The following is a 175,799-nucleotide window of genomic DNA, read 5'->3' as shown; positions in this document are numbered from 1 at the left end:
AGGAGGTCACTTATTAATGCGGATTGGTATAATACAAATTTAGCCAAAGCTGTTACCAACAAAAAAGCCCCCTTAATTGTCGTTAAGGAGGCTTTTTGTTGTTATACCAGTGTGCGCTATTGATACGCGATAAGGCTATATCAAAATCACTTGTTATTTTTATGCATACGCATAAGCATCTTACGCTTTCGGCGTTGTGAGTCCGTCATGGTATTGGTATTACTTTCATAGGGGTTTGCCCCCTCACGAAATTCAACCTTTATGGGAGTCCCCATGACTTTTAATGATTTACGAAAGTAATTCATCATGTAACGCTTGTAAGAATCTGGCAAGTCTTTCACCTGATTACCATGAATAACAATGATCGGCGGGTTGTAACCCCCAGCATGGGCATATTTCATTTTGACTCGACGACCACGCACCACTGGCGGCTGATGATCGGCTTGGGCCATATCCATGATGCGCGTCAACATAGAGGTATTAATCCGCTTGGTAGCGCTGTTATACGCTTCTTGAACAGACTCAAACAAATGCCCCACATTGGTACCATGAAGCGCTGAAATAAAATGAAGACGGGCAAAATCAATAAACCCTAACCGTCTATCAAGTTCACGCTTTATTTCGTCTTTGACATCTTTATCAAGTCCGTCCCACTTGTTGACGGCCAAAACTAATGAACGACCCGAGTTGAGCACAAAGCCTAACAAGCTTAGATCTTGATCAGTTATTCCTTCTTGAGCATCAATGACCAACAGCACCACGTTAGCTTCTTCGATAGCTTGCAAGGTTTTTACAATTGAAAATTTCTCAACCGCTTCTGAAATACTCCTACGACGACGTACACCGGCCGTGTCAATTAGTACGTACTCGCGACCATCTCGCTCCATCGGAATAAAAATACTGTCGCGGGTTGTACCAGGTTGGTCATACACCACCACGCGCTCTTCACCTAAAATTCGATTAGTCAGTGTGGACTTACCTACGTTAGGTTTGCCAACAATCGCTAGTTTTATTGGAGATGCAAGTAGCTTCTCTAATTGCTTTTCTGCATCTTGCTCTTGGGTTATCTCTTCTTCTTCAGGCACCTGCATGTCTGGAAACTGTTCAGCAAGCGGCATTAACGTATGGGTCAATAATTGGGTTACCCCACGGCCATGAGCGGCGGCAATTTGATTTACGTCCCCCAAACCGAGCGCAAAGAAATCTGCACTTTCACTGTCACCATCAATACCATCAACCTTGTTCGCCACCACGTAAACAGACTTATTCTGTTTACGTAAGTGTTCTGCAATACCTTGATCAGCACCGGTCAATCCAACCCGAGCATCGACCAAAAATAACACAACATCAGCTTCATCAATCGCCATCAAAGACTGATTAGCCATCGCCATATCTATGCCTTGCTCATCACCGCTAATACCGCCAGTATCAACAACAATAAACTGCAAGCCTTCATAGTTAGCCTGACCGTACTTACGGTCTCGGGTTAATCCAGGAAAATCCGCGACTAACGCATCTCGCGTGCGCGTCAGACGATTGAACAACGTGGATTTCCCCACATTAGGGCGGCCAACTAAGGCGACAACGGGTAACATATTTCACAATCCTTAAAACGCAAACGGCTCAGGAACATCCCAAGCCGATTAATACTAATAACGTGACCTTGGTCACTTAGGGTTAAATTAGGGAACCTGAATGGCTACTAACTTACCGTCACGAGTCTGAGTATACAGTATGTTGCCATCAACCACTGGGGCACTGTAAATACTTTCGTCTTCGTCATCTCCGCCGACATCAACGCGAGCGACAATTTTTCCTTCTGCTTGGTCAAAAAAGTGAAGGAAGCCCCATTTATCACCAGCCACTAAATAATCACCAATAGGCTCTGCGGCTGTGAGTAAACGCTTCTTCAGTGCGCTTTGGCTCCATTTTTCAATGCCGTTTCTAGCATCTAGGGCGTATACGTTACTGTCTGAGTCAACAACGAACAGGCTGTTTCCCGCTTGCGTCAGGCGACGGTAAGATTTGTACTCACGTTTCCAAATGGTTCGACCGCTTCTAAGCTCAACGGACGCTAAGCTACCATCGAACGAAATCACGTAAATGACGCCGCCTGCAATCAATGGCTTGCTGTCTATGTCAACAATACGATCAAGCTCAGTCGCCCCAGTTGCAGAGCCTATAGGCTGCTCCCACGCTGTTTGTCCTGTTCCTAATATATTGACCGCTAATTTACCCGAGGCGGTACCGACAATTGCGCCACCGTTTGCAGCTACTGGCGCGGCAATACCACGCAACGACAAAGGAGGAACATCTGATTCATAAGACCAAATTTCGTCTCCTGATTCAGCATCTAGCCCAAACATGGTGCCCGAGCCGGTGTTAATAACAACCACCCCTTCATCAATCGCAGGTGCGGCTAATACTTCACCTTTAATTGTTACAGTCCACTTTTCTTCGCCGGTGTGCACGTCAAGCGCTGTAACATCACCATTTTCTGTGCCAAAGAACAGAGTTTCATAGGCGACAGCGAGTCCGCCTGCGATTTTGGCAGAGGCGCCGCTTGACCATAAATTGGTAATGCTGGATGTAAACCCTTCATTGTTATAAACCGCATAATCTTTATGCCATATCTCTTTGCCAGTTTCTTTGTTAAACGCCGCGACTTTACCTTGGCGATTAGCAGCAAAGACCATGTCATAACCAACAGCCGGCTTTAATCTAGAAAAGTAGTGCGAAATACCATCGCCCAGCTCAGTATCCCACAAGGTAGTTGGAGTAAATTCGGCGTTAATAGGCTTAAGCGTGCGGATTTCAAGTTCTTCATCGTCGGCAAACCAGCCTGAAACTGTGCTACACGCTGATAAACCAAGGGTACTAATGACTAATAAAGGCAGTAATGCTTTGTTCACGTATAATTCCCTACCCATTCGCCGCAAGTGCTAGGTTATCTAGCTTCATTTTAACAACCGTGTTCGCTGAGTTCGCTGCCACTGCTGCGCTGTATGCACTGCGGGCTTTATCAAACATTTCTTGCTTAACGTAAATGTCGCCTTTGATTTCCTGTTGCTGAGCACTAAACGCAGCAGTCGTTATATTCTCTGCACTGGCAAGCGCTTTCTCTGGTTGCTCTAATGCGAGTTGAACGCGAGCTAAACGTAAATTTGCAAGCGCATTTACGGCTTCGTTCTGGCTATTAGCCGCAGCAAATTCTAGCTGCTTTTCAGCTTCGCTAAGATCTTTACGGTCGATGGCTTGTTGAGCAAGCTGAAACGCCATTAACAATGCATAACCTGTATCACTATTTTCATCGATATACTGTTTTGCTTGACCAAAGTTAGCATCTTCTGCCAACAAAGCAGCAGTTTGCGATTCAAAGGCAGCAGAGGCTTGTTCTTTTGCAGCGATTTGTTCATCGTTGTAATAACGCCAGCCCCAAAGACCACCTAAACCAAGAACAGCGCCAACAATAATTGCGGTACCGTTCTCTTTCCAAAATCGCTTGATCGCTTCAACTTGTTGTTCTTCTGTTTCGTAATGTTCCATCGCAACTTCCTCTCACTGCTGCACCACTTTGAATATAAGCAGCGACTAATTTTTTGTTAAATTTGTATTAAAGTGAAAATAACGTACTTAACGTCGACTCAAGTTCCGAGCGTGCAACTCGAATTTGAGGTTTATCTTCACGTAAAAATTTAATGCTAACCTGCGCTTCTTGCTGTTCACTTTCACCTAAAACCAAGGCTACTCGCGCAGCACTTTTATCTGCGCGCTTCATCTGCTTCTTAAAGTTTCCGCCACCGAAATGGGTTTGTACTCTAAGGCTTGGCATGACATCACGCAAACTTTCCGCTATTTTTAAGGCGTATAGCTCGACTTCATCTCCCATGGCCGTAACATATACATCCACCGGAGACGGGACAAACTCTTCAGCCCCATTTGCTTGCAGCATTAACACCAAACGTTCCAAACCGATGGCAAACCCTACACCTTGGGTCGTTTTACCGCCTAATTGTTCAACTAGACCATCATAACGGCCGCCTGCACAAACAGTTCCTTGAGCACCTAAACTATCGGTCACCCACTCAAAAACGGTACGGTTGTAATAGTCTAACCCGCGAACTAAACGTGGATTAACTCGGTATTGGATACCTAAGGCGTCTAAACGTTCACACAATGCTTGAAAATGTTCTTTAGATTCAGCATCTAAGTAATCAATCAAGCTTGGAGCATCCGTGATAGCGGCTTGCACCTGGGGATTCTTACTATCTAATACGCGCAAAGGATTGCTCTGTAAACGGCGTAAACTGTCTTCGTCTAGGTGTTCTTTCCTTTCCAGTAGATACTCTACTAAGGCTTGACGATAGGTTTCACGCGCTTGGTTAGAGCCCAACGAGTTTAGTTCTAACGTGACTTGCTCGGAAATGCCGAACTTTTTCCATAAACGGGCGCTCAAGGCAATCACTTCTGCATCAATGTCAGGACCGGCTAAACCAAATACTTCGACCCCAAATTGATGAAACTGGCGGTAGCGCCCCTTTTGCGGACGTTCATGACGAAACATAGGGCCCATATACCACAAGCGTTGTTGCTGGTTGTACAACAACCCGTGTTCATTACCAGCACGCACCACACTAGCGGTGCCTTCAGGGCGCAGGGTTAAACTGTCGTCATTTCGATCAGCAAAGGTATACATTTCTTTTTCGACAATATCGGTCACTTCGCCAATAGAGCGTTTAAAAAGATCGGTGCTTTCAACGATTGGTGTACGGACTTCTTGATAACCATAACTGGCAACGACTTCACGGATCGCTTTCTCAGCCCATTGCCATAAGCCCGACTGTTCAGGAAGGCAATCATTCATGCCTCGTATTGCCTGTATTTGTTTAGACACTAAGGAAATTCTCTTTGACTAGATAGTATTGAAAAGCCCCGTATTATAGGGGCGTTGTTGGTAAACGTAAACGAAGACTCCGCTTTATCACGCTTTTTTGCCTAAGTTGGCTATTATCCAAGATGCTTTATGTCGATTTTCTTACTGCTATCAAGTAAGGCTGCTTTGGCGCGTATGCGTTTTTCGAGTTGGTCGACCAAGTCATCGTTAGACAAACGTTCTTTTTGACGTTTACCATCTACGTAAAATCCACTCATATTTCGCGCACCCGTTAGGCCTAAGTCAGAGACTTCAGCTTCCCCTGGCCCATTCACTACGCAGCCAATAATTGACACATCCATGGGGGTCAATAAATCTTCTAAACGTGATTCAAGCGCGTTAACTGTGCTTATCACATCAAACTCTTGGCGAGAACAACTCGGGCAGGCGATAAAGTTAATCCCACGAGAACGGATACGTAGCGATTTTAAAATATCAAAGCCCACTTTGATTTCCTCGACAGGATCAGCAGCTAAAGAAATACGGATCGTATCGCCGATACCTTCAGCTAATAGCATGCCAAGGCCAACCGCACTTTTTACGGCACCAGCGCGAAAGCCACCGGCCTCGGTGATCCCTAAATGCAGCGGCTGATCAATCTTTTTAGCCAACGCACGATAAGCGCCCACCGCTAGAAATACATCGGAAGCCTTAACACTGACTTTAAACTGGTCGAAATTCAACTTGTCCAAGATATCTACGTGGCGCATAGCAGACTCCACGAGTGCCTCAGGTGTCGGCTCGCCGTATTTCTCTTGCAGGTCTTTTTCGAGGGAGCCACCGTTAACCCCAATCCGTATTGGAATACCCTTGTCTTTGGCGCAATCCACCACAGAACGAACTCGCTCCATGCTGCCAATGTTCCCCGGATTAATACGTAGGCAGTCTACGCCGTATTCCGCTACTTTTAAGGCGATACGGTAATCAAAGTGGATATCGGCAATCAATGGAATATCCACCTGTTGCTTTATTTGCTTAAACGCTTCGGCCGCATCCATAGTAGGCACAGACACGCGCACAATTTCGCCGCCTACTGCCACAATGCGCTTAATTTGCGCCACCGTTGCCGCAACATCAGTTGTTAAGGTATTGGTCATTGATTGCACGGCTATGGGGGCTCCCCCGCCAATAGGAACGCTGCCCACATTAATTCTGGTTGATTCTCTGCGTTTTATCGGTGACTCTGCAAACATGCTGTTTCCTAACTCAATTTGATAACGTGTAACTTGTGCTGAAAATTGACGCCAAGCACTTACAATTTAACTGTTTATGATTTATGCCCTAGGCAACGAAAATTTAGCGGTACTATTGGGGGCTAAAAATGACATATCGACATCTTTATCGGCATATTTTATTTGCACTACGCTCGGGGCCCCTAAAATAATTTCAAACGGAGCAATGCCTGAGATGCTCATTACCCGGCCCGCGACCTTAACGCCAATGGCAATTGTTTCGCCTGTCGCATCAATAACGCTTACCCAACAATCATCAGCAAAAGTGAAAACAACGTCCACTGGCTCGCCAAGTTTCGCTGCCGCCTCTTCGCGTAGACTATTGCCCGCGTTCGATGTGTTTTGAGCGTTCGTATCAATGCTGTTGTTTACCGCGCTATTTAATCTGCTATCAACTGTGCTATCTAGATTACTGTCATCATCGTTGCTAACTGACTCGCCAACAGTTTGAGTATCGATTTCAGGTTGAGTTGACTCTAAGGCATCGGTTGATACATCGCCCTCGGCTTGCTCAACTTCATTTTTTGGTAGACTCCCCGATACAGCAACTTGGTTTTCAGCGATGTCACGTGAAGCGGATTCATCAAGTTCAAGCTCATCAGTTGACGACGACTCTTCTTGTGTAAAGCCTGAGGTGTCAATTTGTGTGACTGGGGTATCTAAAATGTCGACTTTATCGTTATCACTTTGCTGAAACCACCAGATAACCACCAAGGCTACAACGACGGCTAAAATAAGATAGGTGACTAACATCAGCTTATCGTCATTGGCTTGATGGGCCACGCGACGGGAGAAGCTTTGCAATTTTGCGGGTTCTTTTTTATGAGTATCTAGGTTGTCTAAGCCGTCGAGCACTTGCGCTTCAGATACATCAACCTGGCGTGCATAAAGTTTAAGATAGCCCTTAATGAAGGTCATCGAAATACCTTGGTCGTATACATCTTCTTCTAACGCACTGACCAAACTTGGTTTTAAGTGAATCCGATTGGCGATTTGTTCCACCGTCAATCCCTTTTCTATACGCGCAGCTTTTAATACAGGACCTGGGCCCTGTACTTGAGGCTCTTCGACATGTTGTACTTCTTCACTCATTTAACTAACGCTACTCTTATATTTACAATTAATTAGGATGGCTATTTAGGCTCGACGACAATCAACTTTTGCCCAATGTAGATAGAGGCAGGATCTGAAATATCATTCCATTCCATTAGTTTCTTCATCTTAACGTTATATTGCAGAGAAAGGCGATAAAGATTCTCTTTCGCTGTCACAACGTGATACTGACTGGCAGGCAAGCTGTCCTTTACTGAGTCGGTTTTAGGCTTAACCTCAGGTGCATTGACCGTCGGTTCTGGCGTACTAGTGACGTCAATACCGTTAATATAATCTCTTGCGGGCTGAAAGTCAGGGTACAAACTGAGTAACATATTGGCATAATCAGTCGCACGTTTCGGGGCGCCTGCCCCCTGCTCTATTTTGACAGCTAACCACAAACTTTGTGCTGATACAGAAGCGACTTTTTCGTATCGACGTAAGCTGTCTCTCGCTGCGGCGAACCTATTCGCTTGTAATTGAACCTGTGCTAGCAAAAATAAACTTTTAGCACGCCCTGGCTGATGATTTAGCGCGTCCTTCAGAAAGCCGATAGCATCGTCAAATGCATTTTGACTTTGGCTGCACAACGCCAGGTTTTCATAAGTCTCTGCAGATGAGTTATAAACATCGCTATTAAGGGCTTTAAAGAAATACTCTTTGGCTTGTTCATAATCACCTTGTGCGCACAAAAAAGCCCCGTAACTGTTAGCGATGTCGGCGTTTTTTGGGGCTAAGCTGATAGCTTTTTGATAAGCCTTAGACGCTGATTCAGGCTCTTCAACGTTCTGATAATAGTATGCCATTCCATAATGTACATCGGCTAGATTAGGCGCAAACGCCAATGCTTTATCAAGATTGAACTTAGCTTGACTATAGTTACCATTTTCTAGATAAGTAAGTCCTAGTGATAAACGGGTTTTTGCTGCTTTTTGTTTGTCAAAATCGTCTACTGCGGTACCGCTATTTTGGCTAGCGCAAGCGCTTAGCCCAAATATTAAAACAACAACGAAAAAGCGAAAAAATTTCATAGCGATCACTCGGTTAATACTCAATGTTGCATTTTTACCGAAATTTCATCACCCTTCATCTGTTTTTTCAACATTCGTTTGGTTCTGTCCACCACATCGCCTACTAACTGGCCACACGCAGCATCAATATCATCGCCACGCGTTTTACGTACAACGACCATCAATCCATAACTTGATAGCACTTTAGCAAAGCGATCAATTCGCGAATTGCTTGAACGGCTATAAGGTGAGCCAGGGTACGGGTTAAAAGGGATAAGATTAATTTTGCTTGGTGTATCTGCCAAGACCTTAGCTAACGCATGTGCTTGGTCGGTACTGTCATTAATACCGTTGAGCATGACGTATTCAACCGTCACTTTACCTTGGTTGGCATTTGATTTGGCGAGATAACGGCGAACACCCGCCAAAAATTCTTGGATAGGGTATTTCTTGTTAATCGGCACAATTTCGTCACGTAAGGTGTCATCGGGGGCATGTAAAGAAATAGCCAATGCCACATCGATTTGATCACCTAGCATATCTAAAGCAGGTACAACCCCTGAAGTACTAAGGGTAACGCGGCGCTTTGATAATCCGAAGGCTAGATCGTCCAGCATTAAGTCCATTGCGGGAACCACGTTCTTCAAATTGAGCAATGGTTCACCCATACCCATCATGACCACATTGGTGATTGGTCGCTTGGCACTGTCATTCGACAAGCCTATGGTGGTTGCCACTCGCCATACTTGGCCGATGATTTCTGCTACGCTCAAATTACGATTGAACCCCTGCTGAGCAGTTGAACAGAATGTGCATTCTAACGCGCAGCCCACCTGTGAGGACACGCACAAGGTCGCACGGTCAGCATCTGGGATCCACACGGTTTCAACTTCTTGGCCACCTTCTAAGCGAAGTGCGAACTTGATGGTGCCATCAGTAGCGCCTTGCTGATAAGCGATTTCAGGAGCTTTGACTTCACATTGCATTTTAAGCTTTTCACGTAGTGCTTTGTTCAAATTAGTCATTTGATCAAAATCAGACTCGCCTGCCTGATAAATCCATTTCATCACTTGGTCAGCACGAAATGGCTTTTCACCAATCGAACTAAAATACTCCCTTAAACCAGCTCGGTTGAAGTTAAGTAAATTGATTTTAGTCGGTTTTGCTGACATCACTTGTGACATGAAACGGGGTACCTCAAATAAAAGAAACTAGTGTACATTTTTTACGCGAAAACTACCATTTTGTTAGGCGTTGTCGCGCATTTAGATCGCAAAAGGGAGCCTAGGCTCCCTTACTTACCAGCGTTAATTAGATTAACGAGTGCGTGGGCAAATTTCTTCGTCAGAGAAGAAGTAAGCAATTTCGCGTGCTGCAGATTCAGGCGCATCAGAACCGTGACAAGCATTCTCATCAATAGATGCTGCGTAATCTGCACGTAACGTACCCGCAAGAGCTTCAGCTGGGTTAGTAGCGCCCATGATTTCACGGTTTTTAACAACTGCATTTTCGCCTTCTAAAACCTGAACCATAACAGGACCAGATGTCATAAATTCTACCAAAGCATCAAAGAAAGGACGCTCGCTGTGCTCAGCATAGAATCCTTCAGCTTGCTCTTTGCTAAGGTGAATCATTTTAGAAGCAACAATGCGTAGGCCTGCGCTTTCAAAACGGTTGTAGATTGCGCCAATAACATTTTTAGCTACTGCGTCTGGCTTGATAATTGAAAAAGTACGTTCTAAGGCCATGATAGGTCTCCGATTACAAATGATAAAAGTGCGATTAAAAATTCGCGCGGATTATATGCGTTTCCTCAGCAAAAGCCCAACAAATCGCAAAATTAATCTGCGTCAAAGAAAAAATTTTGCGATTTACAATCTCAGGCGTATTTAGATTGCCGTATATTCAAGACAGTAAAGTGTTTATGATAGGCACAAGAAAACCAATAATAAGGAGAAATAGTGCTTCGCCTACTTTTTTTACTCCCATTGATTTTATGCTTGCTGTGGTTTGCCTACCTTAGGCTACGGGGGTTTTCTTTACGCCAAGGAAAACAAGGGTTTATCTACATCTTAGTGTTCTCAGCAATCATTGCTGCGTTCTATACCGTCATGCTGTGGTTAACGAGCACATAAATTAGCCAATAAAAAAGGAGCCTAAGCTCCTTTTTTATAGTGAGAGAAGCTTAATATATTTCTACGTCAGCTTGTTCACGTAATGCATTGATAAATTCACTATAGGTAAACTGTGCGCGCATCGTCGTTAAGCGATTCTGTAATGCCGGTGCATCTGAACTTGGCAAATCAGCGCCTTCATTAACTTCAAGTAATTGAACCAAAGCGACATCACCGTTGAACAATTCTACAACTTGTCCATTTGATTCTTCGCCGTCTGTTAGTTTAAACAAAGCGGTAACAACTGCCGGTGAAACTTGTGACGCATTTCTCGTCACCGCGTTTTGTTCTTGCCACTCAATTCCTTTGGTTTGCAGTTTATCACTAACATCCTGCTGTGATTGAATATCTGACAATACCGTTTCAGCCCACTCTTTAGCTGCCTGCTGCGCTTGCTCAGCTAATAAGATGTCGTTAATTTCAACTGACACTTCATCTAGTGACTTGGTGCGCTGTGCTTCGTAGTCTGCCACACGGATAAACATAACATGATTGTCCTCTAGCTCGATTACGTCACTGTTAACTTGGTCGTTAATTAGCTCGTCTGAGAATGCTTGAGAAACCACATTAGGATAGTTAACCGCTTGCGGTGCACTATCTTGGCTAAACATGACCGTAGTTTTCACATCGACTTCTGCAATGGCTGCCACTTCATCAAGAGTGTCAGGTGTTTCAAACGCCACTTCCGCCATACGCAATTGTTTAGCGTAAAACTCTTCTTCAGCACGTTCAGCTTTAAGCTTAGCAATAACATCTTCTTTAACATCTGCAAAAGGGCTTGTTTCTTCAGGCTTAACGTCCGTTAATTTGATAATGTGAAAACCAAACTCACTTTCGACCACGTCTGACACGTCACCAACGTTTTGCAATGCAAAAGCAGCATCTTCGAATGCAGGGTCCATCATTCCCATACTGAACCAGTCTAGATCTCCGCCATTTTCAGCACTAAAGGTATCGCTTGAAAACGTTTCAGCTAATTCAGCAAAGTCTTCACCGTTATTAATTTTAGCTAGAATGTCTTCAGCTTGCTGTTCAGCCTTTTGCTGGTCGTCGCCAAACTCAATCAGAATGTGTGATGCTCGACGTTCTTCTTGGGTTCTAAAGTCTTGAATATTTTGCTCGTAATATTGCTCAGCTTCATCTTCAGACACTTCGATACCGGCTAACAAGTCGTCTACTGATAGTTCAACATACGCCAAGCTCACTTGTTGCTGCGTGTCGAATTGAGTGATATTAGCTTGGTAGTAATTTTCAACATCACTTTGCGATACAGTTACGTCGCCTTTAAACATGTCTGCTGGGACAGTTAAATAGCGAGCGTCACGTGTTTGCTGTTGAAGTTTATAAGCCTGTGTCGTTTCTTCGAGCAAGGTAAACTCAGAACCTAACAGTGCGTTTGAAAGCTGACGTCTTGTCATGTCAACGCGCATATAATCACGGAAATCGTTAGGCTGAAATCCGGCTTGACGTAAAACGGCTAAATAACGTTCGTTATCGAATTTGCCATCAAACTGAAATTCAGGCATCGCCACAATAGCTTGTTTAATTTGTGCATCGCTCACGCGTAAACCTAAGTCCACAGCTGCTTGTTCGATTAGTTTATCGCCAATTAGGCGGTCTAAAACGCCCTGCCTAAATTGTTGTAAATAAGCGCTATCAGCAGTTAAAGCTGCAAATGCCTCTCCGTACTGTGATTCCATACGGCCGCGCTCATTCTGATAAGCGCGTTCAAGGTCGGCTTGCGATATCGTATCGTCGTTGACCTTAGCCGCTGCCGTATCGGCAGACGAATTGATATAACTACCGACACCGGCAAATACAAAACTTAAAATAACCAATCCTAGGATAGCCATGGCCCAAGTGCCCTGGGTTCCCTCTCTGATTCTTTCCAACATGTTCGTTTCTAACTCCAAATGAGTTGCTTTAGATAAGCTGAATTTTTACTAATGATTAGGGCGTGTTGACCTAAAGAGGCAGGATTATATATTAAACGTAATCATAATTAACAGCAGATAAACAAAAGGCGATGATAAATCATCGCCTTTTTAATGGAAAAGCAGAGCTTAGTTACAAGCGTCTTTTAGGGCTTTACCCGCTTTAAAAGACGGAACTTTAGCTGCAGAAATTTGAATCGTTTCGCCAGTTTGTGGATTACGTCCACTGCGAGCAGCACGCTCACGTACTGAGAAAGTACCGAAACCAACAAGAGCAACTTGATCACCTTCCTTAAGTGCTGCAGTGATTGCGTCAGTCAATGCATCTAGTGCACGTCCTGAAGCTGCTTTAGAAATGTCTGCACTTGCAGCGATTTGGTCGATAAGTTGAGACTTATTCACAATATGATCCCCTTCAATTGTTATTATATGAGTTTTCGCAAAACAAAAATGCGAAAAACGTTATACCAAGCTTAAATTCGAACTTCAAGCATATATTCACAAAATTTTAACTTTCTAGATATCGCCGCAATCCCTTTTGTGACAAGGCCTAAAGCGAAACTGGGATAAAGGCTACCACAACTTATTGCTGTGTGAAGCCCTATTTTCCAAAAAAAACAAAAAACCAGCGTTAAGTGGTTATTTTTTACCCTTAGTTGGCTTTTCGAGGCTAAAACGTTCGGGATTTTCTTGCAATGCCAGCTCTAAAACGTCGTCAATCCAGCGTACTGGGTGAATTGACAGGTCTTGTTTTACATTATCTGGGATCTCTTGTAAATCACGTTCGTTCTCTTTTGGAATGATAACTGTTTTTATTCCGCCTCTATGCGCCGCCAATAATTTTTCTTTCAAACCGCCTATCGCTAACACTTCTCCACGCAGAGTAATTTCACCTGTCATGGCGACGTCACAACGTACAGGATTGCCCGTAAGCGCTGATATTAACGCTGTGCACATGCCGATACCTGCACTTGGGCCATCTTTTGGTGTAGCGCCTTCAGGCACGTGAACATGGATATCGCGCTTTTCATGAAAATCACTGTTTATACGCAATTTTTCAGATCGACTACGGACCACCGTCATCGCAGTTTGAATAGACTCTTGCATAACATCCCCTAGCGAACCGGTAGAGGTCATTTTACCTTTACCTACGACTGAGGTTGCTTCAATGGTCAACAATTCACCGCCGACTTGGGTCCACGCTAAGCCAGTGACTTGGCCGATTTGGTTGTTGTCCTCTGCTTTGCCATAGTCAAAACGCTGCACACCTAAATACTCAGATAAGTTTTTCTCCGTTACGGTAACGGTTTTAGTGTCTTTATTGAGTAAAATGTTTTTAACTGCTTTGCGGCACACTTTGGAAATTTCGCGCTCTAAGCTTCGCACACCCGCTTCACGGGTGTAATGACGGATCATGCCAATTATGGCTGATTCTTCAATGACTAATTCTTTGCTTTTCAGGCCGTTACGGCTAATTTGCTTTTCAAGCAAATGACGCGTTGCAATGTTTAGCTTTTCGTCTTCTGTGTAGCCAGACAAGCGAATGACTTCCATTCTGTCTAACAACGGGCCGGGGATATCCATGCTATTAGACGTCGCCACGAACATGACATCAGATAGATCGTAATCAACTTCTAAGTAGTGGTCGCTAAAGGTGCTGTTTTGTTCAGGATCGAGTACTTCTAATAACGCTGAAGACGGATCGCCGCGCATATCTGAAGACATTTTGTCAATTTCATCTAGCAAAAATAGCGGATTCTTCACCCCAACTTTGGCCATTTTTTGGATCAGCTTTCCTGGCATTGAACCGATGTACGTGCGTCGATGACCGCGAATTTCAGCCTCGTCGCGTACGCCGCCAAGGGCCATCCGTACATACTTACGACCAGTTGCCTTCGCTATTGATTGTCCTAGTGACGTTTTACCCACTCCAGGAGGGCCTACCAAACACAAGATAGGTCCTTTGAGCTTTCTAACACGCTGCTGAACCGCTAAATACTCGATAATACGTTCTTTGACTTTTTCTAGTCCGTAATGCTCAGTATCGAGGAGCTTATCAGCCGCAGCTAAGTCTTTCTTAACCGCGCTACGCTTCGTCCAAGGCACATTAGTCAGCCAATCAATGTAACTACGTACAACAGTAGCTTCTGCGGACATAGGTGACATCATTTTTAGTTTGCTCAGCTCAGTAGTCGCCTTCTTTTTGGCTTCCTCTGGCATTTTGGCATCGTCAATTTTTTTACTGAGCGCTTCAAACTCATCAGGTGCTTCATCTAATTCGCCAAGCTCTTTTTGAATAGCTTTCATTTGCTCATTTAGATAGTACTCACGCTGGCTCTTTTCCATTTGCTTTTTAACACGGGTACGAATTTTCTTTTCTACCTGCAGCAAATCAATTTCGCTTTCCATTAAGGCCATTAAGTATTCAAGTCGATCATTCACTTGATCCATCTCTAATACTTTTTGCTTCTCGGCTAGCTTGAGCGGCATATGCGCAGCCATGGTGTCTGCTAATCGCGCTGCTTGTTCAATTCCACTTAACGACGTCAAAACTTCCGGCGGAATTTTTTTGTTAAGTTTCACATACCCTTCAAATTGTGAAATAGCCGAGCGAATAATGACTTCCTGCTCGTTCTCTTCTACCTCAAGATCTTCTTTATTAGAAATATTAGCCACAAAGAAATCTTCAGTGCTGACAAAATCAGCGATTTGCGCACGCTGATTCCCTTCAACCAAGACCTTCACTGTGCCATCAGGCAGCTTCAGCAATTGTAGGATGGTCGCTATCGTACCGACCGTAAAAATATCGTCAGTCTGAGGCTCGTCAGTACTGGCGTCTTTTTGGGCAACTAAAAATATTTGTTTGTCTTTATCCATCGCCGCTTCTAAGCAACGTATCGACTTCTCGCGACCGACAAATAAGGGAATAACCATATGCGGATAAACCACCACATCACGTAATGCCAGCACCGGCATTTCTGTGTAATCAACATTCTCTTTGGTCATATATTGTCTCGTGTAATAAAAAGGAAAATCTTCGCAATGAAATTGTATATGGGGCTTAGCACAAAAAGTTCAAACGAAAAACTGAAACAATCCCTAATAGGTGTTTCTTTTGCTCTATTACTAGAGCATAAAAGCGTAAGCGAAAAAAGAGTTATACCAATTCCAACTTGCGTGAACTGAGAAATATCGTGAATTTAGCGCAAAAAACATCGAGTAGGGTGAGGCGTTACCGCCTCATCCCTCTCACAGAACCGTACATACGGGCCTCGTATACGGCTCATGTACATAGTTATTTAGCGTAATTGCTAAACACATATCCCGTTGCAACATTCTCTAAGTTCATTAGCCCGAGTCCATCGAACCAACTGTTTGGCATCGCGTAGCTTGCTAAGGGACTTCGCGCATTGCACCAACTCGTCATGTTGATGTGAGCGAACTGACCTTTATAACCATGCTGTCTTAACCAGCGATGGAGGCGGCTCGCCTTCTTCCATAACTTAAGTTGGATGCTGCGCAAGCGGCGCCTTAGCCAGCTCGCTATTTGCTTAAATGCCCTGCTCGCATTGGCTATCTTGAAGTAGTGACTGAACCCTCTTAGCAGTGGGTTTAGTGCATTGATGACTGATTGCAGCGGTATTCCGCCATTGCGTTTCGTCATCTGCTTTAGCTTCGCCTTAAACGCGGTGAGTTTCTTAGGTTGTATGCGGGTATGTTTCGTCCCGATTTCAACGCCGAGGAACTTCACACCATTATCACTGTGTGTGATGTGTGTTTTCTCCGTGTTTACGCTTAGCTTTAGTTTTCCTTCTAAGATTTGCGTGGCTTGCGCTTTGGCATTCTCTGCCGCTGCACGACTGCAACACAAGATAAGGATGTCATCAGCATAGCGCACTATTCTGTGGCCCCGCTGTTTCATTTCCTCATCGAACGCATCCAGATAGATATTCGCTATCAGTGGGCTTATCACACCACCTTGCGGACTGCCTGTTTCTGTTTGCTGCCAATGCCCATCGACCATTACCCCACTTTGTAAGAACTGTGCGATGAGGCTCAGCACGCTGCCGTCACAGACCCGTCTTTTGATACTCTCTATGATAAGTCTATGGTCCAGCTTATCGAAGCACTTCGACAGGTCCATATCCACCACATGTCGCCGTCCGTATCGACGGATAAACATGGTGGCTTTATTGATGGCATCGTGACAGCTCCGCTTCGGCCTATAACCAAAGCTTGATGGATGGAACTGTTCTTCGAAGATGGGGGTTAGGAGGTCTTTCAAGCATTGTTGAACGACTCTATCTCTTACCGTTGGAATACCCAACAGACGCTCGCCACCACCGTCTTTCGGGATAACAACCCGCCTTACCGGTTGCGGTTGATAGCGTTTGGTTTTGAGTTCGAGAAGAAGCTGCGTGAGTTCATTATCCAGATTTGAGGCAAACGCACTCAGGCTCTGCCCATCTATTCCGGCCGCACCTTTCGCTTTGAATACCTTTTTAAATCCCTTGAACAGTCTTGCTTTATTAAGCAAGTGACCGTACAAACTGTAATACACCCGCACGCTTCTCCTCGAAGATGGTGTGCTGTGTGGGGGCCGATGACTTCTCTTCGTGTTGGTCTATTTCACATGGTAGTTGAGCGTGCTAGCCCAATGGCAATCTACTCAACGTTTCCCACATTACTCCCATGTACCGTTTCGTAGCCAGTCTATCGCTTCCGCGACAAACCAAGTACAAAGACGTCGATAGCTAGTCGATTCGTGTACCACTGAAAAAAAACATCTGCTCATCACAGACTTACTATGTACTTCCGCCCTTCGCCATCCTTATCCGCTTTTGGCTGATAACGACGCCATCAAACACACTGCTGATGGTCAGTTCGGTTTTATCCTCCACACCATTACTGGCTTTCACAGGCCGAACCTTTCTCACTACTACGGCTTCATCTGCCACCTCACACCGACTAACATCTTGAGTCTCCCCTTGAACGTTAACCACTTACTCTAAGTAAGTTTAGGTGCCAGGCTTCCCCAGTTACTGCACTGACGCCCTGTTAGAAATTCCACCCTCAAGCACAAAACAGGACTGACCGAGTATCGGGCTTCACGCTATTTTGCACGCTTACCCTCCTGCCTTGCCGAATCAGGTTCACTTTCGTTGTGTACCTCTAACTTCCTATGGCTTGCTTCGGGCCGGCCCCCGGAGACCCTGCCGTTAGCCAACAACGCCCTTGCCATTCGGATTATCTTCCCCTCAGTCAGGGTGATTCAGGTTTCTTCCAACCTGACGGGTTTGCCAGCTTCGCTGGGCAAACAAAAAGGCTCCCGAAGGAGCCAATACAATTTTTGATGCGGAATTTATTCCGAGATGGATTTTTTATCCGACGCACTATCGTAAATGAGGATAGGTTTAGATTCGCCGCGGATCACGGTTTCATCAACCACCACCTTGCTCACATTAGACATAGAAGGCAGCTCATACATAGTATCAAGCAACACTGCTTCCACTATTGAACGTAAGCCCCGGGCACCGGTTTTACGCGACATCGCTTTCTTAGCGATAGCCTGTAAGGCATCATCTCTAAACTCTAGCTCTGTATCTTCGAGCGAGAATAAAGCAGCATATTGTTTAGTCAGTGAGTTTTTCGGTTCGCGCAATATTTGAATAAGCGCTTCTTCACTTAGCTCTTCAAGGCTGGTAAGAACCGGCAATCGCCCGATAAATTCAGGAATAAGACCATATTTAACCAAGTCTTCTGGCTCAACCTTTTTAAGTAGCTCGCCTTCTTTCGACTTATTGCTAATGTCTTTTATTGCAGAGCCAAAACCAATCCCCGTTCCCGTATGGGCACGTTGCTCAATGACTTTATCAAGGCCAGCAAAAGCACCACCACAGATAAATAAAATCTTAGAGGTATCAACCTGCAAAAACTCCTGCTGTGGATGCTTACGACCGCCCTGAGGAGGCACAGACGCTATTGTTCCTTCAATGAGTTTAAGCAAAGCTTGCTGCACACCTTCACCAGACACATCACGCGTAATCGAAGGATTATCTGACTTTCGAGAAATCTTATCAATTTCATCAATGTAAACGATACCGCGCTGCGCTTTTTCTACATCGTAATCGCATTTTTGCAATAACTTCTGGATGATGTTTTCTACGTCTTCACCAACGTAACCAGCTTCAGTAAGCGTGGTGGCATCAGCCATCGTAAAAGGTACATCCAATAAGCGCGCTAGCGTTTCAGCCAGTAAGGTCTTACCGCTACCTGTCGGGCCCATAAGCAGAATATTACTTTTACCTAGCTCAACACCATCGTGTACATCGCCGTTTCGTAAACGCTTGTAATGGTTATAAACCGCAACAGACAAGACTTTCTTGGCATGTTCTTGGCCTATAACGTAGTCGTCAAGATGACTGTGAATCTCTTTGGGCGTAGGGAGTTCATCTTGCTTTTGCTTGGGCGCGATCTCTTTGATCTCTTCGCGAATAATGTCATTGCACAATTCAACGCATTCATCACAAACAAAAACTGATGGGCCTGCAATGAGCTTTCTCACTTCATGCTGGCTTTTCCCACAAAAAGAACAATAAAGTAGCTTGTTATCGCCATCTCCGCTTTGCTTATCACTCATCTATTATCTCTTCTTCTTTGGTTGACCTAGCACGCTGCTTTGCGGCTCCTTGCAATAGCGTGCTAAACAAAATCAACAATAACTAATTACTTCTTCGCGTCACTGCTGCTGGCATCTGGACGATTTGCCAACACTTGGTCTACTAAACCATAGTCCACAGATTCCTGTGCGCTCAAGAAATTATCTCTGTCTGTGTCACGGGCTACTTTTTCGTAGTCCTGACCTGTGTGCTCTGCCATCAAGCGGTTCATCTTCTCTTTAATAGACAGTATTTCTTTGGCATGAATTTCAAAATCAGACGCCTGACCTTGGAAACCGCCTAGAGGCTGATGGATCATCACACGGGCGTTAGGCAAACAATAACGCTTACCTTTAGTACCGCCAGATAATAGGAACGCGCCCATACTCGCAGCCTGACCGATACACACTGTACTAACGTCTGGCTTGATAAAATTCATCGTATCGTAAATCGCCATGCCTGCTGTAACAGAACCGCCAGGCGAATTGATATAAAGGAAAATATCTTTTTCTGGATTTTCTGCTTCCAAAAATAACATCTGGGCAACAATAAGGTTAGCCATATGGTCTTCAACCTGGCCAACCATGAAAATGACGTTCTCTTTCAGTAAGCGTGAATAAATATCATAAGAGCGCTCACCTTTAGCGGTTTGTTCAACCACCATAGGTACTAATGCATTTGTAGGATCAAACGGTGTATTCATCATATATTTTCTTCACAAATAAAAATGCTCGGTATTTACCGAGCATTTAAGCAGTTGCAGACTAGATAAGTCAATTAACAAAGGGCAAATTACGCCTGTTTGTTCATGATCTCATCAAACGCTTTGGTTACTTCTTTCACATTTGCTTTGCTAAGAAGCACTTCAACAGCTTGCTCTTCTAACGCGACATTTTGCATTTGTTGCATCAATTCATCGTTAGTTTTGTAATACTCGATCACTTCTTGAGGATCTTCGTATGCTGAAGCTGCTGTTTCAATCAAGGCATCAACTTTAGCCGAGTCAACTTTTAACTCTTCAGTTTTGATGACTTCGCCAAGCAATAAACCAATTGAAACGCGCTTACGAGCATTTTCTTGGAACAAATCAGCTGGAAGCTCAGGAAGATTATCAACATTACCGCCCTGTTGCTGGCTGAAACGTTGCTTAGCTTGCTCGCGAAGTGCATTAATTTCTTGGTCAACTAACGCTTTAGGTAACTCAAGCTCGTTGTTAGCCAGCAAACCTTCGATAACTTGCTCTTTAACATTGGCTTTCAATGTTTGCTCAAGTTCGCGTTGCATGTTTTTACGTACTTCAGTGTTAAGCGCTTCAACGTCACCGTCTTCTACACCGAACAATTTAGCAAACTCTTCGTCAACTTTAGGAAGGCTAAGACCTTCTACCTTGTTCACGGTAATTTTAAACTGAGCTTCTTTACCTTTTAGTGCTTCTGCATGGTAATCTTCAGGGAAAGTTACATCTGCAACAACCTCGCCACCTGCTTTAGCACCAACAATTGGCTTTTCAAAACCAGGGATCATGCGATCTTTGCCCATTTCTAGTTCGAAGTTTTCAGCTTTACCGCCTTCAAACTCTTCACCATCAATAGTACCAACGAAGTCAACCGTTACACGGTCGTCTTTCTTACACTTACGCTTAACTTCTTTCCACGTCGCGTGCTGTTTACGTAATGTTTCCATCATCGTTTCAAGATCAGCGTCAGTAATTTCTACTACTGGCTTCTCTACTTCGATTTTCTCAACATCTTTTACTTCAACTTCAGGGTACACTTCAAACGCGGCAACAAATTCTAAGTCTTGTCCGTCAACGTCAGTCTTCATTTCGAAGTTAGGCATACCAGCTGGGGTAATTTTTTCTTGAACGATAGCTTCATAGAAGTTGCGCTGCATTGCTTCGCCAGCAATTTCTTGACGCACGGCTTGGCCATAACGCTTTTTAATAACACTTACTGGAACCTTGCCTGGGCGAAATCCATTAATACGTTGGGTCTTTGCTAACTGTTGTAAGCGAGACTTGACCTGTGAATCGATTGATTCAGCAGGAACAGTGATGGTAAGACGGCGTTCTAAACCTTGAGTCGTCTCAACGGAAACTTGCATTCTTCTACCTCAACTTTGCGCTCGTCTGCGCATTTATAAAATTTTTGATGGTTTTTTTTATCGGTGGGATAAGACCAAGGTAAACTCAATCCACCCAAACAATCGCGAGTTGAACTATTTATCTTCTCGTCTAACCGGATAAAAAAGACGCAGCAGTATAGCGATACAGCTACTTTAAGTCGAGTCGAAATGCGAAATAGTTTAATTCAAAAAATTAAAGCAAAAGATATTGCTAACTATAAAATTTGAAGGAAATAGAAGTAACAAGGAATAAAGAAAGATGGTGCGGAAGGAGAGACTTGAACTCTCACGCCCTAAGGCACTGGAACCTAAATCCAGCGTGTATACCAATTTCACCACTTCCGCAAGTGGGGTGGACGATGGGGCTCGAACCCACGACAACCGGAATCACAATCCGGGGCTCTACCAACTGAGCTACGCCCACCAAAGTTTAACATTGATGCCAGGTTCGCATGGTGCGCCCGGCAGGATTCGAACCTGCGACCACCCGCTTAGAAGGCGGGTGCTCTATCCAGCTGAGCTACGGGCGCTCTACGAATCTCTTACAATATTAGAGAAAGTGGTCGGTGAGACAGGATTCGAACCTGCGACCCCTTGGACCCAAACCAAGTGCGCTACCAAGCTGCGCTACTCACCGACTTATTACCCCGAAGAGTTATTCTCTGTCTCTCAACGGGGAGCGCATAGTAAACAGATGTATTTCTGTCGTCAAACACTTTTTTAAAAGAAATTTACTGACTGCTGCTTTTTTTAGCAATTTGTCTATCGAACAAACAAAATGCACGGTATTTGTTCAGTTTATCCGTATTTTCTTTTGCTCGGGGTAAACATTGTTATGAACCCACTTAACGCAATTTATCTCATTTCCTTTAAAAATCCGCTTATTTTTCGCCATCGAAAGTCCATCTGCCATTCTTTTTTGGGCTAAATCCGATGCGACTTAAGTAATTTTCGTGTTCATAACTGTCAGCAAGCGCCACAATTTCGTTAAAACCAAACTGTTTAGATAATTGTTGCCCCTTACCAATAACGTATTCACCGAGATGACAATCGCGATAAGCGGGGATCACAAAATCAAAATCAACCACAAAATTGCCATTCTCTTCTACGAATCCTGAAAGCATCCCTACGACTTCGGTCCGTTCGGTTAAAAAAAAGTACTCTCGATTAGGCGCTGACGACACTTTCATGAAGCGTGGAAATAGATGTTTAATTTCTTGATGATGGTAATCGAGAAAGAAATCTACGTAATTTGACGGACGACTTACCGCAAGCACCGAAAACTGGCGTTCAACATCAAACAACAACCTGCGTAGAAAAAATAGATTCGTCAGGGTAATAAAGCCATTTAGTATCGCCACTGGGTAAGCTTGAATAATAATGCCATACAAGCAAAACGATGACGCACCGACCAGATTAAACCAGCGTAGCCTTACTATTGAACTTCGCGTTAATGAATAAGCAATGACTGCTGACGCACAATAGCCAAATATTTCTACTGGAGAGAGTTCCAAATCACACACCTTTATAAAATCTAACTGAACAATTATGTGCATATATTTGTTTAGATGCCGCAATGGGGCAAGCAGATTCGATACTATTTACAAATTAGTCCAAGTCGGATTGTTGAATCTGGCACATTATGTGACAATACATCCCCCTAGTCTTTCAGTTACTTTAAACTATGCCTGCTCAAAAAATTGATGGTAAATTAATTGCTCAACAAGTGCGTCAGCACGTTGGGTCTCACGTCGAATCTATTATTTCTTCGGGTAAACGCCCCCCAGGTTTAGCGGTCGTATTAGTGGGAAGCGATGCTGCATCTCATGTCTATGTTTCCAATAAGCGCAAAGCCTGTGAAGAAGTAGGCTTTGTTTCTAAATCTTACGATTTACCCTCAACCACCTCACAGCAAAAATTACTCGAGCTTATCGATTCGTTAAACGCTGATGAAGAAATTGATGGCATATTAGTACAGCTTCCTTTGCCTGCTGGCCTAGATAAAGAACAAGTGCTAGAACGTATTTTACCGCACAAAGATGTAGACGGCTTTCACCCTTATAATATTGGTCGCTTGGCCCAGCGCATACCGGCACTACGCCCATGTACGCCTAAGGGCATCATGACCCTAATTGAATCCACAAAACGCCCCATAAAAGGACTTGATGCGGTTATTGTAGGCGCATCAAATATTGTTGGCCGTCCTATGTTTATGGAGCTATTACTTGCTGGGTGCACCGTGACTAGCTGCCATAAATTTACCAAAGATCTACAATCTCATGTGGAGCGTGCTGATCTACTTGTGGTCGCCGTTGGAATTTCAGCTTTTATTCCTGGAGAGTGGATTAAACCTGGGGCTATCGTGATCGATGTAGGTATCAACCGCCAAACTGACGGCACGCTCATTGGTGATGTAGATTACACGACTGCTGAGCAACGTGCTGGCTGGATCACTCCTGTACCAGGCGGCGTCGGCCCCATGACGGTGGCAAGCCTGATTGAAAATACCTTAGAAGCCTACGTTAAATATCATTCAAACTAAGGTATAGCAGCCGCACGTGAATATCCCAACGCGTCACAGTGATGTCATTCAATCCGTTCGTACTTGGTTGAGTGACATCATTATCGGACATAATTTCTGCCCTTTTGCAAAACGCGAATTCGAGCGAGACACAATTGCTTATACCGTAAGCGACGTACACTCCTTAAAAGATGCCACTGAGTTGTTTTTGAGTGAATTGCAAAAACTAGAGCAAGACACACAAATAGAAACCAGCCTGATTATATTCAGTTGTGCGTTTACCGACTTTGATGATTACTTAGACTTGGTTGAGATGAGCCAAGTGCTCATCGACAAAAGCGGATATGGTGGGCAATTTCAGCTAGCGAGCTTTCATCCAGATTATTATTTTGAAGGTGAGCCTATTGAGGATTTATCCCACTTTACCAATAGAGCTCCCTATCCGATTTTACATCTTTTAAGGGAGCAAAGCGTCGAACGGGTACTAAAAACCTACCCTGATCCTGAGAATATTCCGCAGCGAAATATCGATAAGGCGCGCCAATTAGGCTCTGAGTACTGGCAGCGCGTTATGCAACAACTAATACCATTCCACTTTAATAAGTGATCACTCAGCGAGAGTTTAAAAGGGCTTAAACAAGGCGCATGACTGAATGAATAGTTGTTCTCTTTCGAAGTCATGCAAAGCAGTGTAAGCCCTTTTAAAACTCGCCTGAAAGGAATGCCCCAGCAGCTTTTGCTCTGCGTTCTCACTATTCGAAAGGGAACAACCATTACTTCATAGCGACGCCTTAATCAAAAACCGCTGGACGCATTCTGAGGGGGCACTTATTAATGTGGATTGGTATAAGCTCTCCTCACAGCAAAACTTAGCGCCTTCTACCGTCAAACAGCGCAGACAGTGTGCCCTATTTATTTAGGGGACTCTCCTTCGTCTATGGGATATGAGCGAATTGGTTGTTCTGCCTCTTCTTGTGCTTTCTCAAGTAAAAAATCAGCTAAATTTTTATTTAGTTGTTCAGCATTGAACTTAGGGATCTTATAAATCCAGTTGGCCCAGTAATCCGCCGGAGTCGCATTGCTAATACGCAGGTAAGCACTGTCTTGTTGCTGCGCAAGCTCAATACGAAATGCGTGACCATAAGCAGTACTAACATCAACCACAACCATAGGTTCCAATGTTTCCCACTCAAGCGATGATAGGGGTAAAAGTTGTTCGAAATGTAGTCCTGCTATATTAAGTGCAATGGCATCTAATACACCAGCGTATTTCAGTTCTTGATTCTGACCTCTTCCAGTTAAGACAAAGGCCTCATTTGGCTCCATTCTTACGATTTGCCATGTATCACCATCAATACGAGAAATACTAGACAAGTCTGTTTCGTCGAAGGGTAAAATAGGTTGCTGCAACCATTCACTGTTGGTCATAGGTAAATCGATCGTACGATCGCTCAACCATGCTTGAGTTTGCTTAGGTTGACGTAAATAACTTTTATTTCCTATGGATGAGTGGTTTCCCACTAAGATCTGCCACGATTTGCCATTACCTCCAAGAGTAACCAAGGTGGCCAAACTGTCATTAGCGGAAATATCTTGCAAACCAAGATGATGATAATTGCTCTTCTTGTTTGTTTTAGGCTCAGTCAGTTCTGCTTGTGCTAATGCATTGACTAAGTTGGCAAGCTTTTCACGTTCTACCGGAAACATTTCTATTTGCGTGCCGTCATCGGTGTAAACTTCTGTCTGCCAACGATCACCATCGCGCCTGGCATTCAATAAAATCCCAGTTGCATTGGTCAAGGTAACCCGATCAACCGAAGCAGCACTGTCACTCAACGAAGGAAGCGCTACCTGAGCGCTATCTTGTGTGTTTAGGTTACTTTGCAATAACCAATATCCGGCCCCACATGCCAATATTGTTAATACTATCAGAACAACTAAAGAGCGATTCATGCTTGACCTTCCTTAGCAACCGAAAACGATTTATTGGGATTGTAACGACTGCGCAATAAGCGCCTTGCGCCCATAAGCAGCAGCACAAGTAGCAATGGGGCGATAACAATATTGACAAACTTAATAAGGTTACCCAAATTTTCGATATCTTTATCTAATTGATGGCGCACTTCTCGTAACGACTTACGTATTTGAATTTTCTGTTCCATAAAGTCATCAATGGCTTTTTGTTGTTGAGGTGAAATTACCAACGCGCCTCCTTCTCCCTGCTGTTCTTGCAACTGAGTCAGTTGCGATTCGGTCTCATCCAATTGTTGCTGCAGTATTTTTTCTTGTTCTCGGAATTTCTGCTCAGCAACGAGTTTCAGTTGCTCAACTTCATCGAATGGGCGAGCAAACGTACCGCGACTTCGAATACTAATTAATGCATTGCTACCCGCGAGGTTTTCCACTGCGTTGGTGACAAAGTCTCCGTTATTTGCAAACGGCGTGGTGATTGTCTGGCCGAAAAATGAAGATTGTTGTACCCAAAAACGATCAGAGAGTAAGTCTGTATCCCCTACCAAAATAACATTCATATCTTTCGTTCGTTGTTCGAAGGTTTCACGTTGAATACCTTCTGGCGGCTGCTCAAACGCCGACTTAACATTTCCCGTTAACCGTGTGGCGAGCACATATTGCTTGCTGTCGCTTTTATAAGCTTGACTAAGTGCAAGTGGCTCACGTGTTTGCGCATATTGCGCACTATCGATAAGGTCTGAACTTTCCGTTGAATGAATAAGATTTGTCCAGCGCAGTCCTGACTTAGCGCTTTTCTTGAAAACCCCGAAAGACGCACCATTAATCAAATCTAAGTTAGATGTCGTTACATCTTTTGCGTTAAGTTCATTTGAAGAAAAGCCCACAAAACCAAAGTGTCTCGCTACATCGCCAGTTTGCGTGCGCACATCTAAGCCTGCATAGGCATCAAGTAATACTTCTTGCGGCTGGAAGTCGACACCCCAGGCATCAAACAGACGTGCCAAGTTAGAGCTATTTGCCCTCATTCCGGCACCCGCTAACATGCTCATCTGATCCGATTCATTGTGCGGATCAACAAAAATTAACGCCCTTCCACCCTGCATTACGTACTGATCAATGGAAAACAACAGCTCTTCACTGAGGTTTTTCGGGTGTGCAACGACAAGTACATCCGTTCCTTTGGGTAGTTCAGTGGCATCGCTGGCAATTTTATCCACTACATATAATTGCTGTAACTGCGTGTAGAAGGTCCACGGCTGCTCAAATTCCCCTGTCATAGGATTTTGCCCGCCGCCTACTGGTAAGTCAGTCAACAGCGTTACTTTGACTTGTTTAGGATTGACCAACTGATAAATTAATTTGCTGATTTCATATTCTAAAAATCTTTCTTGTTGAGGGTCAAAAAACGCGATGACTTGCTGATCATCTAATGCATTTGTTGCGCCTAGCCCCAAATAAACGGCCTCACCTGCGGTTCCTATATTGGCAGCGGTTAAGCCAAACTGATCAGCTTTATCTTCTTTTTCAGAAAAAGGTTCAGGGTCAAGTATATGAAGCTTAATCTTACCATTCGAACGCTCAGCGTATTCCTCCAGCAAACTTTGTACCCTCGCAGCATAGTTGCGTAAAGTGGTCATATTTTTTGCGGCTTTATCGGAAAAGAAAAAGTACAAATTTAGCGGTTCATCAATTTCCGTTAAGATTTGCTGGCTTCCTTGTGACAGTGAATAAACCTTGTTTTCGGTCAAATCAACACGATAAGCGCTGAGTAATTGATTGTTGAGTAACACCAGAGCGCAAAACAATACTGCGATAAATAGCATACTTAACCAGGTTGTAAATCGAGTAGACATGGTTAATCCGCCTTCTTTTGTTCAATAATAAGCAGACCGGCATACAACCAAGCTGCGGTTACAATTAAAAAATACCCAACATCATTTAGTGCGATCACGCCTTTTGCCATGGCCTCAAAATGGGTCAAAAAGCTAAAAGAAGCCACCGTATCGAGGAGTAACGTCGGCGCCCATCCCTTAAACGCATCGAGCACGATAGAGCTACCACTGACCACAAAAACAAAACACACCACGATGGCGAGAATAAACGCAATAATTTGATTTTTCGACAATGCAGACATGCACATACCTATAGCGAGAAACGCGCCGGCCATCAACCAACTGCCCAAATAAGCGGCAACGATAATACCGTTGTCAGGCTGGCCGAGGTAATTCACCGTCAACCATAGAGGAAATGTCAGCATTAATGCTAAACCTAATACGCTCCAAGCAGCGAAAAACTTACCTAACATTGCCTGCCACGTGCTCACAGGAAGTGTCATTAATAATTCGATACTGCCACTTTTACGTTCCTCAGCCCAACTGCGCATAGCAATAGCAGGCACTAGGAATAAATATAACCAAGGATGAAAGTTAAAAAACGCCAGTAAATCGGCTTGACCCCGTTCATAGAACCCTCCGATAAAAAAAGCGAATACTGAAGACAAGACCAAAAAAATCCCGATAAATACGTAGGCTACGGGAGAGGCGAAATAGCCTGCAAACTCACGTTTAAATAAAATAAAAATATGCGCCACAACTAAGCAACCTCTGTTGTTAAATCTCTAAAGACTTGATCTAAACGTCCTTGCTCGATAAACAAGGTGTCTACCGGCAATTTAGCCCGTTGAACATGAGCGGTTATCTCGTGCAGTATATGTTGTCCCGGCTCTGGGAAGAGAGTCACATGGCCGGTTTTTTGCTCGACTTCCATTTCTGCAACCCCGTCCAATTCAGCTAAACCAGAAATATCAGCTAAGTAACTCAAATGGATCGTAACCGCTTGATAATAGCGAGAGCGTTGTTGCAAGCTTAACGGTGTGTCATCAAATAACAGCTTGCCTTTAGCGATGATCATCACCCGATTACAGACAGCAGTTACTTCTTCTAAAATATGCGTAGAAATAATGACAATCTTGTCTTTGGCTAACTGGGTGATTAATTCGCGCACCTGATGTTTTTGATTCGGATCGAGTCCGTCGGTAGGTTCATCCAATATCAATATATCTGGATCGTGAATAAGCGCTTGGGCTAGTCCTACGCGGCGTTTAAAGCCCTTTGATAAGTTTTCAATCGGTCTATTGACCACTTCTTGCAACTCTATTTTTTGAATAACATCTCTGATACGTTGCTCTTTTTCATTGCCCCTAAAACCACGTACTTCAGCGATAAATTTCAAAAATTGATAGGTTGTCATATCTCCGTAGGCAGGCGCACCTTCAGGCAAATAGCCGATTCTTTCTTGGATACTTTTCGCGTGCTGACTGATGGGCATGTCAAACACAGTTATATCACCCTGACTTGGCTGCAAGAAGCCAGTGAGCATTTTCATTGTGGTGGATTTACCAGCACCGTTTGGCCCTAAGAAACCAACAATGTCACCTGGCTTAACATCAAAATTTAGATCTTCAACCGCAGAAAAATCGCCAAACGTTTTCGACAGATTCTTAACAGATATCATAGTCTTCCTATTATGACCAAAAGATAGCGTGATAAAGATATAGCGTTCTCTGGTCTGTTTCAACGCTTGCGCCGTAGAGAAACACGGATCGAACACAGTTAATTTTGTATTCTCTAAAATCCGACACATTGAACGGTAAAATATTCAGCAATTTGGAATGAAATTAATCGTTAACTCACGAAATTTCTTGGCAAAACGGCGCGCTTACCTTATTGTCTCGCAATATGAGCATGGCAAAATCACTTCTACATACAGCCGACTTACATATTCATAGTCGCTACTCAATTTTCAAACGAATCGTTAACCTGATCATTGTGATCGTAATGGTATTGTTATTTGTTAATCTTTGGTTTGTAGATAACGATAACGCTCAGAACTGGCAACAAAAACAGCGTACACAATTAGGCAATAGCTTAGGGCTGATCAGTAGCGAGATTATTGCTCAACCTTTAATCGATAACGACACGACACGAATTGAGCAATTACTTACGATTGTAATGAACGACCCACATGTTGAAGCCGTTGCTGTGTACGATCAGTACGGACAGCAAGTTGCCCAACAAGGCACGCTAAACACAATCGTCGAAAAATACCTAGACGATCAACACGATACCCCACTTGTTTTCGTTAAAGACATACGCGTAGAGAAACAGATTTATGGCTATGTTCGTTTGTTACTGAATGAACAAAGTGTCATGGCGTTACACAGTGAATATCAGAGTCAGTTACGTCAGCAAACGCAAGTATTAGGTATGTTAGCCGCACTGGCAGCCCTGCTAATCACACGTGTTTTCTATAAAGTCCGTTACCGTCGTTACGTACATCCCAATGACGTAGAGAAAAGAAATCAATAAATTAGGTTTTGATATTCACTAAGATACCGAAGGTATTTTGCCAACAGGCTTGTTTCACAACTTCGGCAGGCTCCCAGCGCAATGCCTGAAGTGCTTGTAAAATAATCGGTAAATAAACCGGACTATTGCGTTGCCCTTGCTTGTTATTAATAGGCATATCAGGGGCATCGGTTTCCAAAACGAGACTCGTGAGCGGCACTTTGGCAACGACCTCCCGGGTCTTTTTCGCTCTAGGGTAAGTAATGATGCCTCCAACCCCTAATTTAAACCCAAGATCGATATAGGTTTGCGCCTCTTGATAACTGCCAGAAAACGCATGAATGATACCGCCGTTGTCAAAGCGTTTCTCTTTTAACAATCGGATTAAAGCGTTATGCGAGCGCCTGTGGTGCACAATAATAGGAAGATCATGCTGCTGAGCTAAGCGTATTTGTTCAGTAAATACCTGCTCTTGCAAATCACTATCGATCGACAAGCTGAAATCCAGCCCAATCTCACCCACCGCAACAACTTGCCCTTGTTGCTGTGTTAAGAGTTCGTCTAGCTGCTGTAAGTGAGATTCACAATAATCATCTAAGAAATAGGGGTGCAAGCCTAACGCGAAATTGAGCCGTCCAGAGCTATTGCATAGAGAGATAAGATTGTCCCATGCATTCGCCTGAGTGCCTGGGATCACAAAAGTGCTCACGCCGCGTTCAGTACACGTTTGAAGTACTTGCTCGCGATCAGAGTCGAAAGCAGAGAAATCTAAGTGACAGTGACTATCAATCACGAACGGCAATCCGCTATGGCATCAATCGTTGAACGGACCAATCTGCACTGTTTTCACGGCTAAATACAAATCGGTCGTGCAAACGATGATCGCCCCCCTGCCAAAATTCGATTTCTTGAGGGGCAACCTTAAAGCCTCCCCAAAACTCAGGGGCTGGAATATCTTTATTTGAAAAGGTATTTTTTGTCTCTTCAAATCGCGCAAGCAGTGCTTCACGGCTATCGATTGGTTGGCTTTGTTTTGAAGTCCATGCAGCGAGTTGACTGGATATAGGCCGAGATGAAAAATATTTTTGCACCTCATCTCGCGGTACAAGCGAAGCGGTTCCCCGCACATGCACTTGACGCTCTAAAATATGCCAAGGGAAATGCAAGGAAACCTTGTTATTGGTCATTAAATCTTGCGCTTTGCGGCTTCCCAAGTTGGTGTAAAAAACAAAGCCACCATCAATAACATCTTTCAATAGCACGATGCGCTGCGAGGGCTGGCCTAGGTCATCTACCGATGCAACTGTCATCGCAGTGGGATCAGGCAAACCCGCCTCAACCGCATCTCCCATCCACTGGTTAAACTGTGAATAGGGGTCGCTAAGCAGGGATTCTTCAGTAAGGTGCCCTTGACTATATTCGCGTCTTATCTGACTTAATGGCTGCATGATTAACTCCCTCAAAAACACATTTTAATAACGTTGTGAATTTGTAAGTACTAGGTACTTACAGGAAAGACGGATTAGTTGTCTTGGCCATACCCTAAACTACGTAGTGCACGCTCATCATCTGCCCAACCTGACTTCACTTTGACCCAAAGCTCTAAAAATACCTTGTTGTCGAATAGGTTTTCCATGTCTTTTCTGGCTTCAGCACCGATAGTTTTCAAGCGTTGACCTGCTTTACCAATTACCATGCTTTTTTGGCTATCGCGCTCAACTAAGATTAAGCCATTGATACGGTAAACCCCATTATCAGCCATCATAAATTGTTCTATTTCTACGGTAATAGAATAGGGTAATTCATCACCCGTAAAGCGCATCAATTTTTCACGAATGATCTCGGCTGCCATAAATCGACTGGAACGGTCAGTAATATAATCTTCTGGAAAATAAAACTCACTTTCAGGCAATGATTCATTCACCATCTCTCGTAATTCATTGACGTTCTTACCGTTTCTAGCAGAAATAGGCATGATCTTATCGAAGGCGTGTTGTTCACCTAACCACTTTAAGTGCGGTAGCAAAATCTCTTTGTCTTTCACATTGTCAGATTTGTTGACGATCAACCAACAAGGCACGTTGCTCTGCATCACCTTGTTCAACACCATTTGATCATCATCATTCCATTTAGTGCCCTCAACAACAAACAACACTAAACCTACATCAGCAATGGAGCTCGACGCTGCGCGGTTCATAAAACGATTAATGGCGCGCTTTTCTTCAATGTGCAAACCAGGAGTGTCTACATAGATAGCTTGGCGATTTTCCTCGGTATCAATGCCCATAATGCGATGACGCGTAGTTTGTGGTTTGCGCGACGTGATACTTACTTTTTGCCCAAGAAGCGCATTCAGTAAGGTTGATTTACCAACATTTGGACGGCCAACGATGGCAATCATTCCACAATAAGTGATATCAGACATTTTTTAGATTCTCGAGTGCTTGCTTTGCTGTACGCTGCTCTGCGCGGCGTCTACTTTTACCACGACCTATGATGGGCGAATTCAGCCCTGCTACCGTACACTTTACGGTAAATGTTTGGTCGTGAGATTTGCCGCTAATATCAATGACTTCATATTCAGGTAAAGGCAACTGACGGCCTTGTAAATATTCCTGTAATCTGGTTTTGTCATCTTTGGGCGTTGCATCTGGGTTAAGCGCCTCTATACGCTTAGCAAACCAAGCTAAGATTAAGGGTTCACAGCCTTGCATACCCACTTCTTGGTATATAGCACCTATGATCGCTTCTACTGCGTCAGCTAATATTGAGTCACGTCGATGCCCGCCACTTTTCAGCTCACCAGGCCCGAGCAACAGCAAATCACCTAAAGCGAATTCTCTCGCCACCTCGGCAAGTGTATCGCCTTTTACCAGGCTAGAACGCATTCGGGTTAGATTGCCTTCTGGCTGCTTAGGAAAACGCTCAAAAAGTGCCTTTGCGATAACCAGCCCAAGCACAGCATCCCCCAAAAACTCTAGGCGTTCATTGTGGTTAGCACCAACACTTCTATGGGTTAATGCAATGGTAAGGTTATTAGGATCCTGAAACTCGTAACCGAGCTTTTTATATAAAGGTTTGTAAGGGTCAATCAACTGCATCTAAATAATGCTACCTACTCGATTAAAGCGCACACCTGTGGGTATCCAGCTTGGCACCCAACTGCTTGGTGCACGGTCAAACTCAAAGCTGATCCAAATCGCTACCGCTTTACCTACTAAGTTCGCATCCGGTACAAAGCCCCAAAAACGTCCGTCAAGGCTATTATCACGGTTATCACCCATCATAAAGTATTGCCCTTGTGGAACAATCCACTCATCAGCTTGGGTACCCGGTTGCTGATAATAATCTTGGGTGCGGTTCAAATTGCTCGGTAAACGGAAGATGTTATGGGTCACGTCACCCAGTTTTTCTTGGTATTTTTCTAACGGTACAAAGTTTTGATACGCCTCTCCGCGATCGACAAAATTAAGCTCAACAGGTTCAATCGCTGGACAATCTTTTCCAGTGTCGCAGGCAGGTTTAACAAACAATTGCTTATTGCGATAAATAACCGTATCACCTGGCAGACCAATTACCCGCTTGATGTAATCTTGGCTAGGATTTTTAGGGTACTTGAACACGGCAACATCACCACGCTCTGGCGTGCCTGTATCCCAAAACTTACTTCTGAAAACCGGGTCTTTAACCCCATACGCGTACTTCTCAACGAGAATGAAATCCCCCACTAACAAGGTTGGCATCATCGAACCCGACGGGATTTGAAAGGGCTCATATAAAAATGAGCGCAATACCAATACGAACGCAATAACCGGGAAAATCTGCTGAGCGGTATCCACTAGCCAAGGCAAGGTTTGCTCTTGTGGGTCGCCAGTCACTGCCGTACCGTCTTTTGCCACCACAGCACGTTCTTTACGTTTTGGGGCGAACATTAACGAATCAGCAAGCCAAATAAGACCGGATGCGAGAGTCAATACCACCAAGAACAAAGAGAAATAATTTGCCATTTACTTACCTACCTTGAGCAGAGCAAGGAATGCTTCTTGTGGAAGCTCAACGTTACCAACTGACTTCATGCGCTTCTTGCCCTCTTTTTGCTTCTGAAGAAGCTTCTTTTTACGACTCACATCGCCACCATAACACTTGGCGATAACGTTCTTACGTAACTGTTTAATCGTACTACGCGCAACAATCTGGTTGCCAATAGCGGCTTGAATCGCAATATCAAACATTTGACGCGGTATTAACTCGCGAAGTTTCTCTACCAGCTCGCGCCCTCGAGTTTGCGCGTTGTCTTTGTGTGTAATCATGGCTAACGCATCAACGCGTTCTCCATTGATTAAGATATCAAGTCTAGACATTTCAGCTGTTTGGAAGTGTTTGAAATTGTAATCAAGTGATGCAAAACCACGACTGGTTGATTTTAATTTATCAAAGAAGTCCATCACCACTTCAGCCATCGGTAATTCGTAAGTCACTGCTACTTGCTTACCGTGGTAGGTCATATTGGTCTGTACGCCACGTTTATCGACGCATAAGGTAATAACGCTACCTAGATACTCTTGAGGCACAAGTATGTGCGCTTCAACAATCGGCTCATGAATTTCATCAATTGAGTTTACCGGAGGCAATTTAGAAGGGTTATCGACGTATAATGTTTCACCATCAGTGGTAATTACTTCGTAGACCACAGTCGGCGCAGTGGTGATCAAATCAAGATCATACTCGCGCTCTAAACGCTCCTGAATAATTTCCATGTGCAACATGCCTAAGAAACCAATTCGGAAACCAAAGCCTAGTGCAGATGAGCTTTCAGGTTCAAAAAACAGCGAAGCATCATTCAAGCTTAGTTTAGACAGAGCATCACGAAAGTCTTCATAGTCATCAGAACTAATTGGGAAAAGCCCCGCATAAACCTGAGGTTTCACCTTTTTAAAGCCAGGGAGTGCTTCCTCAGCAGGCGTGCGCGCAAGCGTGATCGTATCCCCCACTGGCGCACCATGAATTTCTTTAATGCCAGCAATCATAAAGCCAACTTCGCCAGCACGTAAAACGCCAGTATCAGTTGCTTTAGGGGTAAAGATACCGACCTTATCAGCCTGATGAACCACACCAGTAGACATAATCTTAATTTTATCGTTTTTACGTAGTTCACCTTCAACGATACGCACCAAGGAGACAACACCTTGGTAGTTGTCAAACCAAGAGTCTACGATCAGTGCTTTAAGCGGTGCATCCACGTCACCTTCTGGGGGCGGAATTTGACGCACAATCACTTCTAATACATCTTCGATACCAATGCCTGTTTTCGCAGAGCAGCGCACTGCATCCACAGCATCAATACCAACGATATCTTCAATCTCTTCTGCTACGCGGTCTGGCTCAGCTTGAGGCAAATCGATTTTATTTAAAATCGGTACCACTTCCATATTCAAATCAATGGCGGTATAGCAATTCGCTAACGTTTGCGCTTCAACACCTTGGCCGGCATCAACTACTAATAAAGCACCTTCACATGCTGCTAATGAGCGCGAAACTTCATAGGAGAAATCTACGTGTCCAGGTGTATCGATGAAATTTAATTGATAAGTTTCGCCATCTTTAGCTTTGTAATTGAGTGTGACACTCTGAGCTTTGATCGTAATGCCGCGTTCACGCTCAATATCCATTGAGTCAAGAACTTGAGCCGACATTTCACGTTCAGTTAGACCACCACAGTGCTGAATTAAGCGATCTGAAAGTGTGGACTTACCATGGTCAATATGGGCGATGATCGAGAAGTTACGTATGTGCTTGTGTTGCATAGACTTTTGAAATGTACCTAGTACGTTTTGTCTGCCCTAAGCGTAATTTTGCAAGCAGCAGATATGTGCTCAAGGAAATTAGGGGAACAAATAAAATTAAATAGACGCGGATTTTACAATTTTATCAGCCAATTTGCGATAAAGAACTCAACAGATATGCATAATTAATGCTCTAAATAAGATTTAGGGCTGAATGATGTTTACATCAATGCAATCAACTTGAGTTTTCAAGCTAGGCAATACGGCCAAAAGATGGGGCTCGAACTGTTCACGGCTGTGAGCAGCGATATAGCGTTTCACTCCCAAAAAACTCAAAAAGGCTGCCAGAAGCGATGACAGTATCACCCACCCTTCCCCTTCGATTGCGTAGTTTGACAGCAATAAAGTGGTTACTGTGGCGACAATTAGCATAGTTATTAGTGGTAGCATATAAACAAGCAGTGAAGCGCGAAGTAACATAGATTCAGCAATGCCAAGCTTTACATCTTGACCCACTTCGACTTTTTCATCGCAGGCCATCCATAATGCATCACGTTTATTTGCCAGTGCTCTGGCAATCACGCCGGTGCCGCAATTGTCTTTTGCATGGCAACTACCACACGTCGATTTAACCTCAGTGGCAATTCTAATAAATTGCCCACTTTGACGTTTCTGCACCTCGATGACAGTGCCTATTTCTTCAATCATATTAATTGGCTAAATGTATCGAGCTGGCAATACGATTCGCTGTTTCCGGTGGTAACTTACCCACCACGGTAACGTTGAGCGTCCCCTTATTTAAGGTGAGCAAGGTATCTGATTCATGACGCAGCAAAATATCTTGATTTATTCCATCATTTTGACTGTCGCGCATGTATATGGATACGTCCACCAGGCCGTCACTTAACATGACGTATTCAACGGATTGTCCAGTAATAGGCAATCGGTGTATATCTCGTTTCACTTCGACCATACCAATAGGCATATAGTCGATATCCCATATGGCTTTCGTATCGGATTGCGGTCTCAGTTTTAATACTTCAGGCAGCATGGCAGGCTCAATCTTTTCAAAAAAATCATCAGGCTGCTCTGTTACGTGACATGCGGTAACTTGAATTTGTTCAAGTAGCTGGCCGTTCAAATCAACCAAGTTCATTTTCAGCATCAAGCCTGTTTCTTGATCGAGCCACACATTCATACCAAATCTAGATTTGTCTTTACTGACGATACGAATTTGTTGCGCAGCTCGTCCAGATACGCGGCTTCGACCGACCATCACAAAATCATAACTGTCTTTTATCTCGTCCGGCTGCTGGAAAAACTCACTGGGGAAAGGGCCATTAATAACGCTAGATTGCAAACTATACGGCGGTACGTTGGGCTCAAAATAGCTCACTTTATTTTCAATTCTCACCACTTCTCTGCCTGGGCCATTGAGCAAATTAAGTTGCTCCATTTGCACCCCTTCAGAGGTCACACCGTGACGCCACAAGTATGGCTGAGAATCGACACCCGGCTTAAGCAGCACAAATGAAATACTATAATTTAAATGACTATGAGCGTATGCCATTTTTTCGAGCCAGCCGTGAGCGCTATCAGAGGGAAACGCTTTCACGGGCTGAGTATGCGATGAGGACGGCGGGTCAACAGTAACCCTATCTTGGCTATCGCTAACTGATTGGCCGATGGTGGAAAAAGATAAAAGCATTAGACAAGCAAGCGTAACCTGTCCAATGCATTTAGAAAATTTATTATTGCGGGATACGTTCAACGTTGTTTGACTGCTCAGTCTCATATAGCTCTACTTCAGATTCGTCATCGGCCGGTGCGGCTTTAAACCGTAATTGCTGTTTATGATCATTCAAGTAGGCGTTAATTACTCTGCGCTGTTCAGAGGCATCCGCTCTAGGTAACGTGCGCGTCTGCTCTAGGCTGACGGGCGATAAGCCACCTTGAATGCCCAACAATGCTGGAGCTGAATTAAATGGCTGCTCTACATCAGTCTGATTATACTGCTGTACACCAATAATCATTGCTACTGCCACTGAAGCAGCAATGGCCATTTGCCCACCTTGTTTCGCAAAGGGTACCACAGAACCAACCAAAGGTAGATCGCGCCACGTTTTCTTTGGTGCAAGAATAGCCGGTTCAGATGCTAATGCTGCGGCTACGTTAGCAGCAATATCAATATTAATCTGTGATGCCATTTCTTTACGTAAACCATCACGAATTAGGTGATAGCTTTGCCATTTATCGGCAAGCTCTGCATCATTTTTTATTGCATCTAGTAATTGCTCGTCGTGTAACTCACCATCAACTAGGGCAGACAAATTTTCAATCTTTTGCGTCATATAACAAGCTTCCTGAATATACGCTTAAATAAACCGTCACTTGAAATAAAAATCTATCTCAAATTAACTTGTAACTGCAACATATCAATATGACATTGATATAACAGTTACCGTTTACCTTTGCTAGCGTTGCAGCAAAGGCTGAATAACCTTATCCAAGGCTTCACGAGCTCTGAATATCCGTGAACGAACCGTCCCTACAGGACAATCCATCACGTTGGCAATCTCTTCGTAACTTAACCCTTCTAATTCCCGCAGGCTTATCGCCATGCGTAAATCTTCGGGTAATTTATCCATCGTATCAAACAGCAACTTTTCCATTTGATCCGACATTAAACTTTTTTCTGGCGAATTATTTTCTTTTAAGGCATCGCTACCATCGTAAAAATCCGCGTCTTCTGCGTCTACATCACTCGCAGGGGGCTTTCTACCTTGCGACACCAAATAATTTTTAGCACTGTTTACGGCTATGCGATATAACCAAGTGTAAAATGCGCTATCGCCCCTAAAATTAGGTAATGCACGGTAAGCTTTAATAAAGGCTTCTTGTGCTACGTCAGCAACGTCTCCGGAGTTTTTCACATATCGTGAAACCAAATACGACACCTTGTGTTGGTACTTCACTACCAACAAACCAAATGCGTCTTTATCTCCTCGCTGCACTTTTTCAACTATCTGTTGATCTGTTAACTGCTCGCTCATTCGAGCCGATACTCCTGCTACAAATATTATTTTGGCTCATGCAAGCACTATAATGGACCATGCCATGTGCAATAAGTTCGTTTTGTAAGAATTTTTTTCGAAATAAATTCGAAACATCATTTTGTTACTGTGGGTGAATAAGGACTATTCCAACTCAATACCATTGTATTTTTTACTACATTAATTAGTATTGCCACCCTCTATTGGCATTATTGGTGTAGTTTACCCTATGCACTCCACTGTTGAACATCGTTGTGACGTACTAATTATAGGCAGCGGCGCTGCCGGACTTAGCCTAGCATTGAAATTGGCCGAGCATTGCCAAATCATCGTTTTAAGTAAAAGTAGTTTAGCGGAAGGCTCTACGCGTTACGCTCAAGGTGGCATTGCGGCTGTATTTGATGAAGATGACTCTATCGAATCCCACGTTAAAGACACGCTAGATGCAGGAGCAGGCTTATGTGATGAGCAAGCCGTGCATTTTACCGCCTCTCGTGCCAGGTCATGCATGCAATGGTTAATTGACTTCGGAATGCCCTTCGACCAACTGACAAACGCTCATGACGGCGAGCAAAAATATCACTTAACTCGTGAAGGGGGTCACAGCCACCGACGAATTTTGCACGCAGCTGATGCAACGGGTGAAGCCGTGCAAGTCACTCTAATTGAAGCCGTTAAGCAGCATCCTAATATTCATATATTTGAGCGCTACAATGCAGTTGACCTGATCAAGAGCAAAAGTGAGCCTAATCAATTATTGGGCGCTTATGTATGGAACCGCAAACATGAGCATGTGGAAGTCATACGCAGTAAGTTCACTGCGTTAGCAACAGGCGGCGCCAGTAAAGTGTATCAATATACCTCTAACCCTGATGTATCCAGTGGTGATGGTATTGCTATGGCTTGGCGTGCAGGTTGTAGCGTGGCCAATATGGAATTCAATCAGTTTCACCCGACATGTTTGTTCCACCCTGAAGCACGTAATTTTCTAATCAGCGAAGCATTGCGTGGTGAAGGTGCATTTTTATGTCACGCCGATGGCACACCTTTCATGCAAAAATTTGATGAGCGCGGCGACTTAGCCCCAAGAGACATAGTAGCGCGCGCCATTGATTATGAAATGAAGCGACTGGGTGCCGATTGCATGTATTTAGATATCAGCCATAAACCAGCTGATTTTATCAAAAAGCATTTCCCTAACATCTATCGTAAGTGTCGAGCGCTGGGCATCGACATCACAAGGCAACCCATCCCTGTTGTACCGGCTGCTCATTATAGTTGTGGCGGTGTGGTAACAGATTTCAATGCCAAAACAGACATAGATAACCTTTACGCCCTAGGTGAAGTCGCTTATACCGGCCTGCATGGGGCAAATCGCATGGCCAGTAACTCTTTGCTTGAGTGTATCGTATTCGCCCATTCAGCAGCAGATCATATCATTGAGCGCTTATCTGATAATGATTCAAATGAAGACATTCAACCTTGGGATGAATCTCAAGTTGGCGATTCTGACGAAGAAGTCATTATTCAACACAACTGGCATGAACTACGTCTGTTTATGTGGGATTACGTTGGCATCGTTCGCACCGACAAACGGTTAGCCCGTGCCCAACATCGAATTGAGTTATTAAAACAAGAAGTAGAGGAATATTATTCCTACTTCAGAGTCAGTAATAACTTATTGGAGTTACGTAACTTGCTGACCGTCGCTGAACTCATCGTTAAATGTGCCCAGCAACGTAAAGAGAGCCGCGGATTACACTACAACCTAGACTACCCTGACCTACTCGAAAACCCGAGCCCATCCGTTATCCCTGGGAAAGTCACTAAGTAGACTAAAGCGCGATTAACTCCCCGCTTAGGTGGGGGATGCTTTTACCGTCATGTTTTCCCTTACTGGTAAGGGAAAACACTCTTCTTGCCGCTAATTTTTGCTGAGTCGTTTCAGTGCTATTTTCACACATTGAAAACTGCACATCACTTGGCAACATAGCAGGTTTAATAAACTGTACTTGGGTGTTAAATGACTGCTCAAAAACCTGTGGGGCGATGCGCTCAAGGGCTGATAAACATCGAGACTTTGACCACATCCCGTGTGCAATAGCCTGATTGAAACCAAATAACTTAGCACTGAGTCCTGTTAAATGAATCGGATTATAATCACCAGAAGCCCGTGCATACTTTCGCCCCAAGCCCTCCCCTAAATACCAGGATTCTTGGCGCTGTCCTTCACATTGACACTCAGTTTGTGCTTTAAGTGATGCAGAATTTGCTGACTGCTCAGACGCGCTTAGAGTCGCATCTCGATATAAATTCGTACTCACTGACGACCAACACAACGCTTCATTTACCCTTACATCAGTAGCAATCGAAAAGACCACCCCTTTAGGGTGCACGCTCATTTCCTTAAAATAACTATGAAATACGCAGGCTTCGTCAGCGCGTATCGGGCGATACTGAGTTATTTCATTGTGAATGTGCACCAAACCCAATAATGAAAAAGGAAACTCTTTTTCTAGCATTAACATCATATGTAATGGAAAACTCATCACATGTAAGTAACACGGATGGAGAAACGTGCCCTGCCAGTGCGTAACTCGGTGGAATCGCTCGACCTTTTCTTTCGAAAAATAGCCTAAGTTTGCTGGCGTAAATAAAAGCGACTTTTGAGGCAGGCGTTCAAAAGTCGGAGGAAACTGAGCCCGATTATCCCGTTTGAGCGCCGCCCTAAACATGATAGACGCAAAGCTGGGTAATGAGTTAACTGCGGTTATCATAAAACAGGCTCTACGTTTGAGATATACTAGAACGCTGTTGGCTGGCTAAAATACAGCGGCACAAACGACGATAATCTCTTTCACTTACACTGTCTTTGAATATCCAGCACCAACGCACAGATGAAGTCCTAGGTTGTGTGCGCTGCAATAGCGGAATCAGTTGAACCCACAGCAAACCATCAAGCATTTTCGACTCCTCTCCTACCCACCAATTAGCTTCCTCTCGCCCATCAAGAAAATTCCATTCCCCTTGATAGCTAACTTGCACAACCCACGCTGAGCGATCAATTTTGCGCCACTTTTTTGTGCAATAAAAACTGATAGCTAACCACACGGCGATTTGCAATAACAATTGATAACGCACTACATTTGGCTGCCAAGCAAATACACTGGCGCTTAATACCAGATAAGCGATGCAGCAAATGTATATTTGCCATCGCGATGGTTTCACTTCAATTCTATACTTTGACACGACTTAAAATGTGGTCAATGATGCGTTTGTACTGCGCATTATGACACGGTTGATGGCCCATAAACCATGCATACAAATCGGGATCATCGCATGTGAGCAGGCTTTCAAAAGTCAATTTATCTGCTTCAGATAAATCATTGAACCCTTCTTCTACAAACGGCATAAAGATAACATCTAATTCTAACATTCCGCGTCGGCATGCCCATTTCAAACGCGCATATCTTTGTTTAGTAAACATGGATCATCCTATTGTAATTATTCTCGTGCAGCTTAACATAATTTACACTGCATAATCCCTATCAGAAGTGCGATTGCTTTCTCAATATTTGCCCTTGGTAATTAACATTTTAACCTCATATCAATTAGCAATTAGCCAAACGAACAGAGAAAAACTTGTGATTAACACTATCGATACCGCGGACACACTTCCCGCTGATTTCATTTGTCGATTAGACGACTTGCAAATACTGAAGGTGAGTGGTGAAGAGCGCATTAAATACTTGCAAGGCCAAGTAACAGCCGATATGACATCTCTAAGCTCAAATGAAGGGTTATTAGGTTGTCACTGCGACTTCAAAGGCAAAGCATGGAACATTTTTTATGCACTGGAGCATGACGAGTCTGTTCTTTTCGTTAGCCATAAAGAAGGGGCCGCGAAATCGACTCCAGAACTTAAGAAGTACGGCGTGTTTGCAAAGGTTGAATTTAGTGATGACACTACATCATGGGCCTGCTTTGGCGGGCAAGGCGCACAACTAGAGGCCGTTATCACACAATTGTTTGCTGATGTGCCGGCTAAAGACCGACAAACCCTTAGCAACGAAAATGGTGTTGTGATGGCACTAGGTTCACCACAGATGCGCTTTATGCTGGTTCTAACAGAACAAGGTCAAGCAGCGTTAGCCGCACATGACGAATTGCAATATGCGCCCGGTACGCTGTGGGAAGTGCAAGATATTAAAGCCGGTATAGCCCAGCTGCGCACGGCCACCAGCAATGAATTTGTTCCACAAATGATGAATTTGCAAGCAGTCAACGCCATTAGCTTTAGCAAAGGTTGCTACATGGGCCAAGAAGTGGTTGCGCGTACCAAATTCTTAGGTAAGAACAAACGTGCAGCTTTTGTTCTTAAAGCAGAAGAAGCTGTCGACCTAGAAGCAGGCGCTACACTTGAAATACCGGTCGGTGATAACTGGCGAAGAGGCGGTACTATACTTCGCTGTGCAACGCTTGGCACAGAAACCTGGTTACTCGCCGTCGTCGCAAATGATACAGAGGTAGGCACGAACATGCGTTTGAAAGACCAACCGAATAAGGTATTTACCGTGCAATCTTTGCCATATTCATTAGAATAATAGGCGAATACTTAATTTTCAATCGGTGAATATCTCATGTATTCACCACCAATTTTTATGGGTACCCAATGAATATAACCACCAACACAGTCGTTACCATGCATTTCACCGTAAGTGCACCTGATGGCACACAAATCGACTCATCAAGAGAAGCAGAGCCTATGGTGTTTTTGCAAGGCAGCCACTACCTGATCCAAGGATTAGAAGATCATTTGGAAGGCAAAGCCGTTGGTGAGAAATTTGTGATCGATATCGAGCCTGAGCAAGCCTATGGTGAGCGTCACGATACCCTAGTGCAAGAAGTGCCTCGCTCTATGTTTGAAGGTATGGAAATTGAACCTGGTATGACGTTTAGAGCAACCACTGATGAAGGTGAACAATCAGTGATGATCCTAGACGTTGACGACGAAACGGTTGTCGTCGATGGCAACCATCCTCTGTCAGGGTTAACACTGACTTTTGATGTAGAAGTATTAGAAGTGCGTGCTGCCACCGAAGAAGAGATCGCTCATGGCCATCCACACACTGGTGAAGGATGCGGGCACACTCACTAATACCCTGTGAATGTACTGTTCGGGTTAAAGCCCGAAAACAAAAACGAGGCCATATGGCCTCGTTTTTAGATGAGAAATAGTTTATTTTCTATCAAACTGCGTCTTCGTTTTCTTCCCCAGTACGAATACGGATCACTCGCTCAACCTCATACACGAATATTTTGCCGTCACCGATTTTTCCGGTTTGGGCGGTTTTCATAATCGCTTCTATTGCTAGCTCTACTTGACCGTCAGGGATCACGACCTCTAATTTCATCTTTGGTAAAAAGTCTACATTGTACTCTGCACCGCGATATAATTCGGTGTGACCTTTTTGACGACCAAAGCCTTTGACTTCAGTTACTGTCATGCCACTTACGCCGACTTCGGCAAGTGCTTCTCGCACATCATCCATTTTAAACGGCTTAATAATCGCTTCGATTTTCTTCACTTTTCTTCTCTCCAGATGGTGTGCTTAATCATAAATGGTTGGAATGGGTACACGCTTATGTTGCGTCTTTTTATAAATTTCCAATAGGCGCTCAGTCACTTGCTGCGACACAGGCTTCCCTTCAAGAAAATCGTCAATGTCATCATAACTCATTCCTAGTGCTTGCTCGTCAGCTTTTTGAGGGCTAAGGCTTTCAAGATCAGCGGTTGGGGGTTTATTCACCACATTTTCAGGGGCCCCAAGATAACTCGCTACCTGTCTAACTTGACGTTTATTCAAACCAAACAATGGCGCTAAATCACAGGCGCCGTCACCATATTTAGTATAAAAACCCGTAATATTTTCTGCGGAATGGTCAGTGCCTAGTACTAAACCGTCAAGCATGCCGGCAATTTCATACTGCACAATCATGCGCGTTCTGGCTTTCACATTACCTTTAACAAAATCGCGCTTGTTGTCACTATTCGGTAGAAGCCCTGCAGCACTTAAAGCAGACGTTGCTTGATCATCAATCGCGTCTACGCCAGGTTGCACATTGACAGAAATTGACTGGCTCGGCTGAATAAAGTTAATCGACAATTGCGCATCCTCTTCATCCGCTTGTACTTTATAAGGCAAACGTACCGCCACAAACTGATAATCAGATGTTGACTGTGAATTCAATTGATTCACTGCTATTTGCGCCATTCGGCCTAAGGTGCAGGAATCTATTCCACCACTAATTCCTAACACTAGGGTTTTTAATCCAGACGCGAGTAACTGAGACTTAATAAAGTTAACTCGAGTCTCTACCTCACTTTCTACATCTATTTGCGGTTTCACGCGCATTTCGTCAATCACCGCTTGCTTGTGCATTTATCTCTCACTCTACTAGTAAAACCGGTTATTACGCAGGCTCATTGTTAACGATAATCAGCCATAAAAATACAATCAGTAGCAAGCTCGTCAACATTTAAGGTTGAACGACTACCTCAATCCCACTGCCTTCAAGTACATTGTTTACTTCAAAGGGTGTTAAGGGAGCATGCCCCACTAGGCCACTATTTGAGCCATTCATTTGTGCATTAACGCTACTTCGACCTAACGTTAAGGTTTCAATAAGACCTCTTTGATAGCTAGCATAATAATCTTGGCCAACATTCTCAACCGTTTGTATCGCTTGTTGCAGTATATTTACGCTCTGGGTATCAGATGAGTGCCAATTAGCGAGCAAGGTCACGTTGACATCATAGAAGGGTATCAAAGAGAACCAATCATCATCCCTATCTTCGATAAGCGTGTTTAAGTAAGCAATGTCGTTGCTATACAGTCGTTCCATGTAGACGCTGTACGCCATCAGTTGAAACTGGCCAACCGGCAAATGGATACCCCGCCCCGAAGGCGGCGCAGGCAAAGCTCTATTTTGAATATGTGCAGCTAAAAGCTGCTTGATATAATCAGTATAAGCGTCGCGGTTAGAGAGCAACTCAAAATGACGAACGTCAAATTCTGTAATAGATAACGACGCCAGATCCGCAGCCACATGATAGAAGCCGTCTACCTGTTTAAATCGGCACACCTCTTGGTATTCATCTCCCTCGTTTATCGCCTTTATAAATGTGTTAGGGCTTATGCGGTTGTAATGTTCGTGAGCGCGCCCTGATTCGAGTCGGTAATAATTTTCTGTGCTCACGGTCGCACTTGTATCGTGATGATCGTTACAGCATTGCTCACACCTCGCATGCTGGGCTGGTTGGGCCACGCCCTTGCCTTTTATGGCATCACTGCCTTGCTGAGTGACAAACCTTCCTCCTTGAAGCACCGGCATGGCTGGAGTTTTACCTAAGCCACTACGAGACAACCGACATTCGCACCCAACCACTAACTGGCTTTCTATCTGAGTTTTCTCATACTCTGGTGATAACAACTCAACACGATTTTGCTCTATCTCTATTGCTACCTTGCTATTTATAACATCAATTGTCGGCGTGGTACTTTGTACTGCTAGGTCAGGGGTTAAGCGATGCAAAAAATCAATATTGTTATTCGTTGGCTCGTAAAAAACCTGTAGCCGGCGTTCAATCCCCATATTTGTATTGACCACATGTTGGCTTCGCGCAAAGGGAATCGGCGTAATTTGACTAGTGATAGCAACACTTAACGTATCGCCAAACTGATTTTGCCATGCAACGCTTATCCGCAATGACTTTTTCGGTGCGATAACAGGCAAGGTTTGCGGTAAATTCCCATCGCCTTCGGGTAGCCAAGTATCGGGTAGAGCGTCGTTGTCGGTATCGACGAAATACATATTTTTTACTTGCCAATGCAGCTCAAAAGGAATGGTCTGCGCTTGCGATTGCCACAAGTTTAAATCAATTGTCCCAGCGGCTATCACGCCCCCTGTGTCGGTATGAATATCTTGATAACTTGTTTGACCAGCACTGGCATGCAGCACACTAAAACGTCTTAAGTCATGTAACTTTTTATTGGCGAGGGTCAGTGCTTGCTGGCGTAAATTTAACGTATGATCAAGCTTAATGTAATGCGACTGCAATTGTACGTAGCCCGCTACACCAAATAGCATAATCGCTGTGGCAATCAATACTTCTAACAAACTAAAGCCTGAGTGAGTTTTCATTTAAAAATCACGCCAACTGCCGCTAACCTTGCCCAAGCGCTGCATATCCGCATCTAAATGCAACCTTGCCAAAACACTCGCATGGTATCGAACAGACAACTGGCTCATGGCAACCTCAATCGGAGAAAGTAGTACCAAGGCGCCGTTGAGCTGCGCGCTAGTGGCCATCGCTATGCGTTTTTCCGGTGCGGGGTTAAGCGTACTTAAAAAAACAACCAATCCAAAAATACGGCTATCTGCAGGCATCAGCAATGCTGAGTTTGCTAAAACTAAGATAACAGGCGCGCTATCAGAGCCTATATGCTGCCCTACGTTTAAAGCACATTCGCCTTGTACCCAAATAACGCGCTGACCTGTCACCGTAGCTTCATCACAATCTGAGGCGATAAGTGACACTTCGCTCTTCAAAATACGCCAGTCGTTCATAGGAATATTAAATAAGTAAGACAGCACATCGCCCGGAAATGCCGAGTGCTCCTTAAGCAGGTCACTGCCCAGTTGAGAATGAGCAGAGTACATATCAAACGCACAGCGACTTTCATCAAACAACTGTAGTGAGCAGGTCCGGCTATCGACATCAATATTGGGAATGGGTTTATCTGTCCACACTGAAACCGGAACGCCTTGACCACCGCCATTCGGATTTGCTCCCAAAATAAATGGCAAGTTTGAAGGCAGCTCGATTGCGCTTATCAAAGGAGCAGAAGGAACAGTATTTAAAAAGGGATAGCGCAGAACTTGCTCACTCACGTGATGATGACTTTGCTCATCGGCTGATTCCCCACTGGCATAAACAGTTGCCCAATGTAAATTCATGTTATTACGAGGGACTTGATGAAAGTCGGCCCATACCTTAGCGCGTAAATTATTGTCGAGCATGATAGTGTGCTCTTGCCCAAGCCATCCACTATCTACTTGAATACGGCTCATTCCATGTGCTAAACCACCTAAAGCAGTGGCAGCCGACTGCGCTTGGTTTTGAGTGTTAAGCAAAATCTTATGTTCAAGGGATTTGACCCGCCCTGTGTGCAAAGTCACTAAACTGGCAATCATCAACAACAGCGAAACACTGACCAACATAATTGCTCCTCGCTGTGCGAGTAAGCTAGGGAGGTTACTGCGCATGATTACGCACGGTAAAGCGCATAGTATGTTGCCGAGACACGTCAGGCTGAACTTTTAGGTTCGCCACTAGGTTCATCTCTACTTGGGTTAAGACTCGCCCACTTACCACCAACTCATGAAACGTGAAATGCAGACGCGTGATGTGCACCACACTCGAGTCTGTTAAGTCGTGCCAGCCGCCTGCGTCACATGGCGCCCCAGCGGTGCGCATTTCGATTGCTTTATTGCGCAGACGATAACCGTAATTTTCATTGCCATTTTGGTTATCAAGCATTCCATTAGCATTGCGATCGTATGCGAATAGAATACAGCTATTTAACGTTTCATTAGGGAATTGACCTAGGCGCAAAGAGCGCCCAAAGGAGCTCATTGCATTTTGTGGTTCAGTTACTTGAAGTGAAGCATTTCCATCAAAACCTGCTCTGGCGATATCCCGGGCTAACAGCTGAGACACTAGGGTAAATTCTTCATTCAAACGAGACGATGACAGTAAACTTGCATTCACGCCCACACCAAAACCGATAAAAGCAGTAAATGCTGACAAAGCTGATACCCCTAAGGACATAGCTATCATTAACTCAATGAGCGAGCTACCTTTGGCGTTTTTCAGCGTCATCAACATGCTGGATGCGCCAATATATTACCCTCGAGTACACACATACGCACCCGCCCCATATTACTCAGAATAAGCTTCAGTTGATCATTTGCGTCACCAAAGGTAACCGAACCAGAATTTCCCATAGCCATACCTCGCTCGCCATCGAAAACGGCACTGTTATTTTGACCAAAACGTACCTGTAACAGTGAAACAGAAGCGTAATCACTGTGCGCAATACGAGTTTGAACACCATGAACAGAACAATCATCATCGATTTGGCAATCACACCATTGGGATACATTCATGCCTAAACACCAACTTTGACCTGGGTGAATGCTCACAAACACATCCTCTGATGATGCGATGGCGCTGGCTCTTGCGTGCTGCATAAAGAAATAGCTCGCTTGAGTGGCTTGCTTAATGTGAAGCTGCTGTTTGGAATCTAACAGTGAGGGCACACCTAACGTCATAAGAATCATAGTGATAGAAATCACTAACATTAATTCTAATAACGACATTCCGTGGCATGTATTCATCGCTATCCATGTTTTTCAATCAAGTAGTGGCGTAACAATACGCGCAAACTAAAGCGAGAAACGATGTATTAATCAAACGTTCGATCATCAATACATTGAGCTTTGACGGCATTTTGCGTGGCGAAAATCAAAATATAGACGTATAAAGATAGACCAAATTGAGAAATATTTTAGGCGGCAGTAAAAAATATTTACGCAACAAAAAATAGCAAGGACGAACAGTGAAACAGCAGCTCTTTTTCGATACTAACACTGGCTTTAGTTTGCTTGAGTTAATGATAGTGTTGGCCATCGTCGGTATTCTCGCCATGATTGCCCTACCGACTTACCAAAGTCATATCATTCACGGCCGCAGAGTGGACGCACAAAACACTTTATTAAAATGGCACCTGCAACAAGAACGTTATCGTATCTCACATACACAATATGCAGATGAAACAGCGCTTCCTCCTCCCGCTGGAACGGCGTATCAATTTAGTGCAGCAGACATTTCAGCAACGCACTTCACTCTGACAGCAGAAGCGACATCAGCGCAACAAACAGATGTGGGCTGTACCACCTTAACCATCGACCAGTCTATGCACAAAACCCCACAAGCGTGTTGGCCTCGCTAGTCGAAGGAACGTCGTTTATATAAAAGAGTTCGAACCGTTAGGTATGTGCCGTTTTAATACCATAGCGGGTGTGTTCATACGTTACCCTGTCAGTATTCGCGATAAACTGACTTCATGAAAAAACTATATTCGAATTGCGCTAATAGCGCTTTTAAGCAACAAGGGGTATCACTCATCGAGTTGATGGTCAGTGTCAGTATTACGATCGTGCTTGCAGCCAGCGTTGCCCCCAGTCTGCAAGCTACAATCTCACAGAACACAATTGCAGCGCAGATGAACCAAATCAGCGCGCTGGCACAATTTGCTAGGGGACACGCCATCGACAATCAAATCGAGACGGCGCTGTGTGCCACCGCTGACTATTCAACTTGCTCTCATAATTGGTCTCAAGCCAAAATGGTTTTTGTCGATTCCAACAGTGATGGCGAACGTAATGCAACAGAGACATTGCTTACGTCATTAAGTAAAGAGGAAAGCAACATCGAGGTAAAGGGCCCGCAAAATGCAATTTCGTTTACTCAAAATGGAGGGGCAAATAGCAATGCTGATATTCTGTTTTGCGGTGACCAAGCATCATCTCATCGTGCATTACTTATAAGTATGCAAGGTAGAGTAAAAACCAGCCAAGACAGCAACAACAACAAAATTCATGAAGACAGAGACGGCAACGCTTTAAACTGTTCATAATTGTGCTAAGCAAAATCAGCTTACTTTGGTTTATTGCGTTGATTTATCGCGTTGGCTTATCGCCTTAACAACGCCAACAGAACTCCGCCGCAGAAAGCGCTCCGTCAGCGTTTTGATCCCACGCTTTACGCCCATCACTGTAATAGAATAGCGCACCTTGGCTTGTAATCAGGGGTTGCGCTTTAACCCGGTAAGCAGAACCTCCCCCCGTCAAAGAATCAATCGTCAAGTTGTAAGCTTTATTGCTCGCAGCCTCGCTAGCCGGTGAGTGACTCGAAAAAATGGCAGGAACTCCAGTATCACCACCTTCTTGCGCGGCACCTGCATAACTAAAATTAGCTAATTTATGCCGCTCTAACTGGGCGGCAAATGCCAATAAGTCTGCCTGTGCAACACTGCGCTTACTGTCGGTTATGTAACTTTGGTAACTAGGGTAAGCAAGGGTGCTAACAATCCCTACGATAGCCACAGCAATCATTAACTCCATCAAGGAGAAGCCACGACTGTAGGTTATCTTTACTGATTTGCGAATGGGCATGCTATTCATCTTCTTGTCGTTCAATTTCTGTTTTCCAACTGCTTTTTTGGATCCGTTCAAATCGGCCATATATGTTTTGCGCCAAACACCCGAATGCTGAAGTACAGGCTACTTCATTGCCCTGCTCGTCTATCTCGATAACAGCCGAAGCGCACTCTGTGCCTAAGCACACAACGGGCTGTAAGATATCTTCAATTAGAATCTTTGTATCAGGCGCGATACCGGTTTGCTTTAAATTGGTAAATCTATCTTGATGAGTGGTTTGATTATCATTATTTAAATCGACCACGGCATTACCATTAATCAATTCAACTAAATACGCACGACTGTTACCGCTAGGCGGGGCACACAAGCTGTCGTTTGCGGACGCAGGTAGATACGTGGTGAAGAATACTTGATAGTTTAATATGAGTGGTGAAGCCAGCACCTTTTCGCCGCCGCTACCAAGGTCTACGAGCCAACCTGCCCGATTAGCGTATATCGCCCCTTGCTCTTCGACTACCGTTTGATCAGACGATGTCAGCAAATGAGCCGTTGCATCATACAGATCATCGCGGGTGAAGGGATTTTCTGGCAAACCATAATCCCCCTGCTCGTCTTTAGTAAAAATACCAAAATCTTTTAGCATATAAAAACTGTCTTGGATCTCGGCATTCAAAGGGTGTGCTCTATAACCAGAGCCAATTGCGACAGCATAAAAGTTTTCATCAATCGTGCTTATTTGCGCAACGTCAGGTGCATAATAAAAGCGGCGATTGTCTTCTGCTAAGTCACCACCGAGATCAGCAAGTAAACCACCACTGACTAACTCACTACGCCCTAAACCATTGTGTATGTCCAAACGAAATAATTGGCCGCCTAAATCAGCTACATACATATGGTCGGCAAGCCCGTCATTATCTCTATCAATGACAGAAATACGCGCAGGAATACTATACTCCATGTCCCCCAATAAAAGGTCTGCACCGCTGTTACTTGCTGACCAAATTAACGCTCCGGTATCTGCATCAACAATAAACACAGCATTACCCACGCTATCGGCACTGCGAGCAACTTTATTGTCTTGCTCAACATCGTAACCGCCACCAAAAATAAGCACGTTACGTATCGTTTCACCGACTTTAATCTTAGTGACGGTTGGCCGTGACCATGTTTGTCCTAGCTTTTCAAAGCCGGTATTGCCGCCGACGATTTGATGTACCAAAATAGGATTCGTTTTACTCGTGATATCAAATGTATAGTAGTTTCGTCCCCCTCTACGCATCCCCACATACAGATAAATTTTATCCTCGAAATGGCGTAAAACTAAATCACCATCTAAGCCATAAATATGATTCGATGTGGTGTTTTCTCGGTAAAACTCATACAAGTTCCCGAGTAACTCTTGAGGAATAACGGCGAAATTTTCGCTGCCCGTTTGCGCGTCAAAGGAATGTAAAAAGCCCTGATTTGTAGCGACGAAAATAGCACTGTCGGTAGCAGAATAATTAACAATAACGGGTTGGGAATGAATCGGGTCGCCCATTTGCAAACGTATGTCTGAGGTATCGCCATCTCCGTCATCGTCTTTTAGATCAACGCCCCTTACCCACTTTAATAAGTTACTGCGCACAGTAGTTACGTCGCTAAGCATATCAATGTTCAGTAGCGCCCCTGTCAAACTGATATTGTTTTCATGCAACCGATTGGCGCTATTCGCCAACGGCCCCGGGACCGAGAAAGTAAATAAATTTCGCGCAAGACTTAACTTGCTCGCAGCACCGCCTTGGCGCACGTCGTTACCATCAGTTAGCACTGACCAATAGCTGTGAGCTTGCTCAGAGAAGAAACCATTACCGTCATCCACCGCAGGCAACCCATTTTTATCTAATATGGTATCCCCATCGATTTTATATTTCTTTAAATTGCCGGGCCAGTTACTGCCCTCAGAGGGCTTAAATAATGCAAAGTACAATTCGTCTTTGTGGGTTAAACGATTGAGTTGGTTGACTGCAACACCCGGGGATACAAATGTTGCGTTAACATCTTTCACGGTTTTCAAAATAGACTGGAACGCGCCAAGCAATTCTTGACTGTTGTCCGCTTGGTAGAATCCGCCGCCCCCTTGTAAGGCTATCTGATTTAAAAAGCTGTTGGCCTGAGTATTCGCTGCAAATCCAATGGTATGCGTAATAATGCGACTATCTATTACTGACTCTTCAGTATCAGCGATATTACGAACCAAGCTCAAGCCGCACTTTTCACCACCACTACCGGTACAAGATGCGCTTAATAATGTTTCAATTTCATCTACGCTGTGGTTGTTGTTAGCTTCTCCGTCGGAGAGTAGCACTATGTGATTGTTGACCTGACATTGGCGGTCAGTAATCGGCGATAAATAACGTGCACCTTGCGGAATTTGTTGAGTAATACAATTAGACGAACTTAAATTATCTTCCTCACATCCTGATGGTAACGTGGCATCTTGCCCTGTATACGAAAGCCGATGGCTGACACGCGTGTTGCGTCGCACAGTATTCGACACCGAATTGTTACCTCGGGTTAAACCGTAATCCACGTCTAACCCACCGTAATAAAGCACTCCTTCATATAAGGTGTCGACTATGGGGGTATACCCGCTGGCGCTTAGCTCATCCACTTTACTGACTAAGTGCTCTCGCACCGTTGACGTTTGCCCTGGGGTTGCCTGACCTTGAAATTCAATGACTAATTTAGCCGCCCCCGAAGGGCGTTCAGAATAGGTGTATGCCCCGCGCGTATTGTTGAAATCAGACAATATGAACATCATGTCATTCCCCGATTGCCAATCGCCGCGGTTGACTAACTGGTTAACAATACTGGCCACTGACGGGCTCTGATACTCTCGATTGCGATACCAGCGTTCGATACCGCTCCAAGTGACAGCCGAGGTTTTAGCTTTATTTCTCAACAAATACCGAGAATAATTATTAAAGCTTCTTGGATCAGCTTCATTAGCAGCTTCAATTGTCATCGAGGCGCTATTATTGTAACTATTTTGATAAGCGGTAAATTCAAGATAGGCATTGCTGACGACTGCGCCTTGAGGCAGGGCAATATTACGAAAGCGCAAGCCAATATAGTCATTACTATTGGCGTTAAATGTCAGCTCACTGCCCGTAGATTGATAGCCGTTATAGCGCTCTTCAGCATTATTAGATTGGCTATCAATTTGATAGGTTAAGTCGCCAGTAATACATCCCGTTGCCGTGGTTTCGTCGTACACCACCACCAGCTGTGGTGATAGCCCGCCCCCTTGCTCAAAACTATCGGCAAGGCGGTTACTAGACGCGCTCAACCCTTGGGCTGTTAAAATAATATTGAGATTATTGCCTCCACACCAATCTGCTAAATCCACGACTTCTTGGATCACCGAACTAAAATCAATCGAAGCAACCGTATCTCCCACAGAAGGCCAGTCATTTTCTTGATCCCAAATCACTTGATTAGAGGTTTGTGTTCGACTGCTGATATTTTGCTGGCTGCTTGTAAACGTAGTCGCGTTTGCCGTTAACTCAGCTGCGATATTTATTGTTGTGGCAGAGGCGTCATACCCTCGCGAGGTAAAACGCAAGTAAGCACTTGTTATTGTTGCGCCTTGAGGAATATTCAGCATTTGGTAACGTAAGCCAGTGATAACCTGCTCAGTTCCGGCGGATAGCGTCAAACTACTGCTATTTAAACTGACACTGCCTGAACGCTCAGTTGCATCATCTGAACTTTGCACAATGGGTGTAATCAGCTCAGGGGACACAGTGTCATCTATTGGGCGCACCGGATACAGGATTGGGCCGCCATAATCAGAAAAGCGCATTAAACCCGCGTTCACATTGGTCACAGAGCGCAGGGTTTCTTTTAGTGCATTTTGTACCCTAAGCATGCGAGATTCATTGGTATTATCATAGGCTCCCATACTGCCCGAGGTATCCATAATAAACAGCACGTTTGGGTCGTACTTCACCTGTTCGTTGCTCGTTCCAAAATATATCTCTAAATCATCTGCCCACGCCCGCATCGATGAACTCAAACAAAGCAGTAAAAATAGCATTCTGCAATACAACATAATGCCTCCGATTATTGTGATGCTGGCGCCAAGACGGCGGCAGTTAAACTGTTGGCGACAATCGAGCGGCGACCTTCCATTTGGCCGCATCCCTTAATAACAAAAACATGACAGGTAATATGGCTGCCACTGATCACGTTACTTGATCCTAAACATGCCTGCTCGCGCACATAGGCGGTGCGTGACCAGCTATCGATAGCTGGGCTTGTATCATAATGCCCCTGCTCTAGATGTTGTGCGCCGATTGAAAGCCCTGCACTGGTAACACGTCGGTTGATCCAACTCTCGTTATCTTGGCAACGCAAAGCTTCGTTTTGCATGTCTAGCGCGTCGTTTTGTCGTGCTTGGGTTAACGGGTCTATCATCACCAAATCGCTTATCACAGTGCTATCTTCAGATTCAAATACCACGCCCGCAATGGCCGCCTCTGCTGCATCAAACGCGAGGGTTTGGGTTTGCAACGACACCGCCATTTTATTTTGCAATAGTCCGCTAGACACAGATGCTATCCCCAGCACAGTCAGACTAACCAGTACCAGCAACGCAAAAACCATAACCAATCCCTGTTGCTTGCTTCGCTGATTAAGTCTCTGACAGCTTCGCTGATTGCCTAGCTGACTAGCGTGCGCAAATGAGTATTTACTCTTCATAATTTTCTACTTCGCATAAGATTTTTAACATTTCGCAGCGTTATCGTGGTTTCAAATGGCTTAAATAAGCCTGTTCCACTGGGTGTAATTACGGCTTCATTTAATAACTTGTAGCTTTTCTGAGTACTGACTTGTGCTTCCCCTTCCCCGCGCAAGAGCACCGCTAAACGCAAGGCAACAACCTGACTCCCGCTGGTCAATAAGACTCCGAGTTCATCAGCACGGACATAACGAATGGGACGACCCGAATTATCACCAGAGAACGCGTTATTCGTAACCCCGTAAAGCGCTTGAAAGCTAAACACATCATCCAGAATGATTTCTGCGCTGTTGTCTACAAGCGGGTTGCTCGCTAACGTTCCCCGCAGTACTCGCCCGTCAAAGCCTCGACAACGTAGAGCGTTATTTTGTACAAAGTAATGATTCACCACGTAAAACTCTTCATCTTGTGCATAACCCAAACGGTTACCTCTGCAATCCATACTGCCTTGAAATCCAATAACTAAGTTGTCATTCGCCCCGGCGCTGCCTTGCGTTGTGCCAAGCAACGGCATAGTGGTTAAATCGCCCGGCAATAAAACAGGTCGATTTTGCACAAAGCTTGCCTCCTCAATCACGTCAACAGCATTACTAAGGTTGCTGTCGAGTAAATCAGAGCGTCCTGCCATGAGCATTTCTTGGCGCAGGCGACTGATCACAAAGCGGCCATTTTCCTGTACTGACGTCACAGCTTGATTAACACCTTGAGTCACCCTTGAACTGACCATCACTTGAATCACAGCACCAGAAATCACCAAGCCCAAGGCCAAAGCGATCATCAATTCAATAAGACTGAACCCTGCCTGTGATTGCTTGAAGGTGGCGTTACTTTGCATTACAAGGTTAAATCCAAGGTGACGCAGTCGTGGGCAATACTCTGATTCGCATTACATTCAACATTTAAAATACGTTCTTGGTTTTGCCAGCTTTCAACCGGCCACGCCACCATAATTTGATGACGTGATCCCGCACTGCAACTATCTGCGTCCAATGTATTGTTGTCATCACAGGATAAAGAAACCGATAAACTAGGCGCAGCGGCAGTAACCGCACAGGAAACCTCATAAGCGTCAAATTGAGCAAATTGAGCACTAGAGCATTGGTTTTGTTGACAGTTTGGTAAAGAAGCAGGTAAAGCTAAGCAAAAGCACTCGTACGGGGAGCCCCCTGAATCACAAGAAAGACCAGCGAAATTGTATGCGTCTTGAACGAAATATTGATTATCAACCACCAGCCCAAGTCCCAGTGCAGACGGCTCGGCGGCAGCGCGTAAGCGCTCACTGAACTGCTGAGCCACTAAAACAGCTTGGCTACGATGTAACGCATCCGCGTTTGAAAAAGCACTGACAAATTGCAAAGAGGCCACGCCAAGTAAGCCCACCGTTAAAATAAACAAGGTGACTAATATTTCGACCATGCCCACCCCGTTCATCCTCCTTGGTGATGATGGACCTGCCGCTTGATGGAAAGTAGATATAGTTGTTTTGATAAACGCTAACCACGAACGAAATAGTGATATTGAAGCTTAGCGCAATGCAGGTGAAGTTTAGTTATCGACTTTAGACTATAGGTATATTTGCTAAAGGGCTAAAACGTGGCGTGGCCTAGGGGGCAAGAACAGATGGTTCAGATGAATAAAAAAGGAACAAAGGAGGTTATTGTGCAATGACGGAATAACGGAAAATGATAAGAATTAACGCTGTAAAAAATACGCAATGGCAGTTACACAGAATTCGTTATAGGCTCAAAACCATCGTTAATTCCACAGATGAATACCAAGCATGAGCGATAACAAACATAAGCTACTGAGCACACCAGAATGCCCCCAGCAACTATGTTCAACTAAAGATATTAGCTTACTTGTTTAACTCGTAATTCTTTTGGTACGGCAAACTCGATATTTTCGAGGCGGCCCGCACGTTCAGTGGCACTGCTAGCCCCCCAAAGTTTCAGGCGATCAACCACCCCTTGTACTAGCACTTCAGGCGCAGACGCTCCCGCGGTAACACCAATGTGCTTAGCATCGACTAACCATTCTTTTTGAATACAATCAGCATCGGCAATCAAGTGTGCTTTTGCGCCGATTTTTTCAGCCAGTTCACGTAGTCGATTAGAGTTAGAGCTGTTTTGTGCCCCAACCACAAGCAACACATCACAATCGGCTGACAGTTCACGCACCGAATCTTGGCGGTTTTGCGTTGCGTAGCAAATATCATCTTTACGTGGCCCTTCAATCGCAGGGAATTTTGCGCGCAACGCATCAATCACATCAGCCGTATCATCAACAGACAAGGTAGTTTGGCTACAGTAATACAGCGCGGATGGGTTTTTCACCACTAGCTTAGCAACGTCATCAACCGACTCAACCAAGTAAATGCCGCCATCTTGGTTATCATATTGGCCCATGGTGCCTTCTACTTCAGGGTGACCTTGATGACCAATAAGAACGCATTCGGTGCCTTTTGAACTGGCACGCATCACTTCCATATGAACCTTGGTAACTAATGGGCAGGTTGCATCAAATACCTTCAAACCGCGTGAGCTCGCTTCATTACGCACGGCTTGTGATACACCATGAGCCGAGAAAATCACTATGCTGTCATCTGGCACTTCCACTAACTCATCTACAAAAACAGCCCCGCGCTCTTTAAGTCCATCCACCACAAATTTGTTGTGCACCACTTCGTGACGCACATAAATAGGCGGTGAGAAAATTTCCAAAGCACGTTCGACAATCGTAATGGCTCGGTCTACGCCGGCACAAAAGCCTCGTGGGTTAGCCAAATGAATTTGCATAATGTTTCCTAGGGTTAACGTTTACTCAAAAAGGGGGATGTAAATTACACGACGGAAATAATTTCAACGTCAAATGTAATCGTTTGCCCAGCTAAAGGATGATTGAAATCCACCGTCACGGATGCACCAGCAACTGAACGTACTATACCGGGTAACTCACTACCATCAGGTTGAGAAAAGGTCATAATCATGCCCTCTTCTGCTGGCGTTTCACCACTGAATTTATTGCGATCAAGGTGATAAATATTATCGGGATTCGGAAATCCGAACGCATCTTGAGGCTCAAGCGTGAACGACTTTTTGTCGCCCGCCACTAATCCCAATAAGCAGCTTTCGAACCCTGGGGTTAAATTTCCGTCCCCTATAACCAACTTAGCAGGCTTATTGTTAACCCGCGTGCTGTCGGCCGCTGAGCCATCAGATAATTTCAAATCAAAGTGTAATACCACTTCACTGTTGTCGGTAATGACCCCAGATGAATCACTCATTTACATTGTCCTTATTTTTGAACATATCTATTACTAACAAAAAGGCCCCTAAACAGATTGCACTGTCAGCCACGTTAAATGCAGGCCAGTACCAATCTTGATAGTAAAGCACTAAGAAATCGATAACGAAACCATGCATCAAGCGATCAAACACATTGCCGAGGGCACCGCCAATAATCAAACAAAATGCCACGGGTAACATCACTTGCTGGCGAGTGGTCTCTTTCAACCACCACGTCACCAAGCCACATACTGCAATGGCAATACCGGTAAATAACCAGCGCTGCCAACCGCCAGCATCGCTTAAAAAGCTAAATGCCGCACCATAATTATAAACATGGGTCAGGTTGAAAAAAGAGGTGTACTGAATAGCTTGGTACGGCTCTAAATTCGCTACGATCCAGTGCTTAGTAACCTGATCGATGATAAACACCACTACGGCTAACCACAGAAAGCGCAGGCCACTTTGTCTAAATAAATTAAGCATAGGCGCGTGTTTCACCTTCACCGTCGACATTGGTTACACAACGTTGGCATAATTCAGGGTGTGCTTCGTTGGTTCCTACATCTTCACGGTGATGCCAGCAGCGAGCGCATTTCTCACCTTCTGACGCACTTATATGCAGCCACAGACCAGGCACTTCTGTTTCTGTGGCATCAGCAGGTTTGCTTTCAAGCGATTCAACTGACGCAGACGAGGTAATAAATACGAAGCGCGCTTCATCCTTTAACTTAGCAAGCAAGTCAGCAAGTTCAGGTGTCGCATAAATTTTCACTTCTGCTTCGAGCGATCCGCCGATAGTACCTTCTTTACGGGCAAGCTCGATTCTACGGTTAACTTCGTCTTTAACCGCTAATACTTGCTGCCAAAATGCATCATTGAATTGGGTATTCTGCGATTGAGCCGAAAGCCCTGTATACCAAGTGCCGGTAAATACGAACTCTTCTTCTTGCCAAGGCATCTCTTGCCAGATCTCTTGTGCAGTGAAGCTAGTAATTGGCGCCATCCAGCGCACAAGTGCTTCAACAATATGATAAAGAGCTGATTGACATGAACGACGAGCGTGACTGTCACTTTTGGCTGTGTATTGGCGATCCTTGATGATATCAAGATAGAAGCTACCCATTTCTATCGAACAAAATTGCATCAGCTTTTGAGTAACAACTAATAGATCGTACGCTTCATAAGCCTTAACAATCTCAGCTTGAATAGCATGGGCACGGCTGACAGCCCATTTGTCTAGCTCAACCATTTCTTCAAATGGCACCAGATCCGTTTTCGGGTTAAACCCATTTAAGTTCGCCAGTAAAAAGCGCGATGTGTTGCGAATTCGACGATACGCATCGGCTGAACGCTTAAGAATTTCATCAGATACCGCAATTTCACTACGATAATCAGTCGATGCCACCCACAAACGCAAAATATCTGCACCCAGCTTGTTAGTCACCTGCTGAGGCGCAATCGTATTACCCAACGATTTAGACATTTTCTTGCCTTTACCATCAACGGTGAAGCCATGAGTAAGCACTTGCTTGTAAGGTGCATGGCCTTTAGTGGCCACAGAGGTCATTAGCGACGACATAAACCAACCACGATGTTGATCTGAGCCTTCTAAATACAAATCAGCAGACGCTGGAATATCGTCGCGCTTGTCTACTACAAAATAATGACTGACGCCTGAGTCAAACCATACATCTAAGGTGTCTAGTACTTTAACAAAGGTATCGGCATCATCACCGAGTAAGTCTTGTGGTTCGAGATCCCACCATGCTTGAATGCCTTCGCTTTCAACACGTTGCGCGACTTGCTCAATGAGCTCGTCCGTGTTCGGGTGTAAATCACCTGTGTCTTTATGAACAAACAAAGCAATTGGTACACCCCAAGTACGCTGGCGCGAAATACACCAGTCAGGGCGTCCCGCAACCATACTCTCAATACGGCTTTCACCCCATTCAGGGATCCACTGCGTATTATGAATTTCTTTGATTGACGATTCACGTAAGCCATTTTTATCCATGCCGATAAACCACTGAGGTGTGGCACGGAAAATCAATGGTGTTTTGTGGCGCCAGCAATGTGGATAACTGTGACTATATTTGAAGTGATGCACTAAAGCACCGCGCTCTGATAGTACTTCAACCACATGCTCATTGGCTTTAAATACATGTTCGCCAGCAAAAATTGGTGTGTTTTCAAGATAAACACCGTTTGCGCCTACCGGGTTCGCCACTTCTAAATTGTATTGACGACCAACGTTGAAATCTTCTACACCATGGCCTGGGGCGGTGTGTACACACCCTGTACCTGAATCGGTTGTTACATGCTCACCTAAAATAAGAGGCACAGTAAAATCGTAGAAAGGATGCTTCACTTGCATATTTTCAAGAGTTTGACCTAACGCAGTCCCCATCACTTGGCTATTTTCGATGCCAAAACGCTTTATGCATTCATCAAGCAAGTCAGTTGCCACGACCAAGCGCTCGGAGCCGGTATCCGACTGCACCTGTACTAAGCTGTATTCTAATTCTGGGTGCAAAGAAATCGCGCGGTTTGCCGGTAATGTCCAAGGGGTCGTGGTCCAAATGACCACAGAAATAGTACCTTCACCTAAGCCTTCACCAGTTGCAGTGAATTGCTCGGTAAAGCTGGCTTCATCAGCCACGTTGAAGCGAACATCAATAGAAGGCGATACTTTATCTTGGTACTCTACCTCAGCCTCAGCTAACGCAGATCCACAATCTGTACACCAATGTACTGGTTTGAAGCCTTTTTCCAAATGTCCTGAACGCACAACATTACCCAACTCACGGATAATGTTAGCCTCAGAAACAAAGTCCATCGTCTTATATGGCTTGTCCCACTCGCCCAGTACACCTAGACGAATAAAATCTGTTCTCTGCCCGTTGATTTGCTTTTCAGCATACTCGCGACATTTCTGTCTAAATTCTGCAGCGGTGACTTTTTTGCCAGGTTTACCGACTTTCTTCTCAACCATCAATTCAATTGGCAGGCCATGACAATCCCAACCCGGAACATATGGCGCATCAAAGTCAGATAGCGTTTTTGATTTAACAATCACATCTTTAAGAATTTTGTTTACCGCATGACCAATGTGAATATCACCGTTGGCGTACGGAGGACCGTCATGCAATATAAAAGGTGTTTTGCCTTTTTTCGCCGCGCGAATTTTGTGATACAGCGCTTTGTTAGTCCAGTCATGCAGCATTTTAGGCTCACGCTGAGCCAAGTTTCCACGCATGGGGAACTCAGTCTCAGGCAAATTCAAAGTATGTTTGTAGTCACTCATTGATTGCTAAATCCAAAATCGTCGTTATTCGTCATTAATTTCAGTCAACACCGAGCAGTTGTTTCGCTTGCTCAGCATCACGTAATATTTGTTGATGCAACTGCTCGAATGAATCGAACTTAATTTCGTTGCGTAATTTTGCTCTTATGGCCACTGAAATAAAGCGCCCATAAAGATTGCCAGTAAAATGAAATATATGCACTTCTAACTGAGAGCGCTGACCGTTTACCGTCGGCCGTGTGCCTATATTTGCTACGCCGCTATATATTGTACCCGCTATGTCAACTTGAACAGCAAACACGCCATTAATGGGGGCATTGCAACGTTTGAGCAATAGGTTAGCGGTAGGAAAACCAATTGTGCGACCTTTTTTATCACCGTGCAGTACTTTGCCAGAAATCGTAAACGGACGACCAAGCATTTTTTCAGCTAAGGTAAAATTGTCTTCACTTAACGCCTTGCGTACTTCTGTAGAGCTAATGCGGTAATCATCTAACCGAAAACTCTGGGTGCTGACCACACTGAATCCGCACTTTTGACCTTCCGCTTGTAACATAGCGAAATTTCCGACTCGCCCCTTGCCGAAGCGAAAGTCGTCGCCCACCACCAAAAACTGTACGCCTAAATCTTCCACTAAAAGTTGCTCAACAAACTGCTCAGCGGTAAATGAAGCAAAGCGTTTATCAAACTTTAAGCACAATAGCCGGTCGACACCTAACGCTTTAAGCTGTACATATTTGTCACGTAATAAGCTTAAACGTGCGGGCGCATTGTCTGGAGTAAATAATTCTTCAGGTTGAGGTTCAAAAACCATTACCGTTGCAGGCAGCCCAAGTTCACGAGCCTTTACCACCAGCTGACTTAATACGGCTTGATGACCTAAATGCACTCCATCAAACTTACCAATTGTCAGTACGCATCCTCGGTGTCTGTCACGAAGATTATGTAAACCGCGGACTAATTCCACTGTGTTCCTCATTCACATCAGTTTCCCCAAGCTTTTAGCGTGAAACTGATACTATTGGCTAAAATCAAAGCGACGGATTATAACGAACTACGCGCAGAGATACAGCCCGTTATAGCGCAGTTCGCTTAATTTACCTGAATTGCTTTTGATAGTAGCTGTTTTGGCCGTATTCCTAGCGCTACACCACTGACCAAAAACACCAAACCTGCGCCTGCAATCATGATAGCTAACTGTGTTATTTGCATAGCGGGTGCCCAGCCTAACCAGCTATCAATCTCAGGGCGATAATAGAGTAACCCTGCGGTCATAATTAAAGTGGCTATCAATACTTTGGCGAGAAAAAATAACGTACCAGAAGACATTTTATACACCCCCAAGCGATGCAGTTTGCTGTACAACAACCCCGCGTTCATAGTGGCAGATAAACTCGTTGCTATCGCCAACCCCAAATATCCGAATGGGATAGCGAAAATCAGGTTAAACAGCATGTTAGAGGCCATGCACCAGATACCGTATTTCACCGGTGTTTTAGTATCTTGGCGGGAGAAAAAGCCAGGAGCAAGCACCTTAATAAGCATGAAACTGAGCAACCCAGTGGCATAAGCAATTAGGCTATAAGAGGCAAGCGTCGCATCAAGGGCCGTAAACTCGCCGCGCTTAAATAATACAATCAGCATTGGCTCAGCTAAGATCATCAAACCTGCAGCGGCTGGTATTCCTAATAAACAGACCATGCGCAGCGCCCAATCAATATTTGCACTAAATGCATTTGCATCTTTCGTTACATGATTGCGTGACAGAGTCGGCAAAATTACCGTTGCAATGGCAATACCAAATAAACCTAACGGGAACTCCAATAAACGATCGGAATAATAGAGCCAACTTATGGAGCCGGTTACCAAGAAACTAGCAATAAAAGTATCGAACAATAAATTTAATTGGCCCACTGATACGCCGAACAAGGCAGGTATCATCAGTTTGCGCACTTTGGTGACTTTGGGGTCTGACCATCCCCACTGGGGCTTAACTAATAACCCGGCGCGATACAAAAACGGGAGCTGAAAGGCAAATTGCACTATGCCCCCAATAAATACTCCCCACGCTAAGGCAAATCCAGGCTCGTTGAAGGTATCTGCCATAAAAATAGCACAACTAATAATGGCAACGTTTAATAACACAGGTGTAAACGCAGATACGGCAAATTGATTTAAGGTATTTAATATCGCACCGGTTAAGCCTGCCAATGAAATAAACATCAAATAAGGAAACGTGACCTTCAACATTAGCGCAGCTAATTCGAATTTTGCCCCCTGAGGCTCGTCGTTTAGGTACTCCATAAACCAACCTGTGCCAAATATAGCTGCCACAACAGGCGAGCCAATCACCCCAAAAAAGGTGACCACTGTTACTATTACGCCTAAGGTGCCTGATACTTTCGCAACAAACTGCTTCATTGCATTTGGGTCATCTTCATTGCTGACTTCAGTCAGTACAGGGATAAAGGCCTGAGCGAATGCTCCTTCTGCAAATAAGCGACGTAAAAAATTAGGGATTTTATTTGCAAAGAAGAACACGTCCGCTGCCGCACCTGCGCCCATTAAATTTGCAACCACTACATCTCTGACTAAACCTAAAACGCGAGATAAAAAGGTCATACAACTGACAATTAATCCGGATTTCAACAAACGATTCGACACATGATTTCCTTTAACAAAATAAACAATCCGAATAATTCCGCGCTCATTATGCGCTAAGGCTAATTTAGTTAGAAGCATTCACACAAAAAACTGTTTGCTACATAGGTAAATTACGAGGCGAGCAAAGATAGTTTAGGTTTGTTTGGATTAATTTTGCTTATATACATATTGCCGCTTCGCTCAATCAAGGAACTCAGGTAAACTATTGTTTGGCAGGTGCGAATGCCTATTAACGTCGCCCACTTCGCTGATTGTGAATACGATTCAGATCCAGCATTACGATACCTTGGGAATTAAGTGCTATTTTGCGCAATAAATACGCAAAAGCATTTGACAAACACAGGTCTGATAGGCACAATCCGCACCCTTGAATTTTGACTAGAATTTTTTGGGAGTTCCACTTGGCTAACATTAAGTCTGCTAAGAAACGTGCACTACAATCAGAAAGACGCCGCCAGCACAACGCTAGCCGTCGTTCTATGACACGTACATCTTTGAAAAAAGTACTTGCTGCAATCGCTTCTGGCGATAAAGCATCTGCTCAAGCTGCATTTGCAGCTGCTACACCTTTGATTGACCGCATGGCAACTAAAGGTCTTATCCATAAAAATAAAGCTGCTCGTCATAAGAGCCGTTTGTCTGCACAGATTAAAGCATTAGCTTAATATCTGTTCAGAGTTTTTATTGTCAAAAAAGCGCTTAGGCGCTTTTTTTGTGCCTGTCATTCTTCAGTTTATCTATTCTTTATTTTCTCAAGCGTATTTTGCAGATAACCTGTACCTGCTTACACGTACACAGAAAACTATTTTTCAAAAAGGAATCACATGAAAGCTGCGCTCTTTTACCCAACATTGGCACTTTGCAGTGCATTATTACTAAGTGCTTGTACATCAACCCCACAACAAAGTGCCGTTTCAGCCGACTTAGCACGTCTTAGTGATAGTGCGCTAAAAAGCGAGCTCGCTTATGATGTGGTCAAATCGCTCACCGTAGAAGTGGGGCCGCGAATTGCTGGCAGTGAAGGTGATAAACGTGCAGTTGCCTGGGCAGAAGAAAAATTCAAAGCGCTAGGGTTTGATAAAGTTTACAAAGAGCCTGTGCGTGTAAGAAATTGGTCCCGCGGTATTGCAGATGCAAAAGTTATTGCACCCTATCAGCAAAAACTGTTCATCACTGCGCTAGGCGGCTCAGTGGCCACACCTGAAGGCGGTCTCATTACCCAAGTTGTCATGTTTGACTCACTCGCCTCGTTAAAAAAAGCAGATGCCGCGCAAATTCACGATAAAATCGTGTTTATTAATCAACGCATGCAACGAGATCGCGCAGGTAAAGGATACGGCCCTGTTGTCATTGGTCGCTCGCAAGGTGCTATTGAAGCCGCCAAATTGGGGGCCAAAGCTGTGCTCATTCGCTCAGTAGGCACAGATAATTCGCGCTTTGCTCATACTGGGGTAATGCAATACTCAGATGACGTTGAGAAAATTCCCGCTGGCGCATTATCGAATGCAGACGCTGATAATTTGCAAGCTATGCTTGATGCAGGTAAAGACGTAACCTTAGCCGTAGAAATGCGCGCTAAAGAGCATGGCTGGCAAACATCTTACAATGTTATCGGTGAATTTACTGGTAGTGAGTCGCCAGAAGAAATTGTATTAATCGGTGCTCACTTAGATTCATGGGACGAAGGCACTGGCGCACTTGATGATGGCGCAGGCGTAGGCATAGTGACCGGCGCAGCCAAAATAATCAAAAATGTAATGGGTCAACCAAAACGCACCATTCGTGTGGTTTTGTATGCTTCAGAAGAGTTTGGCTTAACTGGCGCTCAAGAATACACTCGTAAACACAAAGCTGAATTAGGCAATATTATTGTTGCCGCTGAGTCTGATTTTGGCGCAGGTGAGATATACCAAATCGATACGCTTTTTGCTCCAAGTGCTGTACAGCAAGCAAACCCCTTGTTCGAAGCGCTTGAAAATATAGGGGTTAAGCAAGGGCATAACCAAGCTGGTGGTGGGCCTGATGTTTCAATGCTGCCCAAATACGGGGTACCTGTTGTATCGCTTCTGCAAGACGGTACCTTTTATTTTGATTATCACCACACAGCAAACGACACTTTAGATAAGGTTGACCCAAAAGCGCTAGCACAAAATCAAGCGGCCTATGCTCTGCTCGCGTATTTTATGGCAAATAGTGAGGTTGATACACGACCGGCACCTGCAAAAATAGCTAATTCGCATTAATCGTTATAGCATTCCCCAATAACGAAAAAGGCGAGATATCAGTGATATCTCGCCTTTTTTGATTCTTAGCCTTTACTCACTATTAAGCGAACTCATCCGCTAACGGCTCAATGTAAGCTAACGCTTCTTTTTCCGGCTCAAGGGTTTCACAAGCATCAATTTTAAGCATGTCAGCGACCGGCTTACCTTGTAATTCAAGCAATAACTCATGTAGCTGCTCACCTGCCCCGCAGTATGAATCGCAATAACTGCTGTCACCTAATCCTATGACAGCAAAAGGCTTTTGATCCATCAGTGGGAACAGGTCTTTTAAGTCAGAAACAAAAAACTCTAGATTAGGCGGGATATCCCCCTGCCCGGTCGTAGAAGAAATAAAAATATACCCGTCACAACGTTTAAAATCATCCACGCTTGGGTCATCATATATTTCGCTAACCACTTGTTTACCGTTGAGCAATTCTTGTACTTGCTCTGCAACATGTTGGGCGTTACCGTAAACTGAACCAACGAAAATACCTACTTTACTCATTTTTTACTCTTCCATTACTAAATCAAAATTAGTTTACCGATTAATTGAAGGCAGATCTAACTCATCTAACGATGGCACTTCCCAGCCCCACTCCGTCATCAGGGTAGACATCCGCGGATCGAATTCATTCACTATTGCTAGCTTTTCATTACTCATTGGGTGAGTGATACGCATCTGCTGGCAGGTTAATGCCAAACCATTAAACGAAAACTGATCACGCATAAACTTATTGTGCTTGCCGTCACCATGTGTGGTGTCCCCTACAATAGGATGATTAATATGACACATGTGTCTGCGCAATTGGTGTTTGCGCCCCGTTTTTGGGTGCAACTTAACTAACGTATAACGAGCCGACGGATAACGACTAACAGCAAAAGGCAGCTCAAATTGCTTTATCGGCACAAATTCTGTTTGTGCTTCTTGCGGGTCCTTATCTTGATTCGCACGCTTATCTGCAATTTTATCAAGCTTCTCTTTTAAGGCGTAATCAATGAAGCCAGGCGCTTTCACATGCCCCCGTACAATCGCGAAGTATGTTTTAGATACAGTATTGGCAGCAAACTGTTCTCCGAGTAGGCGAGCAATATCCGCTGACAATGCAAACACCAACACTCCCGAAGTAGGCCTATCTAAACGATGAACCGGGAACACATGCTGACCTATTTGGTCACGCAGCAACTGCATGGCAAACTGCGTTTCGTGACGATCAATCATGCTCCTGTGTACCAACAAACCAGCAGGTTTGTGTATAGCCACAATGAATTCATCTTGGTACAAAATCGTTAACATCATAGGGCGTCGTCACTAAATATCAGGTCAATTTTGTTAATGGTATCAAGAATGGCTGTCGTGTATTGGCGGTCGCATTTTAACTCTTTCGCCCACTCCTGAGCCATAGGCAGCAATGTCATGCGCCTGGGTAAAGGCAATTGTGCCTGAAGCAGACGTGTCATCTTGGGTATGAAAATAAACTGCAACCACTGTGCAAAATCCATTCGGTCACATGCAAAAGGCGCTTCGCTTTGCATGGCCCACTCACTTGGTGGTGACACTGACCATTGTTCAGCCCTTTTTAGCTGACTGATGAGCTGATTTAACAACGTCTCTATTTGGACTTCTGAGGCGCTACATGGCATGCTTCCGCTCATATTTATTCATCTCAAATTTGGGTTATTTCCGCTTATTGCGCGGCAGTTTATAGGTAAACATGAATCAAATCAGCTCCATCAGTGAATTTCTTCTTCACGCTCAAACCGAATATCATGTATTTGATATGGGACGCACCATTCGCTCTCTTGATAGCCAAACCTTTCTAAACATAGAAAACGCCAGCGAAGCTGCACCTTACCCTCGTCAAGAACATGCGTGGTTTGGCATCGTATTTTTTAGTCGTCAGTTAAGCCGCGAGCATTATATTTGGTTTGTAAAGTTGCCTTTAGACGAGAAAGGCCTTGTTATCAGCGCAACGCGAAACCACTTTTTACAGATCATTACTGATGCCCTAGGGGCACAATTAGAACGTAACAAAGAAGCCCGAGGGCGCTTACCTGAAAATCCATACACATTTGTACCGAATCAACAGCAGCTCGCTGATTTTAATAGTGTAAGCCGAGGTGTTTTGAAGCTTCCACCAAGCGAATACTATTCAGCTGCTGTGCGCTACATAGCACATCCTCAAGCGCACAATTGGCAAGAAGTTGCCTTACAAGGTATCGCAGATGTCGCAGCCAGCGTGCGTCGCAAAGACGGCGCCCAACTTATTACGGCACATCTATTTGAAACAGCGCCTCAAGTACAACAAGCGTTAATGTCTTCGCTAGAAAACTACCCGCTAGACAAATCTGTCAGCCAGCAGCTTATTGATAATGCAGAACAACACTTTGCCGATTTGTCCCTCATACAATGGACACTACGTGCGTTAAGTCAAAGCGTGGCCAGTACAATAGTTAAAGCCTTCATTCAAAAAATACTTGATTCACAACACAATACAGTACCGGAAATCATGTTGTTGATTGCAGCAAGACACTGGCAATACTTGCAAGATGAAAAAGTATTGCGCCAATATATTGAGCGCCTTGCTTTAATCGATATTGAGCTATGTGCTGATCTTTACAGTGACTTAGTACGAATTCCCAGTGTTCGACCCGCCATGCTTGGCATTATTCGCTGGCAGGACAAAACCTATGCTTTAACACAGGTGATTGGCCATTTATTTAGTGGACAACAAAAATGAATTTATTTGATTTAACCTTGTTCTTAGTGATCCTATTAGTGGTTTTTCAATTTTGGCGCATGCGCGCTATTACAGAAAAGGCCAACCAGCACTTAGCACAATACTGCGACCAGCACGGTTTGCAGCTTATTAGTAATGCCCGACATAAAACGCGGCTCGGTAGCTACAGAGGGAAACTAGATTGGCAGAGTTGTTTTGTGTTTGAGTTTTCTGGCAATGGTGAGAACAGCTATCAAGGTACATTAACCATGGCAGGTAAACATATACTTAAAGTTGATACCCCTGCTTATCGCATTGACTAACACTAAACGCCATACAATAAAAATCAGCTTGTTAGAGACGTCAAAACGAGAGTTTGATTTTAATGGGCTACGAATAGCGGAGTGTAATGGCGAGGCTTTAAAACTGTAAAGGCGCGGCCTGAATTTCTTCAAGCCACGCCTTTACATAAAAATTGAAGGTCCCTCTGTGCGCTCCTTCACAACATCTAACTCACACGATCCTTGTCTTGTCCTTCTGTCACTCATCCTGAATGCGGCACTTATCCCAAGTGTATCCCTTTCCCTATATCACCTTCCTAGGTGAGTGCTGTTGTCCTAACAGCTATCCTTATTGCATCCAATGCGCCTAATTCCCTTTAAGCAACTCTTCCTGAGTTTGTCCCATTCCTTACGCTCAATTGAGCAGCTTTATCCTAAAGCGTCCTTTTCGTCCCTGACCCATTCATCCTAAATGGGCACTCTTCCTGAGTGAGTCCAATTCCTTAACGCCAATGCGCGACTTCATCCTGAAGTATCCTTGTTGTCCCTTAACCATTCATCCTAAATGGGCACTCGTCCTGAGTGGGTCCTTTTCCTTGTTCCCATTTCCAAATGGGTTGCTCATACCGAGCGTTCCTACTTTTCCATGTACAGTTTATCCATTAAACTGTGTTGCTCTCCTGAGCCTGTCCTAGGTCGTCCTTGTGTCTTCCTGACTCGTCGTGTTTCCTTGTGACAGGACAAACTATATAACAATCAAAAACATTTTCGACATGCCTGCGTGACAATTGCGTGACAGTTATTAACCAAAAGTCTAAGAAAATAGAAAATTCATATAAATATCATATAGTTGATTAAAAACCACAGCGATCAACAAGGGAATAAAATGTCTTTGTCCTACACCTTTGTACGAAATCTCTTACAAAGGTGCAGGTCAATTACCTAGACTAGAAATTAACAGAAGAGAATAAATTTAACCTGCTTTTTTAAAAGTTCCCAAAATGGCAATTTAATATGTAATAAAAAGTAATGAATCTGACAATTATTGACGGTCACAAAACATTAAATGGCCAGTGATATGGCCTGTCTCCAGCGCCTCAAGCATTTTATATTGCCCATCTTCAAAAAAAGACAAACATTTAGGTAAGGTCACATAAACGCCTATTCCTTCGCTGCTGGCGTCTTCTTTCATCACGCCATCAATGGCACTCATTAATACGTGGCCTAAACCGTAGTGCTGATAATCAGGGTGCACGCCTATAAATGACAACATGTGATAACGCTGGGCCGGAATGTGTTCACGCACCTTTTGTTCTTTATCGACCATTTGCTTGGTACCAAAGTAGCCAGCAGTTAGCAGCATTTTGAGTCGCCAATGCCAAAAGCGGCTAGGCCCGAATTCGGCATCAGGGCCGATTAAGCATGCCACGGCTAAAAGACGATTATTATCGAACAGGCCGATCATAGGCTGCCGAGCCTGCCAGAATGCATTCAACTCTTCACGAATGGCTGAGCGTAAACGTGATTCGTACCCTTCTTTATTAACCTGAAAGATATCCATAAACAAAGGGTCATCGTGGTATGCCTGGTACAAAATAGATGCAGCGATTTTTAAATCTTCCGCGGCTAAATAGATTGCTTTGATGTTATCCATATCAGGGGCGACAACGGCTTGAGATAATGGCATGCTGATCTCTCCTAGGAGGTTTTAATTCTCATTACATTTCCATAATACATGTTAATATTTTGTAAAACGACAATTAAGTCAATCATAAACCATTAAAATATCAGGAGTATTCAATGGAAAATTATCACACAACTATGGGTGACCTCTTCGAACAGTTGGGATTAAGTGGTCAAGAAGGTGATGTTGAAGCTTTCATTGAAACGCACAAGGGGTTGCGTCAGGGAGTACACATAGAAGACGCTGAGTTTTGGTCAAAGGCACAAGCTGAATTTATTCGAAATGCATTGTTAGAAGATGCAGAGTGGGCCGAGTTAATTGACCAGTTAAATACGCGAATACGCTAAGATTACCATTGTCGCTTCACACCATGCGCTACGTGCATGGTGTGTTGCGAATTGCGAGTGACTACTGACTCAACATACCAAGTGCAGAATCCCCCCACCCTACAAGTTGATCATTCTTTAACACTAAAGGTGTGCATTCATCTTTCGTGGTTACGCCATCGTCGTCCATGCGCTGGGTTCGATAATATAAAACGTGGTACTGATCGTCACCTTTCTTAACGAATTCACTGAAATCGGCTACGCCCATGCGATCCATTACTTCACCTGTCGTTAAATTCGGCTGTAATCGAGCGACTTCTTTTCGATTATGTTTTTCCTGCTTTTGCCAATCAGACTGATATCCATCGTGACCGTCAACGGAAATAACACACCCAGATAACAATAAAGATAACCCAAAGGCTCCCGCAAGAATAAGTGGCTTCATAGTAAACTCCTGTTTTTGTTTATTTTTAAATTGTGCTGAAGTAAGTACATTTAGTATTCATTTACACAGGTATATACAAAATTAAAGCCAAAAATATATCTATTTGATTTTAAAGGCTATTTTTTATTTACAATAATAATCTTCTGATGTTTAATAGTCGTTATCACTATATTTTCGCTGAATTGACCAAACTATGACAAACCGATTATCTGAGGTTATTGCTCTGTGCCAAACGTTATCAAAAGAAGGTAAAAAACCCAGTGTAGGGTTAGTTAGAAGTCGAGCAGGAGGAAAACTTTCTATTCCAGAAGCCATTAAGGGTATTCAAAGCTGGCAAGCTCAACCCGATCAAACCGTTGAGCAATTGAATCCGACAGAAAAAACTGACGAAGCACCCGCAACATTAGAGGCCAGAGTTGCCTCTTTAGAAAAACAGGTGCTTGAACTAACCCAGCGCTTGGCGCACTTGACTTATACCAATTCCATTAAGTAGCCCGTTAGTCAGCAACAGCTGGTTCAATTTCAGTCAAAAACGTTGCTAGGTTTGCCGATATCTGCTCTTTTGGCTGCAAACCCACTTGTTCTAACATCACAGCGCCAGTTTGGTTTTCTACGCTAAGAATAAAGTCTTCTTCGTCTGTTAATGCGATAAATACGGTCTCTGGCTGGCGCAAGCGCCGTTTCATCAAAATATGCCCGACAATATTCTGCTGAAGGCGGTCAAAATCCTCTGCGTTCCACGCTTGCAATATTTGCAATTTACCGCTTGGGTGTTTTGCCACTATATTATCGCTCCAGTAGCGAGAATAAAACTGAACGAGACTAGGGTGCAACTCTATGTCCAAGGCATCATTGAGCGCGTCAAAATCAGCTGCGTGTTCTCGAACTTTCGGTTGCCATGATACAAGATCCCCACTTTGGCTATTTTCGGTTGCTTGATAACACACCGATGGCCAATCAGGGTCAAACTCAATAGAAGTAAGTTCACAATGATCCGCTGAAAAGGCCACAAAACGCGCCATAAAATCATCTAGCGCTTGATTTACCATTGAACTCATACGATTCGCTCTTCGTTGGTATTAAATGGCGAGTAATGTAGCATTAATTTGGGCTCATCTTCTGATAAAATGTTCCTTCACCTAATGTATTCTATCCCTATTCAGCTAATCACCTTGAGGCTCTTACAATGCAAGATAAAACACTTCCTTCTGATGTTCTAAGCTCCTTAACATTAGGTAAAGCAACCCAATATAAAGAGCATTACAGCCCCGATTTATTGCAAGGCGTGCCGCGCAGTTTAAATCGTGACGAGCTCAATTTAGGTGATACCTTGCCCTTTAAAGGTGTCGATCGCTGGAATGGCTATGAATTGTCTTGGCTTAATTTAAAAGGTAAACCGCAAGTCGCCATTTTACGGTGTGAAGTGCCCTGCGAGTCAGTCAATTTGATCGAGTCAAAGTCGTTTAAATTGTACCTAAATAGTTTTAATCAAAGCAAAGTTGAGTCCATTCTTCATGTGCAAAAAATGATCAGCAAAGATCTGTCCGCGTGTGCTGGTTTACCGGTAAATGTGCAGCTTTATGCTCGCGAGGCTTTTCCTGGCTTGCACCTTGGTACGCTCGAAGCACAATGTATTGATGATTTGGACATTGCAATTGATAACTATGAATTAGAGCCTTCAATCCTGCGGGTTGAAGAAAGTGAAGTGCAAGAAACGCTTTGCAGTCACTTGTTAAAATCTAACTGCTTGATCACTAATCAACCTGATTGGGGCAGCGTATTAATTCGTTATCACGGCCGGAAAATTGACCAGGAAAGCGTATTGCGTTATTTAATATCGTTTCGCCAGCACAACGAATTTCACGAGCAGTGTGTTGAGCGTATTTTTAGTGACATCATGAAATTCTGTAAACCACAGAAACTGACTGTCTATGCCCGTTATACCCGACGTGGTGGATTGGATATAAATCCATTTAGAAGTAACTTTGAAACTATTTACCCTGAGCTACGTTTAGCTCGCCAATAAAACACGTATTGAGATATGTAGCGTTTACTTTCTCTTGTTGCATATCAATGCTGTTTTCATTTAAGGAATTCAATGAAAAGTATTCAGTTAAATCCCCTTGGGGCAATGAGTCAGTTATCCAAATTAGAAGTTGATAAGCTTAATCAATCTGCTGATAGCCAGCTGTATTATTTATTTCGTAGTTGTTGCTTAGCCGTATTAAACAGCGGCGCTGAGACTGACAACTGCGAAAACCTATTTGATGAAAATGAACAGTTTGATATCAAACTAATTAGTCGCGAACGGGGCGTAAAAATCGAATTAGTGAACCCGCCCGCCATTGCATTCGTAGATGACAGATTGATCAAAGGTGTACATGAACACTTGTTTTCGGTTCTTCGTGACCTGCTGCACATGGGTGAAAGCTTCAACGGTGCTGAATTTCCAGGTGTGTCTGAGTCGGCTTATATCACTCACAAAGTTTTTGACATGATGCGCAACGCGCAGACCATCAAAAACACAGCCGAGCTTAACTTAGTGGTGTGTTGGGGCGGTCACTCAATTGGCGAAACCGAATACCAATACACCAAAGAAGTCGGCTACCAACTTGGACTGCGTGAACTGAATATATGCACAGGTTGCGGTCCCGGGGCAATGAAAGGCCCAATGAAAGGAGCAACCATAGGTCACGCAAAACAGCGCTACCGTAATGGGCGCTATCTGGGCGTCACTGAACCCAGTATTATTGCTGCTGAGCCCCCTAATGCTATCGTAAATGAACTGGTTATCATGCCTGACATTGAAAAACGCTTAGAAGCATTTGTTCGTATGTCCCATGCCATTATTGTATTTCCAGGCGGCGCAGGTACAGCTGAAGAGCTATTGTATTTGTTAGGGCTAATGTTAAACGAGCAAAATAAAGAGCAAGTGCTGCCCATTATTCTCACCGGCCCTAAGGTTTGTGAAGGGTACTTTAGTGCCATCGATAGATTTATTGGTGCAACGCTGGGCGAAGAAGCGCAATCACTGTATGAAATTATTGTGGATGACCCGACTCGCGTGGCCCAAACCATTAATGAAAAGCGAGCCGATGTACGCGCCTATCGTAAAGCAAAAGGTGACTCTTTTGACTTTAACTGGTCACTCAAAATTGAACAGGAGTTTCAGGTTCCGTTTGTTCCCACGCACGCCAGTATGAGCGGGTTGAATTTGCATTTTGATCAACCTAAAGCTGAGCTAGCGGCAAACCTGCGCAAGGCTTTTTCTGGCATAGTCGCAGGTAATGTAAAAGCGGAAGGCGTGAAACTTATACGCGAACAAGGACCGTTTAAACTTGATGGTGACCGAGAATTGATGGCGTTGATGGACGAGCTACTGCAATCTTTCGTCGTACAACAAAGAATGAAACTTCCTGGCAGCGAATACGTGCCTTGTTACGAAATTATGTAAAAAAATAAATCTGGGCGTGGTATTTTTATTCAGCACGATAAAATCTCGCTCAGATTTTCAACATTTATACTGACAGAACACAAAAAATGAATAAAAAAATAGTGACGCGTATAGGTATTGGGGTTGCGCTATATGGCGTATTCGTAGCCGCAGTACTGCTGTTTTACCCTGATAACGCCCAAGACATGGACTGGAAAGATCGCGAAGAGTACAACAAGGTACAAGTTGCAAAGCTTGAACTAGGTCAAACTAAGCAGCAAATAGTGGCACTACTCGGTGGCCCAGATATTAGTGAAGCAAAGAGAACGGGCGACGATACATACCAAGTCATGTTCTTTCGCACCCAACACGTCAAATCAGACGGTATCACCACGCAAGATGAGTGCACTGCGCTTCTGCTGCAAAATGACGAATTGATCGGATGGGGTGAGAGTGCCTACCAAGATTATTTATCTCTCTAAGGCGTACTCGCTCTGTGCCTGACCGCTTGATTAAACAGCAGTATCAGAGTTTATATACCCTGCTTGCACAATATCATAAAACGCCTTTACCTAATGATATTGTGCAGCAAACCTTAAATTTTAATAACCAGCTACTAAGTGCAATCAAACAACACCCTGAACTCATTTTTGCACAAATTCACCTGTATAAGTCGTCACTTGCGCATACGTATAACGTCGCATTTAGTACTTGCCTTTTTACCGCACTAATATGTATTCGTAATCGCTTTAACGAAACAACAACACTGCAATTAATGTGCGCCGCCATTAGCCTGTTTGCCTTTGACGCGCCACGTAAAACCAAACCTACAACGCCAGAATCAGTCGCACCGAAACATCAATTGAATAAAACGTTTTGCCGTATGTTGACTGAATATCAACAAGCGGTTTGGCTTCGCGGCTACCGGCAGGTTCAATGGTTAGAGAGTGACCTTAAACAACACCTGAAGCATTTGTCGAATACCTCAGCGGACGTAACGGTTTTAGTCATAGCTGCGCGTTTGACTTTGCTTTTACATCAACAAAACTCAAAAACGCCTTTGAGCTTTCCAAATGCCTTACGCCAGATAATACAAAATACACCGGGCACGACACAATCGCTGCTTGAACCTCTAATGTCTTACCCAGGCACTGCGCCACCAGGGGTATTTGTAATGATAGAAGATGGTTCATTAGCTGTTGTTGTAGCGGTGTTAGAGGGCAGCGTTTTGTGTTTTCCGCAACACTCCGCTCAGCGCCCCAGTACGCACAGTACGTATTTTTCAGTGGATATAGAGCACATTAAACGCGTATACCCTGCTCAAGCGCTTAAACAACTGAGCAAAATGCAAACTTGGTGGGGTGATGCGTGGCAACAACAGGTGCAAGAAGCGACAACAAAGCCCCTATCCCCTTTTACCCAAAGTTATAAAATGGACCGCCCACCAGCGACGTTAGTTGCTATCCAAAGCCAGTTAAACAAACCTGTTCAAGACATCAAAAAGCTAAGTACGGCAGTCGCACGTGAGCCATCATTCGCCCAGCATTTACGCCAAACGGCGACACAAAGCAGCCGCCAGAAATTACCCATGAAAGACATACAACATGGTCTGATGATGCATGGGTTTGAACGCTCCGGTAGCATCATTATGCAGCAAGCTTTGCTGAGCCGTTTAAACCAACATTACTTTCCATTGCAGCATGCGTTTATCAATTTCGTCCAGCTGCGCGGACACATTGCTAGCGCTTTAGCAAAAGCAGCTGATTTAGGGATCCCCGAACAAGCCTGCACGTTGTCGTATTTTGCCAGTGTAGGGCTATTCATTCATACCCAGCTAAAGATTCAAACTCAGTGGCGAAAGGCCGATACGAATACCTATGACATGGCCTCGTTAATACGCTGCGTAAAGCCTGATCAGCTGCGTATTCACCCAGTATCAATGGCACAAGCATGGCAGCAACCGCGTCACGAAATTGTCGCGTTGAAGCATTATCATGAAGCGCATTATTTAGACGAGAACACCCCCAATACGTCAGTTAAACTAGCCGCACTTTTAGGGTTAAGTTTAATCATCGCCAGAGAGCTGTACTTCAGTACATCACCACTGTGCGTACAAAGTCAGCACTATTGGCAAAGCGCAAGCAAGGTATTAAAAGTAAAGGAGCAAGAGCTTAATGAAATCAAACAGCAAGCTTATTCAATTTGTCACAGCTACTCACCTGTATAAAACCGCGTTACAGCTTATCACAGCTGGCTTTAAGCGCCGTTTCGTGGTATAAATCGAGCCCTAAAAATAATGGCCGTTAGGCTTTTTAATCATCACCTCAATAGCTGCATTCATAGCAGTACTCGACAGGCATTATTGACGCCTAAACGTCAGTATAAAATTTAACAGTAAGGATTATTTTATGACTAAGCAACGCATTACAGTCATTCGCGGAGACGGCATCGGCCCGGATATTATTGACTCAGCTCTGCAAATTTTAGACAAAGTAGGCTGCGATTTTGTGTATGATTTCGCCGATGCAGGTTTAGTTGCGCTAGAAAATCACGGTGAGCTTCTTCCTGAAGAAACACTTGGTCTTATCGCGAAGAATAAAGTAACGCTAAAAGGCCCATTAACCACGCCCGTTGGTGAAGGCTTCACTTCAATCAACGTTAGCCTACGTAAAAAATTCCAGCTGTATGCTAACTTACGCCCTGTATTGTCCTTTAAAGGAACGAAAGCACGCTACGAAGATATCGACATCGTTACTGTGCGCGAAAACACCGAAGGTATGTATTCTGGTTTAGGCCAAGTGGTTTCTGACGATGGTAATGAAGCTGAAGCGAAAAGCCTTATTACACGCGCCGGTGCTGAACGTATTTTGACCTATGCTTATGAAATGGCAATCCGAGATGGTCGCAAAAAAGTAACAGCAGTGCACAAAGCCAATATCTTAAAGTCTACTTCTGGCTTGTTCCTTAAAGTTGCGCGTGAAGTTGCACAGCGTTACCCACAAATCGAATCATCAGAAATGATTGTTGATAACTGCTGTATGCAGCTTGTTATGAATCCTCATCAGTTCGACGTTATTGTAACAACTAACTTGTTTGGTGACATTTTATCAGACCTATGTGCAGGTTTAGTAGGCGGCCTTGGTATGGCGCCGGGTGCTAACATTGGGCAAGACTGCGCAATTTTTGAAGCTGTTCATGGCTCAGCGCCTGATATTGCAGGCAAAAACCTAGCTAACCCGACCTCAGTTATTTTGGCTTCAATTCAAATGCTTGAATATCTGAACATGGGTGAGCAAGCTGAAAAAATTCGCTATGCACTAAAACAAGTCATCGAATCTGGTGACCGCACCACGCGTGATCTAGGTGGCGAACACGGCACCAGTGACTTTACCCAAGCGATGTTAGAACGCTTATAAACGACAATTTTCATTTATATTAAAGGTGGCTCAACTGAGCCACCTTTTTTTTGGCCATTTATAATCAGCCCCATTTCTTTACCTTCTTTAAAAGCGCTACTAGGCTTACTGCTGTGCAAATGCACCAATATGGATCAACTAAACAAGGAGTTTCATTATGAAGAAGTTTATCGCTACCCTATTTTTTGCAGGTGTTTTAATGACTGGCTTTATAGGCAACGTTGTTGCTGAGGCCAAAGTAGACAAAAGCAGTGTCTCGCAAATGAAGTCGCAAAAAATCAATTTGAATACGGCTACGGCCGAGCAGTTAGTCACATTGCCAGGTATAGGTAAGAAAAAAGCGGCGGCTATCATCGCTTATCGAGACAAAAGTGGTAAGTTCACTAAGGTGAGCGAGCTTACGAATGTTAAAGGTATAGGCAAAAAGATGGTGGCTAAACTTACTGACCGTGTTCAGGTCAAATAACCGTTAGCTAACACAAGGCACCAAAAAGCCCCGTGATGGAAAACATCACGGGGCTTTTCATTTAATAAAATGTAGTTATTTCACAAGTGTTTGTAAAAACTCATTAAACTCAGTGCCTAATTCAGGGTGACGCATCGCATATTCAACGTTTGCCTTCATGTAGCCTAGTTTACTACCACAGTCATGGCTTTTGCCTTTCATGTAGTAAGCATCAACTTGTTCGGTCTGCATTAGCGAATCAATGGCGTCTGTTAGCTGAATTTCATCACCTGCACCAGGCGTGGTTTTGGCTAATAGATCCCAGATTTTTTCTGACAATACGTAACGACCAACAACCGCTAAATCAGATGGGGCATCTGAAAGGTTAGGCTTTTCAACCATGCCATGCATTTTAGCTGAATCACCAGGCGACAATTGCGCACCGTCTAAATCAACGATACCGTATTTGCTGATGTCTTCCTGAGGAACACTTTCCACCATGATCTGACTAACTTGGCTAGTGTTAAACTTAGCTGTCATATCGGCGAGGTTATCCTTCTTAGGATTACACGTGCCTTCATCCACGATAACGTCAGGTAATACAACTGCGAAAGGCGCATCACCCACCATAGGACGAGCACATAACACAGCGTGACCTAAGCCTTTAGCAACGCCTTGACGTACGTGCATGATCGTAACGTCTTTTGGGCAAATCGCTTGTACAGCTTCAAGAAGCTGACGCTTAACACGTTTTTCCAATGTGGCTTCAAGCTCAAAACTGGTATCAAAGTGGTTTTCGATACTGTTTTTACTGGCATGAGTCACTAAGATAATTTCTTTTATACCCGCGTTTACACATTCAGACACCACGTATTGAATAAGTGGTTTATCAACAACTGGCAGCATTTCCTTTGGAATTGCTTTGGTTGCTGGCAACATGCGTGTTCCAAGTCCTGCTACTGGTATAACGGCTTTCTTTACTTGACTCATTTTATTGTCCTTTTACTGATAATCCACGACCTATTGCATAGTAATGCAAGCCGTATTCCAACATCTTGTTGGGTTCAAATAAATTCCGTCCATCAAAAATCAATGGGGTCGAAAGCTTCTCTTTGATTAACTCAAAATCTGGTGCACGGAACGCTTGCCATTCAGTACAAATCACCAAGAAGTCAGCGCCATTAAGGGCTGATTCTTTGGTACCAACTAAATCTAAATCGTCTCGGCTACCGTAAATACGTTGAGTTTCTTCCATTGCTTCAGGATCATATGCTTTGACCTTAGCGCCGGCTTTCCACAAGTTTTCCATTAATACGCGGCTTGATGCTTCACGCATATCATCGGTATTGGGTTTGAAAGACAAGCCCCAAATAGCCACGGTTTTGCCTTTCACGTCGCCACCAAAATGACGCATGATGTATTCGAATAACTTCTCTTTCTGCGCGTAGTTCACTTCTTCTACGGCTTCTAATACTTTCGCTGTGTAGCCAACACCCGTTGCACTGCGAACAAGCGCTTGAACGTCTTTAGGGAAACATGAACCACCGTAACCACAACCAGGGTAAATAAACTGATAACCGATACGCGGGTCTGAACCGATACCACGGCGCACATTTTCAATATCTGCACCCATTAGCTCAGCTAGATTAGACATTTCATTCATGAAACTAATTTTTGTCGCAAGCATACAGTTAGCTGCATACTTAGTTAGCTCTGCACTTTTAATATCCATCACAATAATTTTGTCATGGTTACGGTTAAACGGTGAGTAAAGCTCGCGTAGTTTTTTCTCAGCGGATTCACTCTGGGTACCGATGATGATGCGATCAGGACGCATGCAATCATTTACCGCAGCACCTTCTTTTAAGAACTCAGGGTTAGACACCACATCAAATGTAACGCTCTTACCAAGTGATTCAAGGGTCTCTGTCACTTTGGCACTTACTTTATCTGCTGTCCCTACCGGTACAGTCGACTTATTAATAATGATTTTGTGCGAGTCCATATGCTCAGCAATGGTTTTCGCCACAGACAACACATATTTCAAATCCGCTGAGCCGTCTTCATCTGGTGGGGTTCCAACAGCGATAAAAATAACGTCTCCGTGCTCTACGCCGCGTGCAGCATCTGTAGTGAAGTCAACTCGGCCGGCTTCATAGTTACTTGTCACCAAAGGCGTTAAGCCTGGCTCATAGATGGGTATGTGACCTTGCTTTAATCTGTCGACCTTATTTTGATCTACATCAATACAAACCACATCGTGACCCACTTCAGCCATAACCGCAGCTTGGACTAAACCAACATAACCAATCCCAAATACTGTAACTTTCATCGAAATACTATTCCTTAAATTTTAATTGCAGGCATATACTAGCGCCCAATTATGACAAACATTTGATCCAATCAGCATAAGCAATTTCAATGCCTAAGCGCAAACAATACGCTTGTAGAGCAGTTAGCCCCTTCAGCTGTCTTTTTTTCGCGACTAATCTTACATTTTACCCTTTATTGAGTACATTTGGGAATGCCTATAAAAAAAAGAAAGCCTTTCAATCTACCCTCCCCAATTAAAATACTAAACAGCCGACATTAATTGGTATGAATATAGGCAGTTGACATATTTTGAAATAGCCTCATATCATTGTTTTATGCTGCTTACTCAAGAATTTAATGATTGTTTTATCTACACCTATTGAGGTCAGTAAATTATTCCATTAGAATCGAGCTAGTCTTGATTTTACTTAACATGAAGGGATGTATTATGAAAAAGATTCTTATGGCTGCAACAGCAGCATTAGCACTTGCTGGTAACCCAGTAATCGCTCAAGAAAATGCAGGTGGTTCTGAGTCATCTAGCGCTACCGTAGGTGGTGTTGGTGTTGGTACTATCGCTGCCGGTGCTGTTGGTCTAGCTATCGCTGGTGCGATTGTTTCTAACAACCGTGGTAATTCAAACACAGTTGATGGCGGCGGCGACCCTACTTGTGGCGAAGGCGAAACTTTAGTTGACGGTGAATGTGTACCTTCAACCACTACTACAGTTACATCTACAGTTACAACTTCTGTAACTGGCACAGTAACGACTCCAGTAACTGTTACTGCAACAACGACTTCTTTATAAGTTTTATTTGTTGTTAAAAGCCGCCTTTAGGCGGCTTTTTTATTGTTAAGGCTTTAATTTTAGTTAACATACCTCGCTTAATGATCTAACTCGGACATACGCCCACCCATGACCATCAAAAGATTTGCGTTTGCCATTTTCGTGGCTATTGCTACTACCAGTTGTAGTGGTACGTATCACGCCTATTACGACACCCTTAAAATCGCATTTTCAGAACCTAAAGACGCCGACATGACATTAGCCCAAGTGGCCGAATCAAAAATAGATGTGATGTCAGTACAGCGAGGCGAAAGACCTAAGGCCATTATGGCGCTCGCCTACCTCGAGAACGGTAGACATAAATGGGTTTCAGGTGACAACGCCATGTTTGTCATGGAACAAGGCCGGGTTGTGCGCACCCTAGGGCTTAACAAAGACTTACTTTACTTAGGCAATAGTCAAGAGGATCCACTGAAACGCATTACTAGCAACGCAAAGGCCAATAGTAGTGCAAAACAAAGCAACCAGTGGCGCTACATCACAGATTGGTCAGGGGATGAATACGGTCACCCAATTGAATCGCATTTTACTGCTCCAGAAAACGAAACATTAACTCTGCTGAGTAAACCTATTCACACCTATCATTACGTAGAAACACTGAGTTATCAGGCCCCATCAGATTACCTTCGTTTTAATCAAAGCTGGCAAAATCATTACTGGTTTGACCAACAAAGTGGGGCTTTAGTCAAAAGCATTCAAACGCTGTCTCCTATTAGTGAGCCAGTAGAGTTTGTGTATTTAAGCCGTATCGCCCGTTTAGCTCATTAAGAATGTATTTACCCATGAATAAGCTTATTAAAATAACCCTGCTAAACCTGTGTATTTTTAGCAGTGCTTTGCATGCCCAAGTGACCCTCACTTGGCAGAACCACACCCAGTCATACCCGCAAGCGATTCGATTAACTGAAGCACTAGTGCCCTTAATGCAATCAGCATACGGTAATTCAGACCAGACGGCAGATGGTTTTAGCAGTAACAACATTAGCAATATTTACTGGCCTGCTGCGGCCCTATATGAAACTCAAGAAAGCAAAGTAGCGCCTCTTCAAGCCCAGCGCCAACGTTTGTTAGAAAAACTAACCACATTGCACCAACGCTTTGCAAATGATGACCGAGCTCTGCTTAGCGCGATCGATCAGCTCACTCAGGTCGTGAATAGCTGGCAGCTCGGTAAGCGCTCACCCATAAAGATTGACCTAGATTTGGCCCGTATACAGCCGCCCAAAAACCCGCTGTTAACCGAAGGCGACTATACCCTGAGTGCCAAGCCTCGTTCAAACACGATCTTTATTACCGGAGCGGTGAATCAAACGCAAGTTGTGGCCCATCAGGCCTATCAAGATGTAAGCCATTACGTGCCAGCAAGCGCGCGTATCGATAAAGCCAATCAGGATTATGTGTATGTGATCCAAGCTGACGGGCGCGTCATTTTTGCCCCCACAGCTTACTGGAATAAGCAACACCAGGAGGTGATGCCTGGCAGCCTGCTGTTTGTGCCTTTTAACACCTCTTTATTCCACCCTGAACTAGCAGAAGTTAACGACCTTGTTGTGTCTTTAGCAAAAAATAGGCTGCTGTAATGGCTAAAATGACCGAAACAAAACAGAAAAAATATATGAAATTTACCTGGCTGACACTCGCCTCTTCGTTAACCTGTTTGAGTAGCTACGCCCAACAAGATTCAGACTACAACGACTGGAATATTTCCCCCGTTGGCAGCTCTCTTATGGTGCATGGTGGTACCGGCCTTATTCAAACGCCAACGTCACGGATGTTAGCCGAAGGCGATCTGCGCGTTAGCTACACTGACAACGACGAGTATCGCTTTTGGTCTGCAACCTTGCAGTTGTTCCCTTGGATGCAAGCCACTGTGCGTTATACAGATACGCGAACTCGTTTATATAGTTCTTCTCCTGGCTTCAGTGGCGATCAAACCCTAAAAGACAAAGGTATTGATGCGAAATTCCGCTTACTAAAAGAAAGCTACTACCTGCCTGAACTATCGGTTGGTTTTCGGGATTTTGGCGGTACTGGCTTTTTTGAAAGTGAGTTTATCGGCCTAAGTAAAAAAGTGGGCCCAGTAAACTTTCACCTTAATATGGGATGGGGCTACTTAGGCACAGACGGTAATGTGTCTAATCCATTTTGCGACCTTACCGACAGTTTCTGTGACCGCCCAGGCGGGTTTACCGGCAATGGCGGCAAAATTGACTACCAACGTTTTTTCAAGGGGCCTGCGTCACTGTTTGGTGGCATCGAGTACCAAACACCGTGGGAGCCATTACGCTTAAAAGTAGAGTATGAAGGCAATAATTATGTCAATGATCGCGCCGGAGCACTTGAGCAAGACAGCAACTGGAATTTTGGTGCCAATTATCGTTGGAATAACTTTGACTTTAGCCTGAATTACCAACGTGGCAACACTATCGGATTTGGGGTTAGCTACAACTTCAACTTGCATCAAATTAGTCAGCTAAAGTTTGACGAGCCTCCTCGCGAACTAAGCGCTAAACCTAAAGCAAGCTCCATAGATGACATTAACCTAGCTCGCATGAATCGCGACTTATTCAGCCAAGCCGGTTTTATTACCACCGACAGCGACATAAGCGATGAGCAGGTGACAGTTTATGGGCAGCAAATTAGTTATCGAGACAACGACGTCGCCATCGAGCGTATGGGCCGTATTATGGCCTCTGAGTTGCCTGACAGCGTAAAACAGTACAAGGTGGTAAACACCAACGGCTCTGTACCCTTAGTACAAACCCAAGTTGACGCAGATGCCTTTAAACGTGAAGCACGCTATGAAACGGTAACGCCTGATATACAGAGCACCTATCAGCGCCAAGACATACAAAGCGATACGCTTGCCAACTATGACCCAGCTAATACCACAGGCTTTTTTACTGGTATCGAAACTTTTTGGGTGCAAACCTTTGGCAATCCAGAAGATTTCTACCTTTACCAAGCAGGAATACTGGCCAATGGCGGTTACAGTTTTAATGGTAAAACCAGTGTTGCCGGTACAATCAAAGTCAATATATTCGAGAACTTCGACAAATTTAACTTTACCACAGACAGCGCTGACAGTACCTTGCCTCGCGTGCGCACCAATGCGAGGGAATATGTGTCAGACAGAACCGTCACCATGGAAAACCTCTATCTGCATTGGAATGACCGAATCGCTCCCAACCTTTATGCACAGGTGTATGGTGGATATTTAGAGGCCATGTATGGTGGTGTAGGAGCTGAGTTACTTTATCGACCCGTTGACAGCAACCTAGCTTTCGGCTTTGACATCAACTACGTACAGCAACGCTCTTGGGAAGATGACTTTGCCTTTTACGATTACAAAGTACTTACCGGACATGCCAATATTTACTGGCAACCTAGCTTTTTACCTGACACACAACTGACTTTTAATATTGGCCAATACCTAGCTAAAGACAAAGGGGTGACCGTTGACTTTGCTAAGCGCTTCGACAGCGGCATTGTAGTAGGGGCATTTGCAGCATTTACCGATGTCAGCGCAGATGAATACGGCGAAGGTAGCTTTACTAAGGGCTTTTACTTATCGATACCCTTTGATCTGTTTTCACTTAAATCGTCAAAAGGCCGCGGGCGCTTACCGTGGATCCCGATTGCTCGCGACGGTGGTCAACCATTGGTTCGCCCAGTTACTCTTTACGGCACAACAAGTGAGCGCTCGCCATTTGCAAGATAATGATCAGACCCCGTCTCAGATCCAGCTAGGGGAAGATCCAGGTGAAGCAAAATAAGCGTAAGAGTATTCGACTTTATTAGGGATGGCATCTTGTTAGCTTTTAGTAATTAGCTCTTAGTAAAAAAAGCTAACACAAGAACGCTCACAATATAACGATTAAGCCGCTAGCCAGCGGCTTTTTTGTTGCATAATTTTACTCTGAGAAGCAACACTTCTAACCTGTACAACACTCCATTGTTCTTTCCCCCATTCCGCCCTGAACTAATACTGTAAAACCAACAAAAATGTGTTGCTAAAATGTCTTTAGCCACTACGCCGACGTTATGGGGGTATTACACAGGGGCGTGACAGATTAGGTCTTGTATTCAGTCACGTGAATACAAGAATGATGTCTAGAAATTCTGGCTGATACTAAAATAAACAGCAAGTGAGGGAAAACGAAAATCACAAGAGGTATGACGGAACAATAGTGAGTATGCTGCACTTTGTTTATACGATATAACAAGCGGCCTCAGCATCGTCCTTGTTCACCAGCCCAGAACCCTCTACGAGTTGCGTCAACCCAAGATAGGCAGACATAAACATTCATATACAAGTCTGTAATGCAATGCCAATAAAAAAACCCTAAGTCGGAAGACAAAGGGCTTAAAAAAATGATTTAGCAATTGTGAAGCTTTAAGTATCCTAGCCCTAAAACCAGGGGGGCTTAGTTTGTACTACGTCTGAAAAAGCGAGACATCTTCCACACATGAATAAAGGAATAATCATACAAAACGAATATACCGATGAATAACCCTAACATTACCACTTCAGGTATACGGTAATATTCACCAGCAAGACCAAACCCGGCCATCAACATGGCAATAGAGCCAATAGTAAATAAGGCTTGTACCGATGAGAAACCGAAACGCATAAATATATGGTGCAAATGATCGCGGTCGGCAGATAATGGCGACTTGCCTTTTTTAACACGACGGTGCATCACAGCGAACATGTCCATTAAGGGTACAGCGATAATCCATAATGCCGTTACAGGCCTAAAACTCGCTTCACCGTCTTGAGTGCCTAACACAAGTAGCCAGATAACACTCAAGCCAATCATCATGCTACCCGCATCACCCATGAATATTTTTCCGAAGAACTGCCTTAACCCACCTAAATTAAATAATAAAAAGGCAGATAGCGCTGCAACAAAAATCGCTGAGATAGTAAATAAGTCAACATTATTCGCCCAGTAAAACAACACACATAAGCTACTAAAAGTCACTACGCCAAGCACGCCGACTAGGCCGTCAATACCATCTGTCATGTTAAATGCATTAATCGCAGTGGCTACAGCAAGCAATGTTACAGGTAAGGCAAAAACGCCTAAATTAACATTACCGAAGCCTAGCAAGTCACCCATATCATAAAGCGCATGCCCTGCCCCAAGCACTAATATTGAGGCTATCAACAACTGTGCTACTAAACGCACTTTTGCGCTTACATCGTAAAAGTCATCCAAAGCGCCAATTAACACCATGAACGAGCAAGAGATCATATACAGGTTAACCAACTGAGATTCAGGTAAGAATACCTGCGACACAATCAACACAGTGAAATAAATAGCAATGCCGCCAATTAACGGTATTTCACCTAAATGGCGTTTACGTTCACAAGGCCTATCCACCAAACCTATATTGGCGGCTAAAGGCCGTAACCCAACAATAGATAGGCATGCTACAGCGAACGCCCACACAAACACTGAGTTGTAATCCCCAGATATAAAATCCATTGTATATCTCCAAAAATAATCTTCGACTATTGTAGCATGCAATTTATGAAGGAATCACTACGAAGGGTGGAAATATATTACACAATTTATCTTAACAAAGAGGGAGGTCTTCATTTTCTAAATACAGCCCTCCAAGCATAAAATAGAAAACACTCTAACGACTTGAAAAATCTAAGGCCTTCTACTTCGCGGTAAATTTGCCACTGTCGTTTAGCCTTTTTTACTTTATTTCTTGAAATCGAGTTCGGTAATATTCGATAACCAGTAAGAGGTTCCGGAATTACAAACGCTTTTTTTCCCGTTCGTAAAAGCTTTAACCAAGTAGCATAATCTTGCCCGGTTCTTAACAATGGCATTTGAATATCAGGGAAGGCATCCTTCCTAATCATGACTGTAGAACAACCTAAGGTGGCTTTTTTTCGCAACATATCTTCGTAAGTAAAGCTACCGTACTGTTTGGAATCTACTGTTTTTCCAAGCGTACTTCCATACGCGTCCAGTAAATAATAAGCGGTAAAGCTAAAATCGATGTCCGTACCCATGAATAGTAATTGCTGCTTTAATTTAGATGGTAACCAAACATCATCACTATCAATAAAAGCCAAATAATCACCTCTGGCTTCTTGAATAGATTTATTTCTCGATACAGCAGACCCTGAGTTATCAGCATTACGAAAGATTTTTACTCTATTATCATTCTCTAAAATATCCAAAAGTACCGACCAAGTTGAATCCATTGAGCAGTCATCAGTTACAAGCCACTCCCAGTTATCATAGGCTTGATTTTTTATGCCAATGTAAGTATCCAAAATCGTTTCTTCTGAATTAAATGTCGCGGTAATAATCGATATTAAGGGGTTATCAGAAGTGTTTTCATTACTCATTTAACTTACTTATTTCAGCCTCAACTTTTTCGACATCCGACGGGATGTCTACTGCAATAGAGCCATCTCCCACTTCAACCATTTTTACGTGAAAACCAGACTCCAAAAATCTCAAAATCTCTATATCTTCGATGGCTTCCAGAGGCGTTTTTGTGGGATTTTCTTTGAAGAATTTAAGATGAGCCTTAGAAAAAGCATAAATACATACCTGTTTATAACAACGCTTGAATAGGCCATCTTTTGAAGCTGGGATACCAGCTCGACTCATATAAATAAGCTTATTGTTATTATCGAACACCACTTTAGGTATGTTTAGCGAAAAAAACTCATTAGAAGATGATATCAGACACATTGCATTAGTGACCATACCTTCGGATTTATAACTTTCGATAACCTGACGAATATGTTCAGGTTTAATCAAGGGCTCATCGCCTTGAACATTTATGACAAAATCAAATTTATATTGTTCATTTGCTTCCGCAATCCGATCAGTGCCCGTCAAGCAATTGGCAGAGGTCATTATCACTTTTCCACCAAAGCCCCGAACGACTGAAGAGATATTTTCATCGTCAGTAGCGATGTAAACTTTCTCAATGCCTACTGCTTCAACAGACTTCTGCCACACGTGTTGGATCATTGGTTTATTTTGTATTAGCGCAAGAGGCTTTCCAGGGAACCTAGAGGATTTATAACGAGCTGGAATAATTACTGCAAAATTATCTTTTTCGGAGTTAGTCACTAAAAACCCTCGTAATCATATATTATTGGAAAGCGATATTTTAAAGCTAGTTTTTTCATTTTATCCTCAACATTGGAGTACGCTAAAAAAGCCAAAAAATCTATTCCGTTTTCAAACGCCGCTTCAAAGTCTGATACCGAATCGCCCACCATCAAGACTTTAGCGTCGGGATTATTTGATAATATCTTTTTGACAATATTTACTTTAGTGCTTGGGGAGCCGTACACATTCACGAAATAAGAGGCTAAACCATGCTTTTCAAGTACACTACGCAACTCATTTTGCTCAGACCCGCTTGCCACAAACTTTTGCCCAGGGATCCGCTTTACTAACTCTATAAAACCAGGAACTAATTTACATTGAACGTATAATTCAGAACATAAATAAGAGTATTTAGAGAGAATTTCTTGGTAAATAGAGTCTCTATCATCATTACCAACATTCAGGATTGTATCTACAAAGTGAGCGATATGATGAAAACGTGATTTACCAAAGTTATTTTTAAAGTAATCCACACAACTTTCAGTGAGTTGTGAACTGAAATTTTGACTTATTAGAGATTTCTTCATTGCGTCTATCTTAAAATCATTAGAATCCAGAATAACCCCATCGCAATCAAAAATATAAATATCAAATTCATTAATTAGTGTCATAAATTGAACTCCTAACAATCGGATAAGTAGTGGGAGTCAGTGACTTAATCGGGCACGCATTTTTAATTTGAGAATACAGAGTAAATATATTCACCATTTCTTGTTGCCGAATGTCTCCCATCCCATATCCATCAAGTCCAACGAACCCTATATTTTTAGCATTACCAGTATTTAATGCACCTAATATATAACCAACGGTAACATCATGAGGAATAGTGACAAATTTTTCTTCAATAGAAAAAACCTTATCCTCTACACTTAAGCCGTAGTCAAATAGTTTTAATGATTTAAGTGAAGCTAATTCATCCGTGGAAAATCTATGTTTAGGTAAAATTAATGAGCCTCTTAAGTTTTTGTATCTTTCTGAATCAGATAAATACTTTGTATTATGAGAAATCACATGATAATCAATCAGTTCTGGACTAACTCCATCAACAAGGTTAATAGCAATAACAATAGGCTTTTTCTGTCGGATATAAATCTCTATTGCGTTTTTATATCTTTTAGTACTTGGCCCATTTGTTAAGACAAGTATTTCTCGACCTTCAAAGAGTGAAATCATATCTAATGAGCCCAATACTTCTGCACTCGAATTGTTGAAATTTAAAGCCGCATTTAGTATTTCACCATTATAAGAAGATGTGCCCTCTATCGTGTTTAAATAATCTATAGCGCCTACTACCTCGCTCGAACCAAAGTGAGTATTGGAGAGTAAATTTTGAATGTACGTCGGATGTACTTCGTTCTGTGCGCCAAGAAAATATAATAAATTACTTCCCCAACCGTATTGCTTCTGCATTTTTTCGAAATAGTGTATTACAAGTTTATATATAGCTTTAGGTTTGTATTTTTTCTCTACAGTATCTAAAACTGCGAGTAATATTTCAGTTTGTGTGTTTCCTGCACCTCTTCCCATACCTGTAACTGTGCAGTCAACCCAATTAACTCCTAAATCCATAGCGGCTAGGGTATTATCTAACCCCTTCCCCATATTATTATGGGTATGAATACCTAAGAGGCTATTCCATCCTTCACGAAGAGCAGCTACTATCCGAGCAACCTCATTCGAGTTCATATTTCCCAATGAATCGGCAAAATACAGTACGTCTACACAAGACCACGCCCAGATTTCTTTTGCTTTTTCAGTAATCAATGCGGAAGACTTTCCACCCGATTGCATTAGATTAAAACCTACAATATAGCCCAAATTTTTCAAGTGCTTTACGAACGGACCACATTGTTCTACCTCGTCAAAATGAGCAGCAACACGCACAAAAGATAGCTTACTATTTTCAGCAGGTATAAATAATTCATCGATCGCAGAAGTAACTGAAAGGGATGATGTCAAAATAGTTTTTGCGTCAACCATAACACCATATTTTGGGCCTATCGGAAGCTCAATGGAATTCAAATGAAGTTCGGTCGTATAAGCGTATGCTCCCAAAAAACCTTCTTTCGAAAAATTTCGTAAACCAAGTTCAACATATTCTATGCCTGACTCAGCGATAGAGTGCAAATAGTTTTCAACTATTTCCTCCTGAAAGTCCCACTGATTATAATACCCTCCATCTCGTAAGGTACAGTCAAGCAACGCAAGATTATCTTTCATAAAGCTCTCTTCTTATATAAATTTGGTACTAAAGAACTGCTTGATTTTGCTACAAACAAACTGAATGTCCTCTATAGATAAATGCTCACCAATTGGTAGACTTAATAAATCTCGATCTTGTTTACATGCACTGAAATTACTACAGTCATCTTTTATATACCCGTATGCTTCTAATTTCGGGAGCGCTATTGGGTAATGAACTCCTGATTGAATATCATTATCACTTAGAAATTCTTTCAATTTATCTCTTTCAGATACACGAATTACGAATAAATGATATACCTGCTTTGCCCATTCTTCTCTTTTAGGTAAAATTAGGCCATCAATACCTTCCAATAAATCCAGATATTCTTTCGCTAGCTGTATCCGCTTCTCTGTCCATAAATCTAAATGCTTCAATTTGACTGAAAGTACAGCTGCTTGCAATCCATCAAGCCGTGAATTACGCCCTTCAAATGTATGATCGTACTTCTCTTTCCGGCCATGATTAGCTATCATTCGAGCCCTGATGGATAAGGTTTTATCGTTAGTGACGATTGCCCCCCCATCTCCGTACGCACCTAAATTTTTACCTGGGTAAAAACTAAATGTGCCAATATGGCCAATTGCACCGACTCGACATCCTCGGTATTCAGCAGCATGGGCTTGGGCGCAATCCTCAACAACTTTCAGATTATGTTGCTGAGCTAATTTTAAAATAGTATCCATATCTGCGGGATGACCGTATAAGTGCACAGCAATAATAGCGCTAGTTTTAGAGGTTATTTTTTCCTTCAGACTAGATATGGATATAGTATAATTATTTGGCTCATTATCACAAAATACCACTTTTAAGCCAGAACGTGTAACTGCTTCGGAACTGGCTATAAAACTATTAGCGGGTACTATAACTTCACTGCCTTTCGGTAAAGCTAGAGCTTCTAGAGCAATCTCTATTGCATCAGTACCATTTCCAACTCCAACACAGTATTTACTATGTTGGTAGTGCGCAAAGGACTCTTCAAAGTTCTTAACTCTCGCTCCACCAATAAAGGCTGAATCATTTAACGTTTTGTGAATCGCACCATCGATTTCTTCTTTAATCGAGTTGTACTGACCAGCTAAGTCTAAAAATTTAATCATTACTTGTTTTCCTAATAGTCAATTTGCCTAATAACTAAAGCTGGATGTCCTGCTACTACAACATTATCTTCAACATCTTTAGTCACTAAACTTGCTGCACCAACTAAACTATTTCTTCCTATTTTAATTCCAGGGAGGAGAGTTGAATTTGCACCAATTTTAACGTTTTCTTCTAACGTGGGTCCTACCAGATTATTTTTTACATCTGGAGATTGAGGATATTTAGCATTAGTGAACACAACATTTGGACCAATCCAAGTATTTAAGCCCAAAATAGAAAACTCAGGAATAAAAACCTGACTATGAATCCTCGTCCCGCTACCTATATTAATATGATGCTCTATAACGGACAGCGTTCCAATACTTACATTGTCACCAATTTCATTATTCTCTCTAATATTAGCTTTATTCCCAGTTTGAAAGTTATCACCTATTTTATTACCAGCATATATAACAGTACCGGAACGAATGACAGCATTTGCTCCTATAGTTGTAACCAAGCCTTCTTTCCCTTTAACGGGAGAGCCAATAATGCAATAGTCTTCGATTACAACGTTGTCACCTAACAAAACATTAGGATGAATTATGGCGCTTTCTGAAATATAGTTCAAAGTTATTCACTCACATTTAAAGGGCTTCATCAGATACTTAAAATTAATTTACACCGAGCTTGCAATATTTGGGTTTAAAACGTAAGTACACTTCCTTACCAGTTTCTATTGACTCGTAAATTGCGCTTATTAATTCCAGACTTTTCCTGCCCTTAAGCCCATCAACAAGTGCATTTTTATTGTTTAATATGCAATCTACTACATGCTCGTAATAAGCTTGATGCCCAAAACCATAAACATTAGGTGGATTTACGGAATATTTATCTAAAACTGAGTCATCTTCATCATTACGCTCTAAAAAGTTCCAAGTTTTCATTTCATTCACAGCAAAACCTGCAATTTCTACTGTGCCCTTTTCTCCAAGGACCGATATAGACCCCTCAAGGTCTTTGGGCCTTGCCGCTGTTGTAGCCTCAATAATACCGAGCGCCCCACTTTTAAACTTAACGGTTACTACAGCGGTGTCTTCTGCTTCTATATTTACTAAGGCAGTTGTACTTCTTGCGAAAACACTCTCAACGTCCCCCATAATCCACTCTAGTAAATCAATATGATGACTCGCTTGATTTGTTAATACTCCACCATCATTCGCCCAAGTCCCTCGCCAGCTATCTTGGTCATAATATTCTTGAGGCCTGCACCAACGAACACGAATTGTTCCGAGCACCATTTTACCAAACCTATTTTCGTCAACCGCTTCTCTCAGTTTCTGCACTGGAACATTAAATCTATTTTGTTTTACGACAAACAGCCTACAGTTATTTTTATCACATGCTTCTATCATTTTATCAGCATCATCGAGAGTAAGAGCCATAGGCTTCTCGACGACTATTGACTTTCCATATTCAGCAAGTTCAACAACGTTTCTAGCATGAGCACCTGATTCAGTAAGTACAACAACGACGTCAATATCTACCTCATTCATCATCGAGTGCATATTATCAAAGCTCTTTATTTTAAAAAGTTCTGATATTTTATTGGCTTTCTCGATACTGGTATCACATACAGCAACCAATTCAGCACCATTAATTAAACCATTTCCAAGTAACTCAGCATGGCGCTTCGAAATTCGACCACATCCTAACAACGCAAATTTAATCATTCCCCTCCCCTTAAATATAAAAATTAAACTACCAAAACTTAAATATCAACACATCCAATTTCTTAAAAACAAAATAGCAAGCCAAAATATTTGTAAAAAAAACAGAGCAACTGTACATAATAGCCGCACCTAAAGCGCCGTAAATTGGTATAAAATAAAATCCTAATAAAGTTGATACGAATACCGAGAATATTGATATATCTCTAAATAGCTTTTCCTGGCTACACATTTGTAATAACCAACCTACGGATCCTGTTATTATATTAACCAACTGTGCTAATAATATAACCACAAGTACGAATTCTCCGTTATCTCTAAAATAGCCACCAAAATATCCCAAAAGTTCGCTTTTCAGAAAAAATATTAATATTAACAACGGAAGTACGAAAAAAAGAGATACTCTACAAGCGAGAGTAGCTATGGATTGCAACTCACTTAACTTATCATTGGCGAATGCATGAGAGTACCTAGGCGCCACCACTCTATTTATCGGCACCATTACAAAAGATGATATAGTAGATATTTTCATACAAACAATAAATAATGCCACTTCTTTTGAATCAGCAAGCGCTCCAAGCAAAATGGGAGCAACACTACCGTTAAAGGTTCCTAAAATATGTGTAATTTGAAAATTTCTACTTTTTCTATATAGTGAAGGTATGTTAACTTGTTGAAAAACGAAACGAATTTTCACATTATACTTATTCAGCATAATTACTGATATAAAAACACCCCAAACACTAGAAAAACTGTATATAGCTAACAATGAAAACAAAGAGTCAACTTCGAAAAACCAAAGCAATGTAAGTAATAAAACTTGCCTGACTATCACATTATACAACGTACCGTGCCAAGCTTTTTTCAGACCTTGAAAAAAAAACAAATATAATTCACTAATCGTAGAAAAAACCACTATAAAAAAAAGAAAAAACAATTCGAAAAAAGTTACTACATTTGCCAAATTGGAGAAGTAGAAAAGGTAAATAACATATAGAAAACCACATAATATTGACATTAAAACTACTATTGTAAAATACTTCGAGACTGTACCTACTTCTTCTTTCGAAATATCTTTTAAGGAAAGGTGTCCGAATCCGAGTAATGAAAACGGAATGATGAACGTAACCATACTCAAGATCAAAAAATAATCACCCGAGCTCTCAACGGCTAAGTTATTAGTGATAAAGCTAACAACTACTATTCCAATAACAGCTGAAAAAATCCTAACTAAAAATAGATAAAAAGACTCTGTTAACATAATGCTAAGTCAGCCTACTTATAACTGAATCAGCTCTGGCTTTCCAAGTATGATTAGGACGATTAAGAGCGATATTTGATTTCGCTTTTTTTAACAAACTTGGACAGTCCATTATAGAGTTAAGTAATTTAGAAATATCCTCTTCCGTATAATTAATTGCCCAGCCAATGCCCAATTGTTCTACTAATCGTCCTGGAGGGCTATCTATGATAGCGATAATAGGTTTACCGTTACCTAAATATTCAAAAAACTTGAACGGGAACGCAAACTTTCTCCACCTTTGAGGTTCTAAAACGAGCGACACTACATCGCTATCCTCGTACAAGGAAGCTAATTCTTCACCTGATTTGTGAACTACTTCAACGTTTGCCGGAATTTTAACATTTTGGCGATTGGCCAACCAATCACTTTTCCTTGTACAGAGAGTCATTTCAACATTAGGCAAAAGTTCCAAGGTATTAAATAACTTTTGCATAGGATACCCTGGCCCAAATCCGCCAACATATAGCAAATTAAGTTTGTTAGAATCCGTGTCATTGCTATTTATACATGTATTAAAATCATGTCCAGCTGGCAGTTCAATGCATTTAACACTATCAATTAAAGGTATATAATCTGCCATTTCAATAGACGGTAAAAACAAAAAGTCAACTTGATATCTATACAAAATTAAATCGTAATAGTGAAAAAACTTAGAGACTATTTTATGTAAATAATTTGGACTGTTATAAATTTCATCAAACTTCCAATAAATATCACGATAAAACAAACCAACTTTAATGTCAGCTTTATTACAACGTAAAAATATCTTAGCGTCTAAAAAAGGAAAAGTAGGTATATGGTTAGGTTCGGCTAGAGCAGTTGGTATTGTTAATGATTCGGAATATAAGAAGTCAAACACATAACCATCTTTAATTTTCTTTTTCAATAAATGATACTTTTTTCTTCGCTCACTACCATATCCCGTAATTTGAAATACTTTGTATCCTGAATTTTCAAAAGCTTTAAGCATCTTGTAAGGTCTAATTTGACTCGCTACATTCCCATTTTCAACAATAGGTGCAGGATAATGAAAGATCATGCTTTTCAAACTCAATTCCTTAGACGAGATTTTGACGTCATAAAAAGATAACTAAAAAATATTATAAATAAAATCACATGGATCGGATTATAAATAAAATCATTTACTCCGCCAACAACTGGCAGTCTAAACGACAAATAAGCAAATAGTCCTAAATATATAGGATGTTTTTTTGAAGTAATAAAAAACATGAATATAGTTTGAATATAAAATCCAACTATAAATGGAGCAATAAAAACTCCAAATATCCCCCAATTCGCCCAAGCCTCTCCTATATACAGAGAGTTCATTAACCCAGCTGTTCCATTTGCGACACCTTTGGGGTTAACATGTTCCATTAATATTCGAGCAGATCTAGGAGAGTAATCGTTACCAATGATATTAGAAACAAATTGGGAGACTGAGTTCATGCCTAAAAATTCGTGATGTTTTGGAAATACATCCATTGAAAAGTATATTCCCATGGACTGACCTAATAAGACTCGCCCTCCAATTCCACTATTAATAGATAACAGATGCAAAATATCAAATGAATCAAAAGTTAGATAGTAGGAAAAAATAAGAATACAAAATAAAAACAAAAATAAATATACGATTTTTGATATTTTAACACCACCCTTAATATAAACGTTTAGAAACAACAAACCAATCAAGTAAAATACAATAGGAGATTTAGCTAAATTGTAAGAAACAATTAGTAGGCTAGCTATTAACATTATATAAAAAACCAATTTCATGCGTCGTTTCTTGTAATAAAAACTATATGCGAACCAAATATAAGAAAGAATTGGAGTCAAAGTTAAAGCAAAAATATTCCTAAATATAAAACTCCCTTCAAAACCTCTTCCTACATCCTCTCTTAGCTCAGCTGATAATAGTCCGCTCAAAGAAAAAAGCTTTAATTGTGGTATGAATCCGATTGTATAAAATGTATAACATACTGCAAGTAATGAAATACCAGTTAGCAACGAAATTAATTTAAATAGGCTTTTGTTATTTCTCGATGTAAACTCTTCGATGGGTTTTCTTATGTAAGTTAGGTATTGCCGCTCTGTACTTTTAAAACCCGAAAAAATCACTATCATATACATCGCAATTGGCATAGCTAACATTACCCACTGAACAGCTAGCCAACCATATAACCTAGAGTCCTGCGTGGTTAATTGTCTAGAAATTCGATAATGATCTTCCCATCCATTGACAACGATTACAGAAGATATAAAGCTTTGAAGAATTAAGTTTATATAAAACATCCAGCTAATCATATTTAGATTTCGGACAGCTAAACTACCCGCAACCTTCTTAAAAATGAAGCTAGATAGAAGGAGAATAATAAGAGATAAAAATGAAAAGTACATTAAATTACGGAATGCTCTGCAGCCGACAACTCATTTCGTAATTGATATAATTCTTCTAATTGACCTGAATACTCTTTCAAATGATGAACTACATTTTCATTTTTCTTGGAAAGACCTACATTTCCTCTAGTCATTTCAAAATTAAAGTTAAACTCTCTTTCCGAGCAAATATCGAAAAAATCACGTATCGGTTTTATTGCTTCGTCACTGGCATATGCGAACTTTTCAAAGTTTATAACCGCTAGTTGATTTGGAGGAAACTTTTTCAGCATATTTATTCTGCTAATATAAGTTCTTTTTGTTATATAAAAATATCGCTCTACTGGGTTTAAATTTTCTGTGCCAGCTCTAAACCTAGTATTACCATATTTCAAGTCATCAGCTAAGTAAATTTGTACAAACTGGTCGACAGGGTCGCGATGGACAAAAAACATTTTAGGATTTTCAAATAATTCACGCCAAATAGCGCTATGCTCTGGCGCGATATCGTCGTAATACGTTGGATTTTGTAATACAAGTTTTGCGTCGCGGTTATCGCTTATTTTAGTGAGCATAGCTAGCCGTTTTTTCCAAAAGGCAAGTTGGTCAAAATCCTTGTTTCTAATGTGTACTCTAAATGTTAAATAATTAAAAAGCATCAGGATGTTATAGTTAAGCAAAGACGGGTGATTAGGTACCTTTCCATTTATTGACTTGTTGAAAAACGCTTTTGTAGGCCTGAGCAATCCCTTACAAAAGTGCTTTAATTCACTATCTACAATTTGACATTTTCGCTGATGATCTTTTTCAACAATACAGTCATACAATCCCCCATACTTTCTCAGATCATGGAAATCACCTCTTAGATAATAATAAGACGAGAATCCATCTAACCAATCAAGTACCGCTGAATTACCAACATACCATCCCCCTAGGCTCAGTACGGTCATGTTAAATCCTCATTTCGTTTTAAATCATTAATAAGCTTTATCTCTCTGTTAATAGTATTTTCAGAGCAATACTTGAGGTTTTTAACAAATTTCGTTTGTTCAAAATCAGGCAAGGGTTGTATCGATTCATTATCTATTAAAGCGACATTATCAATCTCAGAAAATATCTCTTTACACACATCAATATTTGAAGTAACAGTCGGAATACCAAACGTTGCCATTTCACACACCATTACTCCTTGAGCATCTAGACGAGTCGGCATGAAAGCTGCTTTTGACATATTCAGCACTTTCACTATTTCGTTTTCAAATAAAAATTTTTCAAAATGTATAACATTTTCAGGCTTCTCAATGTATTCGAAAATGTTTCCCTCACCATAAAGAGCAAATAACTTACTAGGGTTTGCTTTTGCATATTCTAAAACAACATCTACTGCATATTTTTTTTCGTTAAGAGGTCTAATCGTTATATAATCAAATTTTTTTTCTGACTCTCTATCCCAAGACGCTGACACGTAGCATTCGTTAACTGAGTTAGCTATTATGTTTTCACTTAAAAACGCTTTCTTAAACTTAACATTCTTATAAAAATGTCGTTTCATCCATTTACTAACGTAAATCATATGGATTTGTTTACTGAATTGGTTTAGAAATAACCTAAGGCAGGTTAGCTTAATAACCTCGAGGCATTTCCTTGATATTGGATATTTAGTTCCATCATATCGGCCAGGATAGTACTTTGTAACGTCTAAGGCTTCGTGTCCGTGTATAAAAAAAACTATTTGTGACTTTTTTAGATATCTGAAAATATAACGAATATGATTTCTGATGTTTGGCGCGTGGGAAATGACCAAATCAAAATCGCCTGCATTTAATCTTTGCTCTTTCTTTACCTGCACACCATCAATTTCATAATCATCATTGGCTCTGAATGATAAAACTGTAACATCTAGTCCTTGCTTTAAATATTCGCGTACCCGAGTATGCACATACATTAATTGATAGGGTTTAGTTTTTTCAGGATAAGCTTCACACAATACTAAAATTTTCATAGATTACTTCTAAATTGTCATAGCGTTTAATATACTTTTTACGATATATTTAGATGCACTCCCGTCACCATAAGGATTATGTGCTCTGCTCATTTTTTCATACAGATCATTATTTTCAATAAGTTCGCTAATCGCTGATGTAATGTTCTGAACGTTTGTACCAATCAACCTGACTGTACCAGCTTTAACCGCTTCAGGGCGCTCAGTAGTATCCCGCATGACCAGTACGGGCTTGCCTAAACTTGGTGCTTCTTCTTGAATTCCCCCCGAATCAGTCAAAATCAAATAAGCTCTATCCATTAAATATATAAATGGAAGATATTCTTGAGGCTCTATTAAATATATATTATCTATATCCCTCAGTATTCGATTTACAGGCTCACGCACATTCGGATTGAGATGAACAGGATATAGGATTTGGACATCAGGGTAACTTTTTGCGGTAATTACTAAAGCTTCGCATATTTGTTCAAACCCACTTCCGAAACTCTCTCTACGATGTCCCGTTACTAGTATGAGTTTTCGTGATTTATTAATCATAGGAAAAGAGTTGTTTAGGGTCATAGATAGAGACGTATCATTGTCTATCTTTGATTTAGTCATCAACAAAGCGTCAATGACTGTGTTACCAGTCACCTCTATAGTTGATGCATCATAGTTCTCTTTAAGCAAATTATGCTTTGCGGTATCTGTAGGTGCGAAATGGTAACTTACAATTGCAGCAGTTAACTTCCGATTTCCTTCTTCGGGCCACGGAGAGTAAATATTACCGGTGCGTAGCCCCGCTTCTATATGGCCCACAGGTATTTGTTCATAATATGCAGCCAAACTAGCGGCAAAAGTCGTTGCCGTATCACCGTGAACCAGCACAAGATTAGGTTTAAAGTCGCCTAGTACGAATTTTAATTCTTGTAGAATAAGCGAAGTGATTTGATTTAAATTTTGACCAGATTTCATAATATTCAAATCGTAATCAGGTACGATTTCGAATAGCTTTAACACCTGATCAAGCATTTCTCTGTGTTGTGCTGTCACACAGACTTTAGACTCAATACTTTCGTTATCTGATAACGCTTTTATTAGAGGGGCCATTTTTATAGCCTCAGGTCTTGTACCGAATATTGATAGTATTTTCACAACTGCCCTACTTGAATTTAATATAATTTCGAACTAACAGAATTACGGAAGCTAATATACCAGCAAAAATAACTACTATAGAAACAATAATTGCTCTATTTGGCGACACTTTTTCTTCTGTTACTAAAGCTTTATCTATCGTTTTAAATATATATTCTTTGCGAACTTCTGCGAACATTAATGTTTTAGCTTGCTCTTCAACTAATTGATATAGCAATGCTTTTTGTTCAACAATATTCGTTTTTGATAGCTGACTCTCTAGATAGCTTATACTTTTTCTAGCTTCATCTTCATCGCGTTTTTTCATTACCAAATTAATGTCTTCTATAGACCAATCGACCCATTGCTTAGCTACAGAAGGGGAGTAATGCATTACCTCAATTGATATCATTCCAGTATCTATTGATTTATTGATTTTGAACGCTTTATCAAAATATATTTTTGCTTCCTGCATCGACGGCTTAGGCCTCTTAGGTGGCTTCACATTTCTGATCCACTCACCTTTTTTAGAGGAATAGATGTCCTCATCGTAGATAGTTTTATTCGAAACAGGGTCCCAACCTTTAGCCGCCACTAAATCCGGCAGGATTTGATGTTTCTCAGCGAACTTTGCAAAAAACTCACGGGATTTAAGTATCTCGATAGCAAGTGCAGTTTTGTCGGTTTTACCACCACCTAGATTTACACCAGCAAGAGATGCTAAGCCCCCTAGTTGTCCGGAAAGCCCTGATAACCCACCTTGCTGATCGGAATCCGCAGGGGCAAGTAGAGCTTCTGACCTATATATATTAGGAAGGCTTAAAGCGTAAAAAACGGATGCCACTGCAAATATTGTGGTAATCGCAATAATTAGCCACTTACCGCGCCAAATTACATTCCATAGCTCTCGTAAATCTATTTCGTCATCATTGTTTTGCGCCTGAAACATGTCAGGCGATATCGCTACGTATTGAACCTTGTCTTTTTCTGGCGTGTTACTTTTCGTATAAGTCATTTCAATTACTCAAATTTCTCATTTAACAAGTTAAAGATTGCCAATTGCTATCAACGCAATCGCTGACTGATAGGCTATTTGGGTAATGGTTTGCCATAATCCTAAACGCTCGTAGTTAGTTACGTCACGCGGTACCACTATGGTGTCGCCTGGCTCTAACACTGTCTCATTTGAGCTAAACCAGAATGATGTTTCAGGAATGGTCACTGAACCATCAGCTTTAACGATGTAAACATCGCCCATGTCTGCGCGGTCGGTTTCACCACCAGAGTTAGCTACATATTGCTCGAGTGTTTTGCCGTATTTAAACATATGGGTTGACGGTACAAACACTTCACCGACTACAGAAACCGAAGAAGAAATATTAGGCACAAACAGTTTGTCGCCGTCTTTAAGTGATAAATCAGCTGTGGGGTTACCTGCTATGATTTGCGGCATATCAATCACTAATCGGCCCACCGGCTCGACCTGCAGTAGTTCATCTAAAATTAATTTGGCTTCTTGATAATCAATAGTTTTAACATTTTGACTACCAGATAAATTTGTTGAAGCAATTTGCTGACGTAAGTTCTCTACTGACTTGTCTAGGTTTTCACGCTCACGCTGTTTTAACTCTTCACGAGTAAACACTACCGCCTTGACGGTCGCTTCTTCAGTTAAGCCACCTGCACGCTCAATTAACTGAGCAAGCGTTTCGCCTTTTTTGATTTGATAAACCCCAGGGAAAACAACCTCGCCTACCAACTCAACTTTTTTGTTTTCGTGCCAATCAGGGGTGCGTAACACATTGAGCGTGTCTTTACTTTGCAGGGCGATGTTATTGTTACCGAGCATTGAATCTATTAAATCAATCTGTATGTGCTCTATACGCAGCGCATTGCTGCTGTCTAAGCTAGTACGCGATATTTCAGCTTTTTGTAAATAAGCCGATTCTAACAAGCCTCCACCAGCTAAAATAAGGTCGCGCACAGTCGCGTTCTTCTGTACTGGGTAAACACCGGGGAATTTTACTTGCCCAGTAATTTCAACCAATTTCATTGGCGAGCTCTGTGTGCTCTCGTTTTGTAAGCGCTCAATAATAGGCGCTAATAGTTCTTCCCGAGACAGATACTTCGTTTTCTCTAAAATCAAATACTTTTCTGTGAAACTGGCTAAATCTAATTCTTGTAAGAGGTTAGCTTTGTTATCTTCATTGTTTTCGTCATCCTTGGTGCCTTTGTTATTCCGTGAATTACTTGCAGCACTTTGGTCGCGTAACGTATTTTCAAATTGCGGGTTTTGCGTATTGCTTGTTACTTGGCCGTTAGCCCCACTTTGCATAGGTATATTGTTTACATACTGCGTACCTTGCTTTTGTTGGTTCGTCGCACGCTTAGAGTCATTCCCCTTCTTTTCACTCTGTTTGTCGCTCTCTTCAGGGTCTACGGGAGTAAAACGGTTAAAAAATACGACTTTATCGAATGCATTCAATTCAACGTCAGTTTCACCAGAAAGTACTTTAGCTGGCTCAAATTGAATAATGTCACTCTGGCGCGCAAATTTAGCCCCGCGCATGATCAAGGCATAGTCAACGTCTGTTGTGCCCATCAAGCTATTACGATTAACCAGATCAGATAACATTAGTCCTGGGCGCCATTGGGTCAAGCCTGGGGTAGCATAAGCCCCCATTACCACAACCGCATTATTAAACTCGTTGCCCGCAGCGGGTACATTTATAAAGTCACCTGCTGATAGCTTTAACGAGCGCCCTGCTCTGTCTTGCATATTGACAGTTTTCACTTCAAAACCGTCACTGGCTGTACTACGTGCCACTTGTAAGCTTTTAGCCGCTGCTGTCGGTAATAAGCCACCAGCAATGTTTAACATGCTAGCCATGGTGTCGTTGTCTTTGGCTTCGTAAATAGCGGGGCGTCGAACCTCACCGTCAACGCTTACCAACTTTTTCACAATAGGGATAAAGATCACGTCACCCTGTTGCAAGCGCATGTCTTTGCTTGTGTCACCAAATACCAACAAGTCGTACAAGTCGAATTCGGTGACTGTTTTGCCAGCTCGCTTAAGCTCAATATGGCGCAACGAGCCCACATCGTTAATGCCGCCACTTGAAAACAACGCATTAGTAATGGTTGATAGCGCACTAACTGTATATGCGCCTGGTTGATACGCCTCGCCCACCATATAAACTTGGATTGTACGAAGCTCGCCCATACTGATGTTTGGCGTGACACCAATAACCTGTTCACTGTAACGCTGGGTTAATTGCTGTTTAAATTCGTTGTAGCTTAGCCCTGCTGCATTCATCGGGCCTAAGTCTGGCACTTCGATAACGCCTTCATTGTTTACTTGCAATGAATGTTGTTCACTCACTTTGCCGAATAGTTGCACGCGAATAGTGTCACCAGGGCCCAAGATATAATCGGCAGGTACAGGCAAATTAGTAGGAGGTGCAAAAGAGGCTGTCGCCGTTGATGAGTCGAACAAATCGTAGCCGAATGGCTTTAATTCTTTGGTTTTGTTTTTATTCGCACTTTGCTCAGCGAGACGCGCAGCAATTTCGTTGTCGTCAACGTAGCGGTTAACTTGGCTTTCAGGCTGTACTTCTACGCTACTATTACTTCCCCCTGAAAGGTTTAAGTCAGATAAATCAATACCCATTTGCCGAGCAAGCGCTTCTTGCTGTGCTTTTGGCATGCTTTTAAATTGCTCAATTTGTTGCGCAGACGGCGTAACGGCGTTCACTGGCGCGACAAACATAAACGCAAGCAATGCGATTATCTGAAAATTAAACGTTCTTAACATACTGCTATCCCTGTGGGCCTCAGAAGGTTGAAATCTGTACTATTGTGCCAAATAAATGGGGCAGCATGATATATGATTTGCTTATTGAGTGAAATGGTTAATTTAGACTATGGTTTTAGTCACAATGAACGGAGGGTTGTATATCTTTCGTGTTTAAATTTTAGAGGGCACAGTTACAATTTGACCGCGAAATAACCCTGCAACCTAATGGATTAAGTCAATAAGCCATGATTAAGTGTCAGGTTCTTTGATGGCACTCCCTCCTAGGCAGTGCATACATCCCTTTACAACTCGCTCCGTACTTTCAATACTAAAACTCTATACGCGCACACATTTGCTCGGCCGAAGTGGTTCGCAGACTGCTGAAAAAACGCGCCACAAACATATTTAAGCCCTAATAGTGAAGGAATAAATACAGCCACATTGTACAGCCTTTCTTGTCTTCATCCCTTAGCTCTAGTATAAACGTGGCTGAAAATCGTTAACTACCGCTAGAGTAGTCGGCAAAAACAATAATCAAAAACCAGACGGTTCAGCATCTTTCATTCCTGTTCCTTTTCTACCGGAAAGACGCTAACTAGGTTTACGGCAGGTAATATGACAACCAAAATAAAAGATTTCTTAGGCCAACCAGGGGGCCTTTCTACCCTATTTTTTACCGAAATGTGGGAGCGCATGAGTTATTACGGCATGCGTGCCTTGTTAGTCCTTTTTATGACCGCAAGCATCCAAGAAGGTGGCTTGGTCATTACGGTGGCATCTGCTACCGCGATATACGGTTTGTACACCGGCGCCGTTTATTTTATGGGGTTACCCGGCGGCTGGATAGCTGACCGCCTAATTGGCGGGCAACGTGCAGTTTGGTACGGCGGTGTAATCATCATGTGTGGCCACATTGTGTTGGCTATTCCTAACAATTCTACTTTTTTCGTTGGTTTGGTACTTGTTGTGTTAGGTACGGGCCTTTTGAAGCCAAATATTGGCGCTATGGTCGGCCAGCTTTATGCTGATGACGATGATCGCCGTGACAGTGGTTACACACTGTATTATTTAGGGATCAACCTTGGTTCCATCATTGGTTATATTGTTTGCGGTTATTTACAAGTTGAAATGGGTTGGCACTGGGCGTTTGGTGCAGCTGCAATTGGTATGGGTATTGGCTTAATTCAGTATCGCATGACCATTTACAAACTTGATGGCGCTGGGGCGCAGCCTATGGTTGCTATGTCTGCGAAGGCTACAAAACGCTCTTGGCAAATCATCGCTGCAGCCATGATAGGCCTCGCCGTATTAACGTTTTTGATGATCAGCGGTCAGCTTAGTTTTGACCCAGTCACTATGGCGCAATATGTTGCCATTGCTATTACTGTAGTGTTCTTAGCATATTACGCAGGTGTGTTTTTCTTCGGTAATTTAGACGGCAATGAAAAACGTAGTTTAGGCGCACTATTTTTGGTTTGTTTAGCTTCTATCTTTTTCTGGACAGGGTTTGAACAAGCGGGCTCATCGCTTAACTTATTCGGCCGTGATTACACTGAGCGTATGTTAGGTAGCTTTGAAATCCCGACAGCTTGGTTCCAATCGGCCAATTCTTTCTTCATCATCATTTTGTCACCGTTTTTCGCCGCCTTATGGATAAACTTAGCAAAACGCATGTTAACGCCTTCATACGGCCTGAAATGTGCAGTTGGCCTTATCATTATGGCAACAGGCTTCTTGGTGATGTTCTTTGCGGCACAAGCCGCTGCTACCGGTTTACGCGTTGCACCATACTGGTTAGTAGCTACTTACTTCTTACATACAGTCGGTGAGTTATGCTTAAGCCCTGTTGCGCTAGCAGCGGTAAGTAAGCTTTCACCTAAACGTTTTGCTGGTCAAATGATGGGCGTTTTTGTATTAACCTACTCTATCGGTAACGTTATCGCTGGCTTACTGGCTGGTAACTTTGATCCGAATAAAGTGGAAGATATGCCTAATTTGTATCTTCAAATCAGCTTATTCACTATTGCTATTGGTATCGTTATTTTCTTACTTAGCTTTAAAACGAAAGCGTGGGAAAAGCTAGCTGAACATAAGCGAGCCTAATTGGCGAAGCAGGTCAACAGACCAGCGGATGAATAGCCGTTCGCCAGTGGCGAAAGAATTAATAATATAATACTATAAATAGCGCCTACCTGTTCTCATACAGCTAGGCGTTTCTTTTAGATAAGCAAGAGTAAAATGAAGATCTATTTTTCATCTAGAGACATACCAAATATCGCCCACTTACCACTTACTGAGCGGTTAGCGGCTATTCAAAAAGCGCAAAACAGGCTAACAGGGCCTGAAAAACTTTTGCTCAACGTTTTAAAGTTAGCAGTACTCTTGCCTATATTTATTCTAATATTTAGAAGCACCGAAAGCTGGTATTCGTTGCTTTGGGCGGCATTAGTAGCCGCCTTATATCCTCTTGTGCTCAGGCCAATACAATACAGCTTGTGCGCGAAATACATTCCCCCAATTGACCACCAAGGAGAGTAACCCAATGCAAACAATTTTAGTAACAGGCGGCGCTGGCTACATTGGCAGCCACACGGTTTTACAGTTGTTGGAAACCAACAACAAGGTGGTTGTGCTGGACAACTTATGTAATTCCTCTCCCGAGGCGCTAAAGCGTGTCGAAGAGCTAACGGGTAAGCAGGTAACCTTTGTTGAGGGTGATATCCGTGACGCTGCCACGCTAGATGCGCTATTCACTGATTACAGTGTTGACTCCGTCATACACTTTGCTGGCCTTAAAGCCGTTGGTGAGTCAGTTGAAAAGCCGCTGATGTACTATAACAATAACGTGTATGGCACCTTGGTATTATGCGAATCAATGGCTAAGCACAATGTCAAAAGCTTAGTGTTTAGCTCATCTGCTACTGTTTACGGTGACCCTGTGGAACTTCCCTTACATGAAGGTTTACCCACAGGTCAACCGACTAATCCGTACGGCCAATCGAAATTAATGGTCGAATTAGTATTACGTGATTTATATAAGTCAGACAATAGTTGGAATATCGCAGTGCTGCGTTACTTTAACCCAGCAGGCGCACATCCATCTGGGCGTATCGGCGAAGATCCAAACGGTATCCCTAACAATCTAATGCCGTTTATTACGCAAGTGGCTACCGGTAAACGTGAATATTTGTCTGTTTTTGGTAATGACTACGATACACCTGATGGCACCGGAGTACGTGATTATATCCACGTTGAAGATTTAGCTGCAGGCCATCTTAAAGCACTCGACAAATTACAAAGTGATGTTGGCTTAGTTACCTACAACCTAGGTACTGGCCAAGGGTACAGCGTAATCGATATGGTCAAAGAGTTCGAAAAACAAAGCGGACAAACCATCGCCTACAAATTCGTTCCGCGCCGCGAAGGTGACGTAGCGGCCTGCTACGCAGATCCGAAACTTGCCAGCGAAGCCTTAGACTGGAAAGCAGAAAAAGGGCTAGCTGATATGTGCAGAGACTCTTGGAACTGGCAATCGAATAACCCTAACGGCTACAAGTAAACAGTTTTGTTAATCTAATAAAACCATAAAAACCCGATTAACCTAAGTTAATCGGGCTTTTTATTATAAAGTTTGTTAAGTCTTAACCGCTATTCGAGGCTATTTAAGTAAGCATCAATATCATCTTCTAATGCTTCTTCTTCTTGCGTTTTTTCAACCTTGCCGTCTTTCACTTTAAACTCTAAGTTTTGGAAATAAGCATTCTTAACAAAGCTGTAAGGATCAGCAGATTGATTAAGTTGTTGTTCCTGAGACATTAAAGCGGCGCGGCTTTCAAGTACTTTGATACCTGTTCGAAAAGCTGCAAAATAAAAATTAAGCGCATCTAACGGTGTATAAGATGTATCGACTACATCACCCACACCGCTTCGAATATCGTTAGGTCCTAAAGCAGGTATCATTAAATAAGGCCCGGTACCTACGCCCCATTTCCCTAATGTTTCACCAAACTCTTCTTCTTTGCGTGTTAAGCCTAACTCGGTGGCTACATCAATTGTGCCTAATAGCCCCACGGTCGAATTCAATAAAAAGCGCCCAAGGCTGATCAACATGCCATCTAACTTACCTTGCAGTAAGTTATTTAAAGAGTTTGAAGGCTCTTCAAGGTTTAATGCTGCGTTAAATAAACCGGTACGTGCGAACTGCGGCGTGTAGTCAACATAAACGACTGTGACAGGGCGTAGAACGTAGTTATCAAGGATGTCATAGTTAAAATCCCAGAATGTGCGGTTAACCGACTCAAACGGGTCTTTCGGATCGTTATATTCGCTTGCTTGCTCATCGGTATTGCTACTTGATGCGCAGCCGCCCAAGGTTAATAACACAAAAAACAGTGCACCTATCTTCGCCTTATTCACGGTAATTCCTCATTAATTAATATCGTTTGTTGTGTATTTTCAGCTTCGTTAAGTGTCACTTCTAACGTTCCTTGTAAATCACCGCTTGTTTCCATAACGTTTCCAGTGCGAGATATTTTAGCCACCAAGCGTACCTGTGATAATTGCGACAATTTTAACGTCGGCATAACTGAATTGCTGTCTGACAATTCAACGCTCACAGGTAAATCACCTAACGGCATTTTCACCACGGCAGCGGGCATTCTACTCTCACCATTTGCGTCTTGAGCGAACACAAACAAATAGCCATCTTGCGGTTTTTTGTCTGTAAGTGAATCATCTAACCTAACGTTAACGGTCACTAGCACTGCCGCGCTGTCCTGTTCATCTGTTAAAGGCGCGCCCTGCTCAAGCAACTCGGGAGCTGCGGGTTCATTTCCTTCTAATTGCGCTATTTGCGCTTCAATTGAAGCGTAAATCGGGGCATCTTCAGGTACGAACGCTTTCAGCCGTTGCCATGTATTAATCGCAAGCGTTTTATCACCTTGCTGAGTAGCAGCCATCGCTAGCATACCCAGTGCGCCGGTGTTTTGAGGGTCTAACTCTAATATGTGATTAAGGTGCATCTTCGCTTGAGCGAGATAACTCTCTTGATTCACCATTAACAATACCTGGCTGTAACTGGCGAGCGTTTCAATATTATCTGGCTCAATGGCAAGTGCACGTTCAAACGAGTCCATAGCGCTTTCAATATGATTAATAGCAACATATACACGCCCGAGAAGCGTCCAGCCAATGGCATCGTCATCAGAGCCGATCAGCTTTGTTCTTAAACCCAATGCAAATTTCTCTAGATCCTGCTCGGTGACTGACGCATCCCCTTGAGTGACAATACGCTCAGCTAATTCAGGTAACTTTGCTTTTGCATCTTGCCAATTCTCAAGCTCACTCACATTGTTAACTTGCCAATACAAAACCGCGACACCAACAACACTCAGTATCCCGCCAATAAGTAAAACACCGCGAGCAGATGTTATTTTCTGTTGCGCGTGTTCTTGCTCATCTAGTAACGCAATTTTCAAGTCTTTCTCGGTTTCAAGCCGGTCTTCGTGACTTAACAAGCCCTCACGCTCTTCACGTTCAAGTTCATTCAAACGTTGGCGAATAAGCCGCGTGTTTGTTAGCGTATCCTGACGCTTACGCCCTTCAAAAATCCAGGGAAACGCAACAATACCAACGGCCAGAGCAAACAGAGCGATACCCGCAATCCAAAATACGCTCATTTGTCTTCCTCCAACAACTTCTCTGCTGCTTCAAGCTTTGCGTTATCTTGCGTCACTGGCTTTTGCTGACGACTTCTGATCACAAGCACAATACCGATGAATACGAATATCAGTGGCAATAACCATAACCAAATTGTGGTGGCATTCACCGGCGGCTGGTAATAAACAAAGTCACCGTAGCGCTGCTTCATGTAATCGATAATTTCCTCACGAGACTGCCCTTCATTTACCAGCTGGTATACTTTTCGTCGTAAGTCAGCTGCAATCATGGCATCAGAATCAGCAATGTTTTGGTTCTGACACATAGGGCAGCGTAATTCTTTGGTTAATTCAAAGAACAATGCACTTTGGGCATCTGTTTCAAATTGATAGGTCTCTTCACTGGCCGATGTGTATGCACTAAACCAGGCAAATGAAAGAAAAATTAGAGCTTTAAAACGCATCATTCCGCGATTAACTCCTGATACACAGATGCAAACTTGTTCTGCCACACTCTAGGGTTAATATCGCCGATATGGTGTAAACGCACCTTACCTTGCTTGTCTATTAAAAAGGTTTCAGGTGCACCAGTTACCCCTAAATCTAACGACAGATCGCGCTTCACATCAAAAATATTGTACGCATAAGGGTTACCCAACTGACCGAGCTTTTGCTCTACTTCCTGCTGTACTCGCTCAACCGTTTTTATCCCGAAGTCGGGGTCAATGTCCTGATCGTAATACAGACCGACTATGTGCTTTCCTTCGTTTTTAAGTTGCTCTAAAAATGGAATTTCCACGGCACATGTAACGCACCATACACCCCATACGTTCAACAACGTGACCTTGCCTACGAATACTTCGGTTGTGTAGGTAAGATCCGTGTTCATCAAATCGGGCAATACAAAACTAGGTACGGGTTTGTTCAGCAAGGTCGATTCGTGTTCTCTGGGGTCGCTAAACAACCCTTGAAATAGGAATATCGCTAAGCCCACAAACAATATTAAGGGCAATACGAAAAATGAAACCTTTCTCATTATTGAGACTCCACTGCATCTTGAGAAGCTGACGCTTCTACTGAGTTCATTTTTGCTTTGTTTTTCACGGCTTTTTTGCTCGCCATCGCTTGCATGCGGTAGCGCTTGTCAGATATCGACAAAATACCACCAAAGCCCATAATGAAGGCTCCAGCCCAAATCCAGTTTACAAATGGTTTCACGTATATTCGTAACGCCCAGTCGCCGTCATCAAGTTGTTCGCCAAGGGCAACAAATAAGTCACGGTGGATATTCGAATCTATCCCTGCTTCGGTCATAACATTACGCTGAACGGTATAAATACGTTTTTCAGCTTCTAAATTCGCAACGACTTCTCCGTCTTGTTTTGCCACTACATGTGCTTGATAACCTGTATAGTTTGGCCCTTTAACATTGCTCACACCGTTGAAGGTGAAGTCATAGCCCATCAGTTGCACCGTTTCGCCATAGGCCATACGCACGTGCTTTTCTTGGTTGTAATTGCTCACCAAAGTGATACCCATAATACTCACAGCAAAGCCCAAGTGACCGACTACCATGCCCCAATGGCTGGGGGTAAGCTTGCGCAGCGCGGATAAAATCGGTTGCTGAGACAGCTTTTTATCAGCATTAATGCGTTGGTGTATTTCCATGATGGTTGTCACCACAATCCAGAACCCCATCACCATGCCCAGCGCCGCCATGTAAGACGTTTGCTCGAAATTTGCTGTGACTAATATGGCGGCAGACAAGCTCAGTCCGAAGGCGAGCAATAACTGCTTATATAGCGCTGACGGTTGTTGGTTTTTCCAACGAGATAAAGGCCCAATGCCCATAAGCAGCACAAATGGCACAATTAAATAGCTAAACATTTGATTGAAAAAGGGCGCGCCAATGGAGATAGAGCCCAAGCCAAGTTCTTTATGGACTAAAGGCAGCAGTGTACCTAACAGCACTACAAGACAGGCAGCGCTTAAAAACACATTGTTACCTGCGAGCATAACCTCGCGTGAAAACAATTGATAACGCCCTGCTCCTTTTAGCTGTGGCGCACGTAATGCAAACAGCAATAAAGAGCCACCTATTACCACCACCAACAAGCCAAGAATAAACATGCCGCGGCTTGGATCACTGGCAAAGGAATGCACTGATACCAAAATACCTGAGCGCACCAAAAACGTTCCAAGTAGGCTCAGTGAGAATGCTGCAATCGCCAGTAATACTGTCCACGATTTAAATACTTTACGTTTTTCGGTCACCGCCAAGCTGTGCATTAAAGCTGTGCCAACAAGCCAAGGCATAAACGAGGCATTTTCGACAGGATCCCAGAACCACCATCCGCCCCAACCAAGTTCGTAATACGCCCACCAACTGCCTAATGCGATCCCTACGGTCAGAAACGACCATGCAGCAATCGTCCATGGGCGAGACCAGCGCGCCCAGGTTGAATCTAACTGCCCAGAAATCAACGCGGCTAAGGCGAACGCGAAGGCGACAGAAAACCCGACATAGCCCATATACAACATAGGCGGGTGAATGATCATGCCAAAGTCTTGCAACAGCGGGTTTAAGTCACGTCCGTCAACGGGGTAGAACGGCAACAACACATCAAACGGATTTGAAGTGAGTAGCATAAATAAGTAAAAGCCGATGGCGACCATGCCAAGAATAGACAACACACGGGCGACCATTTTCAGCTCTATTGCTTTACTGAATAAGGCGACGGCCACAGTCCAGATTGAAAAGATCATCACCCACAGTAAAAACGAACCTTCGTGCCCGCCCCACACAGCTGTGTATTTATAAACAAGCGGTAATGTACTATTAGAAGTACTCGCCACATACGCTAGGCTAAAGTCATCATGCACAAATGCCCAGGTTAAACAGATATAAGCAAACAACGTAAAGGCGAACATACCAATGGCGAGAGGTTTAGCCATTTGCATCAGTTTTAAGTGGTCTTTTTGTGCGCCCCACAAAGGATAAATAGCGAGCGATATCGCCATTAGCAATGCTAAAACAAGAGAGATATTTCCTAGCTCAGCAACCATATTAACCGCTCACTTTTGGTGTTGAGTATGCTTGTTCAGGCTTCACGTGTTTGATGCCTTTCATTTTTTCAGCCAACTCTGGGGGCATGTATTCTTCATCGTGTTTTGCCAGCACCTCATGCGCTTCAATATGATTCGAAGCCGTCAAAACGCCAGTGGCAACAATGCCCTGCCCTTCACGGAATAAGTCAGGTAATAACCCGTGATAACTGACGGTCACCGCTGGCCCTGTATCTACTAAATCAAAACTTACCGCCAAGCTGTCATTGTCACGCTTTACAGAACCGGGAACCACCATACCGCCAATACGTAAGCGCTGGCCTACTTGCGGTATCTCTTTCACCTGGCCTATTTGTTTGCCATCAATCACTTCTGAAGGGGTGTAAAACAGATCAATATTTTGACTCAACGCATATAACATTAAACCAATTGCCGCACCGATAACCAATACGATAGTGGAGATCACGACCAGGCGTTTTTGACGTCTAGGGTTCATTGTTTCATTTCCTCATTTCGTGGCGACGCTTGTGCCTCAGAATAACTTGATTTCACTTGGCTGGTTGCAGATGTTTTCGCCGCTTTAATACGTATCTTTCGTGCTTGTTCTTTTTCGACGGCGTTAAACAACACTTTTTTCTGACGAGCCGCATCGAACGCAAGTATGCCTAAAGCCAACAAACTCACGCCAAAAGACAGCCACACGTAAAACCCGTAACCACCCATATCTACAAATGCACTAAAACTTTCAAACTGCATATATTATTTCCCTTTCGCTTCGGCGACTAACGCTTGAACCCAAGGACGATGAAGCTCGCGACGCAAAATCTCGTTCTGTAAGCGTCGAATAAATATCGCCGCCATCACCAGCGCCAAGCCTAGAATGCTAATCAATAACGGCCAAAGCATGTCAGGCGCAACCGAGGGCTTATCGAATTTAGTAATACTTGCCCCTTGATGCAGTGTATTCCACCACTCCACAGAAAAATGGATGATTGGCAAGTTCACCACGCCGACTATTGCCATCACACCTGCAGCTTTACCTGCTTGTTGCTTGTCTTCAAATGAGGCATATAAAGAAATAACCCCCAAATACAAAAACAATAAAATAAGTTCAGATGTTAAGCGCGCATCCCACACCCACCATGTTCCCCACATAGGTTTACCCCATGCAGCGCCGGTGAATAACGCAATAAAGGTGACGACAGCCCCAATGGGTGCTAACGCTATCATGGCCATAAAAGCCGTGCGCACCTGCCACACTAACCCAATAAACGCAGAAATCGCCATGGCACTGTATGCGCCCATTGATAAAATGGCGCTGGGGACATGAATGTAGATAATGCGAAACGAATCCCCTTGTTGGTAATCAGACGGAGCAAACAACAAGCCCCAAACCATACCCAAGGTAAATGAGATAAAAGCCGATACTACAAACCAAGGTAGTAAACGCTCACACAGCTGGTAGGCGTTTTGCGTTTTCGCGTAAGGATGTAACCATTTCCACATTAGTTCTGACTCACTCGTAATGCGTAAGCGATGGCAAAAGGCGCCAGCGCTAAAGAGATTAATAACATCGCACCAATAATGGCTAATTGTGCGCTGTAGGGTAATTGTAACGATGCAGCTTCAACTGCTGCGGTGGCAAAAATGAGCAAAGGAATAAACACCGGCAGCAAAAGTAGCGCCAATAACACACCGCCTCGGTTCAAACCAAGTGTTAACCCGACGGCTATCGCTCCCACTAAGCTTAATAAAGGGGTGCCCAGTAAAAGTGTACTCAATAGCGCCCAATACATGGGTTCAGTCAAATTCAGAAAAAGCGCTAACAACGGCGATAGCAACAATAGCGGTACTATACTCGTCAACCAGTGGGCCAACACCTTTACCAGCACAACTAACGGCAGTGGCGTAGCTGACAACATGATTTGCTCCAAAGAGCCATCATTGTAATCATCTTTGAATAGACGCTCCATGCCGAGTAAAGATGACAGAATTGCCGCCACCCAAATCACGCCAGGGCCCACTTTTTGCAAAGTTTCTGGATTTGGCCCAATTCCTAAAGGGAATAAACTGATCACCAATATGAAAAACATCATTGGCTGCATTAACTCAGAGCGCTGGCGATAAGCCAAAGCCAAATCCCTTTCGAAAACCGCTTTTAAAGCCATGCTCATATGCGGTACTCCAACTGCAGCTCTTTGGTTGGATAATCGACGTCCAGTGCCTGATGTGATGTCATCACCACACAACCACCTTGTTTCAAATGGGCAACAATTCTGTTGTTAAGCAGCGCTATTCCTTGTACGTCTAATGCGGTAAAGGGTTCATCTAAAATCCACACACGCGCTGCGGTTTGTAACCAAAATCGAGCAAGGGCAACCCGTCTTTGCTGGCCAGCGGATAAATGGCTTACGGTTACATCTTCTAGGCCAACTAAACCGAGCAGAGCTAAAACCTCATAGATCTCCGCATCATTATGCTCAACGCCATGCTGAGCGCACCAAAAACGCAAGTTTTCTAAGGCGTTGAGGCTGCGATTCACACCCAATGCATGGCCAAAATACAGTAATTGCTGGTGATATTGTTCTCGGGATTTTATGATGTTTTGCTCTTCAAACAGCACGGCTCCCTCATCGGGACTGACGAGCCCTGTTAGCACCCTAAGCAAACTCGTTTTACCTGCACCATTTGGGCCTTTTATATACATCAACTCTCCGGCCGCTACAGAGAAACTTATCTCATTAAATAGCAGTCTATCACGCTTGGAAACGGATAATTGTTGGGCACAAAGTAACGGCAAAATGGTCTCTGAGTCGACAAAAAAACGCGGCGATAATATCACAGCGCGGCAATCTGGAATACTCAGAAAAACAAATAAGTCGTATCAATTCATGTACTAAAGATGCATTTACCTAGGCCTAAAGAATGACCGGTATAAAATTATTATCTAACTTGATTTAATTAATGTGAATACCTAGAGAATATCGAAGATAGCGCATAGAGATTACAAGTAATAATTCCATTTACGAGCAATACCAATTCAATTAAATAGCCCTGAACGATTTCCGTCGTTGCTTACTTGCATGCTACATTTAAATTAATATTTTTCGCTTGCGGCCGATAACAACGATATGTCTGACAGCCCACCTATCCCCTCGAAGCAATCAGCCCATGTTGCGCCAACCCATGTGGCGCCAACCCATGTGGCGCCAAAAGTGCAGCAATCTGATGCGGCTAAAAATGCTAAGCAATCAGCGCCCGAGGTGATAATTAAGCAGGTTTCCCCGACGCAGGTAAGTGTTCGCAGCTCAAATCAGGGTCAATCCGTTACTCTTGATTCAACTGATATTAAAGGACAAATCGACTCTAACCAGCGCTACAACGTCACAGTTACTAGCCGTTCTGTTGTATCGAGCGCGAATAACGCCAATGTTCGTGCGGACGTAACATTAAGCGCTGCGGCGAGTGCCAGTTCATCTGCTAGTACAGCCCCGCAACCCACTGCAACATCAGACTCAACAACGTCTTCTCCGGCTGCGAAAGCAAACGCGGCGTCAAATTCAACGCCTCCACCAGCGGCAACATTACCTCAACCTCAGAACGCGACAAAAGATAGCGCATATAAAGCTGCGAATAGTGCAAAGACAAGCGAACAACTGACCAAAGCGATAACGGCATTGCAATCTCAATCGCCAACGGTGCAAAACGCTAGTCTAAGTTCATCGCAAAGTGGGGCTGAGCCGCGCATAGCGGGCGGGAGTAATGCACTAACCTCGAATAGCAATACAAGCAGTACTCTCCAATATCAGATAAATAAAGAGCAGGTTAATAAAAATCAGCTAACAAGCACGCCTGTTCTTGAGTTCAGCAAGGCGCAACCTCTAAACGCCAATATTGGCGAGCTCAATCGAACGATATCGAGCCAACAATTAGAAAGGATTTTGCGCTTACCACCGAGCCAATTTCAGGCAGCACGTATACCACCGTCACTCTTAACGACCCAGGCTCAAGTGGTCAGTCAATCAGGCCAAACGTTAACGTTAAATTTTAACGTTCTGAAAAATCAGCAAAACCTGAGCCTAGCCGTTTCCCCAAGCACGCCCTCAACAATTAAGAACCAAGACACGGTGAATGTGCAATTAAAACCTGTAGGGAGCCACTGGCAGGTATTACTGAGTAACAAGGATACTGGCACTCAAAGTATTGCGAGTAAGACGGCCAATGAGCATATTGCGCCCGTTTTAAAACAATTGCTGGTAAATGGTGCATCGAGTTCGTCAGTACCGCTTAGCCAGCGCGCCGCAACTCAGACTGCGCTTACTTCACCGATTCTTAGCATAAACATAGATAGTAAGGTGCTAAGTAAGTCATTAAGCCAAGTACTTAAAACGGCTCCTAATCCTGACAGCGCCCCTCATCTTGAAACAGCCACCCGCGCCCCGAATATTGCTTCATCTGAGCGACATTCGCCACAAAAGACACCAAGTAATACTGGTTTGCTTGAAGCGATACAGAACATTCCGCCCACTAAAATTTCGTTAGCCATCAATAAAGACGGCAGTGCAAATATACAAAATATGGATGCGCTATCAACTTCATCCCCGCCAGTTCAAATAAAAGTGACACAGCAAAATATCAGCAATGTATTGGCGCTTATAAAAACCTTAAATATCACTGTTGATCCCCAAACGCTAAAAGCATTAGCCAGTATGTCAGACGCGGCAAACAATGCTTTAGCGAAAGAAAATAGCGGGAGTAATCACCTAATTGATTCACCCACACCTAAAGACTTTGTAGCGAAAAACAGCGTTTCAGCAGTTGCTTCGGTGCGCCAAGGTATCAGTAAAATAATTAATGCGCTGGGTGGCGAGAGAGCTCCAGAGGTAAAGAGCGCAAGCGCGATGTTAGGTAAAGGCATCACACCAGAGGTCTCAACAAAAGCGCTAGGCCCAAATCCATCGGCAAATCAAAACGCTAAGGTAGAACCTACAGTTGCTCAAGCCGAGTCTGTAAAAACACCAACGCTAGATAAATTAGAGCGTCGAGAAACAGTCAATATTGCCGCTCCTGAAATGACAGCAAAAGTGAAAGCTCAAGCGATAGAGGTATTACACACGTTACTGCGCGTGGTGCAAGCTAGAGCTGAACAACCCAGTGAGTCGTTAAACAGATTGGCCAGCGCGCTCAACGATACCCAATTTATTGAAGAGCCTGCGGTTAAAAACATAAAAGAACAGGTATTAGAGCAAATAAAACAAAATATCCCTCAAGGTAAAGAACAAGACGCTGGCCAAATACGTCAGTTGTTGACAAACCAAGCGCTAAGCTTAAGTGCTACCCAAATTATTAGCCCCGTGGCCGGTCAAGGAATGTTGAGCGGGCTAGTGACCTTGATTCAAATATCATTAGCTTCTCGCTTCGCACGGAATCAGCCCCAACAGGGGGAAAAAGTGTCCCAAGGGCTTAATGCCCTGTTTAGTTCGGACCCAATCAGCTCTGCTGGTAAAACACAATCCAGCGCTCCAGTCAGTCCTAAAGGCCTGAGTGAATTTGCACAGTTAGAACAAAAACATCAAATTTTGCGTGAAATCAGCCGTTTTTTTGCTGGTCACCAAAGCAGCAAAATCAGTAACGCTGAACAGCTACTGCAAGGGCAAGACAGCTTCTATTACACCCTGCCCTCTGCTTTTGGTAATAAATTGCAAGACATCGAATTGTTGGTTAAGCGTGAAAATGACACTAGCAAGGATCAGCAGAATGAGGGCGCTGCAAACAGCCGAATTTGGCATCTCACTATGAAGCTAAGCGCTGGGGACTTAGGCGAGTTATTGACCAAAGCTAAATTGCGTCAAGGTACATTAGAGCTAGACTTCTACACTTCTAATGAACAAACCAAACACCAAGTTATGAATTACTTACCCTTATTTAATAAGCGCCTGACTGCTTTGGGTATTGAGGTCACAAAAAGCCAATGCCAGTTAGGAAAAATTCCTGACACACTTCGCCAACGGCCTTATCAGTTATTGCAAACCCAAGTATAACCGTTCAGGACGAACCATTCGCTAAATACCATTTTAATAGGAATAATGTGACAGAGAACAAATCTAAAGACGCAAAAACAGCTAAAAGCGCGGTTGCCTTAAAACATAACGAAGGTGATAACAAAAACGCTCCACAAGTGGTTGCGAAGGGCTTTGGTGAATTAGCAGATGAAATTATCGCGCTAGCAAAACAAAGCGGAGTATTAATTCACGAAGATCCATACTTAAGTGAATTTCTCGCGAGTTTGGATTTAGGCCAAGAAATCCCTGAAGAGCTCTATCACGTCATCGCAGAACTCATTAGCTTCTCATACGTGCTACAAGGCAAGTTCCCTGAAAGCTGGGCGAAAGACTATAACAAGGTCTCGAAAAAGGTGTAAATACAACGCTATGAGTTTGCTTTTTCTATTATGCTTTATATAAAAGTGATGTAACTCACTAACCTAGTAGCTAAACAATTCTATTTAACTTTAAAATTATTTTTAGAAAAGTCGTCTGCTCTACTTTTTATCTGGGTAGCTAGAAACAGTAACCTAGGGTAACCGCAGAGCTCTTTTAGCAACCGCCCTAACATTCTAGATGTACCTACATTTTTACTGTATGTATCTATCAGCTCCTTGCCCTGACCGCCGTAACTGGAAAACTCATCAGGAAAAAAGGCTTTATTTATCATAGGCATAGACTTTCTTAGTTTAACAATCTCTACCTCTCTACGCCCTAATATACTAGATTCGTTGGGGGTTCTTGGGGTCAATACCCAATTTAAATTTAAATTTACAGGAGCAATTGAGTGTACTTCGTGATACCAGTAGCGCGGTAAAAAAAGTACATCCCCACTTTCAGTATGAAAATCATAAAAATCATACTTGTCAGGATCATAGGTAAAGTTCTTACCAACAGAACCAGCAAACATGAAAGGAATATTCGGCAAGGGAGTATTCGGAGAAGTCAATATCCAGCGTTTTTTACCTATAACTTGCTGGTTAAGTCCATGCAAACTATTACCGTCGTAGTGAGGTAATGTCACATGTCCACCCGGTTGCATAAATAAACGCATGGGGGACTTTCGTACCGACATATCCTCTCTAGCTAACAAGGATTTGACTATCTCAGGTATGCGGATCGGACCGTCGTCGACTAGATCAGAGTCGAACCACCCTGCTTCTCGTTTATTTTCATCACTGAAATTTTCGACAACGTATTCAGGAGTCAGTATTGCGGAATCAAAAGTATTAACGCCGCGGATAACAATAGGCTTCTCAGGGAGCAAATATGAGTTTACAAATTCTTCGTAGCTTAAATCGTCAATATTTTTCTTTTCGATCTCTAATTTCATCACATAATACCTTCGACAATTGTGTCGTTGAATCGCCCTTTTAAGAAAGACTTTACCAGCTTACAGATCAAAGTCTATTCACATAAGGTTGTAGATAAAATATAGCTCAATGCCAAGTGAATAAAAATATCACTCTAACCCAACCAACCGATAGGTATTTATTACGAGTTAGAATTGCCTGCTCAAGGGAGCAGCTCATGTGTTTTATCTTTTCTATAGGTACAAAAAAAGCCGAACGTGTCGGCTTTTTTTACATTAAGATACTAGCAACTTATTTTTTGAATTTTCTGCTGAAGCTAAGGCCTAATAAACCTAAACCTAGGAAAGCCAAACCAGCTGGAGCTGGAACAGGGCGGTTAGCTAGACCGATAACGATGTTATCAAATTCACCAGCAATACCTGTGCTTGAAATAACAACACGGTCAAATGCGTCAGCAAATGCGAAATCAATGTTTACGTAACGGTTAGTATCAGGGTCTGTTTGGTTACCCGCATTAGCCGCTGTTGTTAGTGAATCACCACTAATTGTTTCGATTAATGTGTCACCTGAGTAGAAGCTGAAGTCGTTATATTCATCGATAGAACCCCAGTAGAAACCAATGTAAGTGATACCAACATCGCCTTGAGCCGCCAAAAATGCAGTGTAATCGATTTCTACTTCAGCTGGAGTAGAACCACCAATAGCTGGAGTATGGCCATAACATGTGTTGTCATTCGCCGGAGCCGCAGCGCCGTTATCAACATCATCATTACGTACACCCAAACCACCTGCAGAAGAAGTTACTACGATTCCGCCACCTGTACCATTTACTGCACAACCGTCACCAGCTGCACCCGCCGCATTGTATGCAGTCGTACCTGCACCTGCACCGTCGATGTTAGTTGCTGCATCAAATGTTTCAACGAAAAAGCCACCAGCACCATTATTAGTTGCATGAGATTTGTCAACTAATCTGCTGCTTGTCAAACCTGAGTCATCACCAGCGGCTTCACCACCGAATGAAACTGCTGCAGCGCTTGCTTGTGAGCTTGCTACGATTGCAAGTAGCGCAGCTGTAGAAACGAATTTTTTTGAACTAAAGAAGTTTTTCATAATGTATATCCCTCTAAACTAATTAATGTACCAGCGAAATTGATATTGCAAATAATACTGCTCGCGATTTATCACACTACCTGCTTGGTTAGATAAAAGCACTTAGCGTGCCAACATTAAAAAACATATATAAATCAGACGGTAATAAAATTTAGCTTATTCGTAATAAGTGATCTTGTAAATTATGCTGACAACAAATTTATCAATTTTTAATCACTTTAAACACGCATTAAGTCCGGTTAATAAAAAGGGCATATTAAACTTGCTGCTTTTTTAAAACTCATGTGCACCTTTGCTGCTAGTTACTTGCAAAGAGAAAACCAATCCTTTCGTATCTACTTTGAGCAGCCTTCTTATATAGCGGCGTATAGCCATATTCATTGGTCGACTATAACCTCAACATTCGAAGTGTAGATACAGATCTATTGTAGATGTGACATTTTTCGTGTCTTTCCACTACTTTGGCTAAAACCAACGCCACCACTCATTTAGTAAAAAAACGAACTGTAACTCTCAGACTTGGTCGAGACTTTCTTTCTGACACTTTTAAGCGATAAATGCTGAGTGTATTTATGTGCCTCATACATTTCTTGTACTAGCTCTTTAACAATTTACAATCCAAACAAAAAACCGCCTTACGGCGGTTTTATATTTTAGTGTAGAGAATGTCAGCCAAACATCACAAAGAGGCTTTATTCTTCGTCTGCTCTATTCTTCGTCAGCTTTTAACGGCTCATCAGCTTTAACTGTTTTCTTTAACAACAACTCTGCGCGTAATTTTTGTTCAATGTCGTTAGACATCTCAGTATGCTCTTTAAGGTACTTAACCACATTAGCTTTACCTTGACCAATACGCTCACCATTGTAGCTGTACCAAGCGCCAGCTTTTTCCACCAGCTTCTGCTTAACCCCCAAGTCAATCAACTCAGCTTCTTTACAGATACCTTGACCATACATGATCTGGAATTCAGCTTGTTTGAACGGGGGGGCAACTTTGTTCTTAACCACTTTAACTCTGGTTTCGTTACCTACGACTTCATCACCGTCTTTAATCGCACCGATACGTCGAATGTCTAAACGAACTGATGCGTAGAATTTAAGTGCATTACCACCCGTAGTCGTCTCAGGAGAGCCAAACATAACACCGATTTTCATACGAATTTGGTTGATGAAAATAACCAAGGTATTCGAGCGTTTAATATTACCCGTTAACTTACGTAGTGCTTGAGACATCAAACGGGCTTGCAAGCCAACGTGTGAATCACCCATGTCACCTTCAATTTCGGCTTTCGGTGTAAGGGCCGCTACAGAATCGACAACCACAACATCTACCGCACCAGAGCGAACCAACATGTCGCAGATCTCAAGGGCTTGTTCTCCGGTATCAGGTTGAGATACCAATAGGTCATCAATATTCACCCCGAGTTTACCCGCATAAACTGGGTCAAGTGCATGCTCAGCATCCACGAATGCACAAGTTTTGCCCATTTTTTGCGCTTCAGCAATGGCTTGTAAGGTAAGAGTGGTTTTACCCGATGACTCAGGGCCGTATATCTCAACAACACGACCACAAGGTAATCCACCTATACCTAGTGCGATGTCGATGGTTAGTGAACCTGTAGATACAGCCTCAATATCCATCGCTTGGTTATCTCCCAAACGCATGATTGCGCCTTTACCAAATTGTTTTTCGATTTGACCAAGCGCGGCAGTAAGCGCGCGATTTTTGTTATCGTCCATCAGTATGTCCTATGGTTCAGCCCGTGCACTTACACTTGGTTCAAGTCTAAATCGACACAGATAATTGAAGTTATATGGGCGTAGTATACTGTACAACCATACAGTTACAAGTGACTTTCAGAAAATTTTCATATTAGGTGAGATCAAAGCTGTTATGAATTGATAGCTCAACCGTTGAATCGGTTGAACTGGTTTAAAAGTTGAGCGCCGCCTACGTTAAAAGACCTCGTTCGACGATGCCATATTACGCCAGTATTGGTGCATTTTATATCGCCGAGGCTTCTTAGTCAGGCATTGAATCGTATTTTTTACACACCATAGCAGACTCAAACCAAGGGGCGCGTTCAGCGTAAAAGATTTGACTTGAGGGTTGAATATTAGGTGTTATATCTAAACAACCAGCAGGAATAACTAAAGCTTTCCCAGACAATGATGCGTAGGGTAAAGCACTACCACATTCACCACAAAAGGCGTTTGAAATGTTACGGCCAGGTACATTATAGCGTTTAATGCTGGCACTCCCTTTTAACCACTGGATGTTGTTCACCGCGGTAAACAAATTAGATGCATGGGAAGAACCTGTCACTTTTTGACACTGAGTGCAGTGGCACAAATGAAAGCTCTCAATTGAATCATCACATTCAAAGCGCACAGTGTCGCATAAACAACTACCCGTTATTTTCTTCATTGGTTGCTTTTCACCCATATATTCATTCCAAACGAACACCTATATAGAAATAAACTAAAACGCGTAATCCAGTTCATAACTGTGTTTGCCATCTTGCTGAATAATACGCATTGTGCCACTGATTGAGCTTAACTCGTTGCTGCCCGACCCTTCTAAAATACTTATGTCCAACGACTGTTCTTGAGCTGACATTTTCCCTTTGTGCAATAACGTAAACTGACCCGCTTTTCCGTCAAGCGCTGCTGTAACTTCTTCTATAGCAAAATAGATTGCGACACCATTTTCAGTACGCTTACTGATCATTTGCCCAACGCCAGTCCCAACCAAATCTCCTGCGTAGGTTTTCTCAATCAACATACGCCCCGCAGGCGCTTTTGTATCTTCCTGTGGTGATAAATCCACAACAAACGTACCTGCTGCTATCATGCAAATTCCTTCATAAAAGTGGTGGTTTAATGTAGCCAAATTTCACGAGTATAAACACCTGTTTAAAAAAAAGCGGCGATTACGATATTCAACTAATTTAATGATTATTCTTTAGTTTTCTGGTCAATTCAAACACCTCAGGGTGAGGTAAATATTTTGACACTTCAGGCTGAGGTAAACAGTCCTCTTGGGCGAATTCTAGTAATTCAGGGACCGCATCGCAGAGTAAAATATCTAAAGATAATCGGTCTAAACCGTATACGCCTCGATGGATCATATTAGCTGAAAATATCAGTAAGTCTCCAGCATGCAACGGGATAAGCTTTCCTGAGCTAAGCTCATCACTGTTCACCCGTCGGTTTGTTTGCATTCGTACTGAGAGTTCTTCTTCAGTGTCCCAATTTTTATGGCTTTTCGGTACAACTTCAATGCCTGGCTCATCGTTAAGCGCAATTCTGAAATGCACTACATCAGCCCCCTGCAATGCTCGCTCTTGTTGCTCTATATTTAAATGATATTGTGAGTCTCTATGCCAGTAGTTCTTCTGTTTCTTGTTATTTGGGTTAAAAAATAATTGTGTATTCATAAATGCAGGCGGGTGATCAAATACCTTTTGTATTTGGAGCTGGAGCTGCTTAGAGGCAATCAACTTAAAAAGCGTTAACCTATCCACTTCATTGATATGCTCGCCGTTCGTTAAATAAGCAGCATTAACCGCCCCTGTTCGATAAAACGCTTGATTGGTCGTTATCCAGCTAGCGTGACACCGCAACGCAATTTCTCGCAAAGCGATTAATTCAGCCCCGTGAATAAACTGCTTCACAAGGCAGTAGCCGTTCTCTGAATAACCTTGGTCAAGTGTCATATCAACGTACTGAGTTTCATTAATTCAATAGGCTGCTAAGCTGGCTTAATGCATATTCAATCGCTTTTGAGCGTACCTCATGGCGGTCGCCGGAAAAACACTGGCAAGCTGTTGATACATCGCCATTTATTGCAAAGCCGAACCACACTGTACCAACAGGTTTTTCAGCACTGCCCCCCTCAGGCCCTGCAACGCCGCTCACCGAAACAGCAACATTCGCCTGCGCAGCTTTAGTCGCACCCAGTGCCATTTGCTCTACCACTGCTTGTGATACTGCACCAAATTCGGCTAAGGTTTGCTCACTCACACCTAGCATGCTCTGCTTTGCTTCATTTGAGTAGGTAATATAACCACTTTTGAACCAGCTTGAGCTTCCAGATGTACTTGTGATGGCGTATCCTATGCCCCCTCCAGTGCATGACTCAGCACAAGTAACGCTCCAGCCTAATTGCTGCAGTTGTTCACCGAGTTGTTGTGCTAAATAAATTGAATTGTTTGTCATATTTTACATCCATTACCGGGTTACCTGACACGCTAACAAAAACACAGCGAGTCCCGTAAGCATGCCAAACATTAAAAGCTAAACAAAGCGTTAAGGTTACTTCTCGATACATTATCTGAGTAACCGCCGGACAAATAAGAGTGCCGTACCCAATGCCAAAAACGAACACATCAGCATCAACAACCTCTTCATCGTTGCAACAGCATACTCCCATGATGCAGCAATATTTGAAAATTAAAGCTGAGCATCCTGATATCCTGTTATTTTATCGTATGGGTGATTTTTACGAACTCTTTTTTGACGATGCTAAAAAGGCCTCTGAACTACTGGATATTTCCCTCACGGCACGAGGAAAATCCGGTGGTAACGCTATTCCTATGGCGGGCGTGCCCTATCATGCGGTGGAAAACTATCTAGCGCGCTTGGTGAAGATGGGTCAATCGGTGGCCATCGTTGAACAAGTAGGCGATCCGGCTACTAGTAAAGGCCCTGTCGAGCGTAAGGTACAACGTATCGTCACACCGGGCACGGTATCAGACGAAGCACTGCTTAATGACAAACAAGACAACATCTTAGCCGCCGTTTTTTGCCCTGTACAAAAAAGCAACCAAGCATTGGTATTTGGCTACGCAACCTTAGATGTGACCAGCGGACGCTTCACTTTGTGTGAACTTAGCGGAGAAGAAGCTCTAGCAGCTGAGCTTCAACGTACGAATCCAGTTGAGCTTTTATACCCAGACGACTTTGCTTTCAGTCATTTAATTGATCAGCGCAAAGGGCTACGTCGCCGCCCTCAGTGGGAATTTGACTTACAAACCGCTACCAGCCAGCTTACCAGCCAATTCGGTACTAACGAATTATCGGGTTTCGGCGTGCAGAATCATCAAATCGGTATATGCGCCGCGGGCTGCGTAATGCAATATATTAAAGATACTCAGCGCTCTGCATTACCTCATATTGACCGAATTGTGCTCGAAGCTCACAACGACACAGTCGTGATGGATGCAGCCACTAGGCGCAACCTTGAACTTACACTAAACCTATCTGGCGGCACTGAAAATACGCTGGCAAGTATACTGGATAAAACCTCGACACCTATGGGCAGCCGTTTATTGCAACGCTGGATCCACAGGCCACTAACTGACGTAACCGTGCTAAAAATGCGCCAACGTAATATCCAAGGTTTAATAGAGTCTCCCTATCCCCAATTACAAGACACCCTGAAAAAAATGGGTGACATACAGCGTGTACTGGCGCGCTTAGCTTTGCGCAGTGCTCGCCCCCGTGACTTCGCGCGTTTGCGCCAAGCATTCGCGCTATTGCCTGATATCCAACACTACCTAGAGCATGAAGTTAGTCATCTTGATAATGACTCACAGCAATGTGGCTTATCTCAATTAGCACAACAAATCAGCCAATACCCCGACTTCGCCGATCTATTAGAGCGTGCGGTCATTGACACGCCACCGGTATTGATCCGAGATGGTGGCGTCATTAAAGAAGGCTACAACGAAGAGCTGGATCATCTGCGTGCCCTGTCAAAAGGGGCTACTGATTATTTAGAAGAATTAGAACAGCGGGAAAAAGAGCGCACCGGCATCGCCAGCCTGAAAGTCGGTTACAACCGCGTGCATGGCTACTTTATTGAAGTCAGTCGCAGTCAATCGGATTTAGTGCCCGTTGAGTATGTTCGTCGCCAAACACTCAAAAATAATGAACGCTATATTATTCCGGAGCTAAAAGAGCACGAAGACAATGTGCTTAGTAGCCAAAGCCGATCATTAGCACTTGAGAAAAAACTATACGATGAGCTTTTCGATATACTCTTACCCAAATTAACACAGCTAATGCAAAGTGCTGATGCGTTAGCAGAATTGGATGTGCTAGCAAATTTGGCCGAACGTGCCGAAAGCTTAGATTACCACTGCCCTGATTTATGCCCACAAAGCGGTATTCATTTTAGCCAGGGCCGTCACCCTGTGGTTGAACAAGTAACAGATGCTCCTTTTATTGCCAATCCCATTGAGGTCAACCCCAACCGCAGAATGTTGGTAATCACCGGGCCGAACATGGGCGGTAAATCAACCTATATGCGCCAAACAGCACTAATCGTATTGATGGCCTATATAGGTAGCTATATCCCCGCACAAGACGCAAAAATAGGCCCTATCGACCGGATATTTACCCGCATAGGGGCGTCGGATGATTTAGCTTCAGGTCGCTCAACGTTTATGGTCGAAATGACCGAAACGGCCAATATTTTGAATAATGCAACCGCAAACAGCTTGGTTTTGATGGATGAGATTGGTCGAGGTACCAGCACCTATGACGGCCTATCTCTGGCTTGGGCTTGTGCTGAATACTTAGCCACTAAATTACAGTCGTTTACCCTTTTCGCCACGCACTATTTTGAATTAACAGGCTTGGCTGAAGCCCTTCCAGAGCTAGCTAATGTGCATTTAGATGCCGTCGAGCACGGCGATACCATTCGCTTTATGCATGCTGTACAAGATGGTGCTGCCAATAAAAGCTATGGCTTACAAGTAGCGCAACTAGCTGGGGTGCCCAAACAAGTGGTGCAAGCAGCGAAACGTAAGTTACATGAACTTGAAACCGGCACATCTGGGAACACGCCAGTAGCAAGGCCTGAAGCACAGTCTAAAGCCATAAAAGCGGATGAAAAGGTGGAAACTCAATTAGATTTACTCGGTCAACCCAGTGAAGCAGAAGAATTACTTTACAGTATTCAACCGGATGATCTTACCCCCAAACAAGCGCTTGAATATTTGTACCAATTAAAAAAGTTAGCAAGGTAGGATAAGGGGGAAATCCCCCTTACAGCCGTTCCAGCAAACTCATTAAACTCATGGGGGTCACAGGCTTTTCTAAAAAACCCACCGCCCCTATTTCATACGCAAGATTAATGGTTTCTTCTGAGGTATCGGCTGAGCACATGACTATTTTTGCCTCAGGTATTTCTTCATGCAAAATACTCAACAGTTCCAAGCCATCCACTTTAGGCAGTTTGATATCCATTAAGATAAGTTGATATTTCTTGCGGCAAACCCGAGACATGACCTCCGCAGAGTCATGTGCGATATCGACATGCACGTATCCGTTTCCTTGTAATACGGTGCAAATAAAGGTGCAGATGGCTTCAACATCATCAACTACCAAAATGGGACGCATTTTATCCATAAAGCTGATCCTTTGACTATTTGGTCAACAGTGTAAACCATTAAAATCTCATTTTCCGTATATTTTTTGCAAAGCGAAGGCGGTTTTCAATTGTCTGTCAGGCTGGGATTAAGTATACTATTGCGCCGTCCGGTACTGAATAATGTCACGTCTTTTAAAAGGCAGCTAGACAACCTCAGTATTAAAAAATCTCATTCAACTCCAACGCCTTAGGGTACTCATGACAAACTATATTTTCGTCACAGGTGGTGTCGTATCATCACTTGGTAAAGGCATTGCTGCTGCATCGCTCGCTGCTATTCTGGAAGCACGTGGTCTTAACGTGACCATGCTTAAGCTCGACCCGTACATTAACGTCGACCCAGGCACTATGAGCCCAATTCAGCACGGTGAAGTGTTTGTCACCGACGACGGCGCAGAAACCGACCTAGATTTAGGTCACTACGAGCGCTTTATTCGTACCCGTATGACTAAACGTAACAACTTCACCACTGGCCGTGTATACGAAGAGGTGATTAAACGTGAACGTCGTGGTGACTACTTAGGTGCGACTATTCAGGTTATTCCCCATATTACCAATGAAATAAAGCGTCGTATTGTCGCAGGCGCAGAAGGCGTCGATGTGGCCATCGTTGAAATTGGTGGTACTGTGGGTGATATCGAATCGCAACCATTTTTGGAAGCCATTCGCCAACTAGGCACTGAAGTCGGCCGCGATCACGCCATGTATATGCACTTAACACTTGTGCCTTATATCGCCGTTTCGGGTGAAGTAAAAACCAAGCCGACACAACACTCGGTGAAAGAGTTGCGGTCAATTGGTATACAGCCTGATATTTTGGTTTGTCGCTCAGAAAGTGCTTTACCCTCAAATGAGCGCTCTAAAATTGCCCTTTTTACTAATGTTGCCGACAAAGCCGTTATTTCGTTAAAAGATGCCAACAGTATTTATAAAATACCGGCTGCGCTTAAAGCCCAAGGTATGGACGAATTAGTGGTTCAACGCTTTGGTTTAGAATGCCCAGAAGCAGACTTAACCGAATGGGAACAAGTACTTTATGCAGAATCAAATCCAGTGGGCGAAGTTACCATAGGTATGATTGGCAAATACGTTGAATTGCCTGATGCCTATAAATCAGTCAATGAAGCGCTTAAACATGCAGGGTTAAAAAACCGCCTAACGGTTAATATTCGCTACGTCGACTCGCAAGATATTGAAAGCAAAGGTGAGCAAGTCCTTAATGGCCTAGATGCTATCCTAGTGCCTGGCGGTTTCGGTGAGCGCGGCATTGAAGGTAAAATAACTGCAGCTAAATATGCTCGAGAGCAAAAAGTACCTTATTTAGGTATTTGCTTGGGCATGCAGGTGGCAATTATTGAGTTTGCTCGTAACGTAGCAGGCCTTGAAAATGCCAATAGTTCAGAGTTTGATCCACAAACCCCTTATCCTGTAGTAGGCTTGATCACCGAATGGTTAGATGCCGATGGCAGTACAGCGCTACGCTCTGAAGCATCAGACTTAGGCGGCACCATGCGATTAGGCAGCCAATTATGCCACCTAATCCCTGATAGCAAGGTTTACGAGTTGTATGGCTCAGCTGAAATATACGAACGTCATCGCCATCGTTACGAGGTCAATAATAACTTACGCGAAAAGTTAGAAACCGCAGGATTGAAAGTCACTGGTCTGTCTACTGACAAACGTCTAGTAGAAGTCATCGAACTAGGCGATCATCCATGGTTTGTCGCTGGGCAATTCCACCCAGAATTTAACTCTACACCCCGTGACGGTCACCCTTTATTTGAAGGGTTTGTGAAAGCCGCGGGCGAATATTATAAAAACAATAATTAGAGCCTGTTACCGTTGGGGCGTATAACGCCCCGCGCTTAATCAAGGCAGAGTAACGATTGAAAACTCAGAATATCTGCTCGCAGATAAACGCTAAATTTTTATAAACAAGGCAACAACTATGTCAAATATCAGTAAAATCATTGGTCGTGAAATCATGGACTCTCGTGGTAACCCCACTGTAGAGGCAGATGTATATTTAGAATCAGGCGTAATGGGTAGAGCAACTGCACCTTCTGGCGCATCTACTGGTTCTCGTGAAGCGTTAGAATTACGCGATGGTGATAAAAGCCGTTATTTAGGCAAAGGCGTATTAAAAGCAGTCGCAGCAATAAACGAAGATATTGCCCCTGCGCTAATTGGTAACAGTGCATTTGAGCAAAAGAAAGTTGACCAAATCATGATCGACTTAGACGGCACCGAAAACAAAGAAAAATTCGGCGCAAACGCTATCCTAGCCGTTTCTCTTGCAGTGGCAAAAGCGGCAGCACTTGATAAGCAAATTCCTTTGTATCAGCACATCTCTGAGCTTAACGGCACAGCGGGCAAATACTCTATGCCAGTACCTATGATGAACATCATCAACGGTGGTGAGCACGCTGACAACAACGTTGATATTCAAGAATTCATGGTTCAACCGGTAGGCGCTGCAAACTTCCGTGAAGCATTGCGCATGGGCGCTGAAATATTCCATAGCTTGAAAAAAGTATTATCTGCTAAGGGTTTAAGCACGGCTGTAGGCGACGAAGGTGGTTTCGCCCCTAACCTTGCTTCAAATGAAGAAGCCCTTAAAGTAATCATTCAAGCCGTTGAAAATGCTGGCTACGAAATGAATAAAGACGTTACCCTAGCCCTAGATTGTGCATCATCTGAGTTCTATGTAGATGGTAAATACGATCTTAAAGGTGAAGGTAAAGTATTCGATTCAGAAACCTTCGGTGATTACCTTGCTGATCTTTCTGCTAAGTACCCTATCATTTCAATCGAAGACGGCCTCGACGAAAGCGATTGGGACGGCTGGGCGAGCTTAACGAAGAAAATCGGTGATAAAGTACAGCTTGTGGGTGACGACTTGTTTGTTACAAACACTAAAATTCTTAAGCGTGGTATCGACAACGGTGTTGCCAACTCGATTTTGATCAAGTTCAACCAAATCGGTTCATTGACTGAAACCCTTGAAGCAATTCGCATGGCACAAGATGCTGGTTTCACAGCGGTTATTTCTCACCGTAGTGGTGAAACTGAAGATGCAACCATTGCTGATTTGGCAGTTGGTACTGCAGCGGGTCAAATCAAAACAGGTTCATTGTGTCGTTCTGACCGTGTTGCTAAGTACAATCAACTATTGCGCATCGAAGAAGCACTAGGTGATGCAGCAACTTACGGCGGACGTAAAGAAATAAAAGGTCAATAAGACCTATATCGAAAGCGCTTTAGCCAAATGCTAAAGCCTTTTGATGTAAATGGGCAGCGTGTGCTGCCCTTCATTTCTTATGGTCACGCCTCCTGCGCAGCCCCAAGTAAATATATTCACTGACTCACATCAGCAGACTCAGTTTGCCGAAATTTGCAATGCGCTTTATGAGCGTGAGTTAATGACACTGGCTCAGCAGCCTTTTAGTAATATCAGTTTATTACAGCGCAAACTCGGCGGCTTACGTCATCACATCAAGCGCGCAGCCTATCATTTTATTCATCACAGTGGCCCACTCACAGTAGATGTGCATAACGCCAGTTGGCAAGCAAAGCAAAGTGCGAGCTGCATTGCCAAAAAGCACGACCCCGCTAAGGTGAGCACGTGGTTTTCACACTATGCGCGCTCTGGATTACCGGTTGCTATTTACAGCAACAATATGAATGGCGAACATTTAGAGCTAGATTCTATCGATAGAATTGATATCGATAATCAATTGCTTCACAGCAACAAATTCGGCTGGTTTAATATGGATGGCACCCGCACTTCCCATGAAACAGCAACTCATCGACCCACCTCTTCTAATGTGACTCAGCAATTGTTATTACGTCCCAGTCGCGCAGTTTTCAGCGCAGCGTGCTGCGGCCATACATGGAACCATAAAGGCCGTGGACAACCACGTACCCTGACCCTTCGCGAATTACTGTTGTCAGGCAGTATTAACTGGAAAAACTTCCGATAAGTCGTATTTGCATCTTCAGATTATTTTAGGCTCTGGTCGGAGTAGCCGCTAAACCGTTAGAAATCAAACTTATATGCCAATTTGTTATATGCCAATTTGTTAACTAAGGTTGACGCAAAAGGCGCAAAGAGTTACAAATACCGCACTGACGTTTCGAGCTTAGATAAAATGACTTCATTACTACTATCAACTCTACTTCTGCTGGCAGCAAGACTGCACGGGTAGGTTGTAAGCGAAACGCAAACAATAACTAAAAACCCGTGCCTAGCAGCACGGGTTTTTTCGTTTATGCGCTGTCACTAGCGTGAATTATTCAAAGAGGAAAACACATGTCTAACCAAGTCAAAATATTCGACACCACGTTACGTGATGGCGAACAAGCGCTAGCTGCAAGTTTGAGTATGAAAGAAAAACTGCAAATTGCCTTAGCGTTAGAACGACTTGGCGTCGATATTATTGAAGCAGGTTTTCCGGTTTCATCCCCAGGTGATTTTCAGTCAGTGCGCAGCATCGCACGAGAAGTTAAAAATGCCACCGTATGCGGCTTATCTCGCGCCCTAGAAAAAGACATTGATGCTTGCGGTGAAGCATTAAATATTGCCGAAAACTTCCGAATTCACACCTTTATCGCCACCTCAGATATTCACGTTGCCAGTAAATTGCGCATGTCACAAGATGACGTAGTGAACATGGCAGTAAAAGCGATTAAACATGCTGGGCGCTACACTGACGATATTGAGTTTTCCTGTGAAGATGCAGGCCGTACACCTATCGATTACCTATGCCGCATGGTCGAGTCAGCAATTAGCGCTGGGGCAACGACTGTTAACATTCCTGACACCGTGGGGTATACCACTCCAACTGAATTTGGCGGCATCATTCAAAACTTGTTTAACCGCGTGCCAAATATCGATAAAGCGACCATCTCTGTGCATTGCCACAACGACTTAGGGCTGGCCGTAGCCAATTCATTAGTCGCTGTCGAGTACGGAGCGCGCCAAATTGAATGTACCATCAATGGCATTGGTGAACGTGCAGGTAACTGCTCTCTAGAAGAAATCGCCATGATTTTGCAAACTCGCCAGGCCATGTTGGGGTTGAGCACCAATATCCGCAGCCAAGAGATATCTCGTACGTCAAAGTTAGTCAGTCAGCTGTGTAATATGCCGGTGCAATCAAACAAAGCAATTGTTGGGGCCAATGCTTTTAGTCATTCTTCGGGTATTCATCAAGATGGTGTCTTAAAAGCGCAGAACACCTATGAGATAATGACCCCTGAAAGCGTGGGTATAAACAAAAACAATTTGAATCTAACCTCTCGCTCGGGCCGTCACGTTATCAAGCATCGACTCGAAGAGCTTGGTTATAAAGCCCAAGACTATGACTTAGATACCTTATACGCTTCATTCGTAAAATTAGCCGATAAAAAGGGCCAAGTGTTCGATTACGACCTTGAAGCCTTACTATTTTTTGATAAGCAAAAGCCTACTGACGAACACTACAAGTTACTGTATTTGCAAGCCAGTTCAGGCAAAGAGATTATTCCTAGCGCAACCGTTAAATTACAGGTGGGCGACGAAGAAATCATCGAGTCTTGCACAGGAAACGGCCCAGTAGATGCAGCCTATAATGCCATCATCAAAGTATTAGGCCACGAACAACTTGAAATCGTTGACTTCAAACTGGACTCAAAAGGTGAAGGCGCAGATGCACTCGCCCAAGTGAGCGTCATTGTTGAATACAATGGCCGCCGCTTTAACGGTATTGGGCTTGCCACAGATATCGTCGAATCAGGCGTTAAGGCTTTGATCCACGTATTGAACAACACCCATTTAGCCGATCAAATTGATCATCAGAAAAAGCAACAAACACAAACTGCCGGAGTTTAAGTAGCACATGTCGAATTACAACATTGCCGTATTAGCGGGAGATGGTATTGGCCCAGAGGTCATGCAAGAAGCAAAGAAAGTATTATCAGTGGTCGAACAGCAGTTTAATGTATCGTTTACCCTTAACGAATTTGATGTAGGCGGTATCGCCATTGATAACCACGGCAAAGCCCTGCCCGATGCAACCTTAAAAGGCTGTGAAGACGCCCAAGCAATATTGTTCGGCTCTATTGGTGGGCCCAAATGGGATAGCCTTCCTCTAGAAGAGCGCCCAGAACGTGCTGCACTACTTGCTTTGCGTGGTCACTTTGATTTGTTCAGCAATTTACGCCCAGCGAAAATTTACCCTGGCCTTGAGTCGCTTTCCCCGCTGCGCTCGGATATTGCCGCAAGCGGCTTTGATGTTTTAGTGGTCCGTGAGCTTACCAGTGGTATTTACTTTGGCCAGCCTAAAGGCATAGAAGGCGAAGGTGAAGAACAATTCGCCTACGACACTATGCGTTACAGCAAAAAAGAAATCCGCCGTATTGCCGTAAGTGCATTTGAAGCGGCACAAAAACGCGGTAAAAAAGTCACCTCGGTTGATAAAGCCAACGTACTCGTATGCAGCCGTTTATGGCGAGAAGTCACTGAAGAAGTGGCTAAAGACTACCCAGAAGTGACCCTAGAGCACATATACATTGATAACGCGACCATGCAGTTATTGCGCTACCCAGGTGATTTTGACGTGATGCTTTGCTCTAATTTATTCGGCGATATTATCTCTGATGAGTGCGCCATGATCACAGGCTCAATGGGCTTATTGCCATCTGCCAGTATCAATAGCGAAAACTTCGGTTTATATGAGCCTGCAGGCGGTTCAGCGCCCGATATCGCAGGTAAAGGAATTGCGAATCCTATTGCGCAAATCTTATCAGCATCTATGTTACTGCGTTTTAGCCTAAATCTAACCGACGCCGCTGACGCAATTGACGCAGCAGTAGTCAAAACGTTAGCTGATGGCGTATTAACCGGTGAATTGTTAAGCCCCGAAAAACGCGACCAAGCCAAATCGACCAGTGAAGTAGGCGACTACATAGCCAATATAATCGCCAGCGCAAACGCATAAAGGAAAGACCAGATGAGTACCACCTTATACGACAAGATATTTCAGGCCCATATTGTCGATGAAATCGGCGACGATGCACTTTTGTACATCGATCGCCACCTGATCCATGAAGTCACATCACCTCAAGCATTTGACGGTTTGGTACAAAAAGGACGTAAAGTACGTCGTCCAGACCTAACGTTTGCCACTATGGATCACAGCATTTCTACCCGCTCGTTAGCCATTGATGCTTGCGGCCCAGCCAATAAATTGCAACTACAGACCTTAGCGGATAACTGTGCTGCAAACGGAATTGAACTGTTTCCAGTGGGTCACCAAAAACAAGGTATCGTCCACGTGATGGGCCCTGAGCTAGGTTTAATTAAGCCTGGCATGACAGTGGTATGTGGTGATTCACACACAGCAACCCACGGCGCATTTGGTGCCCTAGCCTTTGGTATTGGTACCTCGCAAGTTGAGCATGTATTCGCGACCCAAACCCTAAAGCAAAGCAAAGCTAAATGCATGAAAGTCGAAGTAACTGGTCCCCGCCCTCTAGGCGTGACAGCTAAAGATATTATTTTGGCCATTATTGGTAAAATAGGTCATGCGGGTGCTACGGGCTGCGTTATCGAGTACTGCGGAGACACTATTGAAGGCTTGAGCATGGAAGAGCGCATGACAGTGTGCAACATGAGTATCGAAGCTGGCGCAAAGGCAGGTCTTATCGCCCCTGACCAAAAGACATTTGATTACCTTGAAGGTCGTGAGTACGCCCCTAAAGGTGCAGACTGGGATGCCGCCGTTGCATACTGGAAAACCCTTAAATCTGATGCAGATGCTAACTTTGATATTGTGGTTGAGCTTGCCGCCAAAGACATCGCTCCACAAGTAACCTGGGGAACTAACCCTGGCCAAGTTATTGGTGTTAATCAGCCTATTCCAGCTCCCGAAAACTTCAGCGACCCAATCGATCGTGATTCCGCCGTCAAAGCGTTGAAATACATGGACCTTAAAGCCGGGCAAAAACTCTCTGACTTAACCGTCAACCACGTGTTTATCGGTTCATGTACCAATGGACGCATTGAAGACATGCGCGCGGCTGCCGAAATTGCCAAGCAAGGTAAAGTCGCCAATCACGTCACTGCCATTGTTGTGCCAGGCTCTGTAGCCGTTAAAGCGCAAGCGGAAGCTGAGCAGCTAGATAAAGTATTCCTTGAAGCAGGCTTTGAGTGGCGTTTACCTGGGTGTTCAATGTGCCTAGGCATGAACGACGACATTTTAGGTCAAGGCGATCGCTGCGCTTCTACCAGCAACCGCAATTTTGAAGGTCGACAAGGGCGCGGCGCTCGTACTCACTTAGTGAGCCCTGCGATGGCAGCCGCAGCAGCATTAGCCGGTCACTTCGCCGACACCCGTGACTTTGTTGGCAACGATTAATAATTAGGAATAACCATGAGCAATCAAACTACCCCAGCAACCACTGGCATCAGCGTTCATACCGGCCATGTAGCGCCACTGAATCAAGCGAATGTGGATACTGACCAAATCATTCCTAAACAGTTTTTGACCTCGGTAACGAAAAGCGGTTATGGAAAACATCTGTTTCATGATTGGCGTTATTTAGATTTACATGAACAAGAGCCGAACCCAGATTTTGTGCTGAACAAACCAGAGCATCAAGGTGCCAGTATTTTACTTACCCGTGAAAACTTTGGTTGTGGCTCAAGCCGAGAACACGCGCCTTGGTCCCTTGATGACTATGGTTTCAAAGTGGTCATCGCCACCAGCTTTGCTGACATTTTTTACGGTAACTGTATCAACAATAGCTTGTTACCCGTAAAGCTTGAGAGCTCAGAAATAGATACGCTTTTCGAAGCGGTAGCTCAAGATCCGGCCTGTCAGGTTATCGTTGATTTACCGCAACAAGAAGTACGTTTTAATGATCAGGTCATCGCCTTTGATATCGCGCCTCATCATAAGAACAACTTGATAAAAGGACTTGATGCCATAGGCCAAACCCTTGAGCTTGATAGTCAAATAACAGCGTTTGAAGAAAAGCAACCTGCTTGGAAATACTAGTTCACTAGGCGTTTTAGCTAACTATCGATTTTCGTTAGCTAAGCGTTTTAGTTAGCTAAGCATCCGCCCACGGCGTGGCCCAGATAAATTCAGGGCTACGCTGCTTTATTTTTATTATACAAATGAAAAAATCATACAAATGAAAAAACTGTCATTCGCTGCCACCTCATTAACAGTAAACATCGTTCCTTTCGCTAACCCACTGAAATAAAACTGTTTTTTAATGCTCCTTCTAAATAGGAGATCTTACCAGCACTGAAAACGTTTACACCCGCCTTGGCTAACGCTAATCTATCCATTAACGCGACTTCCCGTAAGAGAGAATTTTTTGGCTAAGCTAGGCATAAAAGACATTGCAGCGATTTCCGGTGTCTCCCCCGCTACCGTTTCACGTACTTTACGCAATCCCGATATTGTGAGTGAAGAAACCCGCAAGAAAGTCATGAAAGCCGTAGAAGAAGGTGGCTACACGCCCAGTCGTTTTGGTGCCAACTTACGCACCCAAAAAAGCGGTAATATTATTGTCGTCATGCCGGATATTACCAACCAAGTAAATGCTGGGATCATTCGCGCAATTGAACGCGAAGCGCAAAAAGCGGGCTATTCTATTTTACTTGGTGATACCCAAGGTCTAGCTGAGCGAGAAAAACACTATGCCAATATGGCCCAATCAGGGCAAGCTGACGGTGTGCTGTTGTTTACTTTTCACATGCCCTTTAATCTAACTAAAAATCTGCCTGCCGCCAAACAACTGCCGCCCATTGTGAACTCTTGTGAGTCCATCCCTATCGAAGGGATCAGCAAAGTCATGATCGATAATACAGCAGGCGCTAGGACCGCTGTGGAGCATTTACTCAGCCTTGGGCACAAGCGTATTGCTGCGGTTATGGGCCCTAGAGATACGCCAAGCACCCTTGAGCGCCTCAAGGGATACTATAGCGCGCTGAAAGAGGCTGGTATTGAAGTAGATGAACAATTAGTTATTCGCGGTGACTACGGCGTAGACTCAGGTATGGGCGCCATGGAGCAATTACTCAAGCTAAGACGTCGACCCACTGCCGTGTTTTGCTTCAGTGACGATATGGCCATTGGCGCGATGAGTGTATTGCAAGAAAATGGTTTTCATATTCCCCAAGATATTTCTATCATGGGTTTCGATGATATTCGCTACGCACGCTTAATGACTCCTGCTCTAACCACGATCCACCAACCATTAGAGGAAATAGGAAAAGCCTGTATTGAGCTGTTATTAGAGCAACTTGACGGTAAAACTGACAAGCCAAGATATGTTGAGCTGCCGTTTTCACTTGTGGTGCGTCAAAGTACCGGCCCTGCCCCCGTCGATTGATAACAAGATATTTATCACAGCCAGAATCCATTACACTAAAAGAAATATCCCTTTAGTGAGTGAAATATGAAAAAAGTACTAGCGATTTTCGGCAGTCTATTGTTATTAAATGCGTGTGATTCAAATGAAGTTGGCGACGTAAGCTTAGGTTTATTTACCACCAAAGACATCAAGTTAAATATCCTACAAGATCCACTTATCAGTGGGGTGACGTGTCATGTTGCCAGTATCGAAGCGGATCTCAGTTTCTCAGATCCATCCGATAGCGCTATCGCCTGTCGCCAAACGGGTGAAATCACCCCTGATATGATTGCTCAAATTGATAAATCAGCGTCAGGTGACGTCGTGTTTAAAAAATCAAAAAGCGTATTCTTTAAGAGCATGAAAATACGACGTATTTTCGATCCCCGCAGTCAAACACTGATGTACGTGTCTTATTCCACCAAAGAAACATCAGGAAGCTTTAAACACAGCTTATCTACGGTTCCTCTGTGGGGAACCAAGGCATACAATAGCTACACAGGCTCTTAGGCTTTGAGCTTTTGTAGGCTGTAGGCACCGCACGCGTAAATTAAAAAACGCTCCCACATGCAAACTACCTTGCGGGAGCGATTGAGGAAACTTGTCGAGGCCAGGTACTGAATGGCATCAAACTAGCTTTGTACGATCGTCGCCGTTATGTGGTGTTCGCCGCTATACTGGGCATAATCAATCAAATTACCCGTCACTGCTTTACCATCAATTTCTAATTGCACCTCACCCACTCCCAAACCATCTGGGTTAAGTACTTCAATACAATAATGCGCTTTTCTAAAGCGGCGGCTAACCACAAAACTCGGCCAATGAGCGGGGATACAAGGCGTAATGGTTAACCCAGCATAATCAGGTCTTATTCCTAAAATGTACTGCGTTGCCCCGTAATAACACCACGCAGCGGTTCCCGTTAACCATGAATTTTTAGCTTGTCCTGGCGTTGCCGCATCATTACCGGCAATCATTTGGCTATAAACGTAGGGCTCTGTTTTATGCAGTTTTTGCATATGCTGCAAGTAGGCTGGTGAGATACTGGCAAAGTACTCCAATGCTTTATCACCGCGCCCGAGCATGGCCTCTGCTACCATGATCCACGGGTTGTTATGACAAAATATACCGGCGTTCTCTTTGTAACCAGGAGGGTAAGAGGAAATTTCCCCTAAGTACTTGTCATAAGTACTAAATGCAGGCTGATTAAGCATAATCCCATGTGGGGTGGCTAAGTGTTTCTCAACCGAGTCGAGCGCCTGTCGCGCTTTACCGTCCGTAATTCCGATGCCCGCCATTACGCAAAATCCTTGGGATTCAATAAAGATTTTGCCCTCTTTATTCTCGTGACTACCGATTTTTTCGCCCTTGGCGTTATACGCTCGTAAAAACCACTGCCCATCCCAGCCGTGAGCGAGCACAGCTTCTCGCATTTTATCTACTTGCTGCTGAGCGCCATGGGCTATATCACTTTTGCCCAGTTGCATGCATAACTCGATAAAGTCTTGGCCGTAAAGCACAAATTGCCCAGCGATCATCAAAGACTCAGCCACGTCTGACTTACCGCGCTGAGTTGTTTGATAGGATTCATTTGGATCTTCAGAAAAGCAATTTAGGTTCAAGCAATCGTTCCAATCCGCTCGCCCTATTAAGGGTAAGCCATGGGGACCAAGATTATTAACGACGTGCTCGAACGCACGCCTTAAGTGCTCGAAATGATCGGGGCCGCCTGACTCATCCCCGTCAAATCCTACTTTTTCATCCAAAACCGTAAAGTCACCGGTTTCTTTTATGTAATTAACTGTAGATAGCACCATCCACATTGGATCGTCGTTAAAGTTGCCACCAATATTTGCATTGCCTTTTTTGGTCAGTGGCTGATATTGATGATACGCCGAGCCATCGCTTTTTTGGGTGGCGCTTAAGTCCAAAATGCGTTGACGAACCTTGTCTGGCACCATATGCGCGAACCCAATGGTATCTTGGTTCGAATCCCTAAAACCCATTCCGCGCCCTATACCTGACTCATAAAATGACGCACTGCGTGACAAATTAAAAGTCACCATGTTCTGATATTGATTCCAGATATTCAACGAGCGGTTTAACTTAGGGTCAGGGCTATTGAGACGAAAGTTCCCGAGTAAACTATCCCAATACGTGGCCAATGCATCTAATGCTTTTTGTACATCACACTGAGTTTTGTAGCGATTTATCATCTGTTTAGCGGGGGCTTTGTTGATAATACCTGGCGACTGCCATTTATCGTTTTTGGCCACTTCACAGTAACCCAATACAAATACGAATGTTCGCTCTTCTCCTGGCGCTAACGCTACTTCTAAGTGATGAGACGCAATCGGCGACCAACCGTGGGCATGAGAATTCGTCGCCTTGCCTTGTTCAACACACAAGGGATTTTCTACTCCTCGATAAGGCCCCAAAAAACGTTCTCTGTCGGTATCAAAACCGCATACTGGTTGGTTTACCGAATAAAACGCATAGTGGTTACGGCGCTCTCTGAATTCAGTTTTGTGATAAATTACCCCGTCTTCGACTTCCACTTCACCGGTGGACAAATTACGTTGAAAATTGCTGCCATCATCTTCTGCATTCCACAAACACCATTCAACATAGGAAAATAGACTGATTTTTCTGTGCACAGAAGCAGTATTTTTAAGCGTTAAACTGTGTACTTCTGCCGTTTCCCCTAAAGGAACGAAGCAGGTTAATTCAGAACTTATGCCTTTATGCGTGACTAAAAAGCGGCTGTAGCCCATACCGTGGCGACATTCATATTGCTCTGGTTGTTGCTGTACCGGCCGGCCTGACGCAGACCAAATATCATCATCGCACTTTAAGTAAAAATACCGGCCAGATGTATCCACCGGAACGCTGTTGTAACGATAGCGGGTCAAACGGCGGAATTTAGGATCTTGATAAAAGCTATAGCCCCCAGCTGTATTTGAAATTAAGCCGTAAAAACCGTCATTGCCCAAGTAGTTTATCCATGGCGTTGGGGTAAAAGGTGTTGTTATGACATATTCTTTTTGTTGATCATCAAAATAGCCAAATTCGGTGTTATTTGCATCTATGGTTGGCTCGCTCATGAATAAAACTCTCTATTGGTAAATACGCTGCTCGTTAGCAAAAGCGCTATTGATGATGGGTTTGAATGGCGCTTCGACGCGCAATAAGCTCAGCATTCATTTGCTGTTGGCGCTTTTCAGTCAAGGGGTAAAACAGCATCAGCAGTGCGCCTGCCAGCCCAAAAGCGGCAGGTATAAAGCTCATGAGTTGCTGCATGCCAGGTAACGAGGCTTCAACCGTCGTGGCATCCATTCCGTCGTATCCATAGCCTGCCAGCACCACAAGGACTAGGGCACCAGCAAAACCATTACCGGTCTTTTGCACGAAGGTGCCTGCGGAATAAACCAGCCCTGTGGCGCGGCGGCCATTGCGCCACTCTGAATAATCAGCAGCGTCGCCTAACATGCTAAAGAAAAGCGTCGGCATCATGGCGGCAAAAAATTCCGCTGCACAACCAAGCACAAATATGTAGCTCACACTCTCGCCTGGTAGCCAATAAAAACCGCAGGTGAGGACACTACTAAGTAGCAAGGCAACAATGAATAAATTGCGCCGCCCCAATTTGCGAGCTAAGTAGCTAGTGCACAGTGCCCCTAATATCGACACCACTAGCAAAGCAATAAAATACTGCCCTGTGAGTAATTCATCGCCCACAAAGTATTTAAAGTAATAGGCGATAACACTGTACTTAATCCCGTTGTACATCATGGTAAGAAAGCCCATTCCTAACAAAATCAACCAAGGTTTATTGGTCAGTAAATCAAGCATGTCTAGCTGCGTACCTGATTTATCTCCTTGGGGACGATTCAACATTCGACGTACGAACCATGTTGCGACCGCGAAAACCAAAACAAAGAAAAGCCCACTAATGACGTTGCGGTAATAAAAGAACAAGGTCATTGAAAGCAGCGGAAGCAGCACAAAGGGAGATTGCTTGGTGAGATCCCAAAGCTCACTACGCAGGCTATTGCGAGTTTGCACTATAGGAACAACGCGTTCTTTCGTGGTGGCCACTGAGGTGACCATAAGTGCCATCAATAATCCGGCGAACACATACATGGTGTACTGATACCCCTTGGCATCGTTACCATCCCCAAAAAGCGCCACCAACGCGGGCAAAAAGCCCATAACGAACAGTCCCCCTACAAAGGCACCGGCAAAGCGAAACCCTGATAAACTAGTACGCTCTTTATCATCATCGGTCATGACCCCCATAAGGGCTGAATAAGGCACGTTGTTGACGGTATAGGCCAGCGTTAAGCCGATATAGGTTAAATAGGCATACAGCAACTTTCCCGTGTCGCTTAAATTTGGGGTGGTGAAACACAGCACCATGAAAGCGCCTAGAAAGGGAGTAGACCACAAAATCCATGGGCGAAACTTACCCCAGGACGTTTGAGTGCGATCCGCTATCATGCCCATGATGATGTCAGTCATACCATCGGTAAGGCGGACGACCAAAAATAAAATAGCGGCGGCCGAGGCGGCTAATCCAAAAGTATCCGTGTAAAAAACAGCAAGGTAGGCTAATGCCCCGCGCCAGACTAAATTAGCCGCAGCGTCCCCCATGGCATACCCCACTTTTTCATACAGTGGTAGTTTATTCATTGGGTAGGCTTCATGAGTTCAAGGTGCTGATTAGATTGGTGCATTGTTGTTATTCCTTTTCCAGTATCGCTTGGCTTCTCGTCAGCCGCTTTAGCTGCGCACATCATAGTTAGGCAAGTGACGTGTAGCGAACATCATCAGCGCGAAAGTGAAAGGTCATTACGAACACGAAGCCACGCCTAATGTATTCAGTAATGCCTAACTTAAATGCAAATGAAAACGTTTTCAACACCTTTATACATTTTTAAATTCGCTCTCTAAAATGATGCAATAGCTGGCCAAATAGTAGGAAAAAAAGATAGCAGTGACCGGCGCTTTGCGCAGGCACTGTGATAAGCCATGTCATTAAGCTCGTGAAACCCAAGTTACGACTGCCCTGCCCTTAGGTTAGTCATCAGTGACTTTAGGCAAGGTTTAATGGCTAGTTACACTCTAGGATTAGTTGCACTCTAGGACTAGTTACTCTCTAAAGGTAGCTACACTTTTTGAAAGCCATATTGCACAACGTGCTTAAGCAATTGACGATTGCTTTTCAATCCGCCCATTAATTTGTGCAGTCGCTGCTGGTTCTCTTGCAGGTGCTTAATGGCGCTTTGCGGCGCATCAAACTCTCTGGAAGACACATCATTCAAGGTTTCAAACCCCATGCCATACAACACGTATTGATAACTTGCCGAGGGGAACATGATTTCATTTTGCACGAAATCACTGCGATTAGGTGGTTGATACCGCCACTGAGTGAGTAAATCATTCAGCCTAGGGGATACAGAGTCAGGTGCCCGCATTTGTTGCCAGTAGGGCTCGGTTCGCTCGCTTAACACATAGTGTAATTTTAAAAACTCGACGATATTTTCCCAATGTAAAAGAAAACGACGATTAAAATTATCACGGGTGATTTGCATATGCTGTGCTGTCACCGGTAGGTTTTCAGCAATGGCGGTGGCTGACAACTCTACTAACGCTAATGCCGAAGCTTCTAATGGCTCTAAAAACCCTGCTGACAAACCTACTGCTACACAGTTTTTATGCCAAAAGTGGCTGCGATGCCCAGGCTCGAAACTAATCTTACGAGCACTGAGAGAGTCAGCGACTTCGCCACCAACAGATTGGGCGACGTAAGCTTTAAGCGTGCGCAGAGCTTGTTGATCGTCTGTGTGCTTGCAGGAATAGGTATACCCCACGCCGCGTCGGTCCTGTAGGCCTATATCCCACACCCAGCCGGCCTCTTGCGCTGTGGAAATTGTTGCCGAAGCTATGGGTTCATCGGGCGTGGAATAAGGCACGTGTAAAGCCATGGCACTGTCGTTAAACAATACTGATTTTTTGTCGATAAATGGCACATTAAAATGTTGCCCCAGTAATAGCGAGCGTGCACCAGAACAGTCAACAAACAAGTCTGCGTTAAGCTCGCCATTGGCGCGAGTTTGCAATGCTTTAATATCGCCATTGTCGTGACTCACCACGCCTTCGACGTGATCTTGAATATAAGTTACCCCAAGATTCTGCACACAATGCTGCTGCAACATTTGGCTAAACTTACCCGCATCTAAATGATAGCCATAATTAAGTACTCCGGCATATTCGGGGGTAGCATTTTGCTTAGGCGCTAAGCCCGCTTGGCAAATCTGACTTTGAGCACAAACCACATCTGCAAAAGCGTGCCCTTGGCCGTGTGTTTTCCAAGCACTGTATTGATTCGCTTGACCGTAGCCATTGGGGATCACAAATGGATGATAGTAAAAGTCATTGTCAGCGCCGTTTTTCCAGCCAACAAATTTTGAGCCTTGTTTAAAGGCTGCGCCGCAATGTCGAATGAAATCTGTTTCGCTAAGGCCCATTCGCTGAAGGGAATTGCGCATTGACGGCCACGTGCCCTCGCCAACGCCAACTATATTCACCTCAGGAGATTCGACTAGGGTTACCTTTATCTTGCTATTTTGCTTGTTGCACTGATGCTCTGCGGCAATGATGCCGGCAGTTAACCAACCTGCACTTCCACCACCGACAACGAGGATATTTTTAATACTGCGATGACTCATTCGTAACTACCAATATTAGAATCAATGTTAAAACCTAAATATAAAACGAATTGCACTCCCTAACGAGATGCATGCTATCACTCAATACTAACGCAAGTGGGTGATTGTCATGCAACAAATGCCTTATGTTTTCTGCTCTTTAAATTTTCGTTTTATTTTAGCTACGCAACAATTTAGCTATGCAACAATATTTATTGTGAAACATTGCTGCTTATGCTGACGCGTTGCAATAGCGCGTTATAAATTGTTGGTGGCTGGGCAACTGATTGACACGCTGTTCAATAGCACTGCGTAATCCGGCTAAAAAGCGCGTAAGTTCCTCTTCACTCATTTCGTTGACAATCCTATGATACTGCTTAGGTTCAAGGCCTTGACCTAACATAACTTGAGTCCAAGAATCTACGCGGAAAATATCACCGTCATCTAAAAACACCCTGCCGGTTTCCTTAAACAAATGTATTTTATGAGCAAGAGTGTCTGGTACTTCCATACTTTGGCAATGCCGCCAAAAATCAGAATCATCACGCTGAGTGACTTTGTAATGCAGTACAATAAAATCACGAATGCTATGCAATTCACTGGTTAGCTTTTCATTGTATTCATCAATGCCTGACTGGCGCACACCATCAAAAGGAAATAAACGCATTAGTCGGACGATCCCGGTCATGATCAAGTGAATACTGGTGGACTCTAAAGGCTCAACAAAACCACTGGCAAGCCCTAGCGCTACACAATTTTTATTCCAGCCTTTACGCCTGCGACCTGTTTTAAATTTAATGACTCTTGGCTCGGTAATAGGATCGCCTTCTAAATTGGCTAACAGTGCTTGTTTAGCCTGTTCGTCACTGGCATAACGACTACAAAATACCATGCCATTTCCGACACGATTTTGCAGAGGGATACGCCACTGCCATCCAAAATCATGCGCTGTTGCACGGGTATAGGGAAGTGGGTCTGAAGTAGATTGAGTTTGTACCGCAACTGCGCTATCGCAAGGTAACCAGTGTGACCAATCTTCATAGCCAGTATGTAAGGCTCCTTCTATTAACAAGCCTTTAAAACCGGTGCAATCAATGAAAAAATCCCCCTCTACCTCTTGACCTGACTCGAGGGTTAATGAGCGAATAAAACCATTGTTTGTATGCTTATTGACTGTCGCTATTTTGCCTTCAATACGCGTTACCACATCAGCACAAAAATCTCTTAGAAATTGAGCATAAAGTGTGGCATCTAAATGGTATGCGAAGTTCATGGGAGAATTAGCCGAGAAGGCAAATTTGCCTTGCTTAGATGCTTGCAGCTCATAGCAATAATCACCGAACGGTACATTGATCCCTAATTCTTTCCCACGTAGCCAAAAATGGTGAAACTCCCCTGCCCAACACTCTTTACCTGTTACGCCAAAAGAATGGATGTAGCTGTCGCTTTTCTGTCCCCAGTGGCTAAACTCGATACCTAGTTTGAACGTGCTATTTGTCGCTCGCATAAACGCTTGTTCATCAATATTGAGTAACTTATGTAGTGTACGAATCGGCGGGATAGTCGCTTCGCCAACGCCCACAGTGCCAATTTCGTCTGACTCAACCAACGTAATGTTCAGGCTTTTCCCCAACAACTTCGACAAAGAAGCGGCCGCCATCCAACCGGCTGTGCCTCCGCCAGCGATGACCACATTTTTTACTTTTTCACTGTTCAAGAATGACCTCTGCACACATATTCGAACTCTGTATATTCACCTAATATAACCAAAAAATAAGCCGCGAGATATCGCGGCTTTAAATGCCGATTAAATCGGCGGACCTACAGGCACACACACTTTACTCATATTAGAAGGTATAACGGGCACCCAGCGCGTAGCGTGCACCAAGTTGCTCTAAGTTCCATAGTTGGGCTGAAGTACGCCCATGACGGCGACTGTTCTCTTCGGTTATGTTTATTCCTTCTAAGAAAACCGATAAGTCATCATTCACTTGATATGACACGTTAAAATCAATTTGCGAATAAGACTCAGTAAAACCAGGCTCATTAACGTATTGGCTAGTCGTATCTAAGAATTTGTCACGCCAGTTATATGCAATACGCCCTTGCCAACCGTCTTTTTCATACATGGCTACTAAGTTAGCGGTATCGCTTAACCCAACCAATGCAAATTGAGTAACAGACGGGTCAGCTGTGATGTCGTAGCTCACATCACCGTTAACAGTGGTGTAGTTAGCTTGCACACCAAAACCTGTGTCACCAAAGAAATGCTGAGCAGCTATTTCAAAGCCGTAAATATTTGCACTCTTGTTATTTACTGGCTTAGCATTAATGAAGGTCAATAATGGATCATCTTCATTCGGCAGCACATCATACTGAGCTTCAAATTGTTCAATGGTCAATGAGTCATACGCAATGTTGTTTTCCATGGCGACTACCATGTTAAACAAATTAGTGTCTGTAAGTGGCTGGCCTATACGCTCAAGCTCAGCTGCTGCCGCTTCTGCTCTGGGGCCCGCTGTGGCATCACGTAAACCGAACACGCTTTCTTCGACTTGCTCATTACCAATAAAGTTTTTCACTCGCTTATCATAGAAGCCTAATGACACGTAGCTCGTATCTTCGAAATAGTACTCAACCGACAAATCAACGTTATCGGACTCTAGCGGTACCAGTGAAGGGTTACCTGAACTTGCCGTTGCTGTCGCACCTTGAGTAATCAGTGTTGGGCCACTTGGCGTGCCTACCGATGCTGCTGCGCTCAAGTTGTTATAAGTAGGACGAGCAATGGTTTTACTGTACGACAAGCGTGCTTTGAGCCCATCCATCACTTCTATATCAAAATCGATGCTAGGTAGAACGTGGTCATAATCTGATTCCACCGCAACATCTTGGGTGTCTGAACCAAAGCGCACATTGAAGTCGTTATTGCCTTCCCAAGCAATCGCATTCGGTAAGCTGATATTAGCAACAGAGGTAGAGTCTGTGCTTTCATAGCGCACACCAGCAAGAATGTTATACGGGCGACCACCTAGTTCACCGTCTAATTCAAATTCAACGTAAGCAGCAAAAATATCTTCTTCGATTGTACGGTTTGTGGCAAACGGGTTGTCCGCTTCAAATGCAAAACCATACTCTTGGGCCGCGAACTCACCAATTTGCGCCAAATCACCCGTAAAGCCTTGGCTGAAAATGCCATTGGTGTTGTAGTCTTCGAACTCATCGGCAAAACTAAATGGCGTTAAGTAATCTGCAGGTAATTCACCTGGGTTTTCAATTCCCCAGTTACCCATGGTGCGGCGCGTCAATGATTGCAGAGAAGTACTTTCCATGGAGCGTGATTCAACACCAAAGTTAATACCACCATCATCAAACGAATACTCACCGTCTACGCGGAACTGGGTAATATCAGTGCGCTGAGAGTTAAAGTTCATATCAAGAATAGCCGTACCTACGTCGTCTTGGTCAAGTACGCCGTTGCCGTTTAGGTTGTCACGAGCCACATCATCAAAGTCCACCGTCATGATTGGGAACTCACCTGAAAAATCAGCACCTTGCCCACGGTTTACGTTTGCGCCTAACCCTAGGTTGGTCCAGGTGCCATAAGGCGCGTCAGGGCGACCTTCAGCCGATGAATCATGCACGTCAAAAAACATCACCAAACTATCGTTTACATGGTACTCAACATTAAAGCCCACTGATTTATTTTCATTGACTTGGTTCAGTTCTTGAAGCGCCAAGCCTAAATCTCTTGGCAGTAAATCACGGCGCTCTTGTTCAATTAATATCGGGGTTTTGACCACTTCATCATCAAAGGTTAGCTCTGAGAAATACCCGTCGTCCATCCATATCGACTGTTCTGCTCTGGCTTCGTACAAGTCCTGTTTCGAATAGGTGTAGTCTAAGGTAGCGGTTAAATCTTCGGTTGGCGCGTACTGGAACGTTAACTGCGCATTAGTACGTTTACGTTCACGATCAGCAATTGAGTAACGTAAATCAGCTGGGATGGCAAACAATTGTCCGTCTGCAGGACCATTATTGACGACAACGGCTGGGCCGTTAAAACCAGGTAAATTGGGATCAGTTTGATTAGGCGTTTGCGGAATTGAACCTTCATAGGGGTTCACCCGCCATTCGTTTACAAAAGCTCCGACAGCAGAGCTATCACGCTCTTGCACACTGGCAGATAAAGACACACCGAAAATACCGTCGTCATCTACAAAATTAAAGAATCCTGAAACCTCTGGGGTCACGTCATCTCCCACACGATTGGTGGTATCCATTAACGCTTTTGCGCCAACTGAGCCGGTAAAGCCGCTTTCTAAGGCATCTAGCGGCCGTGCGGTTTTAATATTGACTGTTGCACCGATGCCGCCTGTAGCGATGCTCGCACGACCGGTTTTGTATACTTCAACGCCGCGAACACTTTCAGAGGCCAAGTTGGCAAAATCGAACGCACGAGAGTTAGGGGTACCGCCACCGCCAGGTATTGCCGCACCAGGCATAGCGCGACCATTTAGCGTCACCATATTAAAATCAGGGCCAAAGCCACGCGCTGTAATCTGGCTGCCCTCGCCATTGCTACGACTAATAGAAATCCCGGTTATACGCTGCAAAGATTCCGCTAAGTTTGTATCAGGAAACTTACCAATATCTTCTGCAGAAATAGCATCGACTACCCCAGCTGAATCACGCTTTATTCCCATTGATTCTTGGATACTTGAGCGCATGCCTCGAACCTGAATCACTTCTAGGTCACTTTCGCTCTCTTGAGCAATGGCGGCCACAGGAGCCAGTACAGCACTACCTAAAAGTATTGAAATACTTTTGGTCAGCAAAGACTTATTAAATTTCGCGTATGTGTTCATATTTGTGCGTCCTTTGTGTTTCTATTAGTCGAGATACTTGAATGTCGTGTAATAACGATCCAAGTATTGAGCTATGCCAAAATTCGAACTAGCTCACTCATTTTCACTATGACGAAGAAACGCATCACTTAAATACATTGCACGGTCATGCATAACTTGCAGTGGGTAGTGCGTAGCGTTCTCGGTATGCGATTCGTACGTTAAGCTAAGAGCAATAGAGCTCTCAATGTAAACGTTTTCATCATGCTAATTTTATTTTAACAATTCGTCAACATTTTTACTTTTGCTGAGCAACCTGATCCTGACTTGCAACAACAAGATAATGAAATGTTATAAATACATTAATGCAATAAGTGTTTTGGTAGGTATCACAAAATCGGTCTTCTATATGACAAAATCGGCGCGACAAATATAATAAACTTACAAAAAGCCTTAATAGAAAGGGCCTGCATGGACATTTACATTAATTAAATATACGAAAAATAATCAATATAAAAACGCAATATGTTAAATTTAAATGAAAAAAACAGCATGAAAGAAACAAGCAGATATACGCCAACCCAATTAGGTGACCCTTTGGGTTATGCATAAAACGCCTCTCATTTCCTAAAATAATCCTTATTCTTTTAAAAAATGTGTCGTTATCCCATCGTTCTGGCGTTTAATAAGCATGAAAATCATTGAAACGATTGAAAACGAATACATACACGTGGGTGACGACGGGTGAATAAACGGCCTGAACATACTTGAACTTCAACGCTAAAGCGGTGAAGACAACTATCAGCTTTTTCACTATCCCCTGCAGCGCTGCGTTAGTCGCGCGGTGTTTTACCTGCCGGATTTCAGCAACATAAGCGCGGTTTATTGTGCAGTGATTATCTTAATGTAAACGTTATTGAAGTGATTGAGTTTGCATTAGTAGGTTAGCTGCATCAGCAAAACTCAAAGAAAACGTTTTCAACAAGTTTAAGTGTTGTTTGATTTGCTCACCTATGAGCAGGTCATGGCTAGGGTGAGTCGATGATTTGGCTAAAAATATGATCGATCTTGGCCTTAGTGCCATCTTTGCTTAGTTGTTGAAACGCTTGATTAAAGTTATCCATCCATTCGCGCCCATTTGGGTACGACTTTGAAATAATGAAATGCACAGATACCTGCTCAACCTCAGTAGGCAACACTAATAGCTTATCGTCGATGAGGCGCGTGTTGGTTACTTCATTCAATGACACATAACTATTGGTCAGTCCGGCGTCACTCCATCCTCGCTGTACATGCCCTATACAACCTGCCCCGTCGACCACTCGATTAATTTTGAGATTTAAACGGTCAACTATGCCCCCTGAAGCGAACTCGTCAGAATACCCGTAGGGAAGACACAAACGTTTCCCCGATAACTCTTGTATATCAGTAATGTTGGATGCCCTGCTTACGTAAAAACGCACAGGTATATAATTAATTGGTACGGAGAAGTAATATTCTTGCTCTCGCTTAGGGGATCTTACATAAGGAAATGTGCCTAGAAACCTGTGTTCATCAGTCCACATTTTGCCGCGGCTCCAGGGCAGAATATGAATATCCACTTCATAGCCCATTTGATGAAACGTTTGAGTTATCAAAGCTTGAGACCAGCCACCTTGAGGTAAGCTTGCAGACACAAAAGGGTAATAGCCTTGCCCAGTCGCAAGTCGAATGCGAGTGTCGGTTGCAGTGAGTGGGCTGGGTATGGGATCTGTTTCATCAGAAACAATAACGCGCGCATTGCGAACTGCGAGAGAAGTGCCCACAGCGAGAGGATCGCCCACAGCGAGAGGATCGCGCTCAGCGTGAGGATCATGCACAGCGAGAGGTTCGCCCACAGCGAACGAATTGTTTAGGTCATCACTGTTTAGCGTATTAGCGTTAATAACACTGCTAAATCCGGCAAAAAAAACGGCCACCAGCAAAACTAAGATGTAGTGCGAATCCTTGGCAAGCATATCTGTGCAATATCCATAGTTGTGGAAGGAAAACTCTGGGTATAGCAGGCATTATGCATAGTAAAAACTGGTTTTACTATGTAATCATACTTTTTACGTGGTGGTCGGCGCTCTTATGCACTTACCACTCACTTAACGCCGACATACTAAACGTTTGCCCTTGATAATTTAGGATCACGTTCTGCGGCTCAATATGCACTATACGCACTTTTTCGGCGATGATGTCCCCTTCATGTAGGCTTTTTCCATTCACTTTAACCCACCTATCTTGTGCTGAAGACGCATACATATGGGTTGAAAATACCATCGGCGGCAGTTGAGTTAACACCCAAGCCGGCAGCTGATCGATACGCGGTGTATCTTCGCTTTTGGTTTGCGTTGTTTCAAACGGTTGCGCAGGTTCTTTGTCTAATTCGGTAATCGCTTTTTCAAAGCGTTTCAATAAATCAGCGGATATTCTTGGCTCTGGCTCGCCTGCAACATTAGGTTCAGTCGTGGCCGCGATTTGAGGCGCATTACTTTTAACATTTCCAGAATCATTCACCGCAGCACTCAAAGCAGGTTCTTCTTGCTGCGCTTGGCTTGCAGATTGATGGTTAAAAGCCTCCTGAGCAACCTCTGGGGTTGTTGTATTAGTTTGAGTTTTTGGCGCTTTGTTGGCGATTACTTTTTCTTTTTGTTTGTGTTTTTCTTCACCTGTATCTGCGGCGTCTGGTAAAGCGACAGGAAGACTCGCTTGAGGCGCAGGCGTGTTTAACTTTGCCAATAACGTCGGCGCTAGGGCTGCGCCCCAGCCCAGTGCAAAACCCAATAACACCACCAGTAAACCTTGTACTATGGGTGTTGTGTAGTATTGCCAACGTGATGGCAATGCTTGTACCGAGGGTAAGAATAAACTGCGATTAAACTGATCAGAAACCGCTGCATCTGCACCATGGGCGCCAACGCGATCACTTTCTAACAATTCTTGGGTTTGTGACTTTTGAATTTTCGGGCGTTCAATTTCAACGGTTTGCGCTGGATCAATTTCCACCTGTTGAACACCCATTTCAGCTAACCCGGTGACCATCTCCACGCTTGTTACCAAGCCAGACTTACGAATTTTAATCGGTCCATTTTGCTGAGTGATCTTCACTATCACCATGCCAGGCGTTAATGCGTCGATATTGAGTAAATTATCCATACCAACTGCCTCCAAAAAAGCCTAGGCCAAACGCCACTGCAAATAAGCCAACGAGCAGTATCTTACGCTGCTTTCCTCGGCGCTGGGCCACCACGTCTGCCCCTAAAATTTGCTCAGCGGCGGCATAAAAAATGTGGGTATGCACCACAGGCGCTTGTTTTGTGAAAGTAAGGGTTAGTGCGCGGTCACAAAGCAAATTAATCACTCTTGGGATCCCGCCTGTTACTTGGTAAACAGCGCCTAGGGCCCCTGCACTGAAAACACTGCTATCGCCACTTGCTACGCCTAAACGATGATGAATGTAGGCTTTTACTTCACTAGAGGTAAGCGGTAACAAGTGATAGCGCGCAGTGATGCGCTGAGCTAATTGACGTAATTCATTTCGTTTCAACAATTGCTGCAGTTCAGGTTGGCCAATTAACACCACTTTGAGTAACTTTTCACGGTTCGTTTCGAGGTTTGTCAATAAACGGAGTTGCTCCAATACTTCGGGTAATAAATGCTGAGCTTCATCCACAATTAAAATAGTATTCAAACCGCTGTTGTGATTACTTACCAACTTGTTGAGGATCAAATCGGTAAAGTATTTAAGACTCGCTCGCTCATATTGATAATCAATTCCCAGCTCATCACAAATTGTGGCAAGCAGTTCAATCGCAGATAAGGTCGGGTTCAATACCATGGCTACTTGAGTATTGTCGGGCAACTGCTGTAATAACTTGCGAGACACAGTGGTTTTACCTGTCCCTACTTCTCCCGTTAACATCACAAAACCACCACTTTCCCTTAAACCGAAGGTCAAATGGGCAAGCGCTTCTTTGTGTCTTGGGCTCATGTATAAGTAAGCAGGATTAGGCGCGATGGAGAACGGATTATCTGAAAGTCCGAAATAATTAAGATACATAGCTGCGGTTCTAGTGGCCGATTGAGGAAAAGCGAAAGATAAACTAACGACTTCATGCAAACTTGTCAAAGGTAAGAGATATTGAATGTCGACAGAATTTCGGGCGGGTGATTCTTACCCATGCTGTACGCTTACAGGCCTTTCATTACGAGTAAGTACAATCTCTCAGTACTTTTATGCTTATTCGTCATTTTTGCTCGCCACGTTAATCAGGCATAATAGGCTGATTCTAATATTTAAGGTGTATATGCAAGTATATTTAGTAGGTGGGGCCGTACGCGACAAACTGCTTGAGCGGCCAGTAAAAGACCAAGATTGGGTCGTCGTTGGAGCCAGCGAAGCAGACATGCTGGCACAAGGCTATCAACAAGTGGGCAAAGACTTCCCCGTATTTTTACATCCCAAAACCCAGCAAGAGTATGCGTTGGCCCGCACTGAACGTAAGACAGGCCAAGGCTATGCAGGCTTTGAATGCGATACTTCCACCAGCGTTACTCTTGAACAAGATTTACTGCGCCGAGACCTAACCGTAAACGCCATGGCGATGGACGATAAGGGTGCCATTATCGACCCTTTCAACGGTCAACAAGACCTGAAAAACCGCGTATTGCGCCATGTGTCTGATGCCTTTGAAGAAGACCCACTACGCGTATTGCGCGTGGCACGCTTTGCTGCCCGCTACGCCAGTTACGGCTTTACTATTGCAGATGAAACCAAAGCCCTCATGGCTAACATCACGCGATCAGGCGAGCTTAGTCATTTAAGTGCCGAGCGTGTGTGGGTCGAAACAGCAAATAGCCTACTAGAAGACACCCCTCAAGTGTATTTTGAAACCCTGCGAGAATGCGGTGCGCTTAAGGTGTGGTTTCCTGAACTGGATTGCTTATGGGGCATTCCTAACCCAGCAAAATGGCATCCAGAAATAGACACAGGTGTTCACAGCATGATGGTACTTGAGCAGTCAGTGCGCGTTTCAAATAAACTCAGCGTAAGATTTGCCGCCCTCGTCCACGATTTAGGTAAGGGCCTAACAGATCCGGCGTTATGGCCGTCTCATAAAGGCCACGAAAAACTTGGCCTTGCGCCCATAAACACGCTTTGCGAAAGAGTAAAAGTACCCAACGATTGTCGTGATTTAGCCCTATTAACGAGTGAGTTCCATAGTCATGTGCATCATGCCTTTAAGCTAAAGCCGGCGACCATTAACGATTTTCTCGATAAGTGCGACGTGTGGCGTAAACCAGAACGCTTTGCCGATTTACTATTAGCCTGCACCGCCGATGCCAAAGGCAGAACCGGTTTTGAAGAACGCGATTACCCTAATGCAGATTACATTTGGCAGGCATATTTGGTCGCCAAAGAGGTAAACGTACAAGAAATAGTGCAGGCTGGTTACAAGGGTGCAGAAATAAAACAGCAACTGAGGCAAAAACGCATTCATGCTATTGCTGCAAACGTGGCATAATAGTCAGCCGCTTTTGTAGCACTCAAACGATAAACAGAACACACAAGGCTTACCATGTTATCCACCACTCAATTAAACACCATGCTAACACTGCAAGACGGCATGAACCGTAAAGTAAACCCTCAATGGCTTAGCGCAAACTATGCGTATTTACGCGCCGCTATGATTGAATCGGTTGAAGGCATTGAGCACCATGGGTGGAAGTGGTGGAAAGCCCAACATAAAGACTTACCTCAATTGCAGATGGAATTAGTCGATATTTGGCATTTTGCGTTATCGTCAATCATCATTCAGTTTGAAGGCGACATAGAGCAATCCTCTAGCACGATTGCCCAGCAGCTTGCATCAAATACAAGCAGTGTCACCTTTGATGGCAAAGACTATGATTTCACTCGCTTAGATATACTCGATAATTTACAACTCATGGCAGGTTTGTGCGCCGCCAATCGTTTTGACGTACCTTTGTTTATCAAAATTGTTGAGCAGGCAGAGATGAACGCCGACGAGCTTTATCGTCAATATGTGGGCAAAAATGTTCTAAACTTCTTCCGTCAAGATAACGGCTACAAAGAAGGTTCCTATTTAAAGCTATGGAACGGCCGTGAAGACAACGAGCACCTAGTCGAGGTATTAAACGCCCTAGATATAGCCCTGCCCGATTACAGCGATCAGGTTTATCAAGGGTTACAACAGCGCTACCCTAGCAACTAGTTAGGCAGTTAGCACAAATTCTCGGGGGCTGAACACACTTCTGGTCTCCTTAATATTAAGTACAACGTTAAGAAGCATATATACGCCATGTTTGAGCAATTAGAATTAGATGATGAACTTTGCCGCGCAGTCGCCGATTTAGGCTACAGCGAACCTACCAGTATTCAACAGTTGGTTATTCCTGCGGCGATGGAAGGCAAAGACATACTCGCGTCCGCCCCAACGGGCACCGGCAAAACCGCTGCGTTTCTATTGCCTGTATGCCAATTTTTACTCGACTACCCGCGCCGTCACCCGGGCTCAACGCGTATTTTGATTTTAACGCCGACCCGAGAGCTTGCCCAGCAGGTGTACAACCAAGCGCTTGAGTTAAGTCGCTACACAGACATAGTATGCGGCGTTATAACAGGTGGCATTAACTACGGTACCGACAAAGACACGCTTGAAAAAAACCTCGATATATTAGTTGCCACACCAGGTCGTTTGTTTGAACACATAGAACAAGAAAGCTTTGATTGTCGCGATATTGAATGCCTGATCTTAGATGAAGCTGACCGCATGCTAGATATGGGGTTCTCATCCATCGTCAATCAAATTTCAGCAGAAGCTCGCTGGCGTAAACAAAGCATGTTGTTCTCTGCTACCTTAGAGGGTGCCGGCATTAGTCGTTTTGCCAAAGACATACTCAACGATCCAGTAGAATTAGAAGCCGCTTCAAGTCGCAAAGAACAAGGAAAGATTCACCAATGGTTGCATCTGGCCGACGATGCAAAACATAAATATGCTTTGTTAAAGCACATTCTTACCCATCAAGTAGAATCTGCCGTGGTGTTTGTAAAAACCCGTGACCGCTTAAACGAGTTAAAGCAAATTCTTGAGCGTGACGGTTTTACGGTGTGCTGGCTACAAGGTGAAATGCCCCAAGACAAACGTAATTTGTCGATGGCCAAATTCCGCTCTGGTGAAGTCAAAATATTAATTGCCACCGATGTCGCCGCGCGGGGTATTGATGTTGAAAACATCAGCCATGTCATTAACTATGATATGCCGCGCACCGCAGATGTTTATGTGCATCGTATCGGCCGTACAGGCCGCGCAGGCAATAAGGGCACCGCTATCTCCTTGGTAGAAGCGCATGACATTGCCATAGTACCGAAAATCGAACGTTACACCGAGCAGCCCCTTAAGCGCCGAGTGATAGACGAACTACGCCCGAAAAACAAAGAAGCGAAGCCACCAGCCAAAAGAAAGATCAGCAAGCGTGCGAAAAAAGCCGCCGGGATCCCGTTAAAGAAAAAAGCCAAAAAGAAAAAGAATCGCAGTTAGCCCTTCCCTTTAAGCGCTGTATTTAGCTTGGTAGCAACGAGCCAATAATTTGTTGGTGAAACCTACAACCTTAAAAAGCCCCCAGACATTGCAATGTCTGGGGCTTTTTATGAGATGCATTTATACCAAATCCTTTAATTAATGAAATGGGTATCACTCATGCTTGAAATGAGCTGTTTGTAAAAAGCGTACCGTTTGCTCTGCCACTTCTGCGTTATAGCGCATTTGAGAATGACTCACCTCAATTGCAATAAAATCACTCATGTTGCTTAGCCTTGCTGATGCGACCGAGACCAAACCGTCATTTGGCCCATTAAATCGCGCACTGGTAAGCGCCAACGGTTTTGTACCTGCAATCACACCTAACTTCAGGCCTGAATTTACATCTAAGGCATCTAGCTTGTTACCTAAGCTGTTATCCCCTGTAACCAATGCCCGTGTTATTCCCCCTGCCGCGTTCATTAACCACGAATCACTTAAATAGTCAGCTAATTCACTGCCTTTATTGGGGGTGCCAATAAGTACAACCTGACCCATTCGCGCTTTTTTCAGGTTTTGTTGGTTATTTTGTAAATAAGCACGAATGACCAAGCCGCCCAGGGAGTGCCCGACAAAATGCACCTTAGGCGCTTGCGCTGTGCAATCATCAATCTGTTTACGTGTTTCGGCTAGCGCGTCAGCAACACTAACGCCAAAGGTGGCGTAGTCTAACCGGCACACTTTATACTGAGCGTCTTCCAATCGCTGAGCTAAGCGCCACATTGCCCAGCCACTTCTTCCCAAGCCATGAGCAAGCACAACTAGCTCATCATCTGGTTCATATATTAGAACGTCTGTCTTTGAGTTAGCGCATCCCATTAGGTGTAAAACGGCACATAAAATCATGCCCTTCACGATTGTAGCTGTTCCTTTTTTAGCTAGTTTTTTACACATCGAACCGACAACATATAACTCTTTTTAAGGGTTGTTCGGCGAATTTCCCCTTTATGTGAATTCCACCACGAATAAGCTAAGGTTCTCGCGTAAGCTTCTTTTTTCGCTGCGCTGCTGCTGGTCCAAAATTCGCTATACATACCTTGAGTGAGATACCAGTTAGCGAGCTTTACCCCAGCAGGGCGCGCAGAAAATTGATACTTATTGACCTGAGCCTGATCAAACTCTTTAAACACTGTGTTTGGCTGGTGAGCTTTAAGCGTAATGGCAATGTCGTTTTGTCCTCTCCAGCCTTCTTTGTTTACCTCCGGTTCAGCGATGCCAATGGTGCGCTCCAGCGCTTTCCAATCATTGTCTGAGGCGACACGCCATCCTGGTGGGCAAATATTTCGCTCATCAACCACGTCATGCCAATCATATAGCCTGCCATAGGGTAAAAGGTTCTTTTCATCATCATCAGGAATAAACCCCGTATTCACTGTCGTTCCATCTTGAAAGGTCGTCGTCCTTAGATTTTCAGCGAGCCAAATTTGCCCGCCAATTTGCACTGTTTGATAGGTGTTTCCTTGACTGTCTTGCACAACCTCTTGGTCTGCGTCCAGACCAGAGCATTTAGCTACGCCCATACGAGTACCTTTCGCTACGCCATTCGTAACGTGTGTAGCCGGTTGTGCAACATTCAGCTCATTACCGTTGTTGCTGGCTGTTGAGAGTACTGGTGTGAACATAAAAATTCCTATCGCTAAAATGACTGTTTTCATTATTGTTGCCTACACATGAGCTGGTACTAGCTGGGCTAAATTGACCAATTAAAGGCTGTTTCTTTCTCAGAAATAGCCCACAACTTCGTTAACACGGCTTTGTCTAGAACAAAAGACTCAAGCTTTCCCTCACCTACCGGTCCACCGAAGTTCATGAGCCCGGTAGGGCCATAATAAGCACGTTCTTTCAAGCTCCCTTGAGTGGCACACATCACCTCTGGGTAGGCGCCTTTTTCAGCCGTTTGAGCAAGGCCTATCTTGACCATGAACGACCAAGATATTCGGGTCATAAAACTTGCACTGTCTCTGATAAGGGAGGTGTTTGATGCCCCAGGATGACACACGTACACCTTTACCCCCTTACCAGCTGCTTTGATCCTGTCTTGTAACTCATACGCAAACATCATTTGGGCAAGTTTACTTTGGCTATAGACCTTATTTGGATGATAGTTTTTATCCCAATTCATATCGTCAAACTGAATAGTTCTTAAGCCCATTTTGTGACCTTCACTGGCTACCACGACAATCCTTCCTTGCGATGCTTCAATTCTTGCAAAAAGCAGCCCACAGAGTAAGAAATGACCGTAGTGATTCACCCCAAGCTGGCTTTCAAAGCCATCGATTGTATGCTGCTGAGTAGCGATTTGGGCAATGGCCCCATTACAGATAAGCGCATCAATTTTCGCTACCTTCGCTAAAACCTCATTTGCGGCTTGGCGTATGGATGCAAGATCTGCCAAATCCATACGGATATAACTCGCCTTGGTTGTTTGACCAAATTCATTTTTTAACTTGTTTATCGCCATTTCTGATTTATTAGAGTTACGGTTCAACATCACCACATTCGCCCCTTTAGAGAGCAAAATGCGCGAAGCCTCAAACCCAGCGCCAGTATTAGCGCCAGTAATAAGAAAGGTCTTACCCTCAAGTGAATCGAGCATCGCTGGTGTCCAGCCGTCAGGGCCAAATTGATTGTTCGTCGTCATAATGTACCTTTGAATATTTGTTTAAGCGGTCACGCTCTACTTTGAGCATAGGTGTGTGACCGAAGATGTCGGTGTGTGCAATATAAACACTGCATCATGTGATGCATTATAATATTCAAGGTACTTACTTAGCAGGCGAGATAGTCGCTAAAAATTGCCTATTTGTATCATTTTGATGATTTGTGCGATTTGCGTTTGTACTGCGGCAGCTAGGTGTGGGTGGTGACAGGGGCGTATTTACGTGAGCGAATATCCCCCTTTAGCTAGTCGAAAATCAGCTTTGTTAACTGTGTTTAGGTATTTCCAGTAAGGTGAATTGGCTGTTGGTATCGCCTACCACTCTTACACTGCAGCGGCCCCAACTTTCTGGGATGTTCCATGTGCTATCTGTGGTCGCTGTGTACAATTCTCTTTTGTTATGGCAACGTAACTCTACTGTTTTAAGCGTACCGCTCACGTTGCTTAAACTAAAAGAGTTTCGGCTTAATCCGTGCCACCAATCACCGTCTTGTTTAACTTCACCCGGAATAGAAATCACCTGATCACTTTCGAGTAAGTCGAGTATTTTGGTCACGTAAGGGTTGAGTAAAGCGATATTATCTTCGTTATTTTCTTGGGTTTCCACACGCTGAAATGTATCTAAAGCGTCAAGGTATTGCGCCTGCTTTAGTTGCAGCACAAACAGCCGGTTTAGCAACAAGCGATAGGCTTCGCTCCCCACGTATTCGCCTTTTTTGTCAGTGTTTAGGATCCGCTCGACGTATTGAAGCTCTGAAACCCCATCGTTTTGCGCCTTTGCCAAGTCAGCACGTAGCAACGAATAATAGGTAAATTCTATGCTATTGAGCAAGCCTTTGCCCTTCATGCTTTCAGTCAAATCATGTGCTAAGGCAATATCATTGCTGTCTAAAGCTTCACGCACACTTTGATAATTACGCTTGAATTTGCGTCTAACCCCTCTTTGTCCTCCGTCTAACCTAAAGTCTATTTGTATATCGTTGTGACATTGTTCAATTGGTTTACCATCGACATACGTGGGGCTGTATTCCCAGCTTTTTAATGCCCTGACGGCCGCATTCTCAAAATCTTCCATGCCACTTGAATCAACGACCACTATGTTGTTGACGCTACCATCAGTACCTACCACAAAATTCAGTTGCACCCAGCCCTCTGCCCCTTTACGAGCCATGCGTATAGGGTAGTTTGCCGCAACTCGCTTTATAGGTTTTGCCAGCTTAGCAGACTCTAAAAGCACTGTACTGGGTTCGCTCACGGCAATAGGATGCGCATTTGCGTCGGCTTGAGAGGGGGTGTCGTTAGCAGCTAAGGCATAGCTGGCTATCAGGCTTGCGCTACTCACTATCAATAATTTCGCTGGGATAATCATAAAGCATCCTTGCACTTGTTGAGGGTAAATTTACAGATACAACATTAAGACTAAATAATTTACCACTTCACTACAAGGTGTAATTGCCGTACTCACCTTTGCTAAAAATGAACATATGAGTGCTAAAAGAGCGCCACTGCGCAATATCAATTATGGCGCGAAACAGGTAAAATTCACGCAAATCAAGACAAACCAAAGAGCGCCCCTGTGACACGTAAAATCGTATTAGCCACCGGTAACCAAGGCAAAGTGTCTGAATTAAGTCAGCTGCTTACTCCTCTTGCAGTAAACATTGTTCCACAGAGCGAGTTCGACGTACCTGAAGAGCCCGAAACCGGCACCACCTTTGTTGAAAACGCCATCATCAAAGCGCGCCATGCAGCCAAAATTACCGGTTTACCTGCTATCGCTGATGATTCAGGTTTAGCGGTTGATGCCTTAGGTGGAGCCCCTGGCGTATATTCGGCACGCTATGCTGGTAGCAATGCGACCGATAGCGACAATATTGATAAATTACTCGGGGCACTGCAGGAAATCGAACCGGCTAGGCGCCAAGCTCGGTTTTTATGTGTGTTGGTGTATATGCGTAGTAGTGAAGATCCAACGCCTATTATTTGCCAAGGTGAATGGCACGGAACGATCACTCATGGGGGCAGCGGTGACAGTGGCTTTGGTTACGATCCTATATTTTGGGTAGAACAAAAGCAGTGCACATCTGCGCAGTTAAGCAAAGCGCAAAAGAATGCCTTAAGTCATCGCGGCCAAGCCTTGCAACAGTTGCTGGTTAAATTGAGCGCTGAACTTGAACACTAACGTGCGTTATGCCAGCGACACAACAGAGACAAACGCAACGCTTAGCGCAGGCCAATCAAAAACACTGCAGTTACCGCCTGTGTCTTTGTATATTCACATTCCTTGGTGCGTGCAAAAGTGCCCTTACTGTGATTTTAACTCCCATGGGCAAAAACAAGCGACACTACCCGAAGCCGAGTACGTCAGTCATTTATTGGATGATTTAGCCCACGATGCCAAGCTAATTGGTGATCGTGCCGTACACAGTATATTTATTGGTGGTGGCACCCCTAGCCTGTTTTCACCCGAGGCTATTGGCAGGTTATTGTCAGGTGTTCGCCAGCGCGTGAATTTAGCAGCTGATGCCGAAATAACCCTTGAAGCAAACCCAGGTACAGTGGAAAGCGAACGCTTTAAGGGGTTTGCTAAAGCGGGTGTGAACCGGATATCTATCGGGGTGCAGAGTTTTCAACAAGAAAAATTGGAAAGACTCGGCCGCATACATGACGAGCAGCAGGCCCTTAATGCGGCTAGTTACGCTCGTGATGCTGGTCTCAATAGCTTTAATCTCGATTTAATGCACGGCCTGCCTGAGCAGTCTATTGAAGACGCATTATTCGATTTGCGCCAAGGCATTGACCAACAACCGCCACATTTATCTTGGTATCAGCTCACCATCGAGCCCAATACTCAGTTTCACTCTAAACCGCCTACTCTGCCAGAAGACGACATACTGTGGGACATTCAAGAGCAAGGCCACAACATGCTCATTGCAGCAGGTTATGAACAGTATGAAATATCAGGCTACAGCTTGGCGGGTCAGCAGTGTCGGCACAACCTGAATTATTGGCGTTTTGGGGATTATCTAGGCATAGGCTGCGGCGCACACGGTAAAGTTACCGTGAAAGATACAGGCCAAATATTGCGTACTGTGAAGGTAAAACACCCAAAGGGTTATATGGATCTGACTCGACCATATTTGCATCAACAACATAACGTGCAAGACGAAGAATTGCCTTTTGAGTTTTTTATGAATCGCCTACGTTTGCTAGAGCCTTGCCCTAAACAAGATTTCACTGATTTCACCGGTTTAAAACTTGAGGAGCAAACAACGCTAGCAACCAACTTAGCCACTGCGGTGAAAAAGGGCCTTCTTGCTGAAACAGATACCCATTGGCAGGTCACGCCCCTTGGTAGGCGTTACCTCAATTCGCTGCTAGAAATGTTGGTGTAGCGCAACTCAGTAACACTTCATCGCCTATGCCGTTTTTATACTTTGCAATACGTTGTAATACGTTGTAATACGTTGCGATACCTTGTTATGCCTTTAATCGCTTGGCTGCATGCTCATGGGCTGATGGGGCAACGTCGGCGCCTTGCCATTCGCGGTTTAGGTTTTGCGCAGCCACTAAGGTGGCTCCTGAACCAAAGAAGGGGTCGATAACCAGTTGCCCAGCCGTTGAGCTTTGACCAATCAGCTTTTCAATCAAAGGCACTGGCTTTTCGGTTGGATACCCTCGCCAGACACGCTTTTCTTGTAGTACATCGGGCATGCCTAAATCTTGTAATTTGCGTTTGCCTTTCTCAAAAAAAAGAATAAATTCATAACGCGCGCGATAATGATACCCCATGCCAATAGCGCATTTGTCCCACACTAGTGGTTTCCAAAATTTAAAGCCCGCCGCCTCTGCCAAAGGTTTTATTTCAAACATGGTTTCTTGGTCACAAAATAAATAGAAATGACTGTTGTTCTTGAGCACACGGTAGATTTCTTCTACTAGCGCTACAAATCGCGCATTAGGGAAAATCGCAAACCAGTCATTGCTTGATGACTTGCTGTGTTTTAGACGTGTAGTGGTTCCCTTGGCACGGTGTTTCTCTAAAGATTCATAAGGTGGGTCGGTAATGACCAAATCGACACTGTTGGCGGGCAAGCTTTGTAGCCATTCAACGGCATCTAGTTGAAACAAACGCATGTAATACTTCTGACTGCTGAAAAACGGCGGCTATATTATATTATTCTGGGTAAATAAGCAGTTTGAATACGACAGCCCACACCAATTTATCAGCTAAATTGATGTGAAAAATTTAATGAGTGTGGCCTTGCTCACTGGTGACCACATCGTATTTTGCAAGCTGGGGAATATCACTGCGTAATCTATCTTCAACACGATCTAAACGCTTAAATTCATTGCAAAACCAATGTGCTTTTTGCTGCAGAGTTTGGCTTTTCTGGGTAATTCGGTCATCAACTGAATGACCAATATTGTCAATCTTCTCAGCTAACTTCGCTATTTTCTCTTCGGTGCTGGTGCTTTCTGACACCAAACCGCCGATCGCTGATAAAATTCCTCCTAACGAGGTGTTCATGGCTTCTTCAATTTGCGCTTCAAGCTCACGGTCGACTAAATCATCAACATTTTCTAAGGTGCCAGGTCCCATATAGAAATTACTGCCGGCGTGAATAAACTTTTCTTTGACTCTAGATTGCACTCTGGCGAGTGACGAGCGCAATCTTTGGTAACTTTCATGCTTTTCACCCACTAAACCGATATACACATGCTCTACTGTTTCTATAGCAAGCTCAACGCCTTCGCTGGCGAGTAGGATCATTTTGGGTACCACATGGTGCACACCTTCAGCGAGCTCTTTTAATTCCGCTTGCTGCTGCACAGAAAGCTCTATCCATTGCCCCTGAACGATAAGCTGGTCGTCGTTATTTATTTGATAAACCGTGCGGGAATCATTGATGATACGGATCTGATCGCTTGTCACCACCAAGCCGTAGTTTAGCTCTACATCACATTTATAATCGGCTTTCACACTTGTCACGTAAAAGCCCAGAAACATTAACCACAAAAAACGCATATCGGATCGCTAACTTTAAAAGACCGAGATATTCTGACCACTATCTCCCAAATTTAAAAGCGCGATACGATAATCGAATTAAAATATAGGTTAATCGACTGTTCTGACCAGTCGGGTATAGACAAATAAGCTTTTTTCTTTCAACGCATTACTGCTATTAAAAAAAGCGACTACCCATGCTCGGTCTGCATCAAGTAGTGACGGAGTTGAAGTCCAGTAATCATCAGACAAGGTATTGGGAAATACCGTTTCGTTGATTGCTGGGCGCACACAAGCTCGCTCAGTTAAGGTAGCAAGCTCTTTTAAGTTAGGCACACGCCAACCGCTGTAACCGGCAAAGGTATATCCATGAGCTTCCTCTAGCGCCTGTTGCCAATTCAATTCATCGGCTTCCCCGACACAGCTCTCAGCACTATAGGTTTGCCCTACACTGCATCGCATCCACATTAAGCCACTGGCTGTATGCGTGGCCGTTCCATCTGTATTAACCACAAATTGCGCTTCATCCGCCGTTTCATTGACATCATCGAGGCACGTTTGTGCATAGCTGCTGACACTGATAAACATTAAAAACAGTAACTTTTTCATATTATCGACCTGCTCTGACTAAGCGCACGCTAGCCGCTGTAGATTTATTTAAAAAATTGTCGTTTCCGCTAGCAAAGTCAATTGCCCATGCATTTTGCGCAGCTTCGTTGGTACCATCAACGCTGGCCTGTGACGTCCAGTACCACAAGATGCTGGTTTGCCCGCTATCCGCATAAGGAAAGTAATCTGTATCCAACATGGGGCTTGTCGATTTGCCAAAGTGAACAATAGACAACAACTCATTATGACTGGGTAATTTCCAATCGTAAAAACCGCACAAGCCTTCGCTATTCACAGCCTCTACAAAGGCTTGGGTATTACAGTCACCCAAAGTACAGCTTGGCGTTGCAGGGTTTAACGGCCCACTATAACCACCGTTGCTTTCTTCTGAGTACCAGCTGTACGTATGGCGTCTGCCGTGTAAATCACCATTGGTGGTCTTAATTTCCCAAACGAGCCCAGTAACATTGTCACGCACGCACCGCCAAGGTTGGCTAGTATCATCGACTTCATCACCAATGTTGTCTAACCGAGTAAAATCAAATCCGCCTTCACCGCGACCAGCTTTGGTTAACATGTTGTTGGTGGCAATGACATCTCGACCGCGCTGGCCGTCTTGTCCCGGGTAGTCCCCTTGGTGAGAGCTATTAATGGCGTTTGTGCTGCCTTGTCGTGTTACTCCGGTATCGTTAATTAAACTGCGGGGAAAGGGGTTTACCGTGACGCTAATACTGTCGTCTACTTCATTGTTGTTTGCATCCGTCACTTCTAACGTAAAGGTTAGTACCTGACTGGTGCTAACCATAGGTGCAACAGCGTAGGTTTGCAGTACGTTGGCGTTAGCAATATCAGGCTCTAATGAGGAATCCGTTAACCATAGGTAGGTTAGTGGTTTTGCTGAGGGAATAGTGGTGTCTGCTACGCCTGATAGCACAATACTTTCCCCAGAAAACACCTGATGATCCACACCAGCATCAACTGTGGGTACATTATGGCTGGCGCTTAAAATGGTTACCGTTAGCGCTTGGGTATTTGTTGCGCCTTCTTGGTCCGTCACGGTGAGCTCAAATGTTAGGTCATTGTCTTCATCACGAATAGGGGTTGTTAACGTAATGCTGCTTGCATCTCGGCTCACCCCTGCGAGAACATCGACTCCGGCAAGTTGTTGCCATTGATATGCGGCAATAGGGTCATCTGCGTCCGTCGCATCAGCGTCAGTGCTGGTATCACCCATTAAGGTGATTTCACGCCCTGCCGGTAACAGGTTATTTGAAAAACCATCAATGGGCTGGTAGGTAATTCGCGCCTCGGGGGGCGTATTAAGAGGTAACACTGTGACGTCTAAACTGTCAGATCCTACATTGCCATTACCATCAGTCGCTTGCAGCGTAAGGCGGTAGGTTAAGGTCTCTGTTGTGGTCGGTGCGACAAATGACGCCACCCCTGACGTTGTATCATCATGGGTTATCGCCAACGTGGGAGATGACGACCAAGCAAAAGTAAGAGCTTCTGTGGTACCCACGGCATCACCTTGTAGGCTAACTGTGGTTCCTTCGTTCACCGTGGCACCTGGGCCCGCGTTCACTATGACATCCGGCGTATTGTTATCATTCGAATCAGAAGAGCCACCGCCGCCGCACGCGGTTAAAAAGACACTAGTGAAAAACACTAACAGCCAATACTGTACTGAATTACTCGTTATTTTGTGCATAAATTTACTAACCCGTGAGGACTTCACCTCACGTTTACAACGCAAGGTAATTGTTAACTTAACGAAAAAGTTAGCAGTATTCGTACCACTAGCTGATGAGGAAAAAAATAATCGGTAGAATGATGGCCGTAAGCACGCCATTAATGCACAAACCTAACGTGGCAAAGGCACCAATTTTTTGGCTCATTTGAAACCCTTGCGCGGTGCCTATGGCGTGGCCTACCGTGCCAAGTGCTAAGCCCTGTGCTGGGGCTGAAGTAATCTTAAAAATGCGATAAACCACAGAAGCGAAAATAGCCCCAACGATACCTGTGAAAATAACAATGACTACGGCGAGGCCTGGAATACCGCCAATATGTTGACTGGTTTCTATTGCCAATGGGCTGGTAATGGACTTGGTTAATAAGCTCAGTCTGACATGCTTGTCTAGCACCACGAAATATAGCCCAGCAAGGGCTAAAAAAGGCGCGATCGTTCCACCTATCAAAATGGGGAGCATAATAGCCAATGTATTTTGTCGAATACTACTTAGCTGTGTGTAAAGCGGAACAGCCAATGCCACGGTAGCAGGTCCTAATAACCACGTAAGTACATTGGTATGGGCTTGATATGCCGTGACCCCTACCCCAGCATAGAAAAGCACAATCGTCAGAAGGGCAATACAGAAAATCATGGGGTGAAATACAGGACGGCGACCTAACAGACGAAAGATAACCAACGAGATTAGATAAACACCTATGGTGATAGTCAGCCAAATAATGGCTGATAGGTACGGGTTTTGGGCGCTATAGGTGCTTAGCATAGCTGTGCTCTGGGGTTATTCATTATCATTGGAGGCGGGCGAGTTAACCGTCTTAGCCTGCCACAGCCATTGGCACACCCACGCGGTAATACCAAGGCTAATCAGTGTGCTGATAACAATACTTAATACTAACCACAGCAGATTATCTGCAAGTGTTTCACCGTAAAGCAAAATACCCATAGTAGCTGGTACAAACAACACCAACATATGCCCAAGCACAAATTGAGACACGGTTAATAACGCATGAGGAATACGTTTAAGCCATACTAAACCTAACAGCAATATCAGCAGGCCCAGCAAGGAGGCGGGCAGTGGAATAAAGGTGCTAAGGCCTAAACCAATAAACCACAAACCAACCAAAGACAACAACGCCAAAGCGTATTTAAACCACTGCATTTACGCATACCCAAAACAAAAAACGTTTTACACCAATACCAGCTCACTCAATTGAAAAAATAGGTTAAGAGCCCGTTTTAATGTCCTCTAAATGGTATTTATCAATCAGTGAATACAAAGTTGGACGTGTCACGCCAAGCAATTCAGCTGTGCGTGACATATTGCGCTCTGCCACTTGGAATGCATAGCGAATAGCCTTACTTTCAGCCTCTTCACGCACTTCACGCAGGTTGAGCGTGCGCATCGCACTTTGCTCTTCGTTAACCTGTAGGCCTAAGTCATCCGGTTGAATATAAGCAGACTCTGCCATAATCACTGCTGACTTAAGTTTGTTTTGTAATTCGCGAATATTTCCCGGCCAACGATGCTGGAGCATGGCTTGCGCAGCGCTGTCACTGAAACCTTTGACTTTGGTTTTAAAGTCTTCGTTATATTGATTTAAAAAGGTTTTACCCAGCAAAATCACATCGTTTCCACGATCACGTAACGGCGGGATCATGATGTTAATTTCACCAATACGATAATATAAATCTTCTCGGAAGGTTTCCTCAGCCACCATGGCGGTTAGATCTCTGTGGGTGGCACATATCACCCGAATATCGACCGGGATCTCAGTGCGCCCCCCCACCCGTTCGATAACCCGCTCTTGTAAAAAGCGCAGCATTTTTGCTTGTAACCCTACGGGCATATCGCCGATTTCATCCAAAAACAGGGTTCCGCCTTGGGCGCTTTCAATTTTACCAGGCGTGGTTTTGTTCGCCCCAGTAAACGCCCCTTTCTCATAACCGAACAACTCACTTTCGAGTAAATTTTCTGGTATCGACGCACAGTTGATGGCCACAAATGCTTTGTTTTTACGTAAGCTGTGTTCATGAATACTGCGGGCGAATACTTCTTTACCCGTGCCGCTTTCGCCTAGCAACAAAGTACTGATATCAGTTTGCGCGATACGCTCCGCTTTTTTGCTTACCGCTAAAATCTGCTCGCTGTTACCAATGATTCGATCCATTGAGGGTGCTACAGCAGACAAATGACGATTCTCTTTTTCTAAGTCGTAAAGCTGCGCAGCCCTGCTAACCAAAACTTGAATGGTGTCTGAGTCGATGGGCTTTTGATAAAAATCATACGCTCCTAGCTCAATGGCTTTTAACGCATTCACTTTATCGTTATTGCCCGTCACGACTATGACTTTGGTGTTAGGCGACAAAGCGAGAATTTCCTGTAGGGCCGCCAAGCCTTCTGTGGCATTCGCTGGGTCGGGCGGTAAGCCTAAATCAAGGGTAATTACTTTGGGCTCGTGACGACGTAATTGAGTAATAGCTGTTGTACGATCATCAGCGAAGACGACCTCATACCCTGAGAAGCTCCACTTCAATTGTTTTTGAATACCTAGGTCATCATCGACCACTAAAATCTTTTCCATGCCTTTATCCTTGCAACCTATTCTATTAGTTCGCTGGAATGTTCAATGTGAAGACTGTACCAACATTTTCTTCACTTTGAACATATAAAAATCCACCTATTTTTTCTAAAAATGCTTTTGCATCGTAAGCGCCTATCCCCATACCCGCATTGCCTTTTGTGGTGTCAAATGGGGTGAATAAACGTTGCTGAATAAATGCTTTGCTCATACCCGAGCCGTTGTCAGATATAGTCACCACTATCTGTTCACTTTGAGGTTCGTGACTAACCTCAACCCGCACGAAACCATCATCTGCTGTGGCTTGTTGGGCGTTACTGATAAGGTGATACATGACATTTGCGAACTTGTCGTTATCCAGTACCACCTCAATTTCGCTATTGACCGTTAACTCAGCCTTAGGTAATTGCGTGGCGCAGCGCTGCTCGATGACCTTTTCTATGCACGCTGACACTTTACACAAGCGTTGCTGGCTAGTGGGCTCCGCATTCTTTTCAGACAGCTGGCGTAGCATCTTGTCCATTCTCGCCTTGGTGTGATGCAAGGTCTCAAAGGTATCGTCAATAAATTCAGGGTTATCCTTGTGTTGCTCAGCATTACATAAAATCAAATCGATTTGTGCTAAAACGTTTTTTAAATCATGTAAAACAAACGCCGACATGCGAGTAAACGCTGCAAACTGTGCATTCTCAGCCACTTCTTTAGCTGCTTCATGATGAAATAAGAAATTCGTGATCTGCGCAGTCACTGCGGTCAAGTAATCACGCAGCTCCCAGTTCAAACTGCGAGAAGTATCATTTGTATTGCTCATGAGGACTGCGCCCCACAAGGTGTCACCGCGATAAATTGGGATGACCATTTGAAACGCGATCTTATTTAATATCGCGTGATTCACTTTTAACCCCTCGTACACATAGGGCTTGGTGCGCAGCTCGGCCATATCAATAATCCAATTCTTTTGCTCAAAAAAGTCAAAGAACTGCTGTACAACCACCTGTTGCTCTTCACATAGCGGCTCGGCTTCTTGGTCAGCCAAATACTCCACTTTATTATCAACCCGCTTAATAAATAAGCCTGACTGATAATCCATCGCTTGCAGAAAAGCATTGAGCACAGTCTGATAAACCGTTTGTCCAGGCTGATTACTTTCCAGCGATTGGGTTAATTTAACCCACTCATGACGATAATCAAATTGGTTGGCGAAGAAGTGTTTGGTTATAAACACTTTGACCTTAGTACGGAAACTGGCGGACAAGAACACAGTGGCTAGCAAGGCGAGCGAGAGGAATATCAAGGTTATCTGTATGGTGGTGCTCCACTCACCTCCATAATATTTGACGACATAACCAATCAGTGACATTACAAATAAATAGCAACCAGCCACTAACAGTAATGAACTGTGCAGCACGACCTCACGGCTGACAAATATGTCTACACCCCAATGTTGCACTCGGCGTATAGCAAGCACTAACAACGGGATTAACGCAGTGTAAATGAAGCCTCTGGCCGCAATGTAGGTAAGGTCAATTTGCTCGACCATAAGCGCATTTGCGAAGGTCACAAATTCAAATAAATTCGTTGCACCTAAATATAAGATCAGCGGTTTGAACGCCCAACGGTTTTCCCCCGCTTGGCGATATATAATTTCCAGCAACACCAAGACCTGTAAAGCCAATACTGTTTGTAGCAAAAATAGCCAACTGTCATTGACATCAAACCCCAAAGGAATGATCAGGCCTGTTATCGGCAGGGCTAATATAAGCCAAGTTTCAGGGCGGGTTAATACCCCCGCTAAACTGGTAAAATTGTCTTTTAAGCACGCCGCCAGAAAAAGCAGCCAGAAAAGTTGTTTGACGTTATCGAAAACAATCAGCCTCTCGACCGTCATTTCACCAATAAGAAACGGTGACAAGGACCACACACATGTTGCAGCTGTGGCTAATATCAATAAATATTTAGCCAAACCCGACTTGCGCGACGTTAACAACAGCAGCAATAACAATGCGTATCCTAATGCACTGGCTGCGTATCCCCAAACTGCTAACATAATGGTGTGTCCTCGACGTTATTTTTCTTGTCTTATTTGAACGTCTCGACGTTACAAAACTACCTTTTTCTTACCAACAAGCTGCCAATTGAATAGCCTGCGCCAAATGAGCACAGCAAGCCATAGTCTCCGGCTTGCAAGTCTTTATGGTGCAAATTAAACGCAATAATGGACCCAGCTGAGGCGGTATTAGCGTATCTATCCAATACGATTGGTGCTTCTTCTAGCGTCGCTTCGCGGCCCAGTAATTTTTTACTGATCAGGCTATTCATGTTGATGTTTGCTTGGTGTAGCCACCAACGCTTCACGTCTGCGCTGGTTAACTCATGGCGCTCAAGATGCTCACTAATATGCTGAGCTGCCATAGGACAAACTTCTTTGAAAACTTTGCGCCCTTCTTGATGGAACAGTTTATCAGCGCCATAAGGGTCAACATCATTTGCTCGACTGACATACCCAAAGTTTGAGCGAATATTATTCGAATACTGAGTTACTGCTTTGGTACTTAAAATATCGAACACATGCTCTGATGTTGCAGTATCAGCATGTTCCACCACCATCGCGGTTGACACATCGCCGAAAATAAAATGGCTGTCACGATCACAATAATTAACTTGTGGTGAAGTCAGTTCAGGGTTAATCACCAACACACCTTTCGCTGTGCCTGCACTGATCATTTCATAGGCGCGATGCAGCGCAAACGTCGCCGCCGAACACGCCACCAGCATATCAAAACCAAATCCTTGAATGCCAAGTGCTTCTTGCACTTCAATAGCTA

At 43.7% G+C, this 175,799-nt stretch carries 158 protein-coding genes and 4 tRNA genes (1 of these 162 cut by a window edge); 44 read left to right on the top strand and 118 right to left on the bottom strand.

Annotated elements, in window-relative coordinates:
* Window positions 1–146: 146 nt before the first annotated feature.
* From der to GCHA_RS12505, 21 genes are all read right to left on the bottom strand, one after another.
* A complete protein-coding gene (gene der / locus GCHA_RS12610) occupies window positions 147–1,595 on the bottom strand; it encodes a ribosome biogenesis GTPase Der (protein ID WP_007988763.1) in 1,449 nt (482 codons plus the stop codon).
* Window positions 1,596–1,682: 87 nt separating this feature from the next.
* Window positions 1,683–2,912, bottom strand: a complete 1,230-nt coding sequence (gene bamB / locus GCHA_RS12605; RefSeq protein WP_007988760.1) for an outer membrane protein assembly factor BamB — start codon at window positions 2,910–2,912, stop codon at window positions 1,683–1,685.
* 10 nt (window positions 2,913–2,922) lie between these two features.
* The gene (locus tag GCHA_RS12600; protein WP_007988759.1) at window positions 2,923–3,546 is read right to left on the bottom strand and encodes a YfgM family protein; all 624 of its coding nucleotides are present in this window, start codon (window positions 3,544–3,546) and stop codon (window positions 2,923–2,925) included.
* Between the two features lie 67 nt (window positions 3,547–3,613).
* On the bottom strand, window positions 3,614–4,894 hold the full coding sequence (hisS, locus tag GCHA_RS12595; protein WP_013753197.1) for a histidine--tRNA ligase: 1,281 nt from the start codon (window positions 4,892–4,894) through the stop codon (window positions 3,614–3,616).
* A 113-nt stretch (window positions 4,895–5,007) separates the two neighbouring features.
* Window positions 5,008–6,126: a flavodoxin-dependent (E)-4-hydroxy-3-methylbut-2-enyl-diphosphate synthase gene (gene ispG / locus GCHA_RS12590; protein WP_007988755.1), complete on the bottom strand. Its 1,119-nt coding sequence runs from the start codon at window positions 6,124–6,126 to the stop codon at window positions 5,008–5,010.
* Between the two features lie 81 nt (window positions 6,127–6,207).
* Window positions 6,208–7,257 carry a RodZ domain-containing protein gene (locus GCHA_RS12585; protein WP_007988753.1) on the bottom strand — a complete coding sequence of 350 codons (1,050 nt, stop codon included), beginning with the start codon at window positions 7,255–7,257 and terminating at the stop codon, window positions 6,208–6,210.
* Between the two features lie 41 nt (window positions 7,258–7,298).
* Entirely contained in the window at window positions 7,299–8,288 is a 990-nt protein-coding gene (pilW, locus tag GCHA_RS12580) for a type IV pilus biogenesis/stability protein PilW (RefSeq protein WP_007988751.1), read from the bottom strand.
* A 20-nt stretch (window positions 8,289–8,308) separates the two neighbouring features.
* Entirely contained in the window at window positions 8,309–9,451 is a 1,143-nt protein-coding gene (rlmN, locus tag GCHA_RS12575) for a dual-specificity RNA methyltransferase RlmN (RefSeq protein ID WP_007988748.1), read from the bottom strand.
* Window positions 9,452–9,583: 132 nt separating this feature from the next.
* Window positions 9,584–10,015, bottom strand: coding sequence for a nucleoside-diphosphate kinase (gene ndk, locus GCHA_RS12570; RefSeq protein ID WP_007988746.1), 432 nt, complete (start codon window positions 10,013–10,015; stop codon window positions 9,584–9,586).
* A gap of 437 nt (window positions 10,016–10,452) precedes the next feature.
* Entirely contained in the window at window positions 10,453–12,336 is a 1,884-nt protein-coding gene (locus GCHA_RS12565) for a SurA N-terminal domain-containing protein (protein WP_039992403.1), read from the bottom strand.
* Between the two features lie 168 nt (window positions 12,337–12,504).
* Window positions 12,505–12,795, bottom strand: a complete 291-nt coding sequence (locus GCHA_RS12560) for an HU family DNA-binding protein (protein ID WP_418889522.1) — start codon at window positions 12,793–12,795, stop codon at window positions 12,505–12,507.
* A gap of 219 nt (window positions 12,796–13,014) precedes the next feature.
* Entirely contained in the window at window positions 13,015–15,381 is a 2,367-nt protein-coding gene (lon, locus tag GCHA_RS12555; protein ID WP_007988735.1) for an endopeptidase La, read from the bottom strand.
* A 289-nt stretch (window positions 15,382–15,670) separates the two neighbouring features.
* Complete coding sequence (ltrA, locus tag GCHA_RS12550; protein WP_318248969.1) at window positions 15,671–16,936, bottom strand: group II intron reverse transcriptase/maturase; 1,266 nt, start codon at window positions 16,934–16,936, stop codon at window positions 15,671–15,673.
* A gap of 801 nt (window positions 16,937–17,737) precedes the next feature.
* Window positions 17,738–19,015 carry an ATP-dependent protease ATP-binding subunit ClpX gene (clpX, locus tag GCHA_RS12540; RefSeq protein WP_007988726.1) on the bottom strand — a complete coding sequence of 426 codons (1,278 nt, stop codon included), beginning with the start codon at window positions 19,013–19,015 and terminating at the stop codon, window positions 17,738–17,740.
* 86 nt (window positions 19,016–19,101) lie between these two features.
* Window positions 19,102–19,740: an ATP-dependent Clp endopeptidase proteolytic subunit ClpP gene (gene clpP / locus GCHA_RS12535; RefSeq protein WP_007988725.1), complete on the bottom strand. Its 639-nt coding sequence runs from the start codon at window positions 19,738–19,740 to the stop codon at window positions 19,102–19,104.
* An 86-nt stretch (window positions 19,741–19,826) separates the two neighbouring features.
* The gene (tig, locus tag GCHA_RS12530) at window positions 19,827–21,137 is read right to left on the bottom strand and encodes a trigger factor (RefSeq protein ID WP_007988724.1); all 1,311 of its coding nucleotides are present in this window, start codon (window positions 21,135–21,137) and stop codon (window positions 19,827–19,829) included.
* 281 nt (window positions 21,138–21,418) lie between these two features.
* A tRNA-Leu gene (locus GCHA_RS12525) sits at window positions 21,419–21,503 on the bottom strand.
* Between the two features lie 3 nt (window positions 21,504–21,506).
* Window positions 21,507–21,582: transfer RNA gene (locus GCHA_RS12520), tRNA-His, on the bottom strand.
* A gap of 29 nt (window positions 21,583–21,611) precedes the next feature.
* Window positions 21,612–21,688: transfer RNA gene (locus GCHA_RS12515), tRNA-Arg, on the bottom strand.
* A gap of 30 nt (window positions 21,689–21,718) precedes the next feature.
* A tRNA-Pro gene (locus tag GCHA_RS12510) sits at window positions 21,719–21,795 on the bottom strand.
* A 244-nt stretch (window positions 21,796–22,039) separates the two neighbouring features.
* On the bottom strand, window positions 22,040–22,672 hold the full coding sequence (locus GCHA_RS12505) for a hypothetical protein (RefSeq protein ID WP_007988723.1): 633 nt from the start codon (window positions 22,670–22,672) through the stop codon (window positions 22,040–22,042).
* A gap of 170 nt (window positions 22,673–22,842) precedes the next feature.
* Between GCHA_RS12505 and folD the strand changes: the two genes are divergently transcribed.
* The gene (gene folD / locus GCHA_RS12500; protein ID WP_007988721.1) at window positions 22,843–23,700 is read left to right on the top strand and encodes a bifunctional methylenetetrahydrofolate dehydrogenase/methenyltetrahydrofolate cyclohydrolase FolD; all 858 of its coding nucleotides are present in this window, start codon (window positions 22,843–22,845) and stop codon (window positions 23,698–23,700) included.
* Between the two features lie 16 nt (window positions 23,701–23,716).
* Window positions 23,717–24,286: a DUF1415 domain-containing protein gene (locus tag GCHA_RS12495; protein ID WP_007988719.1), complete on the top strand. Its 570-nt coding sequence runs from the start codon at window positions 23,717–23,719 to the stop codon at window positions 24,284–24,286.
* A gap of 305 nt (window positions 24,287–24,591) precedes the next feature.
* On the opposite strand, the gene GCHA_RS12490 is transcribed toward GCHA_RS12495, so the two are convergent.
* From GCHA_RS12490 to GCHA_RS12475, 4 genes are read right to left on the bottom strand one after another with little or no spacing between them, the layout of a single operon-like run.
* The gene (locus GCHA_RS12490) at window positions 24,592–25,632 is read right to left on the bottom strand and encodes a DUF4340 domain-containing protein (protein WP_007988717.1); all 1,041 of its coding nucleotides are present in this window, start codon (window positions 25,630–25,632) and stop codon (window positions 24,592–24,594) included.
* Window positions 25,629–27,506, bottom strand: a complete 1,878-nt coding sequence (locus tag GCHA_RS12485; protein WP_007988715.1) for a GldG family protein — start codon at window positions 27,504–27,506, stop codon at window positions 25,629–25,631. Before GCHA_RS12485 ends, GCHA_RS12490 begins: the two co-directional genes overlap by 4 nt.
* A gap of 2 nt (window positions 27,507–27,508) precedes the next feature.
* Entirely contained in the window at window positions 27,509–28,243 is a 735-nt protein-coding gene (locus GCHA_RS12480) for an ABC transporter permease (RefSeq protein ID WP_007988713.1), read from the bottom strand.
* A 2-nt stretch (window positions 28,244–28,245) separates the two neighbouring features.
* Entirely contained in the window at window positions 28,246–29,166 is a 921-nt protein-coding gene (locus GCHA_RS12475) for an ABC transporter ATP-binding protein (protein ID WP_007988711.1), read from the bottom strand.
* Between the two features lie 230 nt (window positions 29,167–29,396).
* Between GCHA_RS12475 and GCHA_RS12470 the strand changes: the two genes are divergently transcribed.
* On the top strand, window positions 29,397–30,020 hold the full coding sequence (locus GCHA_RS12470) for an AhpA/YtjB family protein (RefSeq protein WP_226992070.1): 624 nt from the start codon (window positions 29,397–29,399) through the stop codon (window positions 30,018–30,020).
* Window position 30,021: 1 nt separating this feature from the next.
* Here GCHA_RS12470 and GCHA_RS12465 read toward each other — a convergent pair whose 3' ends face one another.
* The 10 genes from GCHA_RS12465 to rpoE all read right to left on the bottom strand — a co-directional run bounded on the left by GCHA_RS12465 (window position 30,022) and on the right by rpoE (window position 38,835).
* Entirely contained in the window at window positions 30,022–30,792 is a 771-nt protein-coding gene (locus GCHA_RS12465) for a TatD family hydrolase (RefSeq protein WP_007988706.1), read from the bottom strand.
* Between the two features lie 13 nt (window positions 30,793–30,805).
* Entirely contained in the window at window positions 30,806–31,447 is a 642-nt protein-coding gene (gene pdxH / locus GCHA_RS12460; RefSeq protein ID WP_007988704.1) for a pyridoxamine 5'-phosphate oxidase, read from the bottom strand.
* Between the two features lie 74 nt (window positions 31,448–31,521).
* Complete coding sequence (gene era, locus GCHA_RS12455; protein WP_007988703.1) at window positions 31,522–32,424, bottom strand: GTPase Era; 903 nt, start codon at window positions 32,422–32,424, stop codon at window positions 31,522–31,524.
* Entirely contained in the window at window positions 32,417–33,100 is a 684-nt protein-coding gene (rnc, locus tag GCHA_RS12450; protein ID WP_007988701.1) for a ribonuclease III, read from the bottom strand. The genes era and rnc overlap by 8 nt, the downstream gene beginning before the upstream one ends.
* On the bottom strand, window positions 33,101–34,006 hold the full coding sequence (gene lepB, locus GCHA_RS12445) for a signal peptidase I (protein ID WP_007988699.1): 906 nt from the start codon (window positions 34,004–34,006) through the stop codon (window positions 33,101–33,103).
* A complete protein-coding gene (gene lepA, locus GCHA_RS12440) occupies window positions 34,007–35,803 on the bottom strand; it encodes a translation elongation factor 4 (protein WP_007988697.1) in 1,797 nt (598 codons plus the stop codon). It abuts the gene before it with no gap.
* Between the two features lie 183 nt (window positions 35,804–35,986).
* Window positions 35,987–36,490 carry a SoxR reducing system RseC family protein gene (locus GCHA_RS12435; protein WP_007988695.1) on the bottom strand — a complete coding sequence of 168 codons (504 nt, stop codon included), beginning with the start codon at window positions 36,488–36,490 and terminating at the stop codon, window positions 35,987–35,989.
* A gap of 1 nt (window position 36,491) precedes the next feature.
* The gene (locus tag GCHA_RS12430) at window positions 36,492–37,490 is read right to left on the bottom strand and encodes a MucB/RseB C-terminal domain-containing protein (protein ID WP_008304328.1); all 999 of its coding nucleotides are present in this window, start codon (window positions 37,488–37,490) and stop codon (window positions 36,492–36,494) included.
* Between the two features lie 43 nt (window positions 37,491–37,533).
* Window positions 37,534–38,133, bottom strand: coding sequence for a sigma-E factor negative regulatory protein (locus tag GCHA_RS12425; RefSeq protein ID WP_007988684.1), 600 nt, complete (start codon window positions 38,131–38,133; stop codon window positions 37,534–37,536).
* A gap of 123 nt (window positions 38,134–38,256) precedes the next feature.
* Window positions 38,257–38,835, bottom strand: coding sequence for an RNA polymerase sigma factor RpoE (gene rpoE / locus GCHA_RS12420; protein ID WP_006993139.1), 579 nt, complete (start codon window positions 38,833–38,835; stop codon window positions 38,257–38,259).
* Window positions 38,836–39,064: 229 nt separating this feature from the next.
* On the opposite strand from rpoE, the gene nadB reads away from it, so the two are divergent.
* On the top strand, window positions 39,065–40,669 hold the full coding sequence (gene nadB / locus GCHA_RS12415) for an L-aspartate oxidase (protein WP_007988679.1): 1,605 nt from the start codon (window positions 39,065–39,067) through the stop codon (window positions 40,667–40,669).
* A gap of 1 nt (window position 40,670) precedes the next feature.
* Here nadB and GCHA_RS12410 read toward each other — a convergent pair whose 3' ends face one another.
* The 3 genes from GCHA_RS12410 to GCHA_RS12400 are packed head-to-tail and all read right to left on the bottom strand — an operon-like array spanning window position 40,671 to window position 42,322.
* Window positions 40,671–41,612, bottom strand: coding sequence for a MaoC/PaaZ C-terminal domain-containing protein (locus GCHA_RS12410; RefSeq protein WP_039992397.1), 942 nt, complete (start codon window positions 41,610–41,612; stop codon window positions 40,671–40,673).
* A gap of 10 nt (window positions 41,613–41,622) precedes the next feature.
* Window positions 41,623–42,063: a protein YgfX gene (locus GCHA_RS23045; RefSeq protein WP_039992395.1), complete on the bottom strand. Its 441-nt coding sequence runs from the start codon at window positions 42,061–42,063 to the stop codon at window positions 41,623–41,625.
* Between the two features lie 7 nt (window positions 42,064–42,070).
* The gene (locus GCHA_RS12400; protein ID WP_013753180.1) at window positions 42,071–42,322 is read right to left on the bottom strand and encodes an FAD assembly factor SdhE; all 252 of its coding nucleotides are present in this window, start codon (window positions 42,320–42,322) and stop codon (window positions 42,071–42,073) included.
* 157 nt (window positions 42,323–42,479) lie between these two features.
* Between GCHA_RS12400 and ygfZ the strand changes: the two genes are divergently transcribed.
* Both ygfZ and GCHA_RS12390 read left to right on the top strand, forming a co-directional pair.
* Window positions 42,480–43,439, top strand: a complete 960-nt coding sequence (gene ygfZ, locus GCHA_RS12395) for a tRNA-modifying protein YgfZ (protein WP_272998184.1) — start codon at window positions 42,480–42,482, stop codon at window positions 43,437–43,439.
* Between the two features lie 68 nt (window positions 43,440–43,507).
* Complete coding sequence (locus GCHA_RS12390; protein ID WP_007988667.1) at window positions 43,508–43,993, top strand: FKBP-type peptidyl-prolyl cis-trans isomerase; 486 nt, start codon at window positions 43,508–43,510, stop codon at window positions 43,991–43,993.
* A gap of 91 nt (window positions 43,994–44,084) precedes the next feature.
* Here the strand turns inward: GCHA_RS12390 and glnB are convergent, their stop codons facing one another.
* The 6 genes from glnB to GCHA_RS12360 all read right to left on the bottom strand — a co-directional run bounded on the left by glnB (window position 44,085) and on the right by GCHA_RS12360 (window position 49,299).
* Window positions 44,085–44,423 carry a nitrogen regulatory protein P-II gene (gene glnB / locus GCHA_RS12385; RefSeq protein ID WP_007988665.1) on the bottom strand — a complete coding sequence of 113 codons (339 nt, stop codon included), beginning with the start codon at window positions 44,421–44,423 and terminating at the stop codon, window positions 44,085–44,087.
* A gap of 24 nt (window positions 44,424–44,447) precedes the next feature.
* Window positions 44,448–45,278, bottom strand: a complete 831-nt coding sequence (gene nadE / locus GCHA_RS12380) for an NAD(+) synthase (RefSeq protein WP_007988663.1) — start codon at window positions 45,276–45,278, stop codon at window positions 44,448–44,450.
* A gap of 97 nt (window positions 45,279–45,375) precedes the next feature.
* Window positions 45,376–47,040 carry a type IV pilus modification PilV family protein gene (locus GCHA_RS12375; RefSeq protein WP_007988661.1) on the bottom strand — a complete coding sequence of 555 codons (1,665 nt, stop codon included), beginning with the start codon at window positions 47,038–47,040 and terminating at the stop codon, window positions 45,376–45,378.
* Window positions 47,041–48,120 carry a hypothetical protein gene (locus GCHA_RS12370; protein WP_007988659.1) on the bottom strand — a complete coding sequence of 360 codons (1,080 nt, stop codon included), beginning with the start codon at window positions 48,118–48,120 and terminating at the stop codon, window positions 47,041–47,043. It abuts the gene before it with no gap.
* 34 nt (window positions 48,121–48,154) lie between these two features.
* Window positions 48,155–48,787, bottom strand: a complete 633-nt coding sequence (locus tag GCHA_RS12365) for a hypothetical protein (RefSeq protein WP_007988657.1) — start codon at window positions 48,785–48,787, stop codon at window positions 48,155–48,157.
* A complete protein-coding gene (locus tag GCHA_RS12360; protein ID WP_013753174.1) occupies window positions 48,781–49,299 on the bottom strand; it encodes a GspH/FimT family pseudopilin in 519 nt (172 codons plus the stop codon). Before GCHA_RS12360 ends, GCHA_RS12365 begins: the two co-directional genes overlap by 7 nt.
* Before the next feature lie 221 nt (window positions 49,300–49,520).
* Here GCHA_RS12360 and GCHA_RS12355 point away from each other — a divergent pair, with 221 nt between their 5' ends.
* Entirely contained in the window at window positions 49,521–49,913 is a 393-nt protein-coding gene (locus GCHA_RS12355) for a type IV pilin protein (RefSeq protein WP_007988653.1), read from the top strand.
* A 114-nt stretch (window positions 49,914–50,027) separates the two neighbouring features.
* Complete coding sequence (locus tag GCHA_RS12350) at window positions 50,028–50,600, top strand: GspH/FimT family pseudopilin (RefSeq protein ID WP_007988651.1); 573 nt, start codon at window positions 50,028–50,030, stop codon at window positions 50,598–50,600.
* A 64-nt stretch (window positions 50,601–50,664) separates the two neighbouring features.
* Here GCHA_RS12350 and GCHA_RS12345 read toward each other — a convergent pair whose 3' ends face one another.
* From GCHA_RS12345 to murJ, 11 genes are all read right to left on the bottom strand, one after another.
* Window positions 50,665–51,138 (bottom strand): type IV pilin protein, encoded by a 474-nt coding sequence (locus GCHA_RS12345; protein ID WP_039992423.1) that lies wholly within the window; start codon window positions 51,136–51,138, stop codon window positions 50,665–50,667.
* 1 nt (window position 51,139) lies between these two features.
* Window positions 51,140–55,219 (bottom strand): PilC/PilY family type IV pilus protein, encoded by a 4,080-nt coding sequence (locus tag GCHA_RS12340; RefSeq protein ID WP_007988647.1) that lies wholly within the window; start codon window positions 55,217–55,219, stop codon window positions 51,140–51,142.
* 11 nt (window positions 55,220–55,230) lie between these two features.
* Window positions 55,231–55,773, bottom strand: coding sequence for a PilX N-terminal domain-containing pilus assembly protein (locus GCHA_RS12335; protein ID WP_007988644.1), 543 nt, complete (start codon window positions 55,771–55,773; stop codon window positions 55,231–55,233).
* A gap of 92 nt (window positions 55,774–55,865) precedes the next feature.
* On the bottom strand, window positions 55,866–56,744 hold the full coding sequence (locus GCHA_RS12330) for a PilW family protein (protein ID WP_007988642.1): 879 nt from the start codon (window positions 56,742–56,744) through the stop codon (window positions 55,866–55,868).
* Window positions 56,744–57,325, bottom strand: coding sequence for a PilV family protein (locus GCHA_RS12325; protein WP_052017994.1), 582 nt, complete (start codon window positions 57,323–57,325; stop codon window positions 56,744–56,746). The genes GCHA_RS12330 and GCHA_RS12325 overlap by 1 nt, the downstream gene beginning before the upstream one ends.
* 434 nt (window positions 57,326–57,759) lie before the next feature.
* Entirely contained in the window at window positions 57,760–58,704 is a 945-nt protein-coding gene (ispH, locus tag GCHA_RS12320) for a 4-hydroxy-3-methylbut-2-enyl diphosphate reductase (protein WP_007988638.1), read from the bottom strand.
* A gap of 44 nt (window positions 58,705–58,748) precedes the next feature.
* The gene (gene fkpB / locus GCHA_RS12315) at window positions 58,749–59,192 is read right to left on the bottom strand and encodes an FKBP-type peptidyl-prolyl cis-trans isomerase (RefSeq protein ID WP_007988636.1); all 444 of its coding nucleotides are present in this window, start codon (window positions 59,190–59,192) and stop codon (window positions 58,749–58,751) included.
* Entirely contained in the window at window positions 59,185–59,679 is a 495-nt protein-coding gene (gene lspA / locus GCHA_RS12310; protein WP_007988634.1) for a signal peptidase II, read from the bottom strand. The genes fkpB and lspA overlap by 8 nt, the downstream gene beginning before the upstream one ends.
* A complete protein-coding gene (ileS, locus tag GCHA_RS12305; protein ID WP_007988633.1) occupies window positions 59,672–62,500 on the bottom strand; it encodes an isoleucine--tRNA ligase in 2,829 nt (942 codons plus the stop codon). The genes lspA and ileS overlap by 8 nt, the downstream gene beginning before the upstream one ends.
* A 40-nt stretch (window positions 62,501–62,540) precedes the next feature.
* Window positions 62,541–63,467, bottom strand: coding sequence for a bifunctional riboflavin kinase/FAD synthetase (gene ribF / locus GCHA_RS12300; RefSeq protein ID WP_007988627.1), 927 nt, complete (start codon window positions 63,465–63,467; stop codon window positions 62,541–62,543).
* 125 nt (window positions 63,468–63,592) lie between these two features.
* Window positions 63,593–65,164 (bottom strand): murein biosynthesis integral membrane protein MurJ, encoded by a 1,572-nt coding sequence (murJ, locus tag GCHA_RS12295; RefSeq protein ID WP_039992390.1) that lies wholly within the window; start codon window positions 65,162–65,164, stop codon window positions 63,593–63,595.
* Window positions 65,165–65,565: 401 nt separating this feature from the next.
* Here murJ and rpsT point away from each other — a divergent pair, with 401 nt between their 5' ends.
* The gene (gene rpsT / locus GCHA_RS12290) at window positions 65,566–65,829 is read left to right on the top strand and encodes a 30S ribosomal protein S20 (RefSeq protein ID WP_006993166.1); all 264 of its coding nucleotides are present in this window, start codon (window positions 65,566–65,568) and stop codon (window positions 65,827–65,829) included.
* 159 nt (window positions 65,830–65,988) lie between these two features.
* Window positions 65,989–67,407: a M28 family peptidase gene (locus tag GCHA_RS12285; protein ID WP_007988624.1), complete on the top strand. Its 1,419-nt coding sequence runs from the start codon at window positions 65,989–65,991 to the stop codon at window positions 67,405–67,407.
* A gap of 82 nt (window positions 67,408–67,489) precedes the next feature.
* Here the strand turns inward: GCHA_RS12285 and GCHA_RS12280 are convergent, their stop codons facing one another.
* Genes GCHA_RS12280 through GCHA_RS12270 form a run of 3 tightly spaced genes read right to left on the bottom strand, consistent with a single transcriptional unit; the run spans window position 67,490 to window position 69,072 of the window.
* On the bottom strand, window positions 67,490–67,936 hold the full coding sequence (locus GCHA_RS12280; RefSeq protein ID WP_007988623.1) for a flavodoxin domain-containing protein: 447 nt from the start codon (window positions 67,934–67,936) through the stop codon (window positions 67,490–67,492).
* Between the two features lie 33 nt (window positions 67,937–67,969).
* A complete protein-coding gene (gene truC / locus GCHA_RS12275) occupies window positions 67,970–68,728 on the bottom strand; it encodes a tRNA pseudouridine(65) synthase TruC (RefSeq protein WP_039992387.1) in 759 nt (252 codons plus the stop codon).
* On the bottom strand, window positions 68,725–69,072 hold the full coding sequence (locus GCHA_RS12270; RefSeq protein WP_039992385.1) for a YqcC family protein: 348 nt from the start codon (window positions 69,070–69,072) through the stop codon (window positions 68,725–68,727). Before GCHA_RS12270 ends, truC begins: the two co-directional genes overlap by 4 nt.
* Before the next feature lie 71 nt (window positions 69,073–69,143).
* On the opposite strand from GCHA_RS12270, the gene GCHA_RS12265 reads away from it, so the two are divergent.
* Both GCHA_RS12265 and GCHA_RS12260 read left to right on the top strand, forming a co-directional pair.
* Window positions 69,144–70,169, top strand: coding sequence for a DUF3549 family protein (locus GCHA_RS12265; RefSeq protein ID WP_007988620.1), 1,026 nt, complete (start codon window positions 69,144–69,146; stop codon window positions 70,167–70,169).
* Window positions 70,166–70,471, top strand: coding sequence for a DUF3301 domain-containing protein (locus GCHA_RS12260; protein ID WP_007988619.1), 306 nt, complete (start codon window positions 70,166–70,168; stop codon window positions 70,469–70,471). The genes GCHA_RS12265 and GCHA_RS12260 overlap by 4 nt, the downstream gene beginning before the upstream one ends.
* Window positions 70,472–71,471: 1,000 nt before the next feature.
* On the opposite strand, the gene GCHA_RS12255 is transcribed toward GCHA_RS12260, so the two are convergent.
* Window positions 71,472–72,116 (bottom strand): hypothetical protein, encoded by a 645-nt coding sequence (locus tag GCHA_RS12255; RefSeq protein WP_007988617.1) that lies wholly within the window; start codon window positions 72,114–72,116, stop codon window positions 71,472–71,474.
* Window positions 72,117–72,229: 113 nt separating this feature from the next.
* On the opposite strand from GCHA_RS12255, the gene GCHA_RS12250 reads away from it, so the two are divergent.
* Complete coding sequence (locus GCHA_RS12250; RefSeq protein ID WP_007988615.1) at window positions 72,230–72,460, top strand: DUF2789 family protein; 231 nt, start codon at window positions 72,230–72,232, stop codon at window positions 72,458–72,460.
* A 61-nt stretch (window positions 72,461–72,521) separates the two neighbouring features.
* Here the strand turns inward: GCHA_RS12250 and GCHA_RS12245 are convergent, their stop codons facing one another.
* Window positions 72,522–72,884 (bottom strand): DUF3192 domain-containing protein, encoded by a 363-nt coding sequence (locus GCHA_RS12245; protein ID WP_007988614.1) that lies wholly within the window; start codon window positions 72,882–72,884, stop codon window positions 72,522–72,524.
* A gap of 193 nt (window positions 72,885–73,077) precedes the next feature.
* On the opposite strand from GCHA_RS12245, the gene GCHA_RS12240 reads away from it, so the two are divergent.
* The gene (locus GCHA_RS12240; protein ID WP_007988612.1) at window positions 73,078–73,377 is read left to right on the top strand and encodes a hypothetical protein; all 300 of its coding nucleotides are present in this window, start codon (window positions 73,078–73,080) and stop codon (window positions 73,375–73,377) included.
* Window positions 73,378–73,381: 4 nt separating this feature from the next.
* Here the strand turns inward: GCHA_RS12240 and syd are convergent, their stop codons facing one another.
* Complete coding sequence (gene syd, locus GCHA_RS12235; protein ID WP_193362830.1) at window positions 73,382–73,942, bottom strand: SecY-interacting protein; 561 nt, start codon at window positions 73,940–73,942, stop codon at window positions 73,382–73,384.
* A gap of 128 nt (window positions 73,943–74,070) precedes the next feature.
* Here syd and queF point away from each other — a divergent pair, with 128 nt between their 5' ends.
* The 6 genes from queF to GCHA_RS12205 all read left to right on the top strand — a co-directional run bounded on the left by queF (window position 74,071) and on the right by GCHA_RS12205 (window position 80,199).
* Window positions 74,071–74,910 (top strand): NADPH-dependent 7-cyano-7-deazaguanine reductase QueF, encoded by an 840-nt coding sequence (gene queF, locus GCHA_RS12230; protein ID WP_007988607.1) that lies wholly within the window; start codon window positions 74,071–74,073, stop codon window positions 74,908–74,910.
* Window positions 74,911–74,982: 72 nt separating this feature from the next.
* Window positions 74,983–76,338 carry a nucleotide 5'-monophosphate nucleosidase PpnN gene (gene ppnN / locus GCHA_RS12225; RefSeq protein ID WP_007988603.1) on the top strand — a complete coding sequence of 452 codons (1,356 nt, stop codon included), beginning with the start codon at window positions 74,983–74,985 and terminating at the stop codon, window positions 76,336–76,338.
* 86 nt (window positions 76,339–76,424) lie between these two features.
* Window positions 76,425–76,799 carry a DUF3192 domain-containing protein gene (locus tag GCHA_RS12220; protein ID WP_007988601.1) on the top strand — a complete coding sequence of 125 codons (375 nt, stop codon included), beginning with the start codon at window positions 76,425–76,427 and terminating at the stop codon, window positions 76,797–76,799.
* 14 nt (window positions 76,800–76,813) lie between these two features.
* A complete protein-coding gene (locus GCHA_RS12215; protein WP_007988599.1) occupies window positions 76,814–78,544 on the top strand; it encodes a hypothetical protein in 1,731 nt (576 codons plus the stop codon).
* A 181-nt stretch (window positions 78,545–78,725) separates the two neighbouring features.
* Complete coding sequence (locus GCHA_RS12210) at window positions 78,726–79,733, top strand: isocitrate dehydrogenase (RefSeq protein WP_007988597.1); 1,008 nt, start codon at window positions 78,726–78,728, stop codon at window positions 79,731–79,733.
* 157 nt (window positions 79,734–79,890) lie between these two features.
* Entirely contained in the window at window positions 79,891–80,199 is a 309-nt protein-coding gene (locus GCHA_RS12205) for a ComEA family DNA-binding protein (protein ID WP_007988593.1), read from the top strand.
* A 75-nt stretch (window positions 80,200–80,274) separates the two neighbouring features.
* Here the strand turns inward: GCHA_RS12205 and galU are convergent, their stop codons facing one another.
* Window positions 80,275–81,168 carry a UTP--glucose-1-phosphate uridylyltransferase GalU gene (gene galU, locus GCHA_RS12200; RefSeq protein WP_007988591.1) on the bottom strand — a complete coding sequence of 298 codons (894 nt, stop codon included), beginning with the start codon at window positions 81,166–81,168 and terminating at the stop codon, window positions 80,275–80,277.
* A gap of 1 nt (window position 81,169) precedes the next feature.
* Window positions 81,170–82,510 carry a UDP-glucose dehydrogenase family protein gene (locus GCHA_RS12195; protein WP_007988590.1) on the bottom strand — a complete coding sequence of 447 codons (1,341 nt, stop codon included), beginning with the start codon at window positions 82,508–82,510 and terminating at the stop codon, window positions 81,170–81,172.
* 429 nt (window positions 82,511–82,939) lie between these two features.
* Here GCHA_RS12195 and GCHA_RS12190 point away from each other — a divergent pair, with 429 nt between their 5' ends.
* From GCHA_RS12190 to GCHA_RS12175, 4 genes are all read left to right on the top strand, one after another.
* A complete protein-coding gene (locus tag GCHA_RS12190) occupies window positions 82,940–83,299 on the top strand; it encodes a hypothetical protein (RefSeq protein ID WP_007988588.1) in 360 nt (119 codons plus the stop codon).
* A 108-nt stretch (window positions 83,300–83,407) separates the two neighbouring features.
* Complete coding sequence (locus GCHA_RS12185; RefSeq protein WP_007988587.1) at window positions 83,408–84,106, top strand: YjbF family lipoprotein; 699 nt, start codon at window positions 83,408–83,410, stop codon at window positions 84,104–84,106.
* Window positions 84,107–84,120: 14 nt separating this feature from the next.
* A complete protein-coding gene (locus GCHA_RS12180) occupies window positions 84,121–84,918 on the top strand; it encodes a capsule biosynthesis GfcC family protein (protein WP_007988584.1) in 798 nt (265 codons plus the stop codon).
* Entirely contained in the window at window positions 84,918–87,059 is a 2,142-nt protein-coding gene (locus tag GCHA_RS12175; RefSeq protein ID WP_007988582.1) for a YjbH domain-containing protein, read from the top strand. Before GCHA_RS12180 ends, GCHA_RS12175 begins: the two co-directional genes overlap by 1 nt.
* A 706-nt stretch (window positions 87,060–87,765) precedes the next feature.
* Here the strand turns inward: GCHA_RS12175 and wecA are convergent.
* The 16 genes from wecA to GCHA_RS12095 all read right to left on the bottom strand — a co-directional run bounded on the left by wecA (window position 87,766) and on the right by GCHA_RS12095 (window position 106,161).
* A complete protein-coding gene (gene wecA / locus GCHA_RS12170; RefSeq protein WP_007988580.1) occupies window positions 87,766–88,833 on the bottom strand; it encodes a UDP-N-acetylglucosamine--undecaprenyl-phosphate N-acetylglucosaminephosphotransferase in 1,068 nt (355 codons plus the stop codon).
* Window positions 88,834–88,943: 110 nt separating this feature from the next.
* Window positions 88,944–89,717 (bottom strand): glycosyltransferase family 2 protein, encoded by a 774-nt coding sequence (locus GCHA_RS12165; protein WP_007988579.1) that lies wholly within the window; start codon window positions 89,715–89,717, stop codon window positions 88,944–88,946.
* Window positions 89,710–90,456 carry a 3-deoxy-manno-octulosonate cytidylyltransferase gene (gene kdsB, locus GCHA_RS12160; RefSeq protein WP_007988577.1) on the bottom strand — a complete coding sequence of 249 codons (747 nt, stop codon included), beginning with the start codon at window positions 90,454–90,456 and terminating at the stop codon, window positions 89,710–89,712. The genes GCHA_RS12165 and kdsB overlap by 8 nt, the downstream gene beginning before the upstream one ends.
* On the bottom strand, window positions 90,456–91,109 hold the full coding sequence (locus GCHA_RS12155) for an HAD family hydrolase (protein ID WP_007988576.1): 654 nt from the start codon (window positions 91,107–91,109) through the stop codon (window positions 90,456–90,458). The genes kdsB and GCHA_RS12155 overlap by 1 nt, the downstream gene beginning before the upstream one ends.
* Window positions 91,096–92,718, bottom strand: a complete 1,623-nt coding sequence (locus tag GCHA_RS12150) for an aldolase catalytic domain-containing protein (RefSeq protein WP_007988572.1) — start codon at window positions 92,716–92,718, stop codon at window positions 91,096–91,098. The genes GCHA_RS12155 and GCHA_RS12150 overlap by 14 nt, the downstream gene beginning before the upstream one ends.
* Window positions 92,719–92,730: 12 nt before the next feature.
* Entirely contained in the window at window positions 92,731–93,840 is a 1,110-nt protein-coding gene (locus tag GCHA_RS12145) for a DegT/DnrJ/EryC1/StrS family aminotransferase (protein ID WP_007988570.1), read from the bottom strand.
* A gap of 11 nt (window positions 93,841–93,851) precedes the next feature.
* Window positions 93,852–94,451 carry an acyltransferase gene (locus GCHA_RS12140; protein WP_007988568.1) on the bottom strand — a complete coding sequence of 200 codons (600 nt, stop codon included), beginning with the start codon at window positions 94,449–94,451 and terminating at the stop codon, window positions 93,852–93,854.
* 43 nt (window positions 94,452–94,494) lie between these two features.
* Window positions 94,495–95,553, bottom strand: coding sequence for a Gfo/Idh/MocA family protein (locus GCHA_RS12135; protein ID WP_007988567.1), 1,059 nt, complete (start codon window positions 95,551–95,553; stop codon window positions 94,495–94,497).
* A 28-nt stretch (window positions 95,554–95,581) separates the two neighbouring features.
* Entirely contained in the window at window positions 95,582–96,811 is a 1,230-nt protein-coding gene (locus GCHA_RS12130) for an oligosaccharide flippase family protein (protein WP_007988565.1), read from the bottom strand.
* A 4-nt stretch (window positions 96,812–96,815) separates the two neighbouring features.
* On the bottom strand, window positions 96,816–97,901 hold the full coding sequence (locus GCHA_RS12125; protein ID WP_007988563.1) for a glycosyltransferase family protein: 1,086 nt from the start codon (window positions 97,899–97,901) through the stop codon (window positions 96,816–96,818).
* A 2-nt stretch (window positions 97,902–97,903) separates the two neighbouring features.
* Complete coding sequence (locus GCHA_RS12120) at window positions 97,904–99,145, bottom strand: O-antigen polymerase (protein ID WP_153810712.1); 1,242 nt, start codon at window positions 99,143–99,145, stop codon at window positions 97,904–97,906.
* 104 nt (window positions 99,146–99,249) lie between these two features.
* Window positions 99,250–100,179 carry a hypothetical protein gene (locus tag GCHA_RS12115; protein ID WP_007988560.1) on the bottom strand — a complete coding sequence of 310 codons (930 nt, stop codon included), beginning with the start codon at window positions 100,177–100,179 and terminating at the stop codon, window positions 99,250–99,252.
* The gene (locus GCHA_RS12110) at window positions 100,176–101,231 is read right to left on the bottom strand and encodes a glycosyltransferase (RefSeq protein ID WP_007988558.1); all 1,056 of its coding nucleotides are present in this window, start codon (window positions 101,229–101,231) and stop codon (window positions 100,176–100,178) included. Before GCHA_RS12110 ends, GCHA_RS12115 begins: the two co-directional genes overlap by 4 nt.
* Before the next feature lie 9 nt (window positions 101,232–101,240).
* Window positions 101,241–102,368, bottom strand: a complete 1,128-nt coding sequence (wecB, locus tag GCHA_RS12105) for a non-hydrolyzing UDP-N-acetylglucosamine 2-epimerase (protein WP_039992376.1) — start codon at window positions 102,366–102,368, stop codon at window positions 101,241–101,243.
* Window positions 102,369–102,375: 7 nt separating this feature from the next.
* Complete coding sequence (locus GCHA_RS12100; protein ID WP_007988555.1) at window positions 102,376–103,362, bottom strand: Wzz/FepE/Etk N-terminal domain-containing protein; 987 nt, start codon at window positions 103,360–103,362, stop codon at window positions 102,376–102,378.
* 30 nt (window positions 103,363–103,392) lie between these two features.
* A complete protein-coding gene (locus GCHA_RS12095) occupies window positions 103,393–106,161 on the bottom strand; it encodes an SLBB domain-containing protein (RefSeq protein ID WP_007988553.1) in 2,769 nt (922 codons plus the stop codon).
* A 597-nt stretch (window positions 106,162–106,758) separates the two neighbouring features.
* On the opposite strand from GCHA_RS12095, the gene GCHA_RS12090 reads away from it, so the two are divergent.
* From GCHA_RS12090 to galE, 3 genes are all read left to right on the top strand, one after another.
* On the top strand, window positions 106,759–108,246 hold the full coding sequence (locus GCHA_RS12090; protein WP_007988551.1) for a peptide MFS transporter: 1,488 nt from the start codon (window positions 106,759–106,761) through the stop codon (window positions 108,244–108,246).
* 135 nt (window positions 108,247–108,381) lie between these two features.
* On the top strand, window positions 108,382–108,681 hold the full coding sequence (locus tag GCHA_RS12085; RefSeq protein WP_007988550.1) for a DUF6170 family protein: 300 nt from the start codon (window positions 108,382–108,384) through the stop codon (window positions 108,679–108,681).
* 4 nt (window positions 108,682–108,685) lie between these two features.
* The gene (gene galE / locus GCHA_RS12080; protein ID WP_007988548.1) at window positions 108,686–109,702 is read left to right on the top strand and encodes a UDP-glucose 4-epimerase GalE; all 1,017 of its coding nucleotides are present in this window, start codon (window positions 108,686–108,688) and stop codon (window positions 109,700–109,702) included.
* Window positions 109,703–109,791: 89 nt separating this feature from the next.
* Here galE and GCHA_RS12075 read toward each other — a convergent pair whose 3' ends face one another.
* Genes GCHA_RS12075 through ccmA form a run of 10 tightly spaced genes read right to left on the bottom strand, consistent with a single transcriptional unit; the run spans window position 109,792 to window position 117,666 of the window.
* Window positions 109,792–110,559: an MlaA family lipoprotein gene (locus GCHA_RS12075; protein ID WP_007988546.1), complete on the bottom strand. Its 768-nt coding sequence runs from the start codon at window positions 110,557–110,559 to the stop codon at window positions 109,792–109,794.
* Window positions 110,556–111,821 (bottom strand): c-type cytochrome biogenesis protein CcmI, encoded by a 1,266-nt coding sequence (ccmI, locus tag GCHA_RS12070; RefSeq protein WP_007988544.1) that lies wholly within the window; start codon window positions 111,819–111,821, stop codon window positions 110,556–110,558. The genes GCHA_RS12075 and ccmI overlap by 4 nt, the downstream gene beginning before the upstream one ends.
* Window positions 111,818–112,267, bottom strand: a complete 450-nt coding sequence (locus GCHA_RS12065) for a cytochrome c-type biogenesis protein (protein WP_007988543.1) — start codon at window positions 112,265–112,267, stop codon at window positions 111,818–111,820. Before GCHA_RS12065 ends, ccmI begins: the two co-directional genes overlap by 4 nt.
* Entirely contained in the window at window positions 112,264–112,836 is a 573-nt protein-coding gene (locus GCHA_RS12060; RefSeq protein WP_007988541.1) for a redoxin family protein, read from the bottom strand. The genes GCHA_RS12065 and GCHA_RS12060 overlap by 4 nt, the downstream gene beginning before the upstream one ends.
* On the bottom strand, window positions 112,836–114,866 hold the full coding sequence (locus GCHA_RS12055; protein WP_007988539.1) for a heme lyase CcmF/NrfE family subunit: 2,031 nt from the start codon (window positions 114,864–114,866) through the stop codon (window positions 112,836–112,838). The genes GCHA_RS12060 and GCHA_RS12055 overlap by 1 nt, the downstream gene beginning before the upstream one ends.
* A 1-nt stretch (window position 114,867) precedes the next feature.
* Window positions 114,868–115,362 (bottom strand): cytochrome c maturation protein CcmE, encoded by a 495-nt coding sequence (gene ccmE / locus GCHA_RS12050; protein ID WP_007988537.1) that lies wholly within the window; start codon window positions 115,360–115,362, stop codon window positions 114,868–114,870.
* Window positions 115,359–115,622 (bottom strand): heme exporter protein CcmD, encoded by a 264-nt coding sequence (ccmD, locus tag GCHA_RS12045; RefSeq protein ID WP_007988536.1) that lies wholly within the window; start codon window positions 115,620–115,622, stop codon window positions 115,359–115,361. Before ccmD ends, ccmE begins: the two co-directional genes overlap by 4 nt.
* A gap of 3 nt (window positions 115,623–115,625) precedes the next feature.
* Window positions 115,626–116,372 carry a heme ABC transporter permease gene (locus GCHA_RS12040; RefSeq protein ID WP_007988533.1) on the bottom strand — a complete coding sequence of 249 codons (747 nt, stop codon included), beginning with the start codon at window positions 116,370–116,372 and terminating at the stop codon, window positions 115,626–115,628.
* Window positions 116,372–117,040, bottom strand: a complete 669-nt coding sequence (gene ccmB, locus GCHA_RS12035; protein WP_007988532.1) for a heme exporter protein CcmB — start codon at window positions 117,038–117,040, stop codon at window positions 116,372–116,374. Before ccmB ends, GCHA_RS12040 begins: the two co-directional genes overlap by 1 nt.
* Entirely contained in the window at window positions 117,037–117,666 is a 630-nt protein-coding gene (gene ccmA / locus GCHA_RS12030) for a cytochrome c biogenesis heme-transporting ATPase CcmA (RefSeq protein ID WP_039992373.1), read from the bottom strand. The genes ccmB and ccmA overlap by 4 nt, the downstream gene beginning before the upstream one ends.
* Before the next feature lie 331 nt (window positions 117,667–117,997).
* Between ccmA and fliK the strand changes: the two genes are divergently transcribed.
* Together fliK and GCHA_RS12020 are read left to right on the top strand one after the other, a co-directional pair.
* Window positions 117,998–120,907, top strand: a complete 2,910-nt coding sequence (fliK, locus tag GCHA_RS12025) for a flagellar hook-length control protein FliK (protein WP_007988529.1) — start codon at window positions 117,998–118,000, stop codon at window positions 120,905–120,907.
* A gap of 47 nt (window positions 120,908–120,954) precedes the next feature.
* On the top strand, window positions 120,955–121,287 hold the full coding sequence (locus tag GCHA_RS12020; RefSeq protein WP_007988526.1) for an EscU/YscU/HrcU family type III secretion system export apparatus switch protein: 333 nt from the start codon (window positions 120,955–120,957) through the stop codon (window positions 121,285–121,287).
* 80 nt (window positions 121,288–121,367) lie between these two features.
* On the opposite strand, the gene GCHA_RS12015 is transcribed toward GCHA_RS12020, so the two are convergent.
* The 7 genes from GCHA_RS12015 to pncC all read right to left on the bottom strand — a co-directional run bounded on the left by GCHA_RS12015 (window position 121,368) and on the right by pncC (window position 127,557).
* Window positions 121,368–122,243, bottom strand: a complete 876-nt coding sequence (locus GCHA_RS12015; RefSeq protein WP_007988525.1) for a cupin-like domain-containing protein — start codon at window positions 122,241–122,243, stop codon at window positions 121,368–121,370.
* Between the two features lie 271 nt (window positions 122,244–122,514).
* A complete protein-coding gene (locus GCHA_RS12010) occupies window positions 122,515–123,336 on the bottom strand; it encodes an Npun_F0296 family exosortase-dependent surface protein (RefSeq protein WP_007988523.1) in 822 nt (273 codons plus the stop codon).
* 708 nt (window positions 123,337–124,044) lie between these two features.
* Complete coding sequence (gene recA, locus GCHA_RS12005; RefSeq protein WP_007988521.1) at window positions 124,045–125,076, bottom strand: recombinase RecA; 1,032 nt, start codon at window positions 125,074–125,076, stop codon at window positions 124,045–124,047.
* A 283-nt stretch (window positions 125,077–125,359) separates the two neighbouring features.
* Window positions 125,360–125,782 carry a GFA family protein gene (locus GCHA_RS12000; RefSeq protein WP_007988519.1) on the bottom strand — a complete coding sequence of 141 codons (423 nt, stop codon included), beginning with the start codon at window positions 125,780–125,782 and terminating at the stop codon, window positions 125,360–125,362.
* 36 nt (window positions 125,783–125,818) lie between these two features.
* Window positions 125,819–126,190, bottom strand: coding sequence for a DUF3224 domain-containing protein (locus GCHA_RS11995; protein WP_007988517.1), 372 nt, complete (start codon window positions 126,188–126,190; stop codon window positions 125,819–125,821).
* 97 nt (window positions 126,191–126,287) lie between these two features.
* Window positions 126,288–127,055, bottom strand: a complete 768-nt coding sequence (locus GCHA_RS11990) for a phytanoyl-CoA dioxygenase family protein (RefSeq protein ID WP_007988515.1) — start codon at window positions 127,053–127,055, stop codon at window positions 126,288–126,290.
* 19 nt (window positions 127,056–127,074) lie between these two features.
* Window positions 127,075–127,557, bottom strand: a complete 483-nt coding sequence (gene pncC / locus GCHA_RS11985) for a nicotinamide-nucleotide amidase (protein ID WP_007988513.1) — start codon at window positions 127,555–127,557, stop codon at window positions 127,075–127,077.
* Window positions 127,558–127,709: 152 nt separating this feature from the next.
* Here pncC and mutS point away from each other — a divergent pair, with 152 nt between their 5' ends.
* Window positions 127,710–130,373 carry a DNA mismatch repair protein MutS gene (gene mutS, locus GCHA_RS11980; protein WP_007988511.1) on the top strand — a complete coding sequence of 888 codons (2,664 nt, stop codon included), beginning with the start codon at window positions 127,710–127,712 and terminating at the stop codon, window positions 130,371–130,373.
* Between the two features lie 19 nt (window positions 130,374–130,392).
* On the opposite strand, the gene GCHA_RS11975 is transcribed toward mutS, so the two are convergent.
* Complete coding sequence (locus GCHA_RS11975) at window positions 130,393–130,755, bottom strand: response regulator (protein WP_007988509.1); 363 nt, start codon at window positions 130,753–130,755, stop codon at window positions 130,393–130,395.
* A 220-nt stretch (window positions 130,756–130,975) separates the two neighbouring features.
* Here GCHA_RS11975 and pyrG point away from each other — a divergent pair, with 220 nt between their 5' ends.
* The 9 genes from pyrG (at window position 130,976) to GCHA_RS11930 (ending at window position 141,697) form a co-directional block, all read left to right on the top strand.
* Window positions 130,976–132,607: a CTP synthase gene (gene pyrG, locus GCHA_RS11970; protein WP_007988507.1), complete on the top strand. Its 1,632-nt coding sequence runs from the start codon at window positions 130,976–130,978 to the stop codon at window positions 132,605–132,607.
* Window positions 132,608–132,725: 118 nt separating this feature from the next.
* Window positions 132,726–134,018, top strand: coding sequence for a phosphopyruvate hydratase (eno, locus tag GCHA_RS11965; protein ID WP_007988505.1), 1,293 nt, complete (start codon window positions 132,726–132,728; stop codon window positions 134,016–134,018).
* Between the two features lie 79 nt (window positions 134,019–134,097).
* On the top strand, window positions 134,098–134,760 hold the full coding sequence (locus GCHA_RS11960) for a hypothetical protein (RefSeq protein ID WP_007988504.1): 663 nt from the start codon (window positions 134,098–134,100) through the stop codon (window positions 134,758–134,760).
* A gap of 329 nt (window positions 134,761–135,089) precedes the next feature.
* Window positions 135,090–136,649, top strand: coding sequence for a 2-isopropylmalate synthase (gene leuA / locus GCHA_RS11955; RefSeq protein WP_007988502.1), 1,560 nt, complete (start codon window positions 135,090–135,092; stop codon window positions 136,647–136,649).
* Window positions 136,650–136,656: 7 nt separating this feature from the next.
* Window positions 136,657–137,757 (top strand): 3-isopropylmalate dehydrogenase, encoded by a 1,101-nt coding sequence (gene leuB / locus GCHA_RS11950; RefSeq protein WP_007988499.1) that lies wholly within the window; start codon window positions 136,657–136,659, stop codon window positions 137,755–137,757.
* Window positions 137,758–137,769: 12 nt separating this feature from the next.
* Entirely contained in the window at window positions 137,770–139,176 is a 1,407-nt protein-coding gene (gene leuC / locus GCHA_RS11945; RefSeq protein ID WP_007988497.1) for a 3-isopropylmalate dehydratase large subunit, read from the top strand.
* A 15-nt stretch (window positions 139,177–139,191) separates the two neighbouring features.
* Complete coding sequence (gene leuD / locus GCHA_RS11940) at window positions 139,192–139,818, top strand: 3-isopropylmalate dehydratase small subunit (protein ID WP_007988495.1); 627 nt, start codon at window positions 139,192–139,194, stop codon at window positions 139,816–139,818.
* A 328-nt stretch (window positions 139,819–140,146) separates the two neighbouring features.
* A complete protein-coding gene (locus tag GCHA_RS11935; protein WP_007988493.1) occupies window positions 140,147–141,166 on the top strand; it encodes a LacI family DNA-binding transcriptional regulator in 1,020 nt (339 codons plus the stop codon).
* A 66-nt stretch (window positions 141,167–141,232) separates the two neighbouring features.
* The gene (locus GCHA_RS11930; protein ID WP_007988491.1) at window positions 141,233–141,697 is read left to right on the top strand and encodes a CreA family protein; all 465 of its coding nucleotides are present in this window, start codon (window positions 141,233–141,235) and stop codon (window positions 141,695–141,697) included.
* 122 nt (window positions 141,698–141,819) lie between these two features.
* Here GCHA_RS11930 and GCHA_RS11925 read toward each other — a convergent pair whose 3' ends face one another.
* The 8 genes from GCHA_RS11925 to GCHA_RS11890 form a co-directional block, all read right to left on the bottom strand.
* Window positions 141,820–144,291 carry a glycoside hydrolase family 94 protein gene (locus GCHA_RS11925; RefSeq protein ID WP_007988489.1) on the bottom strand — a complete coding sequence of 824 codons (2,472 nt, stop codon included), beginning with the start codon at window positions 144,289–144,291 and terminating at the stop codon, window positions 141,820–141,822.
* Window positions 144,292–144,337: 46 nt separating this feature from the next.
* Window positions 144,338–145,879: an MFS transporter gene (locus GCHA_RS11920; protein WP_007988487.1), complete on the bottom strand. Its 1,542-nt coding sequence runs from the start codon at window positions 145,877–145,879 to the stop codon at window positions 144,338–144,340.
* A 476-nt stretch (window positions 145,880–146,355) separates the two neighbouring features.
* Window positions 146,356–147,918, bottom strand: coding sequence for a tryptophan halogenase family protein (locus GCHA_RS11915; RefSeq protein WP_007988480.1), 1,563 nt, complete (start codon window positions 147,916–147,918; stop codon window positions 146,356–146,358).
* 211 nt (window positions 147,919–148,129) lie between these two features.
* Window positions 148,130–149,614: a tryptophan halogenase family protein gene (locus GCHA_RS11910; RefSeq protein WP_007988478.1), complete on the bottom strand. Its 1,485-nt coding sequence runs from the start codon at window positions 149,612–149,614 to the stop codon at window positions 148,130–148,132.
* A 130-nt stretch (window positions 149,615–149,744) separates the two neighbouring features.
* Window positions 149,745–152,765: a TonB-dependent receptor gene (locus GCHA_RS11905; protein ID WP_007988476.1), complete on the bottom strand. Its 3,021-nt coding sequence runs from the start codon at window positions 152,763–152,765 to the stop codon at window positions 149,745–149,747.
* A gap of 1,007 nt (window positions 152,766–153,772) precedes the next feature.
* Window positions 153,773–154,741 carry a substrate-binding periplasmic protein gene (locus GCHA_RS11900; protein ID WP_007988473.1) on the bottom strand — a complete coding sequence of 323 codons (969 nt, stop codon included), beginning with the start codon at window positions 154,739–154,741 and terminating at the stop codon, window positions 153,773–153,775.
* Between the two features lie 121 nt (window positions 154,742–154,862).
* A complete protein-coding gene (locus GCHA_RS11895; RefSeq protein ID WP_007988470.1) occupies window positions 154,863–155,924 on the bottom strand; it encodes a general secretion pathway protein GspB in 1,062 nt (353 codons plus the stop codon).
* The gene (locus tag GCHA_RS11890) at window positions 155,917–156,828 is read right to left on the bottom strand and encodes an ExeA family protein (protein ID WP_007988468.1); all 912 of its coding nucleotides are present in this window, start codon (window positions 156,826–156,828) and stop codon (window positions 155,917–155,919) included. Before GCHA_RS11890 ends, GCHA_RS11895 begins: the two co-directional genes overlap by 8 nt.
* 247 nt (window positions 156,829–157,075) lie before the next feature.
* On the opposite strand from GCHA_RS11890, the gene GCHA_RS11885 reads away from it, so the two are divergent.
* From GCHA_RS11885 to srmB, 3 genes are all read left to right on the top strand, one after another.
* Entirely contained in the window at window positions 157,076–158,293 is a 1,218-nt protein-coding gene (locus tag GCHA_RS11885; protein ID WP_007988466.1) for a multifunctional CCA addition/repair protein, read from the top strand.
* Between the two features lie 54 nt (window positions 158,294–158,347).
* Window positions 158,348–159,004, top strand: coding sequence for a dUTP diphosphatase (locus GCHA_RS11880; protein ID WP_007988464.1), 657 nt, complete (start codon window positions 158,348–158,350; stop codon window positions 159,002–159,004).
* 87 nt (window positions 159,005–159,091) lie between these two features.
* The gene (gene srmB, locus GCHA_RS11875; protein WP_007988462.1) at window positions 159,092–160,330 is read left to right on the top strand and encodes an ATP-dependent RNA helicase SrmB; all 1,239 of its coding nucleotides are present in this window, start codon (window positions 159,092–159,094) and stop codon (window positions 160,328–160,330) included.
* Between the two features lie 153 nt (window positions 160,331–160,483).
* On the opposite strand, the gene GCHA_RS11870 is transcribed toward srmB, so the two are convergent.
* The 4 genes from GCHA_RS11870 to GCHA_RS11855 all read right to left on the bottom strand — a co-directional run bounded on the left by GCHA_RS11870 (window position 160,484) and on the right by GCHA_RS11855 (window position 164,397).
* Window positions 160,484–161,263 (bottom strand): alpha/beta fold hydrolase, encoded by a 780-nt coding sequence (locus GCHA_RS11870; RefSeq protein WP_039992371.1) that lies wholly within the window; start codon window positions 161,261–161,263, stop codon window positions 160,484–160,486.
* A complete protein-coding gene (locus GCHA_RS11865; protein ID WP_007988458.1) occupies window positions 161,248–162,024 on the bottom strand; it encodes a fibrobacter succinogenes major paralogous domain-containing protein in 777 nt (258 codons plus the stop codon). The genes GCHA_RS11870 and GCHA_RS11865 overlap by 16 nt, the downstream gene beginning before the upstream one ends.
* A 35-nt stretch (window positions 162,025–162,059) precedes the next feature.
* Window positions 162,060–163,010 (bottom strand): SDR family oxidoreductase, encoded by a 951-nt coding sequence (locus GCHA_RS11860; protein WP_007988456.1) that lies wholly within the window; start codon window positions 163,008–163,010, stop codon window positions 162,060–162,062.
* Between the two features lie 283 nt (window positions 163,011–163,293).
* Window positions 163,294–164,397, bottom strand: a complete 1,104-nt coding sequence (locus GCHA_RS11855) for an energy transducer TonB (RefSeq protein WP_007988454.1) — start codon at window positions 164,395–164,397, stop codon at window positions 163,294–163,296.
* A 207-nt stretch (window positions 164,398–164,604) separates the two neighbouring features.
* Here GCHA_RS11855 and rdgB point away from each other — a divergent pair, with 207 nt between their 5' ends.
* Complete coding sequence (gene rdgB / locus GCHA_RS11850; protein ID WP_007988450.1) at window positions 164,605–165,210, top strand: RdgB/HAM1 family non-canonical purine NTP pyrophosphatase; 606 nt, start codon at window positions 164,605–164,607, stop codon at window positions 165,208–165,210.
* Window positions 165,200–166,423 (top strand): radical SAM family heme chaperone HemW, encoded by a 1,224-nt coding sequence (gene hemW, locus GCHA_RS11845; RefSeq protein ID WP_007988448.1) that lies wholly within the window; start codon window positions 165,200–165,202, stop codon window positions 166,421–166,423. The genes rdgB and hemW overlap by 11 nt, the downstream gene beginning before the upstream one ends.
* 85 nt (window positions 166,424–166,508) lie before the next feature.
* Here hemW and GCHA_RS11840 read toward each other — a convergent pair whose 3' ends face one another.
* The 9 genes from GCHA_RS11840 to GCHA_RS11800 form a co-directional block, all read right to left on the bottom strand.
* Window positions 166,509–167,165, bottom strand: coding sequence for a DNA-methyltransferase (locus tag GCHA_RS11840; RefSeq protein ID WP_007988446.1), 657 nt, complete (start codon window positions 167,163–167,165; stop codon window positions 166,509–166,511).
* Between the two features lie 112 nt (window positions 167,166–167,277).
* Window positions 167,278–168,057, bottom strand: coding sequence for a YggN family protein (locus GCHA_RS11835; RefSeq protein WP_007988444.1), 780 nt, complete (start codon window positions 168,055–168,057; stop codon window positions 167,278–167,280).
* Window positions 168,058–168,147: 90 nt separating this feature from the next.
* Window positions 168,148–168,645 (bottom strand): Lcl C-terminal domain-containing protein, encoded by a 498-nt coding sequence (locus GCHA_RS11830; RefSeq protein WP_007988442.1) that lies wholly within the window; start codon window positions 168,643–168,645, stop codon window positions 168,148–168,150.
* 1 nt (window position 168,646) lies between these two features.
* Complete coding sequence (locus GCHA_RS11825) at window positions 168,647–170,356, bottom strand: Lcl C-terminal domain-containing protein (RefSeq protein WP_007988439.1); 1,710 nt, start codon at window positions 170,354–170,356, stop codon at window positions 168,647–168,649.
* 88 nt (window positions 170,357–170,444) lie between these two features.
* Window positions 170,445–171,158 carry an LrgB family protein gene (locus GCHA_RS11820; protein ID WP_007988437.1) on the bottom strand — a complete coding sequence of 238 codons (714 nt, stop codon included), beginning with the start codon at window positions 171,156–171,158 and terminating at the stop codon, window positions 170,445–170,447.
* Between the two features lie 15 nt (window positions 171,159–171,173).
* A complete protein-coding gene (locus GCHA_RS11815; RefSeq protein WP_007988435.1) occupies window positions 171,174–171,554 on the bottom strand; it encodes a CidA/LrgA family protein in 381 nt (126 codons plus the stop codon).
* 64 nt (window positions 171,555–171,618) lie between these two features.
* Window positions 171,619–172,977, bottom strand: coding sequence for a PEP-CTERM-box response regulator transcription factor (gene prsR, locus GCHA_RS11810; protein ID WP_007988433.1), 1,359 nt, complete (start codon window positions 172,975–172,977; stop codon window positions 171,619–171,621).
* A gap of 25 nt (window positions 172,978–173,002) precedes the next feature.
* The gene (prsK, locus tag GCHA_RS11805) at window positions 173,003–175,021 is read right to left on the bottom strand and encodes an XrtA/PEP-CTERM system histidine kinase PrsK (RefSeq protein WP_007988431.1); all 2,019 of its coding nucleotides are present in this window, start codon (window positions 175,019–175,021) and stop codon (window positions 173,003–173,005) included.
* Window positions 175,022–175,080: 59 nt separating this feature from the next.
* On the bottom strand, window positions 175,081–175,799 hold the 3' portion of the coding sequence (locus tag GCHA_RS11800; protein WP_007988429.1) for a beta-ketoacyl-ACP synthase III. It continues 406 nt past the right edge of the window; only the last 719 of its 1,125 coding nucleotides appear in the window; its start codon lies off the right edge, out of view; the stop codon is at window positions 175,081–175,083.

The sequence above is a fragment of the Paraglaciecola chathamensis S18K6 genome (assembly GCA_000314955.1).
Lineage (GTDB): Bacteria > Pseudomonadota > Gammaproteobacteria > Enterobacterales > Alteromonadaceae > Paraglaciecola > Paraglaciecola chathamensis.
Note: the sequence above shows the minus strand (reverse complement) of the source record. Positions and strands in the feature narration are given on the sequence as shown.

Coding starts and splice junctions, on each gene's coding strand:
- GCHA_RS12115 (WP_007988560.1), bottom strand. CDS start 100,179: ATGACCGTACTGAGCCTAGGGGGATGGTATGTTGGTAATTCAGCGGTA.
- GCHA_RS12585 (WP_007988753.1), bottom strand. CDS start 7,257: ATGAGTGAAGAAGTACAACATGTCGAAGAGCCTCAAGTACAGGGCCCA.
- GCHA_RS12285 (WP_007988624.1), top strand. CDS start 65,989: ATGAAAGCTGCGCTCTTTTACCCAACATTGGCACTTTGCAGTGCATTA.
- GCHA_RS11840 (WP_007988446.1), bottom strand. CDS start 167,165: ATGCGTTTGTTTCAACTAGATGCCGTTGAATGGCTACAAAGCTTGCCC.
- GCHA_RS11820 (WP_007988437.1), bottom strand. CDS start 171,158: ATGCTAAGCACCTATAGCGCCCAAAACCCGTACCTATCAGCCATTATT.
- GCHA_RS12350 (WP_007988651.1), top strand. CDS start 50,028: ATGAAAAAACTATATTCGAATTGCGCTAATAGCGCTTTTAAGCAACAA.
- GCHA_RS11865 (WP_007988458.1), bottom strand. CDS start 162,024: ATGAAAACAGTCATTTTAGCGATAGGAATTTTTATGTTCACACCAGTA.
- GCHA_RS12410 (WP_039992397.1), bottom strand. CDS start 41,612: ATGATAACCGCAGTTAACTCATTACCCAGCTTTGCGTCTATCATGTTT.
- GCHA_RS11885 (WP_007988466.1), top strand. CDS start 157,076: ATGCAAGTATATTTAGTAGGTGGGGCCGTACGCGACAAACTGCTTGAG.
- GCHA_RS12335 (WP_007988644.1), bottom strand. CDS start 55,773: ATGGTTTTTGCGTTGCTGGTACTGGTTAGTCTGACTGTGCTGGGGATA.
- ndk (WP_007988746.1), bottom strand. CDS start 10,015: ATGGCCTTAGAACGTACTTTTTCAATTATCAAGCCAGACGCAGTAGCT.
- GCHA_RS11860 (WP_007988456.1), bottom strand. CDS start 163,010: ATGACGACGAACAATCAATTTGGCCCTGACGGCTGGACACCAGCGATG.
- der (WP_007988763.1), bottom strand. CDS start 1,595: ATGTTACCCGTTGTCGCCTTAGTTGGCCGCCCTAATGTGGGGAAATCC.
- GCHA_RS12270 (WP_039992385.1), bottom strand. CDS start 69,072: ATGCCATGTAGCGCCTCAGAAGTCCAAATAGAGACGTTGTTAAATCAG.
- GCHA_RS12145 (WP_007988570.1), bottom strand. CDS start 93,840: ATGATTAAATTTTTAGACTTAGCTGGTCAGTACAACTCGATTAAAGAA.
- GCHA_RS11920 (WP_007988487.1), bottom strand. CDS start 145,879: ATGAATAAACTACCACTGTATGAAAAAGTGGGGTATGCCATGGGGGAC.
- GCHA_RS12065 (WP_007988543.1), bottom strand. CDS start 112,267: ATGATGCGTTTTAAAGCTCTAATTTTTCTTTCATTTGCCTGGTTTAGT.
- GCHA_RS12150 (WP_007988572.1), bottom strand. CDS start 92,718: ATGAAAGATAATCTTGCGTTGCTTGACTGTACCTTACGAGATGGAGGG.
- GCHA_RS12435 (WP_007988695.1), bottom strand. CDS start 36,490: ATGATTGAAGAAATAGGCACTGTCATCGAGGTGCAGAAACGTCAAAGT.
- pdxH (WP_007988704.1), bottom strand. CDS start 31,447: ATGCAGCCATTAAGTCAGATAAGACGCGAATATAGTCAAGGGCACCTT.
- lepA (WP_007988697.1), bottom strand. CDS start 35,803: ATGCAACACAAGCACATACGTAACTTCTCGATCATCGCCCATATTGAC.
- GCHA_RS12365 (WP_007988657.1), bottom strand. CDS start 48,787: ATGTTGATGACGCTGAAAAACGCCAAAGGTAGCTCGCTCATTGAGTTA.
- GCHA_RS12165 (WP_007988579.1), bottom strand. CDS start 89,717: ATGAGTAATGAAAACACTTCTGATAACCCCTTAATATCGATTATTACC.
- ppnN (WP_007988603.1), top strand. CDS start 74,983: ATGAAAAGTATTCAGTTAAATCCCCTTGGGGCAATGAGTCAGTTATCC.
- lon (WP_007988735.1), bottom strand. CDS start 15,381: ATGACCAAAGAGAATGTTGATTACACAGAAATGCCGGTGCTGGCATTA.
- GCHA_RS12390 (WP_007988667.1), top strand. CDS start 43,508: ATGAATATAACCACCAACACAGTCGTTACCATGCATTTCACCGTAAGT.
- leuC (WP_007988497.1), top strand. CDS start 137,770: ATGAGTACCACCTTATACGACAAGATATTTCAGGCCCATATTGTCGAT.
- GCHA_RS12250 (WP_007988615.1), top strand. CDS start 72,230: ATGGAAAATTATCACACAACTATGGGTGACCTCTTCGAACAGTTGGGA.
- GCHA_RS11995 (WP_007988517.1), bottom strand. CDS start 126,190: ATGATAGCAGCAGGTACGTTTGTTGTGGATTTATCACCACAGGAAGAT.
- syd (WP_193362830.1), bottom strand. CDS start 73,942: ATGAGTTCAATGGTAAATCAAGCGCTAGATGATTTTATGGCGCGTTTT.
- GCHA_RS11815 (WP_007988435.1), bottom strand. CDS start 171,554: ATGCAGTGGTTTAAATACGCTTTGGCGTTGTTGTCTTTGGTTGGTTTG.
- GCHA_RS12280 (WP_007988623.1), bottom strand. CDS start 67,936: ATGAGTAAAGTAGGTATTTTCGTTGGTTCAGTTTACGGTAACGCCCAA.
- ispG (WP_007988755.1), bottom strand. CDS start 6,126: ATGTTTGCAGAGTCACCGATAAAACGCAGAGAATCAACCAGAATTAAT.
- GCHA_RS11960 (WP_007988504.1), top strand. CDS start 134,098: ATGGTCACGCCTCCTGCGCAGCCCCAAGTAAATATATTCACTGACTCA.
- GCHA_RS12100 (WP_007988555.1), bottom strand. CDS start 103,362: ATGACTTATACGAAAAGTAACACGCCAGAAAAAGACAAGGTTCAATAC.
- era (WP_007988703.1), bottom strand. CDS start 32,424: ATGTCTGATATCACTTATTGTGGAATGATTGCCATCGTTGGCCGTCCA.
- GCHA_RS11900 (WP_007988473.1), bottom strand. CDS start 154,741: ATGCTTGCCAAGGATTCGCACTACATCTTAGTTTTGCTGGTGGCCGTT.
- ileS (WP_007988633.1), bottom strand. CDS start 62,500: ATGAGTGACTACAAACATACTTTGAATTTGCCTGAGACTGAGTTCCCC.
- GCHA_RS12000 (WP_007988519.1), bottom strand. CDS start 125,782: ATGGGTGAAAAGCAACCAATGAAGAAAATAACGGGTAGTTGTTTATGC.
- mutS (WP_007988511.1), top strand. CDS start 127,710: ATGCCAAAAACGAACACATCAGCATCAACAACCTCTTCATCGTTGCAA.
- GCHA_RS12110 (WP_007988558.1), bottom strand. CDS start 101,231: ATGAAAATTTTAGTATTGTGTGAAGCTTATCCTGAAAAAACTAAACCC.
- GCHA_RS12085 (WP_007988550.1), top strand. CDS start 108,382: ATGAAGATCTATTTTTCATCTAGAGACATACCAAATATCGCCCACTTA.
- GCHA_RS11990 (WP_007988515.1), bottom strand. CDS start 127,055: ATGACACTTGACCAAGGTTATTCAGAGAACGGCTACTGCCTTGTGAAG.
- GCHA_RS11880 (WP_007988464.1), top strand. CDS start 158,348: ATGTTATCCACCACTCAATTAAACACCATGCTAACACTGCAAGACGGC.
- GCHA_RS12180 (WP_007988584.1), top strand. CDS start 84,121: ATGAATAAGCTTATTAAAATAACCCTGCTAAACCTGTGTATTTTTAGC.
- folD (WP_007988721.1), top strand. CDS start 22,843: ATGCCTGCTCAAAAAATTGATGGTAAATTAATTGCTCAACAAGTGCGT.
- GCHA_RS12370 (WP_007988659.1), bottom strand. CDS start 48,120: ATGTTGGTCAGTGTTTCGCTGTTGTTGATGATTGCCAGTTTAGTGACT.
- rpoE (WP_006993139.1), bottom strand. CDS start 38,835: ATGAGCGAGCAGTTAACAGATCAACAGATAGTTGAAAAAGTGCAGCGA.
- GCHA_RS12055 (WP_007988539.1), bottom strand. CDS start 114,866: ATGGTTGCTGAGCTAGGAAATATCTCTCTTGTTTTAGCATTGCTAATG.
- prsR (WP_007988433.1), bottom strand. CDS start 172,977: ATGGAAAAGATTTTAGTGGTCGATGATGACCTAGGTATTCAAAAACAA.
- leuD (WP_007988495.1), top strand. CDS start 139,192: ATGAGCAATCAAACTACCCCAGCAACCACTGGCATCAGCGTTCATACC.
- GCHA_RS12565 (WP_039992403.1), bottom strand. CDS start 12,336: ATGTTGGAAAGAATCAGAGAGGGAACCCAGGGCACTTGGGCCATGGCT.
- GCHA_RS12340 (WP_007988647.1), bottom strand. CDS start 55,219: ATGTTGTATTGCAGAATGCTATTTTTACTGCTTTGTTTGAGTTCATCG.
- GCHA_RS12220 (WP_007988601.1), top strand. CDS start 76,425: ATGAATAAAAAAATAGTGACGCGTATAGGTATTGGGGTTGCGCTATAT.
- GCHA_RS11925 (WP_007988489.1), bottom strand. CDS start 144,291: ATGAGCGAGCCAACCATAGATGCAAATAACACCGAATTTGGCTATTTT.
- pyrG (WP_007988507.1), top strand. CDS start 130,976: ATGACAAACTATATTTTCGTCACAGGTGGTGTCGTATCATCACTTGGT.
- GCHA_RS12010 (WP_007988523.1), bottom strand. CDS start 123,336: ATGAAAAACTTCTTTAGTTCAAAAAAATTCGTTTCTACAGCTGCGCTA.
- GCHA_RS12135 (WP_007988567.1), bottom strand. CDS start 95,553: ATGATTAAATTTGCGTTGTTAGGATGTGGTCGAATTTCGAAGCGCCAT.
- GCHA_RS11930 (WP_007988491.1), top strand. CDS start 141,233: ATGAAAAAAGTACTAGCGATTTTCGGCAGTCTATTGTTATTAAATGCG.
- GCHA_RS12240 (WP_007988612.1), top strand. CDS start 73,078: ATGACAAACCGATTATCTGAGGTTATTGCTCTGTGCCAAACGTTATCA.
- GCHA_RS11855 (WP_007988454.1), bottom strand. CDS start 164,397: ATGATTATCCCAGCGAAATTATTGATAGTGAGTAGCGCAAGCCTGATA.
- GCHA_RS11915 (WP_007988480.1), bottom strand. CDS start 147,918: ATGAGTCATCGCAGTATTAAAAATATCCTCGTTGTCGGTGGTGGAAGT.
- GCHA_RS11975 (WP_007988509.1), bottom strand. CDS start 130,755: ATGGATAAAATGCGTCCCATTTTGGTAGTTGATGATGTTGAAGCCATC.
- GCHA_RS12330 (WP_007988642.1), bottom strand. CDS start 56,744: ATGCAAAGTAACGCCACCTTCAAGCAATCACAGGCAGGGTTCAGTCTT.
- GCHA_RS12245 (WP_007988614.1), bottom strand. CDS start 72,884: ATGAAGCCACTTATTCTTGCGGGAGCCTTTGGGTTATCTTTATTGTTA.
- galU (WP_007988591.1), bottom strand. CDS start 81,168: ATGAGTCAAGTAAAGAAAGCCGTTATACCAGTAGCAGGACTTGGAACA.
- GCHA_RS12130 (WP_007988565.1), bottom strand. CDS start 96,811: ATGTTAACAGAGTCTTTTTATCTATTTTTAGTTAGGATTTTTTCAGCT.
- clpX (WP_007988726.1), bottom strand. CDS start 19,015: ATGAGTGATAAGCAAAGCGGAGATGGCGATAACAAGCTACTTTATTGT.
- galE (WP_007988548.1), top strand. CDS start 108,686: ATGCAAACAATTTTAGTAACAGGCGGCGCTGGCTACATTGGCAGCCAC.
- GCHA_RS12360 (WP_013753174.1), bottom strand. CDS start 49,299: ATGAATACATGCCACGGAATGTCGTTATTAGAATTAATGTTAGTGATT.
- eno (WP_007988505.1), top strand. CDS start 132,726: ATGTCAAATATCAGTAAAATCATTGGTCGTGAAATCATGGACTCTCGT.
- GCHA_RS12260 (WP_007988619.1), top strand. CDS start 70,166: ATGAATTTATTTGATTTAACCTTGTTCTTAGTGATCCTATTAGTGGTT.
- GCHA_RS12175 (WP_007988582.1), top strand. CDS start 84,918: ATGGCTAAAATGACCGAAACAAAACAGAAAAAATATATGAAATTTACC.
- truC (WP_039992387.1), bottom strand. CDS start 68,728: ATGATGTTAACGATTTTGTACCAAGATGAATTCATTGTGGCTATACAC.
- GCHA_RS12375 (WP_007988661.1), bottom strand. CDS start 47,040: ATGAAAACTCACTCAGGCTTTAGTTTGTTAGAAGTATTGATTGCCACA.
- GCHA_RS12475 (WP_007988711.1), bottom strand. CDS start 29,166: ATGATATCTGTTAAGAATCTGTCGAAAACGTTTGGCGATTTTTCTGCG.
- GCHA_RS12195 (WP_007988590.1), bottom strand. CDS start 82,510: ATGAAAGTTACAGTATTTGGGATTGGTTATGTTGGTTTAGTCCAAGCT.
- GCHA_RS11895 (WP_007988470.1), bottom strand. CDS start 155,924: ATGGATAATTTACTCAATATCGACGCATTAACGCCTGGCATGGTGATA.
- GCHA_RS11825 (WP_007988439.1), bottom strand. CDS start 170,356: ATGCACAAAATAACGAGTAATTCAGTACAGTATTGGCTGTTAGTGTTT.
- GCHA_RS11905 (WP_007988476.1), bottom strand. CDS start 152,765: ATGAACACATACGCGAAATTTAATAAGTCTTTGCTGACCAAAAGTATT.
- ccmD (WP_007988536.1), bottom strand. CDS start 115,622: ATGCAGTTTGAAAGTTTTAGTGCATTTGTAGATATGGGTGGTTACGGG.
- GCHA_RS11890 (WP_007988468.1), bottom strand. CDS start 156,828: ATGTATCTTAATTATTTCGGACTTTCAGATAATCCGTTCTCCATCGCG.
- fkpB (WP_007988636.1), bottom strand. CDS start 59,192: ATGAGTGATTCATCTGGGGTCATTACCGACAACAGTGAAGTGGTATTA.
- GCHA_RS12425 (WP_007988684.1), bottom strand. CDS start 38,133: ATGACGCAAAAGATTGAAAATTTGTCTGCCCTAGTTGATGGTGAGTTA.
- leuA (WP_007988502.1), top strand. CDS start 135,090: ATGTCTAACCAAGTCAAAATATTCGACACCACGTTACGTGATGGCGAA.
- lepB (WP_007988699.1), bottom strand. CDS start 34,006: ATGGCAAATTATTTCTCTTTGTTCTTGGTGGTATTGACTCTCGCATCC.
- nadB (WP_007988679.1), top strand. CDS start 39,065: ATGCACTCCACTGTTGAACATCGTTGTGACGTACTAATTATAGGCAGC.
- tig (WP_007988724.1), bottom strand. CDS start 21,137: ATGCAAGTTTCCGTTGAGACGACTCAAGGTTTAGAACGCCGTCTTACC.
- GCHA_RS12400 (WP_013753180.1), bottom strand. CDS start 42,322: ATGTTTACTAAACAAAGATATGCGCGTTTGAAATGGGCATGCCGACGC.
- GCHA_RS11835 (WP_007988444.1), bottom strand. CDS start 168,057: ATGCGTTTTTTGTGGTTAATGTTTCTGGGCTTTTACGTGACAAGTGTG.
- GCHA_RS12470 (WP_226992070.1), top strand. CDS start 29,397: ATGGCAAAATCACTTCTACATACAGCCGACTTACATATTCATAGTCGC.
- GCHA_RS11830 (WP_007988442.1), bottom strand. CDS start 168,645: ATGAAAAAGTTACTGTTTTTAATGTTTATCAGTGTCAGCAGCTATGCA.
- clpP (WP_007988725.1), bottom strand. CDS start 19,740: ATGATGAATACACCGTTTGATCCTACAAATGCATTAGTACCTATGGTG.
- rnc (WP_007988701.1), bottom strand. CDS start 33,100: ATGCAGTTGATTGACCCTTACAAACCTTTATATAAAAAGCTCGGTTAC.
- nadE (WP_007988663.1), bottom strand. CDS start 45,278: ATGCACAAGCAAGCGGTGATTGACGAAATGCGCGTGAAACCGCAAATA.
- GCHA_RS12185 (WP_007988587.1), top strand. CDS start 83,408: ATGACCATCAAAAGATTTGCGTTTGCCATTTTCGTGGCTATTGCTACT.
- GCHA_RS12485 (WP_007988715.1), bottom strand. CDS start 27,506: ATGTCTACTCGATTTACAACCTGGTTAAGTATGCTATTTATCGCAGTA.
- rlmN (WP_007988748.1), bottom strand. CDS start 9,451: ATGTCACAAGTGATGTCAGCAAAACCGACTAAAATCAATTTACTTAAC.
- ccmB (WP_007988532.1), bottom strand. CDS start 117,040: ATGAGCATGGCTTTAAAAGCGGTTTTCGAAAGGGATTTGGCTTTGGCT.
- GCHA_RS12600 (WP_007988759.1), bottom strand. CDS start 3,546: ATGGAACATTACGAAACAGAAGAACAACAAGTTGAAGCGATCAAGCGA.
- GCHA_RS12040 (WP_007988533.1), bottom strand. CDS start 116,372: ATGTGGAAATGGTTACATCCTTACGCGAAAACGCAAAACGCCTACCAG.
- ccmE (WP_007988537.1), bottom strand. CDS start 115,362: ATGAACCCTAGACGTCAAAAACGCCTGGTCGTGATCTCCACTATCGTA.
- GCHA_RS12095 (WP_007988553.1), bottom strand. CDS start 106,161: ATGTTAAGAACGTTTAATTTTCAGATAATCGCATTGCTTGCGTTTATG.
- GCHA_RS12060 (WP_007988541.1), bottom strand. CDS start 112,836: ATGAGAAAGGTTTCATTTTTCGTATTGCCCTTAATATTGTTTGTGGGC.
- GCHA_RS12430 (WP_008304328.1), bottom strand. CDS start 37,490: ATGCTTTTATCTTTTTCCACCATCGGCCAATCAGTTAGCGATAGCCAA.
- GCHA_RS12210 (WP_007988597.1), top strand. CDS start 78,726: ATGACTAAGCAACGCATTACAGTCATTCGCGGAGACGGCATCGGCCCG.
- GCHA_RS12255 (WP_007988617.1), bottom strand. CDS start 72,116: ATGCCATTATCTCAAGCCGTTGTCGCCCCTGATATGGATAACATCAAA.
- pncC (WP_007988513.1), bottom strand. CDS start 127,557: ATGACAAACAATTCAATTTATTTAGCACAACAACTCGGTGAACAACTG.
- GCHA_RS12190 (WP_007988588.1), top strand. CDS start 82,940: ATGAAAAAGATTCTTATGGCTGCAACAGCAGCATTAGCACTTGCTGGT.
- srmB (WP_007988462.1), top strand. CDS start 159,092: ATGTTTGAGCAATTAGAATTAGATGATGAACTTTGCCGCGCAGTCGCC.
- fliK (WP_007988529.1), top strand. CDS start 117,998: ATGTCTGACAGCCCACCTATCCCCTCGAAGCAATCAGCCCATGTTGCG.
- GCHA_RS12345 (WP_039992423.1), bottom strand. CDS start 51,138: ATGCCCATTCGCAAATCAGTAAAGATAACCTACAGTCGTGGCTTCTCC.
- ispH (WP_007988638.1), bottom strand. CDS start 58,704: ATGCAAATTCATTTGGCTAACCCACGAGGCTTTTGTGCCGGCGTAGAC.
- GCHA_RS12015 (WP_007988525.1), bottom strand. CDS start 122,243: ATGAAATTAGAGATCGAAAAGAAAAATATTGACGATTTAAGCTACGAA.
- leuB (WP_007988499.1), top strand. CDS start 136,657: ATGTCGAATTACAACATTGCCGTATTAGCGGGAGATGGTATTGGCCCA.
- GCHA_RS12120 (WP_153810712.1), bottom strand. CDS start 99,145: ATGTTTTATATAAACTTAATTCTTCAAAGCTTTATATCTTCTGTAATC.
- GCHA_RS12090 (WP_007988551.1), top strand. CDS start 106,759: ATGACAACCAAAATAAAAGATTTCTTAGGCCAACCAGGGGGCCTTTCT.
- wecA (WP_007988580.1), bottom strand. CDS start 88,833: ATGGATTTTATATCTGGGGATTACAACTCAGTGTTTGTGTGGGCGTTC.
- GCHA_RS12325 (WP_052017994.1), bottom strand. CDS start 57,325: ATGGTCGAAATATTAGTCACCTTGTTTATTTTAACGGTGGGCTTACTT.
- GCHA_RS11870 (WP_039992371.1), bottom strand. CDS start 161,263: ATGTGTAAAAAACTAGCTAAAAAAGGAACAGCTACAATCGTGAAGGGC.
- ccmI (WP_007988544.1), bottom strand. CDS start 111,821: ATGAGCGTATTTTGGATTGCGGGTATCGCTCTGTTTGCTCTGGCCGTT.
- GCHA_RS12490 (WP_007988717.1), bottom strand. CDS start 25,632: ATGAATCGCTCTTTAGTTGTTCTGATAGTATTAACAATATTGGCATGT.
- pilW (WP_007988751.1), bottom strand. CDS start 8,288: ATGAAATTTTTTCGCTTTTTCGTTGTTGTTTTAATATTTGGGCTAAGC.
- lspA (WP_007988634.1), bottom strand. CDS start 59,679: ATGCTTAATTTATTTAGACAAAGTGGCCTGCGCTTTCTGTGGTTAGCC.
- recA (WP_007988521.1), bottom strand. CDS start 125,076: ATGGACGATAACAAAAATCGCGCGCTTACTGCCGCGCTTGGTCAAATC.
- queF (WP_007988607.1), top strand. CDS start 74,071: ATGCAAGATAAAACACTTCCTTCTGATGTTCTAAGCTCCTTAACATTA.
- GCHA_RS12205 (WP_007988593.1), top strand. CDS start 79,891: ATGAAGAAGTTTATCGCTACCCTATTTTTTGCAGGTGTTTTAATGACT.
- GCHA_RS12155 (WP_007988576.1), bottom strand. CDS start 91,109: ATGACACTAATTAATGAATTTGATATTTATATTTTTGATTGCGATGGG.
- GCHA_RS12265 (WP_007988620.1), top strand. CDS start 69,144: ATGAATCAAATCAGCTCCATCAGTGAATTTCTTCTTCACGCTCAAACC.
- prsK (WP_007988431.1), bottom strand. CDS start 175,021: ATGTTAGCAGTTTGGGGATACGCAGCCAGTGCATTAGGATACGCATTG.